General features: G+C 70.9%; 160 protein-coding genes, 4 tRNA genes and 1 pseudogene. 70 read left to right on the top strand and 95 right to left on the bottom strand.

The features are described 5' to 3' along the window. Positions 1-1,542, bottom strand: a 1,542-nt coding sequence (locus AW271_RS42995) for a glycoside hydrolase family 6 protein (protein WP_174553132.1), incomplete at its 3' end; no start/stop codon positions are given. Between the two features lie 108 nt (positions 1,543-1,650). Continuing rightward, positions 1,651-2,250 carry a TetR/AcrR family transcriptional regulator gene (locus AW271_RS33030; RefSeq protein ID WP_062341522.1) on the bottom strand — a complete coding sequence of 200 codons (600 nt, stop codon included), beginning with the start codon at positions 2,248-2,250 and terminating at the stop codon, positions 1,651-1,653. Between the two features lie 317 nt (positions 2,251-2,567). Between AW271_RS33030 and AW271_RS42650 the strand changes: the two genes are divergently transcribed. The 3 genes from AW271_RS42650 to AW271_RS33015 all read left to right on the top strand — a co-directional run bounded on the left by AW271_RS42650 (position 2,568) and on the right by AW271_RS33015 (position 5,891). After that, the gene (locus AW271_RS42650) at positions 2,568-3,209 is read left to right on the top strand and encodes a hypothetical protein (RefSeq protein ID WP_062341521.1); all 642 of its coding nucleotides are present in this window, start codon (positions 2,568-2,570) and stop codon (positions 3,207-3,209) included. A gap of 52 nt (positions 3,210-3,261) precedes the next feature. Continuing rightward, positions 3,262-3,338, top strand: a tRNA-Lys gene (locus AW271_RS33020). A 96-nt stretch (positions 3,339-3,434) separates the two neighbouring features. Beyond that, a complete protein-coding gene (locus AW271_RS33015; protein ID WP_062341520.1) occupies positions 3,435-5,891 on the top strand; it encodes a DUF4132 domain-containing protein in 2,457 nt (818 codons plus the stop codon). A 3-nt stretch (positions 5,892-5,894) separates the two neighbouring features. Here the strand turns inward: AW271_RS33015 and AW271_RS33010 are convergent, their stop codons facing one another. From AW271_RS33010 to AW271_RS32985, 6 genes are all read right to left on the bottom strand, one after another. After that, positions 5,895-7,097: a lamin tail domain-containing protein gene (locus AW271_RS33010; RefSeq protein WP_245653318.1), complete on the bottom strand. Its 1,203-nt coding sequence runs from the start codon at positions 7,095-7,097 to the stop codon at positions 5,895-5,897. A 69-nt stretch (positions 7,098-7,166) separates the two neighbouring features. Further along, a complete protein-coding gene (locus tag AW271_RS33005; protein WP_157554879.1) occupies positions 7,167-7,778 on the bottom strand; it encodes a response regulator transcription factor in 612 nt (203 codons plus the stop codon). Positions 7,779-7,868: 90 nt separating this feature from the next. After that, on the bottom strand, positions 7,869-10,061 hold the full coding sequence (locus AW271_RS33000; protein ID WP_083977583.1) for a sensor histidine kinase: 2,193 nt from the start codon (positions 10,059-10,061) through the stop codon (positions 7,869-7,871). Positions 10,062-10,105: 44 nt separating this feature from the next. Further along, positions 10,106-11,554 carry a SagB family peptide dehydrogenase gene (locus AW271_RS32995; RefSeq protein WP_062341517.1) on the bottom strand — a complete coding sequence of 483 codons (1,449 nt, stop codon included), beginning with the start codon at positions 11,552-11,554 and terminating at the stop codon, positions 10,106-10,108. Between the two features lie 11 nt (positions 11,555-11,565). Beyond that, on the bottom strand, positions 11,566-13,515 hold the full coding sequence (locus AW271_RS32990) for a TOMM precursor leader peptide-binding protein (RefSeq protein WP_062341516.1): 1,950 nt from the start codon (positions 13,513-13,515) through the stop codon (positions 11,566-11,568). Then, the gene (locus AW271_RS32985) at positions 13,512-13,751 is read right to left on the bottom strand and encodes a hypothetical protein (protein ID WP_062341515.1); all 240 of its coding nucleotides are present in this window, start codon (positions 13,749-13,751) and stop codon (positions 13,512-13,514) included. The genes AW271_RS32990 and AW271_RS32985 overlap by 4 nt, the downstream gene beginning before the upstream one ends. A 239-nt stretch (positions 13,752-13,990) precedes the next feature. Between AW271_RS32985 and AW271_RS32980 the strand changes: the two genes are divergently transcribed. The 4 genes from AW271_RS32980 (at position 13,991) to AW271_RS32965 (ending at position 18,080) form a co-directional block, all read left to right on the top strand. Next, on the top strand, positions 13,991-14,857 hold the full coding sequence (locus AW271_RS32980) for a LysR substrate-binding domain-containing protein (protein ID WP_062341514.1): 867 nt from the start codon (positions 13,991-13,993) through the stop codon (positions 14,855-14,857). A 31-nt stretch (positions 14,858-14,888) separates the two neighbouring features. Continuing rightward, the gene (locus AW271_RS32975; protein WP_062341513.1) at positions 14,889-15,470 is read left to right on the top strand and encodes a DUF6461 domain-containing protein; all 582 of its coding nucleotides are present in this window, start codon (positions 14,889-14,891) and stop codon (positions 15,468-15,470) included. Between the two features lie 116 nt (positions 15,471-15,586). Further along, entirely contained in the window at positions 15,587-16,072 is a 486-nt protein-coding gene (locus AW271_RS32970) for a hypothetical protein (protein WP_062341512.1), read from the top strand. A 109-nt stretch (positions 16,073-16,181) separates the two neighbouring features. Next, a complete protein-coding gene (locus AW271_RS32965; RefSeq protein ID WP_062341511.1) occupies positions 16,182-18,080 on the top strand; it encodes a hypothetical protein in 1,899 nt (632 codons plus the stop codon). Here AW271_RS32965 and AW271_RS32960 read toward each other — a convergent pair. The 3 genes from AW271_RS32960 to AW271_RS40315 all read right to left on the bottom strand — a co-directional run bounded on the left by AW271_RS32960 (position 18,077) and on the right by AW271_RS40315 (position 20,911). Further along, entirely contained in the window at positions 18,077-19,021 is a 945-nt protein-coding gene (locus AW271_RS32960; RefSeq protein WP_062341510.1) for an acyltransferase domain-containing protein, read from the bottom strand. The two genes, AW271_RS32965 and AW271_RS32960, sit on opposite strands and share 4 nt — an antisense overlap. 47 nt (positions 19,022-19,068) lie before the next feature. Continuing rightward, a complete protein-coding gene (locus AW271_RS32955) occupies positions 19,069-20,547 on the bottom strand; it encodes a CehA/McbA family metallohydrolase domain-containing protein (protein WP_062341509.1) in 1,479 nt (492 codons plus the stop codon). 76 nt (positions 20,548-20,623) lie between these two features. After that, positions 20,624-20,911 carry an SbtR family transcriptional regulator gene (locus AW271_RS40315; protein ID WP_369408506.1) on the bottom strand — a complete coding sequence of 96 codons (288 nt, stop codon included), beginning with the start codon at positions 20,909-20,911 and terminating at the stop codon, positions 20,624-20,626. Between AW271_RS40315 and AW271_RS32950 the strand changes: the two genes are divergently transcribed. Then, on the top strand, positions 20,871-21,536 hold the full coding sequence (locus AW271_RS32950; RefSeq protein ID WP_157554875.1) for an SDR family oxidoreductase: 666 nt from the start codon (positions 20,871-20,873) through the stop codon (positions 21,534-21,536). The genes AW271_RS40315 and AW271_RS32950 overlap by 41 nt on opposite strands. 1 nt (position 21,537) lies before the next feature. Here AW271_RS32950 and AW271_RS32945 read toward each other — a convergent pair whose 3' ends face one another. Genes AW271_RS32945 through AW271_RS32920 form a run of 6 tightly spaced genes read right to left on the bottom strand, consistent with a single transcriptional unit; the run spans position 21,538 to position 27,974 of the window. Continuing rightward, positions 21,538-22,695: a sulfate adenylyltransferase subunit 1 gene (locus AW271_RS32945; protein ID WP_062341508.1), complete on the bottom strand. Its 1,158-nt coding sequence runs from the start codon at positions 22,693-22,695 to the stop codon at positions 21,538-21,540. Next, a complete protein-coding gene (cysD, locus tag AW271_RS41730) occupies positions 22,695-23,573 on the bottom strand; it encodes a sulfate adenylyltransferase subunit CysD (protein ID WP_062341507.1) in 879 nt (292 codons plus the stop codon). The genes AW271_RS32945 and cysD overlap by 1 nt, the downstream gene beginning before the upstream one ends. Further along, positions 23,573-25,447, bottom strand: a complete 1,875-nt coding sequence (locus AW271_RS32935) for a M20/M25/M40 family metallo-hydrolase (protein WP_062341506.1) — start codon at positions 25,445-25,447, stop codon at positions 23,573-23,575. Before AW271_RS32935 ends, cysD begins: the two co-directional genes overlap by 1 nt. Before the next feature lie 3 nt (positions 25,448-25,450). After that, a complete protein-coding gene (locus AW271_RS32930; protein WP_062341505.1) occupies positions 25,451-26,218 on the bottom strand; it encodes an SDR family oxidoreductase in 768 nt (255 codons plus the stop codon). A 12-nt stretch (positions 26,219-26,230) separates the two neighbouring features. Next, positions 26,231-27,145 carry a sulfotransferase family protein gene (locus AW271_RS32925; RefSeq protein ID WP_062341504.1) on the bottom strand — a complete coding sequence of 305 codons (915 nt, stop codon included), beginning with the start codon at positions 27,143-27,145 and terminating at the stop codon, positions 26,231-26,233. After that, a complete protein-coding gene (locus AW271_RS32920; RefSeq protein WP_062341503.1) occupies positions 27,138-27,974 on the bottom strand; it encodes a family 3 encapsulin nanocompartment shell protein in 837 nt (278 codons plus the stop codon). The genes AW271_RS32925 and AW271_RS32920 overlap by 8 nt, the downstream gene beginning before the upstream one ends. Positions 27,975-28,198: 224 nt before the next feature. Here AW271_RS32920 and AW271_RS32915 point away from each other — a divergent pair, with 224 nt between their 5' ends. Genes AW271_RS32915 through AW271_RS32885 form a run of 7 tightly spaced genes read left to right on the top strand, consistent with a single transcriptional unit; the run spans position 28,199 to position 34,618 of the window. Continuing rightward, a complete protein-coding gene (locus AW271_RS32915; protein WP_232320225.1) occupies positions 28,199-28,381 on the top strand; it encodes a lysine biosynthesis protein LysW in 183 nt (60 codons plus the stop codon). Next, positions 28,381-29,229: a RimK family alpha-L-glutamate ligase gene (locus AW271_RS32910; RefSeq protein WP_062341501.1), complete on the top strand. Its 849-nt coding sequence runs from the start codon at positions 28,381-28,383 to the stop codon at positions 29,227-29,229. Before AW271_RS32915 ends, AW271_RS32910 begins: the two co-directional genes overlap by 1 nt. Next, on the top strand, positions 29,226-30,260 hold the full coding sequence (argC, locus tag AW271_RS32905; RefSeq protein WP_062341500.1) for an N-acetyl-gamma-glutamyl-phosphate reductase: 1,035 nt from the start codon (positions 29,226-29,228) through the stop codon (positions 30,258-30,260). The genes AW271_RS32910 and argC overlap by 4 nt, the downstream gene beginning before the upstream one ends. Positions 30,261-30,268: 8 nt before the next feature. After that, the gene (locus AW271_RS32900; protein ID WP_062341499.1) at positions 30,269-31,099 is read left to right on the top strand and encodes a transketolase; all 831 of its coding nucleotides are present in this window, start codon (positions 30,269-30,271) and stop codon (positions 31,097-31,099) included. Further along, entirely contained in the window at positions 31,096-32,022 is a 927-nt protein-coding gene (locus AW271_RS32895; protein ID WP_062341498.1) for a transketolase family protein, read from the top strand. The genes AW271_RS32900 and AW271_RS32895 overlap by 4 nt, the downstream gene beginning before the upstream one ends. Then, complete coding sequence (locus AW271_RS32890) at positions 32,019-33,482, top strand: AMP-binding protein (protein WP_062341497.1); 1,464 nt, start codon at positions 32,019-32,021, stop codon at positions 33,480-33,482. The genes AW271_RS32895 and AW271_RS32890 overlap by 4 nt, the downstream gene beginning before the upstream one ends. Next, positions 33,479-34,618, top strand: a complete 1,140-nt coding sequence (locus AW271_RS32885) for an acyl-CoA dehydrogenase family protein (RefSeq protein ID WP_062341496.1) — start codon at positions 33,479-33,481, stop codon at positions 34,616-34,618. The genes AW271_RS32890 and AW271_RS32885 overlap by 4 nt, the downstream gene beginning before the upstream one ends. 14 nt (positions 34,619-34,632) lie before the next feature. On the opposite strand, the gene AW271_RS32880 is transcribed toward AW271_RS32885, so the two are convergent. Then, positions 34,633-35,223, bottom strand: coding sequence for a CGNR zinc finger domain-containing protein (locus tag AW271_RS32880; protein WP_062341495.1), 591 nt, complete (start codon positions 35,221-35,223; stop codon positions 34,633-34,635). 55 nt (positions 35,224-35,278) lie between these two features. On the opposite strand from AW271_RS32880, the gene AW271_RS32875 reads away from it, so the two are divergent. The 14 genes from AW271_RS32875 (at position 35,279) to AW271_RS32810 (ending at position 51,546) form a co-directional block, all read left to right on the top strand. Further along, on the top strand, positions 35,279-36,670 hold the full coding sequence (locus AW271_RS32875; RefSeq protein ID WP_062341494.1) for an MFS transporter: 1,392 nt from the start codon (positions 35,279-35,281) through the stop codon (positions 36,668-36,670). A 135-nt stretch (positions 36,671-36,805) separates the two neighbouring features. After that, positions 36,806-37,966: an FAD-dependent monooxygenase gene (locus AW271_RS32870; protein ID WP_062341493.1), complete on the top strand. Its 1,161-nt coding sequence runs from the start codon at positions 36,806-36,808 to the stop codon at positions 37,964-37,966. Beyond that, positions 37,953-38,990, top strand: a complete 1,038-nt coding sequence (locus tag AW271_RS32865; protein ID WP_062341492.1) for a ketoacyl-ACP synthase III family protein — start codon at positions 37,953-37,955, stop codon at positions 38,988-38,990. The genes AW271_RS32870 and AW271_RS32865 overlap by 14 nt, the downstream gene beginning before the upstream one ends. After that, positions 38,978-40,048, top strand: a complete 1,071-nt coding sequence (locus AW271_RS32860) for a 3-deoxy-7-phosphoheptulonate synthase (RefSeq protein WP_062341491.1) — start codon at positions 38,978-38,980, stop codon at positions 40,046-40,048. The genes AW271_RS32865 and AW271_RS32860 overlap by 13 nt, the downstream gene beginning before the upstream one ends. Before the next feature lie 11 nt (positions 40,049-40,059). Then, the gene (locus tag AW271_RS32855; protein WP_062341490.1) at positions 40,060-42,165 is read left to right on the top strand and encodes a non-ribosomal peptide synthetase; all 2,106 of its coding nucleotides are present in this window, start codon (positions 40,060-40,062) and stop codon (positions 42,163-42,165) included. 7 nt (positions 42,166-42,172) lie between these two features. Further along, the gene (locus tag AW271_RS32850) at positions 42,173-43,477 is read left to right on the top strand and encodes a salicylate synthase (protein ID WP_062341489.1); all 1,305 of its coding nucleotides are present in this window, start codon (positions 42,173-42,175) and stop codon (positions 43,475-43,477) included. After that, positions 43,474-44,544, top strand: a complete 1,071-nt coding sequence (locus AW271_RS32845; RefSeq protein ID WP_062341488.1) for a ketoacyl-ACP synthase III family protein — start codon at positions 43,474-43,476, stop codon at positions 44,542-44,544. Before AW271_RS32850 ends, AW271_RS32845 begins: the two co-directional genes overlap by 4 nt. After that, positions 44,544-46,076: a (2,3-dihydroxybenzoyl)adenylate synthase gene (locus tag AW271_RS32840; RefSeq protein WP_174553130.1), complete on the top strand. Its 1,533-nt coding sequence runs from the start codon at positions 44,544-44,546 to the stop codon at positions 46,074-46,076. The genes AW271_RS32845 and AW271_RS32840 overlap by 1 nt, the downstream gene beginning before the upstream one ends. Next, positions 46,073-46,300, top strand: a complete 228-nt coding sequence (locus AW271_RS32835) for a phosphopantetheine-binding protein (protein WP_062341486.1) — start codon at positions 46,073-46,075, stop codon at positions 46,298-46,300. The genes AW271_RS32840 and AW271_RS32835 overlap by 4 nt, the downstream gene beginning before the upstream one ends. Continuing rightward, positions 46,297-47,649, top strand: a complete 1,353-nt coding sequence (locus AW271_RS32830; protein ID WP_062341485.1) for an amidohydrolase family protein — start codon at positions 46,297-46,299, stop codon at positions 47,647-47,649. The genes AW271_RS32835 and AW271_RS32830 overlap by 4 nt, the downstream gene beginning before the upstream one ends. Then, on the top strand, positions 47,646-48,338 hold the full coding sequence (locus AW271_RS32825; protein WP_062341484.1) for an SDR family oxidoreductase: 693 nt from the start codon (positions 47,646-47,648) through the stop codon (positions 48,336-48,338). The genes AW271_RS32830 and AW271_RS32825 overlap by 4 nt, the downstream gene beginning before the upstream one ends. 36 nt (positions 48,339-48,374) lie before the next feature. Then, a complete protein-coding gene (locus tag AW271_RS32820; protein WP_062341483.1) occupies positions 48,375-49,001 on the top strand; it encodes an isochorismatase family protein in 627 nt (208 codons plus the stop codon). After that, on the top strand, positions 48,995-50,845 hold the full coding sequence (locus AW271_RS32815; protein WP_062341482.1) for an anthranilate synthase family protein: 1,851 nt from the start codon (positions 48,995-48,997) through the stop codon (positions 50,843-50,845). Before AW271_RS32820 ends, AW271_RS32815 begins: the two co-directional genes overlap by 7 nt. Then, positions 50,839-51,546, top strand: a complete 708-nt coding sequence (locus AW271_RS32810) for an alpha/beta fold hydrolase (protein ID WP_062341481.1) — start codon at positions 50,839-50,841, stop codon at positions 51,544-51,546. The genes AW271_RS32815 and AW271_RS32810 overlap by 7 nt, the downstream gene beginning before the upstream one ends. Positions 51,547-51,586: 40 nt before the next feature. On the opposite strand, the gene AW271_RS32805 is transcribed toward AW271_RS32810, so the two are convergent. The 4 genes from AW271_RS32805 to AW271_RS32790 all read right to left on the bottom strand — a co-directional run bounded on the left by AW271_RS32805 (position 51,587) and on the right by AW271_RS32790 (position 54,679). Then, positions 51,587-52,213, bottom strand: a complete 627-nt coding sequence (locus AW271_RS32805; protein ID WP_169806429.1) for an NYN domain-containing protein — start codon at positions 52,211-52,213, stop codon at positions 51,587-51,589. Positions 52,214-52,555: 342 nt separating this feature from the next. Then, positions 52,556-52,945 carry an OsmC family protein gene (locus AW271_RS32800; RefSeq protein WP_062341536.1) on the bottom strand — a complete coding sequence of 130 codons (390 nt, stop codon included), beginning with the start codon at positions 52,943-52,945 and terminating at the stop codon, positions 52,556-52,558. 10 nt (positions 52,946-52,955) lie between these two features. Then, on the bottom strand, positions 52,956-53,996 hold the full coding sequence (locus tag AW271_RS32795) for a HAMP domain-containing sensor histidine kinase (protein ID WP_218008240.1): 1,041 nt from the start codon (positions 53,994-53,996) through the stop codon (positions 52,956-52,958). After that, positions 53,993-54,679, bottom strand: coding sequence for a response regulator transcription factor (locus AW271_RS32790; RefSeq protein ID WP_062341478.1), 687 nt, complete (start codon positions 54,677-54,679; stop codon positions 53,993-53,995). The genes AW271_RS32795 and AW271_RS32790 overlap by 4 nt, the downstream gene beginning before the upstream one ends. 149 nt (positions 54,680-54,828) lie before the next feature. On the opposite strand from AW271_RS32790, the gene AW271_RS32785 reads away from it, so the two are divergent. Next, positions 54,829-55,635 (top strand): FAD:protein FMN transferase, encoded by an 807-nt coding sequence (locus tag AW271_RS32785; protein WP_083977579.1) that lies wholly within the window; start codon positions 54,829-54,831, stop codon positions 55,633-55,635. Here the strand turns inward: AW271_RS32785 and AW271_RS32780 are convergent. Beyond that, positions 55,632-55,913 carry a hypothetical protein gene (locus tag AW271_RS32780; protein ID WP_062341535.1) on the bottom strand — a complete coding sequence of 94 codons (282 nt, stop codon included), beginning with the start codon at positions 55,911-55,913 and terminating at the stop codon, positions 55,632-55,634. The two genes, AW271_RS32785 and AW271_RS32780, sit on opposite strands and share 4 nt — an antisense overlap. A gap of 116 nt (positions 55,914-56,029) precedes the next feature. Between AW271_RS32780 and AW271_RS32775 the strand changes: the two genes are divergently transcribed. Then, positions 56,030-56,404 carry a phage holin family protein gene (locus AW271_RS32775; RefSeq protein WP_062341476.1) on the top strand — a complete coding sequence of 125 codons (375 nt, stop codon included), beginning with the start codon at positions 56,030-56,032 and terminating at the stop codon, positions 56,402-56,404. Then, a complete protein-coding gene (locus AW271_RS32770; RefSeq protein ID WP_062341475.1) occupies positions 56,394-57,719 on the top strand; it encodes an aromatic amino acid lyase in 1,326 nt (441 codons plus the stop codon). The genes AW271_RS32775 and AW271_RS32770 overlap by 11 nt, the downstream gene beginning before the upstream one ends. A 60-nt stretch (positions 57,720-57,779) precedes the next feature. On the opposite strand, the gene AW271_RS32765 is transcribed toward AW271_RS32770, so the two are convergent. Beyond that, positions 57,780-58,760, bottom strand: a complete 981-nt coding sequence (locus AW271_RS32765; RefSeq protein ID WP_062341474.1) for a LacI family DNA-binding transcriptional regulator — start codon at positions 58,758-58,760, stop codon at positions 57,780-57,782. A gap of 126 nt (positions 58,761-58,886) precedes the next feature. On the opposite strand from AW271_RS32765, the gene AW271_RS32760 reads away from it, so the two are divergent. Together AW271_RS32760 and AW271_RS32755 are read left to right on the top strand one after the other, a co-directional pair. Next, positions 58,887-59,771 (top strand): amidohydrolase family protein, encoded by an 885-nt coding sequence (locus AW271_RS32760; RefSeq protein ID WP_062341473.1) that lies wholly within the window; start codon positions 58,887-58,889, stop codon positions 59,769-59,771. Further along, the gene (locus AW271_RS32755; RefSeq protein ID WP_062341472.1) at positions 59,768-60,307 is read left to right on the top strand and encodes a cysteine dioxygenase; all 540 of its coding nucleotides are present in this window, start codon (positions 59,768-59,770) and stop codon (positions 60,305-60,307) included. Before AW271_RS32760 ends, AW271_RS32755 begins: the two co-directional genes overlap by 4 nt. Before the next feature lies 1 nt (position 60,308). Here AW271_RS32755 and AW271_RS32750 read toward each other — a convergent pair whose 3' ends face one another. Genes AW271_RS32750 through AW271_RS32735 form a run of 4 tightly spaced genes read right to left on the bottom strand, consistent with a single transcriptional unit; the run spans position 60,309 to position 65,535 of the window. After that, positions 60,309-61,391 (bottom strand): glycerophosphodiester phosphodiesterase, encoded by a 1,083-nt coding sequence (locus AW271_RS32750; protein WP_083977577.1) that lies wholly within the window; start codon positions 61,389-61,391, stop codon positions 60,309-60,311. A 30-nt stretch (positions 61,392-61,421) separates the two neighbouring features. Then, positions 61,422-62,582, bottom strand: coding sequence for a CynX/NimT family MFS transporter (locus AW271_RS32745; protein ID WP_062341471.1), 1,161 nt, complete (start codon positions 62,580-62,582; stop codon positions 61,422-61,424). Between the two features lie 23 nt (positions 62,583-62,605). Continuing rightward, positions 62,606-64,057 (bottom strand): benzaldehyde dehydrogenase, encoded by a 1,452-nt coding sequence (locus tag AW271_RS32740; RefSeq protein WP_062341470.1) that lies wholly within the window; start codon positions 64,055-64,057, stop codon positions 62,606-62,608. Positions 64,058-64,065: 8 nt separating this feature from the next. Continuing rightward, entirely contained in the window at positions 64,066-65,535 is a 1,470-nt protein-coding gene (locus AW271_RS32735) for a thiamine pyrophosphate-binding protein (protein ID WP_245653317.1), read from the bottom strand. A 208-nt stretch (positions 65,536-65,743) separates the two neighbouring features. Between AW271_RS32735 and AW271_RS32730 the strand changes: the two genes are divergently transcribed. Then, positions 65,744-66,529 (top strand): IclR family transcriptional regulator domain-containing protein, encoded by a 786-nt coding sequence (locus AW271_RS32730; protein WP_062341469.1) that lies wholly within the window; start codon positions 65,744-65,746, stop codon positions 66,527-66,529. Here the strand turns inward: AW271_RS32730 and AW271_RS32725 are convergent. The 4 genes from AW271_RS32725 to AW271_RS32710 all read right to left on the bottom strand — a co-directional run bounded on the left by AW271_RS32725 (position 66,510) and on the right by AW271_RS32710 (position 72,611). Continuing rightward, the gene (locus AW271_RS32725; protein WP_062341468.1) at positions 66,510-67,715 is read right to left on the bottom strand and encodes an MFS transporter; all 1,206 of its coding nucleotides are present in this window, start codon (positions 67,713-67,715) and stop codon (positions 66,510-66,512) included. The two genes, AW271_RS32730 and AW271_RS32725, sit on opposite strands and share 20 nt — an antisense overlap. Before the next feature lie 24 nt (positions 67,716-67,739). Continuing rightward, entirely contained in the window at positions 67,740-69,011 is a 1,272-nt protein-coding gene (locus tag AW271_RS32720; RefSeq protein WP_062341467.1) for an ABC transporter substrate-binding protein, read from the bottom strand. An 84-nt stretch (positions 69,012-69,095) separates the two neighbouring features. After that, on the bottom strand, positions 69,096-69,827 hold the full coding sequence (locus tag AW271_RS42990; protein ID WP_062341466.1) for an AMP-binding protein: 732 nt from the start codon (positions 69,825-69,827) through the stop codon (positions 69,096-69,098). A 354-nt stretch (positions 69,828-70,181) separates the two neighbouring features. After that, a complete protein-coding gene (locus tag AW271_RS32710; protein ID WP_062341465.1) occupies positions 70,182-72,611 on the bottom strand; it encodes an ATP-binding protein in 2,430 nt (809 codons plus the stop codon). Between the two features lie 151 nt (positions 72,612-72,762). On the opposite strand from AW271_RS32710, the gene AW271_RS32705 reads away from it, so the two are divergent. The 3 genes from AW271_RS32705 (at position 72,763) to AW271_RS40310 (ending at position 76,035) form a co-directional block, all read left to right on the top strand. Continuing rightward, positions 72,763-74,664 (top strand): ABC transporter ATP-binding protein, encoded by a 1,902-nt coding sequence (locus tag AW271_RS32705; RefSeq protein WP_062341532.1) that lies wholly within the window; start codon positions 72,763-72,765, stop codon positions 74,662-74,664. A gap of 137 nt (positions 74,665-74,801) precedes the next feature. After that, on the top strand, positions 74,802-75,029 hold the full coding sequence (locus AW271_RS41725) for a hypothetical protein (RefSeq protein ID WP_218008239.1): 228 nt from the start codon (positions 74,802-74,804) through the stop codon (positions 75,027-75,029). 721 nt (positions 75,030-75,750) lie between these two features. Continuing rightward, positions 75,751-76,035 (top strand): hypothetical protein, encoded by a 285-nt coding sequence (locus AW271_RS40310; protein ID WP_157554869.1) that lies wholly within the window; start codon positions 75,751-75,753, stop codon positions 76,033-76,035. Between the two features lie 254 nt (positions 76,036-76,289). On the opposite strand, the gene AW271_RS32700 is transcribed toward AW271_RS40310, so the two are convergent. The 5 genes from AW271_RS32700 to AW271_RS32680 form a co-directional block, all read right to left on the bottom strand. Continuing rightward, positions 76,290-76,538, bottom strand: a complete 249-nt coding sequence (locus AW271_RS32700) for a hypothetical protein (RefSeq protein ID WP_062341464.1) — start codon at positions 76,536-76,538, stop codon at positions 76,290-76,292. Positions 76,539-76,601: 63 nt separating this feature from the next. After that, positions 76,602-76,793 (bottom strand): hypothetical protein, encoded by a 192-nt coding sequence (locus tag AW271_RS40970; RefSeq protein ID WP_062341463.1) that lies wholly within the window; start codon positions 76,791-76,793, stop codon positions 76,602-76,604. Between the two features lie 112 nt (positions 76,794-76,905). Next, on the bottom strand, positions 76,906-78,351 hold the full coding sequence (locus AW271_RS32690; protein WP_062341462.1) for a peptidoglycan D,D-transpeptidase FtsI family protein: 1,446 nt from the start codon (positions 78,349-78,351) through the stop codon (positions 76,906-76,908). 74 nt (positions 78,352-78,425) lie between these two features. Continuing rightward, positions 78,426-78,803 carry a MerR family transcriptional regulator gene (locus AW271_RS32685; protein WP_030456635.1) on the bottom strand — a complete coding sequence of 126 codons (378 nt, stop codon included), beginning with the start codon at positions 78,801-78,803 and terminating at the stop codon, positions 78,426-78,428. 39 nt (positions 78,804-78,842) lie between these two features. Further along, complete coding sequence (locus AW271_RS32680; RefSeq protein WP_062341461.1) at positions 78,843-79,475, bottom strand: TetR/AcrR family transcriptional regulator; 633 nt, start codon at positions 79,473-79,475, stop codon at positions 78,843-78,845. Between the two features lie 73 nt (positions 79,476-79,548). Between AW271_RS32680 and AW271_RS32675 the strand changes: the two genes are divergently transcribed. Together AW271_RS32675 and AW271_RS32670 are read left to right on the top strand one after the other, a co-directional pair. Next, on the top strand, positions 79,549-80,796 hold the full coding sequence (locus AW271_RS32675) for a GH1 family beta-glucosidase (RefSeq protein ID WP_062341460.1): 1,248 nt from the start codon (positions 79,549-79,551) through the stop codon (positions 80,794-80,796). Continuing rightward, entirely contained in the window at positions 80,789-82,636 is a 1,848-nt protein-coding gene (locus AW271_RS32670; protein ID WP_062341459.1) for a WD40 repeat domain-containing protein, read from the top strand. The genes AW271_RS32675 and AW271_RS32670 overlap by 8 nt, the downstream gene beginning before the upstream one ends. Here AW271_RS32670 and AW271_RS32665 read toward each other — a convergent pair. Beyond that, entirely contained in the window at positions 82,625-83,503 is an 879-nt protein-coding gene (locus AW271_RS32665; RefSeq protein ID WP_062341458.1) for a coiled-coil domain-containing protein, read from the bottom strand. The genes AW271_RS32670 and AW271_RS32665 overlap by 12 nt on opposite strands. A 203-nt stretch (positions 83,504-83,706) precedes the next feature. On the opposite strand from AW271_RS32665, the gene AW271_RS32660 reads away from it, so the two are divergent. Further along, the gene (locus tag AW271_RS32660; protein WP_062341531.1) at positions 83,707-85,143 is read left to right on the top strand and encodes an aldehyde dehydrogenase; all 1,437 of its coding nucleotides are present in this window, start codon (positions 83,707-83,709) and stop codon (positions 85,141-85,143) included. A 67-nt stretch (positions 85,144-85,210) separates the two neighbouring features. Here the strand turns inward: AW271_RS32660 and AW271_RS32655 are convergent, their stop codons facing one another. Next, entirely contained in the window at positions 85,211-85,966 is a 756-nt protein-coding gene (locus tag AW271_RS32655) for an alpha/beta hydrolase (RefSeq protein WP_245653316.1), read from the bottom strand. A gap of 169 nt (positions 85,967-86,135) precedes the next feature. On the opposite strand from AW271_RS32655, the gene typA reads away from it, so the two are divergent. Next, the gene (gene typA / locus AW271_RS32650; RefSeq protein ID WP_062341457.1) at positions 86,136-87,989 is read left to right on the top strand and encodes a translational GTPase TypA; all 1,854 of its coding nucleotides are present in this window, start codon (positions 86,136-86,138) and stop codon (positions 87,987-87,989) included. A gap of 93 nt (positions 87,990-88,082) precedes the next feature. Beyond that, complete coding sequence (locus tag AW271_RS32645; RefSeq protein WP_062341456.1) at positions 88,083-88,709, top strand: superoxide dismutase family protein; 627 nt, start codon at positions 88,083-88,085, stop codon at positions 88,707-88,709. Between the two features lie 138 nt (positions 88,710-88,847). On the opposite strand, the gene AW271_RS32640 is transcribed toward AW271_RS32645, so the two are convergent. The 3 genes from AW271_RS32640 to AW271_RS32630 are packed head-to-tail and all read right to left on the bottom strand — an operon-like array spanning position 88,848 to position 90,540. Continuing rightward, entirely contained in the window at positions 88,848-89,471 is a 624-nt protein-coding gene (locus AW271_RS32640) for a DUF2461 domain-containing protein (protein WP_062341455.1), read from the bottom strand. A 9-nt stretch (positions 89,472-89,480) separates the two neighbouring features. Further along, on the bottom strand, positions 89,481-90,248 hold the full coding sequence (locus tag AW271_RS32635; RefSeq protein WP_245653315.1) for a polysaccharide deacetylase family protein: 768 nt from the start codon (positions 90,246-90,248) through the stop codon (positions 89,481-89,483). Between the two features lie 28 nt (positions 90,249-90,276). Then, positions 90,277-90,540 carry a hypothetical protein gene (locus AW271_RS32630; protein ID WP_232320237.1) on the bottom strand — a complete coding sequence of 88 codons (264 nt, stop codon included), beginning with the start codon at positions 90,538-90,540 and terminating at the stop codon, positions 90,277-90,279. 125 nt (positions 90,541-90,665) lie between these two features. Between AW271_RS32630 and AW271_RS32625 the strand changes: the two genes are divergently transcribed. Further along, positions 90,666-91,718: a sensor histidine kinase gene (locus AW271_RS32625; protein ID WP_083977573.1), complete on the top strand. Its 1,053-nt coding sequence runs from the start codon at positions 90,666-90,668 to the stop codon at positions 91,716-91,718. A 59-nt stretch (positions 91,719-91,777) separates the two neighbouring features. Further along, a complete protein-coding gene (locus AW271_RS32620; protein WP_062341452.1) occupies positions 91,778-92,107 on the top strand; it encodes a YciI family protein in 330 nt (109 codons plus the stop codon). 8 nt (positions 92,108-92,115) lie between these two features. Here the strand turns inward: AW271_RS32620 and AW271_RS32615 are convergent, their stop codons facing one another. Further along, the gene (locus AW271_RS32615) at positions 92,116-92,703 is read right to left on the bottom strand and encodes a sigma-70 family RNA polymerase sigma factor (protein WP_062341451.1); all 588 of its coding nucleotides are present in this window, start codon (positions 92,701-92,703) and stop codon (positions 92,116-92,118) included. Positions 92,704-92,930: 227 nt separating this feature from the next. Between AW271_RS32615 and AW271_RS32610 the strand changes: the two genes are divergently transcribed. After that, complete coding sequence (locus tag AW271_RS32610; RefSeq protein ID WP_062341450.1) at positions 92,931-94,001, top strand: PLP-dependent cysteine synthase family protein; 1,071 nt, start codon at positions 92,931-92,933, stop codon at positions 93,999-94,001. A gap of 19 nt (positions 94,002-94,020) precedes the next feature. Beyond that, positions 94,021-94,524, top strand: coding sequence for a DUF6461 domain-containing protein (locus tag AW271_RS32605; protein WP_062341449.1), 504 nt, complete (start codon positions 94,021-94,023; stop codon positions 94,522-94,524). Here AW271_RS32605 and AW271_RS32600 read toward each other — a convergent pair. Together AW271_RS32600 and ftsY are read right to left on the bottom strand one after the other, a co-directional pair. Beyond that, positions 94,521-94,907, bottom strand: a complete 387-nt coding sequence (locus AW271_RS32600; protein WP_083977571.1) for a beta/gamma crystallin-related protein — start codon at positions 94,905-94,907, stop codon at positions 94,521-94,523. The two genes, AW271_RS32605 and AW271_RS32600, sit on opposite strands and share 4 nt — an antisense overlap. Positions 94,908-94,990: 83 nt before the next feature. Then, a complete protein-coding gene (gene ftsY, locus AW271_RS32595; RefSeq protein ID WP_062341447.1) occupies positions 94,991-96,142 on the bottom strand; it encodes a signal recognition particle-docking protein FtsY in 1,152 nt (383 codons plus the stop codon). A gap of 133 nt (positions 96,143-96,275) precedes the next feature. Between ftsY and AW271_RS32590 the strand changes: the two genes are divergently transcribed. Both AW271_RS32590 and AW271_RS32585 read left to right on the top strand, forming a co-directional pair. Next, complete coding sequence (locus AW271_RS32590; RefSeq protein ID WP_062341446.1) at positions 96,276-96,782, top strand: SigE family RNA polymerase sigma factor; 507 nt, start codon at positions 96,276-96,278, stop codon at positions 96,780-96,782. After that, positions 96,782-98,005, top strand: coding sequence for a hypothetical protein (locus AW271_RS32585; RefSeq protein ID WP_157554865.1), 1,224 nt, complete (start codon positions 96,782-96,784; stop codon positions 98,003-98,005). Before AW271_RS32590 ends, AW271_RS32585 begins: the two co-directional genes overlap by 1 nt. Positions 98,006-98,012: 7 nt before the next feature. Here AW271_RS32585 and smc read toward each other — a convergent pair whose 3' ends face one another. The 11 genes from smc to AW271_RS32540 form a co-directional block, all read right to left on the bottom strand. After that, complete coding sequence (gene smc / locus AW271_RS32580; RefSeq protein WP_062341444.1) at positions 98,013-101,702, bottom strand: chromosome segregation protein SMC; 3,690 nt, start codon at positions 101,700-101,702, stop codon at positions 98,013-98,015. A gap of 205 nt (positions 101,703-101,907) precedes the next feature. Next, the gene (locus AW271_RS39085; protein WP_083974639.1) at positions 101,908-102,102 is read right to left on the bottom strand and encodes a hypothetical protein; all 195 of its coding nucleotides are present in this window, start codon (positions 102,100-102,102) and stop codon (positions 101,908-101,910) included. Positions 102,103-102,291: 189 nt separating this feature from the next. After that, positions 102,292-102,561 (bottom strand): acylphosphatase, encoded by a 270-nt coding sequence (locus AW271_RS32575; RefSeq protein WP_062341443.1) that lies wholly within the window; start codon positions 102,559-102,561, stop codon positions 102,292-102,294. Continuing rightward, positions 102,555-103,412 (bottom strand): bifunctional DNA-formamidopyrimidine glycosylase/DNA-(apurinic or apyrimidinic site) lyase, encoded by an 858-nt coding sequence (mutM, locus tag AW271_RS32570; RefSeq protein ID WP_062341442.1) that lies wholly within the window; start codon positions 103,410-103,412, stop codon positions 102,555-102,557. The genes AW271_RS32575 and mutM overlap by 7 nt, the downstream gene beginning before the upstream one ends. After that, the gene (rnc, locus tag AW271_RS32565; RefSeq protein WP_157554863.1) at positions 103,412-104,164 is read right to left on the bottom strand and encodes a ribonuclease III; all 753 of its coding nucleotides are present in this window, start codon (positions 104,162-104,164) and stop codon (positions 103,412-103,414) included. Before rnc ends, mutM begins: the two co-directional genes overlap by 1 nt. 227 nt (positions 104,165-104,391) lie before the next feature. Continuing rightward, positions 104,392-104,571, bottom strand: coding sequence for a 50S ribosomal protein L32 (rpmF, locus tag AW271_RS39080; RefSeq protein WP_030456611.1), 180 nt, complete (start codon positions 104,569-104,571; stop codon positions 104,392-104,394). Position 104,572: 1 nt separating this feature from the next. Then, positions 104,573-105,130 carry a YceD family protein gene (locus AW271_RS32560; RefSeq protein WP_062341441.1) on the bottom strand — a complete coding sequence of 186 codons (558 nt, stop codon included), beginning with the start codon at positions 105,128-105,130 and terminating at the stop codon, positions 104,573-104,575. Between the two features lie 75 nt (positions 105,131-105,205). Next, positions 105,206-105,682: a pantetheine-phosphate adenylyltransferase gene (coaD, locus tag AW271_RS32555; RefSeq protein WP_030456609.1), complete on the bottom strand. Its 477-nt coding sequence runs from the start codon at positions 105,680-105,682 to the stop codon at positions 105,206-105,208. Positions 105,683-105,691: 9 nt separating this feature from the next. Beyond that, positions 105,692-106,258 (bottom strand): 16S rRNA (guanine(966)-N(2))-methyltransferase RsmD, encoded by a 567-nt coding sequence (rsmD, locus tag AW271_RS32550; RefSeq protein ID WP_062341440.1) that lies wholly within the window; start codon positions 106,256-106,258, stop codon positions 105,692-105,694. A gap of 487 nt (positions 106,259-106,745) precedes the next feature. Continuing rightward, entirely contained in the window at positions 106,746-108,908 is a 2,163-nt protein-coding gene (recG, locus tag AW271_RS32545) for an ATP-dependent DNA helicase RecG (RefSeq protein WP_062341439.1), read from the bottom strand. 34 nt (positions 108,909-108,942) lie between these two features. After that, entirely contained in the window at positions 108,943-110,493 is a 1,551-nt protein-coding gene (locus tag AW271_RS32540) for a DAK2 domain-containing protein (protein ID WP_062341438.1), read from the bottom strand. Positions 110,494-110,616: 123 nt separating this feature from the next. Here AW271_RS32540 and rpmB point away from each other — a divergent pair, with 123 nt between their 5' ends. Beyond that, positions 110,617-110,802 (top strand): 50S ribosomal protein L28, encoded by a 186-nt coding sequence (gene rpmB, locus AW271_RS32535; protein ID WP_030456605.1) that lies wholly within the window; start codon positions 110,617-110,619, stop codon positions 110,800-110,802. Between the two features lie 49 nt (positions 110,803-110,851). Here the strand turns inward: rpmB and thiD are convergent, their stop codons facing one another. From thiD to AW271_RS32520, 3 genes are all read right to left on the bottom strand, one after another. Beyond that, complete coding sequence (gene thiD, locus AW271_RS32530; protein ID WP_062341437.1) at positions 110,852-111,655, bottom strand: bifunctional hydroxymethylpyrimidine kinase/phosphomethylpyrimidine kinase; 804 nt, start codon at positions 111,653-111,655, stop codon at positions 110,852-110,854. A gap of 24 nt (positions 111,656-111,679) precedes the next feature. Next, on the bottom strand, positions 111,680-112,216 hold the full coding sequence (locus tag AW271_RS32525; RefSeq protein ID WP_062341436.1) for a hypothetical protein: 537 nt from the start codon (positions 112,214-112,216) through the stop codon (positions 111,680-111,682). Between the two features lie 956 nt (positions 112,217-113,172). Next, on the bottom strand, positions 113,173-114,105 hold the full coding sequence (locus AW271_RS32520; protein ID WP_062341435.1) for a thiamine-phosphate kinase: 933 nt from the start codon (positions 114,103-114,105) through the stop codon (positions 113,173-113,175). Positions 114,106-114,169: 64 nt separating this feature from the next. Here AW271_RS32520 and AW271_RS32515 point away from each other — a divergent pair, with 64 nt between their 5' ends. Beyond that, positions 114,170-114,403, top strand: coding sequence for an Lrp/AsnC family transcriptional regulator (locus AW271_RS32515; protein ID WP_062341434.1), 234 nt, complete (start codon positions 114,170-114,172; stop codon positions 114,401-114,403). Continuing rightward, positions 114,400-114,819 carry a DUF3515 domain-containing protein gene (locus AW271_RS32510; RefSeq protein ID WP_062341433.1) on the top strand — a complete coding sequence of 140 codons (420 nt, stop codon included), beginning with the start codon at positions 114,400-114,402 and terminating at the stop codon, positions 114,817-114,819. The genes AW271_RS32515 and AW271_RS32510 overlap by 4 nt, the downstream gene beginning before the upstream one ends. On the opposite strand, the gene AW271_RS32505 is transcribed toward AW271_RS32510, so the two are convergent. The 4 genes from AW271_RS32505 to AW271_RS32490 are packed head-to-tail and all read right to left on the bottom strand — an operon-like array spanning position 114,816 to position 118,954. Further along, on the bottom strand, positions 114,816-115,910 hold the full coding sequence (locus AW271_RS32505; protein ID WP_062341432.1) for a D-alanine--D-alanine ligase family protein: 1,095 nt from the start codon (positions 115,908-115,910) through the stop codon (positions 114,816-114,818). The two genes, AW271_RS32510 and AW271_RS32505, sit on opposite strands and share 4 nt — an antisense overlap. Positions 115,911-115,950: 40 nt before the next feature. Further along, the gene (locus AW271_RS32500) at positions 115,951-117,237 is read right to left on the bottom strand and encodes a trans-sulfuration enzyme family protein (RefSeq protein WP_083977569.1); all 1,287 of its coding nucleotides are present in this window, start codon (positions 117,235-117,237) and stop codon (positions 115,951-115,953) included. 16 nt (positions 117,238-117,253) lie between these two features. Next, a complete protein-coding gene (locus AW271_RS32495; RefSeq protein ID WP_062341527.1) occupies positions 117,254-118,258 on the bottom strand; it encodes an NAD(P)H-dependent glycerol-3-phosphate dehydrogenase in 1,005 nt (334 codons plus the stop codon). 21 nt (positions 118,259-118,279) lie between these two features. After that, positions 118,280-118,954 (bottom strand): lysophospholipid acyltransferase family protein, encoded by a 675-nt coding sequence (locus AW271_RS32490; protein WP_062341430.1) that lies wholly within the window; start codon positions 118,952-118,954, stop codon positions 118,280-118,282. A gap of 54 nt (positions 118,955-119,008) precedes the next feature. On the opposite strand from AW271_RS32490, the gene cofC reads away from it, so the two are divergent. Next, entirely contained in the window at positions 119,009-119,623 is a 615-nt protein-coding gene (cofC, locus tag AW271_RS32485; protein WP_157554861.1) for a 2-phospho-L-lactate guanylyltransferase, read from the top strand. Here the strand turns inward: cofC and AW271_RS32480 are convergent. Then, positions 119,612-121,054: an MFS transporter gene (locus AW271_RS32480; protein WP_062341428.1), complete on the bottom strand. Its 1,443-nt coding sequence runs from the start codon at positions 121,052-121,054 to the stop codon at positions 119,612-119,614. The two genes, cofC and AW271_RS32480, sit on opposite strands and share 12 nt — an antisense overlap. A gap of 107 nt (positions 121,055-121,161) precedes the next feature. On the opposite strand from AW271_RS32480, the gene AW271_RS32475 reads away from it, so the two are divergent. After that, the gene (locus AW271_RS32475) at positions 121,162-122,076 is read left to right on the top strand and encodes a TetR/AcrR family transcriptional regulator (RefSeq protein ID WP_063818190.1); all 915 of its coding nucleotides are present in this window, start codon (positions 121,162-121,164) and stop codon (positions 122,074-122,076) included. Between the two features lie 60 nt (positions 122,077-122,136). Here AW271_RS32475 and AW271_RS32470 read toward each other — a convergent pair whose 3' ends face one another. Genes AW271_RS32470 through leuC form a run of 4 tightly spaced genes read right to left on the bottom strand, consistent with a single transcriptional unit; the run spans position 122,137 to position 124,708 of the window. Beyond that, entirely contained in the window at positions 122,137-122,436 is a 300-nt protein-coding gene (locus tag AW271_RS32470; RefSeq protein WP_062341427.1) for an HU family DNA-binding protein, read from the bottom strand. Positions 122,437-122,496: 60 nt separating this feature from the next. After that, complete coding sequence (locus tag AW271_RS32465) at positions 122,497-122,739, bottom strand: SCO5555 family protein (RefSeq protein WP_062341426.1); 243 nt, start codon at positions 122,737-122,739, stop codon at positions 122,497-122,499. After that, positions 122,718-123,305, bottom strand: coding sequence for a 3-isopropylmalate dehydratase small subunit (leuD, locus tag AW271_RS32460; RefSeq protein WP_062341425.1), 588 nt, complete (start codon positions 123,303-123,305; stop codon positions 122,718-122,720). The genes AW271_RS32465 and leuD overlap by 22 nt, the downstream gene beginning before the upstream one ends. 14 nt (positions 123,306-123,319) lie before the next feature. After that, the gene (gene leuC, locus AW271_RS32455; RefSeq protein ID WP_062341526.1) at positions 123,320-124,708 is read right to left on the bottom strand and encodes a 3-isopropylmalate dehydratase large subunit; all 1,389 of its coding nucleotides are present in this window, start codon (positions 124,706-124,708) and stop codon (positions 123,320-123,322) included. Positions 124,709-124,840: 132 nt separating this feature from the next. On the opposite strand from leuC, the gene AW271_RS32450 reads away from it, so the two are divergent. Then, the gene (locus AW271_RS32450; RefSeq protein ID WP_030456588.1) at positions 124,841-125,569 is read left to right on the top strand and encodes an IclR family transcriptional regulator; all 729 of its coding nucleotides are present in this window, start codon (positions 124,841-124,843) and stop codon (positions 125,567-125,569) included. A 63-nt stretch (positions 125,570-125,632) separates the two neighbouring features. Then, positions 125,633-127,324, top strand: a complete 1,692-nt coding sequence (locus AW271_RS32445) for a hypothetical protein (protein WP_062341424.1) — start codon at positions 125,633-125,635, stop codon at positions 127,322-127,324. Here AW271_RS32445 and AW271_RS32440 read toward each other — a convergent pair. From AW271_RS32440 to AW271_RS32420, 5 genes are all read right to left on the bottom strand, one after another. Beyond that, the gene (locus AW271_RS32440; RefSeq protein ID WP_062341423.1) at positions 127,321-127,818 is read right to left on the bottom strand and encodes a PaaI family thioesterase; all 498 of its coding nucleotides are present in this window, start codon (positions 127,816-127,818) and stop codon (positions 127,321-127,323) included. The genes AW271_RS32445 and AW271_RS32440 overlap by 4 nt on opposite strands. 41 nt (positions 127,819-127,859) lie before the next feature. After that, the gene (locus AW271_RS42985; RefSeq protein ID WP_062341422.1) at positions 127,860-128,795 is read right to left on the bottom strand and encodes a TlpA disulfide reductase family protein; all 936 of its coding nucleotides are present in this window, start codon (positions 128,793-128,795) and stop codon (positions 127,860-127,862) included. Positions 128,796-128,867: 72 nt separating this feature from the next. Beyond that, positions 128,868-128,940, bottom strand: a tRNA-Glu gene (locus AW271_RS32430). Between the two features lie 29 nt (positions 128,941-128,969). Then, positions 128,970-129,042: transfer RNA gene (locus AW271_RS32425), tRNA-Glu, on the bottom strand. Positions 129,043-129,060: 18 nt separating this feature from the next. Beyond that, positions 129,061-129,132, bottom strand: a tRNA-Gln gene (locus AW271_RS32420). A gap of 148 nt (positions 129,133-129,280) precedes the next feature. Between AW271_RS32420 and AW271_RS32415 the strand changes: the two genes are divergently transcribed. After that, entirely contained in the window at positions 129,281-131,251 is a 1,971-nt protein-coding gene (locus tag AW271_RS32415) for a M3 family metallopeptidase (protein ID WP_062341421.1), read from the top strand. A gap of 3 nt (positions 131,252-131,254) precedes the next feature. Here the strand turns inward: AW271_RS32415 and AW271_RS32410 are convergent, their stop codons facing one another. The 3 genes from AW271_RS32410 to AW271_RS32400 all read right to left on the bottom strand — a co-directional run bounded on the left by AW271_RS32410 (position 131,255) and on the right by AW271_RS32400 (position 134,184). Further along, positions 131,255-131,833, bottom strand: coding sequence for a hypothetical protein (locus AW271_RS32410; RefSeq protein ID WP_062341420.1), 579 nt, complete (start codon positions 131,831-131,833; stop codon positions 131,255-131,257). A gap of 220 nt (positions 131,834-132,053) precedes the next feature. Continuing rightward, the gene (gene gltX / locus AW271_RS32405) at positions 132,054-133,379 is read right to left on the bottom strand and encodes a glutamate--tRNA ligase (protein ID WP_062341419.1); all 1,326 of its coding nucleotides are present in this window, start codon (positions 133,377-133,379) and stop codon (positions 132,054-132,056) included. Positions 133,380-133,413: 34 nt separating this feature from the next. Then, on the bottom strand, positions 133,414-134,184 hold the full coding sequence (locus AW271_RS32400) for a fumarylacetoacetate hydrolase family protein (protein ID WP_062341418.1): 771 nt from the start codon (positions 134,182-134,184) through the stop codon (positions 133,414-133,416). Positions 134,185-134,216: 32 nt separating this feature from the next. Between AW271_RS32400 and AW271_RS32395 the strand changes: the two genes are divergently transcribed. The 5 genes and pseudogenes from AW271_RS32395 to AW271_RS39070 all read left to right on the top strand — a co-directional run bounded on the left by AW271_RS32395 (position 134,217) and on the right by AW271_RS39070 (position 138,331). After that, positions 134,217-134,492 carry an antibiotic biosynthesis monooxygenase family protein gene (locus tag AW271_RS32395; protein WP_062341417.1) on the top strand — a complete coding sequence of 92 codons (276 nt, stop codon included), beginning with the start codon at positions 134,217-134,219 and terminating at the stop codon, positions 134,490-134,492. A gap of 61 nt (positions 134,493-134,553) precedes the next feature. Further along, entirely contained in the window at positions 134,554-134,946 is a 393-nt protein-coding gene (locus AW271_RS32390) for a hypothetical protein (protein ID WP_063818189.1), read from the top strand. Next, on the top strand, positions 134,946-135,608 hold the full coding sequence (locus AW271_RS32385) for a nucleotidyl transferase AbiEii/AbiGii toxin family protein (RefSeq protein ID WP_062341416.1): 663 nt from the start codon (positions 134,946-134,948) through the stop codon (positions 135,606-135,608). The genes AW271_RS32390 and AW271_RS32385 overlap by 1 nt, the downstream gene beginning before the upstream one ends. 104 nt (positions 135,609-135,712) lie before the next feature. After that, a complete protein-coding gene (locus AW271_RS32380; RefSeq protein WP_245653314.1) occupies positions 135,713-137,380 on the top strand; it encodes a heparinase II/III family protein in 1,668 nt (555 codons plus the stop codon). Between the two features lie 142 nt (positions 137,381-137,522). Then, positions 137,523-138,331: pseudogene (locus tag AW271_RS39070) on the top strand (IS5 family transposase). Positions 138,332-138,444: 113 nt separating this feature from the next. Here AW271_RS39070 and AW271_RS40300 read toward each other — a convergent pair. The 3 genes from AW271_RS40300 to cimA all read right to left on the bottom strand — a co-directional run bounded on the left by AW271_RS40300 (position 138,445) and on the right by cimA (position 142,441). Next, positions 138,445-139,896 (bottom strand): hypothetical protein, encoded by a 1,452-nt coding sequence (locus AW271_RS40300; RefSeq protein WP_157554859.1) that lies wholly within the window; start codon positions 139,894-139,896, stop codon positions 138,445-138,447. Then, on the bottom strand, positions 139,893-140,507 hold the full coding sequence (locus tag AW271_RS40295) for a hypothetical protein (RefSeq protein ID WP_157554857.1): 615 nt from the start codon (positions 140,505-140,507) through the stop codon (positions 139,893-139,895). Before AW271_RS40295 ends, AW271_RS40300 begins: the two co-directional genes overlap by 4 nt. A gap of 359 nt (positions 140,508-140,866) precedes the next feature. After that, on the bottom strand, positions 140,867-142,441 hold the full coding sequence (cimA, locus tag AW271_RS32370; RefSeq protein WP_062341413.1) for a citramalate synthase: 1,575 nt from the start codon (positions 142,439-142,441) through the stop codon (positions 140,867-140,869). Positions 142,442-142,634: 193 nt separating this feature from the next. Here cimA and AW271_RS32365 point away from each other — a divergent pair, with 193 nt between their 5' ends. Then, a complete protein-coding gene (locus AW271_RS32365) occupies positions 142,635-143,285 on the top strand; it encodes an O-methyltransferase (RefSeq protein WP_062341412.1) in 651 nt (216 codons plus the stop codon). Here AW271_RS32365 and AW271_RS32360 read toward each other — a convergent pair. From AW271_RS32360 to serA, 3 genes are all read right to left on the bottom strand, one after another. Continuing rightward, positions 143,282-144,373 carry a branched-chain amino acid aminotransferase gene (locus AW271_RS32360; RefSeq protein ID WP_062341411.1) on the bottom strand — a complete coding sequence of 364 codons (1,092 nt, stop codon included), beginning with the start codon at positions 144,371-144,373 and terminating at the stop codon, positions 143,282-143,284. The genes AW271_RS32365 and AW271_RS32360 overlap by 4 nt on opposite strands. A 117-nt stretch (positions 144,374-144,490) precedes the next feature. Beyond that, a complete protein-coding gene (locus AW271_RS32355) occupies positions 144,491-145,537 on the bottom strand; it encodes a 3-isopropylmalate dehydrogenase (RefSeq protein ID WP_062341410.1) in 1,047 nt (348 codons plus the stop codon). A 399-nt stretch (positions 145,538-145,936) separates the two neighbouring features. Then, positions 145,937-147,526, bottom strand: a complete 1,590-nt coding sequence (serA, locus tag AW271_RS32350) for a phosphoglycerate dehydrogenase (RefSeq protein WP_062341409.1) — start codon at positions 147,524-147,526, stop codon at positions 145,937-145,939. A gap of 259 nt (positions 147,527-147,785) precedes the next feature. On the opposite strand from serA, the gene AW271_RS32345 reads away from it, so the two are divergent. The 5 genes from AW271_RS32345 (at position 147,786) to AW271_RS32325 (ending at position 152,059) form a co-directional block, all read left to right on the top strand. Further along, positions 147,786-148,670: a hypothetical protein gene (locus tag AW271_RS32345; RefSeq protein ID WP_062341408.1), complete on the top strand. Its 885-nt coding sequence runs from the start codon at positions 147,786-147,788 to the stop codon at positions 148,668-148,670. A 45-nt stretch (positions 148,671-148,715) separates the two neighbouring features. Beyond that, positions 148,716-150,041 (top strand): MFS transporter, encoded by a 1,326-nt coding sequence (locus AW271_RS32340; protein ID WP_062341407.1) that lies wholly within the window; start codon positions 148,716-148,718, stop codon positions 150,039-150,041. 162 nt (positions 150,042-150,203) lie between these two features. Next, entirely contained in the window at positions 150,204-151,094 is an 891-nt protein-coding gene (locus AW271_RS32335; protein ID WP_062341406.1) for a CAP domain-containing protein, read from the top strand. A gap of 50 nt (positions 151,095-151,144) precedes the next feature. After that, positions 151,145-151,681, top strand: coding sequence for an FHA domain-containing protein (locus AW271_RS32330; RefSeq protein WP_062341405.1), 537 nt, complete (start codon positions 151,145-151,147; stop codon positions 151,679-151,681). A 75-nt stretch (positions 151,682-151,756) separates the two neighbouring features. Continuing rightward, entirely contained in the window at positions 151,757-152,059 is a 303-nt protein-coding gene (locus tag AW271_RS32325) for a Clp protease N-terminal domain-containing protein (RefSeq protein WP_062341404.1), read from the top strand. 370 nt (positions 152,060-152,429) lie between these two features. On the opposite strand, the gene ilvC is transcribed toward AW271_RS32325, so the two are convergent. The 6 genes from ilvC to AW271_RS32290 all read right to left on the bottom strand — a co-directional run bounded on the left by ilvC (position 152,430) and on the right by AW271_RS32290 (position 160,268). Then, positions 152,430-153,419, bottom strand: coding sequence for a ketol-acid reductoisomerase (gene ilvC, locus AW271_RS32315; protein WP_062341525.1), 990 nt, complete (start codon positions 153,417-153,419; stop codon positions 152,430-152,432). Between the two features lie 31 nt (positions 153,420-153,450). Then, positions 153,451-153,975, bottom strand: a complete 525-nt coding sequence (ilvN, locus tag AW271_RS32310) for an acetolactate synthase small subunit (RefSeq protein ID WP_030456565.1) — start codon at positions 153,973-153,975, stop codon at positions 153,451-153,453. Continuing rightward, the gene (locus tag AW271_RS32305; protein ID WP_083977565.1) at positions 153,975-155,765 is read right to left on the bottom strand and encodes an acetolactate synthase large subunit; all 1,791 of its coding nucleotides are present in this window, start codon (positions 155,763-155,765) and stop codon (positions 153,975-153,977) included. The genes ilvN and AW271_RS32305 overlap by 1 nt, the downstream gene beginning before the upstream one ends. Before the next feature lie 127 nt (positions 155,766-155,892). Next, positions 155,893-156,537 carry a hypothetical protein gene (locus AW271_RS32300; RefSeq protein ID WP_062341401.1) on the bottom strand — a complete coding sequence of 215 codons (645 nt, stop codon included), beginning with the start codon at positions 156,535-156,537 and terminating at the stop codon, positions 155,893-155,895. Next, positions 156,537-159,206 (bottom strand): putative bifunctional diguanylate cyclase/phosphodiesterase, encoded by a 2,670-nt coding sequence (locus AW271_RS32295; RefSeq protein ID WP_245653313.1) that lies wholly within the window; start codon positions 159,204-159,206, stop codon positions 156,537-156,539. The genes AW271_RS32300 and AW271_RS32295 overlap by 1 nt, the downstream gene beginning before the upstream one ends. Positions 159,207-159,356: 150 nt before the next feature. Next, positions 159,357-160,268 (bottom strand): 2-hydroxyacid dehydrogenase, encoded by a 912-nt coding sequence (locus AW271_RS32290; protein WP_062341400.1) that lies wholly within the window; start codon positions 160,266-160,268, stop codon positions 159,357-159,359. A gap of 40 nt (positions 160,269-160,308) precedes the next feature. On the opposite strand from AW271_RS32290, the gene AW271_RS32285 reads away from it, so the two are divergent. Next, on the top strand, positions 160,309-161,412 hold the full coding sequence (locus AW271_RS32285; RefSeq protein WP_062341399.1) for a PQQ-dependent sugar dehydrogenase: 1,104 nt from the start codon (positions 160,309-160,311) through the stop codon (positions 161,410-161,412). A gap of 6 nt (positions 161,413-161,418) precedes the next feature. Here AW271_RS32285 and AW271_RS32280 read toward each other — a convergent pair whose 3' ends face one another. The 7 genes from AW271_RS32280 to AW271_RS32250 all read right to left on the bottom strand — a co-directional run bounded on the left by AW271_RS32280 (position 161,419) and on the right by AW271_RS32250 (position 171,052). Then, entirely contained in the window at positions 161,419-163,254 is a 1,836-nt protein-coding gene (locus tag AW271_RS32280; RefSeq protein ID WP_157554855.1) for a VanW family protein, read from the bottom strand. 569 nt (positions 163,255-163,823) lie between these two features. Further along, the gene (gene gatB / locus AW271_RS32275) at positions 163,824-165,329 is read right to left on the bottom strand and encodes an Asp-tRNA(Asn)/Glu-tRNA(Gln) amidotransferase subunit GatB (RefSeq protein WP_062341397.1); all 1,506 of its coding nucleotides are present in this window, start codon (positions 165,327-165,329) and stop codon (positions 163,824-163,826) included. After that, a complete protein-coding gene (locus AW271_RS32270) occupies positions 165,326-165,913 on the bottom strand; it encodes a hypothetical protein (protein WP_062341396.1) in 588 nt (195 codons plus the stop codon). Before AW271_RS32270 ends, gatB begins: the two co-directional genes overlap by 4 nt. Beyond that, a complete protein-coding gene (locus tag AW271_RS32265) occupies positions 165,913-167,061 on the bottom strand; it encodes an AAA family ATPase (RefSeq protein ID WP_062341395.1) in 1,149 nt (382 codons plus the stop codon). The genes AW271_RS32270 and AW271_RS32265 overlap by 1 nt, the downstream gene beginning before the upstream one ends. Positions 167,062-167,093: 32 nt before the next feature. Then, positions 167,094-168,587, bottom strand: coding sequence for an Asp-tRNA(Asn)/Glu-tRNA(Gln) amidotransferase subunit GatA (gatA, locus tag AW271_RS32260; RefSeq protein WP_062341394.1), 1,494 nt, complete (start codon positions 168,585-168,587; stop codon positions 167,094-167,096). After that, positions 168,584-168,883, bottom strand: coding sequence for an Asp-tRNA(Asn)/Glu-tRNA(Gln) amidotransferase subunit GatC (gatC, locus tag AW271_RS32255; RefSeq protein WP_030456557.1), 300 nt, complete (start codon positions 168,881-168,883; stop codon positions 168,584-168,586). Before gatC ends, gatA begins: the two co-directional genes overlap by 4 nt. Positions 168,884-168,958: 75 nt before the next feature. After that, positions 168,959-171,052, bottom strand: a complete 2,094-nt coding sequence (locus tag AW271_RS32250) for a putative bifunctional diguanylate cyclase/phosphodiesterase (protein ID WP_062341393.1) — start codon at positions 171,050-171,052, stop codon at positions 168,959-168,961. A gap of 311 nt (positions 171,053-171,363) precedes the next feature. On the opposite strand from AW271_RS32250, the gene AW271_RS32245 reads away from it, so the two are divergent. After that, the coding region (locus AW271_RS32245) for a glycoside hydrolase family 6 protein (protein WP_062341523.1) at positions 171,364-172,384 on the top strand (1,021 nt) is incomplete at its 3' end.

The raw sequence follows: 172,384 nt of genomic DNA, 5'->3' as shown, positions 1-172,384 counted from the left end.
GGTGACCAGGTTCGGCAGCGAGTCGATCTCGATGATGGCGACGATGCGCAGGTTGCGGTACGCGGTGTCGGACATGATCGAGGCGATCGGGTCGATGTACTCGGTCTTGTACCGGTTGAGGCCGTTCTGGGCGACCTTGAGCTCACCGTTGGAGGCCAGGGCCGAGCAGTCGCGGTTGGGCAGGTTGTAGATCACGACCTGGATCGTCAACGGCGCGGAGCCGTTGGCGGCGTCCTGCTGGACGGCCAGGTCCAGGTGGTCACGCAGGCCCTTGCTGTTGTTACCGGCCGAACCGCTGGTGATGGCGGCGATCCGGTCCAGCCAGATGGCCGTGGAGGTGTTGGCGACCGCCGCGCCGCCCGGCTCGGAGGCCGCGCTGGCCGACCAGTCGGGGTTCACATAACCGGTGGCGCCCGCGTAGGGGTTGTCGACGCGGCCCGGGTTGACGATGTCGTCGTCGCCCTCGGTCGCGGTGACGGTGACGCTGGTCAGGCCGGAGGAGGCGACGGTGATCGGCCGGGTGCCGTTCGTCTGGTCGCTGTCCTGCGCCGCCGCCAGGGTGACGGTCTGCGGGGTCTGCCAGTTCGACGTGGTGAACGTCAGGCTGGCGCCCGAGCTGACGGTGATGTTGGTGTCACCGGAGCCGGCCGTGTTGGTCACGCTCACGTTGCCGCTCGGCGCGGCCGCGAGGCGGACGGTGTAGGAGGCGGTGCCGCCCTCGGGCACGGTCACGGAGGTCGAGGAGACGACCAGCGACTGCGTCTGCGTGCCGTCGTCGTCGGCCTCGGTTGCGGTGACGTTGACGCTGGTCAGGCCGCTGGAGGCGACCGTGAAGGTCCGCGAGCCGTTGGTCGAGTCGCTGTCCTGCGCCGCGGCGAGGGTGACGTTCTGGGCGGTGTTCCAGTTGCTGCTGGTGAACGTGAGGCTGGAGCCGGAGCTCACCGACAGGTTGGTGTCACCCGACCCGGCGCTCGTGGTCACGGTCACGTTGGAGCTGGGCTGCGACTGGAGACGCACCGAGTAGGTGGCGGTGCCGCCCTCCGGCACGCTCACGCTGGTCGGGGTCACGATCAGGGCCTGCTGCGTGGGGCTCGGCGACGCCGACGGCGACGGCGAGGTGATCGGGCCGTTGCAGACCGTGCCGTTCAGGGAGAACGAACTCGGGTTGGTGTTGGTCCCGCTGAACTGGCCGTTGAAGCCGATCTGCACCGACTGGCCGGAGCCCAGGGCGCCGGCCCACGAGGGGGCGACCACGGTCACGTTCTGGCCCGACTGGCTCCAGGTGCCGTTCCATCCCTGCTGGACCGTCTGGTTCCCCGGCCACGTGTACGTGAGCCGCCACGGGTTCACCGCGTCACCGAGGTTGTTGATCGTGATGTTGGCGCCGAAACCGCTGCCGTTGTCCCACTGCTTGGCGTACGTGACCTGGCAGGCGACCGCAGCGCCCGCCGGCGTCTGCATGACGGCGAGCCCGGTGACGGCCAGCAGCATGGCCGCCGCCGCCATGGCGGCTCTGCGCCAGGAACTCAATCGGGGTCCCATAGCTTTCTCTTCTCCTCGGCATACACGATTGGGAGCGCTCCCAACATGGGTTCGTTTCGCCGAGGTGTACAGCATGTTTCCTGGTTCGACGGGATACGGCCAGGATGCCTATGAAAGATTCAGGGTCCGCGCGGCCAGCCGGTGGAGGTGCCGGCGGAAGCGGGCGAGCACCTCGGGGTTCTCCGCCCCCAGCCGGTCGCCCGACTCGTCGAGCACGCCGCCCTGGACGAACCCGTGGACGCACCAGATCAGCGTCCACACGCAGTACTCCATGTCGGCCGTGTCGTCGATGTATCCGGCCTCGGCGGCCTGTTCGAGCACGGAGGTCGTCATGGTGATCAGCGGCTGGGAGTACTGCCGCTCCAGGCCGGTGAGGTCGGCGGCGTCGTACAGCCACCGGTGGATCCACAGGGCCGGGAACTCGGGGTTGGCGACGCAGAAGTCGATGTAGCGGTCGACGATCTCGTGCACGGCCGCCGCGGCCGTGATGTGGTCGGCCGCCATCATGTCGTTGACGACGCCTTCGAGCGCCTCGGTCTCGATCCGGGAGGCCCGCTCGATCACGGCGAGGTAGAGGTCCCGCTTGGACCCCCCGAACCCCTCCTGGGCCGGGTCGATCCCGGTCGCCTCGGCGATCTGCTTCAAGGTCGTGGCGTCGTACCCGAGCGCGGCGAAGAGACGCGTGGCCCCCTGCAGCAGGCTTTCCATCCAGGGCTCCCGATCCCTTGGGTCCTTACCGTTTCCAAGTCCAACACCTGACCGGTCACGGGAGGGCAAACGGCACGCTTGACCACGGAATCCCCTTGTTTATGGGCGTTTCATGGCTATCTGAGATGTTTTACTGTCTTAGGTTTGCCATGTCATGGTTTGGTGGCTAGTGTCGCTTTCGTTGCCAAGTGCTGACCAACCCACGAGACAGCGCTTGACCATCGGATCCGGGAACGGCCCGCGGGGCCCACCGGACACGCCACCCCTGATGACTCGCGTGGCAGTCCTGTCGTCGTACGGAAAGATCTCCCTTTTTCATGTACGCCCTCAAAGGCATCCTGAAGAACAAGACCGTGACCACCGCGCTCACCGCCGCCGGCCTGGCCGTCCTGGGACTGGGCACCACCGGCGCCGCCACCGCCCTGGCCGCACCTCCGCACACGAACCACGTCCGGATCCACCCGCAGACGGCCGCCGTCGTCAAGCCCCTCGCGAAGGCGCCCGCCGTGGCCAAGCCCGCGATCAAGGAGCCCTCGTTCGTCAAGCCGGCCGTGCTGACCGGCAAGACCACCGCCTCCTACTTCTGGGACGACTCCTCCGGCCGCGCCGGCGACACGGGCCTGCCCGCCAGCGGCAAGCCGATGCAGAAGGGCATGGCCGCCTCCCCGAGCTGGCCCCTGGGCACCGAGGGCTACGTGGTCTACAAGGGCGTGAAGAAGCCGTTCTTCGTCGGCGACCGCGGCCCCGGCAACCCCTCGTCGCGCGGCATCATGCTCGACCTCGACGGGCAGACCTTCGCCGAGCTGACCGGCGGCTCCTTCGACATGACGACGCTCGCCGTGAAGAACAACGGCGGCTTCGGCCACATCCCGATCGAATACCACATCACCAAGTGGGGCGACGGGATCGGCCTCAAGGCTGCGCCGGTGCCGTTCTCGACCGGCGCGTGGAAGAGCTGAGCCTTATCGATGTGCGATGGAGGGCTCGGAGCTGCTAAAGTCTTCCTCGCGGGCGCCGCTAGCTCAGTTGGTTAGAGCAGCTGACTCTTAATCAGCGGGTCCGGGGTTCGAGTCCCTGGCGGCGCACCAGAAGAAATCCCAACTCGGTTCGACCGGGTTGGGATTTTCTCTTTTCGGCGGCGGCCCTCCGGGAATTGTCGTTCGCCGCTGATATCAATTGCGGCCATGAAGATCAGTGCCGAGCTCGACCGCTGGGGCCACACCGACCTGTTCGCCGAGATCGAGCGGCTGGCCTCCGCGATCCCCGCCGAGCGCGAGTGGCGGTGGCCGCGCCAGCCGCTCGGCGAGACCGGACTCGGGCTGCGCATGGCCGGTTTCGACGACGCCCAGTGGCGGGTGCTCGGGCTCTGGGCCCAGCATCGTCAGACCCGGCTCAGCTACCACTACCTCGCCGACGAGGTCGCCTCCCGGGTGGCCCGCCGCAAACTCCGGTGGACGGCCGACGAGACCGATCTGCTGTGGCGGTTGAGCCTCACCCGTGAACGCACCGCGCAGGCGGTGCTCCGCAGGCTGACCCTGCCGCTCACGGCGACCGCGTCGCTCCCGCGCGAGCTGCGCGAACGCTACGTGGCCCAGGCAGAGGAGGCCCGGAAGGCGGTGGGCGACGACGAGTGGACGGCCCGCGCCGAGACGGCCCGGCGGCTCGACGACTTCCTCGCCGAACACGCCGACCCGGGCTCGGTGGTCGCCACCCTGCTGGGCGAACACGACCGGTTCGCCGCCAAGCTCCTCACGGAGTTCGGGGCCGCGCTCGCGGCCCCCGGGGTCTTCCCGCTGTTACGCCACTGGAACGGCGCCACCGCCGCCAAGCCCAGCGGAAAGTGGCTCGCCACGGCCGGGAGGCTGCTCACCCCCGAGGCCGTCGTCCTGGTCCGGGAGATCCTCCAGCGGTTGTCCGCCCACCGGGAGGGCCCCGTCACGCTGCGCCACCAGGGTCAGGAGTGGACCAGCACCGTCTTCCTCCACGAGCGCACCGCCACCCCGCTGCGGGGCCTGATCTGGACCTGCCGGCTGATCGACGAACCCTGGGTGACCGCGCTGCTGGGCGACTGCGCCGTGACCTGCGGGACCGGCGTCGGCGGCTCGGGGGCGAGCTGCCGCGACGAGAAGCTGGCCAACGCCGCCGTCGGCGCGCTGGCCAGCCGGGGCGGTCTCGACACCGTGCCCCACCTGGCCCGCGTCCAGGCGAAGGTGCGCAAGAAGACCGTGCTGGCCGGGGTCGCCCGCGCCCTCGACGCGGTCGCCGAGGCGGCCGGGCTCTCCCCCGAGCGGCTGCTCGACCGGACGGTGCCGGCGTTCGGGCTCGGCCCCGACGGGGTGCGCGAGGAGCCGGTCGGCGACTGCCTGGTGCGGCTGCGGGCCGGCGCGCAGGCGCTGGAGTTCGTCAACGCCAAGGGCAAAACCGTCAAGGCGGCCCCGGCGGCGATCAGGAAAGACCCGGCGCTGGCCGAGCTGAAGGCGACGCTCAAGGAGCTCAGGCAGCTGCTCCCGGCCGAGCGGTTCCGCCTGGAGCGCGCCCTGATCGAGGAGCGGATCTGGCGGTGGCACGAGGTGACCGAGTTCTTCCTCGACCACCCGGTCACCGGCCTCTACGCGCGCACCCTGATCTGGCGCGTCCTCCAGGGCCCGGCCGGCCTCCCGGTGCGGACCGAAGACGGCTGGGAGCTCACCGACCCCGCGGGCCGCCGCATCCAGCCCGATCCGAACACCCCTCTTCACCTGTGGCATCCCATCGGCGAGACGCGGGAGACGGTCCGGGCCTGGCGCGACCACCTGCTCGACGCGGGCGTGCGGCAGCCCTTCAAGCAGGCCTTCCGCGAGGTCTACCTGCTCACCCCGGCCGAGGAGCAGACCGGCGCCTACTCCAACCGGTTCGCCGGGCACACCCTGCGCTACGGCCAGGCCAAGGCGCTGCTGAACCAGCGCGGCTGGACGGGCCTGTCGATCGGCCACTGGGACTACGAGTGCGGCGGCGACCAGGGCGCGGCGGTCAAGGAGCTGTCCGGCTACCGGGTCCGCTGGGACATGTCGGTCAACGCCGACCCCGAGGCCGACGGCTGGGGCACGGCGTCCTTCTGCGCCAGTGAGCAGATCCGCTTCTACCGCGCCGACCAGGATGAAACCGACGTCTACGGCTACGCCCGCGAGGGTCTGCCGCTGGCCGAGGTGCCGCCGCTGGTGTTGTCGGAGGCGCTGCGCGACGCCGACCTGGCCGTGGGCGTCACCTCCATCGGCCTCGACCCGCAGGTGGTCGCGGGCCACGAGGACTACTGGCGCTCCCACGGCTTCGGCGAGCTGACCGAGACGGCGCGCACGCGCCGCGACGCGCTGGCCCGCCTGCTGCCCCGGCTGAGCCTCGCCGGGCGCGCCGAGCTGACCGAGCGGTTCCTGCGGGTGCGCGGTGACCTGCGCACCTACAAGATCCACCTGGGGTCCGGCAACATCCTGATGGAACCCAACGACGCCTACCTGTGCATCGTGCCCGGCCGCCCGGAGCAGCAGGTGTTCCTGCCGTTCGAGGAGGACGGCGGCATGTTGTCGATCATCCTGTCGAAGGCGTTCCTGCTCGCCGCCGACACCGCGATCACCGACCCGACCATCACCCGCCAGCTCGCCTCGTGAGCCTCAGCGGCCGAAGGCGATCGTGCGGCCGGTGCGGACCTGCTCCTTCTTGTACGTCACCGTGTCGATCACCACGTCATCCGGCCCGACCAGCATGATCGAGTCGCCGTCGTTGTTCAGCCAGCTCACCTTCACGACCCTGACGTCGCCCGCCTCGATCGCGCCCGACAACGCCGTCCGGTTGCCCGAGGTGTCGCGCAGGTGCCAGCCACCGACGTCGACCGGGTCGGCGGTCACGTTCAGCAGGGTGATCTTCTCCGCGCCCGCGTCGGCGCCGGCCGGGTTAGGCAGGGCGGCCACGATGACCAGGTCGCCGGTGACCGCCGTCGGCGGAGTGGTCGGGCCGGTGGCCGGGTCGGGGGCGATGACGAAGTCCTCGGGCCAGACCGTGAGCTCGATCTGGTCGCCCGAGGCGCGCACCACGTCGTGCAGGTTGCCGCGTTCCTGCCGGCCGATCAGCCAGATCGCATCGTCGCGGTGGACCGGGTCGGCGCGCAACCAGGTGTCGAACTGGTCGAAGTCGGGGAAGCCGGCCGCGAAGTAGGGCACCAGACGGCGGAACAACTTCGGCCAGATGATCGTCTCGTCGAGGTTGCCGGCCGTCACGGTGGCGGGTTCGCCGGGATGGCCGTCGGCGTGGGGCCACAGGCCGGTGGCGGGGCGGGCGGCGCGGGAGACGCCCGCCAGGTGGTCGCGCAGTTCGACCGGCAGGGTGGCGTAGTAGGCCGGGTAGGCCAGGCCCTCGGCCAGCAGGACGCGGTTGGCCGACGCGTCGGCCAGCTCCGGCGTCAGGTAGACCGGCGCGCCGTCGGGAATGTCGGTCGGGCCGCCGTAGACGAACGCGATCAGGCGGCCGTTGGCGTCGATGCCGTTCGACAGGACGTGGCCCCTGATCGTGTCCTGGTCGGCGCGTTCCACCTTGTTCGGCAGGTCGTCGAAGAACTCGACGCCGGTGAAGCCGAGAAGCTCAAGGAGCCGGTCGCGGGCGGCGTTCGCCCACTCCAGCCGCTGGTGGGTCTCCTCGAAGTGGGTCTCCAGGGCGTCGATCGCCTCCAGGCGGACCGAGATGCCGCGCCGGTTCAGGTCGGGCGAGGTGCCCGACGGCCTGGGCAGCGCCTCGATGAGCGCCGGCGTGTCGGGGAGGAACTTGATCGTGTCACCGTCGGGCTCGGGGCCCTGGCGCGGGAGATCGGAATATCTGATCACGAAATTGCCGCGCAAAACCGTATATGTCATCGCCTATCACCCCGTGGCGAGAATAACCGGGGCAGGAATTCAGATCCAGCCCGCTTCCGTGGCTATGCGTATCGCGTCCACCCGATTTCGCGCGTTGAGTTTGGTGACGATTTTGGTCAGATAGTTTCGTACCGTTCCGACCGAAACGTGCATTTGAGCGGCGATCTCCGGGGGTTCCGCGCCGCCGGCCGCCAGGCGGAGCACCTGGATCTCGCGGCCCGACAGGGGGATGTCGCCGACGTCCCAGGCGGTCAGCGCCAGTTGCGGGTCGATGATGCGGCGGCCGGCGGCCACCTCCCGTACGGCCTGCGCCAGCCGCTCCGACGGGGTGTCCTTCAGCAGGAAGCCCGACACCGAGACCGACAACGCCCGCCGCAGCGTGCCGGGACGGCCCAGGCCCGTGAGGATGAGCGTGCGGCACGAGGGAAGTTTGGCGTGCAGTTCCTCGGCCGCCGACAGTCCGTCGACCACGGGCAGGTCGACGTCGAGGATCGCCACGTCGGGGCGGTGTTCCAGGGCCGCCGGGACGATGTCGGCGCCGCTGCCGACCTGGGCCACGACGGTGAGGTCGGGCTCCAGTTCCAGCAGGGCGGCCAGGGCGCCCCGGACGATGCGAACGTCCTCGGCGAGGAGGATCCGTAACGTCAGCACGCCATTCCCCCGGCCGGTCCACAAGGTCAAAAGGAATCTTGTACCGAGGTTACGCGAATAGGCAATGCCGACATTCTTGACAGAACGTCATTATGAGATGTCGGCTTTTAGGCGGAACGTACCGGCCGTTCGTTCACATTTCAACGAACCGCCGAGGGATTCCAGGCGTTCGGCCAGGTCATCAAGGGCGGTGCCGGGCTCGGCCGGGGTCATCAGCGTGACGACCCCGTCGTTCCAGACGGTCAGCGAGCCGTCGGCGAAGGTGATCTCGCAGTAGGTGGCGGCGCTGTGCCGCAACACGTTGGTCACGGCCTCGCGCAGCACGACCGCGAGGACCGCGTCGAGCTCCGGCGGGACGTCGCGGGCCCCGGCCCGAACGCACACCCCGGCCGCCGCCAGGGTCGCGCGGGCGGAGTCGAGTTCGGCGGTGAAGGACATGTGGCGGTAGCCGCTGGCCACCGACCTGACGTCGGCGACGGCGCGGCGGGCCACGTCCAGGACGTCGGCGAGTTCGGCGCGGGCCCGGTCGCCCGAACCGGGGAGCAGGCGGTAGGCGCGTTCGCTCTTGACCGTCATGGCGGCCAGGTCGTGGCCGAGCAGGTCGTGCAGTTCGCGGGCGACGCGTAGTCGTTCCCGGGTGACCGCGCCGCGCGCGAGGTCGTCACGGGCCTGGTCGACCTGGGCGACGAGGCCGGACAGTTCGCCGATGCCGTACACGACCAGGCCGGTCAGCAGGGTCGAGAGGGCGAGGTAGGCGGTCCACTCCCCCGCGTCGCCGTTGGCGACCGACAGGGCGGCCACGCTGACGCCGACGGCGGCGTAGCAGCCCCAGCGCCACACGGCCGGCAGCACCGTCAGCGCGGTGCCGGCCAGGAAGCCGCCCATGGAACCCCACGGTTCGCCGATCCAGAGCAGCGGCAGGTAGGTGGCGACGGCCTGGACCGGCAGCGCGATCCGGCGCAGGAAGCCGAGGGAGACCGCGATCTGGACGCCGACCAGCACGGCCGCGCACAGGGCGAACTCCAGCAGGCTCAGCGCCTCCGGGTGGCGGCCGAGCACGTTCACGACCATCAGCACGCCGTAGCCGAGCAGCACGACGACGGCGATCGTGCGGGCCACCCGCAGGTGCCAGGGCTGGCCGGTGATCTGCGCGAACGTCCACGTCACCGGGTCGTCGGCGACCGGCGCGGCCGGACCGGCGGCCGGGACCCTCGCGGTGAAGGTGAACCACTCGCCGTCGAGGCTGGTGGTGCTGACGCCCCCGGCCTCCTCGACGCGGGCCGACAGGTTGTCGAGGCCCGCTCCCCCGCCGGGCTCCGGGCCGCCGACGTCGGCGGCGTCGTTGACCACCCGCAACACGATGTGGTCGCCCTGTCGGGCGGTCTCCACCAGGCAGTACTGCGCCTTGCTGTGCCGCAGCACGTTGGTCACCGCCTCGCGCAGCACGATGGCCAGGACGGTGTCGACCTCCTCCGGCAGCGGGCCGGGCTCAAGGCGCACCTCGACGTCCATGTCGGCCGCGATCAGCATCGACTCGGCCGAGCGCGCCTCGGCGGCCAGCGACATCGGGCGGCTGCCCCCGGCGACCACCCGCACGTCGCCGAGCGCCTGGCGCGACAGCGTGAGCACGTCGCGCAGTTCGCGGCGGGCGCGTTCGGCCGAGCCGGGCAGCAGGCGGTAGGCCAGTTCGCTCTTCAGGGTGAGCGCCGAGACGTTGTAGCCGAGCAGGTCGTGCAGGTCGCGGGCGACCCGGAGGCGTTCCTGGGCGACGGCCACCCCGGCGAGCTCGCCCCGGGCGGCGTGGACGGTCAGCGCCAGCGACGCCAGGGAGCTCACGCCGTAGACCATCAGCCCGGTCAGCGCGGTGAAGTAGGCGCCGTAGACGACGTCGACCGTGGCCAGGCCCGTCCAGGTGAGCGCGATCGACATGGCGGCGGGGACGGCGGCGTACAGGGCCCAGCGCAGTGGGCCCGCGACGGCGAGGAGCATCGAGCCGGCGAGGAACCCGGCGAGGGAACCGGCCTGCGGACCGGCCCACGCGAACGGCGCGAAGGTGACGAGGGCCTGCGCCGACAACGTCACCGCCGTGCGCCGCACCGGCCACGACACCACATCGCGGGTCGAGTGGACGAGCTGCAGCCCGAAGCCGGCGAGCAGGCAGAGCGCGAAGACGCCGAGGGACCATCCGCGCAGGCCCTCGTCCCAGACGAACATCAGGGCGTTGAAGGTGTAGCCGAACAACACGGCGCCGATGACGCCGCGCGCCATCAGTACGGGGCGCATCCCTAACGACACCACGGAGCCCTCACTTACCGGGAAATGTCGGCTTATGCGAGAAGTGCGGCGGCCAGCATCGGCCACTCGGCGTCGTTGACCGGAAATCCCTCGTCGGCGGGGCCGCTCCCGGCGTGGCCGACGGCGAAGCCGCACACGCTCGACTCGGTCCGCCAGTCGAGCCCGAACACGTGCGCCGACGCCTCGATGTCGGGCCCGTCGAGACGGCGCCCCGCGAGCCCCAGCGCCGTCGCGACCAGCGACAACGTCTGCACCAGCGCGCCCGCGTCGGTGAGCACGAGCGAGTAGCCGAGCCCGTTGTACTTCCACGACAACCGCCGGAACCGCGCGGTGACCATCAGCAGCACCGGCGGCGGGGCGCCCAGGTTGGCCGAGACGAGCAGCTCGTCGGGATCGCCGTCGAGGGGGTTCAGGGCGTGCCGGTAGGGGTCGTAGTGGTAGACGCCGCGCGCCAGCCCGGCGCACCGGTCGACGACGGCGTAGAGCTCCAGCTCGTGGCAGTCGCCGCTGGTCGGATGGGGACGGTCGCTCGTGGTGGCGGTCGCCTCGGTCGACGGCGAGCCGGTCAGCGACCGGACCCGGGCGGTCCGGTAGAGCAGCGCCCCCAGGTCGGTCAGCGTCATCGCCTCGCCCGAGAACGTCTGCGCCGGCCGGTGGGCCTCCACGACGGCCGAGAAGGGCGGGTCGGCGGCCAGGTCGTGCCACGACGGCCGGGGCAGCGCGACGCCGTCGGCCGCCTCCTTCACGACCGGCTCGACGCTGCCGTGCTCGCCGAGCGGATAGGTCACGCCGAAGTCCTGGTCGTGGCGGCCCAGCGTGGAGCGGGTGTGGAACATCAGGTCGATCGGGGTCCACGCGGTCAGCGCGGGATCGTGGTCCTCGGCGAACACCACCCGCTGGAACGGGTCGCCGGCCTCCGCCTCGACGACCATCCCGGCCGCCATCAGGTAGGAGATCACCGACCGGGTCGCCGGCCCGGCCGCCGAGGCCGGGGAAGGGCGCATCAGGGCGCCCAGGTGGGCGATGGCGTCGGCGCGGTGCAGGATCACGCGGTGGTGCGACAGCGGCGATTCCAGCAGGTAGTTGCCGCCGTCGGTGGTGAGGACGGCGAACCGCGACAACCTCACCGGGTGGACCGGCGGCCGGTCGGGCAGCCGGAAGCCCGCCTGCGGGGTGAGCGGCACGACCGAGATGAGCGGCTGCTCCCGGTCGACGCCGAACGACCGCACGACCAGGTGCCCCAGCCGGTCGAGCAGCGCGCCGAGGGCCCGCCGCTCCGCGCCCGACCTGATGACGTTGCCGAGCGAGATCGGCCCCAGGCTCATCCGGCGCAGCGCCTCCACGACGCCCGGCGCGGGCAGCGGGAGGACGCTGTCCTCCCAGCGCGAGTGCACGACGATCACACCCTGGTCCGGGTCGGGTTCGACGAAGACGTCCTCGCGGAACGACCACAGGGGGAACGGGGGGAGCGAGTCGTGCATGTCGGCTCCTCTCACATGAACAGGGCGACCGGGTTCAGGTCGTCGTAGGCGATCGGCCGGTCGAGCCGCCCCAGTGCCACCGGGACGTCGAACAGCCGCCCCGGGGCGAACCGCGGCCAGAAATGCCGCAGCCCCGGCACGACGACCTTGACCACCGGCAGCCCGATGTCGGGCCGGGTCTGGTCGAGGATCAACGGGTCGAAGGGCCTGATCAGGTCGAGGTCGTCTTTGAGGTCGTGGTTCGGCGTGTACGGATGGGGCGCCGCCACCCCGTCGGGCAGCAGGCACGGATGGCTGCGGGCCGAGACCCGCCCCCACCACGGGCGCATGTCGAGGTCCTGGGCGGCGGGCAGCAGCTGGCCGAGCTCCGTCAGGGCGCGGCGGGCGGCCGTCGCGGGGTCGAAGTGGGCGCCGAAGCCCAGCATGACCTCCTCGCCGTCCTTGGTCGACACCGCGGCCATGGCCGGGATGCCCAGGTCGGTCGTCAGGTCGAGCACGTGGACGTCGCGGCCCAGCCCCGCGTAGTCGTCGCGCAGCCCGGCGGTCCACGGGTCGTCGAGCACGACCTCCGGCTGGCGGGTGCGGTTGTACCACCAGATGCCGACCGCGTCGCGTTCGACCAGTTCGAGGAAGCCCTGGAGGATCGCGTCCTCGATCGACGAGCCGGCGGCGTTGCCGTTGGAGTCGGCCTGGCCGCCCTCGGTGAAGTAGAGCAGGCCGGTCGGCAGGTAACGCCGGCGGCCGTCGAGGGTGAACAGGGGCGTCCACTCGGTCACGGCGGTCTCGTCGAAGGGGTCGCGCTGGCGCGCGTCGTAGAGCAGCACGTCGTCGGGGTGCACGGCCGCCGTGCCCAGCCCCCGGTAGGAGTCGTGGACGACGTGCTCCTCGCCGAGCCGGGAACCGCAGTAGCGTTCGACCGCCTCGCAGAGCGCGCCCACCTTCGCTTCGAGCGGGGTGCCGCCCTTGCCGCCGCTGTTGGCCCGCAGGCCCGAGACCGGCAGCGCCAGGTTGCGGCCCGACAGGTAGCTGTTGAGGAACCCGGGCGCGCGGGGATCGCGGCGGACCCGGTCGACCACGCCGGTGACGGGGTCGGTGAGGTGGACGTACCGGTCCCAGGTCTCCTGCGGCCCGGCCGACCGGTGGGCGTGCGCCTTGGGCCGGGACGTGATCTCCACCGGAGCGCTCCGCACCGAGGGGTCGCCGCACGCCGGGCACTGCGGCCTGCGGGTGACCCGGTGGTGCGCGGCCTCCAGGGTGAGCGGGTCGAACGTCCACAGGGTGCCGAGCCGCCGCCCCGCCAGCCACCGCGCGACCTGGAGGGCCGCGAGCTGCGCGCCGACCGACGACGTGACCGGCAACGCGGCGCGCGGCGCGAGCCCGAGCGGCGCCTGCCGCCGGATCCGCAACCGGGCCGCCAGGCACTCCCAGCAGGCCGTGTCCCCCGGATGGAAGCCGGGGCCGATCCACAGGTCGGGCCCGTTGACGGCGACGGGCAACCACGGCCGCCCGTCGGCCAGCCGATCGGCGTTGACCGAGGCGAGCACCGGGTCGAGGTAGTCGTCGCAGACCACCACGACGGGCCCTTCGCCACCGGCGCGCAACCCCAGGTCGGCGAGCGCCCGATCGACGAGCGGCGACCGCCCGATCACCTCGACCGTGCCGTCAGGGACGTCCAGCCCGGCCAGGTCCCAGAAGGCGGCGACCTCCGGCGGCACGCCGTCGTCGGCCTGCGGCGCGACCAGGTCGGCCTCGGCCAGCCGCCCGAGCAGCCGCCCGAGGTCGGCCGCGCCGAGCCCGGTGCGCTCGTGCAGCCCGGCCAGGTCGTGGCTGCCGTCGAGCAGCGGCGCGACCTCTTCGATGTGGTCGCCGTGCAACGCGACGGTGGCCCGCGCCGAGGTCAGGTAGACCCCGTCACCGGGCACGGTCAGCGCCCGCCAGTGCCGCTTGAATCCGACTTTCATCCGCAATACGTCCATTTCGCAGACGAAAGGGACGGCTTGCTCAGGTCGGCGATGTGGAGGGGGTCACCGCCCGCCGACAGCGGGGGCGCGTCGTCGTCGCCCAGGTCGATGCCGAACTGGGCCAGGGTGGCGGCCGGGTCGTCTTCGTAGCGGGCGGCCAGATCGGGTTCCGTCCACGCCCGCATCACCAGTTCGGCGAAACGCCAGTCTTCGTCCGCGTGAGTCATCGTGGTCATGCGTTCGATTCTCCGCAGGCGGGCCGGATGGCCCTAGTCATCGATTCACGAGCCGAATGTGAGATTTTCACGCCGGGATCGTGAAACCGGATGCAGACCCGGCGATGTAAGCGCTTCTAGGCTGAGCCGCGTGAATCGAATTCTTCTCCGCCGGCCCAAGAGGCCGCGGCCCGGGACGGTCCGGGACATCGACACGCGTACGCCGTCAGGCGTCCATCTGCCTTATTGAGGGAAAGCGCATGTATCACGATCTGCAAGTCAATCGGCTGAGGGCCTTGGTGACCGTGGTCGAGCTCGGCGGGTTCCGGAAGGCGGCCGAGGCGCTGCACGTGACCCAGCCGGCGGTGAGCCAGCAGATCCGTCAGCTCGGCGGTCTCGTGAAGGGGCCCATTTTCACCTCGACCGGGCGCAGCCTGGAGCTGAGCACCGAGGGCGAGGAACTGCTCGGGTACGCCCGCCGGATCGTCGCCCTGAACGACGAGGCGGTGGGCCGGTTCGTGCCGCCGTCGGGCGCGGCCCGGCTGACGATCGGGGTGGTCAACCAGCTCGCCGAGGCGCTGCCGGAGATCCTGCGGCTGCTGAACCGGGGTCTGCCGCACGTGCAGGTCGGGGTGCAGACGGGGTTGAGCGAGTCGCTGGAGAACCAGGTGTCGTCGGGGCAGCTCGACCTGGCCCTGCTGCTCCAGTCGGAGCCGGTCGCCGGGCCCGCCCACCAGCTGGGCGAGATGCGCATGGACTGGTTCGGCCGCCCGGCCCACGGCGAGGGCGCGGCCCTTCCGCTGACCCTCTTCACCGAGCCGTGCACGCTGCGCCGGCGTATCGTCGACGCCCTCGACGCCTCGGAGGTGCCGTGGCGGGTGGCCTACGAGGGGCCGGAGCTCGTCGGGCTGCGCTCCGCCGCCAAGGCGGGGCTGGGGGTCGCCTGCCTGGTCGCCAACGGCGACGAGTTGTGGGGGCTGCCACGTGCGGCGCGCAACGCGCTCCCTTCGGCCCCTGGTCCGCTGCCGGTGACGGTGGCCCTTTCCGCGAACGCGACGGATTCGGAGTACGTGCCGATCGCGGAGCGGGCCATTCAGCAGGCTCTGCGCGATTATCCGTTCGCCTGATCTGTCGGTGCGCTCTGCGATCATGCCGCTCATGTACGCAGAACTGGCCGAGTTACTCGACTGCAAGACCGTCGCCTGGGTGAAGGGCGTGTCCCCGGCCGATGTGGTCACCCGCTGGGGCGGGAATCCCGCCGCGTTCTCCCCGATGACCTTCGGCGAGATGATCGATTCCTGGTGGAACATCTACGAGGAGGAAGACGCGTTCGTCGCCGTGGCCGCCGTCGGCGGCTGGACGCTGGTCGTCGACTCCCGCTGGATCGGCGTCGACGAGAAGATCGTCGAGCGGCTGTCGGTCGGCACCCGCGTCGTGTCCCACTCGCTGCTCGAGGTGAAGGGCCTGCATGAGTGGCGATGGGCCGAAGACGGGCACCTGCGCATCGGCTTCTACGCGCAGGAGGGCTTCATGGCGGATGACCTGCACGTGGATCCCCAGGAGTTTCCCGAGCTCGTCGCACCCATGGCCCGCATCGACGCGGAGTTCCCCGACTGGTTCGAAATCGACGAGGGCCCGGTCTTCGCCCTGACCGAAAGTCTCACCGGCATCACGTTGACCCCGCGCATGCTGACCGAACTCGCCTTCCAGGGCTACTACCTCTCCGACCCGACGACGTAGCGGCGAAGTGGCCCGGCGCAAGTGGACCGGACCGTCGTCCGAGGTCAGAGACCCGATGGGCGGCGTCGGTCGCCGGGTGTCAAGCCCGTCGCAAGCCGGCCGCCCGACCGTGGGGCATGACCTCCTTCAGAAGCGCGCTCGCCGCGTTCGGCGTCACCGTGATCGCCCTGACCACCCCCGCCCTCGCGGCCGACGAAGCCGGCAAACTGTCGGCCCGGCTGACCATCACGGGGAGCGGCAGCGAGTGCCGGGTGCTCACCGTCGGCAAGATCGGCATGACCAACGCCCAGGCCCAGTACCTCGTGGACAACGGCGCGACGGCGCGGGTCGAGGTCTGGGCCGAGGACCCGATCTACGACAACCGCGTCTACAAGGCGCCGAAGGCGAGCCTGAGCGCGATCTCGGACCGGAACGGGGGCGGGCTGTTCATCGTCTCCGACCTGAAGTTGTCGTGCGTGAAGCACCTCGACGAGGACGACAAGCCGCCGTTCGACTTCGGCGACGAGATCTACACGAAGATCATTTTCGAGGCGCCCGGTTATCCGCGCATGACCAAGAGGTCGAACGTCGTGCACGACAACTTCGGCTTCGGCGAGCCGTAAAGGGACCGTATATTTTTACGTTTTCTTGACGCCCCGGTTCCCGGGCAACGACGTGTGCCGTCAGTAGCGTGACCACTCGTCTGATTTGCCCGGATAGCGGAGGTACTCGGTGACCGGCACGCTCCGGCGATGGTTGCTGAAGGGGCTCAAGCGGCCCGAAGGTCTGGTCGGCGGCACCCACGACGAGGAGCCGCCCGAGCACCAGCACTCCTGGTGGCAGGTGATGTGCCTGACCGGGGTCGACTACTTCTCCACCCTCGGCTACCAGCCGGGCATCGCCGCGCTGGCGGCCGGCGCGCTCAGCCCGGTCGCCACGCTGGTGCTGGTCGCGCTGACGCTGTTCGGCGCGCTGCCGACGTACCGGGCGGTGGCCGAGCAGAGCCCGCACGGGCTCGGCTCGTTGTCGATGCTGGAGCGGCTGATGCCGGGGTGGCGCGGCAAGCTGCTGGTGCTGTTCCTGCTCGGGTTCGTCGCGACGGCGTTCATCGTCACCATCACCCTGTCGGCCGCCGACGCGACCGCGCACATCCTGCACAACCCGTTCGTGCCGCAGGCGCTGGCGGGCTGGCAGGTGCCGGTCACGCTGCTGCTCATCGCGGCGCTGGGCGCGGTCTTCCTGGCCGGGTTCAGCGAGGCGATCTCGGTCGCGGTCGTTTTGGTGGCCGTCTACCTGGTGCTCAACGTGGTCGTGGTGGCCACCGCCGTCCAGCACGTGATCACCGCGCCGGAGAAGGTGCACGACTGGCAGCAGACGCTGAACAGCGACTACGCCAGCCCGCTGGCGATGGTCGCGGTCGCGCTCTACGTGATGCCGAAACTCGCCCTCGGCCTGTCGGGCTTCGAGACCGGGGTGGCGGTGATGCCGCTGGTCAGGGGCGACGTCGCCGAGCGGGTCAGGGGCGCGCGCAAGCTGCTGACCACGGCCGCCCTCATCATGAGCGTCTTCCTGATCGCGTCCAGCCTCGCCACCACCGTGCTCATCCCGCCCGCGGAGTTCGCCGAGGGCGGCTCGGCGAACGGGCGGGCGCTGGCCTACCTGGCCCATCTCTATCTCGGCGACTGGTTCGGCACCGCCTACGACCTGTCGACCATCGCCATCCTGTGGTTCGCGGGGGCCTCCGCGCTGGCCGGGCTGCTGAACATCGTGCCGCGGTACCTGCCCCGCTACGGCATGGCGCCCGACTGGACGCGCGCCTCGCGGCCCATGGTGCTGGTCTTCACCGCCATCGCCTTCGTCATCACCGTCGTCTTCGGCGCGGAGGTCGAGGCGCAGGGCGGCGCGTACGCGACCGGGGTGCTGGCGCTGATCCTGTCGGCGGCCGTGGCGGTCGCCCTGTCGGCCTGGACGAGCCGGCGCGTGCGTCCCGCGCTCTTCTTCGGGGCGGTCACCCTGGTCTTCGGGTACGCCACCGTCGCCAACATCATCGAACGCCCCGACGGCCTGGTCATCGCGCTGCTGTTCGTGCTGGCCATCGTGGTCGTCTCGCTGGTCTCCCGGGCCACCCGCTCGACCGAACTGCGGGTCACCCGCATCAGCCTCGACGACGCGGCCCGCCGGTTCGTCAACGAGGCGGGCGAGCTCCACCTCATCGCCAACGAGCCGAACAACCGCGACGCGAAGGAGTACGTCGACAAGGCCCGCGAGGCGTGGGAACTGCACCGCCTGCGCACCCGCGAGGGCCTGCTGTTCCTGGAGGTGACCGTGCCGGACGCCTCGGAGTTCGCCGGGGAGCTGCGGGTGATCGGCGAGGAGCGGCACGGGTTCCGCGTCCTGCGCATGCAGAGCACGACCGTCGCCAACTCGATCGCGGCCCTGCTGCTGCACCTGCGCGACCTGACCGGCAAGACGCCGCAGGTCTACTTCCACTGGGCCGCCGAGGGCAACCCGATCGGCGCGCTGCTGCGCTACCTGGTCTTCGGCGGCGGCGACATCCCGCCGCTGACCCGCGAGGTGCTGCGCCAGGCCGAGCCCGACCCGGCGCGCCGTCCGGTCGTGCACGTCGGCTAGACCGGGAAGGAACCTCGACGCCACCGCCAGTGGCGGCCGGCCTGAAGATGATCGACGATCGCGCGCTGCAGCGCGGTGCCGCGCGGCAGCCGGTCGAGCGGCGTGGTCAGCGAACGGAACGCGAACCGCAGCACCTCGACGTCGGCGTCGATGCCCTCGGGCTCCTCATCGGGCTCCAGCTCGAACCTGCGCTGGAACCGGACGATGTTGGAGTCGCCGGGCAGATACTCCGCCAGTTGCGGGTCGAGCAACCACGAACCGCAGGCGAACGCCGGGTAGGTCTCATCGGGGAAGTGCCGCGGGAAGAACGCGCGGGCCAGGCCGAGCGAGGCGTCGACCGCCTCGGGGGTCAGCGGTCCCGTCTCGGGGATGTGCAGGTCGAGGGTGGCGCCGCCGCGGTGGAACTGGAGCCGGCCCAGTTCGTAGACCGACCCGCGGGCGTGCAGCGTCAGCCAGCTCTGCATGACCGGCCAGCCCTCGCCGTTCATCCGCCGGTCGATCGCGAGGTTGCGGCCGAGGTCGGACAGGGTCAGCCAGGTCACGTCTTCTGGCACGCCGTGGTCGCGGTGGAACCTCGTGGTGACGTCGACCAGGGCCAGGTAGGCGTACACGTAGAGGTGCCGGTAGGCGGGCCCGCGCTCGCGGGGCAGCTCGGGGCCGGGCGGCAGCCAGCCGGGCCCGCCGAGATCGGCGCGGACCAGGGCGATGGAGCGGTCGAGCAGCCAGCGCAGCTCCGGCGTCCACCACGGGGAGCCGGGATCGGGCCAGCCCGCCATGATCTCGGCGGCGTCGTCGGGCCCGACCGCGAGCCGGGCGAGGAGCGCCGGCGCGTCGGCCTTGCCGGGCAGCGGGGCCGACGGCAGGTCACCGGCGAGCCGGTGCACGCGGTCGACCTCGTCGGGGGGAACTCCGAGCCGGGCGGCGATGGCGTCCAGGTCCACGCGGACGATCCTAGGGGACCACCCGGCTCGGATGATGATCTCGCCGGTTACCGAACCTCGACGAAGACGGGGTTGGAGTAGAACCAGAGGTCGTCCCAGGGGCTCTCCTTGCCGTCGGCCAGCGGCTCGGCCTCGTCGGTGCCGGTGCCGCGGACCCGGGCGTAGAGGTCGGTCTGGACGTCGCGCAGGGTGTGCCGGATGACGTACTCCTCGCCCTGGCGGCGCCAGTCGCGGGGGCCGAAGCGGGCCACGACCTTGGTGGTGGGGTTGGTGTCGGCGTCGCGGTCGGCGTTCGGGCCGGTGATCTGGCCGACGATCAGGTCGACGCGGCGGACCTCGGGGCGGTCGCCGTTGCCGTTGGCGAGCAGGCGCGGGCGGAACCGGATCTCGATCTCGACGTCGCCGCGGTTGCGGCGGCTGAGGACGACGGTCTCGCCCATCGCGGCCTCGCGGCCCTGGCCGCGCGCGGTCAGGTCGAGGGTGCTGACCAGGTCGCCGGTGGTGACCCAGATGCGGCCGTTGCGCAGGCCGTCCATGATGTCGGCGTAGTCCTGGCGGGCGTACACGTAGGTCTTGCTGTACTCGCCGGGCCAGAAGTCGGCGCCGCCGCGCGTCCAGTGCACGTGGGAGTCGGAGGTGGCGGTGATCCACCAGCGGCGTCCCTCGCCGAGCAGGGCGTCCCACAGGCCGCCGACGCGGGCGGTCATCTGGTCGAAGCCGCCGTAGGTGGGGTGGTTGCCGTAACCGCCGCGCGCGCCGCCGAGCAGCGGGGCGGCCTGGTGGCCGGGCGCGCCCTCGAAGCCCACGTAGACGTCGGGCGCGACGTCGTTGCCGTTGCGGAACTCGCGCGGGGTGTCCTGGCCGTAGACGCCCAGGCCGGTCGCGGAGCGCGCGGCGTGGTGGGCGATCACCAGGGGCTTGTGGGGCATGCCCTTGGCGGCCTTGAGGAACTCGATCATCTTGGCTTCGGTGTCGCGCCCGGGGTCGGCGGGGAACGCGTCGTGCTTGGCGAAGCGCTGCTCCAGCTCGAACAGCTGCTGGGCCTCGTCGCGGTGGTGCGGGATCATCAGCGTGTGGTGGTCCTGCGCGGGCGCGTCGAACTCCATGCCCCAGAACTGCAGGACCTCGGGCACCAGGACGCGGGAGCGCAGCAGGTCGGGGTAGGCCTGCTCCAGGTTCACCTTGGAGTGCGTCGGGCCGCCGTGGTCGGTGCACATGGCCCAAGTGAGGCCGAAGTGCTTCGCCATGATCGCGTTCGTCACGATCGGGTAGACGGCGTCGGCGCCCTTGCTGAACTTGGGCGGGGTGACGGAGGTGTCGAAGGCGCCGCTGTACTCCGAGTGGATGTGGTGGTCGCCGGCCCGCCAGATCCGGCCCTGGGGGGCGGCGGGCCCGCCGTGGCCCCGGACGGCGGCGTCGTCATCGGCGGCGGCGGTGCCCGTGGCCAAGGGGCTCGCGGCGACCAGGGTCGCGCCGATTCCGGCGTACCTGACCAGCTGGCGGCGGGAGAAGTGGTTGTCTGTCACGTTCGAGCCTTCCGGGTGTGCGAAGGGTGCGACAGACGAGTCTCACGTTACTGACTGAACAGGACACAAATCGTCATCAGGCACATAGCGGACGCAATCCGTCCATCAGAAGATCGAGCAGCCGCCCGGCCTGGTCGCGTTGGCCGGGCTCACCGGCGATGAGGGAGATCCCGCCCAGCGCCATCAGCACGTCGAGGGCCGCGACGTCGTCCCGGACCGACCCGTCGGCGGCGAGCAGCGCGGCGAGCGCGCCGGTGATCCGGGCGCGGATCACGAGCCGCCGCTCCTCGTCGCCCGCGAGCACGGCCTTCAGCGCCTCGGCCATGGCCCGCTTGGCGGCCAGGAAGTCGAGGAAGCCCTCCATCCAGGGCCGCAGCCGCGCGGGCGGCGGCACGGCGGCGGCGGCGCCCGCCGACGTCGCCGACCGCGATCAGGCGCGGCAGGCGGTCGGCCGGGCCGTCGCCGAGTTCGGCCGCCTCGACGTCGTGGTCAACAACGCGGGCCTGGCGCTGGTCGGCCCGGCCGAGGCTGCCCCCGAGGACGAGTGGGACCGCATGCTCGCGGTCAACGTCGAGGGCCTGCTGCACGTCACCCGGGCGGCGCTCCCCCACCTCGTCGGCGCGGCGGCCGATTCGCCCCGGCGCGTCGCCGACCTGGTCACGATCAGCTCGACCGCCGGCCGGGTGGCCCGCGCCGGTCAGGCGGTCTACAGCCTGACCAAGTCGGGGGTGAACGCCTTCTCCGAGTCGCTGCGGCAGGAGTTGCAGCCGAAGCGGGTGCGCGTCGGCGTCGTGGGCCCCGGGACCGTCGCCACCGAACTGTCCACCCACCTGCGCCCCGGGATCAGGGAGGCCGTCGCCGGCCAGCTCGGGGACATGGAGCTGCTACGCCCGGAGGACGTCGCCGACGCGGTCGTCTACATGGTCACCCGGGAGCGGCGGGTCGCGGTCAACGAGATGCTGGTCCGGGCCGGCGAGCAGACGTGGTGAATCAGCCGACCGAGATCATGCCGGCCGACCGGGTCGCGCCGTCGCCCGGGTCGATCAGCAGGCAGGCGCCGGTGATCCGGCTCTCGGCGTAGTCGTCGACCGCCAGGTCGGCGGCCGTGCGCACGACCACGTCGCCGATGTCGTTGACGCCCAGCGGGCCGCCCGTCCCGATGTGCTCCACCACCGCGTGGACGGTCCGGGTCGTGTGCTTGACCAGCACCTTCTCGCCCACCGTCAGCGCCTTCTCGTGCAGGTGGCAGACCGTGGCGCGCAGCTCGCGGGTGGTCCCGGGCGCGGTCGCGGCGGGCGAGATGAGCGCCCCGCGCGACACGTCGAGGTCGTCGGCCAGCCGGACCGCGATCGACTGCGGCGCCCAGGCCATCGTCACCGGCTCCCCCAGCACGTCGATGCCCGCCACCGTCGTCGTGCGGCCGCCGGGCTGGACGACCACCCGTTCGCCGACGTGCAGGATGCCGCCCGTGAGCTGGCCGGCGTAGGCGCGGCGGCCGCGTGTCTTGATGACGTACTGGACCGGGAGCCGCGCGGGCAGCGCGGTCAGGTCCTCGCCGGTCTCGGCCGTCTCCAGGAACTCCAGCACGGTCGGCCCGGCGTACCAGTCCATGTGCTCCGACGGGGTCACCACGTTGTCGCCGGTCAGGGCCGAGATCGGGATGGCGGTCACCTCGCCGGGGTAGTCGAGGTCGTCGGCGATGGCCGCGAAGACCTCCTCCGACCAGCCGACCAGGTCCATCTTGTTGACGGCCAGCACCAGCGACGGCACCCGCAGCAGCCCGGCCACGGCGGCGTGGCGGCGGGTCTGCTCGGTCACGCCCCTGCGGGCGTCGACCACGAGCACGACGAGCTCGGCCGTCGAGGCGCCGGTGACCATGTTGCGCGTGTACTGCACGTGGCCCGGGGTGTCGGCCAGCACGAACCGGCGGCGCGGGGTGGCGAAGTAGCGGTAGGCGACGTCGATCGTGATGCCCTGCTCCCGTTCGGCGCGCAGGCCGTCGGTGAGCAGGGCCAGGTCGCTGGGCGAGGCGATCTTCTCCAGCTGGTCGGACATGACCGACTTGGAGTCGTGCAGCAGACGTCCGACCAGGGTCGACTTGCCGTCGTCGACGGAGCCGGCGGTGGCCAGCCTGAGCAGCGTGGACATCAGAAGTACCCCTCTCGTTTGCGGTCCTCCATGGCGGCCTCGGCCAGCCGGTCGTCGGCGCGGGTCGCGCCGCGTTCGGTGATGCGCGAGGCCGCGATCTCCTCGATCACCTCGCCGGGCGTGCGGGCGGCCGACTCGACCGCGCCGGTGCACGACATGTCGCCGACCGTGCGGTAACGCACCGTCCGGCGCACCAGCCGCTCCCCGTGCCCGCCCCACGCGCCGGGGCACAACCACATGCCGCGCCGGTCGAACACCGCGCGCTCGTGGGCGTAGTAGATCGACGGCAGTGCGATGTCCTCGGCCGCGATGTACTGCCAGACGTCGAGCTCGGTCCAGTTCGACAACGGGAAGACGCGCACGTGCTCCCCCGGGTTGTGGCGGCCGTTGTAGAGGTTCCACAGTTCGGGGCGCTGGCGGCGCGGGTCCCATCCTCCGAACTCGTCGCGGAGGGAGAACACGCGCTCCTTCGCGCGGGCCTTCTCCTCGTCGCGCCGGCCGCCGCCGAAGACGGCGTCGTGACCGCCGGCCTCGATGGCGTCCAGCAGGGGCGTGGTCTGCAGCCCGTTCCTCTCCGGTACGTCCGGCAGCGCCCCCCGGTCGATGTAGTCCTGCACGGAGGCGACCTCCAGCCGCAGGCCGGCCGTCACCCGGTCGCGGAACTCGATGACCTCGGGGAAGTTGTGGCCGGTGTCGACGTGCAGGAGCGGGAAGGGCACCGGCGCGGGGGCGAACGCCTTCGCGGCGACGTGCAGCATGACGATGGAGTCCTTGCCGCCGGAGAACAGCAGCACCGGCCGGTCGAACTCGCCGGCGGTCTCGCGCATGATGTGCGCGGCCTCGGCCTCCAGCGCCTCCAAGTGAGTGGTGGTCGTCATCACGCCGCCCTTTCGACGAGCCGGGTCTCGGCCGCGATCCACTCGGCGACCGCGCGCGACAACACCGCGCGGGCCCGCCGGTACTCGACGGCGTCCAGGTGCTCGTGCGGGGTGTGGTCGAGCTTGGCGTCGCCGGGGCCGTACGCCACCATCGGCACCCCCTGCCACGTCGTGGCCAGCGTGTTCATGTCGCTGCTGCCCTTCTTGGCCAGGAACCGGTTGACCACGCCCTCGGCGCGGAAGGCCCGCGAGAAGGCCTTGACCAGCGGGCTGGTGCGGGCGGTGAGGTGGCCGGGGGTGGCCCGCAGCACCTCCACCTCGATCGGATGGGCGACGGTGCGGATCAGCCGGGTCAGGTCGGCGACCGACAGGTCGGCGGGCACCCGGACGTCCACGACCGCCTCGCCGCGCTGCTCGTCGCCGCCGTTGACGGCGTGGATGCCGAGCACGGCCAGCAGGGCGTCGGGCCCCGCCTCGGCCAGCGCGGCGCGCAACCGGGCGAGCACGTCGACCATCTGGTCGGCCGCCGTGGTGACGCCCTGGCCCGCGGTGTGCCCGACGGGGTCGGCGACGGCCACCCGGACCTTCAGCAGGCCGTAGTAGCCGATGGTCAGCGCGCCCGCGCCGGACGGCTCGCCGATCACGACGGCGTCGGCGCGGTAGTGGTCGCGGACGAAGAACGCGCCCGCCGAGGTGATCTCCTCCTCGACCGCGCCGACCACCCTGACCTGGGCGTCGGGCGGCACGTCGAGCTCGTGCAGCGTCTCCAGGTAGGCGACCAGGCTGCCCTTGGCGTCGACGCAGCCCCGGCCGGAGATGGTGCCGCCGTCCCAGCGCACCGGCCAGCGGTGCGGGACGGTGTCGAGGTGGCCGAGCATGAGGAGGCGGCGGCGGCCGGAGCCCTTCGAGGCCACGAGGTTGCCGGCCTCGTCGATCCCGGCGTCGATGCCGCGCTCGCGGCACCACGAGACCAGGTATTCGGCCAGCTCGCGCTCGTCGCGGGAGACCGAGGAGATCTCCACGGCCCGCGACAGCAGCGTGAGGTCGCCGGCGGGCGCGGCGGCCCGCCAGAAGCGGGTGCCGACCTCCAGGGAGTGGGGGCCGGTGATGGCCACGTCGGCGCTGCCGTCGAGGGCGATCTCGGCCGCGCGCACCTTCTGCCGCATGCGGCCCTCGGCGTAGTGAAGCCCTTCGCCGCGGCCGAGGTCGGCGAGGCCGGAGGACTCATCGGAAGGGTCCGCGAGCAGCCCCGGCGTCCCGGTCACCAGTCGCAGGTGGTCGGCGTCGAGCGCGTTGGCCAGTTCGGCGGCCAGCACGTCGGCGTCCACGTTCAGCGGCGACCCGCCGCCTGCGGCGGCGGCCGGGGGCGCCAGGCAGACGACGTCGAACGCGTCGAGCAGCGTGGCCAGGCAGTCGGCGTCCACCGACGAGACGACCCCGGCGCGGTGGTCGCGCACGACCATCGTGCGACCGCCCGACACCGCCCGCAGCGGCGGGTTGGGCCGGGCCGTCACCAGCGAGCCCGCCTGGGCCGTCGAGGTGAAGCTGGTCAGCCCGCGCGCGGTCAGCGCGGCGTGCACGCGGGGCAGGGTGACCCGCTCGTAGGCGGCCACGATGTGGTCCATCTCCTCCGGCGGGCAGTAGCGCGCGGTGGAGCCGTTCTTCAGGGTGAGCGAGCGCACCGGGCGGCCGATGGCCGCGTAGTGGGCCGCGATGCCGGCCGCGCCGCCCGCCACCAGGAGGATCTTCGCGCCGCGCCCGCGCAGGCGGGCCACTTCGTCGAAGACGCTCTCGTGGGCGAGGCTGGCGCTGCCGATCTTGATGACGTAGAGGGCCGCCGTGTGGGTGGTGGCGACCTCACCGAGAACAGACACTTCTCACACTCCTCTGGTGTTGCCGCCGTCGGCCACGAAGACCGTGCCGGTGACATAGGCGGCCTGGTCGCTGGCGAGGAAGGCGGCCAGCGCGCCGAAGTCGTCGACGTCGCCGATCCGGCCCAGCGGGATCCGCCGCGCGACGGCGGCGAGCTCCTCCTCCACGGAGGCGCCGAACTGCTCGTCGAGGATCGGGGTGCGGTGGAAGCCGGGGGCCAGCACGTTCACCGTCACCCCGCTCGCGCCCAGCACGGAGACCAGGCCCTTCATGTAGCCGAGCAGCCCCAGCCGGGCCACCGACGACAGGCCGCTCTCGGGGTGCGGCTGCCGGACCGACTCGGAGGCGATCATCAGCAGCCGGCCCCAGCCGTCCTTCTTCAGGTAGGGCAGCGCGGCCAGCGTCAGGGCGATGTGCGGGATCAGGTTGGCGTCGATCGCGGCCCGGTAGTCGGCCACGCCGAACGCGTCGACGGGGCCGAACGGCACCCCGCCGGAGTTGGTCACGAGGATGTCGACGCCGCCGAGGGTGGCGGCGGCGTCGCGGACCCAGGCGGCCGCGGCGTTCTCGTCGGTCAGGTCGACGGGCACGCTCAGCACGTCGCCGTCGCCCATCGCGCTCACCTCGACGTGGGCGCGGGCGAGCTTGCCGGGGTCGCGGCCGCAGATGGCCACGCTGGCCCCCTCGGCGGCCAGGGCCTTGGCGACGCCCAGGCCGAGGCCGCTGCTGGAGCAGGCCACCAGGGCGACCCGCCCTTTCAGGCGCAGATCCATGGGATGTCCCCCTCAGGTCAGAATCGGGTAGCCGTACCGGCCGAGCAGGGGCAGGGCCGGGGCCGTGGCGGCGGCGCGGGCGCGGGCCGGCAGCCCGGTGCGCCAGCGTTCGTCGGCGCGGATGCGCGCCGGGCCGGCCGACAGGCGGTCGGGGTTGCCGGTGACCGTGTGGTTCACGCCCAGCGTGACGTTGCCGTCGGCGTCGGCGGGCGGGTCGTCGTCGAGGCCGGCGAACCGCAACACCCGCGCGAGCGTGCCGCGCGGGTCGCGGCACAGATCCTCGTGGCGCACCCGCAGGTAGCGGTCGGGGGCGGCGTGGCCGGACAGTTCGGAGGCCAGGTTGAAGCCGGTCCAGAAGCCGCTGCTGCGGGCCGGGCTCATCGGGTCGATGTAGTCCTTGGCCTTCGCGTAGGAGAACGCGGTCGCGCGCGGGTCGCGCACCATGTGCAGCACCCGCACGTCGAGGTCGGCGCGGCCCAGCAGGGCCGCCGCCTCGGCCGGGAACTTCGAGCCGTCGACGATCAGCCGCTCACCGCCGTGCGCGGCGAGGGTGCGGTAGACCTCGGCGGTACGCGAGATCGCCTCGGCCACGCCCGGCGCGGTGGGCGCCCGGCCGGTCGACTCGGCGATCCGGTCGCGGGTGTGGCGGGTGCGCAGCAGCGCCCGCTGCCGGAGCGTCATCAGCCGCGCCTCGCCCAGCCGGTCACCACCCGTCGAGGTGATCACCTTCGACCACAGGTCGCAGGCGGTCACGTCGGCGCCGCAGCCGCAGGTCGAGTTGGTGCCGGCCCTGAGGATGCCGTTCTGCCACAGGTAGTGCAGCTCGCCGGCGTGCAGCACGCCGGGCAGTTCGCCCAGCACGTTGCCGAGCATGGTGCTGCCGCTGCGCAACCAGCCGGTGATGTAGAGGACGCGCGGCTCACCCATGCCACTTCACCGCCATCAGGTGCTGCGGCAGGTGCACCGCCAGCCCGATCCTGGACGTGGCCCGCACCGCCCCCGGCACCAGCCCGATCGACGCGACGCCCGGCATGAGCAGCGTGCAGGCGGCCCGGAAGTCGCCCATGAGCAGGGTGTCCTTGGGCATCATGCGGGTGCGCGAGACGGTGATGCCGGCGTTCTGGAACCGCACCAACAGGTCGTCGCGGACCATCTTCCAGTACGTCTCCGGGTGCGCCACCACGCCGTCGCACGACCCGCCGGTCTCCTCGATCTCCCCGGCGGCCCGGGTGACCGTGGTCGCCAGGTCGTCGTGGCTCTCGGCCGAGCGGCTGCCCGGCAGGCCCAGCAGGCCGGTGATCGCGCCGTCGGCGGTGCCGTGCAGCAGCGACTCGTTCTCGACGACCGACAGGCGCACCAGCACCCGGTAGTCGACGTAGGCGGCCAGCAGCGCGGGGTCGTCGGCGACGCCGCCGGGCAGCGGCACCTCGACGGACAGGTCGGTCAGCGGCGCCCGCATCAGGCGGGGCGCGAACGCGGCCTCCGGGGTGGCGCCGTAGGCGGTGCCCGCGGCCTCGATCCGGCCCTGGGGCGGCTCGTGGACGTAGGACACCGAGCCGTCGGCCACGTCTGCGGTCTTCAGCAGGTGCCGGACCGTGTAGCGCGGCCGGGAGGCGAACAGCGGGAACGCGGCCGGAAGGTGCAGGCCGAACGGGACCTCGCGGGCCCCGGCGGCCACCTCGGCGGCGAACCGCTCACCCGGCGACCCTTCATGGGACAGGGCGGCCGGGGCTTCGTGCAGGGCGATCGCTCGCATTGAGCCCTCCTAGGGATATACGACTCCCATTGAGCCTATGAATTGCGCGGATGAATTTCCGTACCAAATCGAGTAGGAGCGCTTATGCCCGGCGAATCACCTGTTTATACGGCCCCCCATAAGCGCGGGAATTCACTTCGATCGGCAACCCTTATTGGCGATTTCACGCCGGTTCTGGTTACGGTTGAAACGCCGATATTTCCCCGACGACATAGGGACGAGCCATGCAGAAGGTTATGAACGCCCCCGAGTGTCCCGAGTGCGCGGCGCCGGTCTCCATCGACGCCGACGCCCGGGTGAGCGAGATCGTCGAATGCCTCGACTGCCGCAGTGAGCTGGAGATCTCCTCCGTCACGCCGCCGTCCCTCACCCTCGCCCCCGAGGTCGAAGAGGACTGGGGGGAGTAATGCGCTCCGGCCGTCGCCTCGCCGTGCTCGCGTCACGGGTGCGGTTCGAGGAGAAGCAGATCATGGCCGCGCTCGACCGGCGCGGCGCGACATTCGTCCACCTCGATCCCCGGTCTCTGGTCGTGGCCGACGGCGTTTCCCGGTCCGGATTCGTGCTGAACCGCGAGGTCGGCCACTACCGGGCCCTCTACGCCGCGAGCGCGCTGGAGTCGGCGGGGGCGACGGTGCTGAACAGCGCCGCCGCCACCCACGTCAGCGGCGACAAGTGGCTGACCACCTCGGCGCTCCTGGCCGCGGGCCTGCCGACCCCCCGCACGGCCCTGGCCATGACGCCCGAGGCGGCCGTCGACGCGCTCGACCAGATCGGCTACCCGGCGGTCGTGAAACCGCTGGTCGGATCGTGGGGACGCCTCGTCACCGCGATCCCCGACCGGCCCACCGCCACCGCCGTGCTCGAACACGTCGCGGCCCTGCCCTCGCCCCAGCAGCACGTCGTCTACGTGCAGGAACTCGTCGAGAAGGCCGACCGGGACATCCGGGTGCTGGTCGTCGGCGGCGAGGCGCTGGGCGCGACCTACCGGCGCGGCGACGAGTGGCGCACCAACGTCGCCCGGGGCGCCGTCTCGACCCGGTGCGACCTGACCGACGTCCACACGAAGCTCGCCGTCGCCGCCGCCGAGGCGGTCGGCGCCGAGATCGCCGGGGTGGACCTGCTCGAAGACGCCGACGGGCACCTGACCGTCCTGGAGGTCAACGACCGCGTGGAGTTCCGCGGCTTCCAGGACGCCCACGAGATCGACGTCGCCGACGTGGTCGCCTCCCATCTCATCACGAGGGCAGAGGCATGATCAGATGCGCCGTCGTGGGAGGCGCCGGCTACATCGGCGGCGAACTCCTGCGCATCCTCACCGGGCACCCATCGGCCGAGCTGGTGGCCACCACCTCGCGGCGGCTGCGCGGCCGGCAGATCGACGGCGCCCACCCCAACCTCCGGGGCCGCACCCGGCTGGCCTTCGTCTCCGACGAGGAGCTCGACCAGGACGGCCCCTACGACGTGTTGTTCCTGGCCACGCCCCATCGCGAGACGATGCGGCGGATGCCCGAGTTCCTCGGGCTGGCCGCGACCGTCGTCGACCTGTCGGGCGACTTCCGGCTGCGCGACCCGGCGGTCTACGCCGACTACTACGGCGTCGAGCACGCCGCGCCCGAGCTCATCGACGGCTTCACGACCGGTGTGCCGGAGCTGCACCGCGAGGAACTCCAGGTCGCGAGCCGCATCAGCGTGCCCGGGTGCATGGCCAACGCCGGCATCCTGGCGCTGACCCCGCTGGCCGAGGCCGGGCTGATCGACGGCGAGCTGACCGTCGACGCCCGCACCGGGTCGAGCGGCGCCGGCGCGACCGCCGGCGCGGAGAACCTGCACGCCGAACGCAGCGGCGCGCTGCGCGTGTTCGCGCCCACCCGGCACCGGCACGAGGCGGAGATCGCCCAGGCCACCGGGCTGCCGGTGCGGATGACGGCGACCGGCGTCGAGGCCGTGCGCGGCGTGCAGCTGCTCTGCAAGGCCCGGCTGGCCGGGGGCGCCGACGAGCGCGCGATCCGGTCGGCCTACCGCGACCGCTACGCCGACGAGCACTTCGTGCGGGTGGTCGCCCACCGGCGCGGCCTGCACCGGTTCCCGGACGCCAAGATCCTCTCCGGCTCCAACTTCTGCGACGTCGGCTTCGCCCTCGACGCCGGTTCGACCACGGTCACCGTGATCGCGGCCCTCGACAACCTCGTCAAGGGGGGCGCCGGCAACGCCGTGCAGTGCATGAACATCCGCCACGGGCGCCCCGAGCGCGAGGGCCTGGAGTTCGTCGGCCTGCACCCGAACTAGGAGAAGCGATGACCACCACCATCGACGCCCCTCCGGCGGCCGGGACGGCCGCCCGGATCAGGGAGCACGTCGTCAACCTGTGCGCCGGCCCCGAGGGCGGCCACCTGGGCGGCTCGATGTCGCTCGCGGAGATCCTCGCCACCCTCTACACGCGGGTGCTGCGGGTCGACCCCCTCGACCCGGCGTTCCCCGGCCGTGACGTGCTGCTGCTCAGCAAGGGCCACGGCGGCCTGGCGCTCTACGCCGCGCTGACCGAGGCCGGGTTCTTCCCCGCCGAGCGGCTCGCCGAATACGGCCGGCCCGGCGGCGAGTTCATGGCCCACCCCCACGCCGAGATCCCCGGCGTCGAGATGCCCTCGGGCTCGCTCGGCCACGGGCTGGCGCTGGCGGTCGGTTTCGGCCTGGGCTTCCGCCTCGACGGCGCCGACCGGCGCTGCTTCGTCGTCATGGGCGACGGTGAACTCCAGGAGGGCTCGGTCTGGGAGGCCGCCTCGGTGGCCGCCGCCCAGCGGCTCGACACCCTGGTCGCGATCGTCGACCGCAACCGGCTCCAGATCACCGGCGCGACCGAGACGATCGACGCGCTCGAACCGCTGGCCGACCGCTGGTCGGCTTTCGGCTGGACGGTACGCCAGGTCGACGGCCACTCCTGCGAGGAGCTGGAGGCCGCGCTCACCGAGCCGCCGACCCCGGGCCGCCCAACCGTCGTGATCGCGCACACCGTGAAGGGCAAGGGCCTCCCGTTCGTCGAGGACCAGCCGCGCAGCCACTACGCCAAGCTGGGCGAGCGCCAGCACGCCAAGGCCCTCGCCGCGCTGCGAAGGGGGGCCGCGTCATGACCGCCTCGTCCCGCGAGGTCTACCGCGACGCCGTGCTCGACCTGCTCCCGCAGGACGACCGGCTGGTCTGCCTCGACTCCGACACCGGCCTGTTCGACGCGGCCGCCTTCCCGGAGCGCTACGTCAACCTCGGCATCGCCGAGCACACCCTGATGGGCGCGGCGGCCGGGCTCGCCAAGTCGGGCCGGATGCCGCTGGTCAACACGATGGCGGCGTTCGCGTCGTCGCGCGCCAACGAGGCCGTGAAGATCGACATCGCCCTCAACAACCTGCCGGTGCGCATCGCCGCGACCCATTCGGGCGTGTCCGCCGGCCACCTCGGGCCGACCCACCACGCGCTGGAGGACCTGGCCGTGATGCGGACGTTGCCCAACATGACCGTGGTCGTGCCGGCCGACGGCCCGCAGACCGGGACCCTGTTCCGGCAGTCGCTGCGCGTCAACGGCCCGGTCTACCTGCGGCTCGGCCGCAACGCGACCCCCGAGCTGCCCGAGGCGCCGCCGGTCACGCTCGGCCTGGCGCAGGTGCTGCGCGACGGCGCCGACGTCACGCTCGCCGCGTGCGGGCCCTACCCGGTGCTGGCCGCGCTCGACGCCGCCGACGCGCTCGCCGACGAGGGCGTCCGCGCCTCGGTGCTGAACGTGCACACCGTGAAGCCCCTGGACGTCGCCACGATCGCCGCGCACGCACAACGTTCGGGCGTCGTGGTGACCGTCGAGGAGCACTGGCGGAACGCCGGCTTCGGCGCCGCCGTCGCCGAGTCGCTGGCCGAGATCACGCCCAGCCTGGTGCTCCGGGTTGCGATGCCGGACGCGTTCGTGCCCGTCTCCGGCGGGCAGCGGTATCTCGCCGAACGCGGAGGCGTCACCTCGGCCGCGGTCGCCGCCAAAGCCCGATCAGCGCTGGGGAGGTCGCCGCGATGACCATCATGGACGACCTGCGCGCCCATCCTCCCGGCAAGCTCGCCCTGGTCTGCCACCAGGACGGCGGGGTCGTGGAGCTGACGTACGGAGAACTGCTCGACCGCGTCGACCGGATGGCCACCCTGCTGCGCCGGCTCGGCGTCGGCAGGGGCCAGGTCGTGACGTTGCAGCTGCCCAACTCGTGGCAGCTGGCGGCGCTGATCCTGGCGTGTTACCGGATCGGGGCGATTCCCGGGCCGGTGGTGCCGATCATGCGGCGGCGTGAGGTGCAGTTCATGCTGAACCTCACCGAGAGCCCGGTCTACCTCGCCAAGGCGGAGTTCCGCGGGTTCTCGTACCGGCGGATGATCGACGACGTGGACGCGCCGCACCTGCGTCACGCCCTGTTCGTCGACGACCTGGAGCTGCCCCCGGCCGACCTGGCCGGGGCCGAGGAGTCGGGTCCCGGCGACCCGGCGCAGGTCGCGTTCACCTCCGGCACGACCGGCGAGCCGAAGGGCGTCGTGCACACCCACGACAGCCTCTACGCGATGAACCGGGCGCAGGCCGACGTGCTCCACCTGACGTCGGACGTCGTCACGGCCATGGGGTCGCCGACGACGCACCAGGCCGGGTTCACCTGGAACCTGTTCATGCCGCTGCTGCTGGGCGGCACCGCCGTGCACGTCGAGTCGTGGGACGCCGGCCGCATGCTCGACGTGCTCCAGGAGCGCGGGGTGAGCTTCTTCATGGGCGCCCCCACGTTCCTGGCCGACCTCATCGAGGCGCAGGCCGAGCGGCCGAGGGATCTGACGAAACTGGAGACGTTCGCGACCGGCAGCGCGCCGATCGCGCCCTACCTGGTCGAACGCGCCCGCGACGTGCTCGGCTGCCGCCTCTACGCCCTGTGGGGCATGACCGAGAACGGCTGCGTCACCATCACCAGGCCGGAGGACCCGCCGATGCGGGCCGCCGAGAGCGACGGAACGGTCGTGCCGGGCATGGAGGTGCGCGTCACCGGCGAGGGCCGCTTACAGGTCAGGGGCGCGTCGCAGTGCGCCGGCTACTTCCGGCGCGAGCACCTCTACCAGGCCTGCCTCACCGGCGACGGCTGGTTCGACACCGGCGACCTGGCCCGCGACGACGGCCACGGCGGCATCCGGATCACCGGGCGCGCCAAGGACGTCATCATGCGCGGCGCCGAGAACATCCCGGTCGTCGAGGTCGAGGCCGCCCTGCTCCGGCACTCCTCCATTCGTGACGTCGCGGTCGTCGGCTACCCCGACGCGCGGCTCGGCGAGCGGGCCTGCGCGGTCCTGGTCGCCCCCTCCGGGGTGACGCTCGACGACCTGCGCGTGCACCTGGCCGGGCTCGGCATGGCCAAGCAGTACTGGCCCGAACGGCTGGAGCTCGTCGAGGCGCTGCCGCGCACGCCGTCCGGGAAGATCCAGAAATTCGCCCTGCGGGAGGGGCTGCGATGAACTTCGACTTCACACCCCAACAGGAGACGCTGGCCAAACGGGTGCGCGAGTTCGCCGCCGACCGCGTCGCGCCCTTCCGGGCCGAGAGCGACCGGCGGGCCGAATACCGCCCCGGGCTGCTGGCCGAGATGGCCGCCGAAGGACTCTTCGGTCTGCGCGTCCCGGAGGAGTTCGGCGGTCAGGGCCTGGACGCCGTCAGCGCCGGCATCGTGCTCGAAGAGCTCGCCTCGGCCGACCTGTCGGTCTGCTACCCGGTGCTCAACGCGGCGCTGGTCGGCGGCGTGCTGGCCGCCAACGGCACCCCGGCCCAGCTGGCCCGCTGGTTGCCCGGCCTCGCCGCCGGCACGTCGATCGTCGCCCTCGGCCTGACCGAGGCCGGCCACGGCACCGACGCGGCGGCCATCGAGACCGTCGGCGAACACGCCGCCGACGGCTGGCGGCTGACCGGCGAGAAGACGTCCATCATGGCCACCGCCTACGCCACCCACGGGTTGCTGTTCGCCCGCACCGGCGGGGCCGGGGCCCGCGGCATCAGCGCCTTCTACACCCCGCTGCACGGGGTGCCCCGGGAGCTGCACACCGACCTGGGCTGCCGCTCGGGCGGGCGGGGCCGCTTCCGCCTCGACGGCCTGCGGGTCGCCGACGAGGACCTCGTCGGCCGGCCGGGCGCGGGCTTCGTGGAGGTCATGCGCGGCTTCGGGGTCTCCCGGGCGCTGATCTCCCTGATGGCGATCGCCGTCGGCCGCGCCGCCCTCGACGAGGCCATGGCCCACGCCGGCCGGCGCGAAGCCTTCGGCCAGCCCATCGGGAAGTTCCAGTCGGTCGCGTTCCCGCTGGTCGAACACGCGACCATGCTCCACGCGGCCCGCCTGGTCTCCTACGAGGCCCTGGCCGCCGCCGACGCCGGCCGCGACCCCCGGTTGCCCGCGAACATGGCCAAGTGGTGGGCCCCCAAGGCCGCCATGGAGGCCGTGCACCAGTCGCTCCTCACGATGGGCCACCTCGGCTGGTCGGAGGACGGCCCGGTGGCCCAGCGGCTGCGCGACGTCATCGGCCTGCAACTGGCCGACGGCACCGCCGCCGCGACCAAACTCGTGGTCGCCCGTCACCTGCTGGGACGGGAGGCGGCCCCGTGACCGGCCGGAAGGTCTCAGGTCACCGGTCCGGCGTCGGTGCCGTCGCCCGCTCGGGACTCGGCCCGGTCGGCCGCGCCCCGGCGGTAGGTGCGCATCTTCGCCCTCGTGCCGCAGACGGCCATCGAGCACCAGCGGCTGCCCCGGTTGCGGGAGCGGTCGTAGAAGGCCCACTCGCAGCGGTGTTCGCGGCAGGCCTTCAGGCGGGACCACGAGCCGTCGGCCACGGCCGAGGCGACGGAACCGAGGATGGTCGCGAACACGCCACGCAGGTCGGGCTGCACCGGGCGCAGGCCCAGAGTCTCGCCCGACAGCACCAGCGGGCAGTCGCGGGCGATGTGGCCGATCGTCAGCCGGGCCTCGGAGTCGGGCGTGCCACCGTTGTTCTCGCGGAGCACGGCGCGCAGCGCCTCCCGCAGGGTGACGGCGTCGCGCCGGTCGAGCTCGGCCACCTCCAGCGGGAAGCCGTGGCGGGCGAGCCAGCGCCCGGCCGCCTCGGTCGTCGCGAACTCGTCGGGCCCGAACTCCACGTTGAGGCTGTTCACGAACGACTGCACCAGCGCCAGCGGACCCGGCGCGATCTCCCTGTCTCCCGGCTGCCCCTTCATGGCTACCAGTAAAGACAGTTCACTGGTAACAAATCAAGTACGAGGAGGAAAACCCATGTTCCAGGAGAACCGCAAGCCGGCCCTGGCACTGCTGTGCATGGCCCAGTTCGTGCTGGTCCTGGACTTCGCGATCGTCAACGTCGCACTGCCCTCCATCCAGCGTGACCTCGGCTTCACCGACAGCGCCCTGCAGTGGGTCGTCGGCGCGTACGCGTTGTTCTTCGGCGGGTTCCTGCTGATCGGCGGGCGGCTCGGCGACATCGTGGGACGCAAGAGGATGTTCGTCGGCGGGCTGGCCGTCTTCACCGCGGCCTCGCTGGCCGGCGGGGTCGCGACCGAGCCGATCGTGCTCATCGTCGCCCGCGCGCTGCAGGGCCTCTCGGCGGCGGCGGTGTCGCCGGCCGTGCTGGCGCTGATCGCGGCGGGCTACCCCGAAGGCAGGGAGCGCGCGAAGGCCATGGGCATCTTCGGCGCGGTCGCCTCGGCCGGGTTCACCGGCGGGGTGCTCTTCGGCGGCATCCTCACCGAGTTGTTCGGGTGGCGGGCGGTCATGTTCGTGAACGTCCCGGTCGGCGTCGCGCTGGTGCTGCGGGCGGTCGGCCGGCTGGCCCCCGACCACGTCTCGGCGCGCACCCAGAAGATCGACGTGCCCGGCGCGATCCTGGTCACGGCCGGGATGTGCGCGCTGACCTACGCCCTCACCACGGCCACCGACCACGGCTGGGGCGCCCCCGGCGTCGTCTACCCGCTGATCGGGGCGGCGGTGCTGCTCGCCGCGTTCTTCGTGCTCCAGACCCGGCGGGCGAACCCGCTGGTGCCGCTGTCGATCTTCAAGATCCGCGGCGTCGTCGCGGGCGACTCGATCGCGTTCCTGTCGGGCGGCGTCATGTCGATCTCGACCTACTTCCTGACCCTCTACATGCAGCACGGCCTCGGCTACTCCGCCATCCAGACCGGCGTCGCGTTCTTCCCGCAGGCCGTCGTGACCGTGTTGTCGGCCAAGTTCGTGGCCGACCTGACCGGGCGGGTCGGGCCCCGGCCGGTGCTCATCGGCGGGGCGGCGTTCCTGACCGCCGGTTCGGCCTGGCTGCTCACGGTGCCCGCAGGCGGCAGCTACTGGCTGCACGTGCTGCCCGGCGGCGTGCTGATCGGGCTCGGCGTCACCGTCATGATGATCTCCACGGCGGTGGCCGCCACGACCGGGGTCGACGGGCCGCGCATGGGCCTGGCCAGCGGCCTGTACAACTCGCTGCGCCAGCTCGGGGTCGGGCTGCTGCTGGCCGTCGCCGTGACGGCGGCGGTGCCGTCGACCGACCCGCAGAACATCGGCAGCTACCACGTCGCGTTCGGCATCAGCACGGTCCTGTCGGTGCTGATCGCGCTGATCGCGGCCGCCGTGCTGCCGTCGCGGAGGCCCGCGGTCGAAAGGGAGAAAGTCGACGCCTGACAGAACCGCGGAAAAGCCGGTCTCCTTTCGAGGAGACCGGCTCTTTTTATTGCATAACTAGCGCTAATCGAGATGCCATTGTTCGGCCGTAGTTACCGCCATAGCGTTGTAAGCGGTAACAGCGAAAGGACGGACATGGCGAACACACTGATCGCCGGCGGCGGGATCGGCGGCCTGGCGGCCGCGCTCTCGATCGCCCGAGAGGGCAATCGCGTGACCGTGCTCGAACGCGGTGACCGGTTCGCCGAACTCGGCGCGGGGATCCAGCTCGCGCCCAACGCGTTCCGCGCCCTCGACCTGCTCGGCGTGGGCGACCGGGTGCGCGACCGCGCGGTCTTCATCGACGAACTGCGCTTCATGGAAGGCACCACGGGCGAGCGCGTGACCGGCCTGCCCCTCACGGGCGCCTACCGGGAACGTTTCGGCAACCCCTACGCGGTCGTCTCCCGGGGCGACCTCTACCAGCCGCTCCTGGACGCCTGCCGCGCCGACGGCCGCATCGAGCTGCTGCCGGGCCACCCGGTCACCGGCTACACGCAGACCGCCGGCAAGGTCGTCGTCGACGGCTTCGAGGCCGACTGCCTGATCGGCGCCGACGGCATCCGCTCGGCGGTCCGGGCCCAGCTGGTCGGCGACGGCCGTCCCCGGGTCTCCGGCCACACGATCTACCGGTCGGTCATCCCGATGGACCGGGTCCCGGCCGAGCTGCGGTGGAACGTCGTCACCCTGTGGGCCGGGCCCAAGTGGCACTTCGTGCACTACCCGATCGGCGGCGGCCGGTTCCTCAACCTGGCCGCCACCCACGACGACGGGGCCGCCCGGGAGGTCGCGGGCGAGCCGGTCGCGCGAGACCTCGTCCAGAACCGGTTCCCGGGTCTCAGCGCCACGGCCAGAGCTCTGCTGGAGCTCGGCGACGAGTGGCGGACCTGGGTGCTCTGCGACCGCGACCCCGTCACGACCTGGGTCGACGGCCGGGTGGCCCTGCTGGGCGACGCGGCCCACCCCATGCTCCAGTACGCCGCCCAGGGCGCCTGCACGGCCCTGGAGGACGCGGTCGTGCTCGGCAGGGTCTTCCCCGACCTCGACGCCTACGCCGCGCTGCGGCGGGAGCGCACCGCCGAGGCGACGCGCACCGCCCGATGGCTCGGCGAGCACCTCTACCACCCGGCGGGCGAGGCCGCCCGCGACCGGAACGCCACCCTGGCCGCGCTGTCCGAGACGGACCTGCACGACCACGTGGCCTGGTTACACGCCTTCGATCTAGCAGAAAGGATCCCGAGCGATGCGGTTCGATGACATTTGGGTCGCCGGAACCGGCGGCACGCTCGGCGAACGGGTGCCGGTCGAGCGGGCCGTCGCCAGCGGCGACTACTCGGCCGACGCCGCGAAGAGCACCGGGCAGGTCTCGGTCGCCATGTCGCGGCAGGCCCCGCCCGAGATGGCGGTCGCCGCCGGGCGCCGCGCCGTCAAGTCGGCCGAGGACGGCGGCGCGACCGTCGGCCCCGACACCTTCTACCTGCACAGCCACAGCCACTTCCAGGGCGTCGACATGTGGCCGGCCGCCTGCTGGATCGCCGGGGAGCTCCTCGGCACCGATCTGCGCAGCCTGCCGATGTCGGTCCAGGCGGCCTCCAACGGGTCGCTGGGCAGCCTGGAGATCGCGGCGCACATGCTCATCGCCCGGCCCCACACCCCGTCGGCGCTGATCACCGTCGCCGACCGGTTCGCGCCGCCCGCCGACCGGTGGTACCTGTCGCCCGGCATGGTGTTCGGCGACGGCGCGGCGGCGGCCGTGCTGACCAGGGGAAGCGGGCAACTCCGGCTCCGCAGCCTGGTGTCGGAGACCGACGCCGCGCTCGAGGGTCTGTCGCGGGGGGACGAGCCGTTCCGCACCGCGCCCCAGCCGGGATCCGACATGCGCGGCCGGACCCGGGCGTTCCTCGCCCACGGCGGCCTCTCGCTGAAGGACGTGCGGCGGCGCTCGGCCGAGCGCACCCACAGCGTGGTGACCCGCGCGCTCGACGAGGCGGGCAAGAGCCTCGGCGACGTCGACTGGTTCGTCACCCCGTTCGTCGGGCGGGCCCTCTTCCACGACAGCTTCGTGCGCCCCTTCGACGGCTTCACCCCGAAGAACACCGTCCACGAACTGGGCCTGACCACCGGGCACCTCGGCCCGGCCGACGGCCTCTACGCGCTGCACCACCTGATCCGCGACGACCTGCTCGCGCCCGGGGCCACGGTGCTGGTGCTCGGCACCGGCATGGGCTTCACCTTCTCCGCGGCAGTGCTTACCAGGGAGGACACGCCATGCGTCCGGTGAACGCCCGCATCTCCGCGGTCGAACCGCTGCTCACCCCGGCCGAACTGCGGGCCGAGGTCCCGGTCGGCGACCGGGCCGCCCGCACCCTGCTCAGGGGCCGGGAGGAGGTCGCCCGGGTGCTCGACGGCACCGACGACCGCCTGCTGGTCGTGACCGGCCCGTGCTCGGTGCACGACCCGGCCGCCGCGCTCACCTACGCCGAGCGCCTGGCCGGCCTGGCCGAGGAGGTGTCCGACACGCTGCTGCTCGTCATGCGCGTGTACGTCGAGAAGCCGCGTACCCGGCTGGGCTGGAAGGGCCTGGTCACCGACCCGCACCTCGACGGCAGCGACGACGTCAACGAGGGCATCCGGCTCTCGCGCGAACTGCTCGCGAAGGTGCTGGACCTCGGTCTGCCCACCGGTTGCGAGTTCCTCGACCCGACCGTGGCCCGCTACCTGTCCGACGTGGTCTGCTGGGGCGCGATCGGCGCCCGGACCGTGCAGAGCCAGACGCACCGGCAGCTGACCAGCGGCCTGGCGATGCCGGTCGGCATGAAGAACACCACGACCGGCGCGGTCGGCGACGCCATCGACGCGATCGTCTGCGCCTCCCACGGCCACGTGTTCCCCGGCATCGACGACGACGGCCTGGCCTCGGTCATCCAGACCAGCGGCAACCCCGACTGCCACGTCGTGCTGCGCGGCGGCGCGGCCGGGCCGAACTACGGGCCGCTCGACGTCGCCCGCGCGCTCGACGCCCTCGGCGGCGCCGGCCTGCCGCGCCGCCTCGTCATCGACGCCAGCCACGGCAACAGCGGCAAGGACCACGAACGCCAGCCGGTCGTCGTCGCCGACGTCGCCCGCCGGATCGCCGCCGGTGAACGCGGCATCGCCGGGCTGATGGTCGAGAGCTTCCTGGCCTCCGGCCGGCAGGAGCTGGTGCTGGGTTCACCCGACCGCCTCGTCTTCGGCCAGAGCGTCACCGACGCCTGCGTCGGCTGGGACCGCACGACCCGCATGATCGCCCAGCTCGCCGACGCCGTCACCGCCGGACGCAGCACGACCGTCGCCGCCTGAAAGGACTGATCATGGAAACCGCCCTTCCCCTGGCCCGTCCCGGCGGGGACCCGGCCGTCACGCACGAACGCCGGGTCGAGGCCCCGGGCCGCGCCCTCGTCGCCCTGCTGCACCGCTACACCGGCGAGACCGAGATCGCCGGATCGCACGTCACCGGCGACCTGACCGTCGGCGAGATCGCCGCGGCGCTGCCGATCACGATCGGCCCGCTGTCGTTCGACGGGACCACCCTGCGGATGCGGGGCTCGGACTTCGACGCCGACGCCGCCGACCAGTACGCCGCCCACCTGGGCCGCTTCACCGACCCGGCCGCGAGGGTCCGCGACGTCGAGATCCTCACCGCCGAAGAGACCGAGCGCATGCTGGTCGCCTGGAACCAGACCGCCGAGCCGGTCCCGGCGCCCTACTTCCACGAGCGCGTCGCCGAGATCGCGCGGGCCACCCCCGACGCCCCGGCCGTCGTCTGGCCGGGCGGCACGCTGACCTTCGGCGAGCTCGACGCCGACGCCAACCGGCTCGCCCACCGCCTGACCGGGCTGGGCGTGCGGCGCGGCGACCGGGTCGGCACCTGCTTCCCGCGCGGGCCCGAGAGCCTGATCGCCCAGCTGGCCTGCTTCAAGGCCGGCGCGGCGGCGATCCTGCTCGACCCCGACTTCCCCGCCGACCGGGTCCAGTTCATGATCGTCGACGGCGAGGCGAAGCTGACCCTGACCATGGACGCCCACCGTGAGGTCGTCACCGGTCAGGTGGTCACCCTCGACGGCGACGACTGGCGGCGGGAGCCGGCCGCCCCGATCAACACGCCCGCCGGCCCCGACGACCTGATCCACATCTGCTACACCTCCGGGTCGACCGGCAAGCCGAAGGCCGTCATGGTCCGCCACGGCGCGGCCCGCAACCTCATCTACTCCATGCGCACGATCTGCGGCGTCACCCCGGCGTCGCGGGGCACCTGGCTGGCCGCGCCCGGCTACGGCATGGTCGAGGTCGAGTGCTTCTCGGTGCTGGCCGCCGGGGCCCCCGTCCACATCCCCGAGCCGTCGGTCGTGACCAGCCCCGAGTGGCTGCGCGACTGGCTCGTCGGCAGCCGGATCACCCACACGCTGCTCATGAAGGCCATGTGCGAACGCCTGTGGGGGCTGGAGTGGCCGACCGAGACCGTGCTGACCAACATCCGCATCTGCGGCGAGCGGGTCCAGTCGTGGCCGCTCGACCTGCCGTTCCACGTCTTCAACCTCTACGGCTCCGCCGAGGCCACCGTCGTGGCGACCTGCGACATCACCGAACTGGGCCGGGAACTCGGCGAACGCGAGCGGGCCAGAAGACTGCCGCCCATCGGCCGCCCGACCCCGAACGTGCGCACCTACGTCCTGGACGAGCGCCTGCGGCCCGTCCCGCCCGGGGTGGTCGGCGAACTGTGCGTCGCCGGGGAGAGCCTGTCGTCCGGCTACCTGAACCGGCCCGAGGCGACCGCCGAGAAGTGGGTCTCCCACGAGGTGGGCGCCCTCTACCGGACCGGCGACCTGGCCCGGTTCTGGACCGACGGCAGCATCGAGATCGTCGGCCGGACCGACAACCAGGTGAAGGTGCGCGGCAACCGGGTGCACCTCGGCGAGATCGAGGTCGTCATCGCCGCCCAGCCCGGGGTCGCCCAGGCGGCCGTGCTGGCCAAGCAGGACGCCTCCGGCGACACCCGCCTGGTCGCCTACGTCGAGGGCGACCCCTCGATCCGCGACCTGCGGCGGGCCCTGGCCAAGCTGCTGCCGTCGTTCATGGTGCCGTCGGCGTACGTCGTCGGCCGGTTCCCGCTGACCACCAACGGCAAGATCGACCGCAACGCGCTGCCCGAGCCGCCCAAGGAGCGGCCCGACGTCGACAGCCCTTACGAGGAGCCGCGCACCGACGTCGAGCACACGCTGCGCGACATGTGGGCGACCACGCTCGACCTCGACGGCATCGGCGTGAAGGACAACTTCTTCGACCTGGGCGGCGACTCGATGCGCGCGGCCGCGCTGACCGACCGCATCCGGGCCCGGTTCGCCACCGACGCCGACATCGACGACCTCTTCGACGACCCGACGATCGAGCGCATGGCCCTGGCCATCGCCGCGAAATGAGGACGGCATGCATTACTTCGAGACCCAGGTCCCCCTCACCGAGGACGCGGTCGAGGTCGCGGCCCGGCTCGCCGACTCCGGCCTCTTCGCCGACCACGTCGTCTACGAGAACGGCGGTGTCTGGTCCTACGCCGGCGGGGCCCGCGCCGAGCTGACCCTCGACCGGTCCGGGGCGCTGCTCCGGCACGAGGGCCGCGACGAGGTGTTCGAGCCGTGGAACGGCGACCCGCTGCACCAGGTCGCCGGGCTGCTCGACACCGTGTCGATCCCCGAGTGGCGGGCCTACGGCTGGGCGGCGTTCGAGTTGTCGTACACCGAGGAGCACGTGGGCGACGGGCGGCTGCTGCACCTGATCGTCCCCGAGGCCGAGGCGCGCATCGCCGACGGGCACGCCCGGCTGCGCGCGGCCGACACCACGACGCTGACCGCGTTGCTCGCGGTCGTCCGGAGCCCGGCCGCGGCGCGGGCCACGAGGTCGACGCCCCTCGACGTGTGGGGCACCGGCGAGGACGCCTACCGCGAGGCCGTGAAGCTGGCCGTCGAGTCGATCAACGCCGGCGAGCTGCACAAGGTCATCCTGTCGCGGGTGGTCGAGGTGCCCGGCGAGGTCGACCTGACCGCCACCTACCTGGCCGGCCGGCGCGGCAACAACCCGGCCCGCTCCTTCCTGCTCGACCTGGGCGGGCTGGAGGCGACCGGGTTCAGCCCCGAGATCGTCGTTCAGGTCTCCGCCGACGGGCACGTGGTGTCGCAGCCGCTCGCCGGGACCCGCGCGCTCACCCCCGACGAGGCGGTGAACGCGGCCCTGCGGGCCGACCTCTACGGCTCGGCCAAGGAGGTCTACGAGCACGCCATTTCCGTCAAGGTCGGCACCGACGAGCTGGTCGGCGTGTGCGAGCCCGACTCGGTCGAGGTGCCGGAGTTCATGGCGATCCGCGAGCGCGGCAGCGTCCAGCACCTGGCCTCCCGGGTGTCGGGCCGCCTGTCGCCCGGCATGCGCGCCTGGGACGCCTTCGGCGCCGTCTTCCCGGCCGTCACCGCGTCGGGCGTGCCGAAGAAGGCCGCCTACGAGGCGATCCGGGCGCACGAGCCGGAGGCGCGCGGCCTCTACAGCGGGGCCGTCATGACCGTCGACCACACGGGCGCGATGGACGCCGCGCTGGTCCTCCGCTCGGCCTACCGCCGCGACGGCCGGACCTGGTTGCGCGCCGGGGCCGGCATCGTCGGCCAGTCGACGCCGGAGCGCGAGTTCGAGGAGACGTGCGAGAAGCTCGACAGCGTCGCGCGTCACCTGGTGAGGGGCGCGGCATGAGATTCGACAACCTCTACCTGGCCGGGATCGGTTCTGCCCTGCCCGGTACGGTCACCACGAGCGAGGCCGTCTCACGCGGCCTCTATGACCCGGCAGACCGCGAAATGTCGGGCATGCTCGGCGTGATGGTGGCCGGCGAGACGCCCGCCGTCGACCTGGCCGCCGAGGCCGGGAACATCGCGATCAAGCGCTCCGGGCACGAGCCCGGCGACTTCGTCGCCCTGCTGCACAGCGGCAGCTACCACCAGGGCCCCGACGGCTGGTCCGCGCCCCACTACGTGCTGCGCAACACCGTCGACCGCCCGATCACCGCCCTCGAAGTGCGCCAGGGTTGCCTCGGGATGTTGTCCGGCCTGCAGATCGCCGCCGGACTGCTCACCAACAGAAGCCACGCCGGTCTGCCGGACGTCGAAGGCGACGCGGGCCTGTCGGACACCGGCGCCGACGCCGTCTTGCTGACCGCCGGCGACAACTACGGAGGCCCGCTGGTCGACCGGTGGAACGCCTCGCGGATGTTCCTGCTGGCCGACGGCGGCGCGGCCGTCGTCGCGTCGCGGCGGGGCGGGTTCGCGAAGGTCCTGGCGGCCGGGGCGGTGTCGAACCCGGCGATGGAGGAGCTGCACCGGGGCGGCGAGACGCTGTTCCCGCCCGACCTGTCGCGCGGCCTCAACTTCGAGGAGCGCACCGCCTGGTGGCGGGCCCGCTGGGCCGAGGGCGTCGCCCCGCCCATGGGCCACCTGGGCGAACTCGTCGCCGAGGTCGCCGAACGAACCCTGGAGGAGGCCGGCAGCTCGATCGACCGCGTGAAGCGGGTCTGCCACGTCGGCTTCACCGAGGGCCCGCTCACCGCCATCTACCTCGACCCGCTCGGCGTCGACGCCGCCAAGGGCACCTGGGAGCTCACCCGGACCACCGGCCACGCCGGGGCCGGCGACCCCTTCATCGGCCTGGAGTGGTTGTGGACGCGGGGCGACGTCGAACCCGGCGACCACGTGCTGCTCATCGGCACGGCCCCCGGGATGGAGGCCGCCTGCGCGGTCGTCGAGATCACCGAAAGGAGCACGTGATGTTGCCCGGTTGCACCCCGTGGCCGGACGAGCTGGCCGCCCACTACCGATCCCGGCACGTCTGGCAGGGCACCACCCTGGGCGGCCTGCCGGCCGAGTGGGCCCGCGAGTTCGGCGACCGCACCGCCCTGGTCTGGCGCGACGAGCGCCTGTCGTACCGGGACCTGGCGGCGCGGGTCGACCGCACCGCCGCCGGGTTCGCCGAGCACGGCATCGAGCCCGGTGACCGGGTGGTGCTCCAGCTGCCGAACACGCCCGACTTCGTGGTCGTCGCGTTCGCGATGTTCAAGGCGGGGGTGAAGGCGGTGTTCTCGCTCGCCTCCCACCGGTCGAACGAGGTCGGCCACCTGGCCTCGGTGTCGGGCGCCGTCGGATACGTCGGCCCGAACCACGACCTCGCGGTGGAGCTGGGCATCGAGCACGTCCTGTCCCCGGAAGACCTCGACGGCGACCCCGTCGAGCACCCGGCGGCCGACCCCTCGGACGTGGCGTTCTTCCTGCTCTCCGGCGGGACGACCGCGCTGCCGAAGCTGATCCCGCGGACCCACGACGACTACGCCTACCAGACCCGGATCGTCGCCGACCTGTGCGAGGTGAGCGCTGACGACGTCTACCTCGCGGCCCTCCCCGTCGAGTTCAACTTCACGTGGGGCTGTCCGGGCGTCATCGGGACCCTGGGCCGGGGCGGCACGGTCGTGCTGGCCGACGACCCGGGCGCCGACGGCTGCTTCGCGCTGATCGCGCGCGAGAAGGTCACCGTCACCTCGCTGGTGCCGACGGTCGCGCACCTGTGGCTGGAGTCCCGCGAGTTCCTGGACGACGACCTGTCGTCGTTGCGGCTGGTGCAGATCGGCGGGGCCCGGCTCCAGCCGGAGCTGGCCGCCCGGATCGAACCCGAGCTGGGCTGCCGGTTGCAGCAGGTGTTCGGGATGGCCGAGGGCCTGCTGTCGATGTCCCGCCTCGACGACCCGGCCGACCGGGTGATCCACACGCAGGGGCGGCCCGTCTCCCCGTTCGACGAGATCCGGATCGTCGACGGCGAACTGCTGGCGCGCGGACCGTACACGCTGCGCGGTTACTACAACGCCGACGAGCACAACGCGCGGGCGTTCACCGGCGACGGCTTCTACCGGACCGGCGACCTGGCCTCGGTCACCCCCGACGGCGACCTCGTCATCGAGGGGCGCATCAAGGACGTGGTCATCCGGGGCGGCGACAAGATCGCGGCCGGCGAGGTGGAGGGGCACCTGCTCAGCCACCCCGACGTCGACCGCGCGGCCGTGGTGCCGGTGCCCGACGAGTTCCTCGGCGAGCGCATCTACGCGTTCCTGGTCAGCCGCCGGGTCCGCCCGTCGCTGACCGACCTCAAGCGGGCCCTGCACGAACGCGGGCTGGCCGACTTCAAGCTGCCCGACCGCGTCGAGTTCGTGGACGCCTTCCCGCTGACCCCTCTCGGCAAGGTCGACAAGAAGACCCTGGCCGCCGCCGCGGCCGATCCGCTGGCGGCCCGGGGCTGGAAGGAACAGGCATGAGCGTCAAGGAAGAACTGCGCAGCACCGTCGCCGATCTCGTCGGCGCCGACCCCGCGTCCCTCGCCGACGACGACAACCTGGTCGTCCTGGGGCTGGGCTCGCTGGAGATGATGCGCCTGGTCACCAGGTGGCGGCGGGCCGGCTTGAAGGTCGAGTTCCGCGACCTGGCGGCCGTGCCGACCATCTCGGCCTGGTCCGCGCGCCTGGAGGAGGCGAGCGCATGAGCCGCCTGCTGATCAGGGGCGGCACCGTCTACCGGGCCGACCCCGACCACACCGTCACTCCGGGCGGCTCTGTGCTGGTCGACGACGGCGTGATCGCCGGATTCGAGGACAGCTCAGACGCTGAGGTGCTCGACGCCACCGGCATGCTGGTGCTGCCCGGGTTCGTGAACCCGCACTGGCACGAGATGTTCGCCCTGCGCTACCCGTTCAAGGGGGCGCTGCGGCCGCCGTCCGACCGGGGCGACAAACCGGCCTTCATGGCCCACGGCGGCGACATCCCGGCCATCTCGACCGCGTTCGACCGTTTCCACGGCCTGGTCGACGCCCTCACCGACGACGAGGCCCTGGCCGTGGCCCGCTACTCGCTCTGGACGCAGCTGCGCTCCGGCGTCACCACGCTCGGCGACGTCGGGTCGGTCAACAAGCCGGCCGCGCTGGCCCAGGCGGCGCGCGAGTTCGGCATGCGGCTCTCGGTGTCGGCGTGGGTCAGCGACGCGGTCTGCGGCCGCCGCACCCGCGACGCCGCCGAAGCGCTCGCGCGCGTCGAGGGGCTCATGGCGCTCCAGGACGCGTTCGTGCGGGTCAGACCCACCGCCGTGTACGCCACCAACATGACCGACGAGCTCGGATCAGGGCTGCGCGACCTGTGCGCCGCGCACGACCTGCCGTTCGCCGCCCACGTGGGCGCGCTGCGGAACGAGGCCCGGGCCATGCGGGAGTACTTCGGGCTCACCCCGGTACGCCGGTTCGCCGACCTCGGCCTGCTCGACGAGCGGTTCACCGCCGTGCACTGCGCGTTCGCCACGCCCGAGGAGCGGGAGCTGCTCGTACGGGCCGGGGCGCACATCACCCACTCCCCCGCCAAGTACGGCCCCGCCGGGGAGTCGACCCTGACCGAGACCCGGCAGATCCCCGCCCTGCGGGCCGCCGGGCTCGACGTGTCGTTGTCGACCGACGGGGCGTCGTTGCCCGTCCCGGGGATGGCGGAGAACATGACGGCGGCGTGGCAGGCGTACACGGAGATGGCCGCCGACCCGACCGCCCTGCTGCCGACCGACGCCCTCGCGATGGCCACCCGGATCGCCGCGAAGGGGCTCGGGTTCGCCGACGTCGGCTCGCTGGAGGTCGGCAACCGCGCCGACCTGGTGCTGATCCGCGCCGACGACTGGCGCTACCTGCTCAACCCGCGCCCGCTGGAGGCGTTCCTGACCCTCGGCGGGTCGGCCGACGTCGAGACCGTCATCGTGAACGGCCGGGTCGTCAAGGCCGACGAGCAGACGCTCCGCGACGACTACCTGGAGGCCCTGCGCTCGTTCTCGGTCCGGTGCCTGGGGGTGGAGCTGCCATGATCGCCCTCGTCTCCGGCGCGTCCGGCGGCATCGGCTCGGCCGTGTGCGAACGCCTGGCCGACGACGGTTACACGGTGGTCGGCCTGGACGCCGAGATCGACGTCACCTCCTCGGCACAGGTCGAGTCCTTCGTCGACCACGTGGAGACCTCGGGGCCCATCACCGCGCTGGTCAACGCGGCGGGAGTGCTGCGGACCGGCCGGGCCGTCGACCTGTCGGACGCCGAATGGGCCGACACCCTGGCGGTGAACGCCTCGGGCGTCTTCCACGTCTCCCGCGCGGTGGCGCGGCGGATGATCCCCCGGCATTCGGGCGCGATCGTGACCGTGGCCTCGAACGCCGCCAAGACCGCCCGCCAGAACATGGCCGCCTACGCCGCCTCCAAGGCCGCAGCCACCGTGTTCACCAAGTGCCTCGGGCTGGAGCTGGCCGAGTTCGGCATCCGCTGCAACGTGGTCGCGCCCGGCTCCACCGACACCCCGATGCTGACCGGCCTCTGGGACGGTTCCGACGCGATCCGGACCTCGGTCGAGGGCGCGCCCGGGGCGTACCGGGTGGGCATTCCGCTGGGCCGGGTGGCCAGCCCCTCGGACGTCGCAGAAGCGGTCGCGTTCCTGCTCTCCGACCGCGCCGCCCACATCACCATGCAGGACCTGACGGTCGACGGAGGCGCCTGCCTGGGCGTCTGACGGAGGCGCCTTCTGGGCGTCCGAAAGGAGAAAGTCATGGCGATCCCCGCGATAGAGCCCTATCCGATGCCGACCGAGCTGCCCGACAACATCGCCCCGTGGCGGGTGGATCCGCGGCGGGCGGCGTTGCTCGTCCACGACATGCAGAACTACTTCCTCAGCCCGTTCACCGACCCCTCGGCGCTGCTGGCGAACGTCGGCGCGCTCAAGGAGCGGTTCACGGCCTGCGGCGCACCGGTCTTCTACACCGCCCAGCCCGGCGGCATGAGCACCGAGGACCGGGGCCTGCTGATGGACTTCTGGGGCCCCGGCATGACCACCGACCCCGCCCACCGGGCCATCGTCCCGGCCCTGGCACCCTCCCCCGGCGACGTGGTGCTGACCAAGTGGCGGCCGAGCGCGTTCTGCCGCACCGACCTGCTGCGCCGGCTCCGCGACCAGGGCCGCGACCAGCTCGTCATCTGCGGCGTGTACGCCCACGTGGGCATCCTGATGACCGCCCACGAGAGCTTCTCCAACGACATCCAGACCTTCGTCGTGGCCGACGCGATCGCCGACTTCACGCCGGACTTCCACCGCCTGGCCCTCGACTACGCCGCCGCCCGCTGCGCCGTGACGATCCCGACGGCCGGCGTACTGGACGAACTGGAGCCGACATGCTGACCCGCCTGCTGGACGCCGACCCGCCCCCGTTCGCGCTGCTGCACCGCCCGGGCTCGGGCGTGGCCGACATCGACGTGCTGTCCGGCGAGGTCGTGCCGCTCGACCGGATCGCCGACATCCCCCTGTCCGACGAGGGAGGCGAGGGCCACGAGACGCTGGTCGTGCTCCCCTACCGCCAGATCCGCGAGCGCGGCTACGCCTGCCCCGACGACGCCGCGCCCCTGCTGGCGATGACCGTGACCGACCAGTCGGCCCTCTCCGTGGACGAGGCGCGGCGGGTCCTCCCCGACGACCCCGTCGAGCTGCGCGACGGCGACTTCGACACCTCCGACGAGGAGTACGAAGCGGTGGTGCGCCGGATCCTGGCCGAGGAGATCGGCGAGGGCACCGGCGCCAACTTCGTCATCAAGCGCACCTACCAGGCGTCGATCGAGGGCTGGTCGCCCCGCACGGCCCTGTCGTGCTTCCGCCGCCTCCTGGGCCGCGACCCCGGCGCCCACTGGACCTTCGTGATCTGGACCGGCGCCCGCACGTTCGTCGGCTCCTCCCCCGAACGCCACATCACCCTCGACGCCGGCACCGTCGTGATGAACCCCATCAGCGGCACCTACCGCTACCCGCGCGGCGGCCCCGAACTGCCCGGCGTGCTCGACTTCCTGGACGACGAGAAGGAGGCCGGCGAGCTCTACATGGTCCTCGACGAGGAGCTCAAGATGATGGGCCGCGTCTGCGACCAGGGCGGCCGGGCCCTCGGCCCGCACCTGAAGCAGCTGGCCCGCATCGCCCACACCGAATACCTCATCGAGGGCCGCAGCTCCCTGGACGTCCGGGACATCCTCCGCGAGACCCTGTTCGCCCCCACGGTCACCGGCGGCCCGCTGGAGAGCGCCTGCCGCGTGATCTCCAAGTTCGAACCGGAGGGCCGCGACTACTACGCCGGCATGGTCGCCCTGATCGGCCGCGACACGGCAGGCGCCCGCGCCCTCGACTCGGCGATCCTGATCCGCACCGCCGACGTCGCCGCGTCGGGCGACCTGCGCGTCTCGGTCGGCGCGACCCTGGTGCGCGACAGCGACCCGGCGTCGGAGGCGGCGGAGACGAGGGCCAAAGCCGCAGGCCTACTGGAAGCCCTCCGTGGAGGCGCCTGTCGCGACGCCCCCGCCGACGTGGGCGGCCACCCGGCCATCTACCAGGCGCTGATGTCGCGCAACGAGCCCCTGGCCGGCTTCTGGTTCGAGGGCCCCGACTGCCGTGACCGCCGCATCCCGGCGCTGTGCGGCCTGAAGGTGCTGGTCATCGACGCGGAGGACACCTTCACGGCGATGGCCCGCCACATCATCCACGCCCTGGGCTGCGAGGTCACGGTCACCCGCTACTCCGACGCCTACGACGTCGGCGCGTACGACGTGGTGATCGTCGGCCCCGGCCCCGGCGACCCCCGCGACTTCACCCACCCGAAGATCGCCCGCCTGCGCGCCACCACCCGGGAACTGCTCGACCGGCGTATCCCCTTCCTGTCGGTCTGCCTGGGCCACCAGGTCCTGTGCACCCTGCTCGGCCTCGACATCACCCGCAACCCGTTCCCGAACCAGGGCGTCCAGCGCACCATCCCGTTCTTCGGCCGCATGGAACAGGCCGGCTTCTACAACACCTTCGCCGCCCGCTGCAACGCCGACGCCCTCGGTGACATCACCGTCTCCAGGGAAGGAGACGAGGTCCACGCCCTCATGGGCCCCGGCTTCGCGTCGGTCCAGTTCCACCCGGCCTCGGTGCTGACGCGCAACGGCGTGGAGATCCTCGCCGACCTGCTCACCACCCTGACGAGAGAGGAAGCCACATGCTGAACGTCCGAGAATGGGGCACCGGCCCGAAGACGGCCGTCCTGGTGCACGGCATCCTGTCGGACTCGGGCTGCTGGTGGCGCGTCGGCCCCGACCTGGCCTCCCGCGGCTACCGCGTGGTGGCCGTCGACCTCCCCGGCCACGGCCGCAGCGCCCCGATGCCCGACGCGACGGTCGAACGCATGGCCCAGGAGCTGCGCCTGGCGGTACCGGCCGAGGTCGACCTGGCGGTGGCGCACTCGATGGGCTCGTTCATCGCGGGGGCGGCCCTGGCCCCTTCGCGGTTCGTCTACGTGGACGCGCCCACGGGGGCGGGGCACCGGATGCCGGCGGAGGCGTGGTGGGGGACGTACGAGAAGGCCAAGTCCCGGCGCACCCTGGAGGCGCTGACGGACAAGCACCCCGGCTGGGACGTGTTCGACCGGGAGGCCGAGGCCGAGGCGGCGAAGCTGTTCGACGTGGAGACGGCGGTGGCGCTGCTGGTCGCGTCCGGGGGGAGGGACTACACGCCGACGCGACCGGGGCTCGTCATCCGGGCGGAGGGGAGCCGGTTCGTACCGGAGGAGACGCCGGGGGCGGTCACGATCAGGGGCGCCGACCACCACGTCTGGTACGGCCACCACGACGAGTTCATGGCCGCCGTCTGCGAGTTCGAGGAGCAAAAAAATAGCCCCGCCAATCCAGTGGATGGCGGGGAACAGTGACTGGAGACTACCAGGAGTCACTCATTGATCGCAACCCGTGCTAGATGGGCACTCCGTAGTTGGTCGAGTCACGCACGGCGTCGTAGCAGGACTTGTCGAACAGGTGACTCCAGATCTTCGGCTGCGAGAGCGTCAGCGGCCGCTTGGCGCCCGGCCCCTTCCAGGCCGCCGCCTCGACGCGCGGACCGCCGTTCGGCCGCATGGCCGCGACGACTTCGAGCGCGGGCTTCAGGTCGCTGTCGGTCGACATGAGGATGCCGACGTCGTATCGGCCCTCCAAGGCCAGCTTGACGTAGTCGATCGCGAGGGCGACGTCGATGCCCTTCTCCTGGGGCTTGAGCCCGGGCGCGCACCGATCCGGCCACCCGCGTGGGTAGCGCAGGTCACGGAAGACCCCGACGACCCGCGGATCGCTCTCCCAGGCGACCCGCTGCCGGACGAAAGCCGCATGCCCTCGGGCGTCGCGCGACGGGTGCGGCTGGCCGCGATAGATACGCACTTCGACCAGTTCACGGTCGTAGGGGCTGTTCTCGATCAGCCAACGGCCGAGGCGGACCGGATCGATCTGCCCGTCCGTCCCCGGAGCCAGAGACGGCTCATGGAAGGTCTCGCGAGCACCCTTGTAGACGTTCTGGTAGTCCAGAAACAGGATCACACGATCGGGCACGGGGGATGCCTCGCAGAATCGGAAACGGGGGCATTGGCACTTTCGGCCGCACGCTACCAGTAGTAGCTCCAATGTCGCACAGAGTCGCGACAACCTCCGGACATACGTCGGGGCCGACGCAGTCCCCCAACTGCGCCGGCCCCGACTCCAAGCGGTGCCGCCGAGACGCCCTCCCCCAAAGGCATCTGGACGGCTTCCCCCGCTCTCGGGCGCGGTTCCCCCTCCGCGCCCTTATGGGAAAAAGGCTTGTGTGGTGGCTTTCCAGCCCCCTTGACCTGCTTCCACGTTACTGAACCGACCTTAAGGACCGCGCAATGGCACTGCCGGTTGTTGGTCTAAGTCTCAGGAGTCCGGCAGGTCGAGCTTGACCTCTGTCCCGGCTTCCAGCGATCGGCTCACGACGCAGTGCCTGTCGTGTACGCGCTGGGCTATTTCGTGGAACTTGGCCATCGGCATGCCCTCGGGCAGCTCGATTTCGTAGCTGACCGTCACTTTGCCCAGCAGGGTCGGAGCAGACCTTTCTGCGCTGATCGTCACAGAAAGCTCGGGGAGCCGGAGGCCGCGCTGGGCGGTCAGCGGCTCGACGGTCATGGCGTTGCAGGCCCCCACGGCGACCTGGAGCAGTTCGACCGCGCCGAACTCCCCCTCGCCGTGGCCCAGGGCCACGGAGGCGCCCCGGTCGTTGGTCGCCACGAAACCGGACGGGGTCCGGGTGACCCGTACATCTCCCATGAAAAGCACCCTACGGGAAGGCCAGCTTCACGAGCGTGCCCCCACCGGGGGCGGGACCTGCGGAGACGGAACCGCCGTGGCTGTCGACGACCTGGCGGACGATGGCCAGGCCGAGGCCGGAGCCGGGCATGGCGCGGGCGCCGGAGGCGCGGTAGAAGCGGTCGAAGACGTGCGGGAGGTCTTCGACGGCGATGCCGGGGCCGTGGTCGCGGACGGTCAGGACGCCGTCGCGCAGCAGGACCTCCACGGTCGCGCCCGAAGGGCTGTACTTGGCGGCGTTGTCGAGCACGTTGCCGACCGCGCGGGCGAGCCGGTCGGCGACGCCCAGGACGACGACCTGGTCGAGTTCGGAGGTGTACCTGGTGCGCGGCCAGTGGGAGGAGGCGCGGACGATCTCCCGGGAGACGATCTCGTCGAGGCGCAGCGGCTCCACGAGCGCCTGGGGTTCCTCGTCGCGGGCGAGTTCGACGATGTCGGAGACCAGGCCGGTCAGTTCCTCGATCCCGCTGATCATCGCGGCGGCCACCTCCTCCCGTTCGTCGGCGGGCAGGCGGCCGCGCTGGAGGAGTTCGGCGTTGGTGCGGACCGCCGTCAGCGGGGTGCGCAGCTCGTGGGAGGCGTCGGCGACCAGGCGTTTCTGGGCCTTGGCCGAGCGTTCGAGGGCGTCGAGCATGGTGTTGAAGCTGCGGGCCAGGCTGCCGAGTTCGTCCTCGCCGGTGACGTCGATCCGGGTGGTCAGGTCGCTGGTGTCGGTCACCCGCTGGGCGGCGTCCTTGAACTTGCCGACCGGGCGCAGGCCGGTCCAGGCGGCGATCCAGCCCAGCGCCCCCGACAGGCACAGGCCTCCCAGGGCGATGGCGAAGAAGGGCCAGCCGAGGTCGGTCACCTCGGCGAGGCCGGCCAGCACGCCCGACGGCGGGCGGTAGCCGTAGCTGCCCATCGCCGACTCGAAGCGGTTGCAGGTGATGCGGTAGGCCGCGTAGACGACCACGCTGACGCTCACCGCCCCGGCGAGCGCCGAGGCCAGGGCCATCCGCCAGTGGAGTTTCACGAGCGCTCCCTGAGTGCGTAGCCCAGGCCGTGGACGGTCTGGATGAGCCGGGGTTCGCCGTCGGCCTCGGTCTTGCGGCGCAGGTAGCGGATGTAGACCTCCAGGGAGTTCGACCCGGGGGTGAACTCGTAGCCCCAGATCCGCTCCAGGATGACCTCGCGGGTCAGCACCTGGCCGCCGTTGCGGATCAGCAGCTCCAGCAGGGCGTACTCGGTGCGGGTGAGGTCGAAGACGCGGGTGCCGCGGCGGGCCTGGCGGCGGTCGGGCATCAGGTGCAGGTCGGCGAAGGAGGTCTCCGGGGGCGGGGCGGCCCGCCGCAGCAGCGCGCGGACGCGGGCGAAGAGCTCCTCCAGGGCGAACGGCTTGACCAGGTAGTCGTCGGCGCCGGCGTCCAGACCGGCCACCCGGTCACCCACGCCGTCGAGCGCCGTCAGCATCAGAACCGGGGTGCGGTCGCCGTTCTTGCGGAGGCGGCGGCAGACCTCCAGGCCGTCCATGTCGGGCATCATCACGTCCAGGACGACCACGTCGGGAGCGTTCCCGGCGATGGCGGCGAGGGCGGTGACGCCGTCGACGGCGCTGGCCACGCGGTGGCCCTCGACGCGGAGCGCGCGGGCGATGGCGGTCCGCACTTCGGGCTCGTCGTCCACGACGAGCACTCGGGTCTCTGGCACAGCGGACATTCTGCCGTCGGTTCATGAAAAGTCGCTGAGTAAAGTAAAGAATCCGACATACCTCTTAAAAGGGACGAACGTTCTGAGATTGAATCGTTATCGGGCTTGAACGCGTCCCTGCTCCGGCGCGTATCTCAGCTCGGAGACGAAGGAGTGCGATGACTACCTCTACGGACACCACCACCCGCCGCATCGACCGCTTCCCCGGTGCTCACCGAGCTGAGGACCTGATGGGATCGCATGTCGGGATCGACATCCGTACGGCTCTCCCGCAGCGGGAGCTGCGCCCGCTCCTCGACGACGCGTTCCAGTGGCTGCGCTGGGTCGAAGAGACGTTCAGCACCCGGCGGCCCGACAGCCAGCTCAACCGGCTGGCGCGCAAGGAGATCACGCCCGAGGAGGCGGCGCCCGAACTGACCGAGGTCCTGCAGCGCATCGCGGAGCTCGACCGGATCACCGACGGGTTCTTCGGCGGCTCGACCGGCGAGTCGGCGGGGTCGGGGTACGTGCGCGACTGGGCCCTCGAACGGGTGTCCCGCGCGCTGGCCGCCGCCGGGGCGGTGGACCACTGCGTCAGCGCCGACGGCGACGTCCGCGTCCGGGGATCGGCCCGGCCGGGGGTGCCCTGGCGGGTCGGGCTCAAGGACCCCAGTGAAGGGGCCGTGTCACGCGTCGTGTTCGCCCACGACCTGGCGGTCGCCACCGCCGAGCGGCCGAACGGCTCGGGCGCGCAGGGCGACCTGGCCTCCGTGACCGTCGTGGGGCCCGACCTCGCGACGGCAGGGGCGTACGCCACGGCGCTGCACGCCATGGGCTCGGTCCGGGCGCGCCGGTTCGCCCGGGAGATCGCGCTGCCGAAGGACACCCAGGCGACCCCCTACGACGTGATGCTCACCGGGCTCGACGGCCGGGTGACCAGCACGCCGGGGTTCCTCGTGTACGGACCCGACGTCAAGGCGAGCTAGTCGTCGAGGTCGTTGTGTTTGGAGAGGTACTCGATGTAGACCGGGCGCAGTGCCTCTCCCAGCTTGCCCTCGCCGGCGGCCATGGCGTCGCTCAGCAGCGCGGAGACCCTGCTCAGATCGTTGGCGGTCTCCTCCTCGCGGCCGCTCGCACCCTGGGCGGCCGGGATGACCTTCAGCAGGTCCCACAGGAAGCCGAAGTCGCCGTGGCGCACGGCATACCGGACCGCGCGGTCGTGCAGTTCCTTCGCGGAGAGCTGTTCGAGCTGGTCGACGTTCATGATCTGGCCCACCCCCAAGCGGTGATTTCCCGGGACGATCACCACCTATGCCCAACAACGGGTCAGAGTCACACGACCTTCGCCCAGACGGGGGCGGACATGCGAGGATCACCCTCGTGAAATACATCGTCAAGATCCTCGTGGTCGCGGCGGCCTTGTGGGTGTCGACCCGCGTCGTCGACGGAATCACGGTCGGCGGCGAGTCGACCGCCAAAGAGATCGGCACGCTGCTCGCGGTCGCGCTGATCTTCGGGGTGATCAACGCCCTCCTGAAGCCGATCATCAAAACGATCGGCTGCGCCTTCTATGTCCTCACGCTGGGTCTGTTCGCGCTCGTCGTGAACGCCGGCCTGCTGCTCCTGACCAGCTGGATCGCCGATCAGCTGACTCTCCCGTTCGAGGTCGTCGGTTTCTGGGCGGCCTTCTGGGGAGCGATCATCATCGGCGTGATCTCCTGGCTGCTCGACCTGATCCTCGGAATTGACGACTAGGACGGTCCTGCTCGACGGCTCGACCCTGACCTGCGACGAGGTCAGGGCGGTCGGCTACGGCACGGCGACGGTCGAGCTGGGCTCCCCGGCCCGGGCCGAAGACGCCTTCGCCGCCGCCCGGGAGCAGACCGGCCCGGTCTACGGCCGCACCACCGGCGTGGGGGCCAACAAGGACGTCGAGGTGCACGAACCGGGCCTCGACCTGCTGCGCAGCCACGCCGGAGGCGCCGGGCCGCTGGTCGAACCGGCCCGCGCGACCGCGATGCTGACCGTCCGCCTCAACCAGCTCCTCCGGGGCGGTTCCGGCATCGACCCGGCGCTGCTGCCGGTGCTGGCCGAGGCGATCAACGCGGGGGCCGCCCCGCCGATCCGCCTTTATGGGGCGATCGGCACCGGCGACCTCACCGCCCTGTCGACCACGGCCCTGTGCCTGCTCGGCGAGACGCCCTGGAACGGTCCGCGTTTCCCGCTGGCCTCCGCCGACGCCCTGCCGTTCATCAGCTCCAACGCCCTGACCCTGGCCGACGCCGCGCTGGCCTGCGCCGATCTGGCCCGGCTGCTGGAGGCGTCGGTGCGGGTCGCCGCCCGCACGTGGCGGGCCGCCGGGGCCTCGGTCGAGCCGCTCGCGTACGAGGTCCAGCGCGCCCGCCGCCACCCCGGTCAGGCCAGGGTCGCCGCCGCGCTGAGCGCCCTCCTCGACGACCACTCCCCCGCGGGCCGCCTCCAGGATCCCTACGGCTACCGCGCGCTGCCGCAGGTCCACGGCGCGGCGTTCGACGCCCTCGACGTGGCCCGCCGCGCGGTCACCATCGACATGAACTCGGCCGCCGAGAACCCGCTGATCGCCGGCGAGGCGGCCTGGCACAACGGCAACTTCCACACCGCCCCGGTCGCGCTGGCCCTCGACGCCCTGCGGGCCGCACTGGTGCAGACGGCGTCGCTCTCGACCGCCCGGCTGGCCACCCTGATGGAACCGGCCTACACCGGCCTGCTGCCCTTCCTGGCCGGGTCGCCCGGGAAGTCGGGCGCGCTGATCCTCGAGTACGTCGCCCACGACGCCCTCGCCTCGCTCCGGCAGCTGGCCGCGCCGGTGACCCTGGGCGGCGCGGTCCTGTCGCGCAGCGTCGAGGACCACGCGGGCTTCGGCACCCAGGCCGCGCGGGCCTGCCTGGCGGCGCGCGAGCCCTACGAGATCATCCTGGCCTGCGAGCTGGTGGCCGCCGACCGCGCCCTGGCCATCCGGGCCGGCGAAACGCCGGAAGACCGATCACTGGAGGCCGAGATCGACGCGGCCCGATCAGCATTGGCGGACTGACCGCGTCGAAACCACCCGGCAGCCCGGCCGCACGACACCGGCCGCTTCGGAGCCGCCCGGTCAGCGGCGACCGACCGACCCCCGCTCGCGCAGCGTCGGCTTCTGCACCACCCGGCGGCGCCGCAGCGTGCCGTCGGCCGCCCCCAGCACCAGCCTGACCGCCGACCGGACGATCGTGTCGAGATCCCAGCTCACCGTGGTCAGGCCGAGCAGCTCCGACATCGGATGGTCGTCGTAGCCCATGACGGAGACGTCGCCCGGAACCGACAGGCCCAGGTCGCCGGCGGCCTTCAGGACGCCGTAGGCGATCGAGTCGGAGAAGCAGAACACCGCGCTCGGCCGGTCCCTGAGCACGGCGCGGGCCGTCTCGGCGGCCGGGCCGAGGGCCTGCGGGCAGGTCGCCACGGTCGCCTCCAGGCCGAGCCGGGCGGCCTCGGCGGTGACCAGGCGGTCGGCGGGGCGGTCGGGCGTCTCGGCCAGGGTCGAGGTCAGCACCGCGACCCGCCTGTGGCCGCGACCAGCCAGGTATTCGAGGGCCAGCGTGACCCCGCTCTGGTTGTCGAACACCACCTCGGCGGCGGTCCGGGCCTCCTTCAGGGCGTCGCCGATCGTGACGAGTGGGATGTCCTCCGCGATTCCCGCCCAGAACGGCGCGGCCGGGTCGACCGGCTGCACGATCAGCCCGTCGACCCCCCGCAGCTGCCGGGCCAGGGTGCGCTCGCGGTCGGGGTCGCCGGCGGCGTCGAGGATGAGGCCGTAGTGGTCCTTCTCGCGCAGCGACCGGCCGATGCCGACGGCCAGCGACTGCTGCCAGAGGTCTTCGAGCGAGCCGCAGAGCACCCCGATCATCCCGGTACGCCCGCTCGCCAGCGCCCGCGCGTTGGGATCGGCCTCGTAGCCGAGCTCGGCCGCGGCGCGGCGGACCCGGTGCATGGTCTCCTCGGAGACCTGGAGCCCCCGTAGCGCGTAGCTGACGGCGGCGGTGGACAGGCCGGTCGCCTGCGCCACCTCACGGATCGTCGCTCGCTTCCGTTGGGGCATCGATCCAGCGTACTTGACACATATGGGGTGAAACGGTTCACTGAAGCGAATCAGTGAAGCGGTTCACTAGCCTCAGATCGATATACCTGTATTATTAGTAGGGAATTCGGGTTGGAGGAGGCGGAGATGGCTGTGGACGTGCACCAGCACCTCTGGCCTGCGCCTTTCCTCGACGCGCTGCGATCACGGACCGCCAACCCCCGCCTCGACGGCTGGACCCTGCTGCTCGACGGCGAACCGGCCTACGAGGTGAACCCGGCCGACCACGACCCCGCCGCCCGGGCCAAGCTCAACGCCACGCTCGATCTCGCGCTCGTCTCGTTGTCGAGCCCGCTGGGCATCGAGCACCTCCCGCCCGACGAGGCGTGGCCGCTCATCGACGCCTTCCACGAGGGCGCGGCGGCCCTCCCCGAGCCCTTCGGCTTCTGGGCGTCCGCGCCGGTCACCGACGTCTCCGTGCCGAAACTGACCGAGGCGCTCGACGCCGGAGCGGTCGGCCTCCAGCTTCCCGCCACCGCCGTGCAGGACGCCGACGGGCTCGCGCGGGTCGCCCCGCTGCTCGACGCCCTGGGCGAGCGCCCGCTGTTCGTGCACCCCGGGCCGGCCTCGGCGCCCGGCACCCCGCCCTGGTGGCCGGCCGTCGTGCCCTACGTGCAGCAGATGCACGCCGCCTGGTACGCCTTCCAGGCGTTCGGCCGGGCCCGGCACCCTCGGCTCAACGTGTGTTTCGCGCTGCTGGCCGGCCTCGCGCCGCTGCACGCCGAACGTCAGATCACCCGCGGCGGCTCGGGCCGCGGCCAGGTCGATCCGGCCGTGTTCGTGGAGACCTCGTCCTACGGCCCCCGGGCCGTCGACGCGGTGATCAGGGAACTCGGCATCGACGTGATCGTCAACGGGTCCGACCGCCCTTACGCCGAAGCGCCGGTGCTCGACTTCGGGCCGGCCGCCCGGCACGCCATCACCGTGGCGAATCCCGCCAGATTGCTGACACGAAAGGAGCCGTCCTCATGAGCACGCCCACCCTCCCGGTGCCCGCGACCTGTCCCCCGGCCCCTTTCGAGTCGCTGCCACCACGCGCGCTCGACCGGCGTGAGCTGCGGGAACTGGTCGACGACCTGGCCGTCAAGCCGGAGCTCTGGCAGGAGCACCTGTCGTTCGAGGGTTCCGCGGACGGCGGCCGCCACTACGCCTCGCTCTACCGCGACGCCTACGTCGACGTCTGGCTGCTGTGCTGGCGGCCCGAGGACGACACGGGCTGGCACGACCACGACGTCTCGTCGGGCGCGGTCAACGTGGTCCGGGGCACGCTGGTGGAGGCCAACCCGCGCATCGGCGGCGAACACCTGGAGACCAGCGTGAGCGCCGGGACCTCGTTCAGCTTCGGCCCCGACCACATCCACCGCCTCACAGGGGCGGAGCACGGGAGCGTGTCGATCCACGCCTACTCCCCGCCCCTGTGGCGGCTCGGTCAGTACTCGATCAGCGACGACGGCATGATGCGCCGCCAGTCGGTGAGCTACGCCGACGAGCTGCGGCCTGTCGACTGAGTCACCTGTCCGAGCTGAGCACGGCGCGGGGCATCGAGGGGTCGTCGGCGAAGATGCCGTCGATCTCCTGCTCGAACAGGGCCGCCGCGAAGCCCATGACGTTGCCGACCGCGCGCGGAAACGCCGGGTTGGCCGGGTTGCCGAACTGGTAGTCGACCGGCAGCTGCGAGTTCTCGTTGCGCAGCGTCCAGGCGTGCACGATCAGGTCCTCGCGGTGGGCGTCGTGCACCAGGCGGGTCGGCGCGGTGGTGCGGCCGTCGGGGCCGACCGGGAGGATCCGGCGGGTGTTGACGCCGATGCCGTTGGCGTAGGCGCGGATCTCGCGCAGGCCCTCGCGGGTGACCATCTGGTCGTAGGTGAGGGTCGCGGTGTCGAACGGCTTGCCGGCGGCGTCGATGAGCTGGGCCAGCTTGAGCTTGGTCTTCGGGCGCAGCGCCTTCAGGTTGCCGACCTCGAACGACTGGATGATGACCGGGTCGCCGGAGCGGGTCCAGCCGTAGCGGGAGAGCACGTCGAGCAGCGGCTCCTCCAGGGAGAGGCCGATGGAGTCGAAGTACGTGGGGTGCTTCGTCTCCGGGTAGATGCCGACCTCGTGACGCTGCGCCAGCTGGATCACCTCCTCCAGGGTGGGGATCTCGGCCAGGCCGTTGAAGGCGGCGTTGTTCGGCCGCAGGTCGGGGATGCGCTCGGTGGCCCGCAGGGTCTTCAGCTCGGCGAGGGTGAAGTCCTCGGTGAACCAGCCGGTGATCGGGCGGCCGTCGATGATCTTGGTGGTGCGGCGGCCCGCGAACTCGGTGCGGGTCGAGACGTCGGTGGTGCCGCCGATCTCGTTCTCGTGCCGGGCGACGAGCACGCCGTCCTTGGTGGAGACGAGGTCGGGCTCGATGTAGTCGGCCCCCAGGGCGATGGCCGCCTCGTACGAGAGCAGGGTGTGCTCCGGACGGACGGCGCTGGCGCCCCGGTGACCGATCACGGTGACGTCGCCGAAGCGGCGCTTGGCGGACGCGGGGGTGGTGCCCATCAGGGCGCCGGCGGCCGTTCCGGCCGCGAGCACGGTGATCGCGCCTCTGCGCGTGAGACTCATGGGCCGGACGGTAAAGGGGTGAGGTGAAGATCAGGTGCCGTGCGGTTGACGTGCGGCGAGATAACCCAACACCAATTGCACCCCGCAGACGCCGAGCCCCACGACCAGGGGAACCGTCCAGTTCCCGCTGACCTGGTAGATGGCGCCGATCACGACCGGGCCGATGGCGGCCAGGGTGTAGCCGGTCGACTGGGCGACGGCCGACAGGGCGGTGACCGAACGGGGGTCGGGGGCGCGCAGCGTGATGATCAGCAGCGCGAGCGCGATCGACGCGCCCTGGCCGAGGCCGAGCACGATCATCCACAACCACGGGACGGTGGTCGGCCAGAACAGCACCCCGACGTATCCGACGATGGTGATCACGGCCGCCCAGACGACGTGCGGTACCTGCGATTTCGCCTTCCCCGCGTGAATCGGCACGGTCAGGGTGGCGGCGATCTGGGCCAGGTTGGTGAGGCCCAGGAGGTATCCGGCGTCGTCGGCGCTGAGCCCGGCGTCCTGGAAGATCGTCGGCAACCAGGCGAGCATGATGTAGAAGGTCATCGACTGCACGCCCATGTACGTCGCGACGTACCAGGTCACCCGCCGCCGCATCAGCGCGCGGAAGGGGCGCGGCGCCTGCGGAGGGGGCGGGGTCGGGGGCTTCAGCACCTGCGGCAACCAGACGATCGCCGAGACCAGGGCGAAGACCGCCGTCGTGGCGGCGGCCCAGCGCCAGCCCATCTCCTGGGCCAGCGGCACCATCACGGCCGAGCCGAGGGCGGCGCCGCTGACCAGGCTGGTGACGTAGAGGCCGGTGAACAGCCCCACCCGGTCGGGGAAGTGCTGCTTGACCAGGCCGGGCATGATCACGTTCATGAACGCGATGGCGGTGCCGGCCATCGCCGCGCCCAGGTAGAGCGTGACCACGCCGCCGGAGCTGCGGATCACGACTCCGGCGATCAGCAGCAGCATGCCCGCCATCAGGGTGCGGTCGAGACCGAGGCGGGAGGACAGGATCGGGCCCAGCGGGCCCAGCAGGCCGAGGCACAACAACATGACGGTGGTGATGGCCCCGGCCGCGGCGGGGGATAGGGACAGGTCGGACATGATCTCGCCCAGAAGCGGCGAGACTCCGGCGAGCGCCGGTCGCAGGTTGAGGGCGGCCAGGACGAACCCGGCGACCAGCAACAACCAGCCGTTCTTTCTCATGACCCCCGAACCTACAAGATCGGTCAAAACGGATATACGGCGATGTCACCCTGGACGGTCACCCACTGGGTGTGGGTGAACGCGTCGGCGTTCGCGCGGGGTCCGCCGAACCTCGATCCGGTGCCCGAGGCGCCCAGCCCGCCGAAGGGCGCGACCGCCTCGTCGTCGACGGTCTGGTCGTTGATGTGCACGATCCCGGTCGGGATCTGCTCGGCCAGGTGCATCGCCTTCATGACGTCCCGGGTGAGGATGCCGAGCGACAGGCCGTACTCGCTGTCGCCCGCCAGGGCCACCGCCTCCTCGATCGTGTGGAAGGGCATGACGGGGGCGACCGGCCCGAACACCTCGTTGTCGTACGCGGGCCCCGCCCCGGCCAGCACCGTTGGGCGGTAGAACAGGTCCTCGTACGTGCCGCCCGCCGCCAGCCGCGCGCCCGCCTCGACGCTGCCGGTGACCAGGGCGTGCACCTTGTCGCGCTGGCCCGCCGAGATCAGCGGCCCGAGGGCGACCTGCTGGGTGGCCGGGTCGCCCACGGGCAGGTGGTCGGCCTTGGCGGCGAGGCGCTCGACGTACTCGTCGGCCAGCGAGGCGTGCACGAGGTGGCGGCCGGTGGTCATGCAGATCTGGCCCTGGTGCAGGAACGAGCCCCACGCCCCGGCCGCGGCGGCCAGGTCGAGGTCGGCGTCGTCGAGCACGACCAGCGCCGAGTTCCCGCCGAGCTCCAGGTGGGCGCGCTTGAGCAGGCGTCCGCACGCCTCGCCGACCCTGCGCCCGGCGGCGGTCGAGCCGGTGAACGAGATGACCGGCACCAGCGGGTCGGCGACCAGCGCCTCCCCCGCCTCGGGCCCGCCGGGCAGCACGTGCAGCAGCCCTTCGGGCAGCCCGGCCTCCTCCAGCACCCGGGCGATCACCACGCCGCCGGAGACGGCGGTCCGGGGGTCGGGCTTCAGCACGACGGCGTTGCCCAGCGCCAGCGCGGGCGCGACCGACCGGATGCCCAGGATCAGCGGCACGTTGAAGGGCGCGATCACGCCGACCACCCCGACCGGGATGCGCCGGGCCAGGCTGAGCCGCTTGCGGTTGGTCGGCAGGATCTCCCCGGTCGTCCCGGAGGCCAGCGCGGCCGCCTCGAAGCACTCCTGCGCGGCGACGTGGGTCTCCAGGCCGGCTTTCGGCGGTACGGATCCGGTCTCCCGGATGATCCACTGGTGGATCTCGTCGGCGTACTGCTCGAAGAGGGCGCCCGCGCGGCGGAGCACGGCGGCGCGCTCCTCGAAGTTGGTCGCCGCCCACTCCTTCTGCGCCTCGGCGGCCCGGCGGGTGGCGGCCCGCACGTCGTCGGCCCCGGCGACGCCGATGCGGCCGAGTTCGCCGCCGGTGGCGGGCTCGACCACGGCCGCGTCACCCGCCTGCGAGGCGACCCAGCCGTCGCTGAAGATCCGGCCGGTCCAGAGTTTGGGGTCCAGCAGGGACATGAGACCTCCTACGGAGTGACTGCTATGTCGAGAAGAAGGGGTTCTGACCGTTCTGTCAGGGTCGGGATGACCGCGTCAAGGGTGTCGACGAGGGTGGTCCGGTCGCCGATCTCGACGGCGGCGCACCCCTGGGCCCGCGCCAGGCCCGCGAGGCTGATCCCGGGAAAGTCCGAGAGCACCACGAACAGCGCCCCGACGCCGTAGTGGGCGGCGCTCCAGAGGGCCTGGACGCCGTACATGGCCGACCCGTCGCCGACGACCGCCACCACCGGACGGGCCGGCAGCGCCATCCGCAACCCGGCCGCAGCCGGGAGCGCGAACCCCGGCCCGCCGGTCGCGGCCGAGACCAGCCCGAGCGGGCGGCGGGCCGGCAGCAGCCGGTGCAGGTCGGGCCGCGACGAGGGGGTCTCCTCGACCACGACCGTCTCCGGGGGCAGCCGTTCGGCCAGCGCGGCCAGCACGTGGGCGGCCCGGAACCCCTCGCCGGGCTCCGGGACGACCCTGTCGACCGCGCGGGAGTCGCGCGGCCGCACCAGCTCGGCCAGCCGCCGGGCGGCCACCCCCGGATCGGCCCGCAGCGCGACCTCGGCCGAGCTGCGGTGCAGTTCGGCGGCGTCGTCGGAGATGACCGCGACGGTGGTGCCCGGCGGGGTCGACGACCCCTCCCGGTAGGGGTGCTGGCGGAACGCCGCCGCCCCCACCACCAGGACCACATCGTGGCCGCCGAGCGCACGGCCCAGCGACCGGCGGTCGGCCGGGAGCACCCCGGCGAACAGCCGGTGGTCCTGCGGGAACCCGGCGCGCGCGCCGGACGGCTCCTGGAACACCGGCGACCCGAGCCGTTCGGCCAGCGCGACCAGCCCCGCCCAGGCCGCCGGGGAGTCGGCGCCCGTGCCCGTCACCAGCGCGGGCGACCGGGCGTCGTCGAGGAGTTCGGCCACCGGGGCGAGCTCTCCGTCGCCCACCGCCCTGGTCCTGACCACCTGCCGCGGGGCCGGGATCCCGAGGCCGGAGCCGGGCGCGTCCCAGTCGTCCTCGGGCACGACGACCAGCGCGGGGCCGCGCCCGGTCACCGCCTCGTGGCGGGCCCGCGCGATGGCGCCCGGCACGTCCTGCGCCCGCGCCGGGGTGCTCACCCACACGGCGTGGTCGCCGGTGAGGAACGGCTCGTCGACCAGGTGGCGGCGGCCCGGCCGGCCGACCAGCACGACCAGCGGCGCGCGGTTGGCCCGTGCGGTGGCCAGCGCGCCGACCGCGTTGCCGAGCCCCGTCGCGGTGTGCAGCAGCACCAGCGCGGGGGCGTCGCGGGCGACGGCCCAGCCGGTGGCCATGCCGACCACCGCGCTCTCGTGCAGGGCCAGCACCGGCCGCAGCTCAGGCGGCCGGCCCGCCAGGAGCGACGCCCCGGCGGCGGCGTGCGCGGCGAAGACCGTGGTCAGGCCGGTCTCCCTGAGCAACGCGACGACCTCTTCACGCACACCATGGGGTGATCTGTTCAGAGTCAGGTCCTCCAGTCGGCTCGGATCCGCGCCCGCTGAAGGGCCGTCCATCTGGGATACGCACGGCTCCCACTGGGGCGAAGTTCGTCATCCGAACGATGGTTCTCCTGGCGAACGATGGCACATTGTTCGCATAGAGAACAATGGTTCGTTATGGGAACGATACGAGGCGCTAGAGTGCCGGACTATGGCTGAGGAATTCGTGCAGTCGCTGGCGCGCGGCCTGGCGGTCATCCGCGCGTTCGACGGGTCCTCTCCCGAGCTGACGCTGAGCGAGGTGGCCAGGAAGACCGAGCTCACGCGGGCGGCGGCCCGCCGGTTCCTGCTCACGCTGGTCGACCTCGGCTACGTCCGCACCGACGGCCGGCTGTTCTCGTTGTCGCCCCGGGTGCTCGAACTCGGCTACGCCTACCTGTCGAACCTGTCGCTGCCCGACGTCGCCTTCCCCCACCTCGAACAGCTCGTCGGCGAGGTGCACGAGTCGGCGTCGGTCTCGGTGCTCGACGACACCGACATCATCTACGTCGCCCGGGTGCCCACCACCCGCATCATGCGGGTCACCATCGCGATCGGCACCCGCTTCCCGGCCCACTGCACGTCGATGGGCCGCGTCCTGCTCGCCGGGTTGTCCCCCTGCGACCTCGACGCCTACTTCGCCAAGGCCGACCTGGTCCAGATGACCGACCGCACCCTCACGTCGGAGGAGGACCTGCGCGCGGTGCTGGCCGAGGTGCGCGCCAACGGCTACGCCCTGGTCGACCAGGAGCTCGAAGACGGCCTGCGGTCGATCGCGGTGCCCGTCCGCGACCGGGCCGGCCGGGTCGTCGCGGCCGTCAACCTGTCGTCGCACGCCAGCCGCACGTCTCTGGAGTCGGCCCGGCGCGACCTGCTGCCCCCGCTCCGGGCCGGCGTGGCCAGGATCGAGACCGACCTGCACGCGACCCAGCGCCGGCCTACCCCCGAGACGGGGTGAGCGGCCGCCACAACACCGCACCCGCCACCAGCACCAGCCCGCCGCAGACGGCGATGGCGTGGTGCACGGCGACCAGTTCGGCCAGGCCCCCGGCCACCACGCCGCCGAGCCCCTGGACGGTCATCATCCCCGACCCCTGCAAACCGAACGCCAGCCCGCGCCGCTCCTCGGGCACCGCGTCGACGAAGGGCCGCTGCAACATCAGCTGGTAGGCCAGCCCGTTGCCCGCCAGGAACGCCAGGATCCCGGCCCACCACGGCCCCGGCGCGGTCACGAACCCGATGAGCGGCACCCCCATCAGCGCGACCAGCGGCAATCCGAGCCGGGCCCGGTTCGCCGGCGACACGAACCGGCCGACGACGAACTCCCCGAAGCCCATCCCGGCCGCCGTCGCGGCCAGCACGAACCCGGCCGCCCCGGCCTGCCCCATCTCGGTCAGATAGGGGATGAAGACGGCCTCGGAGCCGACCATGAACATCAGCGGCAACCACCCCGCCAGCAGCAGCCCCCGCACGGTCCGGTCGGTCAGCAGCTCCCAGTTGCCGCGCAGCGTGGCGCGGATCGCGCCGTCGCCGTCGGCGACCACGCGGGCCGGCCGGTTGGCGATGCCGAACCTGATGAGCGGCACGGCGGCCAGCGAGAGCCCGGCGGTGATCAGCAGCGCCCCCTCGGGCCCGGTCAGCGCGAGCATCGCCCCGCCGACCGCGAGCCCGGCGATCTGCGCCCCGGCTCCCGTCATGGTGAACAGGGCCCGCCCGAGCACGAACCGGTCGCCGTCGAGGATGTCGGGCAGCACCGCGTTGCGGGCCGCCATGAAGACGGCGGTGGGCACGCCGGTGACCAGCACGACCGCGAACATCGCCCACACCGGCAGCCCGGCGAACGCCAGGACCAGGCAGACCACGACCCGGGTGAGCTCCCCGGTGACCATCAGCACCCGGGGCCGGACGCGGTCGGCCACCGACGACAGGAAGAGGCCGCCGAGCATCATCGGCAGGAAGCCGATCATCCACGAGATGGCCGAGAGCCCGGCCGACTCGGTGCGGTCGTAGACGATGACGGAGAAGGCCAGCATCTTGACCGACTCGCTCAGCGTCAGCAGCAGCTGGCTGCCGAACAGCGCGCGGAACTCGCCGATCCGGAACAGTTCACCGAAGGTCGCGCCCCGGTCGTCAACCACACTCACCGGGCGATGTTATGACAAACCGGTCTATTGGCCACTGTTTTTCGCCGCCAGCACCAAGGCCCGCTGCAACTCCGCGACGTCCGGGTTCTCCATGAAGATGCCGACCGCGTCGTTGATGGCCGCGCGCCAGCCGTCGTTGGCGACGACGCCGTGCTGGATCGACCCGGCCAGCTCGTCGCGCGCCCACTCGCTCAGGCTCCACTCCAGGTAGTTCCGGTAGAGGGAGGTGTCGGCGTCGCGGCGGGCCGGGATCGAGCCCTTGATCGGGTTGAAGGTGTCCTGCCCGGCCTTGCTGGCGGCCACCTTGAGCCAGGCCAGCGCGCCCGCGCGGTTGGGGGCGCCGCGCGGCAGCGTGAAGCTGTCGGAGAGCCACATGAAGGTGCCCTCGGTGCCCGGCGAGGCGGCCCAGTCGAAGTCGGTCTTCGAGGTCTTGCCGAGCCCGGTGTCGGGCTTGTTGTGGAAGTAGGCGTAGGCCCAGTCGCCCATGACGGTGAAGGCGGCCTCGCCGTCGGCCACCTGCTTGGCGGCCGGCTGCCAGTCGGTCTGCGGCGGCCCGGTCATCGAGAGGATCGCCGCGAAGTCGGTCAGCGCCTTCTTCATCGCCGCGCTGCTCCAGTCGGCGTCGGCGGTCCACAACTTGTTGTACGCCCGCGTCCCGAGCGACCCCAGCAGCACCGACTCGAAGAGGTGGACGACCGTCCACTGCGGCCCGATGGCCAGCGGGATCCGCCCGGCGTCGCGGACCTTGCCGAGCGCGTCGAGGAACTGCGGGAGGGTGCGCGGGGCGCCGCTCACCCCGGCGGCCTTGAGCACGCGGGGGTTGAACCACAGGACGTTCGAGCGGTGGATGTTCACCGGGACGGAGTAGATCTCGCCGTGGACGGAGATCTGCTCGACGAGCTGGGGCGGGAAGGCGTCGCGCAGCTTCAGTTCGTCGTACAGGAAATTGAGGGGTTCGAGCTTGCCGGCGGTGATGTAGCCCTGGAGTTCCGCGCCCGCGTGACCCTGGAAGGTGTCGGGGGGCTGGTTGGCCTGGAGCTTGCTGGCTAACAGGGCGCGGGCCTGGTCGCCCGACCCGCCCTCGACGGCCGCGTCGACGAACGTGTAGCCGGGGTTCTGCTGCTCGAACAGCTTGCGCATCGCCATCAGGCCGGGGCCCTCACCGGGGCCCGTCCACCACGAGAACACCTCGACGCGCTGCTTGGCCGAGGGCTCGGGGGTCTCCGCCGCCTCGCCCGAGCACGACGTCACCAATACCAGCAGCGCCGCGGCGACCGCGGTCCATCGTCGCCTCATCGCGGCCGACCTCCGGGTGTGAAATGGCAGCCCATCAACCCACCACCGAAGGTGCCCCGTCAAGCAACGGTTCTATATACGCCTCTATATGCGACGCAGCCCCCGTTTGCCGCACTCCACCACGGCCGCCACCGTCACCCCCAGCTCCCGCCCGCCGCCCGTCACCAGCACCGCCCCCTTCGCGAACGCCAGCCCGCCCAGCACCGCCAGGTCGGCCGACCCCGACGGCGGCCAGTCGACCAGCACGACGTCGTGTTCGTCGAGGCTGACGTGCCCGTCGAGCAGCGCCATCGCCTCGGTGAACCCGTCGTGGCTGAGCTCGCCCTCCTCCGCGACGACCGCCGGGTCGCGCGCGGCGGCGACCGGCAGCGGCAGCGGGTCGAGCCCCAGCAGCACCTCGAACTCGGTCGCGCCGTGTTCCCGGCCGGGCCCGCCGCCGAACGAGACGACCTGCCGCACCCGCGACGCCTCCGCCGCCGAGACCGCCTCGGCGGCCCGGCTCTCGCCGGTGAACATCAGCCGCACGTCGTGGGCGAGCAGCTCGGCCGGGTCGGGCACGCCCAGCGGCAGCGCCACCCCGCCGGCCGCGACGATCGCGAAGACGGCGGTCAGATGCCCGCTCACGCCGTCGGTGCAGACGGCGGCGGTCTGCCCGGGGCGGGTCCCCCTCCTGACCAGCCCCGTGGCAGCCCGCCTGACCGTCGCCGCGAGCGTCTCGTGGCTGACGGCCCGGCCTTCGCCGAAATCGATCAGCGCCGGCCGGTCGGCCCACAGCGCGGATCGGCCGAACACCGCGCCGGTGACCCCTGACTCCATGTCCGTGACCGTACGGGCCGGGCTCCCGCGCCGGAATCCGCATAACTGTGTAGGGGGGTGTGTAAAGCCGGCGCGTGGACGGGCCCGGGTCCTGCGCGACCCGGGCCCGCGGGCCACGTGCCCCCGGTCTCGGTCTCCACCCCTCCGAGGTGACCTCGACCGGCGTGACGGACACGCGGCCGTTTCCAGATGCCCCCCCTGACGTCCGGCTTCAGTAGGCATCCGCCCTCGCGGGCCTGGTGGCGGCCACGGAGTCGCCGCCCCCGACCACGGATTCACCGTAGATCGGCGCGGGCCGCCCTCACATCGGCGAATGTGCGCACGTGGGTGTGTAGAAGGAACGCCGCGGGGCGTCTACACACCGTGTTCGACGACCCAGGTGGCGACCTGGGTGCGCGAGGAGAAACCGAGTTTGGCCAGGATGTTGGCGACGTGGCGGGCCACGGTGGCCTGGCTGATGACGAGCTCGTCGGCGATGGCCCGGTTGCTCAGACCCCGGGCGACCAGCTCGGCGATCTCGCGCTCGCGGGCGGTCAGCGTGCTCTGCGGCACGACCGCCACGGGCGCGACGACGGGCGGCGGGCTGCCGGCCGACTCCTCCAGGGCGAGGGTGACGGCCGCGTCGAACGGCAGGGCGAGCCCCTCGGCCCACAACGCCGCCACGACGGGCTCGCCCAGCGTGTCGCGGGCGGGGGTCAGCACGCCCTCGACGCGGGCCCCCGGCCGTCCGCTGCGCAGCCCGGCGGAGGCGGCGGCCAGCAGCACGGCCCGGCGCGGGTCGCCCTGCTTGAGGTAGAGCGTGGCGAAGGTCTCCAGGCGGCGGGCCGACTGCATGCGCAACCCGGCGTCGCGGCCGAGCCGCAGCGCCTCGCCCAGCCGGCGGCGCGCCTCGGGCAGGTCCCCCGCGTCGAGCGCGACCGACCCGAGCCCGGCCAGGCACGAGATGAGCCACTGCCGGGCGTCGAAAGTGCGCACGATGCGCAGCGCCCGGGTGAAGTGGTGGCGGGCGGCCTGCAGGTCGCCGCGGCGGCGGGCGGTCTGGCCCAGCCCCGACAGGCCGATGACCAGCGCCAGGTGGTTGTCGAGCTCGGTGGCCAGCACCACCAGCCGTTCGGCCGAGCGCTGCGCCTCGCGCAGCCGGCCCTGCGCCAGCGCGAGGAACGCGCGGGTGCCGTGGCCCTCGGCCTCCAGCACCCGCTCGCCGATGGCGCGGGCGATCGAGATGGACTCCTCCAGCCGGTCTTCGGCCGGCCGCGACCCGTCGCTGATGGCGAGCACGAGCAGCGCCTGCCCCTCGCCGAGCCGGTCGCCGGCCTGCCGGCACAGGTCGAGGGCCTGCCGAGCCCGCTCCCGCGCCCCGGCGAAGTCGGCGGTGTTCGACAGCAGGTTGGCGGTGAAGGCCAGCGCCCGCCCGTGGGTGGCCGGGTCGATCTCGGGCAGCGCGAGCTCCACCAGCCGGTCGGCCCACCGGGTCAGCTCGGCCTGGAACCGGCCGCTGCCGAGCAGCATCCACCGCAGCCCGAGCAGGGCCCGCAACATCGGCGCCGCGTCTCCGGTGGTGAGCGACCACTCGACCGCCGCCCGCAGGTCGCTCTGCAGCCGTTCGAGCCGTTCGGTACGCCGGTGCACCGCCGGCCACGACCCCGCGTCGACCGCGATCTCCCAGTCGCGCGCGAACGTGACGAAGAAGTCGCGGTGCCGCCGCCGGGTGGCCTCCTCGTCGGGGCCGTCGAGCTGCTCGGCGGCGTACTGGCGGATGGTGTCGAGGAGCCGGTAGCGGGCCTCGCCCGCGAGTTCGCCGTCGACCACGACCAGGGACTTGTCGACCAGGGCGGTCAGGTGGCCCAGGACGTCGGGCCCGTCGACCGGGCCGCCCGCGCAGACGAGCTCGGCCATCGGGAGCGTCCAGCCGGAGCGGAACACGGTGGCCCGGCGCAGCAGCACCCGCTCGGGCTCGGTCAGCAGGTCGTAGCTCCAGTCGACGGTCGCCCGAAGGGTGCGCTGCCGGGGCGGCGCGGTGCGGTCGCCGGCCGACAACAACCGGAACCGGTCGCCGAGCCGGGCCACGATCTGCGGGATCGAGAGCACCCGGGTCATGCCGGCGGCCAGTTCGAGCGCCAGCGGCATGCCGTCGAGCGCGTGGCACAGCCGCGACACGTCGGGCGCGTTGTCGTCGGTGAGGGTGAACCCGGGCCGGGCCGAGGCCGCGCGGTCCTGGAACAGGCGGACCGCCTCGTAGCCGCCGACGACGGCCGCGCCCGCGTTGTGGTCGGGCGGCAGGGCCAGCGGCGGCACCCGCCAGACGGTCTCGCCGGGCACCCGCAGCGGCTCGCGGCTGGTGGCCAGCACCCGCACCTCGGGGCAGTGCTCGGCCAGCCGCCGGGTCAGCAGCGCGCACTCGCCGACCACGGTCTCGCAGTTGTCGAGCAGGATCACCGCCTTGCGTCCCGCGAACACCTCGGCGACGGCCAGGTCGAGATCGCGCCCCGGCTCCCCCTCGACGCCCAGCACCGACGCGATGCGGCGGATGGTCTCCTTGGGCCGGGTGCCCTCGGGGAACTCCACCAGCCACGCGCCGTCGGGCAGGTCGCGGGCGAGCTCGGCGGCGACCCGCAGGCCGAGCCGGCTCTTCCCGATCCCGCCCACGCCGCAGAGGGTGACGACCCGCGTGGCCGTCATCAGTTGCAGGAGTTCCTCGACGTCGGGCTCGCGTCCCACGAACGCGTTGGGTTCCAGGGGGAGGTTGCCCTCGACGGCGATCGAGTGGGAGATCTCAGTGGTCATCGGCCCTCGGGAGTCGCCTTCGCGTGAGCTTCGGGGGTGGATCGTCACAGGAAGTGTCGCATCAATTCCGGAACGTGCCCAGATCGTATTCCGCTTTGACCCCTGACATCCCCGGTGCCCTTTGTCGGTGGGCGAGCGCACACTGGACGGCATGACCGTCACTCCGATCGACAGGGACGACTCCCCAGAAAGCGATGACCTTCCGGATTTCTCCGATCTGACCACCACCAACTGGCACCACCACGACGACCTGATGAGCAACATCGGGTTCCTGACCGTGGCGCGGCGGCTCCCCGCCCTCATCGTGCAGTCGTTCCGCATGGCCTGGGAGGCCAGCCCCCGCGACACCGCCGCCACGATCGCCCTCAACGGGCTCGGCGGCGTCTTCACCGCGTTCGGGCTGCTGGCCACCGCGGGCGTGCTGGAGGCGCTGTTCGCGGCCGGGCCGACCCCCGAGCGGGTGCGCGACGCGCTGCCCGCCCTGCTGCTCGTCGGCGCCGCCGCCGTCACCCGCGCCCTGCTGCAGGCGGGCGCGGGCTGGGCGCAGTCGCGGCTCCAGCCCCAGGTCCTGCGCATCGCCGAGAAGCGTCTGTACGGCCTGACCTCCCGGGTCGACCTGATCAGGTTCGACGACCCGGAGTTCCACGACACGCTCCAGCGGGCCCGCACCAGCGGCGTCAACTCCTCCGACGAGGTGGTCGGCTCGGCCGTCGACGTGCTGACCGCCGCCATCGGCCTGGTGGCGGCGGGCGGCGTGCTCGGAGTGCTGCACCCGGTCCTGCTGCCCCTGCTCCTCCTGGCCGTGCTGCCCGACGCGTGGGCCACGGTCCGGTCGGCCCGCATGCGCTACACGACGATGTTGTCGCTGCTGCCGGTCTACCGCCGCAAGTGGATCGTCAGCGAACTGCTGGCCGACCGGAACACCGCCGCCGAGGTGCGCTCGTTCACGATGCGCGGCTTCCTGCTCCGCGTCTACGACATGGTGGCCCGCACCCAGCAGGACGTCCTGGTCGACCTGGCCCGCCGGCAGGCCGTGGCCGGCGTCATCGGCCAGGCGCTCGGCGGCGTCGGCACGGCTCTGGTGTTCGTCGCCCTCGGCCTGCTGCTGGCGGGCGGCCAGGTGGAGCTCGCCATCGCGGGCACCGCGGTGCTGGCGGTCCGCACGGGCCAGGGCGCCCTGCAGAACCTCCTCTACAGCGTCAACCGGCTCTACGAGAACGGCCTCTACTTCACCGACTTCCTCGACTTCTGCGCCGCCGGTGAGGCCACGCCGGTCATGGCGGGCACGGGAGCGCCGCCCCGCCGCTTCGGCCGCATCGCCGCCGAGAACGTGGTCTTCAGTTATCCCGGCAAGGACACCCCGGCCCTCAAGGGCGTGTCGGTCCACCTCGACCACGGCGAGGTGGTCGCGCTGGTCGGCGAGAACGGCTCCGGCAAGACCACCCTCGCCAAGATCCTGGCCGGTCTCTACGCACCCCAGTCGGGCCGGGTGTGCTGGGACGACACCGACCTGGCCACGGTCGACGCCGACGAACTGCGGGGCCGCATCGCGGTCATCGCCCAGGACCACACGCGCTGGCCGCTGTCGGCCCGCCACAACATCACGATGGGCCTGAACAAGGGCGAACCGGCCGTGGTGCGCGCCGCCGGGGTCGCCGGGGCCGACGAGGTCATCGGCGAGCTGCCGCACGGTTACCGCACCCTCCTCGACCGCCGCTTCAAGGACGGCCAGGAGCTTTCGGGCGGCCAGTGGCAGCGCATCGCGGTGGCGCGGGGCTTCTACCGCGACGCCCCGCTGCTCATCTGCGACGAACCGACCGCGGCCCTCGACGCGCGGGCCGAGCACGCCCTGTTCGAACGCATCCGCGCGCACGCCGACGGGCGCACCGTCCTGCTCATCACCCACCGCCTGGCCAGCGTCCGCTACGCCGACCGCGTCTACGTCCTCGACCACGGCCTGGTCGTCGAGGAGGGCACCCACGACGAGCTGATGGACGGCCAGGGCATCTACGCCGACCTCTACGGCCTCCAGGCCAGCGCCTACCAGGCATAAGGTTCATCGCGCCCAGGTCCGGCGCGCTTGCGTCTGACGCACCCACCGGCCCGGGCCAGGCACCCGCCCTGGCTCGGGAACCAGTGCCCTGCTTCGGCGCCGGGGCGGCGAGAGGCGTCGACCCACCCGATCGGCGCATGTCGGCGGCGCGGACCGCCACAGCAGCGCCCGCGTCACCGCGCGGGCGATCGGGCCGCCGCCTGGCCGCCGAGCACTCCACACATTTCGCCTGCGGCTCGTGGCCGCTCGACCCGCAACTGGCCGAATACCTGCCGGAAAGCTCCAACATCGCCAGGTTCCAGCGCATGTTCCAGTTGGAGCCCTACGAGGCGTCGAGGAACTCCGATTCGTGTTCCGCTCGCTGACCACACCGCTCGACGCCCTGCCCGCAATACCGTTTTGCAGCGCGATACCGTTTTGCAGCGCGCCGCCACGGATCACCTGCGCGCCGGCCGCCACTGGCAGTGGCGGCGCGGCAGGTTCACGGTCTAGATGATCGAGTCCACGGTTCTGGGCCCTGCCCGCTTACCAACGACTTTTCGGAAGATCAACCTCTGGTTGCGGCGTTGGCAAACAGATGTTATTTGGGTAGATTGATCCCGAATTTGCTCGCTTGCCCTGGGACTGGGCGTCACACCCCTCCCACGCAGCCCTGAACGTTCTGATCTTGCCAGGCATCTTCTTCAGCAGAATGCAAGACGTCAGAGTAAGAAGTACGACAGGGAAGGGAAGCTCCCGCATTTGCGCCTTCTTGTGAATTCGGCCTCACCGGCAGCGCTTACTCCCATGATTCGCGCCGGACCTCCAGAGGCACCCAGGCGTCTCGCCGATTCCACGACTCACGTCGACTTATTTCTGCTGCCCGAACAGGCAGGTCCCGCACACCGCGTCAACACTTAGTCGCGCCCGCACAAAGGCCGCTGCGGCAAAAACCAGCCAGATCATGATTGACAAGAGGTAAATGTCTTAGTAATTTCCCCTCGTGGCCGACCGGTCATTCATTAGCCCGACTCGAGAACAGAGGTTGAATTGAAGCTACATCGATCAGCGCTCAGCATCCTCGCATCTGCGATTCTCGCGTTCGCAATGACCACGGTGGCGAGCCCCGCCAAGGCGGGCACCAGCAAAAAAGCGGCGGTGAGCTGCACGCATAGCTTTGTTCGGGATAGCACCTACAACCGTCCGGGCCGACGATCAACGTGCACGGGCCTCGCCAACACCACCACCTGGCTCCTGACAATCCGGTGCCGGAACTATCCCATGAACACCGACTACGACTGGAGCCGCAGCCGTAAGGGAAACGGAACCATCACGGTATACTGCAACAGTCCCGTGGACGAGCTTTATTACTGGTACTACGACATTCTGTAAGCGTGGCCTGGCGCCAACACGGAGATATTCCCGGTTCGGAACCCGATTGATTCTGGCCGCCCTGAAAAGGGCCCAGACCTATTCGATCAGTTTCGGTAGGAGAACACCGAGAGGCCCAAGCCTCCAGGCGCATCAGAGCCAACCGGAGCGCCTTGGCCGCTCCGACGGCACCGCCCCTGCTCGGCAGGGGCGGTGCCGTCCGGTGGAACGACCACCGGACGGTGATCGAGGGGCGCGGCGCACCATTGCCGACCTCACCGCTCCCTGCTCCAGGCGGGTGCCGGATGGGCGCAGGCCCGGCTCCGGCCCCTGGTCCTGCGCATCGCCGAGAAGCGTCTGTACGGCCTGACCTCCCGGGTCGACCTGATCAGGTTCGACGACCCGGAGTTCCACGACACCCTCCAGCGGGCCCGCACCCGCGGCGTCAACTCCTCCGACGAGGTGGTCGGCTCGGCCGCCGACGTGCTGACCGCCACGATCAGTCTGATCGCCGCGAGCAGCATGCTCGGTGTGCGCCACCCTGTGCTGCCCGACGCGTGGGCCACAGTCCGGTCGGCTCGCACGCGCTACACGACGATGTTGTCGCTGCTGCCGGTCCACCGGCACAAGTGGATCGTCAGCGAACTGCTGGCCGGCCCATCCGCCAGCACGCCGACGACCGGGCCGTCCTCCTCATCACCCACCGCCTGGCCGGCGTCCGCTACGCCGACCGCGTCTACGTCCTGGACCACGGCCTGGTCGTCGAGCAGGGCACCCACGACGAACTCATCGACCGCCAGGGCATCTACGCCGATCTCTATGGATTGCGAGCCGCGCCGGGGCGGCGAGACGCGTCGACCTCCTGGCCGGCGCGCACGAGCGGCGCGGACCCTACAGCAGGGCGCGGATGACCGCCCTGGCGATGGGGGCGGCCACCCGGCCGCCGAAGCCGCCGTGTTCGACCAGCACCCCGACGGCCACCACCGGGTCGTCGGCGGGCGCGAAGGCCGTGAAGATCGCGTGGTCGGTGCCCTCGTTCTCGGCGGTGCCGGTCTTGGCCGCGACCTTCACGCCCGGGATCGCGGCGGCCGTGCCGGTGCCGCCGGGGCCGGTGACGGCGACCATCATCTCGGTCAGCCGGTCGGCCACGGCGGCCGGCATCGCGTCGCGGTACTCGGCGGGGTCGGCCGAGCGCACGATCGTGCCGTCGCGCAGGCGCACCTCGTCGACCAGGTAGGGGCGCATCAGGCTGCCGCCGTTGGCCACCGCCGCCGAGATCATCGCGATGCTCAGCGGGGTGGCGCGGTCGTCGTACTGGCCGATGGCGCTCATCGCGGTCTGGGCGCGGTCGAGGCCGGTCGGGTAGACGCTCGCGGCGACGGCCAGCGGGACCGTCAGGCCGGCGTCGCCGAAGCCGAAGGCGGCCGCCCAGCGGCTCAGTTCCTGCTCGCCGAGTTCCAGGCCGAGGTCGGCGAAGGCGGTGTTGCACGACATGACGAAGGCGTCCAGGAGCGCGGGGGTGCCGTCGCCGCACTCCGCGCCGCCGGAGTTGCGCAACCACGTCTGGGTGCCGGGCAGCTTCAGCCGGGCGGGGGCCCGCACCTCGGTCTCGGGGTCGTAGTCGCCCGACGCGAGGGCCGCCGCCGCGGTGATCACCTTGAAGGTCGAGCCGGGCGGGTAGTTCTCCCCGATCGCGCGGTTCAGCAGCGGCCGCGCGGGGTCCCGTTGCAGTTCGCGGTCGTACGCCGCCAGTTCCTCCGCCGAGAAGGTGGCGAACCGGTTGGGGTCGTAGGAGGGCAGCGAGACCATGGCGAGGATCGCGCCCGTGCGGGGGTCGAGGGCGACCACCGCGCCGCGGTCGCCCGTGGCGGCCAGGCCGTCGTGGGCGGCCTTCTGGGCGCGCGGGTCGAGCGTGAGCGTCACGGTCGCGCCGCGGTCGATGTCCTTGAGCAGCGCGCGCACCCGGACCCGGGGATCCTCACCGGTCAGGGAGCCGTCTTCGGCGCCCTCGATGCCGGTGGTCCGGTAGAGGGAGGCGTAGCCGGTGACGGCGGCGTAGAGGGGGCCGTGCGGGTAGACGCGGCGGTAGCCGAACCGCTGGTCGGTGACGCGTTCGCTGGCCGCGACCACGGTGCCGTCGCGCAGGCGCACCTCGCCCCGGGGTTCGTCGAACCGCAGGATCATGGTCCGGTTGTTGCGCGGGTCGGCCGTCAGGGCGTCGTACCGGAACGCCTGGAGGTAGGTGACGTTGCCGAGCAGTGCGAACAACATCAGACCGGACACCGCCGCGACACCGCGCAGCGGCACGTTCATGCGCCCGGCGCGCGGACCCGCCATGTCGCCCCCTCCTTTGGAGTCCGGTCTAACAGCCGGACCGGAAAGAGGGGGCGGGGGGTGGGTAAAGCGGGGAACTAGATCGCTTCGGGGACGATCACGTGGTCCTTGTAGTAGTCGATTTTGCGCTGGATCGCGCCCTGCTTGTGGCGCAGGTCGGCGACCTGTTCCTCGACCTGGCGGTCGTGCGCCTCCAGCAGGCGGATGCGCTCGGGGATGGTGTGGTCGCCCGCGCGGGTCAGCTCGGCGAACCGCAACATCTCGGCGATCGGCATGCCGGTGTCGCGCAGGCAGCGGATCATGCCGAGCCAGCCGACGTCGCCGTCGGTGAACCGGCGCTGACCTGCCGAGTTGCGGCCGACGTTGCCGAGGAGCCCGATCCGTTCGTAGTACCTGAGCGTGTCGAGGCTGAACCCCGTCTCCTCGACGACCTGTCCGGGTGTGTATACGGCCATGCACGGCATCATCACACCTGGAGTCGGCTCCAGGTCAAGCTAGCCGAGGTGGTCGGACAGGTAGCGGCGGACCAGCCGCTTGCACTCGGCGATCAGGTCGGGGTCGCCGTCGGGGCAGGCCCGGAAGGCCAGCTTGAGCACGGCGTCGGCGGCCTCGACGGCCACCACGAACGCGCGCGCCTCCACCTCGCCGGCGGGCACCCCGATGAGGTCGATCAGCAGGCCGCGCAGCCGGTCGGCGACGACGAGGTTGTCCTCCAGCGCCTCGTCGAGCATCCGGGAGGAGCCCGGCTCGGCCAGCGCGAGGCCGAAGTCGAAGACGCTGAAGCCGGGCGTCGACCGCTTCATCCACACGAACTCGTCGATGACGAGGTCGGTCGCCTCGGTCCAGTCGTTGATAGTCGTGTGCGCGAGGGTGGTGGTGATCCGGGCCAGGTAGGCCTCGAGGTTGCGGTAGGCCAGCGCGCGGACCAGCCCCTGCTTGTCGGGGAAGAACTGGTAGAAGGTGCCGATGGGGACCTCGGCCCGGCGGGCGACCTCTTTGGTGGTCAGGCCCTCGTAACCCACCTCGTCGAGCAGCAGGGCGCACTCGTCGAGCATGCGCTCCACCCTCTCGGCGCTCCTGCGCTGGGCGGGTTTGCGGCGCAGGGTGCCGGTGGCGGTGTTTGTCATGACCCCATTTTCTCCCGATTCGATTGCCAACGAGTTAACCTGAGTCGCACTCATGTTCTAGGGAGGACCGCTGATGTTCCTGTGGGGCGCGGCCACCGCCGCCTTCCAGATCGAGGGCGCGTTGTCGGACGACGGCCGGGGCCCGTCGATCTGGGACTCGTTCGGCCCGATCCGCGACGGCCACACGGCCGAGGTCGCCTGCGACAGCTACCGCCGCTGGGCCGACGACGTGGCCCTGCTGGCCGGACTCGGCGTGAACGCCTACCGCTTCTCGGTCTCCTGGTCCCGCGTCCAGCCCGACGGGACCGGCCCGGCGAACCCGAAGGGCCTCGACCACTACGAACGGCTGGTCGACGCCCTCCTGGCGGCCGGCGTCACCCCGGCCCTGACGCTCTTCCACTGGGACCTGCCGGCGGCGCTGCCCGGCTGGCTCGACCGCGAGACGGCTTACCGGTTCGCCGACTACGCCGCGCTGGTCGCCGACCGGCTGGCCGACCGCGTCGGCCTGTGGATCACCCTGAACGAGCCGTTCGTGCACACCGTCTACGGCCACGCCCTGGGCGTGCACGCCCCCGGGCAGGCGCTCTTCCTGGACGCCCTGCCCGCCGCCCACCACCAGCTCCTCGGCCACGGCCTGGCCGTCGACGCGCTGCGCGCCGCCGGCGCCGGGACGGTCCTGATCACCAACAACCTGACCCCCGTGTGGGCCGCCTCGGACTCCCCCGAGGACCGGGCGGCCGCCGACGCCTACGACACCCTGCACAACCGCATGTTCAACGACCCGGTCTTCCGGGGCGAATACCCCGACCTGCGCGCCTTCGGCCTCGACGCGATGGCGGGCCTGCGCGACGGCGACCTCGCGGTCATCAGCCGGCCGATCGACGGCCTGGGGGTCAACTACTACAACCCGACCCGGATCTCCGCGCCTCAGTCGCCCGAGCTGCCCTTCACCGACGCGGGCGTCGAGGGCCACCCCACCACGGCCTTCGGCTGGCCGGTCGTGCCCGACGGCCTGCGCGAACTCCTCACCGGCCTGCACCGGCGCTACGGCGTGCCCCTCTACGTCACCGAGAACGGCTGCTCCTACGAGGGCCTCGACGACCGTGAGCGCATCGCCTACCTGGAGGGCCACATCGACGCCGCGCTGGCCGCCGACGCCGACGTGCGCGGCTACTTCGTCTGGTCGCTGCTCGACAACTTCGAGTGGGCCGAGGGCTACCACCAGCGCTTCGGGCTGGTGCACGTCGACTTCGAGACCGGCGCGCGGACCCCGAAGGCGTCGTACCGGTGGTATCGGGAGCGGATCGCCCGGGATGCCTGACCTCCACCACGAGTGGCTCGACCGCTATTCGGACGGGCGCTTCGCCGCCGCCGATCCCGAGATCCGCGCCTGGGTGGCGGCCGTGCACGCCGCCCGCCTGGGGGCGGTTCGGCCGGAGCAGCCCGGCGGCGGCTGGCGCATCGTCCGGTCCGCCGGGATCCAGGAGAACCGGCACGTCCGCGCACCCTGGAACAACCAGACCGGCGCGGTGACCGCCGTGGCGGCGGGCCTGCTGGACGGCGTGCCGGTGGCCGTCACCGGCTCCGACCACGGGGTGCTGCGCGCCTGGGACCTGCGCACCGGGCTGCCGCTGGGCGAACAGCGGGTCGACGCCCACGACATCGGCTCGATCGCGGTCATGGACGAGGTGGTCGTGGCCACCGACTGGGCCCACCTGTTCACCTGGCACCCGCGCACCGGCGAGACGACCCGGGAGCGCCACTGGGGCGTCGGCCAGGCCGCGACGGTCCGGGACGCGGGGAAATGGCATCTGCTGCTCGCCCAGCAGGGGCGGGTGCGGATCCGCGGCCCACGCGGGCCGTGGCGGAGGATCGGCCATCCCGGCGACACCTCCGCCGCCACGATCCGCGTCGACGGCCGTCGACGCGTCGTCGTCGGAGGAGACACGACGCGCGTCTACGACCTGCGGACCGGCGAGCCCTGCGGCGGTCCGATGGGCGGCCATACGCGCGCCCTGGCCGTCGCCCACGTGGCGGGCCGTCCGGTCGTCGTGGTCGCCGGGCACGACGACACGGTCAGGTTGTGGGACCTGCGCACCGGCGCCCCGCGCGGCCGGCCCCGGCGCGAGCCCGTGACCACCCTGGCGACGGCCGAGGTCGGCGGCCGGGCCGTCGGGATCGGCGGCGCACCCGGGCGGCGCACCCGGGTGTGGAACCTGCGCACCGGCGTGGACCTGGGCACCCTCGGCGAGGCGGGCCGGGCCGTCGCCGCCGTCGGCCATCAGGCCGTGACCTGCTCCTCCCACGGCGTGGTGCGGGTCTGGGACCTGCGCACCCTCCGCGGCACGCCGCTGCCCGGCCACCCCCGGGTGGGGGCGGCCGCCCTCGCAGGGGACGGTGTCTTCTACGCGTGGGAGGAGGGCATGTTCCTCGCCGCCGAGAACCTGGCCGACGGCGAATCGTCGCCGCTCAAGCACGCGCTCTCGGCGCCCGGCGTCTCGGCGGTCACCACGGTCCCCGGGGCCGTGGTCACCTCCTGGTGGCGGGACGGCGCGCTCAGGGTCCACGACCTGGAGACCGGCGAACGCCGCGTGCTGGCAGGCCACTCCGGTCCCGTCCACGCACTGGCCGCCGAGGACGGCACGGTCGTCAGCGGCGGGCTCGACGGCATGATCGGGATCTGGGACGTGGCGACCGGGTCGTCGCGGTCGATCGTCTCCCCCTGCGCCGTCGACGCGCTCACCGTCAGCGGGGGCCGGATCTTCGCGTGCGGGGCAGACGGCGTCACCCGGCTCTTCGATCTCCGTACCGAGGAGGCCCTGGGCGCGCTGCCGACCGGAGTGGCGCACGCGATCGACGTACAGGATCGCACGGCCCTTGTCGGCGGAGCCGACCTGCGGGTCTGGGACCTGCGCGAACGGGCGGGCAGACGGCTGCGCGGGCACGCGGGCGCGGTGACGGCGGTGGCGCTGCGCGGCGGCCGGGCCGTCTCCGGCGGATGGGACCACACGCTCCGGACGTGGGACCTGCGCACGGGTGAGGAGGTCGCGCCGCCGGTCACCTTCCCCTGGCCGGTCTCCGCGCTCGCCTGGCACCCCGCCGGGAGACTCGTGGCCGGGATGTCGTGGGAGGTCGTGGTGCTCGAACCGTCAGAGCACTGACACGTGGACGTGGTCGTAGTGGTTGGCGGTCGCGCCGCCGCGGTTGGCCATCATCTTGCCGGGGGCGCCGGTGCGGATGTCGTAGTACTTCTGCTGCCAGATGACGTACATGATGCCGAGGGCGCGGCCGTTGGTGATGCACCACTGCAGCAGGGCGTCGCCGCGGGCCTTGTCGGCGCCGCCGGCCATGCGGCCGCCGCTCGACATCATGAAGTCGCAGGCCCGGCCCTTGCCGTGTTCGCCGAAGTCGCCGGGGCGCAGGCAGCCGATGCCGTAGGGCATCGGGAACTGGGCCATGATCGCGTTGCGGATGCTGACCATGCGGGCGGTCAGGCCGTTGCCCGCGTCGGGGGTCTGGAAGCCGAACTTGGCGAGCAGCTTCTCGACGTCGCGCTGCTTGGCCTTCAGCTCCTTGATGTCGCGCTCGAGCTCGTCGATCTTCTGGTCGGCCTCTTTCGCGGCCTGCTTCTGCCGGTCGACGAGACGCCGGATGTTGCCGAGCCGCTCGACCTTCTCGCTCGACAGGTAGGTGAGGGTGGCCGCGTCGCCGGGGTCGGACGACATGGAGAAGATGCCGACCGTGTCGAGGCCGCCGCCCATGTAGGAGGTCTGGGCGAACTGGATCGCCCGTCGCTCGGCCGCGCCGAGGTCGCGCCGCAGCTTCTTGACCTTGGAGTCGGCCTTCTGCGCGGCCTTCTTGGTGTCGTCGAGGGTGGCGATCTCGCCCCGGTACGCCTTCTCGAGGTCGGCGGCCTGTTTGGTCAGCTTGTTCAGCCGGGCCTGCCGGTCGGGTTCGGCGGCCGAGGGCGACACGCAGAGAGAGAGCAGGAGACCGGAGACGACGAGAGCCGCGAGTGCCCGCCGCATGTGCCCCTCCCCTCCCAGTCGGACCGAAACTATAGAAGGCGATCTTGGTGGTCGCCACCCGAACCAGGGAACCCATGCGCCTTTGGCGAAGATTCATCCATTTTGTATGGGACGAGATGATGCGCGAGGACTGTCCCATCCTTGCCAAGGGCTCACAGAACATGATTCGGTCGGGTGCGGCAGACCTTATGGAGGTGCATTCCATGATCCAGCACGAGACGCTCTTCATCGGCGGCGACTGGGTTCCCCCGGCGGGCACCGGCACGATCGACGTGGTCTCCCCCCACACGGAGGAGGTCGTCGGCAGGGTTCCGGAAGGCACCCCGGCCGACCTCGACCGGGCCGTCGCCGCCGCGCGGCAGGCCTTCGACCACGGCCCGTGGCCGCGCCTGACGATGGCCGAGCGGGCCGCGGCGCTGGGCCGCCTGGCCGGGCTCTACGCGGCCCGCGCCGCCGAGCTCGCCGACCTGATCACCCTGGAGATGGGCTCCCCCATCACCTTCTCCCACTTCGGCCAGGTCGGCCCGCCGACCGGGGTCCTCCAGTGGTACGCCGAACTCGGCACGACCTTCCAGGTCGAGGAGCAGCGGCCGGGCATGTTCGGCGCGGTCACCGTCCGCCGCGAGCCGGTGGGCGTGGTGGCGGCCGTGGTGCCGTGGAACGTCCCGCAGTTCGTCATCATGACCAAGCTGGCCCCCGCCCTGCTCGCCGGCTGCACTGTCGTGGTGAAGCCCGCGCCGGAGACCCCGCTCGACAGCTACATCCTGGCCGAGGTGATCCGCGAGGCGGAGATCCCGCCGGGCGTGGTCAACATCGTCGCCGCCGGGCGCGAGGCCGGCGAGCACCTGGTCTCCCACCCCGGGATCGACAAGGTCGCCTTCACCGGCTCGACGGCCGCCGGGCGGCGCATCGCCTCGATCTGCGGCGAGCAGCTCAAGCGGGTCAGCCTGGAGCTCGGCGGCAAGTCGGCCGCGATCATCCTGGACGACTGCGACCTGCCCTCGGCGATGGGCATGTTCTCGATCGCCGCCCTGCTCAACAGCGGCCAGGCGTGCGTGGCCCAGACCCGGGTCCTGGCCAGCCGCAACCGCTACGACGAGGTCGTCCAGGCGGTCGCCGAGATGGCCGCCGGGCAGCAGGTCGGCGACCCCGCCGACCCGGCCACCGGCATCGGCCCGATGGTCGCCAAGCGCCAGCAGGAACGGGTCGAGGGCTACATCCGCATCGGCCTGGAGGAGGGCGCCAAGGCGGTGGTCGGCGGCCTCGACCGCCCCCACGACCGAGGCTGGTACGTCGCCCCCACGGTCTTCGCCAACGCCACCAACGACATGCGGATCGCCCGCGAGGAGATCTTCGGCCCGGTCCTGACCGTGATCCCCTACGACGACGAGGCCGACGCGATCAGGATCGCCAACGACAGCGACTACGGCCTGTCGGGCAGCGTGTGGACCGCCGACGCCGACCACGGCATGGACGTCGCCCGCCAGGTCCGCACCGGCACCTACGGCGTCAACATGATGAACCCGCTGGAGAGCGGCACCCCGTTCGGCGGCTACAAGGCCAGCGGCATCGGCCGCGAACTCGGGCCGGAGGGGCTGGCGGGCTACCTGGAGTACAAGAGCATCGCCCGGCTGGGCTAGGAGGTCTCCGGAGTCACCCGGGAGGGTGCCCAACGCGCCCCCGCGACGCTGGGCCCCTCCCGCACGTTCATGTAGACGACGCCTGAGCCGATTTGGTTCGCGCGAAAATCCATTCTTCGATGCGCCGGATCAGATGGGCGCTCGCGGCGTTCTCGGCGTGCCCGAAACCGGGCTCGACCCAGAGCTCCTTCGGCTCGTTCGCGCAGGCGTACAGCTGCTCGGCGTGCTCCAGCGGGAAGAAGGCGTCGGCGTCGCCGTGCACGACCAGCAGCGGCGTCGGCGAGACGAGCGGCACGGCCTCGAAGGGGGCGAGCGGAATCGGGTCCCACGTGCCGACCTTGATCCGGGTGCGCTTGGCCAGCCGGGCGGCCAGCCGGCCCGACCTGCGCTCGATCGCCCAGTGGACCGTCCGCATCGGCCGGGTGCCCCGGTAGTACCACCGCGCCGGGCCGCTCACCGAGACGACCGCGTCGACGCCCCGGTTCAGCGCGGCGTGCCGGACCGCCACGGCGGCCCCCATCGAGAAGCCGACGGTCACCACCTTGGCGTAGTGGGCGCGCGCGTGGCGTACCGCCGCATCGAGGTCGAGGACCTCCAGGTCGCCGACGGTGCTCAGCCCCGACGAGCGGCCGTGCCCCCGGAAGTCGAACGCGACCACCCCGGCGCGCCGGTTGAGCGCGGCGGCGATCCGCCGGGTGGCCGGGGAACGCCAGGTCCCGGTGAAGCCGTGGGCCAGCACGATCCCGAGTTCCCCGTCGCCCGGCAGGTGCGCCGCGTCGATCCGGACACCGTCAGGAGTGCGCAACATGGCCCCATAGATCATGGGGGCAACATTACGACGCTGTGAATTGTCGCCCTCTTGCGGGCGGCAGGCTCGGAGCGGTAATGGCGATCAACTAAAATGGGAAGGTCGCGCCTTTGCGCGGCCGAACGCGTCTCCCGATCGGGAGCGAGACGCGGCACCGCCCCGACGACCAGAGCGAGACTCAACTATGCCTATGAACAGCCGCGACGACCTGCGGAACCTCGCGATCATCGCGCACGTCGACCATGGCAAGACGACGCTCGTCGACGCCATGCTGTGGCAGTCCGGGGCGTTCCGCGCCAATCAGGACGTCGACGACCGCGTCATGGACTCCAACGACCTCGAGCGCGAGAAGGGCATCACCATCCTCGCGAAGAACACCGCCGTGAAGCACGGCGGTGTCACCCTCAACATCATCGACACGCCCGGCCACGCCGACTTCGGCGGCGAGGTCGAGCGCGGCCTGTCCATGGTCGACGGCGTGGTCCTGCTGGTCGACGCCTCCGAGGGCCCGCTGCCCCAGACCCGCTTCGTGCTCCGCAAGGCCCTGTCGGCCAAGATGCCGGTCATCCTGTGCATCAACAAGGTCGACCGCCCCGACGCCCGCATCGCCGAGGTCGTCGACGAGGTCTACGAGCTCTTCATGGACCTCGACGCCACCGAGGACCAGATCGACTTCCCGATCGTCTACGCCTCGGCCAAGGCCGGCCGCGCCTCGCTGACCCGCCCGGCCGACGGCGGCATGCCCGACGAGGAGAACCTCGAGCCGCTGTTCGAGACGATCTTCAAGACGATCCCGGCCCCGGTCTACGACCCGGTCGCCCCGCTCCAGGCCCACGTCACCAACCTCGACGCGTCCAGCTACCTGGGCCGCATCGCGTTGTGCCGGATCCACCAGGGCGAGATCAAGAAGGGCCAGCAGGTGGCCTGGTGCCGCACCGACGGCTCGATCCAGCGGGTGAAGATCACCGAGCTGCTGATGACCGACGCGCTGGAGCGCAAGCCGGCCGACTCGGCGGGCCCCGGCGACATCATCGCCATCGCCGGCATCCCCGACATCATGATCGGCGAGACCCTCGCCGACCCCGAAGACCCGCGCCCGCTGCCGCTGATCACGGTCGACGAGCCGGCGATCTCGATGACCATCGGCACCAACACCTCGCCGCTGGTCGGCCGGGTCAAGGGCAGCAAGGTCACCGCCCGCATGGTCAAGGACCGCCTCGACAAGGAGCTCGTCGGCAACGTGTCGCTGCGCATCCTGCCGACCGAGCGGCCCGACTCGTGGGAGGTCCAGGGCCGCGGCGAGCTCGCGCTGGCCATCCTGGTCGAGCAGATGCGCCGCGAGGGCTACGAGCTGACCGTCGGCAAGCCCCAGGTGGTCACCAAGGAGATCGACGGCAAGCGCCACGAGCCCGTCGAGCGCCTCACCGTCGACTGCCCCGAGGAGTACCTGGGCGCGATCACCCAGCTCCTGGCCGTCCGCAAGGGCCGCATGGAGCACATGACCAACCACGGCACCGGCTGGATCCGGATGGAGTTCATCGTCCCGGCCCGCGGCCTGATCGGCTTCCGCACCGAGTTCCTCACCGAGACCCGCGGCACCGGCCTCGTCCACCACGTCTTCGAGGCCTACGAGCCGTGGTTCGGCGAGCTGCGCACCCGCAACAACGGCTCGCTGGTCGCCGACCGCTCGGGCCCGGTCACCGCGTTCGCGATGACCAACCTCCAGGAGCGCGGCGTGCTGTTCGTCGCCCCCGGCACCGAGGTGTACGAAGGCATGATCGTCGGTGAGAACTCGCGCAGCGACGACATGGACGTCAACATCACCAAGGAGAAGAAGCTCACCAACATGCGGTCCTCGACCGCCGACGTCACCGAGACGCTCATCCCGCCGCGCCAGCTGTCGCTGGAGCAGGCGCTCGAGTTCATCCGCGACGACGAGTGCGTCGAGATCACCCCCGAGACGGTGCGCATCCGCAAGGTCGTGCTCGACGCCTCCACGCGTGGCCGGACCGCCGCGCGGGCCAAGCGCGCCAACTAACTCGAGAGGGCCGCTTCGGCCTTTCTCCGTGCGAGCCTCCACCCTCTGTGCTTGCCTAGTCACGCAGAGTTGTGATCTGAGGGGGAGGCTCGCATGCCGGGCAAGGTTCATCTCGCGCTCGCCGGAGCGCTGCTCACGGGTGTCGGCGTCATCGGGGCCACGACGGTCGCCGAGGCCGGGCCCTGGAGCCGGGGCCGCTCGATCGCGCTCCACGACGCCGCCGGCACCCGCGTGGGCACCGTCGTGGTGCAGCGCAGAGGCGTCACCAAGGTCCGGGTGGGGGTCCAGGTCAGAGGGCTGGCTCCGGGCTTCCACGGGTTCCACGTGCACACCACGGGGGTCTGCGACCCCAAGGCGGTCGACGCGGCGACCGGCCAGGCGACCCCCTTCTTCTCCGCCGGCGGCCATCTCGACGTCGCCAGGAACGCCGCCGAGCCCGACACGACCGTCCTGCCCCTGCCGGTCGCGCCGCACAACCACGGCGACCACGCGGGCGACCTGCCGCCGCTGCTGGCCGGCGAAGACGGCGTGGCCGCCGCGTCGTTCATCACCGACCGGTTCCGGATCGGCAAGCTGACCGACGCCGACGGGGCCGCGTTCGTCGTGCACGCGCTGCCCGACAACCTCGCCCACCTCCCCGAGCGCTACGGCGCGGCCGACGCCGCCACGCTGCGCACCGGCGACGCGGGCGGACGGGTGGCCTGCGGCGTGTTGCGATGATCGAACCCACTGATTGAACTGCAAGTCAGTCACAAGCTGCCGGCGCGATCCTCGGACCATGAGAATCGTCAGCGGGGCAACCTACATGGCGCTCGTGGGCGCCTGGGCGTTGATCGCCCTCCTCGTCATCGTGATCGGCTAGCTCAGCCGTACGCGCAACCAGTCGACCAGCGGGGTGAGCTCGCGCCACGCGGCGCGCACCCGCTGGGTCACCTCGGCGGTGTGGAACCAGGGGTCGGGCTCGAAGCGGTGACCCGCGTAGAGAGTCCGGTGCTTCATCAGCTCGATCCGGGGGTGATCGAGGGAGACGCCACGGGGGCGCGTCTTCACTCGGTCACCCTCGATCGCGTAACGGCCCGGCAGCTCGGCCACGATCTTCTCCAGCTCGCCGCCGTGGTCGTCGTGGTCGACGGCCGCGCGGAAGCGGTGGGTCATCTCGCCCGACGCCCACCAGCCGCCGGCCACGTAGAGGCCGTCGGCGTCGACCTGGACGTAGTAGCCGACGCCGTCGAGCTTGGCCACGTAGGCGCCCTGGTGGTCCTTGTAGGGCGTCTTGTCCTTGGAGAACCGCACGTCGCGGTAGGGACGGAACACGTGGGGCTCGCCGAACTCGTCCGCCAGTTCGGCCATCAGCTCCTGCATCGGGGCTTTGACGGCGCTGTCGTAGAGGTGCTTGTTGGCGGTCCAGTAGGCCTTGCTGTTGTCGGCGATCAGCCCTTCGTAGAACAGCAGCGCCTCGTCGGGGAACCCGGTGAATGCCATTGCCCTACTTTATTGAGGCCGGTTGTCGAAGTACTTCCGGCCCGGGGTCATCTCGCCGAAGAGCTCGCTGATGGTGACGTACACGAACCCCTTCTTGTCGAGCGCGTCGAGCAGGCGCGGCACCGACCGGACGGTCGACTCGTGGATGTCGTGCAGCAGGATCACCTCGCCGGGCTTGGCCGACGCCGACCGCCGCACGATGCGGTCGGGCTTGCGGACCAGCCAGTCCTGCGTGTCGACGCTCCAGATGATCTGAGCCAGCCCGTGGACCTTGCTGACCTCGCCGACCATCTTGCTGGTCGCGCCGTAGGGCGGGCGCATGGTCCGCATGCGGACGCCGGCCATCTTCCGGACGACCTGCTGGGTGCGGGCCAGCTGCCGGTCGACGCCGTGGCGCGACAGGCCGGAGAGCATGGCGTGGTCCCAGGAGTGGTTGCCCAGCTCGTGGCCCTCGGCGACCATGCGCTTCAGCAGCGGCGCCGACTCGGGCGTGACCAGTTTGCCGAGCACGTAGAAGGTGGCCCTGGCCTGGTGGCGGGCCAGGTGGTTGAGCACCTTGCCGGTCTCGGCGCCGGGCCCGTCGTCGAAGGTGAGCGCGACGCACTTGGCCTTGGCGCAGTCGACCTGCCTGATCGGCGGGAAGTGGGTGCGGGGGAAGTCGGGCTGCGCGAGCGTGAGCTTGCGGTTCAGCAGGTCGGGGTCGGGGCTCGCGTGTACCGGCGGCGTGTTCACCATGACACAGACGGTGACCGCCAGCAGCCGCAGAAATCCCCGCATGTATTCGTCCCCCCAGACTCGATGGGGGTTATGGATGGTCGTCCACGGCTTCCCCCCGCAGGACCTCGTTCTGGTCCTCCCACCAGGGCGGCACTTCCTTGATCAACCCGGCGTGCCGCCGGGCCACCCGGACGGCGCACCCGCGCGGATCATCTCCCGGGTGCCGACATCGGGAGGCACCTTCCCACCAGCGGAAACAGCCATCGCGATAGACGACCACCAGGCCGATCCACACACAGAGCGTAGCGTCGTCGCCCAGCTCGTAGGCGCCGTTCACGCCGAGTTCGATCAAGTCCGAATGCAGTTTTTGTATAGCTGCGCGAGACTCACTCACCGGGGCAACCTCCAGGACGAGACGCGCACATTGGTGGATGTACCCAAATTTGGGACACCGCGTTGCAACGGCATGGAGTAATCATGGGACTCCATCCCGTCATCACGCAGGCGTATTCCCCCCAAGGTTGCGCGTCCCGGGAAGTTCCTGCTGTATTCGGTTTATTGTCGCTTCCTGACGCATTGTCACGACGCACGACGCTTGTTACGTTCATCCCCGTGCAGGCCGAACGGGGAAGTCGCGGTGCGGTGGCCTTCACGCACCTTGCTGTGCCATATGGGACGAGTGAGGAATACCTCCGGCTGGTGCTGCCGGCCCTCATCGACGGGTTGCGGCGGGGCGACCGCATCCTGTTCGTGGCTCCGGAGGAGAACCTCGACCTGGTCCGCGCTCATCTGGGCGCCGACGCCTCCCGCATCCGCTCCATCAGGAGCCAGGACTGGTACGGCCATCCGGCCCGCGTCCTGGCCGAATACTTCGACTACGCCCGCCGGGGCGGCCCGTCGTTGTTCGTCGGCGAGCCCACGTGGCGCTCGCCGCGCGACGCGGCCGAGTGGGCCAGGGTGGAGGCGATCGTCAACATCGTCTGCGCCTCCCTGAAGGGCGCGGCGTTGTGCGTCTACCGCCGCCCCGCCGAGGAGGCCCTGCGCACCCACCCGCGCTACCTCGACATGGCCGGGGAACACCGCAGCGGCGGGTACGTCCCGCCGCAGCGCATGAACTGGGATCCGCCGCCCTTTCCCGCCCCGCCCGACGGCGCGAGGGTGATGGAGTTCGACCTGCCGACCGTACGGGCCATGCGGTCGTTCGTCCGCACCACCGCCACCGAGGCGGGCCTGAGCGACGACGCGGCCGGCTCCCTGGTCCTGGCGGCGTCCGAGATCGCCGCCAACGCGGTCGAACACGGCGCCGGCCACGGGACCGTCACGATCTGGACGGCCGGCACCGACCTGGTCTGCGAGATCACCAACCCCGACGGGGGCGGCATCGAGGTCGAGTTCCCGGGCTACATCCCGCCGGAACAGGAGTCGCTCCGGGGTTACGGCCTGTGGATCAGCCGCCAGTTGTGCGACCTGATGGAGGTCCAGACGACGGGACGGGAGTCGCGGATCCGCCTGCACATGGCGATGGCGTGACGGGATCCAGTTCCCCCTCTCCCGACCGAAATGTCGGTGGGGCGGGACATCATCGGGGGATGACGCATTTCCTCATCTCGTTCCCCAGCGCCGCCATGGTCCTCACCGAGGAGGAGTTCCCCGACGTGGTCCGCGAGGCCCGCGCCGTCATCCAGGAGGCGAAGGACGCCGGGGTGTACGTCTTCGGCGGCGGAATCGACGAGGAGGTCGATCCCGTCCTCGTGGCCCCCGACGGCACGGTCACCGGCGGCACCACGCGGCTCGACGGCGGCTACACCGTGCTCGACCTGCCCTCACATGAGGCGGCGCTCGAATGGGCGCAGAAGATCGCGGCCTCCTGCCGCTGCCCCCAGGAGGTGCGGGCGTTCCAGTACGACCCGCTCTCCTGACGGCCGGCTCAGGCGGCTATCGCCTCTTTGACCACGCCTTCCTCGCGGGCGTAGCCCTCCAGCATGCCGCGCAGCTGACGGCGGCCCCGGTGCAGGCGCGACATCACGGTCCCGATGGGGGTGCCCATCCGGTCGGCGATCTCCTTGTAGGCGAAGCCCTCGACGTCGGCGAGGTAGACGGCCACCCGGAACTCCTCGGGCAGCGAGCGCAGGGCGTTCATCACGACGTTGTCGGGCAGCGAGTCGAGCGCCTCGTTCTCGGCCGAGCGCAGCCCCGTCGAGGTGTGCGACTCGGCGGCGGCGAGCTGCCAGTCTTCGATCTCCTCGGCGGCCGAGAGCTTCGGCGAGCGCTGCTTCTTGCGGTAGTCGTTGATGAAGTTGTTGGTGAGGATGCGGTGCAGCCACGCCTTGAGGTTGGTGCCCTCGCGGAACTGGTGGTAGGAGGTGAACGCCTTGGTCACCGTCTCCTGCACGAGGTCTTCGGCGTCGGCCGGGTTGCGGGTGAGTCGCATGGCTGACGCGTAGAGCTGGCTGGTCACCGGCACGACGTCGCGCTCGAACCAGGCCTGACGCTGCTCGTCGGTCATCGAGATCATGTCATCCCCCCTGCTGAACTCTCCCCCGTTACCCGTCCGAATGTGATCCATGCGGGTTGGGCGGATCCCGTCGTCATCGTTTCAACCGGCCCGTAAGTCGGGCGTTAGGCGGCGCATCGGCGGGCGTGGCATCGGTCACACGCAAGCCGGACAGGTCTCATTATCGTAACACCGAACCCCCTAACCGGCGTAAAATATGTCAAACCACACTCACTACAGTGGGCCACATGAAACACGTGGACCGGCACGACCCCGCCACGCGGACCTGGGTGAACGACGCCATCCGCGCTGTCGAGGCCGACGCCAACCGCAGTTGCGACACCCATCTCCACGTCTTTCCCCTCCCGCCCTCGTGGGGCGTGGACCTCTACCTGAAAGACGAGTCGGTCCACCCGACCGGTTCACTCAAACACCGGCTGGCCCGCTCCCTCTTCCTCTACGGCCTGTCGAACGGCTGGATCGGCCCCAGCACCACGATCATCGAGGCGTCCTCGGGCTCGACCGCGGTCAGTGAGGCGTACTTCGCCAGGCTCCTGGGTCTGCCCTTCATCGCGGTGATCCCAGCCACCACTTCTCCCGAGAAACGGGAGATCATCGAGTTCTACGGCGGCAAGTGCCATCTCGTGGACGACCCGGGGAAGATCTACGAAGAGTCGGCCCGCCTGGCCCTGGAGACCGGCGGGCACTACATGGACCAGTTCACCTACGCCGAACGGGCCACCGACTGGCGCGGCAACAACAACATCGCCGAGAGCGTCTACGAGCAGATGGCGATGGAGCGGTTCCCCATCCCGGCCTGGATCGTGGTCGGCGCCGGCACCGGCGGCACCTCCGCCACCATCGGCCGCTATATCCGCTACCGCCGCCACTCGACCCGGTTGTGCGTGGCCGACCCCGAGGGCTCGTCGTTCTACCCGTCGTGGGTGACGGGAGCCGCGCATCCCGGCACGCCCTCCCGCATCGAGGGCATCGGCCGCCCCCGCGTGGAGCCGTCGTTCCTGCCGATGGTCATCGACCGCATGACCTCGGTGCCCGACGCGACCTCGATCGCCGCGATGCGCTGGGTCAACGAGGTCACCCACCACCAGGTGGGCGCCTCGACCGGCACCAGCGTGGCGGCCGCCATGGAGATCATCCGCGAGATGCGCAGCCACGGCATCAGGGGCAGCGTCGTGACGCTGATCTGCGACAGCGCCAGCCGCTACAAGGGGACGTACGAGAAGGACGCGTGGTTGCGGAAGAACGGCATCGACATCGCCCCGGCCCTGGAGGAGTTCCGGAGCCTCTTCCGCCGGTGACGTCTGCCATGATCGCCGGATGAGGAAGGCGACCGCCCGCACCTACACGTGGCTCTCCCGCGACTCCACCGACGACGCGGGCGAGACGTGGCTGGAGGTCGCATTCGTGCGCGGCGTATCGCCCGACGAGGCCCTCGCCCGCCTGACACCCGAGAAGGAGCTCTACGCGACCCCGGCCGAGGGGGGAACGGTCGTGTTCTTCGGCGGCCTCAGCGAGCTGCACCCCCGCGAACTGACCGCCCGCCTGTCGGCGGGGACGGCGGCGGCCCTGGTCGAGGTGACCGTGAACAGCGACCGCTTCACCTACTGCGAGAACGGCCGCCTGGTGACCGGGTTCAGCCTCTTCTCCTACGAGCTGCGCGAGGGTCTCGACCCCGACCGGCTCAGGGCCGAGGTCGAAGACCTGCGCCTCCACCTGACGGGCGAGTCGGTCGACTTCCCCGCCGACCACGCCGCCCGCGCCCTGGCTTTGGCCGACCGGGCGACGGGGGTCCGGCTGCCCCGCGACCGGAACAACCCCTAGCCGTTGCCGTGGAAGGGCGGGAAGGTCCCGCACCCCGCCGACTTCAGCGGCAGCGCCGAGGTGATCTTGTCGTTGAACTTCCAGCGGTCGTCCCCCAGGTCGAGCACCGACTCCCCCGGCCGGACGCAGTACCTGCGGTCGCCGTAGGACTCGTCGTCGTAGAGCACCCAGGCGACGCCGTCATTGTTGATGACGGAACTGGCCTCGTCGCTGTCGCCGTCGAGATGCGACGTGGCCTGCGTGACGACGATCTGCCGCCCCCGGAAGTACTCGTCGTGGAACATGACCAGATAGGGGATGCCGATCGGTTCGGCCCGCACCGGACCGGCCGCCGATCCCAGGACGACCGCTCCTGCGGCGAGTGTGAGCATGAGTCTTCGCATGAAAAACGCCTCCCGTGTCCTTCGGACTCAGGAGGCATCTTCCGAAAACGACCTTGTGCTTTCCTTGGAATGCTCTTAGAGGCTCAGTCGCCCAGCAGGGCGTCGACGAAGACCTCCGGGTCGAACGGCGCCAGGTCGTCGGGGCCCTCGCCCAGGCCGACCAGCTTCACCGGTACGCCCAGCTCCCGCTGCACCGAGATCACGATGCCGCCCTTGGCCGTGCCGTCGAGCTTGGTCAGCGCGATGCCGGTGATGTTCACGACCTCGCCGAACACCTGCGCCTGCCGCATGCCGTTCTGCCCGGTCGTCGCGTCGAGGACCAGCAGGACCTCGTCGACCTGGGCCTTCTTCTCGATGACGCGCTTGACCTTGCCGAGCTCGTCCATCAGGCCGGTCTTGGTGTGCAGCCGCCCGGCCGTGTCGACGATCACCACGTCGGCCTTGTCGGCGATGCCCCGCGCCACGGCGTCGAAGGCGACCGACGCCGGGTCGCCGGCCTCGGGGCCGCGCACCACGGGGGCCCCGACGCGGTCGCCCCACGTCTGGAGCTGGTCGGCGGCCGCCGCGCGGAAGGTGTCGGCCGCGCCCAGGACGACCGACTTGCCGTCGCCGATCAGGGAGCGGGCCAGCTTGCCGGTGGTGGTGGTCTTGCCGGTGCCGTTCACGCCGACGACCAGCAGGACCGCCGGGCGCTCGCCGGGGGCGGAGGTGTGGAGGGTCCGGTCGAGGCCGGGGTCGATCTGGGTGAGCAGCTCGGCGCGCAGCAGGGCGCGGACCTCGGTGGGCGTACGGCTGCCGAGGACCTTCACCTTCGTCTTCAGGTCTTCGACCATGGCCCGGGTCGGCGCGACGCCGACGTCGGCCGTGATCAGGGTCTCCTCGATCTCGTCCCACACGTCGTCGTCGAGCCGGTCGCGCGACAGCAGTTCGAGCAGGCCCCGGCCCAGCGTGGTCTGCGAGCGGGCCAGCCGGGCGCGCAGCCGGACCATCCGCCCCGCCGACGGCGGCGGGACCTCCACCTCCGGCGGCTTGACCAGCTCCTCGACCGGAACGGCCGGAGGCGCCACCGTCTCGGCGACCTCCTCCTCGACCGGCGGCGCGGGGGCCTGCGGGGTCGGGGCAGGGGGCGGCGGCAGGGTCGTCTTCGACCTCGGCCGTACGAGCAGGGCGGTGGTGCCTATGCCCAGGAGTATGACGACGATGATGATCGCGATGATGCCGATGTACCCATCCACAAAACGTCAGTCTTCCAGAGGGGCGCCCGTCGCCGTGCCTCCGGCACGTCAGGCCGCTCTCTCCCCGCCGCCGCGACGAACCGCAACAGATCGCCCGCGACACGCGTCCCTGGGATGAACGGGGAGGTACGAGATGGACGACCAGCCGACCGGCTTCGAGGAGTTCGTTCATGTACGGGGTCTCGCGCTCCTCCGCTACGGCTTCGTGCTGACCGGGAACCGGGACGACGGCGCCGACCTCGTCCAGGAGGCCCTGCTGCGCCTGAGCGACGCGTGGCCCCGGGTCAGGTCGAAGGACGACCCGGAGGGCTTCGTCCGCGTCACGATGGTCCGCCTCCACATCAGCCGCTGGCGGCGATCACGCCGGGAACGCCTGGTGGCCGAGGTGCCGGAGTCGTCCTACCGCGACGCCGACATCGAACGGCTGTCGGGTGACGCGGGCACGTGGCGGCTGCTGGCGGCCCTGTCCCCGCGCCAGCGGGCCGTCCTGGTCCTGCGCTACTACGAGGACCTCTCCGACGAGGACATCGCCGCCCGGATCGGCGTCTCCCGCAACACGGTCCGCAGCCTGGCCGCCCGGGGCCTGGCCCGGCTGCGCGCCGAACCCGGCCTGCCCATTCCCGACCTGGGGAGCGTGTGATGCCCGAGACCATGGAGTCCCGCCTCATCCGGACGCTCAGGGCCGCCGACGCCCTCGTCCTCCCGTCCGCCGACGACCTGCTTACCGGCGTGGCCCGCCGCCGCCGCGCCCGGACCCGCCGCCGCGCCCAAGCGGTGCTGGCGGCCGCCGCCGTCATCGCCGTGATCGCCGGGTCGACGCTGGTCACGGGCCGGCTGCGGGCCGACCCTCCCCCGGTCGGCGACCCGTCGCCGGCCATCGTCACCGCCGAGGAGGCCTGGCCGGGCGCGGTCACGCGGTTCCCCACACGATCGGCCGACGGGCTGACGTACACGCCTCTGCTGGCGGTCGACGCGACCCGGACGCTGCTGCTCACCGGCCCGGAGGGCGGGACGGCGACCCGCATGGACCTCCTCGACACGGCGACCGGCGTGATCACGACCGTCACCGCCCTCGACCCGGCGGCCGCGTCCCCGACCGTCGTGACGACCGACGGCCAGACCGCCGCCTGGCTGAGCGGCACGGAACTGTGGCAGACCCCGTTGCCGGGCGGGCCCGCCCGCCGCCTGGACGATCTGGGGAAGGGGGCGCTGCCCACCCTCATGGCCATCGATGACGGAAAGGTCGTCTGGCTGGGCGGGTTCGGGTCCGTCGTGGACGTCCCCCTCGACGGCAGCCCGTCGGAAGCGATCTTCAACTTCAGCATGGAGGGCACGAACCGCCCGGCGATGGCCGTGTGGCCGTGGCTGATGTCCACCGAACTCATGCGGGGGTCCCCGGGAATCCTCACCAACCTGATGACCGCGAACAATCTCTGGGTCACCCCGGCCGACGGAAAGGGTCTGACCGCCTGCGGCCCGGAATGGTGCACCGCCACGAGGGCGCAGCCCACGCTCACGCCGATCGATCCCGACAACCCGTATGGCGGCTACTACGTGGACACGGGGCAGGCGCCGACGGACCTGCGGGAGCCCGGCCTGCTGTCGATGCGGACCTACATCCAGCGGGTGGACGGCACGGGGTTCCGGGAGTCACCCCTGACGGGATACTCGTGGCTGGCCCACGGCGGCAAGCTGATCACCGATGTCCGCCACCGCTTCTACGACCCCGAGCGGAATCAGGTGATCACCCTCGACCACCTCATCGAGGTGCCCGAAAGCGTGGGCGTCGGCGACGAGCTGGTCTACGGGAGGAGCGCCGACCCGGCGGTGTCGTGGCTGGTGAACCTCAAGGCGATCGACTGACGCGAAGTCAGGCGTTCTCGCGCAGCCGCTGGCTGACGACCTGGGTGACGCCGTCGCCGCGCATCGAGACGCCGTACAGCGCGTCGGCGATCTCCATGGTGCGTTTCTGGTGGGTGATGACGATCAGCTGGGAGTTCTGCCGCAGCTCCTCGAAGAGGGTCAGCAGGCGCTGGGTGTTGGTGTCGTCGAGGGCGGCCTCGACCTCGTCCATCACGTAGAAGGGCGACGGGCGGGCCTTGAAGATGGCCACTAGGAAGGCCACCGCCGTCAGCGACCGCTCGCCGCCCGACAGCAGGGACAGGCGCTTGACCTTCTTGCCGGGCGGGCGGGCCTCGACCTCGACGCCGGTGGTCAGCATGTCGGTCGGGTCGGTCAGCAGCAGCCGGCCCTCACCGCCGGGGAAGACCCGCTCGAAGATGGTCGCGAACTCGCGCTGGACGTCTTCGTACGCCGCCGAGAACACCTGCTCGACCCGGTCGTCGACCTCTTTGACGACGAGGAGCAGGTCGCGGCGGGTCTTCTTGAGGTCTTCGAGCTGGGAGGTGAGGAACGTGTGGCGTTCCTCCAGGGCGGCGAACTCCTCCAGGGCCAGCGGGTTGACCTTGCCGAGCTGCTGCATCTGCTTGTCGGCGATCCGGGCCCGCTTCTCCTGCTCCTCGCGTACGTAGGGCACCGGAGGGTCGCCAGGGACGAGCGCCTTCGGGCCGTATTCGGCGATCAGGGCCTCCGACTCGACGCCGTACTCCTCGACGGCGCGCTCCTCGAGCTGTTCGAGGCGCAGGCGCTGCTCGGTGCGGGCCATCTCGCTGCCGTGGGCGCGGTTGACCAGCTTGTCGAGTTCGGAGCCGAGCTCGCGGACCCTGATCCGGACCGTCTTGAGCTCGGCGTCGACGGCCTCCCTGGCGACGGTGAGCTCGTCGCGTTCGGCGGCGGCCCGCATGATCGACGCCTCAAGGGAGTGGAGGGCGACCCGGGCGGCCCTGACCACGCTCGCGGCGACGGTGGCCTGGCGGCGGCGCCGGGCGCGCTGGGCGGCGGCCTGGGCGCGGTCGTCGCGTTCGCGCTGGGCGGCGCGCATCAGGCCGTCGGCCCGGCCGGCGATGCCGCGGACCCGCTCCTCGGCGGTGCGGACCGTCAGGCGGGCCTCCATCTCGGCCTGCCGGGTGACGCCGACCGTGGCGGCCAGGCGGTCGCGTTCCTCGGTGGTGGGCTCCGACTCCAGCTCGGCGGCGAACTCGGCCTCGGCGAGGCGTTCCTCCAGCGTGAGGGACTCCTCGCGGGCCAGCTCGCGGCCCTCTTCGGCGAAGGTCACCGAGCCCTGGAGGCGCTCGGCCTCGTCGAGGGCCGCCTTGACGTTGGCTTCGAGGCGGGCGAGCTGCTTGGCGGCGTCGGCGAGGCGCTGGTCGGCGGCGCGTTGCCGGCCCCGGGCCCGGTCGAGGGCCGCCTGCGCCTGGTCGAGGCGGGAGCGGGCGGCGTTGACGCCGTTCTGGGCGGCCGACTGCTGGGCCTGCGCCTCTGCCACCGCGCCCTGGGCCGCTTCGAGGGCCTCCTGGGCGGCGGCCTCGGCCTCGTGGGCCTCCTCCAGGGCGAACGCGGTCTCTTCTCCCGCCGCGCGGGCCTGGTCGAGGTCGGCTCCCGCCTGGTCGAGCGCGGCCCGGACCTGGAGGACCGAGCCGCCGCCCGAACCGCCCTGGGCGGTGTGGGCCCCGAGGAGGTCGCCGTCGCGGGTGACCGCCCGCAGGTCGGGGCGCGCGGCGACGATCGTGCGGGCGGCGTCGAGGTCGGGGGCGACGACGACGCCGTACAGGAGGTGTTCGAGGGCGGGCCGCAGCTCGGCGGGGACCTCGACCAGGTCGGCGGCCCACTCGAAGGTCCCGGCGGGCCGGTTGACCGCGGGGGCCGCGCCGATGACCAGGGAGGTGCGGCCGGTCTCCTTGGCGCGGAGCAGTTCGAGGGAGTCGAGCGCGATCTCGATCGACCCCACCGTCACCGCCTCGGCCAGCGGCCCGAGCACGGAGGCGATCGCGGTCTCGGCGCCCGCCCGCACGCTCATCACGGCGGCCAGCGGCGCGTGGCCGCCGTCGGCCAGCAGGGCGGTGCCGTCGGCCCCTCCCGACAGGCTCAGCCCGAGCGCCTCCCGCCGGGCCTCCAGCGCGGTGACGGCCTTCTGGGCCTCCTGATCGGCCGTACGGGCGGCCGAGACCCCCGAAGACGCGGCCGACAGGGCCGCTCGGGGGCCCGCCAGCGCGGCGCGGGCTTCATCGACAGTGGCCTTGGCCTCGTCGGCGGCCTCGCGGGCCACCTCGACCTCGGCGCGGGCGAGCTCGACGCCCTCCGCGGCGACGGCCAGCTCGGCGGCGACCTCGGGATCGGTGGCGGGTTCGGCGACCGCCTGGGCCTCCAGATCGCCCTGCGCCTGGGCGGCACGTTCCTTCGCCTGCCGGACGGCGGCCTCCAGCCGGCCGATCTCGTCGTCGGCGGCCCGCACCCGTCCCCGGGCCGACTCGGCCTGGCCGCGCAACCGCGCGAGGGACTCACGGCGGTCGGCGGCGGCCCGGGCGGCGATCGACAACCGCCGCTCCTCACCGGCCAGGGCCTCTTCGGCCTCGCTCCGGGCGTCGACGGCCGCTTCGAGGCGCATCTGGGCCTCGTCGAGCGCCTCCTGGAGCACCCGCTCCTTCTCGCGGATCTCGGCGGCCTCGCGCTCGAACTCCTCGGGGTCGCGCCCGCGCCGCTCGATCGAGGCCGCGTCGGTCGCGTGGCGCTCCCGCTCGGCCGCCAGGTTCTCGACCGAGCGCAGCCGCTCGCGCAGCGCCGACAGGGCGTAGAAGGTCTCCTGGGCCACGGTCAGCCGGGGCTGGGCCTCGGCCGCGGCGGCCTCCAGCGCGGCCTCGCGCTCCTGGTTCTCGTTGAGCCCCTGTTCGACCTGCGACCGCCGGGCCTGTACGGCCGCCTCGTCGGCCGCCTCACGCTCCAGCGTGTCGCGCAGGGAGACCACGTCGTCGGCCAGCAGCCGCAGGCGGGCGTCGCGCAGGTCGGCCTGGATGACGGCGGCCTTGCGGGCGATCTCGGCCTGGCGGCCCAGCGGCTTGAGCTGACGCCGGAGCTCGGTCGCGAGGTCCTGGACACGGGTGAGGTTGGCCTGCATCGCGTCGAGCTTGCGGAGCGCCTTCTCCTTGCGCTTGCGGTGCTTGAGGACGCCGGCGGCCTCCTCGATGAACGCCCTGCGCTCCTCGGGACCGGCGTGCAGCACCTGGTCGAGCTGGCCCTGGCCGACGATGACGTGCATCTCCCGGCCGATGCCGGAGTCGGACAGCAGTTCCTGGATGTCGAGCAGGCGGCAGGTGTCGCCGTTGATCGCGTATTCGCTCTGGCCCGACCGGAACATGAGGCGGCTGATCGTCACCTCGGAGTATTCGATCGGCAACGCGCCGTCGGTGTTGTCGATCGTCAGGGTGACCTCGGCACGCCCGAGCGGCGGCCGTGAGGAGGTGCCCGCGAAGATGACGTCTTCCATCTTGCCGCCGCGCAGCGACTTGGCGCTGTGCTCGCCCATCACCCACGCGAGGGCGTCGACGACGTTGGACTTGCCCGACCCGTTGGGCCCGACCACACAGGTGATGCCGGGCTCGAACTGGAGTTTCGTCGCGGACGCGAACGACTTGAAGCCGCGCAGGGTGAGGGTCTTCAGGTACACCTCAGGAGTCCCTCCCTGCGCCGACAGTACCGGGGAAGACTATCGCCTGCTTCCCGGGAAAGCCGTCAGGGAACCCAAAGCGAGACGCGGACGGCCGAAGGCCGGCTGTGGTTCGCGCGCCTTGGAATCTGCCTCAGAGAGAAATGACGAGGGACGCCCCTACGAGGCGCCCCTTGCAATTTGATTCTCGTGAAAACCCGGTCTCTCAGGTGAGAGCCGGCTCGCGATCCTGCAGCCTGACCAGGTCTTCGTCACGAGTTTGCGCCGCAAGGGCCTCGTTCTGTTCCTGGAGTCGGGTGAGTTCTGCCTCCAGATCACGGATGCGCTGCTGGAGGCGACGCATTTCCGAGACCATTCGAGGATCAGGACCGCCGACGTGGCCGAGTAGAGCCTTAGCCATGGTTAAGGGTCCTCCACGCTGAGTGACCAGACTGGTTCGCGCACTTCAAGCCGCGGGAGGGGTGCGCGTGGTTCTTGTCCAAGAGTCGCACCGGCTGCGAAGTCGGTCAAGTTGAACGCCTCGTAAGGATCAGCCGTTGGACACTGTCGACATGTAAATATACCTCATTTGGGCGGTTTAAGGGAAGAGCTAGCGCTCCACGAACCCCACCAAACCGCCCTTGACGTCCGACCAGCGCTCAGACACTCCTAAGACATGTCCGGGCGTGTCAGAGCCTCTCAGACGCTCCAGGAGGCGCTCACAGGCGTCTCTGGGACCCTCCGCCACCACCTCGACCCGCCCGTCGCCCAGGTTGAGCGCCCAGCCCGTCAAACCGAGCTCCAGCGCCCGCGCCCGCGTCCACCAGCGGAAACCCACGCCCTGCACCCGCCCGCGCACCCACGCGGTGAGCCTCACCATCGTCCGTTCCTCGGACGCGGCTGGCAGGTGGGGCACGAGTAGCTGCTGCGGTTCATGAATGGGTCTCTCCGGATCGGCGTGCCACATCTCGGGCAGGGTTCGTCGCGGCGGCCGTACACGTTGAGTGACCGGTCGAAGTAGCCCGATTCGCCGTTCACGTTCACATACAGGCTGTCGAACGATGTACCCCCCTGGCCGAGCGCTTCGGTCATGACCGCACGGGCGGCGGCAAGGAGTTCGGAGATCTTCGGCCTGGTCAGGGTCTCGGTCGCGCGGGCCCAGTGCAGTTTCGCCCGCCAGAGGGCCTCGTCGGCGTAGATGTTCCCCACGCCGCTGATCAGGCTCTGGTCAAGAAGCGCCCGCTTTATTCCGGTTTTTCGCTTTTTCAGAGCTGCCGTAAAGGCCGCCTCGTCGAAGGCGTCCTCCAGCGGGTCGGGGGCGATGTGCGCGATCGGCATCGGGACGGTACGCCCCCACGCCGCCGTCAGCTGGGTGATCATGAGATGGCCGAACGTGCGCTGGTCGACGAAGCGCATCTCGGGCCCGTCGTCGGTGAAGGTCACCCTGACCCGCAGGTGCTTCTCGTCGGGCGACCCCTTCGGCAGCATCAGCACCTGGCCGCTCATGCCCAGATGGGCCATCAGGGCGGCGCCGTCGTCGAGCGGCAGCCACAGGTACTTGCCGCGCCGGTCGGCCGACTCGACGCGGCGGCCCTTGAGCTGGTCGGACAGCACGCCCTCGTGCCGGCGGACCGCCCGCGTGTGCAGCACCTCGGCCGACTCGATCGTGCGGCCCGACACCCAGACGTCGAGGCCGCGCCGGACGACCTCGACCTCCGGAAGTTCGGGCATCAGACGGCCTGGCCCGCCGCGGCAGCGGCGGCGGCCTCACGGGCGTCGCGCATCGCGCGGATGGCCGTCCAGGCGGCCTCGGCGGCCTGCTGCTCGGCCTCCTTCTTCGACCGTCCGGCGCCCTTGCCGTAGTCCTGCCCGCCGACCCGGACCGTCGCCACGAACGACTTGGCGTGGTCGGGGCCCGACTCCTCGACGTGGTACTCGGGCACGCCGAGCACCTCGGAGGCGGTCAGCTCCTGCAGCGAGGTCTTCCAGTCGAGCCCGGCGCCCAGCGACGCCGACCGCTTGATCAGCGGGTCGAAGAGCGTGTGGACGACCCGGAACGCCTCGTCGAGGCCCTTGTCGACGTACACGGTGCCGATCAGGGCCTCCAGCGTGTCGGCCAGGATCGACGACTTGTCGCGGCCGCCGGTGCCCTCCTCGCCCCGGCCCAGCCGCAGGTAGCGGCCCATGCCGAGCGAGCGGGCGACGTCGGCCAGGGCGCGCATGTTGACCACGGCCGCCCGGAGCTTGGCCAGCTGGCCCTCGGGCAGGTCGGGGTGGTCGCGGTAGAGCGTGTCGGTGACCACGAGCCCCAGCACCGAGTCGCCCAGGAACTCCAGGCGCTCGTTGGTGGGCAGCCCGCCGTTCTCGTAGGCGTAAGAGCGGTGGGTCAGGGCGCGTTCCAGGATCGCCACGTCGAGCCGGACCTGGAGCACGGTCTCCAGTTCGTCCCGGACGATCTCGACGGCGACGGGCTTACCGATCATGAAGTTCCTCCTGTGCATGGCGAATCGCCCGCACGGTGGCAGGAGTGAACTTCTGGCGAAGCCCCGAAGGCGTGGTGGACGCCGGGTTGAACCCGGCGTCCACCACGACCGCGGGCACGACCGCCACCGCGCTGTGGAGACGCGCCCGAATTGACGCGTCTGTGGAGCAAAATAACGCCGACCGGGGTCGTTTGACGATCCCGGCCGGCGAAGGAGTCACGCCGGATCTAGGCGTTGGGCTCGATGACCTGGCGGCGGTTGTAGGTACCGCACTCGCCACAGGCCATGTGGGGGCGCTTGGGGGAACGGCACTGCGGGCAGCTCACGAGAGCGACCGCGCTGGTCTTCCACTGGGACCTGCGGGCGCGCGTGTTGGCCCGCGACATCTTCCTCTTGGGAACGGCCACGTCAGGCCTCCTGATCGTCTTCGTCGTTGTTGGAAACCAGGCCCCGCAGTGATGCCCAGCGGGGATCGAGCGTCTCGTGGCGGTGGTCGGGACCGGCCTCGGCCAGTTTGACCCCGCACTCCGTGCAGAGACCGGCGCAGTCGTCGCTGCACACCGGGCTCAGCGGCAGCGCGAGCACCACCGCGTCACGGAAGGTCGGCTCAAGATCCAGCAGCTCGCCGTCGAGGATCTGGTCGTCCTCTCCGGCGTCTTCCGCCGTGTAGAAGAAGAGCTCCTGGAAGTCGACCTCGACATCCGAGGTCAGGGGTTCCAGGCAGCGCGAGCACTCTCCCGTGAGAGGGGCCAGCGCCGTGCCCGTGACGAGCACGCCTTCCATCACTGCTTCGAGCCGGAGATCCAGCTCGACGTCGGCGTCTTTGGGGACGCCGATCAAGCCGACCGCGACGTCCGCCGGAGCCGGGAGAACGGGTTTCATCGTGCGCATCGACCCCGGGCGGCGCCCGAGGTCATGGGTCGAAATCACCCATGGAGCGCGAGGGTCGAGGGTGTGCACTTTCATCCTGGTCTCTTAGGCATGGCGAATCACCGCCGTCGTGCAAGGCCGAAACGCAAGAATACCAGCCCGCCGGGGAACTCAGCCGCGCACGCGTTCGACCAGCAGTTCGAGCACGAGGTCGGGCACCAGGCCCGACACGTCGCCGCCGTAGCGGGCGATCTCCTTCAGCCGGCTGGACGACAGGAAGGAGTATTCGGGGTTGGTCGACATGAACAGCGTCTCGACCCCCGACATGCGGTAGTTGAGCTGCGCCATCTGGAGCTCGTAGTCGAAGTCGCTGACCGCGCGCAGGCCCTTGACGATGGTCGGGATGCCCTGCTGGCGGGCGAAGTCGACCAGGAGGCCGTGGAACTTCTCCACGCGGACGTTGCCGTATTCCTTGGTCACCGCCTGGAGCATGTCGATGCGCTCCTCGACGGTGAACAGGCTCGTCTTCTCGATGTTGATCAACACCGCGACGACGACCTCGTCGTACAGACGCGACGTTCGGCCAATGATGTCGAGATGGCCGTTCGTCACGGGATCGAACGATCCGGGGCAGACGACTCTGCGCACAACAACCCCCTACTCGGCCCGGTTGGCGTGACCGTACCAAACGGTCGCTTCACCGTAACGACGCGCCCTGGCCTCCTCATAGCCGGGGGGCCACCGCAGATCATTCCCTCTGGTCTCGCGTTCGACCGCCACCAGCGCCCCCTCGGCGAGCCACCCGTTCTCCAGCAGCTGGACCAGCACCTTTCCGACCACCTCGTCGGACACGGCGTAAGGAGGGTCGGCGAAGACGAAGTCGTAGGGCTCGCCCTCACAGGGGCGCGCGACGAGCCGCTCGACCTTCTCGGCCCGCACCACCGCGCCGGGCAGGCCCAGCGCGGCGACGTTGGCCCGGATCGTGCGCAGCGCCTTGGCGTCGGACTCGACGAGCAGCGCGTGGCCGGACCCCCGGCTCAGCGACTCCAGCCCGATGGCCCCCGACCCGGCGTAGAGGTCGGCCACCCGCTCCGGCACGCCGGCGAGCGACCCGACGGTCGAGAAGATGCCCTCACGGGCGCGGTCGCTGGTGGGCCGGGTTCCCCTGCCGGGCGGGACCTCGATCCGCCTGCCACCGGCGGTTCCGGCGATGAGACGCGTCACCAGCCCATTGTCGCGGAGAGCCGGAATGGAAAAGCTCGGTAATGCCTGGCGAAGGAACGGCCAGGGTCGTTCCGTTCGTGGTCGTGGCCCTGCACTATGAACGTGCGGCCTTCAAGGTGACCCAGGGGAAGGCCGGCCGGCGTGATCGTGAGCCCTTCCGCACGCCGGCGCCCTCGGCACCTGACCCGAGGGTGGGCCCAGCCGGGGACGGCATTCGGGGGGAGGCCGTCCCATGGCTGGGCCCTGGGTCATTTCTATGACCCAGGGCCCTCCACCCGGCAGCCTTCTGCCCGGATCGCTCCCTTTTCGAAACTCTTCTTCCGTTACGGCTCCCGCCTGGGCGGCCCCGCCCGCCGCCCCCGCGCCTCGCCGCAACCGGCGCCGACCACCCGCTCCCGCCCCGCACCGCCACGCCGGATCAGGTCGACGCCACGACCCTGCCGAGCGCTCGCGCAGCGTCGGCGATCAGCCCGCCCACCGAGCCAGGTCAGGTCTTCTCCAGGTATTCCGCGCGCTCCCCCGCCGCCAGTGCGTCGAGTTCGGCCTTCAGGGCCGGGTGGCCGGTCAGCTCGGGATCGCGGGCCAGCAGGTTCTGGGCCTCCTCGCGGGCTTCGGCGATGACGTCTTCGTCGCGCAGCAGCTGGAGCATGCGCAGCGACGACTTGCGGCCCGACTGGGCCGCGCCGAGCACGTCGCCCTCACGCCGCTGTTCCAGGTCGACGCGGGACAACTCGAAGCCGTCGAGGGTGCTCGCCACCGCGTCGAGGCGGTCGCGGGCGGGGGTGCCGGGCATGGTCTCGCTGACCAGCAGGCACAGGCCGGGCAGGCCGCCCCGGCCGACCCGGCCGCGCAGCTGGTGGAGCTGCGACACGCCGAAGCGGTCGGCGTCCATGATGATCATGACCGAGGAGTTCGGCACGTCGACGCCGACCTCGATGACCGTGGTGGCCACCAGCACGTCGATCTCGCCCCGGGTGAAGGAGCGCATGATCGCGTCTTTCTCCTCGGGCGGCAGCTTGCCGTGGAGCACCTCGACCCGCAGGCCCGCCAGCGGGCCGGAGGCCAGCATCTCGGCCACCTCGACGACCGCCAGCGGCGGGCGGCGCTCGTCGGCGTCCTTGGTCAGGTCGCCCTCGTCGCCCTCCACGTCGCCGATGCGGGGGCAGACGATGTAGGCCTGGCGGCCGAGCCCGACCTCCTCGCGCACCCGCTCCCACGTGCGCTCCAGGTAGTGGGGCTTCTCGGCGGCGGGCACCACGTGGGTGGTGATCGGCGCGCGGCCCGAGGGCAGCTGCGAGAGCGTGGAGACCTCCAGGTCGCCGAACACGGTCATCGCGACCGTGCGCGGGATCGGGGTGGCCGTCATCACCAGCACGTGGGGCCGCCCGGACGCCGACTTCTCGCGCAGCGCGTCGCGCTGTTCGACGCCGAACCGGTGCTGCTCGTCGACCACGACCAGCCCCAGGTCGGCGAACTGGACCTTGTCCTGCAGCAGGGCGTGGGTGCCGACGACGATGCCGGCCGCGCCGGAGGCGGCGTCGAGGAGGTTCTGCCGCCGCGCGGCGGCGCCCATCGAGCCCGTCAGCAGGGCCACCGACGTGCCGCCGAACATGCCGCCGCCCGCGAGGTCGCCGAGCATGGCGGTGATCGAGCGGTGGTGCTGCTGGGCCAGCACCTCGGTCGGGGCCAGCAGGGCCGCCTGCCCGCCCGAGTCGGCGACCTGCAACATCGCGCGCAGGGCCACCACGGTCTTGCCCGCGCCCACCTCGCCCTGGAGCAGGCGGTGCATCGGGTGGTCGCGCCCAAGGTCGGCGGCGATCTCGTCGCCGACCGTGCGCTGGCCCTCGGTGAGCTGGAACGGCAACCGCCCGTCGAACCCGGCCAGCAGGCCGTCGGCGCTGCCGGGCCTGGGCTGGGCGGGCAGGGCGTCGGCGGCCATGCGGCGGCGTACCAGGACGGCCTGGAGGTTGAACGCCTCGTCGAACTTGAGCCGCTTCTTCGCGCGGGCGACGTCGCCCTGGTCGCGGGGGCGGTGGATCAGGGTCAGCGCCTCGGCCAGGCCGATCAGGCCGTGGCGCTCACGCATGGGGGCCGGGAGCGGGTCGTCGAGCGACAGGGTGTCGAGGATCAGCCGGACCGCGCGGCCGATCTTCCAGCTCGCCAGGTTCTGCGCCGACGGGTAGATCGGCACCGGCGCGGTGGCGAACTCCTCGCTGGTCTCCTCATCGTCGGTGACGTAGTCGGGATGGGTGAGCGAGCGGCGTTTCGCGCCCTTCGGCGAGACGAACACGTTGACCTTGCCGGAGAAGGTCGCCTCGGTGCCCGGCAGCAGCCGCTGCTCGGCCACGAACGCGCCCTTGCCGAAGAAGGCCAGGTGGATGCGGTCTTTGCCGTCGGTGACCTCGACGTCGAGCCAGGTGCCCTGGCGGTTCTTCATCGGCCGCCGCTGCACCGCCGACACGCGCCCCCGCACGGTGGCGATCTCGTCGTGCTCCAGCGAGGCGATCGAGGTCAGCTCACCGCGCTCGGCGTAGCGGCGCGGATAGTGGCGCAGCAGCTCGCCGACGGTGGCGACGCCGAGGGCGCTTTCGAGCGGCGCGGCGGTCTTGGCGCCGACCACCCGCTTCAACGGCTCGTCGAACCTGGTCACGACACCCAGTTCTACCGCGACCGGCCGACAGAAATCACTCGACGCCGATGAGCAACGGGTAACCGCCCTGCCCGCCGGCGTGGACGGCCACCTCGACGTCGGGCCTCTCCAGGGCCAGCAGGTCCTGTACGGCCTTCGCCAGCCCCTCCCCCGTCTCGCTCCCGGTCACCAGGGTCACCAGCTCGCTGGAGGCCGACACCAGCCGCCGCACGACGTCCTCGGTCACCTCCCGCAACTCGGACCCGATGAGCGCGACGTCGCCGTCGACCACGCCCAGCACGTCGCCCGGCCGGCACAACCCCGCCGAGGTCATCGCCTCCCGGTTGGCCACCCAGACGTGCCCGTGCCGGGTGTGCGCGGCGGCCTCGGCCATGGCCAGCACGTCGTCGTCGAACCGCCGGGCCGGGTCGTGCACCGCGAGCGCCGCCAGGCCCTGCACCGACGCGAGCGTCGGCAACACGGCGACGGCCGAGCCCTCCTCCCGGGCGATCTCGGCCGCGGCGGCGGCGACCGAGCGGACCGCCGCGTCGTTGGGCAGCACCGCGACCTCCGACCCGGACTCCCTGATCGCCGCGAGCACCGCCGCCAGCGGCGGCGACGAGCCCGGTTCGCGGGTGACCACCACGGCCCCCGACTCGCGGAACAGCGCCGCGAGCCCGTCTCCGGCGGCGACCGCGACGACCCCGCGTCCGCCCTGGACGTGGGCCCGCCCGCCCAGGTAGGTGATCCTGATCCGGTGCGGCCGCCCGGCCGCCAGCCCGGCCTCGACGGCGGCCCCGGCGTCGGCGACGTGGACGTGCACGTTCCAGAGCCCGTCGCCGCCCACGATCACCAGCGAGTCGCCGAGGGCGTCGAGCTCCTCGCGCAGGCGGTCGACCGAGGGGGCGTCCAGGAGGTACATGACCTCGTAGCCGTGGGCGTCGTCGTCTTCGGCGCGGATCACCGGCCGCGCCGGCGCGGGCACCTCGTGCCGGCCGTGGACGCCCGTGACGACGTCCACGAGCGTTTCGAGGATGATCACCAGCCCGGCCGCGCCCGCGTCGACGACCCCGTTCCTGGCCAGCACGTCGAGCTGGGCGGTCGTGCGGGCGAGCGCCCCGCGCGCCTCCTCGGCGGCCTTCGCCGCGATGGCCGCGAGGTCGCCGGGCAGGTCGCGCACCGCCGAGGCGGCCGTGGTCAGCACGCTCAGCACGGTGCCCTCGACCGGCCGCGACACCGCCGCCGTGGCGAGCTCGGCCGCCCTGGCCAGGCCGGTCCGCAGGTCGTCGGCGCGTCCCTCGGCCGTGCGCAGGACCTCGGCCAGCCCGCGCAGCGCCTGGCTGACGATCACCCCCGAGTTCCCCCTGGCCCCCAGGAGCGCGCCGTGGGCGAGGGCCCGCCAGGTCGCGTCGTGGTCGGCCGTGTCGGGCAGCGCGTCGAGGGCGTCGGCCGCCGCGAGCAGCGTGAGGTGGAGGTTGGTGCCGGTGTCGCCGTCGGGGATCGGGAAGACGTTCAGCGCGTCGATCTGGGCGCGGGCCGCGCCGAGCGCCTGCGCCGACCGCCTGGCCCACTCCCGCACCGCGGGAGGATCGAGGACGTCCAGCATGGGTGATCCCTTCGTTTAACATGCATTGGCCGACATCGGCTATCCTCATATGGCCAGCCGTTCGGCCTGGCCTTTCTGCCCGTTGCGAACCGGGCTCTCTGATTCTCCGAAGGAGCGATGACCGTGGCTTCCGTCTGCGACGTCTGCGCTAAGAAGCCGATTTTCGGCAACAACGTCTCCCACTCGCACCGCCGAACCCGCCGCAACTGGAAGCCCAACATCCAGACCGTGCGCGCGACGGTCAACGGGACGCCGAAGCGGCTGAACGTGTGCACCTCCTGCATCAAGGCCGGGAAGGTCACCCGCTAGAGCTGTTCCGAAAAGGCCCGCCTCGCGAGGCGGGCCTTTTCGTGTTCGCTCACTGCACGACGTCGAGGGGCCGCCACTGCCAGGCGTGGTCGACCGGGCCGATGCCCGCCCCCAGGGCGAACCCGTGGGCGATCGCGCCGGTCACGTAGTCTTTGGCGATCCTGACCGCGTCGGGCACGTCTTCGCCGTGGGCGAGGTGGGAGGCGATGGCCGAGGCCAGGGTGCAGCCGGTGCCGTGGGTGTGGTCGTTGTCGTGACGTTCGGCGCTGTAGCGATATTCGGTCGCGCCGTCGGTCAGCAGGTCGACCGGCTCGCCCGGCAGGTGGCCGCCCTTGATCAGCGCCCACTTCGGCCCGAGCGCGAGCACCGCCTCGGCGGCCTCCATCATCTGCTCCTCGGCCTCGACCTTCACGCCGGTGAGCTGCTCGACCTCATACAGGTTGGGGGTCACGACGGTGGCCAGCGGCAACAGCCTGGCTCTCACGACGTCGACCGCCGCCGGTTCGAGCAGCGGGTCGCCGTGCTTCGACACCCCGACCGGGTCGATCACGATCGGCGCCGCGACGCCCGCCAGCACCTCGGCGACGGTCTCGACCAGGACCGGCGAGGCCAGCATGCCGGTCTTCACCGCGTCGACGCCGATGTCGCCCAGCACCGAGTCGAGCTGGGCCTTCACCGCCTCGGGCGGCAGCTCCCAGTAGCCCTGCACTCCCAGGGAGTTCTGGGCGGTCACGGCGGCGATCACGCTCATGCCGTGGACACCGTTGGCCAGCATCGTCTTCAGGTCGGCCTGGATCCCGGCGCCACCGCCGGAATCCGAGCCCGCGATCGTCAGCACGCGCGGTGGGGTCATGCTGACATCCAATCAGTCGCCCGGTCAGAACCCGAACCCCGGCTGGTTCTGCCCCGGCCCGGTGTCGAGGTCGACCTCGACGGGAGGCGGCTCGGGCGTGGGCGTGGTCGGCTTGGGTTTCGGACTCGGCTTGGGCTTGGTGACCACCGGCTGCGGATGCGGCCGCGAGGTGGCCTGCGCCGTCTCGGACGCCTTGGGGGTCGGGCTCGGCGAGGCCTTCCTGGGGGTCGGCGACGGCGAGGGCGGCGCGCTCTCACTGGGCGTGGGCACCACGACCAGCTCGGTCCCGCCGGAGGCCAGCCGGATCCCCAGCAGGGTCAGGCACACCGCCGCGACGACGGCCACCCCGGAGATCACCGCCATCCGCCGCGACCGCGCGATCGGCACCGCCTCCCGGTTCCGCCGCCGGCGCCCCGGCTGCGGACCGCCGGGGGGCAGCGGCGCCTCGGTGGTCGACTCGGGCATCTCGCCCGTGGTGGCCTCGTCGTCGTCGGGCCACCGGTAGGTCAGCTGAGCCGTCCCCTGCGGCACCGGCGCCCCGTCGGCGAGCGCCGCCCGCACGGGCGCGGTGATCGGCCCGGTGGCCGGATCATCGGCCCCCGGGGCCTGAGGTGCAAGAAGATCGTGATCGAGAGGCGGCCCGACGGGCCCGGTGAACGGCCCGGTCGAAGGACCACCCGCGGGCGAGCCGACCGGACCCGTGAACGGCCCGGTCGAGGGACCACCGGGAGGCACCCCGACGGGCCCGGTGAAGGGCCCCGTTGCAGGACCGCCCGCAGGCGGGCCGACCGGTCCTGTGAACGGCCCTGTTGACGAACCGCCCGCAGGCGGGCCGACCGGTCCCGTGAACGGCCCCGTTGCAGGACCACCGGCAGGCGGGCCGACCGGTCCCGTGAACGGCCCTGTCGAAGGACCGCCCGCAGGCGGACCGACCGGACCCGTGAAGGGTCCCGTCGAAGGATCAGCAGGAGGCGGCCCGGCAGGACCTGTGAAAGGACCCGCCGGAGGGGCCCCGATGGGACCGGTGAAGGGACCGCCCGGAACCGGGCCGGTTGGACCCGTGAAGGGGCCCGGGCCTCCGGGAGGCGGCCCGAGGGGATCCGCGAAGGCGAACGGGTCGGCTGCGGGGCCGCCCTGAGCTGCGAAGGCGCCCGTCGAGGGCGGGCCGCCGGGAGGCGGAGCCATGCCGGGGGCCAGCAGGTCGGCCGTCGGGCGGCCCGGGGCCTGGACCTGGGCCGCGAAGGCGCCTGTCGAAGGCGGGCCGGTGGTGGGGTCGGCCGGGGCCTGGACCGGGGCGGCGAGGGGGCCGGTGGGCTGCGGGTCTCCCGGGTTCGGGATCGGTGCAGGTGGGACCGGGCCCGCTAGGGGATCGCCGGTCTCTTCGACCTTCGGCTTGTTCTTCTTGGCCGGGGTCGTGGCCGTCCGTCCGGCCCGGTGGCGCCCCATTGCTGGTCCTTCCTGATCTGCACCCGCCAACCTTCTTAACAGGTCACGCTGCCGCTGTCACAAAGTTCCCGTCATCCTCGGAAGTGGTCCCAACCCCCCGGAACATTCTCGCGCCCTCCGGCCTGTACTCCATCCCCTTCGGCCACATTTCCTACAATCCGCCACTCGGAAGGCAGGAGAACCCCCGATGGGAAGGTCGCCGCGAGCGCGTGGTCCTCTCCCCCGGTGAGGATCCAGTCGACGGGGTCGGCCCCGAGGGCCTTGGCCGCCGCCGCGAGGTCGCCGGGCACCTCGACCGGGTCGAGCACGATCGCCACGCCGCTGGCGGCGCAGACATGGCCGAGGTCCTGCAGGAGGCCGTCGCTGACGTCGAGCATCGCCGTGGCGCCCAGCGCGGCGGCCCGGGGGCCTTCCGGATAGGGCGGCCGAGGCCGCCGATGCGCCTCCACCAGATCGTCAAAACCTGACAATCCCGCCAGAAGCAGTCGCAAACCGGCCTCAGAACGCCCCAGAGAGCCCGCCACGGCCACGACGTCCCCCGGCCGGGCTCCCGATCGCAACACGGCCGAGCGGCCCTGGAGATCTCCCAGGGCGGTCACGCCCAGCACCACGGAGGAGGAGCGCGTCACGTCTCCCCCGGCCAGGCTCGCCCCCACGAGGTCGCACTCGTCGCGGAGGCCGTCGATCAGCGCGTCGAGCCAGTCGACCGGCAGGTCGGCGGGTATGCCGAGGCCCACGAAAAGCCCCGTCCCCACCGCCCCCATGGCCGAAATGTCGGAAAGATTCTGCGCTGCCGCTTTTCGACCTATTTCGTACGGGCTGGACCAATCACGGCGAAAGTGTCTACCCTCAAGGAGCATGTCCGTCGTGACGACGACCCTGCCGTCCGGAGCGCGCAGGATCGCCGCGTCGTCGCCTGGGCCGAGGAGGACTGTCGCGCCTTGGGGCAGACGCCCCGATATCCGGCTAACAACACCGAATTCGCCGAGTTCTCCGACTGTGATGTCACACCTCCTGGTGTTCGGGGTACCTTGACCTTTCGGTGGTGATCAATCCCGGGAGGACCTGATGGTGCAGGCCTACATCCTTATCCAGACCGAGGTCGGCAAGGCGGCGGCTGTGGCCGAGGCCATCTCGGAGATCCCTGGGGTCACCCAAGCAGAAGACGTGACCGGCCCCTATGACGTGATCGTCCGGGCCGAGGCCAACAACGTCGACGAGCTCGGCAAACTGGTGGTCGCCCAGATCCAGGGGGTCAGAGGCATCACCCGCACGCTGACCTGCCCTATCGTCCACATATGAAGCGTGGCTGGCTGATCGTGGCGGTCTTGGCGGCCGGGTGTGCCCAGGCGGTGAGCCTCGACCCGCCGGCTCCCGAAGGGGCCGCCGCGACCGCCTGCCAGGCCCTGGCCGGACGGCTGCCGGCCACCATCGAGGGGCTGGCCCGAACCGAAACCGATCCGGTCTCCCCCTACACCGCGGTGTGGGGGCCCGGTGAGATCGCACTGCGTTGCGGCGTCGCCCGGCCGGCCTCGATGGAGGCGACCGCCGAGGTCAGCGACGTGAACGGGGTCGGCTGGTTCGCCGACCCCGCCCGGCCGACCCTGTTCACCTCGGTCAACCGCGAGGCGTACGTCGAGGTGACGATCTCGGCGAACCATCAGCCGGGCAGCGTCCTGGTCGACCTGGCCGACCCGATCAAGGCCACGATCCCCTAGCGCAGGCCCAGCGGGCGCTGCAGGGCGAGCTGGATCAGCCGGTCGACGAGCTCCGGATAGGGCAGCCCGGTCGCCGCCCACAACTGGGGCGCCACCGAGAGCGACGTGAAGCCGGGCATCGTGTTGATCTCGTTGAGGACCAGCCGGCCGTCGGGCGTGTAGAAGAAGTCCACCCGTGACAACCCCTCGCAGCCGAGGGCCTCGTAGGCGCGTACCGCCATGGCCCTGATCTCCTCGGCCACCTCCTCGGGGAGGTCGGCGGGCACCCGCAGTGCCATCTGGTCGGGGTAGTACTTGGCCTCGAAGTCGAAGAACTCCTGGCCGCCCGTGACCAGCACCTCGCCGGGCACGCTGGCGGCCGGCGGCTCGTCGCCGAGGCCCTGCAACACCGCGCACTCGATCTCGCGGCCGGGAATGGCCGCCTCGACGAGGACCTTCGGGTCGTGCTCGCGGGCGAACTCGATCGCCGTCTCCAGCTCCTCGGGCGTCGACGCCTTGGAGATGCCCTGCGACGACCCGGCCCGCGCGGGCTTGACGAAGACCGGCCAGCCGAGCTCCTCGATCTCCTTGAGCACCCGGTGGCGGTCGGTGCGCCAGGTCCGGTCGGCCACCACGACGTACGGCCCGACGGGCAGCCCGGCCGAATTGAGGACGGCCTTCATGTACGCCTTGTCCATACCAACGGCACTCGCGAGCACCCCTGAGCCGACGTAGCGCACCCCGGCCATCTCGAGCAGGCCCTGGATGGTGCCGTCCTCCGCGAAGGGGCCGTGCATGACCGGGAAGACGACGTCGACCGCGCCGAGCGAGCGCGGGACGTCGCCCGGGTCGAGGGCGACCAGCGAACCGTCGCCGGGCGGGATGGCCAGCGCGGATCCGCTGGTGTCGACGACCGGCAGGGCGCCGTCCTCGATCGCGAAGCTCTGGGTGTCGGCCGCGATGACCCAGCGGCCGTCCGGTGCGATGCCGATCGGCACGACCTCATATCGCGCACGGTCGATCACCGACAGGACGCTCCCGGCACCCATCAGCGACACCGCGTGCTCGGAGTTGCGCCCGCCGAAGACGACGGCGACTCGAATCCGGTTCATGAGGTCCGAATCTATCCTGTCGAGGTGGAAAAACGCCTCGTCAGGTCCGAGCTCGGGGCAAAGAGCCCAATGCGTCGAGCGCCCGGGTGACGTCGGCGATCAGGTCCTCGGCGTCTTCGAGCCCGATGGCGAACCGCACGGCCCCCGCGTCGACCCCCGACAGGGCCTCGTCGGAACGGGCCACCGACGCCAGGTGGACGGCCTTGGTGTGGGTGCCGCCCATCGACGGCGCGATGGCGGCGGTGCGCAGCCGGTCGGTCAGCGCCACCCCGGCCTCGAACCCGCCGTGGGGGGTGAGGGTGACGACCGCGCCGAAGCGGGTGCCCTCGGGGCCGGAGTCGAACAGGTGCCGGGCGGTCCGGTGGCCCGGGTGGGTGGGCAGGCCCGGGTAGTCGACCCGCCGGACGTGCGGGTGCCTGGCGAGGGCGGCGGCGAAGACCATGGCGGTCGAGCACATGCGGCGGACCCGCAGCGGCAGGGTCTCCAGGCCGCGGCGCAGCAGGTAGGCGTCGTCGGGCGAGAGCGCCGAGCCGGTGTCGATGCGGGTCTGGCGCACCTTGGCGACCAGGTCGGGACGGCCCACCACGACGCCGCCGACGCAGTCGTCGTGGCCGCCCATGTACTTGGTCGCCGAGTGGATGACCAGGTCGGCGCCGTGTTCGAGCGGGCGGCAGACGACCGGGGTGGCGAAGGTCGAGTCGACCACCAGCAGCGCGCCCGCCTCCCGGGCGACCTGGTAGAGGCCCCGGATGTCGGCCACCGCCAGGGTGGGGTTGGCGAGCGTCTCCGCGTACACGATCTTGGTGGTGGGCCGGATCGCGGCCCGCACCCTGCGCAGGTCGGAGTGGTCGACGAAGTCGGCCGAGACCCCGAAGCGGGACAACACGTTGGCCAGCAGCTGGTAGGTGGCGCCGTTCACCGGGGCCGGGGCGACGACGTGGGAGCCGTTGCCCAGGAAGGTGAGCAGGGTGCCGGTGATCGCCGCCATCCCGGAGGAGAAGGCCTGACCGGCGACGTCCTCGGGCGCGGCGGCCCCTTCGAGGGCGGCCACCGCCGCGGCGAACGCGTCGACGGTCGGGTTGTCGATGCGGCTGTACGCGTATCCCGGCCGGTGCTCGGCGATCACGTCGGCGTGGTCGCCCGAGGAGTCGAAGGCCCACGAGGCCGACCGCCAGACGGGCAGCCCGATGGGCTCCTGCCGGGGCGGCGGCGGTTGGGGCAGGTGCACCGCCCGGGTGTTCTCGCCGAGTGCCGGACCCGACCGGCCGGAGCCCGGTTGCGGCTCCCGCCGCGCGTCCGCCGGGCCCTCGGGCCGAGCTCGTCTCACCGGGCGTCACCCGCTCTCACACGTAGCGCTCTGGTTTCGGGGTGCGGGACATCAGCAGCATCGCGGCCTCGCCGGGGGTCATGCCGTCGTGCACCACCCCGACGACCACCTCGGTGATGGGCATCTCGACGTCGTGCTTCCTGGCGAGCTCCAGCACCGACTCGCACGACTTGACCCCCTCGGCGGTCTGCTTGGTCACGGAGACGACCTCCTCGAAGGTCATGCCGCGCCCAAGATTCTCACCGAAAGTACGGTTACGGGACAATGGAGACGTACATGTCGCTATGAGATCGCCCATCCCGGCGAGTCCGGCGAAGGTGTGCTGGTCGGCCCCGAGCACCACGCCCAGCCGGGAGATCTCGGCCAGGCCCCGGGTCATCAGCGTCGCGGCGAGGTTGTCGCCCATGCCCATGCCGGCCGACACCCCGACCGCGAGCGCGATCACGTTCTTGACCGCGCCGCCGACCTCGACCCCGACGACGTCGGTGTTGGTGTAGGTGCGGAACCAGGGCAGGTGGATCGCCTCCTGCAACCGGGCGGCCACCGCCTCGTCGGAGCACGCCACGACCGTCGACCCCGGCTGCCGCTGGGCCAGCTCGCCCACCAGGTTGGGGCCGGACACGACCGCGATCCGCTCCCGGGGCACCCCGCCGACCTCTTCGATGACCTCGCTCATGCGCTTGGTCGTCGACAACTCGATGCCCTTCATCAGGCTGACCAGCACCGCCCGGGGCGGCAACCACGGCCGCCACCGCTCCAGGTTCTCGCGCAGCGTCTGCGAGGGCACGGCCAGCACGACGTAGTCGGCGCCGTCCATCGCCTCGGCCGGGTCGGTGGTCGCGCGCACCGAGTCGGGCAGCCGCAGTCCGGGCAGGTAGTCGGGGTTCTCGTGGCGCTGGTCGATCGCCTCGATGAGATCGGGCCGGCGGCCCCACAGCGTGGTCTTCGTGCCCGCCTCGGCGAGAATGAGCGCGAACATGGTGCCCCACGAACCGGACCCGAAAACGGCAGCCTTGGTCATGGTGCTCACCGTACGCGGTGATTAGGCGTCAGGCGCCTTCTCACCCCGTAGCTCCGCGACGAGCAGGGTGAGGGCGCGCATGATCTCGGCGGTCGCCTCGGCCGGGCGGTCGGCGAACCCCGACAGGTCGACCGGTTCGCCGACGACCGCCTTGAAGGTCTTGCGCGGGAGGATCCGGGGCTTCTTCTCGCCGTACGGCAGCAGTTCCTGCGCCCCCCAGTGGGCGATCGGGATCACCGGGGCGCCCGTCGCCAGGGCCAGGCGGGCCGCGCCGGTCTTGCCGGCCATCGGCCACAGCTCGGGGTCGCGGGTGATCGTGCCCTCGGGATAGAACAGGATGGCGCCGCCCTCGGCCAGGCGCTCCTCCGCGTCGTTCAGCGAGCGGTTGGCGTCGGAGCTGCCCCGGTAGACCGGGATCGCGCGCAGCGCGGCGATCACCTTTCCCAGGACCGGCACCCCGAAGACGCCCGACTTGGCCAGCACGACCGGCCAGCGCCCGGAGGCGTAGAGCAGGTGGCCGAGCAGCACCGGGTCGGTCCACGACAGGTGGTTGGCGACGACGATCACGCCGCCGGTCCGGGGGATGCGGTCGAGCCGGCGCCAGTCGTGCTTCACGAGCAGCAGCGATAGCGGCTTGATGATCACGACGGCGACCGTCTCCCAGAAACGGGACGGTCGCCCGGGGCGGCGGCTCATCACCCAAGTGTCCCGGTTGGCCCGAGCCGATGTCGAGGCGCGATGCTTGGTGTCATGCAACGGCTCGGATGGACGATCGTCGTCCCCGTCAAGACCCTGATCAGGGCCAAGACCCGGCTGGCCGCCGCCGTGGGGCCCCATCGGGAGGACCTGGCGGTGGCGGTGGCCGCCGACACGGTGACGGCCGCGTCGTCGGCCGAGGGGGTCGCGCGGGTGATCGTGGTGACGGCCGACCCGAGGCCGGCGGCCGTGCTGGCGGGGCTGGGGGCGGAGGTCGTCCACGACCCGGACGTCGGGCTGAACGCGGCGCTGCGCGCGGGGGCGGCGAGCGCCACCGGAGCGGTGGCCGCCCTCCAGGCCGACCTGCCCGCGCTGCGCCCCGGCGAGCTGGCGCGGGTGCTGGCGGCGGCGGCCGAGTTCGACCAGGCGTTCCTGCCCGACGCCGCCGACGTGGGCACCGTCTTGTACGCCGTGCGCCCCGGCGTGCCCTTCCGGCCGAGGTTCGGCGGCGAGTCGCGGGCGCGGCACCTGTCGGGCGGCGCGAAGGAGCTCTGCCTGGCCGACGTCGACTCGGTCCGCCGTGACGTCGACACGATCGAGGACCTGGCCGCGGCGGCGGCGCTGGGCCTGGGGCCCCACACCGCCGCCGTGGCGCGCCTAGTGCTGTAGGTCCTCTTCCCTGACGTGCTTGGGGAGCAGGAACGACACCACGAAGGTGAGCAGCAGCATCCCGGCGACCACCCAGAGCGTGGTCTCCATCGCGGTCTCGAAGGTCTCCGGGCTGGGCACCTCGCCCAGCAGGTCGAAGAAGACGGTGCCGAGCAGCGCCACCCCGAACGCGCCGCCGAGCTGCTGCACGGCGGTGAGCGTGCCGGAGGCCGAGCCGGTCTCGTGGGGCTCCACCCCGGCGAGCACCAGGTTGAAGAAGGGCGCCATCAGGAAGCCCATGCCGATGCCGGTGAGGACCAGCGCGGGGGCGAGCTGCCAGGGGGTGACGCTCAGCCCGGCGAGCTGGAGGGTCACCCAGACCAGCACGACGCCGACCGTCATCATCAGCGTGCCGCCCTGGAGGCACGCGCGGCCGTACTTCATGAGCGGCTGGACCAGCCCGAAGCCGACGATCATGCCGATCGACCACGGGACGCCCGCCAGACCGGCCTTGAGCGGCGAGTAGTGCAGCCCGATCTGGGTGTAGAGGTTGAAGACCAGCATGAAGCCCGACATGCCGGAGAAGAAGACGAGCCCGGTGACCAGGCCGCCGTTGAAGGCCCGCTTGCGGAACAGGCTGCCCTCGATCAGCGGGTCGCGGCCCGCGCGGGTGCGCCGGCCCTGATACCAGCCGAACAGCCCGAACACCGCGAGCGAGGCGGCCAGCATCACGAACGCCCACGCGGGCCAGTCGTGCTCGCGGCCCTGGACCAGCGGGAACACCACGAGCAGCCCGGCGACCGAGGCCAGCACGACGCCGAGCAGGTCGAGCGAGGGCGGGCTGGGCGACTTCGACTCGGGCAGGTAGCGCAGCCCGCCCGCGATGGCCAGCAGGCCGACGGGCAGGTTGATCAGGAAGATCATGCGCCAGCCGGTGCCGAAGAAGTCGGCGTCGACCAGCCACCCGGCCAGGATCGGCCCCCCGACCGCCGCCAGACCCATGACCGGCCCGAACAGGCCGAACGCCTTGCCGACCTCCGACGGGGGGAACATCTCGCGCAGCATGCCGAGCCCCTGTGGCAGCATGACGGCGGCGAACAGGCCCTGAAGGGCGCGGGAGGCGACGAGCATCTCGGGCGACATCGCCAGGCCGCAGAGCAGCGAGCTGACGGTGAAGCCGACGGCGCCGACGATGAACATCCGGCGCCGGCCGAAGACGTCGCCGAGGCGGCCGCCGGTGAGCAGGCCGGTGGCCATGGCCAGGGTGTAGGCGGCGCCGAGCCACTGGAGCAGCGTCTCGGATCCGCCCAGCTCGGCCTGGATGTGCGGGCCGGCGATGTTGGTGACCATGGCGTCGATCAGGTCCATGATCTCGGCGCCGAGGATGACGAAGAGGGCCGGCCAGCGCCACCGGTAGCCCTCGGTCACCCCCGTGACGGTCGTCTGGGACATACGATTACCCCCGGGAGGAGAACAGTGTTCATAATGAAGTGAACACTGTTCTAGCATGAACAGTGTTCAGTAAGCAAGAACACTGTTCATCTGAAAGGCTTGGCTGCATGACCATGCCGACGCCCCCGTGGGAGAAGAACGATCAGGAGCCCAAGCGTCCGGCGAAGGTCCCGCTCACCCGCGACCGCATCGTCGACGCGGCCTACGTCGTGCTCGACCGCGAGGGCTACCACCGCCTGAGCATGCGCCAGGTCGCCGCCGAGCTCGGCGTCGCGGTCTCGGCGCTCTACGCCCACGTGGAGAACAAGGAAGAGCTGTTCAAGCTCATGTACGAACGCATGTTCGTCGGCGACGGCCTGCCCGAGCCCGACCCGGCCAACTGGATGGAGCAGATCAAGGACTTCGCGCGGGCCGGCCGGACCCGACTGCGCGCCCACCGCGACCTGGCCTGGATCTCCATGCAGCACGTGCCGTTCACGCCCGAGCTGATGCCCAACGTCGAGCGGCTGATGGCGATCCTGCGCTCCGGCCTGCCCGACCGGGTCGCCGCCATCGCCGGCGACCTGCTGTCGACCTTCCTCGAAGGGTTCACCCTGGAGGAGGGCATGTGGGAGCAGCGCTTCAAGGCGTCCACGCCGGAGAAGTGGGCCGAGGTCATGGAGCAGATGGAGGGCTACTTCCGCGACCTGCCGGCCGACGACTACCCGAACCTGACGGCGATGGCGCGCTACATGACCGGCGAGACCAACGACTACCGGTTCGAGCTCGGGCTCGACATCATCCTCAGGGGCCTGGCGTCCTACATCGACTACCCTGACGGCGTGCAGGCGACGGTGAAGACCTTCGACGACGAGACCCGTTCAGGGTCGGTCTACCTCGACGACGGCACCGAGGTGCCGTTCCCGGCCGCGGCCTTCGACGCGGGCCCGCTGCGGCTGCTCCGGCCGGGCCAGCGGGTGAACGTCGTGCTGGCCGACGGCGTGATCTCGTTCATCACGCTCAGCACATTTCCGGTGCCGTAAACAGGAACGGCGCCCCCGAAACCGAAATGGATCGGGTGCGCCGTTTTCCGCGTGCTGTGGCTACTTCTTCTTGTGCGCCTTCTTACCGCCCGCGTTGACCAGTTCCTTGAAATCGGCCCCCGGACGGAACTTCGGCGCCCAGCTCTCGGCGACCTTGATCGGCTCACCCGTGGAAGGGTTGCGCGCGGTGCGGGCCGGCTTGTGGGCCATTTCGAAAGCGCCGAAGCCGGTGATCGAGACCTTGTCACCGCTGGCGACGGCCTGCTGAATGGCGTCGATGACGGCGTTGATCGCTTCGGTCGCCGTCTTCTTGTCGCCGACTCGGTCGGCGATGGCGTCGACGAGTTCCTTCTTGTTCATGTGGTTCCTCCCCCTTACGCGCTTTGAAAGTAGGGGAGGAACGCGCGTTACTCAATCACCTTACGTGAATTCGCCGCCACTCGGCGTGTCGAATTCGCCGTCCAGGAAGGCGATGAAGCCCTCCAGCCGGGTGGTTGCATGGGGAATGTCGCGCTTTGCCGCATCACAGATCGCGAGCAGCCTCCGAGCGACACGTTCCCGCTCCTCCCCTGTCAAGGGTAGGTCCCGAACGCGGCGCTGCGCGTCGCGCAGCCGCCGCGCCAGTTCTTCTTCGGGGCCGGTCAGGCCGTCTTCGGCAGCCACGGCTGCCGCTCGCTCTCGTACGCCGCGATCGCGTCGGCGTGCCGGAGGGTCAGGCCGATGTCGTCGAGGCCCTCCATCAGCCGCCAGCGGGTGTAGTCGTCGATCTCGAACGACCACGTCTCGCCCGCCGCGCGCACCTGGCGCTCGGCCAGGTCGACGGTGATCTCGGTCGCGGGGTCGGCCTCGACGGCCTTCTGCAGCGTCTCGACCGCCTCGGGCGACAGGATGACCGGGAGCAGGCCCATCTTGGTGGAGTTGTTGCGGAAGATGTCGCCGAAGCGGGCGGCGATGACGACGCGGAAGCCGTACTGCTGCAGGGCCCAGACGGCGTGCTCGCGCGAGGAGCCGGTGCCGAAGTCGGGCCCGGAGACCAGGACCGAGGCGCCGGCGTAGGCCGGGTCGTTCAGCACGAACGAGGGGTCTTCGCGCCAGGCGGCGAACAGGCCCCTCTCGAAGCCGGTGCGGCTGACCTGCTTGAGCCAGACGGCCGGGATGATCTGGTCGGTGTCGACGTTGCTGCGCCGCAGCGGGACGGCGGTGCCGGTGTGGGTGACGAAGGCGTCCATCAGAGCTCTCCGGGTCAGACGAGGTCGGCGGGGGCGGTCAGCTTGCCGGTGACGGCGGTCGCCGCGGCGACCTGCGGCGACACCAGGTGGGTGCGGCCACCCTTGCCCTGCCGGCCCTCGAAGTTGCGGTTGGACGTGGAGGCGCTGCGCTCCCCCGGCGCGAGGGTGTCGGGGTTCATGCCCAGGCACATCGAGCACCCGGCCTCCCGCCACTCGGCCCCGGCGGCCTTGAACACCTCGTGGAGCCCCTCGGCCTCGGCCTGGAGCTTGACCATCATCGAGCCCGGCACGATCAGCGTGCGGGTGCGCACCTGACGGCCCTGGAGGATCTCGGCGGCGGCCCGCAGGTCTTCGAGCCGGCCGTTGGTGCACGAGCCGACGAACACCGTGTCGACCTCGACGTCGGTGAGCCGGGTGCCGGCGGTCAGCCCCATGTACTCCAGCGCCCGCTCGGCGGCCGACCGCTCGATCGGGTCGCCGAACTGCTCCGGCGCCGGGACGACCGAGCTCAGCGGCGCGCCCTGGCCCGGGTTCGTGCCCCAGGTGACGAACGGGGTGAGCGTCGCGGCGTCGATCTCCACGACCTTGTCGAAGACGGCGTCGTCGTCGGTGCGCAGGGTCTTCCAGTAGTCGACCGCGGCGTCCCACGCCTCGCCCTCGGGAGCGTGGGGGCGGCCCTTCAGGTAGGCGAAGGTGGTCTCGTCGGGGGCGATCAGGCCCGCGCGGGCGCCCGCCTCGATGGACATGTTGCAGACCGTCATCCGGCCCTCCATCGAGAGGTTCCGGATCGCCTCGCCCCGGTATTCGACGATGTAGCCCTGGCCGCCGCCGGTGCCGATCTCGGCGATGATCGCCAGGATCAGGTCCTTGGCCGTGACGCCGAAGGGCAGCGCGCCCTTGACCTCGATCGCCATCGTCTTCGGGCGGTAGGCCGGCAGCGTCTGGGTGGCCAGCACGTGCTCCACCTCGGAGGTGCCGATGCCGAACGCGATGCCGCCGAAGGCGCCGTGGGTCGAGGTGTGGCTGTCGCCGCAGACGATCGTCATGCCCGGCTGGGTGAGCCCGAACTGCGGGCCGATGATGTGCACCACGCCCTGGCCGGCGTCGCCCATGGGGTGGAGCCGGATGCCGAACTCGGCGGCGTTCTTGCGCAGCGTCTCGACCTGGGTGCGGGACACCGGGTCGGCGATCGGGCCGCGGACCGTCGGCACGTTGTGGTCTTCGGTGGCGATGGTCAGGTCGGGCCGGCGGACCGGCCGCCCGGCCATGCGGAGCCCGTCGAACGCCTGCGGGCTGGTCACCTCGTGGATGAGGTGGAGGTCGATGAAGAGCAGGTCGGGCTCACCGTCGGCGCGCCTGACGACGTGCTGCTCCCATACTTTCTCGGCCAGTGTGCGTCCCATGGTCTCCAACGCCTCCTCGCGTTATCGTCCCGTCTCTCATCATGAGACTGAAATATCGGGATATGGACACTGTATCTTCTAACCGCCACTGCTTCGGTTGCATCTCGGATAGCGAGACGGCAGTATCGGGGTATGGACAACTCTAGCGGAGTCGGCGTACTCGACAAGGCCGTCCTCGTGCTCAACGCCCTGGAGGCCGGACCGGCGTCGCTCGCGCAGTTGGTCCAGGCCACCGGGCTGGCCCGACCCACTGCTCACCGTCTCGCGGTGGCCCTGGAGCATCACCGGATCGTGTCCCGCGACACACAGGGTCGCTTCATATTGGGCCCCCGTTTGTCCGAGTTGTCCACCGCTGCGGGCGAAGATCGCCTGCTCGCGGTCGCGGGTCCCGTCCTGACCCAGTTGCGTGATCTGACCGGCGAGAGCGCCCAGCTCTACCGCCGTCAGGGCGACGAGCGGGTGTGCGTCGCGGCGGCGGAACGCGCCAGCGGCCTGCGCGACACCGTTCCCGTCGGGTCGGCGCTGCCGATGAGCGCCGGTTCCGCCGCCCAGATCCTGCTCGCGTGGGAGGAGCCCGACCGGCTCCACCGGGGCCTGCGCGGCGCCAAGTTCACCGCCGCGACCCTGGCCAGCGTCCGGCGGCGGGGCTGGGCCCACAGCGTCGGCGAGCGCGAGCAGGGCGTCGCCTCGGTGTCGGCGCCCATCCGCGGCGTGGGCGGCAAGGTGATCGCCGCCGTGTCGGTCTCGGGCCCGATAGAGCGTCTCACCCGCACCCCGGGCCGCCTCCACGCCGCGCCCGTCGTGAGCGCCGCCGACCGCATCACCGAGGCGATGCGCAGAGCCGGTGCGAACGGGGCCTGAACGGTCTGCCGAAGGAGGGCCAACCGGTTAGATGGCCTCGCCTCTTGGCCCTAGGCTGGCGGGGTGACAGATCGCATTGAGGCAGCCGCCGCTGAACTGCGTCCCCTGCTCCAGGAATTCCTTCTCTGGGTGCCCGCCAACGCACCCGAAAGCGACCCCGACCTGGTCGGCTCGGCCGCCCTGTGGCACCGCCTGAGCCAGCGTTCCGACGTGGGCCACTGGCGCCGCGACGATCTGCGCCCCCTCATGCTCGAGCGCCTGCCGCAGGTGGTCGAAGACCCCGACGCCGCCGCCGACGCGATGGTGCCCTCGCTGCGGTCCTACCTGACCTTCCTCCACGAGACCGGCCGCCTGACGGCCGGCTCCGACCGCCTCGAACTCCTGCTCAACGAGCTCGACGCGCTCGAAGACGACTTCGTCGACCGCATGGAGGACGCGATCGGCGAGACCGAGTGGGACGACGAGGACGAAGGCGACGAAGACGAGGGCCTCGGCGACTTCGAGCCCTTCGCCGACGAACTGGCCGAGCTGCCGACCCTGCGGCTGCGCCCCGACGCCGAGCTGGCCGCCGAGGCCCGCCGGGTGCCGCTGATCACCTCGGCCCGCGACCTGTCGGTCTGGATCGGCACCGACCGCAAGGTCGGCCAGTCGACCCTGCTGACCGACGCCGAGGTCGACGAGGCCGTGACGGCCCTGGCCCTGCCCGGTCCGCAGAAGTTGTGGAACCTGTGGAACCTGGCGATCGACCTCGAGTTCGTCACCCCCTCGGGCGACGACACCGTGAGCATCGACTCCGACACCGCCGCCTGGCCGTTCGACGACGACGAGGACGTCCTCGACGCCTGGATGCTCGGCCTCGGCTCGATCGACTACGGCGACCCCGAGCTCGACGACGACGACCTGACCCTGGCCCTGTCGGGGCTGACCCGCGAGACCCTGATCCGGGTGCTGCTGAGCGGCGGCCAGAAGGCGCTCGACGAGCTGCGCGAGGAGCTGGCCGAGGCGGTCCGCGACTACGACGACCTGGGCGACGCCGCGTGGGAGGCGGCCGGCGACCCGCTGGCCCCGGTCCTCGACTGGCTGACCGGCTACGGCATGGCCGAGGTCGACGGTGAGACGGTCCGGCTGACCTCCCTGGGCACCGAGGGCGTCGTCCACCTGGTCGACGAGGCCGACCTCGACATCGACGCCCGCCCGGCCATCGACGCCATGACCGCCCACGACCTGCTGTCGCTCAGCGCCGACATGTCCGAAGAGGAGGCCGACGCCGAGTTCGCCGCCTGGATGCGCCTGCGCGAGCCGGCCCAGGCCGCCGAGGAACTGCTCGGCGCGGCCGTCGAAGACGAGTCCGACGCGCTCGTCCGCGTGCAGGCCGCCTCCCTGGTCGGCCAGCTCGGCGAGGTGGCGATCCCGGCCTGGAAGAAGGCCCTGGCCGAGGAGTCGCTGCGCTCCTACGCCGCGACCCACCTGACCCAGCTCGAGGTCGACGACGCGCCCGAGCCGACCCAGGCCGACACCCACTGGCTGATCCTCGACATGTGGACCATCTCGGCGGGCCTGGGCCGCGCCGAGTTCGTCAGCAGCCTCGAGGACATCGGCCCGGCGACCGACCTGATCAGCCTCCTCGAGGTGATCTGGAAGGTCCGCCACCCCCACCTCGACGAGCTGCTGGAGGCCATCGCCGAGGCCCACCCCGACCGCAACGTCGGCAAGGCCGCCAAGCGGGCCCTGTTCAAGGCCCGCTCAGGCGACTAACGCAGGGCGAAGACCGCGCAGGTCGTGGTGCCGTGGGCGTAGAGCTTGCCGTCGTTCACGCCCACGAGCGCCCCTTCGGCGGTGGCGGTGGTCCGGCCGACGTGCAGGGTCTTCGCCTCGCAACGCAGCGGCCCGGTGTGCGCGAACGCGGGCCTGATCATGTTCACGTTGAGCTGCACGGTCGTGTACGCCCGCCCCGCCGGCAGGGCGGTCATGACCGCGCACCCGAGGGCCGAGTCGAGCAGGGTGGCGAAGTAGCCGCCGTGCACGGTGCCCATCGGGTTGTACTGATGCTCACCGGTCTCCCCCTCGAAGACGGCCAGCCCCTTCTCGACCCGGAGCATGGTGAAGCCCAGGGTGCCCGCGATGGGCGGGGCCGGAATCGTCCCGTCGAGCATGGCCTGGAGGAACTCCAGCCCCGACATCTCTGCGGCGTCGGCGGGGATCGTCGGGGGCGCCCAGGAGTGGGTCCGGCTCTGCATCGTGGTCGTCATGAGTCTAATTTTGGAACCCAGGGCTGGCCGGAGGCAAATCGTCAGCTCCAGTCGGGCAGCGGACGGTAGATCGCGATGCCCGCGTCCTCCAGTTCGCCCCTGAGGGCGAAGTAGGCGTCGCCGAACGGGTCGACGCCGTCGAGCGGCATCAGCCCGCGCCTGATCGCGACGTCGTGGGGGGCCAGTTCGGCCGCGACCGCCAGGTGGTGGCGGGCCTGGCCGGGACGGCCCTCGCGGAAGGCCCAGGCGGCGATCCGGGCGTGCAGGCGGGCGGTCCGTTCCCCCTCGGTGGCCCGGCGCAGGCTCCGGCCCGAGGCGCCCGACTCGCCGGTCAGCGCCCAGTGGCGCAGCGCCGCGACGGCCGCCTCCGACGACAGGCCGTTCATGGCGCGGAAGGCGTCGGTCGCGGTCATGGTGTCTTGAGGACGGGCGACGCGGCCCTCCTCGTCGATCCAGACCACGGTCGGCACGTTGACGACGTTGTAGAGCTCGGCCACGACGCCCTCGGCGTCGACGGGCCCGTCGTGCCACTCGGCGGCGTCGGCGCGGGACCGGTCGAGGGAGATCGGCACGATCTCCACGGGCAGCTCCTCGCCGAGGGCCAGCCAGGCCGGCAGGTCGTAGCGGCACCCGCACCACGACGCCCAGAAGACCAGCACGACCTTGCGGCCCCGCAGCGACGACAGGGTGAACCCGTCGAGGGTGAAACCGGGCGCGACGCCCAGATCGGCCGTGACGGGCTCGCCGACCGCGACGACCCCCTCGCCCGCCACCACGGGACGCCCGAGGAGCTCGGCGAACTTCACCACGTCGACGCCCTCGGCCGATTCGGCCGCGGCGGCCCGGAAGGCCGGGATGCAGGCGTCTCCCCGGCACCACCCGTGCGGCTTGCGCTCCCAGCCCATCAGCGGGACGCCGTGGGGCACCACGGCCCCGGGGATGGTCTCCACGCGTCCGTCCACCAGTAGATAGCTCATGTATCGATAGTAGCACTATCTAATCTGAGGGCAACAAAAAACGGACTTCCAGGTGGAAGTCCGTTTTCGAGGTAGCCCCGAGCGGATTCGAACCGCCGCTACCGCCTTGAGAGGGCGGCGTCCTAGGCCGCTAGACGACGGAGCCCTAGAACTGCTGGTGAGAGGGAAATCTCGTACTCCCGAGCGGATTCGAACCGCCGTTACCGCCTTGAGAGGGCGGCGTCCTAGGCCACTAGACGACGGGAGCAAAGCTGCACTACGTGCGCTGGGGTACCAGGACTCGAACCTAGAATAACTGAACCAGAATCAGTCGTGTTGCCAATTACACCATACCCCATCAGCGAACTTGTTCCCCGGGGGGCTTATCGCTCGCGACTCCGAAAGAATAGCCCAGCTCCGGGCCCACTGCCAAAACGAAAGCCGATCGCCTCGCCGACGAGCGGTGTGACAAGCTGAAAGTCCCGTTTCGCGAAGGAGTCCGGCCGATGACCAACCCGTTCCTCACGCCCAGCGCCCTCCCCTACCGGCTGCCGCCGTTCGCGGAGATCAGGGAGGAACACTACGTTCCGGCGTTCGAACGGGCCATGGCCGACCACCTCGCCGAGATCGACGCCATCGCGACGCAGACCGAGCCCGCGACCTTCGCCAACACCCTCGAAGCGCTCGAACGGGCCGGCGACATGCTCCAGCGGGTCTCCATCGCCTTCTTCAACCAGGCGGGCAGCGACACCACCCCCCGCATCCAGGAGATCCAGCAGGAGATCACCCCGAAGCTGGCGGCCCACAACGACGCCGTCGCCCTCAATCCGGCGCTCTACGCGCGGATCAAGGCCGTGCAGACCGACGTGCCGGACGAGCGGTGGCTGCTCCAGCGCTACCTGACCGACTTCGTCCGGGCGGGCGCCGAGCTCGACGACGACCAGCAGGCCCGGCTGCGCGCGATCAACGAGGAGCTGTCCGGCCTGGCCGCGACCTTCCAGTTCAACCTGCTCAACGACACCAACGCGCGGGCCGTCGCGGTCGACGACGCGGCGGCCCTCGACGGCCTGACCGCCGACGAGATCGCCGGGCTGCGCGAGACCGCGAACGAGCGGGGCCTCGACGGGAAACACCTGATCACCCTGGTCCTGCCGACCGGGCAGCCCGCCCTGTCGTCGCTGACCGACCGGTCGCTGCGCGAGCGCGTCCACCGCGCCTCCACCGGCCGAGGGGCGGCCAACGCCGACCTGATCACCCGGATCGCCGCGCTCCGCCGCGAGCGGGCCAACCTGCTCGGCTACCGCGACCACGCCGAATACGCGCTGGCCGACCAGACCGCCGGCACCACCGGCGCGGTCACCGAGATGCTCGACAAGCTCGTCACCCCCGCCGTCGCCAACGCCCGGCGTGAGCAGGCGGCCCTCGAAGAGCAGGCCGGCTTCCCGATCGAGGCCTGGGACTGGTCGTTCTACGCCGAGAAGGTGCGCCAGGCCCGCTACGACATCGACAGCGCCGCCATGCGCCCCTACTTCGAGCTCAACCGCGTGCTGGTCGACGGCGTCTTCCACGCCGCCCACCGCCTCTACGGCCTCTCGTTCACCGAACGCGCCGACCTCGTCGGCTACCACCCCGACGTGCGGATCTGGGAGGTCGCCAACGAGGACGGCTCGCCGCTGGGCCTGTTCCTGGGCGACTTCCACGCGCGGGCGTCCAAGCGCGGCGGGGCCTGGATGAACAGCCTCGTGCACCAGTCGGGGCTGACGGGTTACCGGCCGGTGGTGGTCAACAACCTCAACATCGTCAAGGGCGAGCCGACCCTGATGACCTTCGACGAGGTCAACACGATGTTCCACGAGTTCGGCCACGCCCTGCACGGCCTGTTCTCCGACGTGCGCTTCCCGCGTTTCTCCGGCACGTCGGTGCCGCGCGACTTCGTCGAGTACCCCTCCCAGGTCAACGAGATGTGGGCGACCCACCCCGAGATCCTGGCCAACTACGCCAAGCACCACGAGACCGGCGAGCCGATGCCCCGCGACCTGGTCGACCGCATGCTGGAGGCGCAGAAGTTCAACCAGGGCTTCGCGACGGTCGAATACCTGGCCGCGACTCTGCTCGACTGGGCCTGGCACACCGACTACGAGGGCGGCGACGCCGAGACCTTCGAGGTCGCCGCCCTGCGCGCGGCCGGGCTCGACCTGCCGGCCGTGCCGCCGCGCTACCGGAGCACCTACTTCGCGCACATCTGGGCCAGCGGTTACGCGGCGGGCTACTACTCCTACATCTGGAGCGAGGTCCTCGACGCCGACACGGTCGACTGGTTCACCGAGAACGGCGGCCTGACCAGGGAGAACGGCGACCTCTTCCGGTCGCGGCTGCTGTCGAAGGGCGGCAGCGCCGACCCGATGGCCGCCTTCCGCGCCTTCCGCGGCCGCGACCCGCGCATCGAACCGCTCCTGGAGAGGCGCGGGCTGCTCTGACGATCAGTAGGTGCACTGCACGGTGACGTCGTCGAGCTCGATCTCGGCGGCGTAGGGCCCGTTGTCCGTGGCCGCCATGGCGAACCGCAGCACGACGTCGGCGCGCTGCGCGGTCCAGCTCACCGTGTGGAGGGTGTAGTCGGCCCGCCAGCCGGGATACGGCACCGTCTTCAGGGCGATGTACGTCCAGGTGTCGGGATCGATCACTTCGACGTTCAGTTGGGGACCCTGGCCGCGCAGCCGCGCCCAGACGCCCGCGGTGCACCTGATGGGCCCCGGGCGGGTGATGAACGGCGTGAGGGTGATGGTGCGCCCGATCGCGCACCAGTCGGGCCGGTAGAGCACCCGCCAGTGGGCGAAGCCGGTGCCGGAGCGGGGCGGCCCGAGACCGCCGGTGTAGTAGGGCCCCCAGCACTGGTCGACGACCGTGGGCGTCCACCGGGACTCCGGATTGGTGGCGGGTTCGAACCCGTCGGTGAGCTGCCAGACCCCGGCGGACGCCGGCCCGGCCGGGGCCACCACGACCGTGGCGGCGACGGTGACGGCGATGAACGCGCGCGAGATCTTCGCACTTAAGGACATGCGCTCAGTGTGGAGGCGGGGTGACGCCCTGTGGACCCTGGTCTTTTCCGGCCGCGACCCTGGGGTGCGGGCGTCGCGGCGCGAGCCGGGAACCGGTGGTGGGCGCCGGTCACGGCGAGGGGCGGAGGCGGCGGGCGGGGCCGGGGTGGGCGGAGCCGTAACGGAAAAAGCTTTTTGAGAACGGCCGCCTGCCTCTCGCGGGGCAGGCGGCCGAGCGGTGTCAGAGCTTGGACAGGGCCGCGTTGACGCGCTCGATCGACTTCTCGCGGCCGAGGACCTCGATGGACTCGAACAGCGGGAGGCCGACCGTGCGGCCGGTGATCGCCACGCGGACCGGGGCCTGGGCCTTGCCGAGCTTGAGGCCGTGTTCGGCGCCGACCTCCTCAAGGGCGGTCTTCAGGGCGTCGGGGGTCCAGTCGGCGATGGCGAGGCGCTCGGCGTAGCCGGTGAGGATCTCGGTCGCGCCGGCCTTCATCGCCTTGTCCCACGACTGCTGGTCGTGGACGGGCTCGTCGAGGAAGAGGAAGTCGACGTTGGGCGCGATCTCCGACAGCACCGCCACGCGGGTCTGGGCCAGCTCGGCGACCTTCAGGAAGACCTCGCGGTCCCACGACGGGTCGAGGAACGGCTCGCAGTGCTCGACGAACTCGGCCAGAGAGAGCTTGCGGATGTACTCGCCGTTGAAGGCGCGCAGCTTCTTCTCGTCGAAGAAGGCCGACGACAGGTTCACCTTGCGCAGGTCGAACAGGGGCGCCATCTCCGACCACGGCATGATCTCGCGGTCGTCGCCGGGGCCCCAGCCGAGCAGCATCAGGTAGTTGACCATGGCCTCGGCCAGGTAACCCTCGTCGCGGTAGGACTCCAGGGCGACCTTGTCGCGCCGCTTCGACAACTTCTGCCGCTTCTCGTTGACGATCACCGGCAGGTGCGCCCACACGGGCGGGGTGTGGCCGAGCGCCTCCCACAACAGCTGCTGCTTCGGCGTGTTCGACAGGTGCTCCTCGGCCCGGACGACCTCGGTGATGCCCATCTCGACGTCGTCGACCACGTTGGCCAGCACGAACAGCGGCGATCCGTCGGCGCGGGAGATCACGAAGTCTTCCATCGCGTCGTTGGGGAACTCGACCGCGCCCCTGACCAGGTCTTCGACCACGGTGACGCCGGTGTCGGGGGTGCGGAACCGCAACGCGCCCTCGGTCAGGCCGCGGTCGCGGCAGTGGCCGTCGTAGCCCTTGTGCTCCGAGCCCGTGCGGGCCTTGACGTCGTCGCGGGTGCACGTGCAGTGGTAGGCGCGGCCCTCCTTGTGGAGGCGGGCGGCCGTCTCGCGGTGCTGGTCGGCGTAGGACGACTGGAAGTAGGGGCCCTCGAAGAGCGGCGAGTCCTTGTTGATGCCGATCCACGCCAGGGCCGAGATGATGCCGTCGGTCCACTCGGGGCGGTTGCGGGCGGCGTCGGTGTCCTCGATGCGGAGCACGAACTTCCCGCCGGTCTGCTCGGCGACCGCCCAGTTGAAGAGGGCCGAGCGGGCGCCGCCCACGTGGAACATGCCGGTGGGGGACGGCGCGAAGCGAACACGTACCTCAGTCACGAGAGACAACCCTGTTGGTGAGAGTTCCAATGCCTTCGATGCCCACGGAGACCTCGTCACCGGGCTTGACCGGCCCGACGCCGGCGGGAGTGCCGGTGAGGATGACGTCACCCGGCAGGAGGGTCATGACGGCGGTCACGTGGGCGATGAGCGCCGGGATGTCGAAGATCAGCTGCGAGGTGCGCCCGCTCTGCCGCAACTCGCCGTTGACCGTGGTGGTCAGCGCGAGGTCGGACGCGTCGAGGTCGGTCTCGATCCACGGCCCGAGGGGGCAGAACGTGTCGAACCCCTTGGCCCGGGTGAACTGGACGTCCTTACGCTGCAGGTCACGCGCGGTCACGTCGTTGGCGCAGGTGTAACCGAGGATGACGTCGTCAGCCCGCTCGGCCGACACGTCGCGGCACAGCCGCCCGATGACGACGGCGAGCTCGCCCTCGTAGTCGACGTGCTGGGTGAGGTTCTCGGGATAGGCGATCGGCTCGTTGTGGCCGATCACCGACGTCGACGGCTTCAGGAAGATCATCGGCTCTTCCGGTACGTCGTTGCCCATCTCCCTGGCGTGGTCGGCGTAGTTGCGCCCGATCGCCACGACCTTGGACGGCAACATGGGCGCCACCATGCGGACCTCGGCGACGGGGAACCGCTCCCCCGTCAGCGACACCCCGCCGAAGGGATGACCGTCGATCCTCGCGAGCACCTGCTCGCCCTCTTCGACCACACCGAAGGCGACCCCGCCACCAGTGGAGAACCTCGCGATACGCACCGTCCCAGGCTAGTGCCTCGTAAGGTGGCGCCATGGCATCGGTAGTGAAGATCAACGTCCTGACCGTCCCGGCCGAGATGCGGGACGACCTCGAGAAGCGGTTCGCCGGACGGGCGGGAACGGTGGAGACGGCCGACGGCTTCGAGTGGTTCGAACTGCTGCGCCCGGTCGAGGGGACCGACCGATACCTGGTCTACACCCGCTGGCGCAGCGAGGAGGACTTCCAGCGGTGGGCCGGCCAGGGGCACGGCCAGGGGCAGGCGGAGGTGCGGACGTTCGACGTGGTCCAGAGCGCGGGGCCCGCCTAGTCCTGTACAGGATCTGGACCAAAGGCCTGCGCGAGGAGATGGGGCGGGGGATACTGAGGCCATGGCCCTGCCGAGTCGCTACGCGGATGTCCCGGACCGCGCGCCCAGTTCATTGGAGGCGCTGCGCGGCCCTGCCACGGGAGTCGTCGATCTCCCTTTGAAGCTCTGCTGGTCAGGTCTCCGCAGTTTCGACCTGAGCGACCCCACGCAGTGCCTGATGATGTACCAGATCGTCATCACCGAGGGCGTGCGGGCCGATGTCGAGCACTTCCTGACGGCCGACCACCTGCTGGAAGTCTGGCCCCTGCTGCACCGGATGCTCGGGCCCGCGTACATCGAGACGTGGGAGGGGCGCTTCCCGGTCCTGCGTGAGGTGGCCGAGCAGGCGGCGCCCGCGCTCAAGGCCGAGATGCGCCGCGCCCGTGAGGCGATCGAGGCGAGACGTTCCGCCTGATGGAGATGCCGGACTTCCATCGACGCGTTCTCTCGATCGCTCTCGAAGTCTGCGACGAACATCGTCTGGTCCTGGCGGGCGGCTACGCGATGCGAGCCCACGGCCTCGTCGACCGGCCCAGCCAGGACCTCGATTTCGCCACGTTCGACGCGCCGTCCATCCCAGCGGCCACGGGGGCGATGGCCGAGACCTTCCGCCGGCACGGCTTCACCGTCGAAGAGGTTCGCGGCACCCCGCTCCTCGGCCGCCTGATCGTCATCGACCCGGTCACCGAACAGACCTGCGCGGTAGACCTCATGAAGGAACCGCTCCAGAGGGCACCCGTCAGAAAGCACGACCTTCCCGTGGCGAGCCTCGACGACATGGTGGGCATGAAGGTGGCGGCACTCCATGGCCGCAGCGTCGCCCGTGACCTCATCGACGTCGCCTCGGTTCGGGAGTTCTACAGTTTCGGTGAGCTGGAGCGCCTCGGGTCGCTCTTCGAAGACCGCTTCAGTCTGGTCAACCTCGTCGAGCGCCTGGAGACCGCGACGTATCTCGACGATCAGATCTTCGCGCAGTACGACCTGAGCGACGAGCATCTGGCAACCATCAGGCAGTTCGCGTTGGACTGGTATAACGATCTTTCTCTCAGGTTGGCCCAGCACGAGATCGCCGATTAGCGCGTTCCCGGTTCCCAGGGGTTTCTCAGGCTCCGCTGACCGACTTGACCTGCAACGCACCGTCGGCCAGCATGAGCCGCGCCCCCCGTATGGAAGGAACAGGCGTGACGCGCCGTATCCGAATCGGCGTGTTCGCCGTTCTTGTCGTGTTAGGCAGCCTGATTCAGGCCGGGCCCGCCCATGCCGTGGCGAAGACGCCCGAGTGTCAGGGCGAGTGGCTGCCCTCGACGCCGACCTCCCCCGAGGTCATGGACGGTGAGCTGGGCTTCCTCGACCTCGACCCGGTCAAGATCGGCGACAGGGTGAACTGGCGGCTCGACCCGTACAAGAACCGGTCGTGGGTCATGGTGTTCCAGTCGCTGCGCTGGGCCGGGCGGCTGGTGGCCGACTACGAGACCACCGGCAAGGCCTCCTACCTGGCCCGCGGCACCGCCGTGATCAAGGACTGGGTGGCGAAGAACCCCTATCACGGGCGGAACACCCCCAAGCTGGCGTGGGCCGAGCACACCGTCTCGTTGCGGACGCCGGTGCTGGTGTGCCTGTCGAAGCATGTCTCGGACAAGTGGCTGACCGACAGCCTGAACGCCCACGCGGCCTTCCTCAACGACAACCGCCACTACAAGTGGGGCCACAACCACGGGCTCGACGCCGACATCGCCCTGCTGGGCGTCGGCTGCCGGATGGGGAACGCGGCCTGGCGGTCCAAGGCGCTGAGCCGGATGACCACCACCACCAAGATGGACGTCGACTCCCAGGGTGTGCTGCGCGAGCAGTCGCCGCGGTACGCGATCTACTTCCACGAGCGGCTCAAGGTCGCCATGGACCGCATCCGCGAGTGCGGCCAGATGGTGCCCGCCGAGCTCGCCGCGCGGTTCGACCTGATGCCCGAGCACATCTCGGCGGCCACGATGCCCAACGGCTACCTGGTGCCGATCGGCGACGGCGCGGCCGACGTCCAGCCCTCGGCCTACGCCCGGCCCGACTCGAAGGTGCAGATCTACAAGGCCGGGTACGTCTTCGGCCGGTCGGCCTGGGACGCCAAGGACGCCTCCTACTACTCCATCCGGTACGGCCCCGGCATGAAGTTCCACGGCCACGAAGACCACCTCGGCGTCACCTACTACGCCCAGGGCCGGCCGATCCTGACCGAGGCGGGGTTCCACTCCTACGAGCCGAGCCCCTACCGGAACTGGACCCTCAGCCCCGAGGCCCACAACGTGCCGATCCCGCAGGGCCGCAAGCTGCGGCCGAGCACCCCGTCGTCACTGGTGCAGAAGACTCTCGGGAGCGACCGCCAGTCGTACACGCTGAGCGACAAGGCCTATGGCGTCAGCCGGACCCGGGCGGTGCTGGTCAACCATGACAAGAAGGACGTCATGGCGGTCCTCGACACGGTGGCGTCGGGCAAGGTGGCCAACCTCTGGCACCTCGACCCGCGCATGTCGGTCGTCGAGAACAGCGGCGGCCGGGTCGTGGTCAAGGACAACGACTGGCGGGCCTCGGTCGTGCAGTTCGCGCTGCCGGGCTGCAAGCCGGTCAAGGGCCAGAAGATCGTGACCGGGCGGCCGAAGCCCTTCCAGGGCTGGATCTCGCAGACCTACATGCAGAAGACCGCCGCCCCGGTGATCGTCTCGCCGTCGGCCAAGGGCCTGTTGACCGTGGTCGTGCCGGGCACCGCCGAGGGCTCGGTGACCTGTTCGGGGAGCACGGTCATCGCGCACACCCCGAACGGACCGGTCACTTTTAAGATCTCGGGCAAACAGTTGGTCTAGGACGTGTTTCGAAGTGCCGTGACGTGCTGGCGTGTCGTGGCCGGGAAATGAAGAAGGTCTCCGGTAAGTGGGTTGATCGACCGAGAAAGACCTGACCACCGGAGACCTCGTGGCACCCTTAGCGGTGGCGCGGCGGTTCGGCCTGAGCGATGCGCACTGGGCCCGGCTCAAAGCCGTGCTCCCCACGCCCGTGAAACCAGGCAGGCCCGCGCAGTGGACCAGACGACAGCTCATCGACGGCATCTGCTGGCGCGTAAGGGGCGGAGCGCCCTAACTGCTACCGCTCCTGGCAGGCGGTGTACGCGTTGTTCCGCCGCTGGCAACGCGCCGATGTCTGGCGGCAGATCATGACCGCATCGCAGACGGGAGCCGACGCCGCCGGGCTGATCGGTTAGGAGATCGGCGTGGACTCCACTGTCTGCCGGGCTCACCAGCACGCGGCCGGAGCCCGCAGGTCAGGCGACCGGCAGGCCGAACCACCCGGCGGGATCACCACGGAGCCGGCCGTTCACGCTCTGGGCCGCTCCCGCGGCGGCTGCTCGACCAAGCTCCACCTGGCCCGCGACAGCGGCCAAGGCCTGCTCGCGTTGGTGGTGACCGCCGGCCAGCGCGGGGACGCACCCCTCAGTTCATCCTGGTCATGAACACCATCAAGGTTCCCCGCCCAGGTGCGGGACGCCCTCGCACCTGGCGGGAGGGGGTCCGGGCGGACAATGCCCTACCCCTCCCGCGCCATCCGCGCGCACTTACGCGCCCACAGGATCAAGGCCACGATTCCCGAACCCGCCGATCGCATCGCCGGCCGACTCCGGCGCGGCAGCCGAGGCGGGCGCCCACCCGCCTTTGACCCGGCCGACTATCAGGCCCCGATCAGCAGTTGAATGCGGGATCAACCGGCTCAAACGCGACCGCGCCATCGCCACTCGCTACGACAAGCTCGCGGTCCGCTAAGAAGCCTCCGTCCAGATCGCCGCCATCAACGACTGGCTAACCCGACTTCGAAACACAACCTAGGCGCGCTCGAGCAAAGCTCTTCGGAGAAAAATGAGTGGAAGATCGGGGGATCAATTGTCGTCCGACGTGTTTTGAAACTGCTCCATCAATATCTGGAGGAGCCGCGGATCGATGCCACCGGCACTCGACTGAAGATCTGAATCGGCTCTGCCTGGAACGATGTTTAGTTGATTGATGAATCGTTCCCCGAAGTCGCTGTCCAGGCTGACCGCTACGAAGCCCAGCCGCATCTGACTATCCTGGTGATCGATACGCCCAGGAAGTGATAGCAATGCGCCTTCGCTGTTGAGGCCATAGCCCAGCATTTGGTGGAAGCGCTGATCAAGCATGCGCTTCAGGTGGGCTTCCGAAATCCGCGCGATACCAGAGATCGCTCGTCTTGACGGGTCGGTCGCGCTTGCCGCGAGATCAAAGAAGCTAGAGATGAGATATCTCGACCTGCGCCACATATACACTCGAAATGGAATGTTCCGCAGGAGGAGGCTGGGATTAGAGTTCAGCCATACCTCGTCGTACGCCCCCTTGGTGTCCGGATAAGAGAGATCCAGCTCCTCCATCCACACGCCAGATGTCCAATTGTATCTTTCGCCTTCTAAGAACAGAATCCGGCGCGGCATGTCGTCTAGCCCATGGTACGCTTGATCGAAGATCGCCGCCAGCGAACCCATCGTTTGTTCATGCCTGATGCGAATGTATCGAAGCAGAGAGTTGGCGTTTTCGAGCATCACAGCTTCGTTCGCCGACTGGAATTGATCCACATATCCGCGCTGACGCGAAAGTCCGACGAGCTCCTCAGGGGTCGCCAGCGGCCCCAACTCATCTATGTAAGCTATTCCCGTGTCGCTTGGCTTCAGAAGCAGGCTCCACGGGTTGGGAAACGTCCTGAATTTCTTCAGGAGACCTGGCGCCATCTCTTCAAAATGCTCCGTGCAGAATGCGCAGAAGCAGGTTGCCTCCACCCTGCCGGGGCTTCCGCCCATGGGCCAGAGGGTTGTCGCGTCGATTGCTGCACCTTGCAACTTGCCCGGCTGCTTAGCGCATACCTCGCGAACGATATCAATGCCCGTACCCAGGATTGCGGCTAAGACTTCACCGCTACGCGGGTTTGCCACACACAACTGAGGCGTGGCGGAGCCCAAGATATCTCTTACATTGATTCCGTCTCCGGGGATGAACGAGAGGTTCGGGCTCAGAGACAGGATGATCCCGATGCCCATTGACGCAAACTGCTGGATTGCGTCCTCGAAACCTCTCAGCACGTTAGAGATCGGCGCGTAGGTCGAGAGTGGAATTCCTCCCAGCCCGTCTACTTCGAACAATGGACCGTCATGTTCGACCACGGGCAGGCAGACAAGTTTGGGATCCACCCCCCAGAGACGCCTGAAGTTTGAGACTAATTGCGCCGGCGTCCGATAGCGCAGGACAGCCATGCTCGGTACTTCTAGAACGCCGTCTCCCGCGTTCTCCTTCACCTTGGCGATTGCCCACGTGCGTCTTGTCATTGACTGGATCCTCCCCTGGAGATGGATTGCCTACCCGCCGAGGTCACTTCGACATTTCCGCTCGGGGTTTGATTGAGATACTTGCGATTGACCATTTCCCCAAGCAGAGAATTAGCCTGATCAGTCGGCACCAGGTTGCTCAACGCGTCCAAGGCTTTTTGTCGACTCAGCCGACCTCCGACCTCTTGGCTTGCCATTTTCGCTATGACACGCAAGGCATTCACCATCTCAGGTGAAATTTGCCAATGAAGTTGGGTCTTCACAGCGGCATCGAGCTGCCTGACCTCCTCGACAGTCTCGGAAACCGCTAGATGTATTTGATCCAGCCTGGCGCCGTGGACCCTATTTCCATCTGACACGAAGTTTTTGACAGCACCGAGTTCTTGACGAAGCTTTTCGGCCTCAAGGCTTATCTTTTCCGTCTCCCTCAGCGTCTTGGCTATGTCGGCTTGGATTTTCTCGACTTCCAAGGGCGCCTTGCCCACTTCTGCGCGAATCTTATTGACCTCGGCGGTGAGCTTGTTCCGGTTGACCAGGACCCCTATCAAGATTCCAGCAACGGCAAACAACCCACTCACAGTCGCCACCAGAACCGCCTGCCACCAGGTCATGGCGAAGAGAGTACACTCCCCGCACGACATTCTCTACAATTCCACAATTACCCGAAAGAGACACGAAAAGAACCATATCTGGCACAACCGAAAACCCGCACATGCCCCTTCGGTGATCAATTCAAGCTCCGCCCATCGGAAATATGAAACGCAAATTGGTTACCATATGCGTACATTTCACTCAATTTGGAGATATGGGGCGTTTTGCTCCAATGGGTGAAATGGATCTAGAGCGCCGTCTCACAATCGAACGTGCGATCGATCGGCTATAAGGTTGGATCAAGAACTTCCAGTCAACAACCCGCAGAAACGACAAGTGCCCAGGGCCGGAGGCGCTGGGCACTGCAAGTGGTCTGAGGTCAGATCTCGTAGCCGGCCCTCAACAGGCCGAACGTCACCGCCTGCTCCAGGGCGTGCCAGGACGCCTCGATGATGTTCTCGTCGACGCCGACCGTGCTCCAGTCGCCCTTCGGGTCGCTGGAGGTCACCAGGACGCGGGTCACCGCGTCGGTGCCGTGGGTGCCCTCCAGGATGCGGACCTTGAAGTCGATCAGCTCGACGGTCGCCAGCTCGGGGTAGAGCTTCTCCAGCGCCAGCCGGACCGCGCGGTCGAGGGCGTTCACCGGGCCGTTGCCCTCGCCGGTCGCGACGATGCGCTCGCCCTTGGCGTGCACCTTCACGGTCGCCTCGCTGACGACCTCGCCCGTCGGGCGGCGTTCGACGATCACGCGCCACGACTCGACCGTGAAGTGGCGGCGGCGCTCGCCGTGGAGGGTGTCGCGGAGCAGCAGCTCGAACGACGCGTCGGCGGCCTCGAAGGTGTGGCCGCGCGACTCCAGGTCCTTGACCCGGTCGACCAGTTCGCGCGACTGCTCGCCCGTCAGGTCGTAGCCGAGCTCGCGGCCCTTCAGCTCGACCGAGGCGCGGCCGGCCATGTCGGAGACCAGCATGCGCATGTCGTTGCCGACCTCGGCCGGGTCGATGTGCTGGTAGAGGTTGGGGTCGACCTTGATCGCCGAGGCGTGCAGGCCGGCCTTGTGGGCGAAGGCGGAGGCGCCGACGTAGGGGGCGTGGGAGTTGGGGGTCACGTTGGTGACCTCGGTGATGGCGTGGGCGATGCGGGTCATGTCACGCAGCGCCTCCGGCGGCACGAGGTCGAAGCCCCGCTTGAGCTGGAGGTTGGCCACCACGGTGAACAGGTTCGCGTTGCCCGAGCGCTCGCCGTAGCCGTTGGCGCAGCCCTGCACGTGGGTCGCCCCGGCCTTCACCGCGGCGAGGCTGTTGGCCACCGCGCAGCCGGTGTCGTCGTGGCAGTGGATGCCGATCCGGGCGCTGGTCGCAACCGCGTCGTGGACGACGTCGGCGAGCTCGTCGGGCAACATGCCGCCGTTGGTGTCGCACAGGGCGATCACCGACGCCCCGGCCTCGGCGGCCGTCCGGAGCACCTCAAGGGCGTAGGCCGGGTTGGACTTGTAGCCGTCGAAGAAGTGTTCGGCGTCCAGGAACACCCGCTGACCCTCCGCACGCAGGTGGGAGACCGTGTCGCGGATCATCGCGAGGTTCTCCTCCAGGGTCGTGCGGAGGGCCAGCTCGACGTGCCGGTCATGACTCTTGGCGACAAGGGTCACGACGGGCGCGCCGGAGTCGCGCAGGGCGGCCACCAGTGGGTCGTCGGCGGCCTTCACTCCGGCCCGGCGGGTCGCGCCGAACGCGGCGAGTTGCGCGTGCTTCAGGTCGAGCTCTGTTTGAGCGCGCCGGAAGAACTCCGTGTCCTTGGGGTTGGCCCCCGGCCAACCGCCCTCGATGAAACCGACCCCCAGGGCGTCCAGGTGACGGGCGACGGCGAGCTTGTCGGCGACGGAGAGGTTGAGGCCCTCCTGCTGGGCGCCGTCGCGGAGCGTGGTGTCGTACACGTGGAAGCGGTCGTCGGCCATCTCGGTTCCTTGGGGTGATTGCGAGACAAACAAAAAGACCCCTCACGGGCGTGAGAGGTCTGCGCGCCTGGCTGGAATGATCCGTCAGCCGGCGCGCCTGCCAATAATGAGCAGACCGTTGAACATGGTGCTTGCGAGTTAACCATACGATTCACGATCTGGCACATCGATCTCACGAAGTAAGATAGAGATCATGAAGGGTTCCTATCTGGGCGAAGCACTGCCCGACTACCTGTCCGCCCACGCCACCCCGCCCGACCAGGTACTTCGTGATCTCGCCGTCGAGACCGCGGCGCTCCACTCCGACCACGCCGGCATGCAGATCGCACCCGAGCAGGGCACCTTCATGACCATGCTGGTGCAGCTCACCGGCGCGCGGCTGGCGGTCGAGGTCGGCACCTTCACCGGATACTCCTCGATCTGCATCGCCCGGGGGCTGGTTCCCGGCGGGCGGCTGATCGCCTGCGACGTCAGCGAGGAATGGACGTCGATGGCCCGGAAGTACTGGGAGCGCGCCGGGCTCACCGACCGCATCGAACTGCGGCTCGGCGACGCCGTCGAGACCCTCGGGGCGCTGCCCGCCGAGGAGGAGATCGACTTCGCGTTCATCGACGCCGACAAGGCCGGCTACCCGGCCTACTACGAGGCGCTGCTCCCGCGCATGCGCCCGGGCGGCCTGATCGTCTGCGACAACACGATCCAGGGCGGCCGCATCACCGACCCCGCCGCCGAGGGCAACGTGCCGGTGATGCGCGAGTTCAACGACCTGGTGACCGCCGACCCCCGGGTCGATTCCGTGCTGCTCCCGGTGGCCGACGGTCTGACGCTGGCGCGCAAGCGTTAAGCGATCTTGTGCACCCAGTTGTGGGGGTCGGGACGGCTGCCGTACTGGATGCCCATGAGCTCTTCCCTGATCTTCAGGGTGACCGGGCCCGGGGTGCCGTCGCCGACGGTCCAGGCGCGGTCGGCGCCCTTCACCGAGCCGACCGGGGTGACCACGGCGGCGGTGCCGCAGGCGAAGACCTCGGTGAGCTCGCCCGACTCACACCCGGCCTGCCACTCCTCGATCGAGAGGCGGCCCTCCTCGGCGGTGAGGCCGAGGTCGGCCGCGAAGGTGAGGATCGAGTCGCGGGTGATGCCCGGCAGCAGGGTGCCGGTGAGCGCCGGGGTGAGCAGGCGGTCGCCGAAGACGAAGAACAGGTTCATCCCGCCCATCTCCTCGACGTAGCGGTGCTCCACGGCGTCGAGCCAGACCACCTGGTCGCACCCCTCGGCGACGGCCTGGCGCTGGGCCACGAAGGCGGCCGCGTAGTTGCCGCCGCACTTGGCGAAGCCGGTCCCGCCGGGGGCGGCGCGGGTGTACTCGGTCGACAACCACACCGAGACCGGCTGCACGCCGCCTGCGAAGTAGGAGGCCGCCGGTGAGGCGATCACCATGTAGCGGTAGGTCTTCGAGGGGTAGTTGACCCCCAGCCCGGCCTGCGTGGCGATCATGAAGGGGCGCAGGTAGAGGCTGTGGCCCTCGGTCGTGGGCACCCACTCGCGGTCGGTCTGCACGAGCAGTTCGAGCGACTCGACGAACGTGTCCTCGGGCAGCTCGGGCATCGCCATGCGGGCGGCCGAGGCGTTGAACCGGGCCGCGTTGGCATAGGGGCGGAACGCCACGATCGAGCCGTTGGCCTGGCGGTAGGCCTTCAGACCCTCGAACAGTTCCTGGGCGTAGTGGAACACCGAGGTCGCGGGGTCGAGCACGAGGGGGCCGTAGGGCTCGAGGCGGGCGTCGTGCCAGCCCTGGCCCTCGGTGAAGTCGATCGAGACCATGTGGTCGGTGAACGTCTGCCCGAAGCCGGGCGCCTCCAGCACCCGCTCTCGGTCCGACGCGCTGCGCGCCTGGGGGTTGGCGCGCACCTCAAAGCTGAGCTGGCTGGTCATGCGGGTTCCTCTCTACGCTACTGATGAAAACCTAGGGCATGTCGCGGGGCACAAAAAAGCGCACAGTGACCCAACACGGGCCACTGTGCGCGGTGGAACGACGGAGGTGGCCGGCGATCAGCCGGCTACTCGGGCGGCGATGTCGTCGCCGATCTCCCTGGTGGTGCGGGCCTGCCAGGCACCGGCGCGCTCGACCAGGTCGTCGGCGACGGCCTGCTCGACGCGGGCGGCGGCCTCGGCCTGGCCGATGTGGTCGAGCAGCATCGCGACCGACAGGATGGTCGCGCTCGGGTCGGCCTTGCCCTGCCCGGCGATGTCGGGGGCCGAGCCGTGGACCGGCTCGAACATGCTCGGCGCGGTGCGGTCGGGGTTGACGTTGCCGCTGGCCGACAGGCCGATGCCGCCGGCGATGGCGGCGCCGATGTCGGTGATGATGTCGCCGAACAGGTTGTCGGTGACGATCACGTCGAACCGCTGCGGCTGCGAGACGAAGAACATCGACGCGGCGTCGACGTGGCAGTAGTCGGTGGTGACCTGCGGGTACTCCTCGGCGACCCGCTTGACGGTACGCGACCACAGGTCGCCGGCGAAGGTCAGCACGTTGGTCTTGTGGACCAGCGTGAGGTGGCGGCGCTCGCGGCCGGCGGCCTTCTCGAAGGCGTAGCGCACGACCCGCTCGACACCGTAGGCGGTGTTCACCGAGTCCTGCGTGGCGATCTCGTGGGGGGTGCCCTTGCGGAGCACGCCGCCCGCGCCGGCGTAGGGGCCCTCGGTGCCCTCGCGGACGACGACCATGTCGATGTCTTCGGGGCGGGCCTTGCCGAGCGGGGTCTCCACGCCCGGGAAGAGCTTCACCGGGCGCAGGTTGACGTAGTGGTCGAGCTCGAAGCGCAGGCGGAGCAGCAGGTCGCGCTCCAGCACCCCCGGCGGCACGCTCGGGTCGCCCACCGCGCCGAGCAGGATCGCGTCGAACCCGCGCAGCTCGGCGAGGACCGAGTCGGGCAGGGTCTCACCCGTGGCGTGGTAGCGCGCCGCACCCAGGTCGTAGTGGGTGGACTCCACCTTGACGCCGACCGCGTCGAGAACTTTGAGGCCCTCCGCGACGACCTCGGTGCCGATCCCGTCGCCCGGGATCACTGCCAGGCGGATGTTGCTCGAATCCATGGGGGTACCTTAGCGGGCTGTCTCGGAGATCGAACAACGATCTCACCATACGGAATGTCGCGTCAGCGCTCGGGCGAGCCGCCGTTGTCGCGCCGGTCGAGGGCCGTCTGCAGGGCCTCGGCGACCTCGTCGTCGGTGTCTTCGGGACGGTTCCACGGATACATGTCGTACATGAGGGTCTCCAGCTCTGGGAGGAGAAAGGGAGGTCGGCACGCCACGACTCCGCGGCGGGTCGCCGGCCTGCTGGATCAGACCCCGCCGCGGCAGGTAATTACGAGAACCCGACGCATCCCTGTCACAGTACCCCAGCCGTCTCGTAGGACGACCTACCATCTCATCCCATGAGACGGCAAAAGCCGCCCCCGCGGTGGGCGGGGACGGCTTTCCGAGGCGCGGAGACTAGCCCTCCAGGTCGACGACCCGGCCGCTGTCGGCGCCGATCTCGCTGGCGATCTGGTCGACCACGTCGGCCGGGGCCGCCGAGTCGAGGGTCAGCGCGATCAGGGCCTTGCCGCCCTTGGCGCCACGGGCGACCTGCATGGAGGCGATGTTGACGCTCTGCTCGCCGAGCAGGCGGCCGACGATGCCGACGATGCCGGGACGGTCGGTGTAGGTGAAGAACGCCAGGTGGTCGGTCGGCTCGATCTCCATCGTGAAGCCGTTGACCTCGACGATCTTGGTGATCTGGCGCGGGCCCGAGAGCGTGCCCGAGACCGAGACGGTGCGGCCGTCGGCCAGCACGCCGCGGACAGTGATCACGTTGCGCCAGTCGGGGCTGTCGGGGCTGGTGACCAGCTCGACGACGGTGCCCCGGTCCTGGGCCAGCAGCGGCGCGTTCACGTAGGTGACGCCGTTCTCCACGACGTCGGTGAAGACGCCCTTGAGCGCGGCCAGCTCCAGCACCCGCACGTCCTGCGCGGCGATCTCGCCCCGGACCTCGACGACCAGGCGGGTGGCGACCTCGCCCGCGAGGGCGGTGAAGACCCGGCCGAGACGCTCGGTCAGCGGCAGGCCCGGCTTGACCTCCTCGGCCACCGCGCCGCCCTGGACGTTCACCGCGTCGGGCACGAACTCGCCGCCGAGGGCGAGCTTCACGCTGCGGGCGACCTGGGTGCCGGCCTTCTCCTGGGCCTCGTGGGTGGAGGCGCCGAGGTGGGGCGTGACGACGACCTGGTCGAGCTCGAACAGCGGGCTGTCGGTGACGGGCTCCTTGGGGAACACGTCGATGCCGGCGCCGGCGACGCGGCCCTCCTTGATGGCGGAGTAGAGGGCGTTCTCGTCGATGATGCCGCCGCGCGCGACGTTGATCAGGCGCACGTTGGGCTTCACCTGGTGCAGCTCGCGCTCGCCGATGAGGCCGATGGTCTCCTTGGACTTCGGCAGGTGGACGGTGATGAAGTCGGCCTTGGCCAGCACCTCTTCGAGCGACAGCAGCTGGACGCCCATGGCCGCCGCGCGGGCCGCCGGGAGGTAGGGGTCGTACGCGATCAGTTCGACCCCGAACGGCGCGAGGCGCTGCGCGACGAGCTGACCGATCTTGCCGAGGCCGAGGATGCCGACGACCTTCTCGTCGAGCTCGACGCCGGTGTACTTGGACCGCTTCCACTCGCCGCCCTTGAGGGCGGTGTGGGCCTGGGCGACGTTGCGGGCCGAGGCGAGGATGAGCGCCACGGTGTGCTCGGCGGCGCTGGTGATGTTCGAGGTGGGCGCGTTGACGACCATGATGCCGGCCTTGGTGGCCGCATCGACGTCGACGTTGTCGAGGCCGACGCCCGCGCGGGCCACGACCCGCAGCTTCGGCGCGTGGGCCACGGCCTCGGCGTCGACCTGGGTGGCGCTGCGCACGATCAGAGCGTCGACGTCGGAGAGAGCCGGAAGGAACGCGGACCTGTCGGCTCCGTCGACCTGACGGACCTCGAAGTCCGCTCCGAGGACGGCGAGACCGGCCTGGGAGAGCTCCTCTGCGACCAGCACGACGGGCTTGTTCACTGGTGATTTCCTTCGAACGTGACGACTTCAATGGCCGCCGTCGAGTCTATCCACGCTCGTCGGAGTGCCCTCGGAGGATCCGCCATCCGAGACGCCTGTTACTCAGGGGAGTCGTGAGAATCCTTCACGTAAACAGCGGATTTGACGGCATACCCGGGTTGGACCGAGCCAATCCCCACAGCCGCCAAGTTGGTATTGATCGCACCTAATCTTGGCGATTAGCCTGCTAAATCGTGGTTCGGTACCTATGGTTCAGCATATGAGCATCGGGAATCCCGCTCTCGGCGAAGTGCTCGCCCAGCACGGCAGTCCGCACCAACTTCTCGCCGCTTTGGCGGATTGGGGCATCCTGGTCGCCGTCCGGCCCGATCGTTCCGTGGTGCTCGGCACCACGCAGAGTGGCGAACGGGTGCTGCTCGGCTACACCGGTCCGGCGACGTACGCGCGCCACCGGGGCAGCCACTCGTTGTCGGTGTGCGACGCCGACACGATCCTGGACATCCAGCGGGTGACCGGGGTCCGCGAGATCGTCATCGACGCCGCCGGGCCGGCCGCCGCGGCCGTGCCGATCGACGACCTCCAGCGGCACCTCCGCCAGACCCGCAGCGGGCCGCATCCCGTCCTGTCGGGCGCCACGCCGAACGCCTACGCGACCGGCAGCATGGACCGGATCCCCAAGCCGCCGGTCCGCACCGCGGCCCCGATGCCGCTGGGCGCGCCGGTCCCGCCGGTGCAGCAGCACGCCCCCGCCGCGCCGGCGCCGTGGATCCCCCAGCCGCGCCAGCACCTGTCGGGCGCGATGCAGGTCGTCGATCCCGGATACCAGCGCACGAACCATCCGATACTGCCCGCGTTGCGGGTGGCCATCGCCGAGTTGCTGCGCGACATGCCGGTCGTCCACCACGTGTGGATCTCGGCCGCGCGCACGGTCTCGGGGTCGCAGGGGATCATGCTGCATGTGAAGGTGCACACCGCCAACGCCGAGGACATCGTCCGCGACCTCCATCGCGGGGTGCGCGCCAGGCTGCCGCAACTGGCCGCCAGCGAGGCTCCGGTGCTGATGGCGAGGGTGGCCGACGCGTTCACCGAACGGCGCATGATCGAACTGGGCGCGCACGTCGTCTGTGCGGACGTAACGGACTGATCGATTCCCTACCCCATTTGCCGTGATTGGGCTTGAATTGCGGCCATGGTCACGGTCCCCACCCGAGTGCGCCTCGGCTATGCCGTCGGCTCGTTCTGCACGGCGAACTTCACCACGATCCCCGGCCTCCTGCTGCTCATCTACATGACCAACGTGCTGGCCGTCGATCCGCTGCTGGCCGGTGTCGTGGTGTTCCTGCCGAAGGCGTGGGACCTGGTCGCCAACACGCTCGTCGGCCAGTGGTCCGACCGGACCGTGTCGCGGTGGGGCCCCCGGCGGCCGTGGCTGCTCGGCGGCGCGGCGATCCTGCCCATCGCGTTCGTCGTCATGTTCATCGGCCCGCCGCTCACCGGCGGCGCGGCCGCGCTCTTCGTCGGGCTCGCCTTCCTGGTGGCGGCCAGCGGGTACGCCCTCTACGAGGTCCCCTACAAGGCGATGCCCGCCGAGATGACCCACGACTACCACGAGCGCACGTCGCTGCTGCAGTGGCGCATGATCTTCATCGCCATCGGCATCGGCATGAGCGGCATCCTGGCGCCGATCCTCGCGGGCGACACCGTCGAGGGCTACCGCCTGATGGGCCTGGTCTTCGGCGTGATCCTGCTGCTCGCGATGCTGGCCTCGTTCTTCGGCACCGCGGGCGCGCCCTACACCGGCCAGGCCGAGCCGGAGGTCAGCCTGAGGGCCCAGCTCAGGGCCGCGCGCACCTCCCGGCCGTTCATGTGGCTGCTGGGCCTGAGCAGTGCCCAGACCCTCGGCGCGTACGTCATGCTCGCCGGCGCGCCCTACTTCGCGGCGTACACGGTCGGCAGCACCGGCGCGACGACGACCCTGTTCGCGGCGCTGGTCGGCCCGATGCTCGTGACGATGCCGCTGTGGGTGTGGCTGGCCAGGAAGCTCGACAAGCGCGGCGCCATGATCCTGTCGGGGGTGCTGTTCATGAGCGGGGCGGTCGCGGCCGTCGCCACCCCCCTGTTCGGCCCGCTCTACGCCCACGCGGTGATCGTCGTGGTCGGCGTCGGGTACGCCGGTCTCCAGCTGCTCCAGTTCTCGATGCTGGCCGACGTGATCGCGTACGACGGCCAGGTGAGCGGCAAGCGGCGCGGCGGCGTGTTCACCGGGCTGTGGACGGCGGTGGAGAGCGCGGTGGCCGCCTTCGGCGCGACCATCTACGGCGCGACGCTGGCCATCGGCGGCTTCCGCGAGTCGGACCCGGCCAACCCGGTCACCCAGCCCGAGAGCGCGGAGTTCGCGGTGCTCATCGGCATCACGGTGGTGCCCGCGGCGATCATCCTCCTGGGGGTCCTGATGACCTTCAAATACGACCTCACGAGTGCCAAGATGTCCCAGGTTTCACACGATGTGACGTAAATCACATGAACCTCGGTTGGAACGTGGCCATCAGGGATTCCGTAACGGGAAGATCTCGGCCAGGTCACCGAATATGACGGTTTTCCTCCCACAGCGCTTCCGACCAGGCCATACTTCGGTTCCATTCCAGAGCTTCGGAACCCCACCCCTGGAAGGAAGTTCATGAAGACTTCACTCCGCGCGCTCTTCTGCGCCGGTGTGCTGCTGGCCGCCACTCTCCCTGCGGTCGGCTCTGCCTCGGCGGCGACCGCACAGGCGCAGGCCGCGCAGGCACAGGCCGCGCGTTGCCGCATCGTCGCCTCGAAGCCCGCCGTCAACCAGCTCGGCCAGCTCACCGCCGTCGGCTCCCGCACCGGCCGCTGCTTCGGCAAGACCAGGGTCCGGGTGCGGATCAAGCAGTCGGTCGCCGGTCCGGACACCACGCTGAAGAGCGGCTCCAAGTTCGTCCGCACCGCGAAGCTGCGGGTCCGCGCGACCTGCACCCCCGGCGTCTACTACACCCAGGTGACCGGCCGCTTCGGCCAGGTCGTCAACTCGCGCCGGGTCAACATCACCACGTGCACCCCGGCCCCCGCGCCGTCCCCCTCGCCGTCGCCCTCGGCCTCGCCCAGCGCGTCGCCGAGCGCCTCGCCCAGCGCCACCCCGTCGACCCCGCCCACCGGCGGCGCCGTCGGCACCGCCGTCGAGAACGAGGTCGTGCGGCTCACCAACGCCGAGCGCGCCAAGGGCGGCTGCGGCCCCCTGACGCACGACGCCAAGCTCCGCACCGCCGCCTTCAACCACTCGGCGGACATGTCGGCGAAGAACTACTTCAGCCACGACTCGGCCGACGGCCGCGACTTCGGCGACCGCCTCCGGCAGGCCGGCTTCAGCTTCCGGGCCGCCGGCGAGAACATCGCCAAGGGCTACCAGACGGCCGCCCAGGTCGTTCAGGGCTGGATGAACAGCCCCGGCCACAAGGCGAACATCATGAATTGCACCTACACGCACATTGGCGTGGGTCACGTGGTCGCGGGTGGGCCATACTGGACCCAAGACTTCGCGAAGCCCTGACGTTAGGGGCTATCTGGACACCGGCCTGACGGAAAGCGGATACTCCAGACATGAGCTCCGAGCCACACGTGCGCGCCTCTGACGAGGACCGCGAGCGTGCGCTCAACGAGCTACGTGAACGGGCGGCCGAAGGCCACCTCTCGATGGAGACGTTCGTCGGCAGGGTCGACCAGGCCCTGCGCGCCCGCAGCGCCGCAGAGCTCGAACAACTCGTCGCCGACCTGCCCCAGCGGGGCAGGTTCCGGCGGCGGGCCACCGACCTGGTCGGATCGGTGTCCGACTTCAGCACCCGGCTACGGGCGGCCTGGCGCCGCCCCAAGCTCCCCCGCCTCGCACTGCCGGCAGACACGCGGATCCGGTACGTCGTGGGGCGAGGATCGGCTTGTGACCTGGTGCTGGCCGACCTGACCGTCTCGCGGATCCACGCGGAACTGCGACGAGAAGAAGACCACTGGCTGCTGGTCGACCTCGGCTCACTGAACGGCACCCGCCTGAACGGGTGGCGGCTGGTGGGCCCGGCCCGAGTCCGCAGCGGTGATGAGATCAGCTTCGGCGACTGCGCCTTCCTGGTGTCGGTCCCCCTTTGATCGCACCAAGGCCCGGCTCCCCCTGATCAAGGGAGCCGGGCCTTGTTGATTTCCGCCGTTGGGAGAGGAGTCCCCATGTTCCGGCGCGGAGTGCTGAGAGGGCCGGTCGAGCGCTTCCTCACCACCAACGCCCGACGAGTGCTCGCACTGGCCGACGATCCGCCCACGGCCACCGGGATCACCACGGTCCTGGAGCAGGCCCGGCGTCAGGCCCGCCTTCTCGGCCACCGGTACATCGGCACCGAACACCTCTTGCTCGCCTTGGCGGAGGTGGCCCCAGACCTGCTCCCCGGCCTCGGGGCTGATCCGGGCACGCTCCGGCGGCAGGTGGTCAGTGTGCTACGGGAGCCGGTTCCGGCCGGGTGGGCGTGGCCCTGAGTCCGGGTGCGCTGCCACGATGAAGTCGCAGGGCAGCGGCACGCCGAGCAACACCAGCAGGTCCCGCACCATGTCCTCGGCCTGATCGAGGTGGTGGACCTGAGTATGCGCGGGCCGGGACAGGCCGGGCCCCTCCACCGTCAGTGCCCACCAATCCCCGGACTTCCGCGCCGTCACGTTGAAGGTGCTCACCGGCCCTCCTTCGGCTCGACAGTCGATGAGGTCAGAGTCGCTCATATGGCCGGCCAGGCGGAGCCGTAACGGAAATCGATCTTTCGCCGCGACGGCGAGACGTTCGGTCGCGGCGAGAACGCGGAACGGCCCCTCACCCCCGGAGTCGCCTGCGGAGGGAAGGGGCCGTGACCGGTGACTACGCCTGGTTCTGGAGCCAGCTCATCATCGGGCGGAGCTTGGCGCCGGTCTTCTCGATCGGGTGCTCGGCCAGCTCGTCGCGGTACTGCTGGAAGCGCTTCTGGCCGCCGTCGAACTCGGCCACGAGCTCGCGGGCGAACTCGCCCGACTGGACCTCGTCGAGGATGCGGCGCATCTCCTTCTTGGTCTCGTCGTTGATGAGGCGCGGGCCACGCGAGTAGCCGCCGTACTCGGCGGTGTCGGAGACCGACCAGTACATCTTGTGGATGCCGCCCTCGTACATGAGGTCGACGATCAGCTTCATCTCGTGGAGGCACTCGAAGTAGGCGACCTCCGGCTGGTAGCCGGCCTCGATCAGGGTCTCGAAGCCCGCCTTGATGAGCTCGGACACGCCGCCGCAGAGCACGGCCTGCTCGCCGAACAGGTCGGTCTCGGTCTCCTCGGTGAAGGTGGTCTTGAGCGCGCCGGCGCGGGTGCCGCCGATGCCCTTCGCGTACGACAGCGCGAGCGGCCAGGCGTTGCCCGTCTGGTCCTTCTCGACCGCGACGAGACACGGGACGCCGCGGCCGGCCGCGTACTGGCGGCGGACCAGGTGGCCCGGGCCCTTCGGGGCGACCATGGCGACGTCGACGCCCGCGGGGGCCTCGATCAGGCCGTAGCGGATGTTGAGGCCGTGGCCGAAGAACAGCGCGTCGCCCTCGACCAGGTTCGGGGCCACGTGCTCGGCGTAGAGGTGGCGCTGGATGTGGTCGGGCGCCAGGATCATGGTCAGGTCGGCCTCTTCGACCGCTTCGGACGGGTTGAGCACCCGCAGGCCGTCGGCCTCGGCCTTCTCCCGGCTCTTGGAGCCCTCGGGGAGTCCGACACGGACGTCGACGCCGGAGTCGCGCAGGCTCAGGGCGTGCGCGTGGCCCTGGCTGCCGTAACCCAGGACGGCGACGTGGCGGCCCTGGATGATCGACAGGTCGGCGTCGTTGTCGTAGTAGATCTCAGTCACTTCGATAAACCTTTCGGGGTTTCTATGCGGTCCGGTCCAGGGCCCGGAGCGAGCGGTCGGTGATCGACCGGGCACCGCGGCCGATGGCCACCATGCCCGACTGCACGAGTTCCTTGATGCCGAACGGCTCAAGGACGCGCACGAACGCCTCCAGCTTGTCGACCGTACCGGTGACCTCGATGGTGACCGCGTCGGGGGCGACGTCGACGCAGCGCGCCCGGAACAGGTTGACCAGTTCCAGGACGTGGCTGCGGGAGTCGGCGTCGGCCCGCACCTTGATCAGCATGAGTTCGCGCTGCACCGACTGGGCGGTGTCGAGCTCGACGATCTTGAGGACGTTCACCAGCTTGTTGAGCTGCTTGGTGACCTGCTCCAGCGGCAGGTCCTCGACGTTGACGACGATCGTCATGCGGGAGACGTCGGCGTGTTCCGTCGGGCCGACCGCGAGCGAGTCGATGTTGAATCCGCGGCGGCTGAACAGGGCCGAGACCCGGGCGAGCACGCCAGGCTTGTTCTCGACCAGAACGGACAGGGTGTGCCTGCTCATCAGTCTTCGTGCTCCCACTTCGGCGCCATGTCACGGGCGTACTTGATGTCGTCGTTGCTGGTGCCGGCGGCGACCATCGGCCAGACCATGGCGTCCTGGTGCACCACGAAGTCGATCACGACGGGCATGTCGGTGATCTCCATCGCCTTGCGGATGGTGTCGTCGACGTCTTCCGGCCGCTCGCAGCGCAGGCCGACGCAGCCGTAGGCCTCGGCCAGCTTGACGAAGTCGGGGATGCGGCGGGCCGACTGCAGGTCGGTGTTGCTGTAGCGCTCCTCGTAGAAGAGCGTCTGCCACTGGCGCACCATGCCGAGGTTGCCGTTGTTGATGACCGCGACCTTGATCGGGACGCCTTCGAGCGCGCAGGTCGCGAGCTCCTGGTTGGTCATCTGGAAGCAGCCGTCGCCGTCGATGGCCCACACGTCCTTGTCGGGACGGCCCATCTTGGCGCCCATCGCGGCCGGGACGGCGAAGCCCATCGTGCCCGCGCCGCCCGAGTTGATGAACGAGCCCGGGTTCTCGTAGCCGATGAACTGCGAGGCCCACATCTGGTGCTGGCCGACGCCCGCGGTGTAGATCGCGTCGGGCCCGACCAGGGCGCCGATGCGCTCCATGATGTACTGCGGCGCGAGCGAGCCGTCTTCGTAGGTCTCGTAGCCCAGGGCGTAGGTCTCGCGGTAGGCGTCGAGGTGACGCCACCATTCGGCGTAGTCGCCCTTCTGGCCGTTCGCCTTGATCGCCGCGACCAGGTCGGCGATGACCTCCTTGCAGTCACCGACGATCGGCACGTCGGCGTGGCGGTTCTTGGAGATCTCGGCCGGGTCGATGTCGGCGTGCACGACCTTCGCGTACGGGGCGAAGGTGTCGAGCCGGCCGGTGACCCGGTCGTCGAAGCGGGCGCCCAGCGCAATGATGAGATCAGTGCGCTGGAGCGCGCCGACCGCCGCGACCGTGCCGTGCATGCCGGGCATTCCGAGGTGCTGCCGGTGGCTGTCGGGGAAGGTGCCCCGGGCCATCAGGGTCGTGATGACCGGGATCCCGGTCAGCTCGGCCAGTTCGAACAGCTCTGCCGACGCCTGCGCCTTGTGGACGCCGCCGCCGACGTACAGGACAGGGCGCTTCGACTCGGCGATGAGCCGGGCCGCCTCCCTGATCTGCTTGGAATGCGGGCGGGTGACCGGGCGGTAGCCCGGAAGCTGCATCTGGACGGGCCAGGAGAACGTGGTGGTCGCCTGGAGCGCGTCCTTGGAGATGTCGACGAGAACGGGGCCGGGACGCCCGCTCGCCGCGATGTGGAACGCCTCGACGATCGTGCGGGGGATGTCGGCCGCGTCGGTGACGAGGAAGTTGTGCTTGGTGATCGGCATCGTGATGCCGGAGATGTCGGCCTCCTGGAAGGCGTCGGTGCCGATGGCGGCCGACGCGACCTGGCCGGTGATCGCCACGATCGGCACCGAGTCCATGTAGGCGTCGGCGATCGGGGTCACCAGGTTGGTCGCGCCCGGGCCGCTCGTGGCCATGCAGACGCCGACCCGGCCGGTGGCCTGGGCATAGCCCTCGGCGGCGTGCCCGGCGCCCTGCTCGTGACGCACGAGCACGTGCCGGACCTTCTTGGAGTCGTAGAGGGGATCGTAGGCGGGGAGGATCGCACCGCCGGGGATCCCGAACACGGTGTCGACCCCGACCTGCTCCAGGGCCCGCACGAGGGCCTGAGCACCTGTCATCTGTTCGGTCATCGGCTCGTTCCTTGAGGCTGAGCTGGGCGTGTTCCGGCATAAAAAATGCCCCATCCGCAGAGAGCGGGACTGGGGCGGCGCGCGCAGGACTTCGGACTTCGTCAGGCGCGCCTGCGAAGTACTACGAGGAGGATCCCACCGCGATGCATGGACCCACCTTGTCCGATGAAACGGGCAGTCGTCAAATCCTGTGGGACGGACGTCTCAACAAATGAGACATCCGAATCAGGTGCCGCCGGGCATGGGCCCGCTTTAGGCGGTCGGCGGCCAGCTCCGCGAAGCGGAAGGTCTCCGGCCAGGTCGACCGCGCCGGCGTCGTGTGGCCTCGGTAGACGACCACCATGTTCCGGTACGCCATCACGACGTACTCGACCACCATGTCCGGGTCGTCGATCGAGCAGCCGGGGGCGCGGACCTCGAAGGCGTGGATCTCCTCCAGCAACGCGGGCGCCTCGACGGCGCGGAAGGCGTAGTCGTCATCCGGGCCGGTCACACCGTCGCAGTGGGTGGCGACGAGGGCGGCGGCGGACATGATGCGGCGCGTGGAGTGGTGATCGCAGCTGAAGACGTGGTGGGCGGCGGCCTGCGGATTGGATTTCCACAACCCGTTGTTCTCGACCCCGGAGAACGCGTCGTTGAAACGGTTGGCCGCGTCACGGGCACGGGGGCCCGCGCCGCCCATGCTCCGGAGAGGCAGATTCCACCGCTCCATCTTGAACGGGCGTAACCGGGGGCCCTCGTCCTCGTCGTCGGAAGGGCGCGGCTTCTCGTAGTCGGCGAGGGTGAGCAGGGCCCGTTTCCGGACCTCGGCCTGCCAGGAGTGCACTACGCCGAGGCCGTCAGGCTGGTTCGGATCAGGGAGCTCACGCCCTGGGCGGCCATCGGGCGGCCCACCAGGTAGCCCTGGCCCCGGCTGCAGCCCATCTCGCGCAGCAGATCGAGCTGCTCCGGGCGCTCGATGCCCTCGGCCACCACGATCAGCCCGAGGTCATGCCCCAGGCGCACGATCGTGCGGGTCAGCAGGCTGAGCGTTTCATCGCGGCCCAGGCCGCTGACGAAGGAGGGGTCGATCTTGATGATGTCGACCGGGAGCTGGCGCAGCAGCGCCAGGGAGGCGTAGCCCGTGCCGAAGTCGTCGATCGCCAGGCGCACGCCCAGCGCGCGCAGGTCGGACAGCTTGCCGATGGTGTCCTCGGCGTCTTCGACGAGCATCTCCTCGATCACTTCGAGGGTGAGGGCGCTCGGGGGGAGGCCGCTGTCGGACAGGGCCTCCGAGACCGTCTCGACGAAGCCGGCCGCCATGATCTGGCGCTTCGACAGGTTGACCGACAGGCCGATGTCCCAGTTGGCGGCGCGCCATTCGGCGACCTCGCGGCAGGCCTCGCGCAGTATCCACTCGCTCAGCGGGACGATCAGGCCGGTGTCCTCGGCCGTGCCGAGGAACTGCTCGGGCGGGGTGAAGACGCCGTTGCCCCGGCACCAGCGCACCAGGGCCTCGACGGCGGTGACGCGTGAGGTGGCCAGGTCGACCACGGGCTGGTATTCGATCGCGAACTGCTGGTCGAGCAGGGCCCGCTGGAGGTCGGCGGCGGTTTCGAGGCGGCGTACGGCCTCGGCGTGCATGTGGGCGGCGAAGACCTCGACGCGGCGGCCGCCCAGGCCCTTGGCCCGCGCCATCGCCACGTCGGCGTTGCGCAGCAGGTCGGCGGCCGAGGTGTCGTCTTCGGTGAAGGCCACGCCGACCGACGCGGTCAGCGCGATGTCGCGGTCGGCGACCCGGAACGGCTCCTGGGAGACGGCCCGGACCAGCCGTTCGGCCAGGTCGACGACCATCTGGGCGTCGGCTCCCGCCTCCAGCAGGACGGCGAACTCGTCGCCGCCCCACCGGGCGAGCGTGTCGTCGGCCCGCAGGGCCTGGCGCAGCCGCCGGGCGGCCTGGCCGAGCAGGTAGTCGCCGCTCGCGTGGCCGACGGAGTCGTTGACGCCGGTGAAGCCGTCGAGGTCGAGGAAGATCACGGCGGTGCCGGCCGAGCGGGCGAGCACCTCGCGGGTGCGCTCCTCGAAGTAGGCCCGGTTGGGCAGGCCGGTCACGCCGTCGTGGAAGGTCAGGTGGGTGACCTGGTTGCGCAGCGCCACCTGGTCGGAGACGTCGCGGGTGGTCACCAGGATCAGGTCTTCGCGGCGGACGTCGCGGGTCGCCACCGACTCGGTGGGCCGCCAGGTGCCGTCGGCGGCGCGGACCCGGCAGGCCAGCCGGCAGGTGCCGTAGCGCTCGATGTTGCCGTCGTCTTCGGCGACCTGGCGCAGCAGCGCCTGGATGACGGGCACGTCCTCGGGGTGGACGTAGTCGACGATCGGCTGGCCGAGCAGGCTCGCGGGCGGGTAGCCGTAGGTGGTCTCGACGCCGTCGCTGATCTCCTGGACGACCCCCTCGAGGTCGACCATCAGCACGACGTCGCCGGTGTTCTCGGCGAGCTGCCGCAGTTGCCGCTCGCTGACGACCATCTGCCGCCGCATGCCGTCGGCCGAGAGCATCACGATCAGCAGCCGGGCCAGCAGCACGGCCACCGCCGACACGGTCACGACCGGCATCAGCACGTCGCCGGTGGCGCCGACGGCCTTGACGGCCACCACGACCACGGCCGCGAGCACGAGCGCGTAGGGGGCGACGGTGACCACCACGGGAGGCGTCGCGGCGTTGCGCTGATCCGAGGGCACCCGGCGGCGTCCGGCCTCCTCGATCCACGGAGCGATCGCGAGCGCGACGAATCCCAGGGGCGCGACCAGCCCGGCCGGGACGGCCGGGTCGACGCCGTTGAGACGGGAGACGGCCGTGGCCAGTTCGGCCACGGTGACCGCGAACAGCACCCCGAGGCCGGCCAGCCCGACCGAGCGGTTGGCCGCCCGCGAGACCGCGACGAACGGGGCCGCCGCGCAGGTCGCCAGCAGGCACAGCAGAGGCAGCGCGAGGGTGGTGTAGAAGGCGCCCGTCTCCTCGGCCTCGGCGAACATCGGCGCGAGCAGCAGCGCCCAGGTGATCGCGAAGAGGGAGGCGGCCGACAGGTAACCGTCGCCGATCTGGCGGAACAGGCCGCGGCTCTGGGGCGGCGGCAGCGAGGTCAGCCAGCAGCCGATCATCATCAGCAGCGCCCCGACCAGCAGCATCAGGTCGGCGAAGGTGAGCACGAAGGCGGTGCCCTCGGCCACCGGCCGCACGCCGGTCCCGGCCAGCCAGGTGAGCGCGCCGCCGGCCAGCCAGCGCCAGCCCACGGCCTCGCGGCGGTCGTCGGCGCCGTCGCCGGCCCCGCGGTCGCCCGACAGGATCCGGCCCGAGGCCACCACCAGGGAGACCGCCGCGAGCAGGCCGGTCACCAGGCCCGCCACCGCCGTCACCGCGGAGGCCGATCCCCCCGCTATCAGGGCAGCGGCGATGACCGCCGCGCCGAGCCCGGCAGCGGCGATGAGCGAGACCCTGGGGTCACGCGTGCCGTTCACGCTCGTCGCCCTTTACTTCCGGTCACATCGTCAGTTTGCGCGCCGGTGCCGCCCCTGATGGGGACATCGGCCCAGTCGTCACCGATCTGATAAACAGGAATTCACGGTACGGACCCGAGGTCACGGCCTCGCTACGGTCCGGAACCAGATTCAGTAGCCCCCGCTGATGATATTGGTCAGCGGACGGCCGTCGTGCAGCCTTCGCAGCTGTGCCTCGACATAGACGAGTGCGCGCCTGGTCGAGGCGGGAGTGCTGCCCGCGACGTGAGGGGTGATGAGCAGGTGGGGCGCCTTCCAGAGCGGATGATCTTCGGGCAGCGGCTCGGGGTCGGTCACGTCGAGCGCCGCCCGGAGCCGGCCCGATTCGAGCTCGGCCAGCAGCGCGCCGGTGTCGACGACGGGCCCGCGGGCCGCGTTGACCAGCAGCGCGCCGTCTTTCATCCGGGCCAGGAACGCGGCGTCGACCAGGCCCTTGGTGGCGGCCGTGGCCGGCACCAGCAGCACCACGACGTCGGCCCGGGGCAGCAGGCCGGGCAGTTCCGATTCGGCGTGGACGCCGTCGCGGGCGCTCCTGGCCACCCTGATCACGTCGACCTCGAACCCGGCCAGCCGCCGTTCGAGGGCGGCGCCGATGGATCCGTACCCGAGAATGAGCACCGTGGAGTCGGCCAGGACACCGGTGTGCTGATAGGCCCAGCGGCCCTGTTCCTGGGCGCGCACGAACGCGGGGAACTCGCGCTGCATCGCGATCATCGCGCCGACCGCCCACTCGGCGGTTCCGGCGTCGTGGACGCCCCTGGCGTTGCACAGCAACACGCCATCGGGGACGTGGGGCAGGTAGGGTTCGACCCCGGCGGTAACCGTCTGGATGAGCCGCAAACGTGTCATCCGCGACAGCAGTTCCGAGATGTCCGGCACCGGGATGAGCGGGGGAACCCACACCTCGACGTCCCCCGCACCGGACGGCTCGGGATGGTCGCGTCCGTCGAAGAGCGTGTATTCGACGTCGGCCAGGTCAGTCGGGACAGCGGACTCGGCCTGCGGGGCCACCCAGATCTTCACAGGGGACAACCCTAATGACCGGTAAAGAAGGGTGTGACTGATGGGCGTAGGCCGGACCGGGCTGCTCACGCTGGCGGCGGCACTGACGGTGGGCTGCACCGCCGCCTGCACGACGGAGACCGGAGTGGGCACGGGCGTGACGCCCACCCCGCTGGCCGCGACGGCGACGGCGAGCCCCGCTCCCGCCGACGGCCCGCGCACGCTGGTCGAGGGCCTGGAGGTGCCCTGGGCCATCGCGTTCCTGCCCACGGGCGAGGCCCTGGTGACCGAGCGCGACTCGGGGCAGATCGTCCAGGTGGCCGCGTCGGGCCGGAAGACCGAGATCGGCACCGTCGCCGGGGTCGCCGCGTCGGGAGAGGGCGGCCTCATGGGCATCGCGGTCTCCCCCGAGTTCGAGCGGGACAAGCAGGTCTTCGTCTACTTCACCTCGGCCCAGGACAACCGCATCGTCCGCTACCGCTTCGACGGCGCCCTGTCCGACCCCGAGCCGATCGTGACCGGCATCCCCAAGGGCGGCATCCACAACGGCGGCCGGCTGGCCTTCGGCCCCGACGGCTACCTCTACGCGTCCACCGGCGAGATCGGCGACCGCGGCCTGTCGCAGGATCGCGACTCCCTCGCCGGGAAGATCCTGCGCATGACGGTCGACGGCGAACCGGCCCCCGAGAACCCGTTCGGCACCCTGGTCTGGAGCATGGGCCACCGCAACGTCCAGGGCCTGGCCTGGGACGAGAGCGGCAACATGTACGCCACCGAGTTCGGCCAGAACACCTTCGACGAGCTCAACCTGATCCGCGCGGGCGGCAACTACGGCTGGCCCGAGGTCGAGGGCGTCGCCGCCGACGACCGCTTCGTCAACCCGCTGGTGACGTGGTCGACCGACGAGGCGTCGCCCTCGGGCCTGGCCTACGCCGACCACGCGGTGTGGGCGGCGGCGCTGCGCGGCGAGCGGTTGTGGAAGGTCCCGGTGACCCCCGACGGCGCGGCGGGCCGCCCCGAGGCGCTCTACGAGGGCGAGTTCGGCCGCCTGAGGTCGGTCGCGACGGCGCCCGACGGCTCGTTGTGGGTGGGCACCAGCAACCGCGACGGGCGCGGCGACCCGAAGAACGGCGACGACCGCGTCCTGGTCATCCCCGGTCGTTAGCAGGTCTCAATCGGCTTCTGGGCAGACGGTCTCGGCGCGCGGCTTGTAGACCGTCTTCCAGTTCTCCGGGGGCTCCACGGTGCCGTCGAGGCGCACGCGTTCGCGGGTGGTCACGATCGTGAACCCGGCGGTGCCCGCCGACGGCACGCAGCCCGCCTCGGGCCCTTGAACCGGCAGCATGGAGGTGAACCGGGTGCGTTCACTCTGGGTGATCTTGACCTCGTACGTCTTGGTGCCCCACAACGACACGACCATCTCCGTGTCGGAGGCGGTGGCCTGGATGAGCACGCCGTAGTCGGTGTCGTTGCGCCAGACGAGGTCGGGCCCCGGGTAGGAGACGGCCACCTCCATCCCGGCCGGGTAGGGCGGCAGGAACGACTCGTGCGCCACCGCCTCGACGATCTCCATGCCGCTGCCGAGGGCGGCGTTGTAGAGGACGGTCCCGGCGACCGAGACCCCCGGCACGTCGCGGCCCTGCCGTCCCCGGATCTCCACCGGCTCGGCGGGCCCGGCGTACCCGGGGCGGCCCTCGCGGAGGCCGGTCGCCCGGTTGAGGGAGAAGGTCTCGCCGGGCCGGATGATCAGGCCGTTGACGCGCCGCGCGGTCTCCTTGATGTTGGTCACGCGGGGCTGGCAGCAGCTGTATCGCATGTCGACCCTGACCAGCTGGTCCTTGATGCCGATCGACGCGGCTTCCTTCTCGTCGAGGCCGGGCTGGAGCAGGGTCATCGGCACGGTCACCGCGCGGTCGTTCTGGCGGCCGAGGATGGCGATGATCTGGGCGCCCAGCTTGGAGGTGTCGATGCCGATGCCGGGCCGGCCGGGCACCAGCTCGGGCTGCCCGTCGTCGATGACGAAGGTCGCGTCGCGGGGCGACTCGTCGGCGGGCACGAATCGCATGCCCCGCGTCGCCACGGCCGCGTCGAACCGCGCCTCCAGCCCGCCGGTGTCGCCGGGCACGAAGCTCAGCGCCGCCGCGATGTCGACCGGCGCGAGCTCCAGCGAGGTGCCGCCGTACGTCAGCGTGACCGGCGCCGCGACCGCCCGGCGGGCCCAGGCCACCGCCCGGTTCACGCCGTCGCGGGTGGCGCGGGGGTCGGACTCGACGGGCTTCACCTCGACGATGATGTCGGGCTTCAGGTAGGCGTCCCGCACCGCGTCGACGATACGGGGCACGTCGAGGGTGGTGCCCTCCTTGGGGTAGACCGGCTCGGGCCGCAGGCCGTCGAATTTCACGTCGCCCTCGACCATCGGCTGTTCCATGGCCCGCGCCACCTGCGTCGAGACCACCTCGCCGAGCCGCGCGTTGTCGACCTGGACGACCGGGGCGACCTCGCGCCCGCCGGTCATCGCCCGCCAGATGTCGACCGGGCTGGGGAACCCCATGGGCAAGGCCCGCACGGTGGCCGGGACGTCGATCGACAGGCCGCTCCGCTCGGGGCTGATGCGCTCGCTCTCGGTGCCGTGGCGCACCACGATGGCGTCGGTCGCCGCGTTGACCAGCCCGGTGGTGAGCCGGTTGGTGGCCTCGCGGGCGTTCAGGCCGCCCACGTCGACGCCGAGCACGGTCGTGCCCGGGTAGACGTTGCCGGCCATGAGGAAGGCGGGCACGGCGTAGAGGAACACCAGCAGCCCCGCCACGACGAGCAGGGCCGGCCGCACCCAGCGGAACCCCGGCCCCTCTTCGTCGGGCAGGTCTTCGACCTCGGCGGGCAGCGGCGCGATGGTGACCTTGCGCGGCGCGGCGACGGGCCAGACCTCGACCTTGGCAGGCGGCGGTAACGAGGTCTCGGGGGGCGGCGACTTGACGAGGGGGGCGCTGCCGAAGATGTCGGACGTCACGCCCGGCGGCAGTGTGCCGCCCGCGCGAACCGGGTGTTTACGTGCGGAGACCGCCTCAGAGTCCGTCCCGAACGGATCCGTCGGCGGGTCGATGGACGCTTCGGCGTTCCGCACGCCTTGCTCTCCTCCGGCTCAGGGGAAACTCCCTTCAGTTAACCCTAAAGCACCCTCTTCTGGATATGTCGCGAAAACATGAGGTTCGCCCTGTCAGGAGTCATGTCAAGCGATGGTGGAACGTGGTTCTGGGGCGAGACGTCGGACTTCTTATAACAGAGCCAGGTAGCGCCGGGCCGGAACTGTCAGGGATCTGTCATGACACATTCGCCGCTGGACGGAGTGCGGATGAAACAGATCAGGGATTTGTGCCGGCGAATTTTTGCGCTATGTCACATGGCGGCCGTTGGAAGGCGTGTCAAACGCCGGGTGGAACGCCGTCGCGGCGGGACGCGAGAGCGGGGGCCGGCGCCGGACGCGGCGCGCGGCGGGGACGGCGGTCGGGGCCGGGGCGGGCGGAGCCGTAACGGAAGAAGAAATGCCCGGGCCCTGGACGGGCCCGGGCACACATCGGCTTATTCGCTGACGCCCAGCTTCTCGAGGATGAGGGCGCGGGCGCGGCCGGCGTCGGCCTTGCCTCGGCTGGCCTTCATGACCCCGCCCACGAGGGCGCCCACGGCGGCGATCTTGCCGCCCCGGATCTTGTCGGCGGCGTCGGCGTTGCCGGCGATGACCTGGTCGATGATGGCCGACAGTTCGCCCTCGTCGTTGACGATCTTCAGGCCGCGGGCCTCGACGACCTCGTCGGGCGAGCCCTCCCCCGCGAGCACGCCTTCGAGCACCTGACGGGCCAGCTTGTCGTTCAGCGCGCCCGACTTCACCAGCTCGGTCACCCGCGCGATCTGCGCCGGGGTGATCGGCAGCTCGGCCAGCGCGACGCCGTTCTCGTTGGCGCGGCGGGCCAGCTCGCCCATCCACCACTTGCGCGCGTCGGCCGCCGGGGCGCCCGCCTCGACGGTCGCCTCGACCAGGCCGAACGCGTCGGCGTTGTGCATGGCGGCCATGTCGAGGTCGCTGACGCCCCACTCGGCCTGCAGCCGCGTGCGGCGCACCGACGGCAGCTCGGGCAGCTCGGCCTTGAGCCGCGCCACCCACGCCGGGTCGGGCGCGATCGGCACCAGGTCGGGCTCGGGGAAGTAGCGGTAGTCCTGGGCCTCTTCCTTCGAGCGGCCCGAGGTGGTCAGCCCGGTGTCCTCGTGGAAGTGGCGGGTCTCCTGGATGATCCGGCCGCCCTCGGCCAGGATCGCCGCCTGCCGCTCGATCTCACCGCGGACCGACCGCTCGACGCTGCGGAAGGAGTTGACGTTCTTGGTCTCGGTGCGGGTGCCCCACTCGGACGAGCCGCGCGGCATCAGCGAGACGTTGACGTCGCAGCGCATCGAGCCCTGGTCCATGCGGACGTCGGAGACGCCCAGCGACCGCATGACCTCGCGCAGCTCGGTCGCGTAGGCGCGGGCGACCTCGGGCGCGAGCCGGTCGGTGCCCTCGATCGGCTTGGTGACGATCTCGACCAGCGGGATGCCCGCCCGGTTGTAGTCGACGATCGAGTGGTCGGCCCCCTGGATGCGGCCGGTCGCGCCACCGACGTGGGTCGACTTGCCGGTGTCCTCCTCCAGGTGGACGCGCTCGATCTCGATCCGCACGGTCTTGCCCTCGACGGTGATGTCGAGGTAGCCGTCGAAGCAGAGAGGCTCGTCGTACTGGCTGATCTGGTAGTTCTTCGGCATGTCCGGATAGAAGTAGTTCTTCCGGGCGAACCTGCACCACTCGGCGATCGAGCAGTTGAGGGCCAGGCCGATACGGATCGTCGACTCGATCGCCGCCGCGTTGGCGACCGGGAGCGCGCCCGGGAAGGCCAGGCAGGTCGGGCAGACGTGGGTGTTCGGCGGGGCCCCGAAGGTGGTCGGGCAGCCGCAGAACATCTTCGAGCGGGTGCCGAGTTCGACGTGGGTCTCCAGGCCGAGCACCGGCTCGAACCTCTCCAACGCCTCGTCGTACGGCATGAGCGTAGGAGTGCTCATAGGTAACCGAGTCCCTTCAACACAGTGTTCGTCCGCGTGACCCAGTCCTTGTAGGCGGGAACCTGGGCCAGCGTGTCGAGATCGATTGTCTGTCCGATTCGTTTTGCGTAGTCTGCGGCGTCGCTCTTGCGCGGGATGACGTCTTTGAGTGCCTGCTTCGGGTCGCCGACGCCCTCGACGTCTCTTGGCCGCGCCGGAAGCGCGTCGAGATTCGCCCTTCTGATGTCGGCCCACGCCCGGCGATCGGCCAGCATCCGGGCTTCGGTCTCTTTGACGGGGACGAGACCGATCACCGGTGCCCGTAACCGGCAGGCGCCGATGACCTGCTCGGCCTTGTGCCGCTCTTTCATGTCGTTGTGTACGAACAACACGTGGCAGTCGCCGGATAGTTCGGCCAACGCCTCCGCCACGCTTCGGTGATCGCGGATGGACCGGCAGGAGCCGATCTGGGTCGGCTCGACGTCGACCGCACTGGTGGCGGATGCAAGCGTGAGCTCGCGGAGCTGGCGGTAGATGACCGCACCGAGAAAGTCCTCGTCCTCGCGACCTTCCGCCACCAAACCAGGCACCAGCGGTCGAGCCATCAGACCGTTCCGACGGTGCTCAGGAAGGCCCGGACCTGACGGGGTGAAACGAAGGTGCCAGGCTCGCCCTCATCGCGGACGGGCTTGGCGACGGTGACCCGGGAGACCCGGTCGCTCTCCGGGTCGACGCGAACAGCCGTGTTCAGGAAGATCAGCGATTCACGGCGCAGCCGATAGAGCTCCGAGACGACCACCGGAGAGTGGGTGGTCATGATGACCTGACGCAGCGGCTCGTTCAGCGTGGCGGGATCATCCATGTCAGTGATCTTGCGTTCGATCCGGCGGAGTAGCTCAGCCAACCGGCTGGGGTGCAGACCGTTCTCGACCTCCTCAATGAGGAGGGTGCCCGCATGGTCAGGGTCGTGGATTGCGGCCAGCAGCCCGAGAATCCGAAGCGTGCCGTCGGACAGCAATGTGCTGGAGACATCGCCCTGGCCGTCGATGACCACGTCAAAAGCCCATTCATGGCGGCGTTCGTCGAGGTAGGGCACAAGATCCACCACATCAGGCGTCAGCGCGATGAAGTCATTGAGCAGGTCCTCAAAGACGCCGGTACGTCTAATCCGGCCCAAGACAGCCGCAAGGTTGCTGCCATCCGAAGTAAGGGGTCCGCTATCCACCCCGTCACCGAGTCCGCGCATTCGGTCGGGATCTGGCTTGTAGAGCCGCCAGGTTCGCAATTCATAGGGAAAAAAAATGGCAAAGAGGGGCGAATCGGGATGACGTTTATGCAGCTTGAACATGTCGGCCGCCACTTGAAGCGGGGACTTCAGATCTCCGAACTGGCCAAGTCCCGCAGAGTCGAAAGACGACAGGACCAGCTCCGAGTCTGGAGCCAGCCCTCGCTCACCCGTCGCCGTCGCCGCGTAGTCAAACGGCAGCAGGCCCAGTGGAGTCCAGGTGAGCGCCTTCACCCCGACACTGAGATCGGCGATCTCGAGCCCCTTGCTCACATGGTGGAACTGGTCCCGATAGCGCCCTCTGAGTGGTTCACCGTTGATGAGCCCGCTGGATTTCACGAAATCCAGTGCGTCGAAGAAGTTCGACTTTCCGCTTGAGTTGGGGCCCACCAAGGCAAGAAGGGGCGGCACGTCCAGCTCGAAATCCAGGAACGACTTGAAGCCGTCGATCCGAATATGAGTGATCATGCCGCCCTCCTTCCCTGTTTCTCCAGGGCCGTCTACAGGGCCGGGGCCTTGGACAGCAGCGGCCCGCCCCAGCGGGCCTCGAACGCCCGCTCGACCGCGGCGCCCACCCGGTAGCACCGGTCGTCGCCGAGCACTGGGGCCATGATCTGCAGGCCGACGGGCAGCCCGTCTTCGTCGGCGAGACCGCACGGCACCGACAGGGCCGCGTTGCCGGCCAGGTTCGACGGGATGGTGCACAGGTCGGCCAGGTACATGGCCATCGGGTCGTCGGCGCGCTCGCCGATCGGGAACGCCGTCGTCGGCGTCGTCGGCGAGATCAGCACGTCGACGTGCTGGAACGCGGCCTCGAAGTCACGCGAGATGAGGGTGCGGACCTTCTGGGCCGACCCGTAGTAGGCGTCGTAGTAGCCCGAGGACAGCGCGTAGGTGCCGAGCATGATGCGCCGCTTGACCTCGGGGCCGAAGCCGGCCGCCCGGGTCAGGGCCATGACCTCTTCGGCCGAGCGGGTGCCGTCGTCGCCGACCCGCAGCCCGTAGCGCATGGCGTCGAACCGGGCCAGGTTGGACGAGCACTCGGACGGCGCGATCAGGTAATAGGCCGGCAGCGCGTAGGTGAACGAGGGACACGACACCTCGACGACCTTGGCGCCGAGGGATTCGAGCAGTTCGACGGCCTCCTGGAAGCGGGCGAGCACGCCCGGCTGGTAGCCGTCGCCGCCGAACTCCTTGACCACGCCGACGGTCAGCCCCGCGACGTCGCCCTGCCGGGCGGCCTCGACCACCGAGGGCACGGGCTGGTCGATCGAGGTCGAGTCCATCGGGTCGTGGCCGGAGAACGCCTCGTGGAGCAGCGCGGCGTCGAGCACGTTGCGGGCGAACGGGCCCGGGGTGTCGAGCGACGACGCGAAGGCGATCAGGCCGTAGCGGGACGACCCGCCGTAGGTCGGCTTCATGCCGACGATGCCGGTCACGGCGGCGGGCTGGCGGATCGAGCCGCCCGTGTCGGTGCCGGTCGAGAGGGGGGCCTCGTAGGCCGCCACCGAGGCCGACGCGCCACCCGACGAGCCGCCCGGGATGCGGGTCAGGTCCCACGGGTTGCAGGTCGGGCCGTAGGCCGAGTTCTCGGTCGAGGAGCCCATCGCGAACTCGTCGAGGTTGGTCTTGCCCAGGATGACCAGCCCGGCCTCGCGCAGACGGCGCGTCACCGTCGCGTCGTAGGGCGGGCGCCAGCCTTCGAGGATCTTCGACCCGGCCGTGGTGGGCATGTCGGTCGTGGTGAAGACGTCCTTGTGGGCGATCGGCACGCCGGCCAGCGGGCCCAGCTCCGCGCCGGCGGCGCGCTTGGCGTCGACGGCGGCGGCCTGCGCGAGCGCCGACTCGGCTCCCACGTGCAGGAACGCGTGGACGCGGTCGTCGACGGCGGCGATCCGGTCGAGGTGGGCCTGCGTCACCTCGACGGCCGAGACCTCGCCGGACGCGATCAGGGACCCCAGCTCGGCGGCCGTCTTCTTGATCAGCTCGCTCACGCCTCCTCCCCGAGGATGCGGGGCACGCGGAAGCGGTCGTCCTCGACGGCGGGCGCGCCGGAGAGGGCCTGCTCGGGCGTGAGGCTGGGCGCGACGACATCGGGCCGGAACACGTTCGTCAGCGGAAGCGCGTGCGAGGACGGCGGGATGTCGGCGGTGGCGACCTCGGCGACGCGGGCGACCGCGCCGACGATCTGGTCGAGCTGGGCGGCGAAGTGGTCGAGTTCCTCGTCGGCCAGCGCCAGCCGGGACAGCCGGGCGAGGTGAGCGACCTCTTCGCGGGTTATGGCAGACATAAGTCGTTTAACCCGATTCCTGGGTGGAGTGTGGACACCTCATCCTAGGGCGCGCCGCAGCCCCTCCTCGACGCGCTATTCCACCCTGACCGTGGCCATCGGCAGCCGCAGCCGCGACCGCAACCACACGACGGCCTCCTCGGCCGGCATGGGTTCGGCGAGCCACCACCCTTGCCCGGCATGACAGCCCATGCCCCGCAATTGCGCGGCGATGTCGGCCGATTCCACCCCTTCGGCCACGGCGCGCAATCCGAGCGACCGGACCAGATCGATGATCGAGCGCACGATCCGCTCGTCGTCGGCCGACTCCCCCAGCTTCCGGACGAACGAGGCGTCGATCTTGACCTCGTCGACCTGGAGCCGCTGCAGCCGGACGAGCGTCGAGTAGCCCGTGCCGAAGTCGTCGAGCGCGAGGGGTACGCCCAGTTCGGCCAGCGTGCGGATGGTGTCGGCCGAGTAGGCCTGGTCGGTCATCAGGATGCGCTCGGTGACCTCCAGATGGATGGCGTTCGCGGGCAGCGAGTAGCGGGCCAGGCCGGCCGAGAGCTGGTCGGGCAGGCCCGAGTCGAGCAGGTCGCGGGCCGACACGTTGACCGAGATCGGGATCTCCAGGCCGGAGTGCCACCAGCGGGCGGCCTGGTCGAGGGCCTTGGCGATGACGTACTGGGTGAGCTCGCGCATCAGGTAGGACTGCTCGGCCAGCGGGATGAACTCCCCGGGCGAGACGGGGCCGCGTACCGGGTGCCACCAGCGCAGCAGCGCCTCGACGCCCTCGACGCGGCCGTCCTGGAGGGCCACCTTGGGCTGGTAGTGGAGGTCGAGTTCGGCCCCGTCGATGGCCCGTCGCAGGTCGCCGAGCAGGCTGAGGCGCTCGGGGGAGTTGCGGTCGCGTTCGGCGACGTAGAACTCGACGCCCGAGCGGGCCTCCTTGGCCATGTACATCGCCACGTCGGACCGCTGGAGCAGCAGCTCGAAGTCGGGGGCGTGGTCGGGGTAGAGGGCGATGCCGATGGACGCGTCGAGGTCGAAGGTCATGCCTTCGAGCCGGACCGGCTCGGTCAGCGCGACCCGCAGGCGGGCGGCCACCTCCCTGGCCGCCTGGGCGTCGCGGATCTGCGGCAGCAGCACGGCGAACTCGTCGCCGCCGAGCCGCGCGACGACGTCGCCGGGCCGGACGGAGTGGGTCAGCCGATGGGCCACGATCTTCAGCAGCAGGTCGCCGACCGGGTGGCCCAGGGTGTCGTTTACCTCTTTGAACCGGTCGAGGTCGAGCAGCAGCAGGCCCACCCGTTCGTCGGCGCGGGCCTCGGCGAGCGCCTCCTCCGTACGGAGGATGAGCAGTTTGCGGTTCGGCAGCCCGGTCAGGCCGTCGTGCATCGCCTGGTGGTCGCGGCGCATCGACAACGTCGCGGTGAAGTAGACGGCCGCCAGGGGCGCCACGAACAGCGGCACCAGCCCGGCGGAGTGCTCCATCACCACCACGACCAGCGGCGACAGGCCGAGCAGCGCCCCGTAGACGAGGCCCTGCGGCACCAGCGAGGTCTTCAGCACGCGCAGCACGGTCTTGCGCTCGTGCAGCGCCACCGCCCCGCACACCAGCAGGCCCCTGACCAGGAAGTACGCCAGCCCGGCAAGCAGGATGGCGGGGATGTCGGCGCCGGTGGGCGTCCAGGGGTTCATGGGCCGCGAGTGCACGCCGAACATGCCGAACGTGACGGCGGCGGCCAGGCACGCGAGGGTGACCTGGGCGATGTTGAACGCGATCCGGTGCCAGGCGCGTTTGTGCACCAGCCCGCTGACCAGCATCGCGACGGCCTGCATGATCGCCGCGGCGGACAACCCGTAGTGCATGAGCACCGCGAACGTGAACATCGTCGAGGTGGGGGTGCCCCCGACGAGGGCGGACGAGCTCACCATCACCGGCCGGAGTTCGCCCAGCACGACCAGCACGACCAGCACCCAGAAGAGCGGATCGGCGCCGAGCAGCCCCAGCTCGGGCCCGCCGAGCCGGACGGTCGCCACGACGAGGGCGGTGAAGCCGATCGTGATGATCGCGGCGAAGTAGGTCCACAGGGGCGAGCCGGGCCGCGGCCCGGCGTCCCGGGTGTCGGGCGGCGCGGGGGCGCGGTCAGTAGGTCCGGTCGAGTCGCCGATCTCAGGACATGGCATGAGATGGCGCGCAATTGCAGTCATCGTTGAGAAACCCCCCAAGAGGTCACTATGGGAGGGTACGGCCTACGGGCCACTTCGCGAAACCGCTTGGGCACGTTGCGTTACGGGATATTTCGTGCGATGGATTGATCTAGCACGTTCGCACTGAAAGTTTCAGATGCCCAGATAGCCGTTTCCACCGTGTTGCCTGGGTGTTTCACTCCAGGGGCCTCGCCTAATCCGGTCTGGGCCTTCAGGTGCCCGCCATCTGGTGATTAGATCGCCGCAACTTGGTGGGAGCGCTCCCACATTCTGGGACGGAGTATCTCATGTTTCGAAGAAGGACTCTGACAGCGGCATTCGCCGCCGCCGTCACCGCCCTGGGGGTGGGCGCCGCCGTTCTCAGCACGTCGGCCGCCAACGCCGCCGACTCGGTCTTCTGGGTCGACCCGGACACCAGCGCGGCCCGCTGGGTGGCCGCCAACCCGAACGACTCGAAGACCGCCGTGATCCGCGACCGCATCGCGGCCGTGCCGCAGGGCCGCTGGTTCACCACGACCAACACGTCGGCGGTCCGCTCGCAGGTCAGCTCCTACGTCGGCGCGGCGGCCTCCCAGGGCAAGATCCCGATCATGGTGGTGTACAACATCCCCAACCGGGACTGCTCCGGCGCCTCGACCGGCGGCGCGCCCAGCCACTCGGCCTACCGCGCCTGGATCGACGAGGTCGCGGCGGGTCTCTCGGGCCGCGCGGCGTACATCATCCTCGAGCCCGACGTGCTCCCGATCATGACGAACTGCATGAGCTCGTCGCTGCAGAACGACGTGAAGGCGTCGATGGCGTACGCCGGCAAGAAGCTGAAGGCGGCGTCGTCGCAGGTCAAGGTCTACTTCGACATCGGCCACGGAGGCTGGCTCGGCGCCCAGGAGGCGGCCAACCGGCTCCTCCAGTCGGACATCGCCAACTCGGCCGACGGCATCTCGGTCAACGTCTCGAACTACCGCTCCAACTCGACCGAGATCGCCTACGCGAAGAGCGTCATCGCCGCGACCGGCATCTCCCGCCTGAAGGCCGTCATCGACACCAGCCGCAATGGCAACGGCCCGCAGGGCAGCGAGTGGTGCGACCCGAGCGGCCGCGCGACCGGCACGTGGAGCACCACCAACACCGGCGACTCGGCGATCGACGCCTTCCTGTGGATCAAGCTGCCCGGTGAGGCCGACGGCTGCATCGCGGCCGCGGGCCAGTTCGTGCCGCAGCGCGCCTACGACCTGGCCATCGCGGCTCCGTACACCCCGCAGCCGACCCCGACCCCGAGCCGGACGCCCACCCCGACCCCCACTCCCACGC

It is taken from the genome of Herbidospora sakaeratensis, from assembly GCF_001570525.1.
GTDB lineage: Bacteria > Actinomycetota > Actinomycetes > Streptosporangiales > Streptosporangiaceae > Herbidospora > Herbidospora sakaeratensis.
The sequence above is the reverse complement of the archived record's forward strand: the minus strand, read 5'-3'. Positions and strand labels throughout refer to the sequence as shown.

What these genes read in the sequence shown, in the direction of transcription:
- AW271_RS32285 (WP_062341399.1), top strand. Translation starts at nt 160,309, where the DNA reads ATGGGCGTAGGCCGGACCGGGCTGCTCACGCTGGCGGCGGCACTGACG.
- AW271_RS32610 (WP_062341450.1), top strand. Translation starts at nt 92,931, where the DNA reads ATGAAACACGTGGACCGGCACGACCCCGCCACGCGGACCTGGGTGAAC.
- AW271_RS32250 (WP_062341393.1), bottom strand. Translation starts at nt 171,052, where the DNA reads ATGCCATGTCCTGAGATCGGCGACTCGACCGGACCTACTGACCGCGCC.
- AW271_RS32325 (WP_062341404.1), top strand. Translation starts at nt 151,757, where the DNA reads ATGTTCCGGCGCGGAGTGCTGAGAGGGCCGGTCGAGCGCTTCCTCACC.
- AW271_RS32800 (WP_062341536.1), bottom strand. Translation starts at nt 52,945, where the DNA reads ATGGGAGATGTACGGGTCACCCGGACCCCGTCCGGTTTCGTGGCGACC.
- AW271_RS32870 (WP_062341493.1), top strand. Translation starts at nt 36,806, where the DNA reads ATGGCGAACACACTGATCGCCGGCGGCGGGATCGGCGGCCTGGCGGCC.
- AW271_RS32475 (WP_063818190.1), top strand. Translation starts at nt 121,162, where the DNA reads ATGACCATGCCGACGCCCCCGTGGGAGAAGAACGATCAGGAGCCCAAG.
- AW271_RS33000 (WP_083977583.1), bottom strand. Translation starts at nt 10,061, where the DNA reads ATGCGCCCCGTACTGATGGCGCGCGGCGTCATCGGCGCCGTGTTGTTC.
- AW271_RS32660 (WP_062341531.1), top strand. Translation starts at nt 83,707, where the DNA reads ATGATCCAGCACGAGACGCTCTTCATCGGCGGCGACTGGGTTCCCCCG.
- AW271_RS32675 (WP_062341460.1), top strand. Translation starts at nt 79,549, where the DNA reads ATGTTCCTGTGGGGCGCGGCCACCGCCGCCTTCCAGATCGAGGGCGCG.
- AW271_RS32540 (WP_062341438.1), bottom strand. Translation starts at nt 110,493, where the DNA reads ATGCTGGACGTCCTCGATCCTCCCGCGGTGCGGGAGTGGGCCAGGCGG.
- AW271_RS32395 (WP_062341417.1), top strand. Translation starts at nt 134,217, where the DNA reads ATGGCATCGGTAGTGAAGATCAACGTCCTGACCGTCCCGGCCGAGATG.
- AW271_RS32750 (WP_083977577.1), bottom strand. Translation starts at nt 61,391, where the DNA reads ATGAGTCTCACGCGCAGAGGCGCGATCACCGTGCTCGCGGCCGGAACG.
- AW271_RS32645 (WP_062341456.1), top strand. Translation starts at nt 88,083, where the DNA reads ATGCCGGGCAAGGTTCATCTCGCGCTCGCCGGAGCGCTGCTCACGGGT.
- thiD (WP_062341437.1), bottom strand. Translation starts at nt 111,655, where the DNA reads ATGACCCCACCGCGCGTGCTGACGATCGCGGGCTCGGATTCCGGCGGT.
- AW271_RS32785 (WP_083977579.1), top strand. Translation starts at nt 54,829, where the DNA reads ATGACTACCTCTACGGACACCACCACCCGCCGCATCGACCGCTTCCCC.
- AW271_RS32440 (WP_062341423.1), bottom strand. Translation starts at nt 127,818, where the DNA reads ATGACGACCACGATGCAGAGCCGGACCCACTCCTGGGCGCCCCCGACG.
- AW271_RS32510 (WP_062341433.1), top strand. Translation starts at nt 114,400, where the DNA reads ATGAAGCGTGGCTGGCTGATCGTGGCGGTCTTGGCGGCCGGGTGTGCC.
- AW271_RS33015 (WP_062341520.1), top strand. Translation starts at nt 3,435, where the DNA reads ATGAAGATCAGTGCCGAGCTCGACCGCTGGGGCCACACCGACCTGTTC.
- AW271_RS32950 (WP_157554875.1), top strand. Translation starts at nt 20,871, where the DNA reads ATGGCCCGCTTGGCGGCCAGGAAGTCGAGGAAGCCCTCCATCCAGGGC.
- AW271_RS32990 (WP_062341516.1), bottom strand. Translation starts at nt 13,515, where the DNA reads ATGAAAGTCGGATTCAAGCGGCACTGGCGGGCGCTGACCGTGCCCGGT.
- AW271_RS32760 (WP_062341473.1), top strand. Translation starts at nt 58,887, where the DNA reads ATGGCTGTGGACGTGCACCAGCACCTCTGGCCTGCGCCTTTCCTCGAC.
- AW271_RS32890 (WP_062341497.1), top strand. Translation starts at nt 32,019, where the DNA reads ATGACCATCATGGACGACCTGCGCGCCCATCCTCCCGGCAAGCTCGCC.
- AW271_RS32845 (WP_062341488.1), top strand. Translation starts at nt 43,474, where the DNA reads ATGAGATTCGACAACCTCTACCTGGCCGGGATCGGTTCTGCCCTGCCC.
- AW271_RS32600 (WP_083977571.1), bottom strand. Translation starts at nt 94,907, where the DNA reads ATGCGAAGACTCATGCTCACACTCGCCGCAGGAGCGGTCGTCCTGGGA.
- AW271_RS32900 (WP_062341499.1), top strand. Translation starts at nt 30,269, where the DNA reads ATGACCACCACCATCGACGCCCCTCCGGCGGCCGGGACGGCCGCCCGG.
- typA (WP_062341457.1), top strand. Translation starts at nt 86,136, where the DNA reads ATGCCTATGAACAGCCGCGACGACCTGCGGAACCTCGCGATCATCGCG.
- AW271_RS32985 (WP_062341515.1), bottom strand. Translation starts at nt 13,751, where the DNA reads ATGACCACGATGACTCACGCGGACGAAGACTGGCGTTTCGCCGAACTG.
- AW271_RS32780 (WP_062341535.1), bottom strand. Translation starts at nt 55,913, where the DNA reads ATGAACGTCGACCAGCTCGAACAGCTCTCCGCGAAGGAACTGCACGAC.
- rnc (WP_157554863.1), bottom strand. Translation starts at nt 104,164, where the DNA reads ATGATCGGTAAGCCCGTCGCCGTCGAGATCGTCCGGGACGAACTGGAG.
- gltX (WP_062341419.1), bottom strand. Translation starts at nt 133,379, where the DNA reads ATGTTCCACGTGGGCGGCGCCCGCTCGGCCCTCTTCAACTGGGCGGTC.
- AW271_RS32690 (WP_062341462.1), bottom strand. Translation starts at nt 78,351, where the DNA reads ATGGCGGGTCCGCGCGCCGGGCGCATGAACGTGCCGCTGCGCGGTGTC.
- AW271_RS32635 (WP_245653315.1), bottom strand. Translation starts at nt 90,248, where the DNA reads ATGCGGGGATTTCTGCGGCTGCTGGCGGTCACCGTCTGTGTCATGGTG.
- AW271_RS32765 (WP_062341474.1), bottom strand. Translation starts at nt 58,760, where the DNA reads ATGCCCCAACGGAAGCGAGCGACGATCCGTGAGGTGGCGCAGGCGACC.
- AW271_RS32930 (WP_062341505.1), bottom strand. Translation starts at nt 26,218, where the DNA reads ATGGATCTGCGCCTGAAAGGGCGGGTCGCCCTGGTGGCCTGCTCCAGC.
- AW271_RS40300 (WP_157554859.1), bottom strand. Translation starts at nt 139,896, where the DNA reads ATGACAAGACGCACGTGGGCAATCGCCAAGGTGAAGGAGAACGCGGGA.
- AW271_RS32840 (WP_174553130.1), top strand. Translation starts at nt 44,544, where the DNA reads ATGTTGCCCGGTTGCACCCCGTGGCCGGACGAGCTGGCCGCCCACTAC.
- AW271_RS32340 (WP_062341407.1), top strand. Translation starts at nt 148,716, where the DNA reads ATGGTCACGGTCCCCACCCGAGTGCGCCTCGGCTATGCCGTCGGCTCG.
- AW271_RS32730 (WP_062341469.1), top strand. Translation starts at nt 65,744, where the DNA reads ATGGCTGAGGAATTCGTGCAGTCGCTGGCGCGCGGCCTGGCGGTCATC.
- AW271_RS32995 (WP_062341517.1), bottom strand. Translation starts at nt 11,554, where the DNA reads ATGCACGACTCGCTCCCCCCGTTCCCCCTGTGGTCGTTCCGCGAGGAC.
- AW271_RS32700 (WP_062341464.1), bottom strand. Translation starts at nt 76,538, where the DNA reads ATGCTGCTCGCGGCGATCAGACTGATCGTGGCGGTCAGCACGTCGGCG.
- AW271_RS32980 (WP_062341514.1), top strand. Translation starts at nt 13,991, where the DNA reads ATGTATCACGATCTGCAAGTCAATCGGCTGAGGGCCTTGGTGACCGTG.
- argC (WP_062341500.1), top strand. Translation starts at nt 29,226, where the DNA reads ATGATCAGATGCGCCGTCGTGGGAGGCGCCGGCTACATCGGCGGCGAA.
- AW271_RS32850 (WP_062341489.1), top strand. Translation starts at nt 42,173, where the DNA reads ATGCATTACTTCGAGACCCAGGTCCCCCTCACCGAGGACGCGGTCGAG.
- AW271_RS32450 (WP_030456588.1), top strand. Translation starts at nt 124,841, where the DNA reads ATGGACAACTCTAGCGGAGTCGGCGTACTCGACAAGGCCGTCCTCGTG.
- gatC (WP_030456557.1), bottom strand. Translation starts at nt 168,883, where the DNA reads ATGTCTGCCATAACCCGCGAAGAGGTCGCTCACCTCGCCCGGCTGTCC.
- AW271_RS33030 (WP_062341522.1), bottom strand. Translation starts at nt 2,250, where the DNA reads ATGGAAAGCCTGCTGCAGGGGGCCACGCGTCTCTTCGCCGCGCTCGGG.
- AW271_RS32270 (WP_062341396.1), bottom strand. Translation starts at nt 165,913, where the DNA reads ATGGCTCGACCGCTGGTGCCTGGTTTGGTGGCGGAAGGTCGCGAGGAC.
- AW271_RS40310 (WP_157554869.1), top strand. Translation starts at nt 75,751, where the DNA reads ATGACCACGGTGGCGAGCCCCGCCAAGGCGGGCACCAGCAAAAAAGCG.
- AW271_RS32385 (WP_062341416.1), top strand. Translation starts at nt 134,946, where the DNA reads ATGGAGATGCCGGACTTCCATCGACGCGTTCTCTCGATCGCTCTCGAA.
- AW271_RS41725 (WP_218008239.1), top strand. Translation starts at nt 74,802, where the DNA reads ATGTCGGCGGCGCGGACCGCCACAGCAGCGCCCGCGTCACCGCGCGGG.
- AW271_RS32830 (WP_062341485.1), top strand. Translation starts at nt 46,297, where the DNA reads ATGAGCCGCCTGCTGATCAGGGGCGGCACCGTCTACCGGGCCGACCCC.
- AW271_RS32515 (WP_062341434.1), top strand. Translation starts at nt 114,170, where the DNA reads ATGGTGCAGGCCTACATCCTTATCCAGACCGAGGTCGGCAAGGCGGCG.
- leuD (WP_062341425.1), bottom strand. Translation starts at nt 123,305, where the DNA reads ATGGACGCCTTCGTCACCCACACCGGCACCGCCGTCCCGCTGCGGCGC.
- AW271_RS32970 (WP_062341512.1), top strand. Translation starts at nt 15,587, where the DNA reads ATGACCTCCTTCAGAAGCGCGCTCGCCGCGTTCGGCGTCACCGTGATC.
- AW271_RS32410 (WP_062341420.1), bottom strand. Translation starts at nt 131,833, where the DNA reads ATGTCCTTAAGTGCGAAGATCTCGCGCGCGTTCATCGCCGTCACCGTC.
- AW271_RS32605 (WP_062341449.1), top strand. Translation starts at nt 94,021, where the DNA reads ATGAGGAAGGCGACCGCCCGCACCTACACGTGGCTCTCCCGCGACTCC.
- ilvN (WP_030456565.1), bottom strand. Translation starts at nt 153,975, where the DNA reads ATGAGCAGGCACACCCTGTCCGTTCTGGTCGAGAACAAGCCTGGCGTG.
- AW271_RS32880 (WP_062341495.1), bottom strand. Translation starts at nt 35,223, where the DNA reads ATGAAGGGGCAGCCGGGAGACAGGGAGATCGCGCCGGGTCCGCTGGCG.
- AW271_RS32355 (WP_062341410.1), bottom strand. Translation starts at nt 145,537, where the DNA reads ATGGATTCGAGCAACATCCGCCTGGCAGTGATCCCGGGCGACGGGATC.
- AW271_RS32345 (WP_062341408.1), top strand. Translation starts at nt 147,786, where the DNA reads ATGAGCATCGGGAATCCCGCTCTCGGCGAAGTGCTCGCCCAGCACGGC.
- AW271_RS42990 (WP_062341466.1), bottom strand. Translation starts at nt 69,827, where the DNA reads ATGGAGTCAGGGGTCACCGGCGCGGTGTTCGGCCGATCCGCGCTGTGG.
- AW271_RS32885 (WP_062341496.1), top strand. Translation starts at nt 33,479, where the DNA reads ATGAACTTCGACTTCACACCCCAACAGGAGACGCTGGCCAAACGGGTG.
- AW271_RS32505 (WP_062341432.1), bottom strand. Translation starts at nt 115,910, where the DNA reads ATGAACCGGATTCGAGTCGCCGTCGTCTTCGGCGGGCGCAACTCCGAG.
- cofC (WP_157554861.1), top strand. Translation starts at nt 119,009, where the DNA reads ATGCAACGGCTCGGATGGACGATCGTCGTCCCCGTCAAGACCCTGATC.
- AW271_RS32920 (WP_062341503.1), bottom strand. Translation starts at nt 27,974, where the DNA reads ATGCGAGCGATCGCCCTGCACGAAGCCCCGGCCGCCCTGTCCCATGAA.
- AW271_RS32835 (WP_062341486.1), top strand. Translation starts at nt 46,073, where the DNA reads ATGAGCGTCAAGGAAGAACTGCGCAGCACCGTCGCCGATCTCGTCGGC.
- AW271_RS32925 (WP_062341504.1), bottom strand. Translation starts at nt 27,145, where the DNA reads ATGGGTGAGCCGCGCGTCCTCTACATCACCGGCTGGTTGCGCAGCGGC.
- AW271_RS32705 (WP_062341532.1), top strand. Translation starts at nt 72,763, where the DNA reads ATGACCGTCACTCCGATCGACAGGGACGACTCCCCAGAAAGCGATGAC.
- gatB (WP_062341397.1), bottom strand. Translation starts at nt 165,329, where the DNA reads ATGAGCACTCCTACGCTCATGCCGTACGACGAGGCGTTGGAGAGGTTC.
- AW271_RS32575 (WP_062341443.1), bottom strand. Translation starts at nt 102,561, where the DNA reads ATGGTGAGGCTCACCGCGTGGGTGCGCGGGCGGGTGCAGGGCGTGGGT.
- AW271_RS32560 (WP_062341441.1), bottom strand. Translation starts at nt 105,130, where the DNA reads ATGAAAGTGCACACCCTCGACCCTCGCGCTCCATGGGTGATTTCGACC.
- AW271_RS32335 (WP_062341406.1), top strand. Translation starts at nt 150,204, where the DNA reads ATGAAGACTTCACTCCGCGCGCTCTTCTGCGCCGGTGTGCTGCTGGCC.
- AW271_RS32365 (WP_062341412.1), top strand. Translation starts at nt 142,635, where the DNA reads ATGAAGGGTTCCTATCTGGGCGAAGCACTGCCCGACTACCTGTCCGCC.
- AW271_RS32330 (WP_062341405.1), top strand. Translation starts at nt 151,145, where the DNA reads ATGAGCTCCGAGCCACACGTGCGCGCCTCTGACGAGGACCGCGAGCGT.
- AW271_RS32670 (WP_062341459.1), top strand. Translation starts at nt 80,789, where the DNA reads ATGCCTGACCTCCACCACGAGTGGCTCGACCGCTATTCGGACGGGCGC.
- AW271_RS32820 (WP_062341483.1), top strand. Translation starts at nt 48,375, where the DNA reads ATGGCGATCCCCGCGATAGAGCCCTATCCGATGCCGACCGAGCTGCCC.
- cysD (WP_062341507.1), bottom strand. Translation starts at nt 23,573, where the DNA reads ATGACGACCACCACTCACTTGGAGGCGCTGGAGGCCGAGGCCGCGCAC.
- AW271_RS32655 (WP_245653316.1), bottom strand. Translation starts at nt 85,966, where the DNA reads ATGATCTATGGGGCCATGTTGCGCACTCCTGACGGTGTCCGGATCGAC.
- mutM (WP_062341442.1), bottom strand. Translation starts at nt 103,412, where the DNA reads ATGCCCGAACTTCCGGAGGTCGAGGTCGTCCGGCGCGGCCTCGACGTC.
- AW271_RS32815 (WP_062341482.1), top strand. Translation starts at nt 48,995, where the DNA reads ATGCTGACCCGCCTGCTGGACGCCGACCCGCCCCCGTTCGCGCTGCTG.
- AW271_RS32305 (WP_083977565.1), bottom strand. Translation starts at nt 155,765, where the DNA reads ATGGGGCATTTTTTATGCCGGAACACGCCCAGCTCAGCCTCAAGGAAC.
- AW271_RS32825 (WP_062341484.1), top strand. Translation starts at nt 47,646, where the DNA reads ATGATCGCCCTCGTCTCCGGCGCGTCCGGCGGCATCGGCTCGGCCGTG.
- AW271_RS32590 (WP_062341446.1), top strand. Translation starts at nt 96,276, where the DNA reads ATGGACGACCAGCCGACCGGCTTCGAGGAGTTCGTTCATGTACGGGGT.
- AW271_RS32860 (WP_062341491.1), top strand. Translation starts at nt 38,978, where the DNA reads ATGCGTCCGGTGAACGCCCGCATCTCCGCGGTCGAACCGCTGCTCACC.
- AW271_RS32975 (WP_062341513.1), top strand. Translation starts at nt 14,889, where the DNA reads ATGTACGCAGAACTGGCCGAGTTACTCGACTGCAAGACCGTCGCCTGG.
- AW271_RS32740 (WP_062341470.1), bottom strand. Translation starts at nt 64,057, where the DNA reads ATGTCCCTGCTGGACCCCAAACTCTGGACCGGCCGGATCTTCAGCGAC.
- AW271_RS32755 (WP_062341472.1), top strand. Translation starts at nt 59,768, where the DNA reads ATGAGCACGCCCACCCTCCCGGTGCCCGCGACCTGTCCCCCGGCCCCT.
- AW271_RS32585 (WP_157554865.1), top strand. Translation starts at nt 96,782, where the DNA reads ATGCCCGAGACCATGGAGTCCCGCCTCATCCGGACGCTCAGGGCCGCC.
- AW271_RS42650 (WP_062341521.1), top strand. Translation starts at nt 2,568, where the DNA reads ATGTACGCCCTCAAAGGCATCCTGAAGAACAAGACCGTGACCACCGCG.
- cimA (WP_062341413.1), bottom strand. Translation starts at nt 142,441, where the DNA reads ATGGCCGACGACCGCTTCCACGTGTACGACACCACGCTCCGCGACGGC.
- AW271_RS32490 (WP_062341430.1), bottom strand. Translation starts at nt 118,954, where the DNA reads ATGAGCCGCCGCCCCGGGCGACCGTCCCGTTTCTGGGAGACGGTCGCC.
- AW271_RS32360 (WP_062341411.1), bottom strand. Translation starts at nt 144,373, where the DNA reads ATGACCAGCCAGCTCAGCTTTGAGGTGCGCGCCAACCCCCAGGCGCGC.
- AW271_RS32865 (WP_062341492.1), top strand. Translation starts at nt 37,953, where the DNA reads ATGCGGTTCGATGACATTTGGGTCGCCGGAACCGGCGGCACGCTCGGC.
- AW271_RS32895 (WP_062341498.1), top strand. Translation starts at nt 31,096, where the DNA reads ATGACCGCCTCGTCCCGCGAGGTCTACCGCGACGCCGTGCTCGACCTG.
- AW271_RS32680 (WP_062341461.1), bottom strand. Translation starts at nt 79,475, where the DNA reads ATGACAAACACCGCCACCGGCACCCTGCGCCGCAAACCCGCCCAGCGC.
- AW271_RS32710 (WP_062341465.1), bottom strand. Translation starts at nt 72,611, where the DNA reads ATGACCACTGAGATCTCCCACTCGATCGCCGTCGAGGGCAACCTCCCC.
- AW271_RS32390 (WP_063818189.1), top strand. Translation starts at nt 134,554, where the DNA reads ATGGCCCTGCCGAGTCGCTACGCGGATGTCCCGGACCGCGCGCCCAGT.
- leuC (WP_062341526.1), bottom strand. Translation starts at nt 124,708, where the DNA reads ATGGGACGCACACTGGCCGAGAAAGTATGGGAGCAGCACGTCGTCAGG.
- AW271_RS40295 (WP_157554857.1), bottom strand. Translation starts at nt 140,507, where the DNA reads ATGACCTGGTGGCAGGCGGTTCTGGTGGCGACTGTGAGTGGGTTGTTT.
- AW271_RS32720 (WP_062341467.1), bottom strand. Translation starts at nt 69,011, where the DNA reads ATGAGGCGACGATGGACCGCGGTCGCCGCGGCGCTGCTGGTATTGGTG.
- AW271_RS32910 (WP_062341501.1), top strand. Translation starts at nt 28,381, where the DNA reads ATGCGCTCCGGCCGTCGCCTCGCCGTGCTCGCGTCACGGGTGCGGTTC.
- AW271_RS40315 (WP_369408506.1), bottom strand. Translation starts at nt 20,911, where the DNA reads ATGGAGGGCTTCCTCGACTTCCTGGCCGCCAAGCGGGCCATGGCCGAG.
- AW271_RS32620 (WP_062341452.1), top strand. Translation starts at nt 91,778, where the DNA reads ATGACGCATTTCCTCATCTCGTTCCCCAGCGCCGCCATGGTCCTCACC.
- AW271_RS32855 (WP_062341490.1), top strand. Translation starts at nt 40,060, where the DNA reads ATGGAAACCGCCCTTCCCCTGGCCCGTCCCGGCGGGGACCCGGCCGTC.
- AW271_RS32470 (WP_062341427.1), bottom strand. Translation starts at nt 122,436, where the DNA reads ATGAACAAGAAGGAACTCGTCGACGCCATCGCCGACCGAGTCGGCGAC.
- AW271_RS32745 (WP_062341471.1), bottom strand. Translation starts at nt 62,582, where the DNA reads ATGAGAAAGAACGGCTGGTTGTTGCTGGTCGCCGGGTTCGTCCTGGCC.
- AW271_RS39085 (WP_083974639.1), bottom strand. Translation starts at nt 102,102, where the DNA reads ATGGCTAAGGCTCTACTCGGCCACGTCGGCGGTCCTGATCCTCGAATG.
- AW271_RS32265 (WP_062341395.1), bottom strand. Translation starts at nt 167,061, where the DNA reads ATGATCACTCATATTCGGATCGACGGCTTCAAGTCGTTCCTGGATTTC.
- AW271_RS32640 (WP_062341455.1), bottom strand. Translation starts at nt 89,471, where the DNA reads ATGGCATTCACCGGGTTCCCCGACGAGGCGCTGCTGTTCTACGAAGGG.
- AW271_RS32685 (WP_030456635.1), bottom strand. Translation starts at nt 78,803, where the DNA reads ATGGCCGTATACACACCCGGACAGGTCGTCGAGGAGACGGGGTTCAGC.
- AW271_RS42985 (WP_062341422.1), bottom strand. Translation starts at nt 128,795, where the DNA reads ATGAGCTATCTACTGGTGGACGGACGCGTGGAGACCATCCCCGGGGCC.
- AW271_RS32810 (WP_062341481.1), top strand. Translation starts at nt 50,839, where the DNA reads ATGCTGAACGTCCGAGAATGGGGCACCGGCCCGAAGACGGCCGTCCTG.
- AW271_RS32415 (WP_062341421.1), top strand. Translation starts at nt 129,281, where the DNA reads ATGACCAACCCGTTCCTCACGCCCAGCGCCCTCCCCTACCGGCTGCCG.
- AW271_RS32915 (WP_232320225.1), top strand. Translation starts at nt 28,199, where the DNA reads ATGCAGAAGGTTATGAACGCCCCCGAGTGTCCCGAGTGCGCGGCGCCG.
- AW271_RS32495 (WP_062341527.1), bottom strand. Translation starts at nt 118,258, where the DNA reads ATGACCAAGGCTGCCGTTTTCGGGTCCGGTTCGTGGGGCACCATGTTC.
- AW271_RS32615 (WP_062341451.1), bottom strand. Translation starts at nt 92,703, where the DNA reads ATGATCTCGATGACCGACGAGCAGCGTCAGGCCTGGTTCGAGCGCGAC.
- AW271_RS32875 (WP_062341494.1), top strand. Translation starts at nt 35,279, where the DNA reads ATGTTCCAGGAGAACCGCAAGCCGGCCCTGGCACTGCTGTGCATGGCC.
- AW271_RS32945 (WP_062341508.1), bottom strand. Translation starts at nt 22,695, where the DNA reads ATGTCCACGCTGCTCAGGCTGGCCACCGCCGGCTCCGTCGACGACGGC.
- AW271_RS32625 (WP_083977573.1), top strand. Translation starts at nt 90,666, where the DNA reads ATGGGACTCCATCCCGTCATCACGCAGGCGTATTCCCCCCAAGGTTGC.
- AW271_RS32480 (WP_062341428.1), bottom strand. Translation starts at nt 121,054, where the DNA reads ATGTCCCAGACGACCGTCACGGGGGTGACCGAGGGCTACCGGTGGCGC.
- AW271_RS32665 (WP_062341458.1), bottom strand. Translation starts at nt 83,503, where the DNA reads ATGCGGCGGGCACTCGCGGCTCTCGTCGTCTCCGGTCTCCTGCTCTCT.
- AW271_RS32790 (WP_062341478.1), bottom strand. Translation starts at nt 54,679, where the DNA reads ATGTCCGCTGTGCCAGAGACCCGAGTGCTCGTCGTGGACGACGAGCCC.